The sequence below is a fragment of the Actinomadura madurae genome, from assembly GCF_047130825.1.
In the GTDB taxonomy this organism is placed as follows: Bacteria; Actinomycetota; Actinomycetes; order Streptosporangiales; family Streptosporangiaceae; genus Spirillospora; species Spirillospora madurae.
This window is the reverse complement of sequence record NZ_CP083237.1, coordinates 7,809,262-8,035,832: the sequence shown is the minus strand read 5'-3', so window position 1 is coordinate 8,035,832 and position 226,571 is coordinate 7,809,262. Positions and strand designations below refer to the sequence as shown.

Sequence of the window (226,571 nt, the reverse complement as noted above, 5' to 3'; positions counted from 1 at the left end):
TTCGCCGCCACGCCCCGCGTCGCGCTGATCACCGACGCGATGGCCGCCGCCGGGATGGGCGACGGCGACTACCGCCTCGGCGTCATGGACGTCGAGGTCCGCGGCGGCCGCGCCACCCTCGCCGGCGGGACGTCCATCGCCGGCAGCACCATCACCATGGCCGACGCGTTCCGCCAGGCCGTGACCGAGGCCGGCCTGCCGATCGAGCGCGCCGCCGAAGCGGCGTCCCTCACCCCGGCACGCGCGCTCGGCCTCGACTCCCGGATCGGCTCCCTGGACCCCGGCAAGGACGCTGACCTGGTCGTTCTCGACGACGACCTGAGCGTTTCCTGGGTGATGAGAAAGGGCCGCCGCATCTGAGGACGTCCCACGTGCCCGAATTCTCGGTGGCAATCAATGGCGTCCACACGTCCGACCAGGGAATCATGGAACCGTGGAACGTTTGCGGGGATGGCCGGTCACCCTGACCGAAGGCCCTGTCGGGCTGCGCCCGCTGCGGCATCGCGACGCCGCCGTCTGGCGCGAGCTGCGGGTCCGCAACGCCGACTGGCTCCGCCCCTGGGAGCCGACGAACCCCGAGACCCCGCTGTTCCGCAGCGGCCTCGGCCCGTACCTCAGCATGGTGCACACGATGCGCCGCGAGGCCCGCCAGGGCCTCGCGCTGCCGTGGGTCGTCACCCACGAGGACGACTTCGCCGGCCAGCTCACCATCGGCGCGATCGTCTGGGGCTCGGCCCGTTCCGCCCAGATCGGCTACTGGGTCGACAAGCGCGTCGCCGGACGCGGCGTCATTCCCACCGCGGTCGCCCTCGCCGTCGACCACTGTTTCTTCACCGTCGGCCTGCACCGGCTGGAGGCGAATATCCGCCCGGAGAACACCGCGTCCCGCCGCGTCGTCGAAAAGCTCGGATTCCGGGAAGAGGGAATTCGGCGCCGCCATCTGCACATCGACGGCGCCTGGCGCGACCACATCTGCTATGCCCTCACCGTCGAGGACGTCCCCGGCGGCCTGCGCGCCCGCTGGCTCGCCGACCGTAAACAGGCATTTCCCCGGCACACCTGAGCCGGACGTGACTTTCCGGCCGTAAGAATCCTCCGTTCGAGAAGGCCCGGCAAACGGAGAGTAACGGCGAGATCGATCTCGCGACACACCGCCCCTTATGCTCGTCAACCTCTGACACCCCCTCGTACCGTGCGGGGCGTGACCCTGCTCCCATTGCACGTTCGCGCGCCGAAAGTCGGCCCGCCTCCTGAGCGTGCCCTGGGGCGGTGGGGCCGATGAGCAGCGCCGTCCTCTATCTCGCGATCGTCGCCGTCTGGGCCGTCGTCCTCGTACCCATGTGGCTGCGCCGCGACACCGAGGCGACCGGAATCTCCCGTCTCCTCCACAAGCGTCCCGACGAGTCCGTCGCCGAGGACGACGAGGAAGAGGAGGCCCCGGAGCCCCGCCGCCCGGTGAGCCGCGCCACCGTGATCGCCCGGCGCCGCCGCCGCACCACGGGCCTCACGGCCCTGGTCCTCACCGCCGTCGCCGTCGCCGCGTCCGGCGTCGCGCCCTGGTGGATCACCGCGCCCCCGGCCCTGCTGCTGGCGGGCCACCTCGCCCTGCTCCGCGTGGCCGTCGGCATGGACACCGCCCGCCGCCAGGCCGCCGCCGCACGGGCCCGCGCCGCGGCCCGCGCCCGTGCCGACCAGGCCCGCCGCGCCGCCGAGGCCACCGAAGCCGCCGAGGTCATCGAGCTCCCCGCCCCCGACGAGGTCTTCGACCAGTACGCCGACGACCGCCGCGCCGTCGGCGAATAACGGATGCGCGAGCACCCCACGATGTTTGCTAACCTTACGGAGTCCTCGGGGCTGTAGCGCAGTCCGGTAGCGCACCTCGTTCGCATCGAGGGGGTCAGGGGTTCAAATCCCCTCAGCTCCACCGAGACATCCCAGGCAAGAGGCCGGTTCAGGAGAAATCCCAACCGGCCTCTAATCATTTGCCACCACATCGCCACCAAGCCCACCCGACACCAGATGGCACGCGCGACCACCCAAACGTCACACCCCGGCCGCACCGCCGCGGTCACGGCTTCGTGACGTAGCCCTCACCTCGGACACGAGGTCGTTACCGGAGACGCACCTGCGTCCGCCTCCCATTCGACGCGAGACCGTCCACGTCCCTGCGTAGTGCAGGCGTACCGTGGCCGGTCTGCCGGTCTGCCTGGCGATCGGCCGGTTGCGTAGGTACGCCGCCCCGCCCGGCGCAGCTGGCGGTACTCTCGGCGGCCTTCCCGGAACAGGTGGCCGGGGTGCTGGAGCGTTATAAGCGGCGAACTGCCCGGCCGCCTGTGCGGGTCGGGGCGGTGGCGCGAGAGTGGCGAGTCGGGCTGGTTCCCGTGTGCTCTCGACTCTGGGTGTGCCGGCGTCGCGGCACACTGCGATACGGCCCCTATTCCAACGGTGGCGATCCCGCGGGTGCTGGGCGCAGACGAAGTCTCTCTGCGGCGCTCCCGCTCCTACGCAACAGCGTCGATCGACGCCGAGGCCCGCTGGCGAGTCGATGTCCTGCCCGACCGCGGGTCCGATGCCTTCACCGTGTGGCTGCGCGAGGCCCCGGGCATCGGGATCGTCTGCCGGAATCGCGCGGTCGGGCCGATCCGCGACGAATGGCCGGTTGACCAGGCCCGGCGGCCGCGGTGCCGTCTCATCTGGCACCGTAGTGCGGCGCCTGGCTCCACGGCGCGCGCGTTTCAAACCTGCTGGCGCATCAGCCGTCCCATCGTGCACCGCGTCACTTGCCGGCCCTGCCGACGTACCTGCTGGTGCACCCGGCGAGCACCGGAGACGCCGTAGTTGGCTTGGTGGACGAACTGGATCCGCTCGGTCAACACGGCATCTCGGCGGGTTCCGGGTCGAGGCGGTCGGCATTCGTGGCCGTAGTAGGTGCCCGGGCATAGGCCCAAGACCCGACAGACCGGAACTGGCCCCGAATTGTGTCCATTTAGGGTGGGGCGTGACCTGTGGGGTTGAGCTGGCTTGATCTTCGCTGAATGGATTGTGCCCGCGGGTGGCGCGAGCGAAGGATGGTCGGGTGCGGGGCGGGCGGTCATGCCTGCTGCGGCCTGCGGGGTGGCTCGCTGTCGAGGTCGGCTGCCAGGGTCGGCGGTGATGCGATGCGGCGTGGCCAGGTCCAGGCGGAGCGCAGGATGAAGGCCAGGAGCAGCACCTCGAGTCCGATGGACAGGCCGTAGAAGTAGGAGTAGGTCCAGGTCTCCCCTGCCGCGTTGAACATCGAGACGGGGATGTAGAGCGTTGCGACGACGAGGTTGATGGTGCGGTTGACACCGGCGGGCAGTGTCGCGGAGAGCAGGATCATGAGGATCGGGATGGCCATGAGCGTGAGCGCGATGGCGACGAAGGTCGGGCCGGTGTCGAACTCGTGGACGCTGCCGGCCAGGAGGTCGTCGAGGAAGCCGGGCTTGTACAGGGCGAGGTAGTCGACGTAGATGTAGAGGAACATGAAGCTGGTCCATGCCGCTGCGAGCTTGGCCTGCACGGGCATGCGCAGATCTTCCAGCGTGCTCGGGGACGGCGGATTCTCTGGTGCGGTGTGGGATTGAGGCGTTCTCATCACAATGCTCCCTGGCTTGATCGGGTGGGTGCTTTCACCTTCACGGACGCCGGCGGCGGGCACATCAGCCGCGGAGCCTTATTCGACCTGGCCGTTGGCACAGCCGGGCTCTTGTACTTTCGGCGAATACACCGAGCACGCGGGCTGCCTAGGCTGATCAGATGGCCACCAACGCACTCCGCTCGCTGTGGGCCGAACCTCGACCCATGAATGCCCCGGAGCTGGGGCCGCGGGACTGGGCCTTGGTCGCAGTACTGATCTGCTGGTCGGTGGTGGAAGCGGTGCTTCGCCAGGACCTGGCGCCACGCCCGCTGCTGCTACTCGCGGTGCTCGCGGTCCTCGGCCCCCTGCTGTGGCGACGCACGCACCCGCTCGTCGCGGTTGCGGTCTCCTTCGGGACGTTGACGATCGTCGACATCGTCAGAATCCTCACCGGGTCGCAAGGCGCCCTGCTGAACAGCAGCATCGCGGTGCTGATCCTGGCCTACGCCTTGTTCCGGTGGGGCTCTGGTCGGGAAGCCGCAAGCGGCCTCGGCGTCATCGTGCTCTGGCTGGCTGTCATCACCACCCTCGGCGCCGACCCCACCAGCCTGGCGGAGGTGGTCGCGGGATACGCGTTCTTCCTGTCCGCCGCCGCGCTCGGCACCGCGATCCGCTATCGCACGAAGATCCGCATCCGCGACATCGACCACGCCAAGGCCCGCGAACGCGAACAGCTCGCTCGTGAACTCCACGACACCGTCGCCCACCACGTCTCGGGTATCGCCATCCAGGCCCAAGCAGGACGTGCCGTCGCGGCCTCCCACCCCGAGCGTGCCATCGAGGCCCTGGCCGTCATCGAGGACGCAGCGACCCGCACCCTCACCGAGCTGCGCGCCATCGTCGGCGTGCTCCGCGCCACACAGGACACCGAGTTCGCGCCGCAGCCCGGCGTGGCCGAGGTCGAGCAGCTCGCCACCGATGGCCGGACGCGTCCCTGCGTCAGGGTGACGCTATTCGGCGAGTTCGACGACCTCAGCCCGGCGGTCGGGGCCGCGATCTACCGCCTGGCCCAGGAGTCCATCACCAACGCTCGACGGCACGCCCGTCACGCGACCCAGGTCACCGTCGCCGTCACAGGCGACGCCGACCAGGTACGGCTGACCATCGACGACGACGGCTCCGCCGCCGGCGGCCGCGCCCCAGCAGGCTACGGCCTGGTGGGCATGCGGGAACGCGCCTCACTGCTCGGCGGCACCTTCCACGCAGGCCCCACCGCCGAGCGGGGCTGGCGGGTAGAGGCGGTCCTGCCTCGAACCGGGACACCACGATGAGCATCAGGGTCCTCATCGCCGACGACCAGCCCATCGTGCGCACCGGGCTGACCATGCTGCTCGACGCCCAACCCGACATCGAAGTGGTCGGCGCGGCCGCCGACGGACGCGAGGCAGTCCGCCTGGCGCTCCAGCTGCGCCCCGACGTCGGCCTGTTCGACATCCGAATGCCGCTGATGGACGGCATCGAAGCCACCCGACGCCTCGCCGGCCCCGACGTCACCGATCCCCTGCCGATCGTGGTCATCACCACCTTCGACCTCGACGATTATGTCCACGGGGCGCTCAAAGCCGGCGCCCGCGGGTTCCTACTCAAGGACGCCGGACCCGCCCTGCTGACCCAGGCCATCCACGCCGCCGCCGACGGAGACGCACTGATCGCACCCAGCGTGACCGTCCGACTGCTCGCAGCGTTCGCCCACGCACAGACCCCACCACCGAGGCAGCCGATAGAACCGCTCACCGCCCGCGAGGAGGAAGTCCTCGTGCCTGTAGCCCAAGGCCGCACCAACAATGAGATCGCCAGCGAGCTCCATATCACCCCAAGCACCGTCAAAGCCCACCTCGCCAGCCTCATGCGAAAGCTCGGCGCCCGAAACCGCGTCGAGGTCGCCATGTGGGCCCACGAGACCGGCCGCATCTGACGCCGCAAAGGCACCCGCCGCCGTTTCGCCGCAACCCCCCACAGCGTCACAAAGCGGCTCGCGCGCATATCGATCAGCGCACTCCCCCGGTTCGTTGCTATTGCCACCGAACACCTCGACGCGCGTACCTGGTGGACGGGTGGTTGGAGGTCGGTGCGCTGCTCACCGATCTCGAGCTGCAGAAGTCCAGCACCATCGACCCTACGATCTGGGTGTGCCGGAGGCTGCTCGGCAATCCCCCGGTCGAGGAACGGACCTCGTTGGCCCTCGCATTCACATCCGTGATCTGGCTCGACCGCTCGGGGTTGATCATTGCTTGCCCTGTCAGCGTGGCGTGAGGCTTTATGAGGGAACGCTGTGGTGGGACGCTTGGAGCCGCGGCAGGAGGCCGCGTTGGGCGGTGACCCGGACGCGACGCGCGACTACGCGGCGGTGCTTGAGGGTGAGCGGCGGTCCGCCGAGGCTGAATGGTGGTACCGGGAGGCCGCCAGCCGAGAAGCGCGGCCGCGCTCTGAGGGTTACGGACCCGTCTGGCCGCCCTCGTTCATCCACGGCATCCCAGGCGCCTGGACGTCCCAAAACCATGCTGCGATCCGGGCGCTGGTGCTCGGACTGTTCGGACCGATCACTTGCGGCGTCACCTCCATCCCGGCGATCCTTCTCGGGCACGTGGCGTGGGCGCGGGTGCGCCGCTCCGGCCAGCCCGGCATCGGGTTGGCGATCGCCGGAGCCGCGCTCGGCTGGATGATGGTCGTGGTCTGGGGACTGGTCATCCCTCAACTGGTTTGAGCCTCGTCAGACCGCCGCAATGCCTACGCGGAGAACGACAAGACGTCCAGGAATGCGGTACGGCTGAACAAGCGGTTTCCTAATCGCGCCAACCGGCATCGTCTCCAGCGGGTTCTTCGGGATGCTACCGGCACGCTCGACCGCGACAGGGCCGAGGAGGCCGAGGAGCGGCTGGCGCGTCGGCGGCCGAAGACGTGGCGGAAGGAACCTGGTGTACCGCTGGGGGACTGGGTCGAAAGCAGGCTGCAGCGGCGCAGCCGGCGGGCGAAGCTGCGCACTCTTACCAAGGCGCGTGTCGCCACCAAGGGGACCGTCAAGCGGCATTGGTGGCCACCTGTTTCGGTGGGAGCGATCCTCGAAGGCGTGAGTTGCGGCGTTTGCCTTGCTGAGGCGGTGGGGCGCGGCGGGCGGGAACGGAATGGTCATCCCGCCCGCCGCGTCTTGGTTGTGCGGTGTCAGGGGGTTGGGGTGGCGGTTAGGAGTTGGAACTGCTTGAAGGTTAGTTTTACCTTGTTGTTCCGGGCGTCTGCTGTGCCTAGGGACTTGCCGGTGAAGGGGTCGGTTAGGTGGTAGCGGGCGTTTCCCAGGCCTCGTAGTTCTATTGTGCCGTTCCATTGGGGGGCGTAGAAGGCGTAGTGGAGGGTCCTGCCCTTGGCGATTACGTGTGCTTCGGGCTTGTCGAAGCCTATGTCGTATAGTTCGCCCCTGTAGACGCCGGTGGGGAGCATGTTGTTCTTGTAGAGGGCGATCCATTTGCGCCAGAGGGCTTCCCGTTCGGGGGTTAGCGCGTTTGGATCGTCCGGGGTGTCCTGCGGGTAGGTGAACTTGGTCGAGAGGACCGCTCCTACGCCGTAGCTGGAGGCGAAGTCGTCGCCTCCGTCGGAGAGTTCGACGTGGTCGCCGGCGTAGCTGCTGCCCGGCCCCATCAGGGCCTTCATCGTCTTGCCCTTGGTCCGGACCTGGTAGGACGACTCCGGGTCCGACGCCGGGTACTGGTCGACGTACGGCAGGTTGTGGAAGGCGAAGGCCGTGCCGCAGGGGCACAGTTCGATGAGGGCGTTCGGGTTCGCCTGATGTGCGGCTTCGTAGATCGCCTTCCAGAAGCGGGCCACGCCTTCGGTCGATTCTTCGGGCCGGGCGTGCCGGTGGGCCGGGTTGTAGCAGGGGGTGACGCCGTTGAGGTGCTGGCCGTCGATTTTGAGGCCTTCGTAGCCCCAGTCGCCGATGAATTTCTTGGCTTGGCGGACGAAGTAGTCGACGGTCGGCTGGTAGGCGGGGCACAGCGTGTAGGCGTCCCACCAGGTCACTTCTTGCTTGTTGCCGTCGCGGTCCAGCAGGAGCATGTCGGGGTGTTCGGTGAACAGATTGCTTCCGGGGTCCGCCGCCAGTGGGGCCCACCAGAGGCGGGGGCGCAGGCCCGCGTCCCGGATCTGCTTGGTGAAGGCTCGCATGTCCGGTTCGCCTTGCGGGAACTTTTGGGGGTTGAGGTCCCAGTCGCCTTCGTTGGTCTGCCAGCCGTCGTCGAGGACGGCCCAGTGGAGGCCGACCTCGCGCACTTTGGGGAGTGTCCCGATGACTTGGTCGACGGTGAAGTCGCGCTCGTAGCCCCAAGCGCACCAGATGGGCTCGAAGGCCGAGTCGGGGGCGTCGGGGGCGCGCAGGGAAATGTCGCCCATGTAGTCGCGGTAGCGTTGGAGGGGCACGAAGTGGTCACCCGGGGCTGCCGTCAGGAATGTGGTTTCCGTGGTCAGGTGCCGGCCCGGTTTCAGGGTGCGGTCGGTTTCGGCTTTGATGGCGATGCTCGCTCCGCGGGTTGTTCTGCGGACGGGCATGCTCAGGATTCTCGCTACGGGTTCGACGTGGCCGACGGAGAGGCCCGCGCCGCGGCGCCAGACGGTTGCGAGGGGTGTTCCGCCGCCGTAGTCGGATGAGTCCATTCCCAGGGAGTTCTCCTGGAAGAAGTCGTCCTTCATTGGTTGCACCCAGTCGCGGCGGTCCTCGTGGGTGGTGCCGGAGAAGGTGTAGAAGCCGCCGGGTTTCTTGATGAGTTCGTGGGCTCCGTTGCGCCATCCGGTGACCTTCAGCGCGGTACGCGACCGGTTGGTGTAGGTCACCTTCATCAGGATCATTCCGGGCAGGCGCTTGAAGGAGGTCAGCTCGACCGTCTTCCGCACGCCATTGTCGGCGTCGCCGTGGATGGTCACGTGGACGCCCGCGCCGTGCCGGGGGTGCCGGGTCTTGCGGGTCCGGTGTCCGCGGTAGGTGAACGCCTCGATGGCCCCGCCTTGCAGGAGGAGGGCTTCACCGGCGTCGAAGCGCGTGATGCCGACGTCTTTCAGGGCCACCCGGCTGCGCAGCTCGTCGTCGAACTCCAGGGTGATGGTGGTGTCGCCTACCCCGACGACGTCGGCGGCGCTCGCGGGGGTGGCGGTCATGACCCCGGCGGGGAGGGCGGTCGCTCCGGCGCCTCCGAGGGCGATCTTCAGTACGGTGCGCCGCTTCATGTCAGGCTCCCCTCGGGCTCGGCCGCCGGCGCGGCCGCGCCCTTCTGCTCGTCGGTGTAGATCATCAGGGTCGAGCCGCCGATCGCGAGGACGATGCCGATGACGGCGTAGACCGATGGGACCGTCTGGTAGATCGCCAGGGACAGGATGACGGTGAGCACCGGGGACAGGGCGTTCGTCGAGGGCGCCACGATCGTCGCCTTCCCGCGGCTCAGCGCCATGACGAGGAACAGCGCACCGATCGCGTTGAGTATCTGTGTCGCGGCGGTGAGGGTGGGGGCCTTCCAGGTGAAGTCGCCGGGGAGCCCGCCCATCATGACGATCGCGACGGGGATCAGCAGCAGTCCGCTGATGGTCATGTAGGCGAAGGTCGTTCCGTCGTTGACGCCGACCGTGGCGGCCTTCTTCATGTAGAAGGCCTGGACGCCCCAGGCGACGAAGATGCCGATCGCGTAGATCAGCCAGGGGCCCGTGGAGGCGTCGCCGTCGCCGTCCGAGATGTTGAACAGCAGGAGGGCCGCAAGGGCGGCGACGAGCCCGATCGCCGAGAGCGTGGTGAGCCGTTCCCGGAGGAACGCGATGGCCATCAGCGCGGTGATGGCCGGGGACAGCGCGATGATCGGGAAGATCAGGTAGGCGGGGCCGACGGTGAGCGCGTGGAAGAGCAGCAGCTGGCCGCCGGCGCCGGTCAGCCCGATGACCAGGCCGTAGCCGGCCGCGACGGGCCGGCGGTCGAAGGTGACGCCGCGCAGCCCGAAGTAGGTCGGGATGAGCATCGTCAGCGCCCAGACGATGTAGATCATCTCGTCCGGGTAGTCGTACCACTTCGTCGGCAGGTTGGAGAGAGCGCCCCACGTGCCCCAGAAGGCCACGAGCAGCGCGGCGTAGATGACCCAGCTTCTGTCGTTCTTCATCGTCTTCTCCCTACGACGTGCTGGATGCGGTTTGCAGGCGCTGGAGCGCGTCGTGGCTCAGCGGGTCGGCGCTCAGCTTCGCGGCATAGATCGCGGCGCCGATGTCGGGTGGGAAGAGGGGGTCGCGCAGCTCGAAGGCGGCGTACCGCTCGCCGAGTTCGCGGTGGAAGGCGTCCAGGATCGACGGGCCGGCGTTGAACACTCCGCCGGAGTAGGAGACGGGCACCGGCCGGCCCGGCGGGAACCCGAGGTGCGTGCGCGCGGTGTCCACGGTCTCGGCCAGTTCCCGCGCGGCCTCGGTGAGGATGCCGGCCCCGTGGCGGTCTCCCTGGTCGGCCGCGGTGACGACCAGCCTGCTGAGGGCTGCGATCTTGCTCCGGCTCCCCTGCCAGCGGTTGAGCACCACGTCGACCAGGTCGAGATCCTCGTCGAGGTCCAGGTGCTCCTTGATCAGCGCGTGCAGGGGGCCGGCGGGCAGGCGGCCGTCGCTCATCTTGGAGAAGCAGCTGAGCCCGCGGATGCCGATCCAGTAGGCGGACCCCTCGTCGCCGAACAGCTCGCCCCAGCCGCCGACGCGGACGCGGCGGCCGTCGCGCTCGCCGTAGGTGATGGAACCGGTGCCGCTGACGACGTTGATCCCGTCCTCGCAGCCGAGGGAGCCCGCCCAGCTGCAGACCATGTCGTTGCCGCAGGCGAAGCGGTCGTGCCCGAGGGCATCGCGGGCGGACGCGTTGAGGGTGGCGATGTCGCCGCTGACCTCGCCGTAGGTCGGGAGGCCGAAGAACGCGTGCCGGACGTCCCCTGACGCGATGCCGGCCTTGGCGCAGACGTCCGCGACACCGTCCCGCAGAACGCGGCCGACCAGGTCGATGCCCACCGAGAAGTAGTCGGTGGACGGGCCTTCCACCTGCGCGGTGATCTCCCCGTTCCCGGTGACCAGGCTGAAGGCGGTCTTCGTCCCGCCCCCGTCGACTCCGAGGAACATGGTCACGCCCCGGCTCCGGGCGCGATGGCCGCCCGCGGCGGCTCAGCCGAGTGGGTGGATGGTGACGCCTTGCACGACACGGTTGACCTCCTGTGCGGGGAACGGGTTGTCGGGTCGGTGTCCTAGACGGAGGGAGGTGTGCAACGCGATAACCTGCGCGAACAGGGCATAGCAGAGCGCTACCAGGGCATCGTCCAAGCCGTCCAGTCCTGGGAGGCGCCAGAGGTCCTCCCCGGGCTCGCCGTCCTGGGCGGTCAGGGCGAGGACGCCGTCCGGCGCGAGCGACCGGCGGAGCTCCTCCACCAGGTCGAGGTCGTAGCGCCGGGTGTAGGCGTCGTTGGACACGTAGACCACGGCCAGCGTCCGATCGTTCAGCACGGCCTTGGGGCCGTGCCGGAAGGCCAGGGGCGACTCGGCGTGGGTCACCACGTCACCGGCGGCCAACTCCAGCAGCTTGAGCGCCGACTCCTGCGCGAGGCCCCGCAGTGGGCCGCTCCCGAGATAGACGAAGCGCTCGTAGCCCGCCGCGGCCAGCGACCGGGCTCGTTCGGCGATGGCGGGCAGCGCGCGTTCGGCGGCGGTGGCGAGCCGGTGGACGGCCTCGTCGGCCGTGCCGTCGCCGAGTACGAGCAGGACGCCGAGCACCATGCACGTGAAGCTCGACGTCATGGCGAAGCCCTGGTCGTTGGCCGCGGCCGGCATGCGCAGCACCATCGAGGACTCCGCACCGGCGTGCTCCTGGTAGAGCAGACCGTCCGGGTTGCAGGTGACGACGAGATGGTGGCACTCGGTCAGGAGCCGGTCCGCGAGCCGGGTCGCGGCGACGGCTTCGGGGCTGTCCCCCGAGCGGGAGAACGAGACCAGCAGCGTCGGCACGTCCTCCGCGAAGCAGCCGTGCGGGTCGGCCACCAGCTCCGTGCTGGCGACGGCCTCGACGCGGCGGCCGAGGCGGCGGCCGAGCGCCGGCGCCAGGAGTTCGCCGGCGTACGCGGACGTCCCCGCACCGGCCAGCACGATGCGCACGTCACGGCGATCGAGCAGCGGACGCAGGAAGGCGTCGCGCTTCCCGCCCAGCGCCGAGACCGTCTTGGCCACCTCGCGCCACAGGGCGGGCTGCTGCGCGATCTCACGGGCCGTCCGGCCCGCTCCGCGGTCGTCGAGTTCGCCGGCTGCGTACCCCAGGGTTCGATCCATGAAGGTCGGGTTCCTCCTCGCGTGGGTGGATCTCAACGGCGCCGGCCGCCGCGGGCGCGCGTCCGCGGCACCGCCGGGCCGTCACCGTGGCGCCGGACGGGATCGAGGGGAAGTCCGCTCACGGTGGTGCTCCCCCCGTCCTCGCCGGATGGTCTATCCGGAACGTAAGTGGTATGCGTTTGGTTTGTCAATGGCCTAGATCCGGCATTCTTTGGTTCGACCCCGGTAGCGACGGCGCAGGCCAGAAGGGGCAGAGCACGCGGCGGCCCGAACTGGACGATCAGCTCAACCGGTATGCTTCTGGTATGACTGTTGAGCAGACGCCGCTGCCCCGCGGCCTGTTCGCCGACGACGCGCTCCCCCTGTACGAGCGCACGGCCGCGCAGTTGCTCGAAGACCTGCGGGCCACCGCCGCGCGCGCCGGTGACCGGCTGCCGTCCGAGCGGGCGCTCGCGGCCCGGTACTCCGTCTCGCGGGTGACGCTGCGGGCCGCCCTCGCCGAACTGGAGTCCCGGGGCATCGTGCGTCCGGCCTCGTCACGCGGCTGGTTCGTCGCCGAGCTCCAGGTCCCCGAGCAGGCGGCGGCGCCCACTGTGACGGCCCCGCAGGTCCAGGGCTTCGCCGACTACGCGCAGGCCAACGGCCTGACGGCGCGCAGCGAGGTCCTGTCCGCCACGGTGCGCCCGGCGACGGTGTCGGAGGCCGAGCAGCTCCGCATCGCCCCCGGTGCCGACCTCTTCGACCTCCACCGGCTCCGCTTCCTCGACGACCTGCTGGTCGTGCTCGAACACAACCGGCTCCCGCTGGCGGCCTGCCCGGCCCTGGCCGGGACCGACTTCAACAGCGCCTCGCTGTACGCGACCCTCCGCGCGGCGGACCCGCCGCAGCTGCCGCGCGTCGCCGACTACGAGGTCGAGGCCCGCCATCCGACGCCGCGGGAGATCGAGCTGTTCAAGATCGGCGACACCATGCCGATGCTCGTCGCGACCCAGCTGACCTTCAACCAGGCGGAGCGCCCGATAGAGCTGACCGTCCAGGTCTACCGGGGCGACCGCTACCGGTTCCGCGCCTCGATCACCAACTGATCGGGCCGTCCTGATTCAGGCGTCCTGGACAAGGCGTGCTCGTCGCGTCTCCAGGAAGGTCCGCTCGGTGTCGTTGGTGGCCAGGGCGATGGCCTCGCCGTAGGCGGCGACGGCCTCGGCGGTACGGCCGAGGCGGGCGAGGAGGTCCGCGCGGGTGGCGGGCAGCAGGTGGTAGCCGGGCAGGTCCAGGTCGTCGACGATGGCGAGCGCCGCGTCCGGTCCGTGCACCTCGGCGACGGCGACCGCGCGGTTGAGCGCCACGACCGGGGTCGGGGAATGCCGCAGCAGCTGGTCGTACAGCGCGAGCACCTGCGTCCAGTCGGTCGCCGGGCCGTCGGTGTGCACGGCGTTGATCGCGGCCTGCAACTGGTACGGCCCCGGCTGCCCCCGCCGCAGGCACCGCCGCACCAGCTCGTGACCCTCGGCGATTAGCTCCCGGTTCCAGCGCGACCGGTCCTGCTCGGCCAGCACCACCAGCTCGCCCGAGGGCCCCACCCGTGCCGGCCGCCGCGCCTCGGTTAGCAGCAGCAGCGCCAGCAGCCCGATCGCCTCCGGCTCGTCGGGCATCAGCTCGGCCAGCTCCCTGGCCAGCCGGACCGACTCCAGGCACAGGTCCGTGCGCAGCAGCTCCCCCGACGTCGAGGCATAGCCCTCGTTGAAGATCAGGTAGAGCACGGTCAGCACCGAGGCCAGCCGGTCGGGGAGGTCGGCGGCGGCGGGCACCCGGTAGGGGATGCGGGCGTCGCGGATCTTCTTCTTCGCCCGGACGATCCGCTGGGACACCGTCGCCTCGGGCACCAGGTAGGCCCGCGCGATCTCCGGCACCTCCAGCCCGCCCAGCAGCCGCAGGGTGAGCGCGGTCTGCGCGAGCGGCGACAGCGCCGGGTGGCAGCAGGTGAACATCATCCGGAGCTGGTCGTCGCGCACCGGTCCCACCTCCTTCGGCTCGTCGGGCTGGTGCAGCAGCAGCGCCTGCGCATGGCGGGCCTCCCTGGTCGACTCCCGGCGCAGCCGGTCGATCGCCCGGTTCCGGGCGGTGGTCACGATCCAGGCGCCGGGGTTGGGCGGCGGCTCCTCCCACTTCTGGACGGCGGTGGCGAACGCGTCCTGCACCGCCTCCTCGGCCAGCCCGATGTCACCGAGGACGCGCGTCAGCGTCGCGACGCACCGCCCGTACTCCGCCCGGTAGATGGCGTCCAGATCATCCGTTCTCAGGCCCACTGCGCGTCCATGAAGGGCCGCACCTCGACCGGTTCGCCGCAGGCCAGCGCGCATTTCTCGGCCCAGGCCAGCGCCTGGTCCAGGTCGTCGCACTCGATCACCCAGAACCCGCCGAGCTGCTCCTTGGTCTCGGCGAACGGGCCGTCGGTCATCGTGGTCGTCCCGTTGCCCGGACGCACCACGGTGGTCGCGTCCGAGGGCAGCAGGCCCCCCACGAACACCCACGAGCCCGCCGCCTGCATCTCCTCGGTGACCTTGGACGTCCGGGCCATCTGCGCGCGCATCTCCTCCTCCGGGGGCTCCGGCGCGCTCTCGTCGAACTGGACGGCGATCAGGTACTTCATCACGATCAACTCCTCGACTCCATCAACCGGCCGCGTGCGCCACCATCAGCACCTTTCCATGCCGGCCGCCCCCGTGCCGGAAGCCGGGACGATCTCCGGGAGGTCCGTCGCGGTGTCCTCGTCCTCCGGGATGCCGTCACCGCCGCCGGACGCGTCCCGCACGTGCCTGAACGCCCACACGGCGAGGACGGCGAGGACGGCGTAGATGACGGCACTGACCAGGCCGACCACATGCACACCGGACGTGAACGCGTCGCGGGCCGCGGCCAGCAGGTCCTCGCTCTGCCCGGCGGGCAGCCGGCCGGCCGCGCCGACCGCGCGGTCGACGCTCTCCCGGGCGGCGTCCGCCACGTGGGGCGGCAGCGTGCCGAGCGCGTCCTCCACGCGGCCCCGGTACACCGCGGTTCCGAGCGTGCCGAGGGTGGCGATGCCGAGCCCGAGGCCGAACTCGGTGGTCGTCTGCACGATCGACGCCCCGGAGCCGGCCCTGTCCGCCGGCACCGCGCCCATGGCGAGGTGGTTGCAGAGCGCGGCCAGCGGCGCCGTGCCGAGCATGACGACGCACATCGCGATGAAGACCGTTTCCGGGCCGGACGCCGAGTCGGCCAGCACGAAGAGCGTGTAGCCGACACCGGCCACGAGCAGCCCGCCCGCGATCAGGTACGCCGGGCGGACGCGGTTCGCCAGCGACGGGGTGACCAGGTTGCCGATGATCATCAGCACGTTGGGCACCAGCAGGAGCAGACCGGCCTTGAGAGGGGTGAGGCCGGCGACGTTCTGCAGGTACAGCGTGACGAGCAGGAGCGTTCCGGTGCCCACCATGGCGGTCACGAAGAACAGGCCCAGCGCGGAGCTGAACGTCCGGTCGCCGAACATGCTCAGGTCGAGCAGCGGATGGGGCAGGCGCCGCTGCCGCCGGACGAACACCACCGCCACCGCGATGCCGACCGTCAGCGCGACCGCGGGCGTCCGCGCCCAGCCGTGGGCGGCCAGTTCCTTGAGCCCGTAGACGAACGGCAGGATCGCAGCCAGGGACAGCACGACGCTGAGCGGGTCGAGCCTGCCGGACCGCGGTGCACGCTGGTCGGGAAGCAGGAAGGGACCGAACACCAGCAGCAGCATGATCCCGGGCACGGCGACCAGGAACACCGAGCCCCACCAGAAGAACTCCAGCAGCACGCCGCCCACGAGGGGGCCGAGGGTCATCCCGCCCATGAAACAGGTCAGATAGACGGCGAGGGCGCGGCTGCGCTGCCGCTGGTCGGTGAACATGCCGGTGACCAGGGCCAGCACCGACGGCATGACCGCGGCACCGGCCACGCCGAGCAGCGCACGGCTCGCGATGAGCATCTCCGGGCTGGTGGAGAACGCCGCCGCCACGGAGGCGATGCCGAACAGGGCGCCGCCGGCGAGCAACAGCCTCTTGCGGCCGATCCGGTCACCGAGGGTGCCCATGGTGACCAGGAAGCCCGCTATCAGGAAGCCGTAGATGTCGACGATCCACAGTTGCTGGACGCCGCTCGGGGCGAGCCCCGCGGTCAGGTGCGGGACGGCCAGGTACAGAACGGAGAAGTCCATCGAGACCAGGAACGTGGGCAGGCCGAGCACGGCCAGCGCGGCCCATTCGCGCCGTCCGGCTCTGGGGGTGGTGGTCGCGGTGCTCTCGTGGAGCGGCGGGGTGACCGACATCGCGGGGCCTCCGGTGTGCGGCGACCGGCCGGTGCCGGTCTCTCACCCTCGCTACGAACGGGTCCGGCGCCGTTCGACACCTCGCGGGAAAAGATTCGGCGTACTCGTCCGCACGGGCTCCTGGCCGGCGGCGGGCTCAGCGGGACGGGATGACCGCGACGGGGCACTCCGCGTGGTGGATGACTCCGTGGGTCGTCGAGCCGAGCTGCGGTGGGGGCCACCGGTCGTGGGCGCCGACCACCAGCAGGCGGGCGTCGCGGGAGGCGTTGGACAGCGCGATGACCGGGTGTTCCAGGACGATCTCGTCGACGACGTCCACGTGGGGGTACTTGTCCCGCAGGGGCCTGTAGGCGGCGATGAGCTGGTTGCGCAGGTCCAGCTCGATCTGCTCGGCGTCGATGACGTAGCCGGCCTCGATCAGGGTCGCGAACGTCTGCCAGGCGTGGACGACGCGGAGCCGGGCCCCGTGGACGGCGGCGGCGTCGAAGGCGTAGTCGAGCACCTGGTCCACGTCCCGCAGCAGGTCGATCCCCACGATGACCTCGCCGCGGTCCGCGGCGTCGCCACGGACGATCACGACCGGGACGGCGGAGCGCCCGGCCATCTTCAGGCTCGTCGATCCCAGCAGCAGGCTGGCGAAGCCGCCCCGGCCGCGGCTGCCCAGCACCAGCTCGAACGCGTTCTCCGACTGCTCCTGCAGGGCCTTGGACGTCTCCTCGGCGACCAGCGCGGTGGTCGCCACCAGGTCCGGCCACCGCTCGTGCACGTGCTCGACCGCGGCGACGAGGACCGCGTGCCCCGCCTGGGTCGTCTGCTCGACGATCTCCGGTGGCGCGAACAGCGGGGCCTTGTAGGGCCAGCTCTCGACGGCGTGGACGATGTGCAGAGGGCGCCTGCGCAGGACGGCGTCCGCGGCGGCCCAGTCGAGGGCGCGGTCCGACGCCTCGGACCCGTCGGTGGCGACGACGATCGTCTCGGACATCGCGATCCCCTTCTCGTCACTCTCGGTTCATTTCGCGTTACCGCGCGGGATTGATGTGCTCTAGGCGGTTGCTATTCCACGCTTCATCGCGGGAGAACCCCGTCCCAGAGGCAAAGGTCCTTTCCTCAGCGATGCCTGGGGCCGCGAGAGCGACGGCCGGCCCCCACCAGCCCGCTGACCAGGACTTTGGCACGCGACGACCGGGACCTTGGTCCCTGTCCACCGAGCGGACGGCAGCGGAGTCTTGAAGGGTGTCCAATGGAGGAACCACAACAAACACCCACACCGTCCTACAAAACACCCCTGTGCAGTTCACAGCGCGGGGCAGGCACGATGGCGCAGGCGCGACACGTGTCACGATCGCGGGGGAACTGGACATCGCCACCGCCGCCGATTTCGGGATCGAGCTGGCCCGGCTGATCGACGACCGGGGGCCGCACGTCCTGATCGACACGTCGGCGCTGACCTTCTGCGACGCGCGAGGCTCGCGCGAGGCCTGGCCGCGATCGCCGCCGCCGAAGGACTGGCGCGCCGCCGGGGAGGTACGGTCACGTTGACCGGCGTCCGTCCGCAGCTCGCGAAGATCCTGCGCGCCGCCCGCCTTGAGCGGCTGGCCCGTGCCCGCACGGCAGCCCGTCCGCGGCGGCCCGCGCTGGAGGCGGTTGCCGCTGATCGGCGCCTTTGACCACACCGAAGAGGGCACTCATGGAGCGCAACGCACCGGACCGCACCCTGAAGATCGGCGGCCGCCGGCTCCCGGTCGTCGGACCCGCCCGGATGTACGTCTGCGGGATCACCCCGTACGACGCGACCCATCTCGGGCACGCCCGCACCTTCGTCTGGGCCGACGTGGCCGCCCGCGTCCTGCGCCACGCGGGTGGCGACGTGCGCGTGTGCCGCAACGTCACCGACGTCGACGACGTCCTGAACCAGGCCGCGCACCGCGCCGGCAGCCCGTACGACAGCTTCGCCGCCGTCCAGCAGTTCTATTTCGAACGCGACCTCGACGCCCTCGGCGTCCACCCCGTCGATCACCAGCCGCGCGCGCACAACCATGTCGTGGAGGTGGTCGCGCTCGCCCAGGGCCTCATCGCGTCCGATCACGCCTACGTCCGCGACGGCGCGGTCTACTTCCGCGGCGCCGACGTCCCGCGGCGGGCCGGACTCGACGCCGACCGGGCGCATGCCCTGCTGGCCGAATACGGTGACGCGCCCGACGATCCCGCGAAGGAGCACCCGTTCGACGTCGCCGTCTGGCGGCCCTCGCGATCGGGTGAGCCCGCCTGGCCCAGCCCGTGGGGCACGGGACGCCCCGGCTGGCACGCCGAATGCACCGCGATGGCCATGACGACCTTCGGCCCCGCTCTGGATCTGCACTCCGGCGGCACCGACCTGCGTTTCCCGCACCACGCCTACGAGGCCGCGATGGCCGAGGCACTGACCGGGGTGCGCCCGTTCTCCCGGTCCTGGCTGCACGTCGGGATGGTCTGCCGGGACGGGGTCAAGATGGCCAAGTCCACCGGCAACCTGGTGCTGGTGTCGGACCTGATCCACGACCACGCGGCCTCGGCCGTCCGGCTCATGCTCCTCACCGAGCCGTGGGCGGACGAATGGGATTACACGCCCGGCGATCTCGACCGTGCCGCGGCCGACCTGGACCGCCTCCATCAGGCGGCCGGGCGCCGCCGCTCCTCCCCCGCGGCCGAGGCGGCGGTGACCCGGGCACTCCTCGACGAGCTCGACCTGCGCACCGCGCTCGGCGTCGCGGAGCAGGAGGGCGGACGCACCGCACGGCACGTCATGCGGGTCCTGGCCCTCGGCTGAGCCTTCGCCGGCGCTGGCGGGCACCCGGGCGCCTACTGGCGCGGGTGGTCGCCGCCGGCGATCTGGTCGACGGCGTGGGCCAGGACGCGGCCGAGGACGGTCATGCCGTCGCGGACGCCGCCGGTGGAGCCCGGCAGGTTGACGATGAGGGTGCGGCCCGCGACGCCGGCGAGGCCGCGGGACAGGATCGCGGCGGGGACCTTCTCGCGGCCCTCCAGCCGGATCGCCTCGGCGATGCCCGGGATCTCCCATTCGAGGACCCGGCGGGTCATCTCGGGGGTCTCGTCGGTCGGGGTGAGGCCGGTCCCGCCGGACGTGACGACGACGTCGTAGCCCTGGGCGACCGCGTCCCACAGCACGTCCGCGACCGCGTCGCCGTCCGGGATGACGACGGGACCGTCCACGCGGCAGCCGAGGTCCTCCAGCATCTCGACCAGCACGGGCCCGGACCTGTCCTCGTACACGCCCGCGGCGGCCCGGTTCGACACGGTGACCGCCATCGCCCTGATCACCGGCGCCACACCCCGGTCTTGCCGCCGGTCTTCTCCTCGACCCGCACATCGGTGATCACCGCGGCGGGGTCGACGGCCTTGACCATGTCGACCAGCGCGAGCGCGGCGACGCCGACGGAGGTGAGCGCCTCCATCTCGACGCCGGTGCGGTCGGCGGTGCGGGTGACGGCGGTGATCGCGACGCCGTCGTCCCGGACCTCCAGGTCGACGGTGACGCCGTGCAGCGCGATCGGGTGGCACAGCGGGACGAGGTCGGGGACGCGCTTGGCCCCCATGATCCCGGCGACGCGGGCGACGGACAGGGCGTCGCCCTTGGGGACGCCGCCCGCGCGCAGCAGGGCGACGCACTCGGCGGAGAGCCGGACGAAGCCCGTCGCCGTCGCCGTCCGCGCCGAGACGTCCTTCGACGACACGTCGACCATGCGGGCCGATCCCTTGTCGTCCAGGTGGGTGAACTCGGGACCCGTGGAATTCACGACGGCAACCTCATCACCTCGACGTGCGAACCGGCCGGCACGGCCTCCGCGTCCTCCGGCAGGACGATGAGCGCGTTCGCGGAGGAGAGGGAGGCGAGCTGATGCGAGCCCTGCGTCTCCGCGGCCGTGACGATGTAGCCCTGCTCGTACGTCAGCCTGCCGCGCACGAAATGGCGGAGCCCGGCGGGCGAGGCGACGTCCTCGGCGAGGACGGCCCTCACGGTCGGGAGCGGTTCGGGAGGCAGCCCCTGCATCGCCAGCAGGGCGGGACGCACGAACACCTGGAACGAGACGTACGCGCTCACCGGATTGCCCGGAAGCGTGAAGACCGGCGTGCCTTCGAGGAGGCCGAACCCCTGCGGCTTGCCGGGACGCATGCGCACCTTGTGGAAGCCCACCGTGCCCGTACCGGCGAGGACCTCCTTGACGACGTCCCTGGTGCCCATGGAGACGCCGCCGGTGGTGACCACGGCGTCGGCCCTCACGAGCTGGTCGTGGAGCATCTCCAGGACCTTGGCGGGCTCGTCCTCCACCGTGGCCTGCCGGTAGCCCACCCCGCCCGCCTCGACCACGGCGGCGGTGAGCATGAAGCTGTTCGACTCCCAGATCTGGCCGGGCGCGAGCGAACCGCTGCCCGGCTCGCGCAGTTCGTCACCGGTGGCGACGACCACGATGCGCGGCTTCGGGCGGACCGTCACCCGGGCCCGTCCCACCGCCGCGATCATGCCGATCTGGGGCGCGGTGAGCCGGATGCCGGCGTCCGCGACGACCTGCCCGGCGACGACGTCCTCCCCCGCGCGGCGGATGTAGTTGCCGGACGGCGCGGCGCGCGAGATCCGGACGGTGGCGTTGCCGCCGTCCGTCCACTCGACGGGGACGACCGCGTCGGCGCCCGCCGGCAGCGGCGCGCCCGTCATGATCCGGGCGGTCAGCCCCGGACGGATCGCCGCCACGCCCGAGTCGCCCGCGACGATGTCGCCGACGACGGGCAGCGCGACCGGACCGGCCTCGGTGGCCGCCGCGATGTCGGCCGCGACGACGGCGTAGCCGTCCATAGCGGAGTTGTCGAACGGCGGCAGCGGCACCGGCGCGGTCACGGGCTCGGCGAGCACCGCGCCCTGCGCCTCCAGCAGCGCCATGTCGAGCGGCGGCAGTGCCGTGACGCTGCCGAGGATCTCCGCCAGATGCTCGTCGACCGTTCTCATCTCCACGCCCCCAGTCTGGCGTGCCGTCACGGGTTCTTCGCGCCGCCCACGCCGTCCTGTCGCTGGACGAACTCGCGCAGCCACGGGAGGAACTCGGGCGCCAGATCAGGACGTTCCGCGGCGAACTGGACGACCGTCCGCAGGTACTCCAGCTTGTTGCCGGTGTCGTAGCGGCGGCCCCGGAACTTCACCCCGAAGACGCCTCCGCCCTGGTCGGCGGGCATGTCGGCGAGGGTGCGCAGCGCGTCGGTCAGCTGGATCTCGCCGCCGCGCCCCGGCGGGGTCTTCTCCAGGACGTCGAACACCGCGGGGTCGCAGACGTACCGGCCGATGATGATCCAGTTGCTCGGCGCCTCCTCGGCGGCGGGCTTCTCGACGAGGTCGGAGATGCGCACGACGTCCTCCTCGGAGGTCGCCTCGATGGCCGCGCAGCCGTACGCCGAGACCTGGTCGGGCTCGACCTCCATCAGCGCGATCACGCTGCCGCCGTACCGGGCGCGGACCTCGATCATCCGCCGCAGCAGCTTGTCGCGGGCGTCGATCATGTCGTCGCCGAGCAGCACCGCGAACGGCTCGTGGCCGACGTGCTGGCGGGCGCAGTGCACCGCGTGCCCGAGGCCCTTGGGCTCGCCCTGCCGGACGTAGTGCATGATCGCCAGGTCGCTGGACTCGTGCACGGCGTCCAGGCGCTCGTCGTCGCCCTTCGCGCGGAGCGCCTCCTCCAGCTCGTACGCCCGGTCGAAGTGGTCCTCGATCGACCGTTTGCTGCGTCCGGTGACCATGAGGACGTCGGAGAGTCCGGCGTCCACCGCTTCCTCGACGACGTACTGGATCGCCGGTTTGTCGACGATCGGCAGCATTTCCTTGGGAGTCGCCTTGGTCGCGGGCAAGAATCGGGTACCGAGGCCGGCCGCGGGGACGACCGCCTTGAGCACTGGTGCAGAGTCGGCCATGTACAGACCCTAGTCATCCGCGAGGACCTCAGCGTGCACGACATCGATTCGAAGAACGGCCTGCGGGCCGAACTGCTCGGCCGACGTGCGGCGATGCCGCCCGAACAGCGCGCGGCGGCGGCGCGGCCGATCCGCGACGCGCTGCTGGAGGTCCCGGAACTGGAGATGGCCGGGACCGTCGCGGCATACGTGTCGATCGGCACCGAACCGGACACCCGCAGCCTGCTGTTCGCGCTGTGGAAGCGCGGCACGTACGTGCTGCTCCCCCGCCTGCTCCCGGACGGCGACCTCGACTGGGCGTCCTACGAGGGGCCGGACTCGCTCGTCCCCGGGGCGCGCGGGTGCCTGGAGCCCTCCGAGCCGCCGCGCGGTCCCGGGGCCGTGGCCAGCGCGGACGTCGTGCTGGTGCCCGCGGTGGCCGTCGACCGGACGGGCCTGCGCCTCGGGCGCGGCGGCGGCTCCTACGACCGGGCGCTGGCGCGGGTCGGCCCGGCGATCCTGACCGTGGCGCTGCTGTACGACGGCGAGCTGTTGCCCCGCCTGCCCGCCGAGCCGCACGACCAGCGCGTCCGGGCCGCGGTGACGCCGTCCGGGGGGCTGGTCCGGCTGCCGTGACCTGCTCGTAGAGTGAGGGAGGCAAGATCGCGGGCGGGGCCGCGGTCGCGGACGGCCTGACAGGAGGTTCGAGATGACGGCGCCGTGGCGGATCCTCTCCCTGCCCCCGATCGCGGAGGAGATCGTCCGCGGCCTGTTCGCCCCGCTGGGCGACGCCGCCGAGGTGGTGTTCCCCGAGTCCAGGGACCGCGCCGCCCTCCTCGCCGCGCTCCCGGGCGCCGACATCGTGATCGGCGACTTCGCCGGCCGGCTGGCGCTGGACGCCGAGGCCGTGGCCGCCGCGCGCCGGGTGTCGTTCGTCCAGATGCCCGCCGTCGGGACCGACAGCATCGACGTCGCCGCGCTGGCCGCCGCGGGCGTGCCGGTGGCGAACGCGGCCGGCTTCAACGCGCGGGGGGTCGCCGAATGGGCGGTCGGCGCGGCGTTCGCGCTGTGCCGCGGCCTGGCCTGGGGCGACCGGGCCATGCGCGCGGGCGGGTGGCCGCAGATGGAGATGGCCGGGCGCCGCCCTCGCGAGATCCACGCGCAGCGCGTCGGCATCGTGGGGTACGGCGCGATCGGCGCCGAGGCGGCGCGGCTGTTCACCGCGCTGGGCTGCGCCGTCTCGTACTGGACGCGGCGGAAGCGCGCCGAGGCGGTGGCCGCGTACCGCGAGCTGGACGACCTCCTCGCGACGTCCGACATCCTCGTCCTGGCCCTGCCGCTGACGGACGAGACCAGGGGGCTCGTAGGCCCGGACCGTCTCGCCCTCCTGCCCGACAAGGCGCTGCTGGTGAACGTGGGGCGCGGAGGGATCGCGCCCGACGACGCGGTCCTGGCCGCTCTGGACTCGGGACGCCTGGCGGGGGCGGCCCTGGACGTGTTCGACGAGGAGCCCCTCCCGCAGGGGCATCCGCTGCGCTCCCACGAGGACGTGCTCCTGTCGCCGCACGCCGCCGGGACGTCCGTCCAGTCCCAGTTCGCACTGGTCGCGATGGTGCAGGACAACGTCACCGCGGCCATCCAGGGACGAAACGTGCAGAACGTGGTCAACGGGGTAAATCCGCAGGTCAAACGCCGTTAACCACGCTCCGCGCCACGCCATCCCTCAACCTTAAATATGCGATTTGCCGGTGAATCTGTAGGATTCCTAAACGATCAACTTTGACGACCCCGAAGGGTGGGATGTGCACCTCGACATCTGGCTACTCCTCGGGGCCACGCTCGTACTCAGCGCCATCATCGCGGTCAGGCTGTCCCACAGGGCGGGACTGCCGACCCTGCTGGCGTACATGGGCCTCGGCCTTTTCATCGGCGAGTCCGGCCCCCTCCACATCCACTTCGACAACGCGGAACTGGCCGAGACGCTCGGCTTCGCCGCCCTCGTCCTGATCCTTGCCGAAGGCGGCATCACCACCAGCTGGCGGCACGTCCGGCCCTCGGTGCCCGCCGCGGTCAGCGTCTCCACCCTCGGCACCCTGATCAGCATCGTGGTGGTGGCCCTCGCCGCCATGTGGATCCTCGGGATGGACTGGCGCCCCGCGTTCCTGCTGGCCGCGGTGCTCGCGCCGACCGACGCGGCGGCCGTGTTCTCGGTGCTGCGGCGGCTGCCGCTGCCGTCCCGGCTGACCGGCCTGCTGGAGGCCGAGTCCGGCTTCAACGACGCGCCCGTCGTCATCATCGTGATCGCGCTCAGCGCCCACAACGGCGCGCCCAACCTCGCCGAGCTGCTCGGCGTGATGGTGTACGAGTTGGTCGCGGGCGCCATCATGGGCGTCGCCATCGGCTGGCTGGGCGCGCAGGCCCTGCGCCGCATCGCGCTGCCCGCGTCGGGCCTCTACCCCATCGCCGTCATGTCGCTGGCGATCGTCGCCTACGGGGCCACCTCACTGCTCCACGCCAGCGGGTTCCTCGCCGTCTACGTCAGCGCGCTCGTCCTCGGGAACTCGCGGCTCCCGCACCGCCCGGCGACCCGCGGCTTCGCCGAGGGCGTCGGCTGGCTCGCGCAGATCGGGCTGTTCGTGATGCTCGGCCTGCTGGCCGACCCCGGCGACCTCCCCGCGCAGATCCTGCCGGCGCTCGTGGTCGGCTTCGTGCTGCTGCTCATCGCCCGGCCGGTGTCGGTCGTGCTGTCCACGATCGGGTTCAGGCTGACGTGGGGCGAGAAGCTCTTCGCGTCCTGGGCCGGCCTGCGGGGCGCCGTCCCGATCGTCCTCGCCACCATCCCGATGGTGGCGGAGGTCGAGCACGCCGACCGGCTGTTCGCGATCGTCTTCAACATCGTCGTCGTGTTCACCCTCCTCCAGGGGCCGACGCTGCCATTGGTGGCGCGCTGGTGCCGGCTCAGGAGCGACGAGCAGACCCGCGAGCTCGGCGTCGAGGCGGCGCCGCTTGAGGAACTGCACGCCGACCTGCTGGAGGTCCGGATCCCCGCCGACTCGCTGCTGAGCGGCGTGGAGATCTTCGAGCTGCGGCTGCCTCCCGGCGCGTCGGTCACGCTCATCGTGCGGGACGGGACGAGCTTCGTCCCCGAGCCCTCCACCCCCTTGCAGGCGGGTGACACGCTCCTGGTCGTGACCACCGCCGCCGTGCGCGAGACCACGGAGCGGCGGCTGCGCGCGGTCAGCCGCAAGGGCAGGCTGGCGGGCTGGTTCGGCGAGACGGGGGCCTGAACGGGCGCTCGGGCCGTGCGGGACGGCCGGGACACACCCCGGGACGGCCAGGGAACATCCCCGGGACGAATCCTGTTCGAGACACCGGTACCATTAGCAGTCGTTCAGAGTGAGTGCCAGTCCGGTCTCGGCCGGGTTGCGTCAGCTAGGAGGAACCGTGCCGACGTATCAGTACGTTTGCACCGAGTGCGGCGAGCCTCTGGAGGTCGTGCAGAAGTTCAGCGACGACGCGCTGACCGAATGCCCGGCGTGCACCGGCAGGCTCCGCAAGGTCTTCTCCGCGGCGGGGATCATCTTCAAGGGGTCGGGCTTCTACCGCACCGACAGCCGCGGCTCCGGCAAGTCGTCCTCGACCGCCGGGGCGTCCGCGAACGGCTCGTCCAACGGCTCCTCGGGCGGCGACTCGGGCGGCGACTCCACCAAGTCGGACTCGTCCTCGTCGTCCTCCGACTCCTCCGCGTCGTCGTCTGGAGGCGCCTCGTCCTCCAGCACGTCGTCCTCCTCCTCGTCCGAGAAGGTCGCCTGACCTTCCCGCTTCCCGGTTCCCGTACACCCGGTTCCCGTACGCCGGGTTCCCGTACGCCCACCGGGGGATCCGTTCGAGGATCCCCCGGCTTCCGTGGTGCTGACGCCGCCGCCTACATCTTCCGGTGTAGACGGCGGCTTTCTTGTGACCCGAAGGGGGTAGCCGGGTTCCCTCCTCTCGCTGGAGGCGCGAGAGGTGCGGTTTCGCGACCATTGAGGTGATGGGAGACGACCCGGGGGCCCTCACGGTTCTCTCCTCGAGATTTCGCGATAGTACTTGACATGTCTCGGGAGTCGAGAAATTCTGAGCAGACGCGACATATCTCGACTTCCCGATATCGCCCGGTGCACACAGGAGAGGAACCATGAGCGCACCTAGCCCGGCTCCCCCCAGGCCACGGTCACACCGCCTGGCCGGACTGATCGCCGGACGGCGTACCAAATGGGCCGTCCTTGCCCTGTGGGTCGTCCTGCTGGCCGCCCTCGGCCCCCTCGCCGGCAAGCTCGGCGACGTCGAGGAGAACGACGCGGCGGCCTGGCTGCCGTCCGGCGCCGAATCGACCCAGGTCGTGGAGCTGGAGGAACAGTTCCGCAAGGACGAGACGATGCTCGCCGTCGTCGTCTACGAGCGGTCCGGCGGCATCACCCCGGCGGACAAGGCGAAGGCCGCCTCGGACGCCGCCGCCTTCCAGAAGCTGCCGGGCGCCCAGCAGGTTCAGGGCCCGTTCCCGTCCAAGGACGGCAAGGCCCTCCAGACGCTGGTGCCGCTGACGGACGTCGACCTGATCGCCGCGGTCGACGACGCGCGTGACCTCGCCGACCGCGGACCTCCTGGCCTGACCTCCCACGTCACCGGCCCCGCCGGCGGCGGCGCCGACCAGTTCAAGGTCTTCGAGAGCCTCGACGGCTTCCTGCTCATGGCCGCCGGCCTCGTCGTCATCGTCCTGTTGCTCTTCATCTACCGCAGCCCCATCCTCTGGTTCGTCCCGGTACTGAGCGCCGTCTTCGCCCTGGGCCTCGCCCAGTCGACGGTGTACCTGCTCGCCAAGTACGCGGACCTCACCGTCAACGGGCAGAGCGCCGGCATCCTGACCGTCCTCGTCTTCGGCGTCGCCACCGACTACGCGCTGCTGCTCGTCGCCCGCTACCGGGAGGAACTGCACCGGCACGAGGACCGGCACGAGGCCATGGCCTACGCGCTGCACCGCGCCGCGCCCGCCATCATCGCCTCCGCCGCCACCGTCGCCGTCGGGCTGCTGTGCCTGCTGCTCGCCGAGATGAACTCCACCGCGGGCATGGGGCCCGTGGCCGCAGCAGGCGTCATCACCGCCCTCGCCGCCATGACGACCCTCCTGCCGGCCCTCCTCGTCATCTTCGGCCGCTGGCTGTTCTGGCCGCTGATCCCCCGGTACGACGAGAAGTACCTCGAACCCGAGTCCTACGAGGCCGAGCACGGCGTGTGGAACCGCGTGGCCGGCCTGGTCGGCAGGCGCCCGCGCGTGATCTGGGCCGCGAGCATGCTCGGCCTGATCGTCCTCACGCTCGGCCTCACCTCGCTGAAGGCGGACGGCATCTCGGACGCGGGCCAGTTCACCGGCAAGCCCGACTCGGTGAAGGGCTCCGAGGTCGTCGCGCGCCACTACCCCGCCGGATCGGGCGCCCCGGCCGTCGTCATCGGCAAGGCCGCCGCCTCCGAACAGCTCGCGCAGACCGTCCGCGGGACGGCGGGCATCGCCGAAGTCAGCCCGCCGGTCACCGCGAACGGCCTGGTCAAGTACGAGGCGACGCTGAAGGACGCGGCCGACAGCGAGGCCGCGCGCGACACCATCGACCGGCTGCGGACCGCGGCGCACGGAGTCCCGTCCGCGGAGGCCAAGGTCGGCGGCATGACCGCGACCCAGCTCGACATCAAGCGCGCCTCCACCCGCGACAACAAGGTGATCATCCCGATCGTGCTGGCCGTGGTGTTCCTGATCCTCATCGCGCTGCTGCGCGCCGTCGTGGCGCCGCTGCTGATGATGGGCACCGTGGTGCTGTCGTTCCTCGCCTCGCTCGGCGCCTGCGCGGTGATCTTCGAGCACGGCTTCGGGTTCGAGGGGACCGACTCGGGCTTCCCGCTGCTGGCCTTCATCTTCCTGGTCGCGCTGGGCGTCGACTACAACATCTTCCTGATGCACCGCGTCCGGGAGGAGTCGCAGTCCCTCGGCACCCGCCGCGGCATCCAGCGGGGCCTCACCGTCACCGGCGGCGTGATCACCTCGGCCGGGCTGGTCCTGGCGGCCACGTTCGCCTCCATGGTCACGCTTCCGCTGACGTTCATGGTCGAGATGGGCTTCGCGGTGGCGTTCGGCGTCCTGCTCGACACGCTCGTCGTCAGGTCGTTGCTGCTGCCCGCCCTGTCGTACGACATCGGGCGGCGGATCTGGACGCCGGGACGGCTCGCCAAGGAGGCGCCCGCGAACGAGCCCAAGGTGCTCGATCCCGTCGGCTGACGCACCGCAGGCCCCCGGCTCCGGCCGGGACGGGGAAGGGAAGGGGTCCGGCTCCGCGCCGGGCCCCTTCGCCGTCTCCCTTCGCCGTCTCCCTTCGCCGTCTCCCTTCGGAGTTATCCACAATCGGCGGACGGGCTGCTGGGGGCGGCCCCCGGGTGGCTAGTGTCGGCGGCATGTCCACTCAGCCTTCTGCCTCCCAGCCCGCCGCCGAGATCGGGGTCATCGGCGGCTCCGGGTTCTACTCCTTCCTCGACGACATCGAGGAGGTGCGGGTCGAGACCCCCTACGGCCCGCCGAGCGACCCCATCGCGATCGGCGAGCTGGCGGGCCGCCGCGTCGCGTTCGTCCCCCGGCACGGCCGCGACCACCGGTTCCCGCCGCACCGGATCCCCTACCGGGCCAACATGTGGGCGCTGCGCGCCCTCGGCGTCCGGCAGGTGCTGGCGCCGTGCGCGGTCGGGTCCCTCACCCCCGAGTACGGGCCCGGCACGCTCGCCGTCCCCGACCAGCTCGCCGACCGGACGTCCGGCCGCGAGCAGACCTACTACGACGAGGGCGCCGCCGTCCACGTCTCGTTCGCCGACCCGTACTGCCCGGCGGGGCGCCGCGCCGCCGTGGCGTCCGCGCGGGCGTCGGGGTGGGATCCGGTCGACCGCGGCACGCTCGTCGTCATCGAGGGCCCCCGGTTCTCCACCCGGGCCGAGTCGCAGTGGTTCGCGTCCCAGGGCTGGACGCTGATCGGGATGACCGGCCACCCCGAGGCGGTCCTCGCCCGCGAACTGGCGCTCTGCTACACCTCCCTCTGCCTCGTCACCGACCTCGACGCGGGCATCGAGGAGGGCGAGGGCGTCACGATGGAGGAGGTGCTCCGCGTCTTCGGCGAGAACATCGACCGGCTCCGCGGCCTCGTCGCCGACGTCGTGAAGGCGCTGCCCGCCGAGCGCTCCTGCCCCTGCCCCGACGTCCTGGACGGCATCAAGCTCCCGCTAGAACTGCCGTGAGCGTCCGCTCGGCCCGGCTGCGGCGACCGCTGGCGGCCCTGTTCGCCGCGGCCGCCGCCGGGCTGGCCCTCACGGCGCTGCGTCCCGGGCCGCCGCCGTCCGTCCGGGTCCTCGGCGCCGCCCGCGACCTCCCCGCCGGGAAGGCGCTCACCGCGTCCGACCTGCGGCCGGTCGCGCTTCCGCCGGGCGCCGTCCCGGCCGGCGCCCTCCGCTCCGGCGGTGCCGGGCGCGTCCTCGCCGGCCCCATGCGCGAGGGCGAGCCCCTCACCGACGCCCGCGTCGTCGGCGACGGGCTGCTGCGCGGCCAGGGTCCCGGCACGGTCGCCACCCCGGTCCGCATGGCCGACGCCGGCGCCGTCCGGCTCCTGCGGCCCGGCGACCGCATCGACGTCCTGACCGTCCCGTCCGGCTCCGCGGAACCGGACGGCACAGAGCGGTGGGGGCGCGAGGCGCGCGTCGTGGTGTCCGGCGTGCCGGTCGTCGCGGTGCCGAGACCGGACGACCGCGGCGGCCAGGAGGGAGCGCTGGTGGTGCTGGCCACCGACCGGGCCCAGGCCGTCACGCTCGCGGGCGCCGGCGCTCCCCTGGCGCTCACGATCACCGGGCACTGACCCCCGCGCCCCGGCTTGGCGAATCCGGCACCCCTTCATTACGATCCGTAGCCGTTCCGGCGCCCCACCAGCCAGGGGCGCACCCCCGACGACCCCCTGGAGCAGCCATGAGCGGGTTCAAGAAGTTCCTCATCCGCGGAAACCTGGTCGAGCTGGCCGTCGCGTTCGTCATCGGAGCGGCGTTCGCGAGCCTGGTGAAGGACTTCGCGAGCTCCTTCATCACCCCGCTGATCGCGCTGATCGGCGGCAAGCCCGACTACACCAAGCTGTCCGTCACGGTCAACGGCACCGCGTTCCCCTACGGGATCTTCGTGACGTCCGCGATCGCGTTCTTCATCACGGCGGTGATCGTCTACTTCCTGGTCGTGCTGCCCACCACCAAGCTGATCGAGCGGATGGACCGCGGCAAGGAGGCCACCGAGCGCGAATGCCCGGAGTGCCTCAGCGAGATCCCGATCAAGGCGCGCCGCTGCCGCCACTGCACGGCCGAGGTCGTCCCCGCCACCGAGGTCCCCTCCTAGGAGTACTTCTCCGTCCCGTACTCCCAGTGCCAGGGCTCGAACGGGTTGCTGTAGGCCCAGGAGGGATGGATCCAGCCGTACTTCCCGGCATGGCTCTCCAACCAGTTGAACTGGACGGACCCCGACGTCTGCACCCCGCCGCACAGGTCGAGCGCCTGCCCCTTGCCGTGGTTGCTCGTCCCGGGAACGGCCGCGAAACCGGGGCGCCGCGCGTACACGGCATGCTGCTCCGACAGGCTCCGGTACGCGTCCGTCACGCACATGTCGCGCCCGAACCGGCGCTTGTAGGCGGCGTTCAGCTTGTAGAACGTGAGCGCCGCGTCCGCGCGCAGCTTGTGCCCGCCCTTCTGCGGCAGCGCGCACAGGTACTTCGCGGGGATGAGCCCGTTGGGGAACTTCTTGGCGTCCGCGGCGAGGCCCTTGTCGCAGCCGAGCTCCAGCCGCCGCTGCCGCGACACCGCGAGCTTGTCCAGCATCGCGTTGAGCTGCCTGGTCAGCTGCGCCGACTTGGTCTTCAGCCCGTCCACCTCCTGCTGGAGGCGGGTCTGCTCCACCGCGTTCTTCGACTGCAGCTCCTGCGCCGTGGAGGCCAGCCGCTTCCGCCGGTCCTGCAGCTCGTCGGCACGTTCCACGAGCTCCTGCTGCGACTTGGCGATCAGCGTCACGTCCGCCGTCGACCGCAGCGCCTGGCTCGGATCCCCGCCACCGAAGATCGACATGGATCCGGCCGCGCCGCTCTGCTGGTAGGAGGTGTTCGCGAGCCTGGCGAGCGGCTGCCTGATCCGGTTCAGCTCCGCCTCGGCCCCGGCGAGGTCCTTCAGCGTGGCGCGCAGCTTCTCCTGGGAGGCGGCCAGGTCCTTCTGCCGGCCTTCCATCGACTTCGTGGCCTTCTCCAGCTCGGCACGCGCCTTCGACGCCTCGCGCCGCAGCGACTCCAGCGAGTCGGCCCGGCCCGCGGCCGCGTGTGCGACGCCGTGCGGGAAGATCAGCGCCGTCACCAGGAAGACCGCGGTCAGCGCCGCCGACCGGGGGTTCGGCACGGTGGTATTCCTCCTGATGCCCGAATGCGGAACAGCGGCAGAACGCTACTACAGGTTCTACGATGACCCGTGCGTAACTGGTTCAGCGGCCTCCGTGACCTTGCCGTTCACACCACCGGCGCATCCACCAGACGTCCTCCCACCCCGCCGGGCACGGCCGCCGCGCCCGCGTCGGCGTCGGCGTCGGCGACGGCGTGGGCTTGGCCGTCCGCCGCGGCCTCACCACCGGCGCCGGCGCCCGCTTCGGCGGCTTCGTCGCGGCCTGCGGCTCCGACTCGGGCGGCACGTACGTCCCGAACGTCGGCTCCCCCTGCGGCGTCGTCCGCACGTCCCCCGCGGGCGTCCCCGCCGTCTCGGGCCGCTCGCGCACCGGGCCGTCCCGCAGCCCGAACGCGACCACGGACGCCACCAGCACGGGCACCGCGCACACCGCCACGACGACCGCGACCCGCCTGCCACGAGACGCGCCCGCGTCCACCTCGCCCTCGGCAGCAACATCCTTCGGCTGCCCACGATGCCGTCCGGTCACGGCACCGAAGCGTACCGACCCCGCCCCCACGGGGCCTAGAGTCCCGCACCCCATAAGGAGGAGCACTCAACGGTCCCCTTCCCCTACCCTGTAGGTGCCGTCCGCTACGCTCTACCCGCGAGCGACGACACGCCTCCGTAGCTCAGGGGATAGAGCACCGCTCTCCTAAAGCGGGTGTCGCAGGTTCGAATCCTGCCGGAGGCGCGCAGAACATGGGAAACTCCGCCCGGCCTCGCCCGAGCGGCGCCCGCGCAGGTTCGCCGGGCTCGACGTTGCTGAGGTTGCGGCGTTGAGTGTGTGCACGGTGTCCTCTCTGATGGTGACGCGGATCAGGGCGTCATGCCGTGGCTTGTTGTAGCGGATCTGAAGCTGGAAGGCGTCGTAGAGCTGACGCTGCAGTTCCTCGGGCAGCTGTCCCAGTTTGAGGGGTAGTTGAGGGATCTCTCCGAGTAGCGCGATGTCGTCACCGGGCGGTTGGGCCCGGGTGGTGAGCTGGGCCAGCCTTGCTTGTGCTTCGCGGCGTTTTGTGACCAGTTCAGCGAAGCGGCGCTGGATGCCGGCCCGGTACTCCCGGTCGATGTCGGTCTCACCGGTGGGCTCGTACTCCTCCAATTGCATCAGCAGGTTGTCCTGACGCCGCTGAAGGTCGGTGATCTCGGCTGCGATCTTCGTCTTATGCACGTCAGCGAGCGATTCCACCGGGGCGCCGATCGTTTCCGCGAGTCTGGCTCGCAGGTATCGCTGGCGGTGCTGGCCGAATATCCGCTGAGCGAAGAAGTAGTGAACGGCCTCCAGCAAGGCGTCTTCACGGACCCAAATAGGCTTCCCCCCGTTCCACGGACACCCGATCTGAGTTGACCATGATCAACTTGGGAAGGAAGGTGTCTCGTGCCACCACCTCACCCGCCGGAGTTCCGGCGCCGCGCCGTCGAGCTGGCCCGGACCGGCGACGAGTCGGTCTCCGCCCTGGCCAAGAGTCTTGGTATCAGCCAGTCGTGCCTGAGTAACTGGATCCGTCAGGCCGACATCGAAGAAGGCCACCTCGACGGCCTGAGCGCCGGCGAGAAGAAGGAGCTGGCCGAGCTGCGCCGAAAGGCCAGGCAACTGCAACTGGAGAACGAGATCCTCAAGCGGGCGGCAGCGTACTTCGCTCGCGAGAACGTGCTCCCAAAATAAGGTACTCGCTGGTCCGTGAGCTTGCCGACAACGACATTCCCGTCGCGGTGGCCTGCCGAGTGTTAGGAGTTTCCCGGTCCGGTTACACCGACTGGCTCGGCAGGCCCGCCTCGATTCGGGAGCAACGCAATGCCGAGCTAATCAAAATGATCAAAGAGATTCATGAAGAGTCACGTCGAAGCTACGGCTCGCCGCGGGTGCATGCGGAGTTGGTGCTCGGACGGGGCGAACGGGTGAACCGCAAACGGGTCGAACGGCTCATGCGGGAGGCCGGGATCCAGGGGATCTACCGGCGCAAGGGGCACCGGAACCTGGTCAACGAACCGACCGAGGAGGACCTGGTCAAGCGGGCCTTCGACGTGCAAGCGCCCGACGTGCTGTGGGTCACCGACATCACCGAGCATCCGACCGGCGAGGGGAAGCTGTACTGCGCGGCCGTGCTGGACTGCTACTCCCGCCGCATCATCGGCCATTCCATCGACATCCGCCAGACCACCGAACTCGTGGTCGATGCGATGGCCGCCGCAGTCGCCCGGAGAAAGCCCGCCAAAGACGCCACGATCCTGCACTCAGACCATGGCACGCAGTTCACGTCCTGGACGTTCGGGAAGCGGCTTCAGGACGCGGGACTCCTCGGTTCGATGGGCATGGTCGGCGACTGCTACGACAATGCCATGATCGAGTCGTTCTGGGGCTCGATGCAGCTCGAACTCCTCGACACCAGGAAATGGCAAACAAGAGCCGAACTCGCAGCCGCGGTGTTTGAATGGATCGAGTGCTGGTATAACCCATTCAGAAGGCATTCCAGCCTCGGAATGCTCAGTCCGGTGGACTACGAGGAACGACACCGACCCTCGAACGCGACGACCTGACCCATCTCACCCCGGGTGTCCGTGCTACGGGGGGAACCTCAGGACGATATTGGCACCTCACACGCCCTGGCCCTCTGGAACTTCGCCACGATCACCGGTTCATCGAGTCCTTCACCCACACGGCCACCGATCGCTTGAGCACGTCACGCTCCATCTCAAGCTCCGCCCGGTCCTTCTCCCACTGCGCCCGCTCGGCCCGCAACCGGACCAGCTCCTCGCGCTCGGACTCGCCCAGCTCACCATCCTGGAACTGGCTCTGCTCGCGATCGTTCTTCACCCGGTTTTGAAGCGTGTAGACGTTGATCTCCAGATCATGTGCCACCTGCGCTGGTCCAAGGCGCTGATGCTCGTCGGCAAGCTGCTCGGCAAAAGCAGAAACCTGCTGCGAGGGCCGGGCGGCGAGTCGCGCGCCAGTGATCCGGAGCGCCAGCGGGAGGTTACCGCACAGTCCGGCGAGCCTGCGTACGGCGGCCGGTTCGGCGTCGGCGCGCGCCGGGCCGATGATGCGCGCGAGTAGCTCGCTGGCGGACGTGGGATCGAGCATGTCCAGTACAACCTGCCGCATGCCGCAGAGGCCGCCGACCGGGATGCGGCTGGTTACGATGACGGCGTTGCTTACAAAGGGCGGCAGCAGTGGGCGGATCTGCTCGGGCCGCGCGTTGTCTAACACCACGAGCACTCGGCGCGCGGACAGCCGTGCCCGAAGCGTCTCCGTGCGTTCCTCCAGGCTCACCGGAATGGCGGCTGGCTCGGCCCCTAGCGCGCGCAGGAACCCGACCAGGACCTCTGCGGGACCAGCAGGGTGTGGCTCGTATCCGTGCAGGTCCACAAACAGCTCTCCGTCGGGGAACCTGGTTGCCAGCCGGCTGGCAAGGCGCACCGCCAGAGCGGTCTTGCCGACCCCGGGCCTCCCGGAGATCGCGACCACTGGTCCCGCCGATTTCGGCAACTCCTCGTCGCTAGTCAGGAAGCGGGTGAGCTCAGCGAGCTCCTCCCGCCGACCGGTGAAATCCGCAAGATCGGGCGGCGGCATCCTATGGATCAGAACGCGAGCTGGTGCTGGTGCCGGTGCGGACAGGTCAGTAGGAGCCTGCGGTACGGATTCGTGGAGCAGCCCGAGCTGCGCAGAGCGGAGCAGGCCCGACGGATCCACACCAAGCTCGTCGACCAGCCGCCGACGGATCTCCTCAAAGTAGCGCAGGCCCTCCGCCCGGCGTCCGCTACGGCCGAGCAAGGTAATGAGATGGGCATGGACGACCTCGTCATATGGCAGGCTGGCGGCCAATCTCTGCAGCGGTTCCAGCGCGCTGTCGAAACGCCCGCAGCTCAGCGCCGCCTCGGCCAGTTGCCCCGCGACCTCCAGGCGAGTGCGCTCCAGAATGGGCGCCTCGGCTGGGGCGACCGGGCCGAGGCAGTCCGAAAGGACCGAACCACGCCACAGGTCCAGAGCCGAGCGCAGCGCATCCACGCGAAGCTCCGCAGGGATGCCCTGTGCCGCCGTGTGAACCAGGGAGCGGAACCGACCACAGTCCACTTGATCTTCCGGTACGTCGATCAGATAGTGCTGGCCGACACGGTGGATGACGTCGTCAATACCCGCATTGCTCCGCAGCCACGCCCGGAGTCGCCAGACAGCGCTGTACAGCGCTCCCTGTTCACATCCTGAAGGTCCCCAAACGACCTCTACAATCTGCTGCCTGTCCACCTGTTGCCCGGGGGTCAGTAGCAGCACGCCCAGCAGCCGTCGAATGCTGATCCGCGACAACAGCAGCTGCCGGTGGCCAACCCGTACGCGGAGGGGACCTAACACACCAAAAGTTAATTGCGAGTCGCCGGCCATGCCTCGATTCCTCACAGGTGCGGTTCTTCTTGAAGTACTTGGGTGAGCTGGGATGTGAGCGTTCTGTCGCCGCGGGGCCGCGCTCCAGCACCACGACGGACGGTCCCGCCTCGGCCAGCCGGAAGGCGGCCACGGACCCGCCGAGCCCCGAGCTGAGGACGACGTCGGCATGCTCGGTGCGTGCCATGTGTCTGCTCGCTCGGCCGCTCGTTGGTCACCCGACCATTTTGCCCCGACATGGCGGCCTGGTCGAAGAGGGGCATCGTCATTGCGTCGATCGTCCTGTCTCGCCCTGCTTCGCATCAGAAGGACTCATTCGTCCCCGGTCTCGCAGCAGTCAGGCAGGGAGGGCACCCGGAGCCGACCGCGCATCCGTGGACGTGTAGAGCCACGCAGCGGACTGTCCACCACGTGATCAGTTGCCACACACCAGTGGCCAGGAAGCGGCAAGCGTTTGGTGAGATTTCGGTCGGCTCCTGGTGAGCGGTATCGATCACCATCGTCTGTGTGCTGATCAGTCCATCCACACGGATGCGATCGAACCTCCGGCACGGAGAGGGGCAGCCATTGGAGATCCGCGAATACCTAGAGTTCTCGGAGTAAAGACACTACGGATGATCGAGGAGATCAACGTGAGCATTGACGACTTCACTGACCTGACCATGGACGAGCTCGCCGAGCTTGGCTGCACGCCGATTATCGAAGCGCTGCAGACGGACCCAGACGACTCCGCCGACAAGATCGTGCGCACTTTTGCCTCCTGCATCTGAATCGACAGCCCACGGAGGTGCGCCAGTGCGAGGCCCAGCCACGGAATCGCGGCCATCACCATCAGGCCACTGGCCGGACGATCTTCTAGATGTTCGGTCGCTACGTGCGCAAGGATGGCAGGCCGTCCCCTTCCGGCAGTTCATCGTGAAGTTGCATGAGCGATGCAATCTTGCGTGCGACTACTGCTACATGTACGAGCTCGCTGATCAGAGCTGGCGGCAGCGGTCGGTGAACATGAGCCGGAAGACGCTGGCCGCGACAGCGGCCCGCATAGCTGAGCACGCGCGGACGCATCGACTCCCCTCCGTGCAGGTGGTCCTGCACGGAGGGGAGCCTCTCCTGGTCGGTTCGGACATGTTGGACTACACCGCTCGCACGCTGCGCGCGGCAGTGAGGTCGGACACCGACGTCGACCTGCGGATCCAGACGAACGGAACGCTCCTCAACGAGGAGATCCTGCGAATCTTGAGCCGCCACCGAATACGGGTTGGTGTCAGCCTTGACGGCGACGACGACGCTAACGACCGTCACCGGAGATATCGCAATGGCCAGGGTAGCTATCAGGCCGTATCCCGAGGGTTGGAACTGCTGAACCAGTCGCAGTTTCGCGAACTCTTCTCCGGTCTACTATGCACCATCGACGTCCGTAACGACCCCATCGCCGCATATGAAGGACTCGCGGCATTCGAGCCGCCGATCATCGATTTCCTGTTGCCGCATGGAAATTGGACTGAGCGACCACCGAACCTGCCTGATGGCGCCGGCACCCCGTACGCGGACTGGCTGATCACCATCTTTGACAAGTGGTACGAATCGCCGCCACCCCGGCCCGGGATAAGGACATTCCAGAGCCTGATAGGGCTGCTTCTGAAGCGCCCGGCAAGTTCTGAGACGTTCGGAGTTGAACCGGTGACCCTGGTCGTGATCGAGACCGACGGGGAACTCCAGCAGGTGGATTCGCTCAAGTCCGCATTTCAAGGTGCGCCGAGCACGAATTTGAATGTGCGAGATAACCCGCTCGACGATGCGCTGGAACATCCCGCAATCGTGGCGAGGCAGCTTGGCGTAGAGGGTCTCGCAGATACATGCCAAGCGTGTCGTTTCCGTGACGTTTGTGGCGGTGGCCTCTACACCCATCGATATCGGGAGGGCGTCGGCTTCCTTAATCCGTCGGTCTACTGCACGGACTTGATGAAGCTCATTACTCACATCCACGACAGGGTCCTTAGGGACCTTGTGGCTGCGAGAAGGTGAAGCGGATGAACGAAAGCCTCATAACTTCCGGGGACCTGGAATCGCTGGCTCGTGGTTTCGCTGCCCCGGGAACGATCAAGCGGCTGCGCTCCGCTCGGGCAACGAAGACCCTGCTTGGCTTGCGAGTACTCCTGGAGCGTGCACCGAGCACTCTCGAGGGGATGGTCTGCGATCACCTATGGGAGAGTTACTCGACACTCGCCAGGATTCAGAGGAGCAGCCCCGAGCTGGTTGCCTGGTATCTGAGCCGCCCGCACACGGGTGCTTGGGTGACGCAATGCCTCCGGTTGTTAGACAGGGGACCAGGAAACTTCGATCCGGAAAACCCGACCCCATGGCTGTATCTGGGTTCGGTTGCCGCCGCAGCCGCAATCGATGCGCGGGAGACGTCCCATGTCGTAGCTCCAATGTGTCAGGGTGCCGTGCGCCTGCCCTCGGTAGGTAGGGGTGCAACTTAGCGACAGCCACCGCTCGGGAACCGCCTCGGTTGATGTGACGCCAGAGGAGACTTCCATTAGGGGCGGCAGCGGCGCGGTCAGTATCCCGACCTCTGCGCCGTCGGAACTCGCATCGTTCATCGAGGTCCGGCGAGTCCGGATCGGCCGCGAGAGCATTCTAGACGTCGAACTCGACGAAGAGTTTCAGTACGGACTGCTCAGCGATACCTATCCGAAGGGCGCGAGTTGGTCGGCAGGCTCGACGAGCCAGGCTATGAGTTGTGGCACAGATCCCTGGAAGCGGCATGGGAGCTTCTGGAATCCCACCATCGTGAACATGCCGAGGCCATCGCCATCGGATTGCGGAGCATCGTGCCGCTGCGAACTCCCCGTCACGGGACCCAGAGTTTTACCTCGGATGCCGCATTCGGCGCGATCGCCACGTCACGTCCGTCGGATCCGCATGTTCTGGCCGTCACGCTCGTTCATGAGTTCCAGCACGCCAAGCTCTCTGTGATTCTGGATGCGGCCCGCTTGTACCGTGGCGGAGCAGACGACCTATTCTACGCACCGTGGCGCGATGATCCCCGCCCGCTAGGCCCCTTCCTCCACGGAATCTACGCCCATCTCGGTGTGGCCCAGTTCTGGAATGCACACCGACGGGCCGTTGGCGCTTCCGACGCCGTCTTGGCTAACGTGGAACTCGCACGCTGGCGTGATCAGACATGGCAGGCGGTGAGCCAACTGGATGCGTACCCTTACCTAACTGAGGCGGGCAGGGCCTTTGTCGACGGCATCAAGGGCGCGCTGCGTACACTGCTGGATCAGCCTATCGACCAGAATGCCAAGGAGCACGCCGAATGGGCCGCCGCTGACCACCGAGTGTCGTGGCGGCTACGCAATAGGCGGCTGAGTGCGGATATCGCGGCTAAGCTAGCTGCTGAGTGGATCGCGAGATTCGATGCACCGACAGTAAGGCACGTCGACATCGAAGAGGTGAACCCGCCCCGCACCGCCGATCCTTCAACACGCCTCAGACTTCTTTATGACCGGTTGAAGGGATCTCCCGACGGCCAAGGGGGAACCGAGCCTGACACCTGTTATGTGAACGGCGACTTTCGGGCAGCTTCCGCTGGTTATCGGCACAAGGTGACGGACCGAGCGGACGACTTCGGCGCGTGGGCTGGCCTCGTTCTTTCCGAAGCCCGCACGCACCACGGTACGGCGCGCGACGTGCTCCTCCATATACCCGAAGTCGTCGTCGACGTCTACCGGCGGCTGCCCGCAGACGTGACGGCTTCCCTTCCCCAACTCGCGGTATGGCTGCGAGCTGTGGAAGAAGCTCGGCCGGGACACCAACCGGCTGACAACTCGAAGTCGGCCTGTGTCGATGCCTGATACCGTCCGCTGGTTGCATGTCAAAGCACTGCAGCTGGAAGCGTCGCTATGGATGGGCCGCGTTCACCTGCAAGGTCTGCTCATGTTCATCTTCATGGGCTGGTGGGCCGGAGCGGCACCTGGTGAGTCCGCCAGCCTTGTGCCGCTAGCCGGGTTGTGCGCCTTCGTCGTCCTCGGATCCGCCGCCATGCAGATCGTGAACGACCTCGGTGATATTGAGGGCGATCGAGTCACGGCCCCGTACCTACCGCTGCCAGCAGGCCTGCTGACTCAGCGGGCGGCAGGGCTCGCCGCCTGCGGCTATCTGGGTGCGGGGTCTTTCGTTCTGTGGTGGACCCTCCCGCACTGGCGATGGTTTGTCGTTGTGCTCGCCATGGTCGCGGCGTCCCTGGCTGCCTTTCGGCTCTACTCCGCGGTGAAGCCTCTGGGAGTGATCACTTCGGTCATCATCGCCTTCCCCATGGGTTTCCCGCTGATCTGGGCATGGCTGGTCGCTGGTCACCATGACACCGGGCTGTTCGCCGTACTGCTGGCCTACACGACGATCACCTTTGTCAGCGGCAACATCATCACCGCCCTGCACGACGTCGACTTGGACGAACAAGCCGGCAACCGGTCCTACCCCGTACGCGTTGGCGCGCCTGCGGCCTTCCGGTTCATGATCAGAATGGTGCTGTCCAGCTGGCTCCTTGTCCTCATCATCTTCGCCCTCGCCGACCAGGCGATCTACGGGCTTCCCTTTGCGTTCGCCAGCCTGGCCCTTCTCGCCGTGTCGTATCAGAGTGTCCTGAAAACCCTGGCCGAGCAGGACAGAGGCCGCCTCCGGCGCATCGATGACCTCGGTCCGATCAAGATCAGCGATCAACTCCGACACGCGGCGGTCCTGGCTGCGCTCGCCCCTGACGTATCCCTGGCCACATTCACGCTGATCCAAGTGGTCGCCTGGACGGGTCACTACCTCTACCGCCGCAGGGTGGTCCGCGGCGGGATCAGGCGATCCCTCCAAGGGCTCCAAGCGATGTCCGCTTCCTGAAAGGAGTGCGCATGTTGGAGGAACCGTTCGCCTCAACCCTGAGTGGGCTGCGGCTCCGCACGGCCGAGGTCATCAACAACTTTGTGCTGGAGCGAGGAGCGCGGATACACGACATGGTGGGCGACGGCGACGCAGGCTCGCTCTGGCCAAAGGTGATAGCAAATCTTGAGGACTTCCTTCAAGGCGGCAAGAGACTGAGGGCTGCCTTCTGCCACTGGGGCTGGTGTGGCGCCGGTGGCGCGCCGGAGGACGACGGGATCGTCAGGGCCGGGGCGGCATTGGAGTTATTGCACGCCTTTGCTCTCATCCACGATGACATCATGGATGGCAGCCAGATACGACGCGGTTCCCCAACCATGCATCGAAGTTATGTGGACCTGCATGCTTCGTCCGGTTGCCGCGGTTCGTCGGATGAGTTCGGAGTCGCCGTAGCGATCCTTCTGGGTGATCTGTGTCTAGGCTGGTTCCATGAACTCCTGGACGAGGCTACTGAGTCGAGAAGCCGTGCGGCCTTCGCCAGACGGCTGATGGCAGAGATGTTCACGGAACTGTTCGCTGGCCAGTACCTTGACGTCCTGGCGCAAGCTGGCTGGTCGTGCTCGGTGCATGAGGCCCGGAGGATTGTTCTCTACAAGACGACTAAATACACCGTTGAAAGGCCGCTGCACTTGGGCGGCATCCTCGCTGGGGCAGATCCTGCGCTCCTCCGTGGCTACAGCGCCTACGCACTTCCGCTAGGCGAGGCGTTCCAGCTTCGCGACGATCTGCTGGGTGCTTTCGGGGATCCCGCGCTTACTGGCAAACCAGCGGCCGACGATCTCCGTCTAGGCAAGGCCACGGTGCTGTTGTGCCTGGCGCAGGAGCGCGCGTCCGCCGCTCAAGCGAAGGAGCTACAAGATCTGCTCCGGTGTCCGAACGTTGACGATGCCGGGATACAGGGCCTCCGCCGGTTGCTTACTGAGACCGGCGCCGTGGCCGCCACCGAGGAACGGATTGGCGAGCTGACCAGGACGGCGAAGCAGCGGCTCAATGACATCCCACTCACGCCGTCCGTACACGACGCCTTGCTGAGCCTCGCCTCCTATGCCAGTCACCGGGATCGCTGAGTGGCGCCGATGGAGCTCGGCCAGGAATCGATGGTCGTTGCCGAGGGCCTCTGCAAGGACTACCGGACGACGCCGGACGCGCTCGCCGGAGTAAGCCTTTCCATTCCGAGGGGAACGGTGATGGGGCTGCTCGGATCGAACGGTGCCGGAAAGACAACTCTTATGCGTGTGCTGACGACACAGCTAACGCCCGATTCGGGACGCGCGACCGTGGCCGGATTTGACATAATCCGTCAGCCGCACGAGATCCGCCGCCGGATCGGTGTGTCCGGTCAATACACTGCGCTCGACGACCAGCTCACCGGCAGGGAAAACGTGGAGTTGTTCGGCAGGCTCGCGCGTGTGGGTCGAAGAGAACTGGTTGAGCGTGCTGGGCAACTGTTGGAGAGATTCGAACTCGGCCCAATCGCCGACCACCGGGTCCGTACCTATTCAGGCGGTACGCGTCGCAGGCTCGACCTGGCCATCTGCACCATCGCCCAGCCGCAGGTGCTGTTCCTCGATGAACCGACGGCGGGCCTGGATCCGCGTGGCCGCCTGCTGTTGTGGGCGTTCGTCCGCGAACTTGTCGCCGACGGCGTGACCGTTCTGCTGACCAGCCAATACCTCGGAGAGATCGACGCGCTCGCGCACCAGGTCGCCGTCATCGATCGCGGCAGGGTCATCGCGGAGGGCACCCCGGACGGGCTCAAAAGACAAGTAGGCGGGGAACGGCTTGAAGTAACACTGGTCCATCCGGCAGACATCTCCACAGCGCTGAAGGCCGTCTTCCCTTATACCGTCGGACGACCGAATATCGACGCCTCCCGTAGTCGCATCTCCGTGGGACTCGATGGCGGCGTCAAGACTGCCGCGGCGGCTATCCATGCCCTGGCCACAGTCCATGTCGAGGTATCTCAGTTCGCGCTGCGAAGTCCCTCGCTAGAGGAGGCCTTCTTCGACCTCACCGAACAGGACTGCCGTTCATGACCCCCAAACCTGCCCGACTCCAGTGGGACGACCGACTCTTGGCCGCGATGGGTGACGTAACCGCCGTAGTCGGCCGTCGTGTCCACCACTTGCAGAGAGCTCCGGGAACAGTCCTTAGCGTCTCACTGAATCCGCTAATCATGATCTTCTCTGTCGGATATCTCTTCCGGGACTCTATCACGGTCCCCGGCAGCGGTAACTATTCAGAGTTCATCATGGCAGGAATAGCGGTCCAGGTAGGCCTGTCGAGTGTCTCTCCGGCGTCCCTGGGCGTAGCACTCGATCTCGACCGAGGAGTGACCGAGCGGATGCGCACCCTACCTGCATCCAGGGTCGCCCTCCTTTTTGGATACGCGCTCGCTGAATCAATCCTCGCAGCGCTGGGTCTGTCAATCGTCATGACCGTTGGCCTGCTCATGGGATGGCGATCTCACGAAGGTTTCCTGTCCACAGTCGCAGGTCTCCTCCTGATAATGGCGTTCACCTACACAATGGTCTGGGTGGGTGTTGCCATGGGGCTGCTGGTGCGTAATCCTGAAAGTCTCGGCCCGCTGTGTGTGCTCATACTGATATTCTTCTCCTTTCTCTCCAACAGTTTTTTGGCCGTTCAGGAGATGCCGGCGTGGGCACGCTTCATCGCGGAATGGAATCCGGTGAGTGCCGTTGTCAATCTTTGTCGCCAATTATGGGGAAACCCAGTCACTGATACCACGAGCTTTCCGGCCCGGAATGCAGACCTGGTCGCAGCGGTCTCGCTCACAGCAATCCTTATTCTCGCAATTCTGGTCGCCACACATGCATACTGCAGAGCGCTCAGTCGCTGATCTCAAGCACGTATGTCCCATTCACATCGCGCCCGCCGAACCGTCCTCGCGATGTCACCGTGCTCGCTGGTGGACTCTGTCGGGGATCTGGGCGGCGGAAATTCATTTTAATGGGTGATTGGGCCTCGGCCAACGTGGCCGGAATGACCTGGAGCCGTCCGGCACCGGCGGGCCGGCGCCGGACGCGACGGCATCCCTCGCGCGGATCGGCCGCGATTCACCAGGTGCCCGGGGAAGCGGTTTGCAGGTGGCACCGATAGGCTCGATGTGGCTATGGGCTGGCTATGGGACTAAGGCGGCCGGTTGCTCCGGCCTGTTTGACCAGTCGCCCCAACGTTCGCGGCGCCCGAAACGCTCCGCGAGCGTCTTTTCCGAAGGAAGATCCCACGCCGCTGTGCGGTTGGCCAGCGCCCACTGTCATGCCTGGCGTTGCAGCCCCGAGACCGGCCGGCCGTGTCACGGAAGGCCCCTTTCGCTTCTCCGGAATCCTCACCCGCTGGGAACTTTTCTGCGCCCCGTAGAAAGTTTGCAGCGCCACTCGTCTGAGCGTCGTAGAAACCGTCCGGAGAATTCCCATGGGTCGTAAGAGCTTCGTATGAACCAACCTCTTCCGCTGCGAACCGCTCCTGACCTGGCGCATCAAGAGGCTCATACGCACCGATCAGAGCACAGCTCGGCCAGGCGGCAATCAGCCGTCCGACCAGGGAAGGCTCGGCGACGGCGACGTTGGCCGCCAGGCTCGCGGCGCTGCCCAGCACCAGCAGCGTCCATGGCAGCAGCCTGCTGCTACGGCCCTGCCGCGAGTCGACCAGCAGCGACATCGAGGCCACCACGATCATCCCGTCCACACTGACCGATAGCAGCGCCGCCGTCCAGGAAGTCTCTCCGTCCTGCAGCACCAGCTGATACATGTGCTTATAGGAAATCACCGCAGCGATCCCGGCCAGCACGATGACGCTGACCGTGGAGGCCGACCGGATCACCTGGTCTGCGTGGGAAGGCTTCGCGTTCGCCATGACCGCTCAGCCCTCCGGCCCTTCGACCAGGGCGGAAACATTGAACGTTTTCCACCAGCGCCCTGTGACGGGTGATCACAGCATGATCGCGGACAGTGTGGCGTGCCCTGAAACATGAAGAAGCCCTGGTAGGACGGGTGATCTCTCACAACCCCCGTCCCCCACTTATGGCATCTCAATGTCCTGTCAAGCGGCCACTGTCGGTGGGACTGCTGTGTAGCGGCGGCGGTCTTTCGACATGGCCCAGAGGACATCGACTCGGCGGCGTGCGAGGCTGAGGACGGCCTGGACGTGGGATTTCCCTTCGTCTCGTTTCCTGCGGTAGTACTCCTGTGAGGGGCCGGGTCTGGACATGGCCGTCTGGGCTGATAGGTAGAAGATCCTGCACAGACGTCGGTCGTAGTGAGCGGGGCGGTGCAGGTTGTTGAGCCGCCGCCCCGAGTCGTTGGGCACGGGGGCGATCCCGGCGTGGGCCGCGAGGTGCCCTGCGTTGCGATAGCTCGACAGGTCCCCGGTCCGCGCGATGAGCTCGGCGGTCAGAAGTGGTCCCATGCCCGGCAACGACTGGATGATCTCGGCGGTCTCGTCTCCAGCGAGGACCTCAGTGATCTCCGCGTCGAGCTGCTTGACGCGTTCGTCCAGGTCGAGGATCTGCTGGGCGAGGTCCGCGACGAGCCTGGCGGCCCGAGCCTCGCCGGGCAGGATCGTCTGCTGCGCACGACCGGCCATGACCGCGCGTTCGGCGATATCGGCCGCGGAGCGTACCTTGCGGCGCACCAGCCAGTCGGTCAGCCGCTTCACCCCGATGCGGCGCAACGCGGCAGGCGTCTGGAAGCCGGTCAACAGCACCAGGCCGGTCCGGGACTTGTACTCGAATTCGCGTTCCAGGGCCGGGCAGATGCCGACCAGCAGTTCACGGAGACGGTTGATCATGCGGACCCGATGGCTGGCCAGGTCGCGACGGCAGGAGGTGAGGAGTGCGAGCTCGTGAATCGTCTCTGGCGAGGTCGTGATCAGCCGGGACCCGGACCGCATCCGGGCGACGTCGGCGATGACCTGGGCGTCTTTGGCGTCGGTCTTGCCCTCGCCCGCGAACGCCCCTGCCATGCGGTTCACCGTCCGGCCGGGCACGTACACCACCTGCTGGCCATGGCTCACCAGCAGGGCCAAGAGCAGCGCCGACAACCGACTTGAGATGTCGACCGCCCACCGGACCTCGCCGGCCCATTCGCAAGCTGCGGCGACCATGGCCAGGATCGCTTCTTCGGTCGTTGGCGACCTTTCGGGACAGCAGTCGCCGACCCTCGTGGTCGACGGCCACCGCCCAGTGGTGGGCCTTGCCGACATCGACTCCGACCCAGACTCGCTGGACTCTCAACAGGGGGTTCCTTCCCACGTCAGGCTATGCCTCTGTGGTCCAAGGAACGCCCCGCCGACGAAGCCATAAACAGCGATGATCCGCAGCTCTCAATCAGTGGCCGAAGCGTCCAGGGGGCGGGCGGCCTTGCCTCTCAAGCCATCAACGGCAGCTTCACATAAGCCACACCCGGCCCCTTTGGACCACCACCCCATTGTTATGGCCTCACATGCTTTTCTATCGTTCTTCGCTGCCGTTGTCGCCTCAGACCTTGCGATACGTGACCGGAGTCGTCGGCCGCCACCGCAAGCAGACCCGGAGCAAGGGCCGGGCCCTACCAGCGGGCATGCAGGCGCTGATGACCCTGGCCTACCTGAAGAACGGGGAAACCTTCGCGCAGCCCGGCGCCGGTTTCGGTGTCGGAACCACCACCGCCTGGCGCTACGTCAACGAGACGGTGACGCTGCTGCCGGCCCGATCCCCCAAGCTCAAACGAGCGCTGGCCAAGGCCGCAACGGACGGCCTGCTCTACCTGGTCCTGGACGGCACGCTCATCCCGATCGACCGGGTGAAGGCCGATCGGCCCTTCTACTCCGGAAAACACAAAAAGCACGGCATGAACCTGCAGGTCCTCGCCGGACGGAACCATCGTGTGGGTGTCGGGAGCGCTGCCCGGCTCCGTCCACGACCTCAAGGCTGCCCGGATCTGGGGCCTGGTCCACGAACTGGCCGCCTCCGGACTCCTGGTCCTGGCCGACAAGGGCTACGCCGGCGCCGGCCCGCACATCAAGACGCCCTACAAGGGCAAGAACAAGCCCGAGCCCTGCAAGGACGCCAACCGTTCCCACACCAGGCTCCGCGGACCGGGCGAACGAGCCAACGCCCAGCTCAAGAGCTGGAACATCCTGACCAACCTACGCTGCTGCCCCCACCGAGCCGGTCACCTGGCCAAGGCCATCCACGTCCTTCAGAACCGCGAGCTCAATGCAGCACGTTGAAAAAGGCTCAGTATGTTGGCCATGAGTTTATCGGATCGGCTCCTCGAAGGGGGAGCCGATCTATCCAGCATGGGCGGCTGTTCCAGCGCCGCCCGGATCGTCTCGGTGATCAACTCCAGGACGGGTGAGGTCCCGCTCGGCGGCCGGCACGTGCGCGGAGTCGGTGCGCCGACGGCCCCTCCGCTTCACAGCCACGGGCACGTCGATCACGTCGGTGGGACGGCGCCCTTCGACGCGGAGGAGATGCGGCCGACCGTCGTCGCGCGCGAGGCCATCGCCGCCCGCTTCGACCGCTATCGCGCCACCGCCGGATACAACTCCCGGATCAATCAGCGGCAGTTCACCGCGCCGGGACTCACCTGGCCCACCGAGTACCGCTACCCGGACCGCACCTACCGCGACCGCGTGACGCTGCGCCGCGGCGAGCTCACCTTCGAGCTGGAGCACGCGCGCGGCGAGACCGACGACCACACCCGGGTTTGGGTGCCGGAACTGGTCGACCGGGCGTTGGACGACACCGCGCGGCTGCTGGAGACGCTGTGCCGGCAGACCCACGGGGCGGGACCCTGCTGTCGCTGCTGGAGCTCAGGTTCACCCGCCCCGGCCTGGACGGCGATGAGGCCGCCGCGAACCTGGCCGAGATGGTCCTGCGCATGCTGGGGCTCCCACCGGACGACGCACGCGAAGTCGCCCGGAGGCCACTGCCCGACCTCCCCTAGCCCGAGCGGCTCACCGCGGCACCCCCTCGGCCCCTCCGTTGCAGCGGTTTTCGGTTGGTCGTGGGCTTCTGGGTGGCCGCGAGTTGGATAGGTTTGCCTCGAGGCCGTCGCCTGATTCGTTCGCCAGAGAAGGGTTTGCCCTGTGCAGGAGCAGACACGGCGGACGAAACTGCCCAGCAGGAGCGAGCCGCTCCGGCCCGGCGACCCGTCGGCCATCGGGGCGTACGCGCTGGTCGGGCGGCTGGGCGAGGGCGGCATGGGCGCCGTCTACCTGGGCCGGGACGGCGGCGGACGGTATGTCGCGATCAAGGTGATCCGCTCCGAGCTGTCGTCCGACGAGGGTTTCCGGGCCCGCTTCCGGGACGAGGTGAGCAACGCCCAGCGGGTGGCCTCGTTCTGCACGGCGAAGGTGCTGGACCACGGCGAGGACGGCGGGCGGCCGTACCTGGTCACCGAGTACGTGGACGGCACCCCGCTGGACGAGTACATCGAGAACGGCGGGCCGCTGCCGGACGGCACCCTGAACGGCGTCGCGGTGGGGGTGGCGGCGGCGCTGACCGCGATCCACGCGGCCGGGCTGATCCACCGGGACCTCAAGCCGCCCAACGTGATGCTGTCGGTGTCGGGGCCGCGGGTGATCGACTTCGGTATCGCCCGGGCCGCCGACGCGGTGTCGGGGCACACCCAGGCGGGGTTCGTCGTCGGCACCCCGGGGTGGATGGCGCCCGAGCAGGTGCTGCTCGGCGACGTGTCCACGGCGGCGGACGTCTTCGCGTGGGGCTGCCTGGTGGCCTTCGCCGGGACCGGACGCCACCCGCACGGCTCGGGCACGGTCATGACGATGGCGGCCCGCGCCGAGAACGGCGAGCATGACCTGACCGGCCTGGCCGAGCCGCTGCGGGCGCTGGTCGAGCGCGCCCTGGACCCCGACCCCGCGCGCCGTCCGGAAGCCCAGGAGCTGTTGCTGGAACTGGTCTCCGGGGGCGCGGTGCCCCCGGAGTCGCCCGGCGCGGCACAGGCCGCGGTCGACGCCGAGCTGACCCGGACCTGGCGGGCCGAGGCGCTGCCCCCGCCCTGGATCCCGCCGTCCCCGCCGCAGGGCGTCCAGGCGCCGACGCGGGCCTACGAGCCGAGCCCGCCGCCGCGGCCGATGCCGCCGCCCCCTCCAGGCCCGTGGCCGCAGCCTCCGGTGCCGGCCCCGGCGCCCCCGCAGCGGCGGCGCGGCCGGGGCTGCATGGGCTGCCTGATCGCCGTCCTGGTGGTGGCCGCGATGCTCGTCACCGCGGTGGTGGTGGCGTACCGCTACTTCCAGCCCGTCGACGGGCAGCAGAACAAGCCCGCCAAGGACGGCCAGTTCACCTTCGTGGCGTCGGCGGTCTCCTGCGGCGTCTCCGTGCGCGGCATGCAGCCCTACACCGGCAACAAGCTGTGCCGCGTCAAGATCACCGTGACCAACACCGGAACCAAGACCCGCACACTCTCCGCGGACCGGCAGAAGCTGTACGACCACGGTGAGGAGGCGCACACCGCCCGGAGAATGTTGAAGGGCAGCGTCGCCGATGTGCGCAACACCTCCTCGGCCAAGGTGCTGACTCCGGGGGCCAAGTTCTCCGGCCAGCTGATCTTCGAGATCGTCTCCTCGGCGCGGCCGGTCTCCGTGGTCCTGCACGACGCCCCTCTCAGCAAGGGCGTCCGCATCCCCGCCAGGTCCTCCTGAGCAACCCGGTTTTCGTGGGCCGTGGTCAGCCCGGGAGGATCGCCGTGATGTCGGTGACCTGGTCGAGGTGGAGTATCCCGTCGATCAGCTTCTCGGTGACCTCGCGGCCCCAGGCGGGTTCGAGCAGGGCCGTGCACTTGGCCAGCAGGTCGTCGTCGGTGAACGGGTCGGCGGGGGTGCCCCAGACGGGGTCGGTCACCGTCGCCTCGACGGCCTCGCCTCCGCGGCGGCGGCACACGACACGCGACGGCATGTGACCGTCGTGGAACGGCGCGTCCATCTTCTCGTCGTGGTGGACGGTGATCCTGGAGGCGACGTCGAGGATCGTCGGGTCGGTGAGGTCCGGCTCGGTCAGCCCTCGCGCCGGCGACCGCTCCGCCAGTTCGAGGGCGAGGAGATAGGGCAGGCTGAACTGGGCGTCGACGATGTCCTCTGGCGCCGGGTCGGTGAAGTTGGACGCCAGTTCCCGGAAGGTGTGGACCTCGACGCGCTCGACGTCCGGCAGCGCGGGCAGCTCGCCGCCGCGCCGGAGCCGCCTGACGCAGTCGAGGGCGGAGTGCGTCCAGCGGCACGACGCGTAGGGCTTGACCTGTGTCGCCCCGAGACGGAACTCGCGGCCGAGGCCGCTGGTCAGGAGGCCGGGGTCCCATCGGTCCGAGCCCGCCATCAGCCAGAAGCCGTGTTCGCCGTCCAGCACCGTCCGGCTGCTCCGGAACCCGTCGCGGGCCAGCAACGCGCCGAGGACGCCCCCCATGGCGGCCCACCCGTAGTTGTTCTTCGTCCAGGACGGCGGCCGGTCCTCCGGCTCAAGGCCGATCTTGCGGACGCTCGGGACGGGGGCGTTGAAGGCGGCGGCGCCGAGGGCGTGGCGGGTGGTCTCGGCGTCGAGCCGGAGCAGGACGGCGGCCGCCGCGGCGGACCCCAGGGTCTGCCAGGGCGCGAACCCCCAGACCTCGCCGAGTCGTTCCGGACTCGGGAAGGCGGCCTCGGCCACCCGGATCGGAACCTCGTACCCGACCGCCACCGCCGCCAGGACGTCGCGTCCGTGGGCCGACAGTTTCTCCCCCAGTGCCAGCGACGGTGCGATGGCCGTGGCCCCGGGATGGAGGAAGGTCCTGTAGGTGTCGTCGAAGTCGAGCGCGTTCGCGCACGCCGCGTTCATGTAGGTGGCGGCCAGCAGCGAGGCGCGCTCGCCCGATCCGAGGACGCGGGCGACCCGCTCGGAGCCGAGACCGGTGACGACGCCGTCCTGGATCCGGGACGCCGCCGTCCGCAGGCCGCCCACGGCATTGGCGATCCCGTCCAGGACGAGCCGTTTCAGGTGCTCGACGGTGGCGGTGTCGAGGTCCTGGAATCGCGTCGCGGCGACGAACCGGGCGATCTCTCCGGTCGCGTCGGTCACCGCCGGCCCCCGGCGAACCGGTCGGGCGCCATGAACGCGATTTCCGGGACGGTCTCGCCGGTGGCGAGGCGCGCGACGGCGTCCCCGACGGCTGGGGCGAGCTTGAAGCCGCGTCCGGAGTAGCCTCCGGCGAGCACGACGTTCGGGAGCCGCTGGTGGCGACCGGTGATGCCGTGGCCGTCACTGGAGTAGAGGTCGGTGAAGCCTGCGGACCTCACCGGGTACGGATGCAGGCCCGTGACGTGGCGGGTCAGCAACTCCGCCATGCTCGCGATCTCGTCCGGGTCGTGGCGCCGTTCGAAGGTGTCCGGATCGTCGATGTCCGACGGCCTGATCCCGCACACCTTCACGGACGCGTGGTCCGCGGTCGGAGCGCCGTAGAGGAAGTCGCCCCCGCTCTGGCGGGTGAAGACGGGGAACACCTCGGGCTCGAAGTCCTGGACGTACGCCGGAGCGAACCAGGACAGCAGGACCCTTTTCGGACGCAGGTGGCGTGCCAGCTCCGGCGGCAACCAAGACGGAGCCCACGAGCCCATGGCGAGGATCGCGATGCGGACCTTCCAGGTCGATCCCGCCGCCTCGATCACGACGCCGTCGCGCCGCGGCTCGACGCGCTCCACCCGGTGGCGGCGGAGGATCCGCGTGCCCAGCGACTCCGCCCGGTCCGCCGCCGCGACCACCGCCTGCTCGCTCCGGAGGAATCCCGCGTCGGGGTCGAAGTAGGCCATATCGTCCTCGGCCAGGACGTGCTGGGGGTACCTGTCGGCCATCTCCGGCCGCCCGAGAGGCAGCAGCTTCAGACCGTGCACCCTCGCCGACTCGGCGACCTGCCGCATCGACGGGTCCTCGCGGCGGCCGATGTTCAGGCTGCCGCACTGGACCAGAAGGTTGGTCGCCGACACCTCCGACAGCTCCCCCCACAACCCGAGGGCCTGCTTCAGCAGCGGGACGTAATGGGCGCCCTCCATGTAGGCGAGGCGGAACAGCCGGGTGTTCCCGCCGGCGGCGCCCAGGTCGTGCCCGGGCGCGTACCGCTCGAACCCGATGGCCTCCACGCCCCGCTCGGCGAGCCGCCACATGGCCATGCTCCCCATCGTCCCGACGCCGATCACCGCGACCTCAGCGTCCATGTCCACGCCCTTCTCGAAGGTCACGCATCGTCGACGACCCGTCCGCCGAGCATCACCAGCGCCACGTCGCGGACGGCGTCGACCTCCGCCGCCGGGTCGCCCCGGTAGGCCACGAGGTCGGCGGGACGTCCCTTGGCCAGCCGGCCGGCGGTGCCGGCGAGCCCGACCACCTCGGCGGCGGCGCCCGTCGCCGCGTGCAGGGCCTCGGCCGGTGACAGGCCGGCCTCGACCATCAGCCGCATCTCCTGGGCCACGGATCCGTGCGGGTTCCCCGGGGCGCCGGAGTCGGTGCCCACCGCGATCGTGACGCCGTTCTCGGCGGCGACGCGGCAGGCCGCCAGCGCCTTCGACCGGATCTCCGCGGCCTTGGCCGCGATGGGCGAGCCGGGCCGGTCCGCGTAGGCGCCGTGGATCGCGTCGAAGACGCACAGCGTCGGGACGAGGGCGACCCCCTGCTCCCGCATCCGCTCCGCGGTGGGCGCGTCCAGCAGCGATCCGTGCTCGATGCTGTCGACGCCCACGTCGAGCAGCATGCCGATCACCTCGGGCGAGTAGGCGTGCGCCGCCACGCGGCACCCCGCCTTGTGCGCCTCCTCGACGGCGACCTCCACCTCGGCGCGCGACAGCTGGGGCTCCTCGGGCCGCTCGTGCTCCCCGTACACCCCGCCGGACGCGATGAGCTTGATGGCGCGGGCACCGCCCTTGATCTCGGACCGGACGGCGGCGCGCACCGCGTCCGGGCCGTCGGCCTCGTGGCAGAGGGACCAGCCGTGCCCACCGGTCATGGCGATCGCGCGGCCGGCGGGGACGACGCGCGGCCCCGGCACGTCCCCGTCCGCGATGGCCTGGGCCAGCGGCACGGAGAGGGCGCCGGTCGCGCCGAGGTCCCGGACGGTGGTCTCGCCCGCCCGCAGGTGCCGCATGGCGTGGGCGGCGGCGCGCAGGACCGTCCGCTCCGGCGCGTCCAGCGCGACCCGGTCCTGGGGAGCGGCGGAGGCGTCCCACACCAGGTGCGTGTGGGTGTCGATGAGCCCCGGCAGCAGCGTGCAGTCGCCGAGGTCGACGTCGGCCGGCCGCCCCGCCGCGCCCGGCCCGGTCTCGACGCTCACGATCATGCCGTCCTCGACGGTGACGGCCACGGGCCCGTCGAGGACGTGGACGCCGTCGAAGGCTCGTGCCGCCCGGAGGGTGACGCCTCGCCCGCCGTTCACCGGGATCGCCGTCATCGGAGTGCCTCCGGAGCGGTGAGGGACGCGCCGTCGCGAAGCCGCGCGGCGCGGTACTCCCGGGGCAGCCATGCCGCGACGACGCCGATCGCGACCAGCGTGACGACCATGGCGTACACCGGCGCCGCGTAGGGGGTACCGGACCTGTCGACGAGAAACGTGGCGACGAACGCGGCCGTCCCGGCGAACACGACGTAGGCGAGGCCGTACGCGACGGCCGAGCCGCTGAACCGGACCCGGGCGGGGAACAGCTCGACCTGGATGAGCGTGTAGGCGACCACCAGCATGCCCTCGCACAGCGCCAGCAGCGACTGGCCGACCAGGGCGGCCGTCCAGGTGCCGAACTCGAAGAGCATGAACGCCGGGATGTTCATCAGCAGGAACCCGGCCATGCCGGCCAGCAGCACGCGCGGCGGGCCGACCCGGTAGAGGTAGATGCCCACGACCGGGGCGAACGCGGCGAGCACCAGTTCGGCGGCGGCCGCCGTGCCGAGCGCCGCGCTGCCCGACAGGCCGACGTGCACCTGCAGGTGGTTGGGGATGTAGGAGAGCATCATGTAGTAGTTCACGCCGTTCGCCGCGGCGGCGAAGAAGAGGATCGTCGCGGCCTTCCAGTGGGTGCGGAGCGCCTCGAAGACCGGCATCCGGCTGATCTGGTTCGACTCCTCGGCGCGCTTGAACGCCCTGGTCTCGCTCAGCCGCAGTCTCATGTAGAGGCCCGACAGCCCCAGCGGCAGCGAGATCAGGAAGGGCACCCGCCACCCCCAGGCGTCCATGGCGCCCTCGCTGAGGACCGCGTTGAGGAGGACGCCGGCGCCGGCGGCGCAGGCGATGCCCAGCCCGACGGTGGAGATGATCGAGCTCGCGTAGAGGCCGCGGCGCCGGAGCGGCGCGTGCTCGACGACGAACGTCGCGGCGCCGTTGAACTCGGCGCCGGCGGACAGGCCCTGCGCGAGCCGGCACACCACCAGCAGCGCCGGCGCCCACAAGCCGACCGAGGCCTGCGTGGGCAGCAGCCCGACGGCGGCGGTCGCCACGGTCATCAGCAGGATGATCGCGGAGAGCGTGCCCCGGCGGCCCAGCCGGTCGCCGAAGTGGCCGAACAGGACGCCGCCGAAGGGCCGGGAGACGAACGCGACCCCCAGCACCGCGAAGGTGCCGAGCAGGTCCGTGACCTGGTCGCCGCTGGCGAAGAAGGCCGCCCCGATCTGGGGCGCCAGGAAGCCGTAGATCGCGAAGTCGTACCACTCCAGGAAGTTGCCGATGCTGGTCGCGGAGAGGACGCGCGTCGTCTCCCCCTTGCGCGCGTGGCCGGTGTCCTGTTCCGCCGGCACGGCGGCGGGTCCGTCCGCGCGGGTCTCGTCTGTGGTCATGACGGCTGTTCCTTTCCGAGGGTGGCGGATCCGTCGCCGGAGCGACGTGGGGCCGCGTCCCGGGCCGCCTCGTTGCGGTCGCCGGCGGCGAGAACGGGCGCGCACAGCCAGTGGATGCGCGAGCGCTCGCTGGTGTGGTTGGAGATCCGGTGGGGGGTCTCCGAGACGTAGGAGATGCTGTCGCCGGCCTTGAGGATGTAGGGGTCGTCTCCGAGCTGGATGGTGACCTCGTGGTGGAGGACGACGACCGTCTCGATGAGCCCGGCGTGCGAGTAGGGGTCGCCCGTGTTGGCCGCCGGGTCGAACGTGGCGTCGTACAGCGCGAGAGGGCTGTGGCTCGACGGTGTGATCAGGTACTTCGTGATGCCCTCGCGGGTGACGAGCGGTTCGCGCGTCGCCATCCGCACCGGCTTGACGGCGGGGTCGGTGGAGGCGAAGAGGTCCGACACGTGGATGTCGAGCACGTCGCACAGCTTCTGGAGGACGGCGACGCTGGCGTTGCTCTTCCCCCGTTCGAGCTGGCTCACGAAGCTGGGGCTGACGCCGGCGGCGAGCGCGGTCTTCCTGACGGACAGGCGGCGCGCCTCCCGGAAGGCCTGCAGGCGGGCACCCACCTGGTGCCGGCCGTCCTGGTCGTCGGCGACGTTCTCGACGGACATCGGACTCCTTCACTCTCACTGGACACGTGTGCAGTGGGGCTGTACGTTACGACAGCATGGTGAACATCACAAGACCTCCGGCGCAGAAGGTCGAGCGTGGGCAGAATCCCCGGACGGGCCGCGTGACCTGCACGGTCGCGGTGACGCCGCCCGATGGGGTGGAAGCCGCGCTCGGCGCCGCGAGTGCGGCCTCGCGTGCCGTCGGCGCGTCGAGCCCGGCCACTCGCGCCCGCTGGCTGCGAGCGATCGCGGACGCCCTGGAGGAACCGGACGCCGCCGCCGACCTGATCGCGCTCGCCGACCGGGAGACGGCGCTGGGCGAGACCCGCCTCCTCGCGGAGCTGGCGCGCACCGCGGACCAGCTGCGGTTCTACGGTGATGCCGCCGTCGAGGGCTCCTACCTCGGAGTGACGATCGACCGCGCGACACCGGCCCGGCCGAGCCTGGCCCGCGTGCGGGTCCCGCTCGGCCCCGTCGCGGTCTTCGGCGCCAGCAACTTCCCGCTGGCCTTCGGCGTCCTGGGCAACGACACCGCCTCCGCCCTCGCGGCCGGGTGCCCCGTCGTGGTGAAGGGCCATCCGGCGCACCCCGCGCTCAGCGCGCGGCTCGCCGACCTCGCCCTGAGCGCCCTGGAGCGGGCCGGTGCGCCGGACGGCGCCTTCGCGCTCGTCACCGGCTTCGACTCGGGCGCCATGCTGGTGCAATCGCCCCACACGGCCGCGGTGGCGTTCACCGGGTCGCAGCAAGGGGGCCAGCACCTCTGGCGGCTCGCCAACGAGCGCGACGTCGTGATCCCCGTGTTCGCCGAGATGGGCACGGTGAACCCGGTCGTCCTCACCCCCGCCGGCGCCGCGGGCACCGCCGAGGTCGCCGCCGGGTTCGTCCGCGCGTTCACCGGCGGCGCCGGCCAGTTCTGCACGAAGCCGGGGCTGCTCTTCGCGCCGTCCGGATCGGGGTTCGCCGCCGCCGCGGGACGTGCGCTGGAACGTTCCGCGCCGCAGGCGTGGTGCCTGACCGAGCAGATCGCCGCCTCGGCCGCCGCCGGAACGGACGGCCTGGTCGAGGACGGGGCGACCGTCGTCGCCCGGGTGGCCGGTCCCGGCCGCGGCTGGTCGGTGGAGGCGGTCCTGCTCTCCGCGCCGATCGGCGCGGTGCGTCCCGGAAACCGCCTCCTCGAGGAGTGCTTCGGACCGGTCGCACTGGTGGTGGAGTATCAGGACATGGCAGAACTGCTGTCGGTATTGCCCCGCCTCCAGGGAACCCTGGCCGCCGCGATCATGTCGGGCGGCGAGCAGGACCCCGACATCCCCCGGCTGCTCGACGCGCTCACTCCCCTGGTCGGCCGGGTCGTGGTGGACGGGTGGCCCACCGGCGTCGCCACCGCGTGGGGGCAGCAGCACGGCGGGCCATGGCCGGCCACCACGGCGCCCGCCTCCACCTCGGTCGGCGCGGCGGCCCTCAACCGGTTCACCCGCCCCGTGACCTACCAGGGGACGCCCGACACGGCGCTGCCTCCGCCGTTGCGGCCGGACAACCCCTGGTCCGTGCCGCGGCGCGTGGACGGGGCGCTGGAGATGGGACGGCGGTGAGCCGGGTCAGGAAGCGCGCGGCGGTCGTCGGCGGCGGCATCGTCGGGGTGTCGGTCGCCCGCCATCTCGCCCGGCGGGTAGACGGCTTCGACGTCACCCTGTTCGAGAAGGAGGACCGGCTGGCCGCGCACCAGACCGGTCACAACAGCGGTGTCGTGCACGCCGGCCTCTACTACGAACCCGGGAGCCTCAAGGCCACCCTGTGCCTGCGCGGAGTCGAGCTGCTGCGCGAGGCCGTCCGGGACCACGGCGTCCCCTACGAGGAGTGCGGCAAGATCGTCGTCGCGCTCGGCGAGCGGGAGCTGCCCCGCCTGGACGCCGTCCACGCCCGCGCCGTCGCCAACGGCGTCCCCGGGGTCCGCCTGATCGGCCGCGACGAGATCACCGAGCTGGAGCCGCACGCCCGCGGGATCCGGGCGCTGCACTCGCCGCGCACCGCGATCGTCGACTACGTGGCGCTGACGGCCGCGCTGGCGGAGGACTTCCGCGCGGCCGGCGGCTCGGTCCGGCTGGGCGAGAAGGTGACCGGGCTGGAGCACCGCGGGCGGGCGGTCCGCCTCACGACGGGACGGGGCACCGAGGAGTTCGACCTCGTGATCGCGTGCGCGGGCCTCGCGTCCGACCGGCTGGCGCGGGCCGCCGGGGAATCCGCCGAGCCGCGGATCGTCCCGTTCTACGGCGACTACTTCCTGCTGGACGCGAGCACGCGCCACCTCGTCAACGGTCTCATCTATCCCGTCCCCGACCCCCGGTACCCGTTCCTCGGGGTGCACCTCACCAAGCGGATCGACGGAGCCGTCATGCTCGGCCCGAACGCCTTCCTGTCGCTGGGCCGGGAGTCCTACGAGGGCCGGCGGCCCGTCCCCCGGGACGTGCGCGACGCCCTCGGGTTCCCGGGCTTCTGGAGGTTCGCGGCCCGCAACCTTCCGGCGGCCGCCCGCGAGGCGCGGACCGCCCTCAGCTCGCGGCGGTTCGTCGCCGAGGCGCGCAGGTACGTCCCCGCCATCCCCTCCGGCGCCGTCGTCCGCGGGCCGCGGGGCATCCGCGCGCAGGCGATGGACGCGCGCGGCGGCCTGGTCGACGACTTCGTCATCTCGGGAACGGAGCACATCGTGCACGTGCGCAACGCGCCGTCCCCGGGCGCCACGTCGGCGCTCGCCATCGCCGAGCACATCGTGAGCGAAGCCCTCCGGCGCCGATCCTGGACGCCGGCGTAGGCCTCCCGAGGGAGGTAAGTGATTATGTACTGTCGTAGGCCCGGATGCCGGCCCGGCATCCGGACGGCCGATGCGGCGCGACGTCGGCCTCCGCCCCGTCCACGCACGGGCCTCCGGAGGAAGGGAACCGCCCATGCGCCCCGCGCCCGCATCCCGGTCCGACCAGCCGGTCAACGACACGATCAACCTGATCAGCGGTGAGTTCTGGGGCCGCGACCCCCACACCGAGCTCCGCTGGATCAGGGACAACGCGCCCGTCTACTGGGACCCCCACGGCGAGGTCTGGGGGATCTCGACCTACGCGACCGTCAAGTACGTCTCCCGGCATCCCGGGCTGTTCTGCAACGGCCAGGGCATCCGCCCCGACAACGGCCCGCTGCCGATGATGATCGACATGGACGATCCCGAGCACAAGCTGCGCCGCAAGCTGGTCAGCGCCGGGTTCACCCCGCGGCGGGTCGCCGACAGGCGGGCCTACCTCGAACGGCTCTGCGACGAGATCATCGACCGGGTCTGCGAGCGCGGCGAATGCGACTTCGTCGCCGACCTGGCCGCCCAGCTCCCGCTGATCGTGATCGGCGACGCCCTCGGGTTCGCGGCGCGGGACCGCCAGACGCTGCTGGCCTGGTCCGACGACATGCTCAGGGCGCTGACCGGCGGCGACGATCCCGCCCTGCTCTCCCGGGCCGCCGAGGCGTTCGCGGGCTTCAACGACCACGCCTCCGCCGTGGTGGCCGACCGCCGGGCCTGCCCCCGCGACGACCTCATCAGCGCGCTCACCCACGCCACCGTCGACGGGCAGCGGCTGGACCACGAGTCGCTGCTGCAGGAATCCCTGCTCATCCTCATCGGCGGGGACGAGACGACCCGGCACGTCATCTCCGGCGGGATGTGGCAGCTGTTCCGGCACCCGGAGCAGCGCCGCGCCCTGGCCGAGGACCCGTCCGGTATCCCCGCCGCCGTGGAGGAGATGCTGCGCTGGGTGTCCCCGATCAAGAACATGGCCCGCACCGCCACCCGCGACACCGTGCTCGACGGCCGGGCCATGGCGGAGGGCGACACCCTCCTGCTGCTGTATCCGTCCGCCAACCGGGACCGCGCGATGTTCACCGATCCCGACGCCTTCGACATCACTCGGCACCCGAACGAGCACCTGGCCTTCGGCAACGGCCCGCACTTCTGCCTGGGCAACAGCCTCGCCCGTCTGGAAATGCAGGTCATGTTCGGCAGGCTCCTGGCCCGCCTGCCCGATCTGGAGCCGGTCGATTCCGCCGAGCCCGCCCACCGGCCCGCCAACTTCGTCTCCGGCTACGAATCCATGCCCGTCCGCTTCACACCGACCCGCCGCGTGCTCTCGTGACCTCGAACCGTTATCGCCAAGGGCCGAGCCCGCACCCAATTCCATTGTTATCGGTGGTTCGCCGTCGTTTTCGTGATGCGAAATGTACGATGATTCACGGTTCTACTTGTTGAAAAGACAAGTCCGTACAGACAACGGGATCGAGGCTGCGGAGTGGCTGACACCGGCGGAGTGGACCGGAGTTCGGTGGACCTGGAGACCGGCCGGGCCCACGGCGCGCGGATCTACGACTACATCCTCGGTGGCAAGGACCACTACGAGGCCGACCGCGCGGCGGGGGACGAGACGCTGCGGGTGTGGCCCGCGCTCCGGGTGCACATGCAGGCCAACCGGTCGTTCATGCATCGCGTCGCGCGCTACATGGCGGTCGAGAAAGGCATCCGGCAGTTCCTCGACATCGGCACCGGTATCCCGACCTCCCCCAATCTCCACGAGGTCGTCCAAGAGAAGGCGCCCGACTCCCGGGTGGTGTACGTCGACAACGATCCGATCGTCCTGGTCCACGCGCGGGCGCTGATGCAGAGCACGCCCGAGGGCCGGACCGCCTACGTCCAGGCGGACATGCGCGAGCCGGAGCGCATCTTCACCGCCCCCGAGCTGCACTCCACCCTCGACCTCACCCGCCCGATCGGGCTGACCGTGATCGCCGTGGTCCACTTCGTCGAGGACGACGACGAGGCGTACCGCGTCGTGCGCGACCTGGTGGACAGGCTCCCGTCGGGAAGCTGGGTCGGGCTCGCCATCGCCACCGACGACTTCGACCGCGACGTGCTGGCCGAGGTCCAGCGGACCTACCACGCGCACGGCGAGTCCCTGCGCTGGCGCACCCACGAGCAGGCCCTGCGCTTCTTCGACGGGCTGGAACTGGAAGAGCCCGGCGTGGTGCAGATCCACAAGTGGCGTCCCGACGGGACCCTTTCCCGGCCCGTCTCGGACAAGGACATCGCCATGTACGGCGGCGTCGCGGTCAAACCCTGACCGGTCAGGCGCGTCAGGCGATCTCGAAGGTCGTGCCGATGCCCATTCCGGTGATCCACTCGGGGACCGCCTCGTAGCTCGTCCAGGCCAGCGGCAGGCCGACCGCGACCTGGCCGATCAGCCAGCAGCGCACCTCGTGCCCTCCGGTGCCCGCGCGTTCCTCCAGCCCCTCGTGGCCGAGTGCGGCGATCGATGCCGCGTCGCCGGCGGTCAGCCGGTCCAGGAACCAGGCGTCCCATTCCGCGTTCACGCGGGCGTGCGGGTCGCCGCCCATCTCCCGCACCCGCCGCTCGCGGACCGCGGCGACGGACTGCGCGTCGGCGCGGCCGTGGATCAGGGCCGTCCGGCGGTCGCCGGCCACCGACGGGTCCCGGGGGTCGTTCGACGGCAGCCAGTGGGAGAGCCCGCCGCTGGCGGCGACCAGCACCCGTCCCGGGTGGCCGGACGAGCGCAGCGCGGCGCCGAGCGCCCGGCCGAGCGAGACGCAGCGGTCCAGCGCGGGCAGCGGGGGCGCCGCGGTGTTCACCACGAGCGGCACGATCGGCACCCCCGCGCGGCCGCTGATCATCTCGTAGCTCTGCACCGTGCCGTGGTCGACGGTGAGGGCGTACGACAGCGCGATGTCGAAGCCGGCGTCCGCGAGGCCCTCCCGCACCGACCACGCGAGCCCCTCGGCCACCGGGAGGGGACCGGCCGCGCTGCCGAAGTCGCCGAACCCGACGGCCTCCTCCACCCCGAGGACGAACGGCGGCATCACGTCGTAGAAGTTCGCGTGGAAGTGGTCGGGGCCGATGACGACGATCGCGTCCGGAGCGAGCCGGTCCACGGCGCGCCGCACCCGGCCGGCGTCGTGGAGGAACCGCCCGCCCGGCCCCTCCGGGCCGTCGGGGGGAAGCAACGTCGCGAAGGGGCTGTGGGACATCCCGACGAAGCCCGCGATCTCGGCCATCAGACCGGGTCCTTGCCGTGGACGAGCCAGTCGCGGTGGACCCGGAGGTAGTCGTCGGCCTGCTCCCACTGGGGCCAGTGGCCGGCGTCCTCGATGACGTGCAGGCGGGCGTCGGGAAGCCAGCCGAGGAGCATCTCGGCCTCGTCGAGCCCGCCGGTCGGGTCGTGGTCCGTCCAGAGCAGCAGGGTCGGCGCGGTGATCCGCGACACCCAGGAGGGGTCCCAGGCGAAGTCCTCGCGGACCCGGGGGTCCTGGAGGACGAGCGTGTTGGTGATCGCCTGGACGAAGCCCGGCCGGGAGTACACGCTGCGCCGCAGGTTCACCAGTTCGTCGGTGACCATCTCCTTGTGGTGGAAGAGGAACTCCACCCGCCGCCGCACGGTCGCGTCGCTGGGGTCCTGGACCGCCGCCATGGTGCTGTCGCGCAACCGCGCCATCACGTCGGGCTTGTTGGCGATGTTGCCGGGCGTGTTGAGGACCAGCCGGTCCACGCGGTCGGCGTGGTGCGCGCCCGCCCAGGCGGCGACCCAGCCGCCGAGCGACTCGCCGGACAGGTGCGCCCTGCCGATGCCGAGCGAGTCGAGCAGGCCCACCAGGTGGTCGCAGAGCACGTCGATCGTGTAGGGGCGGTCGGGCAGCTCCGACCAGCCGTGGCCGACCATGTCGTAGGCCGTGACGCGGAAGTCGGCGGCCAGCCCGGCGAGGTCGCGGGCGTAGGCCTCCAGGTGGCCGCCGGTGCCGTGCAGCAGGACCAGGTCGGGACCGGACCCGGCCTGGAGGACCCTGGTGCGCACCGTGGCCTCGCCCAGCGGGACGTCGACGTGCCGCAGGGTGTGGTCGAGGTCGGCCAGTTCCCCCCAGATGCTGATGTGCCGGGGAATCGGCGGACCGGCCGGGAGTGTCTCGCTCATGTCTCCTCCGTCTGGTCGAAACGGTCGCGGGCCTCCTGGAGGGTCGCCAGGCCGGCGCTTTCCCGGCGGACGAGACCGAAGAGGCCGAGAAGGCGGGAGTTCTCGATGGTCAGGAACTCCACGGGATGCTCGGACGAGTCGTTGTAGTGCCGGTGCCAGGCCCACGGCGGCGTGTAGACGAAGGACCCGGCCGTCCAGGCCACGGTCTCGCCGTCGGCGCCGCCGTCCCCTTCGATCAGGCTGTGGCCTTCACCGCTGATCACGAAGTGGACGGTCTCGTGGTAGTGCCGCTGCATGTCCGAGCTGGCGCCGGGCGGGATGACCTGGCGGAACAGCTCGAAGGTCGTGGTCGGCAGGGTTCCGGCGATCCGGAGCGTGGTCGGGTTCGGCACCGATCCGGCCGGGATCGTTTCGAGGTCGTCGTCGTGGACCACGAGCGGGCGCTGCCCGCCGGGCCGCACGACGTGCGCGAAACCGGCGAGGAAGTCGGCCATCGTGAAGTCGGGTCCGGATACGGCCATGCAGAGGTCCTCCGTTCACACCGTCTCGGTCCGGCCGCCGTCGACCGCGAGGACGGTGCCGTTGATGTAGCTCGCCTCCGCCGAGGCCAGGAACGCGATCGCCGCCGCCACCTCGTCCGGGTCGCCGGACCGGCCGGCGGGGATCTCGGCCTGATCCTCTGCCGCCGCGGTGGCGAGGTCGGTTCCGGCGGCGTCGGCACGGCTCTGGAGGATCTGGAGCCGCCGCGGCGTGAGGGTGGCGCCGGGCGCGACGCAGTTCACGGTGACCCCGCGGTCGGCGTACTCGCGGGAGGCGAGCTTCGCCGCGGCCGTCACCGCCGACCGCAGCACGGTCGACGCGGCGAGTTCCGGCTGCGGTTGCCGGACGGCCGTGGACGTGATCAGGACGACCCGTCCGAAGCCGCGCGCGGCCATGCCGGGCAGGGCCGCGCGCATGAGCGCGAGCGGGCCGAGCAGGAGCAGGTCCATCGCCGTGCGCCACTGCGCGTCCGACACCTCCAGCACCCGGCCCGGCGCGGGGCCGCCGGCGCTGAGGACGAGCACGTCGAGCGCGCCGTGCCGGGCGCGCACCTCGTCCGCCGCGGCGGCGGCCTCGGCCGGCTCGGCCAGGTCGCAGACGAGGTGGTCGACGCGGTCGCCGCCGAGCCGGGAGCCGGCCTCGGCGAGGGCGGAGCGGGTCCGGCCGGCGAGGACGACCCGGTGGCCGGACCGCAGCAGCGCGGCGGCGGCCGCCGCGCCGATGCCGCCCGCCCCGCCGCCGACGAGCGCCGTCCGGATTCCGGGGTCCGCGCCGGAATCCGCGCGAGTTCCGGTGCTTGTGCTGGTAGAGCCCGTATGGCTGGTTCTCATGATGGCGCCTAGATTCGGACCATGACGCTCTCCACCCCAAACATGCGTCCCGCTGGCCGGGATCCTGATTCCGGCCGCCCGATCGGTTCGCTGGAGCGCGCCGCGGCGCTGCTGGGCGCCTTCGGGGAGGGGCACCGCGAGCTCAGCCTGGCGGAGTTGGTGCAGCGGTCCGGCCTGCCGCGCTCCACCGTGCACCGCACCGCCACCCGGATGATCGAGCTCGGCTGGCTGGACAAGCCGCGCGACCGCTACCGCATCGGCAACCGGCTGTTCGAGCTGTCCGGGCTGGTCCCGGTGCGCCACGAGCTCCGCGAGGCGGTGCTGCCGTTCCTGCAGGACCTGTACGCCGCGGCCCGGACCACCGTGCAGCTCGGCGTCCTCGACGGCGCCCAGGTGCTGGTGGTCGAGAAGATCACCGGGCACCGGCGGATGCCGATGCTCGCCCAGGTCGGCGGGACGATCCCGGCGCACTGCTCCGCGCTGGGGAGGGCGATCCTGGCCTGGTCGGACGCGGGAGCGCTGGACACCGTCCTCGCGGCCGGGCTGGAGCGCCGCACCCCGCGGACGATCACCAGCCCGGACGCGCTGCGGCGGGAGCTCGCCACCGTCGCGGAGCGGGGCTGGGCGCACGACCGGGAGGAGGGCAACATCGGCGTCTGCTGCGTCGCGGCGCCGATCTTCGGCCCCGGTGGCGGGGTGGCCGCCGCCCTTTCGGTCACCGGGCCCGGCCGCGCCGTGCGCGAAGAGTACATGGTGCCGGCCGTGCGCATGGCGGCCGCGGCGGCCGGCCGCGCCTACTCCACGCGCCGCTGGGAGACGCCGCGGACACGGTCCGCGACCGAGTCCCAGCCGCCGGGACATGCCTTTGGTCCCTGATCCCGCCCCCGCGCACGCTGTGACGCACAGCACGCCGGGACTCCCGGGGAGCCAAAGGAGAGGACCATGACCATAGGGAACGTCCAGCAGGAACACCGGGTGGTGCGCTCCGGGGAGGGGACGGACGTCGGTGCGATAGGGCTGGGCATCCACGTCAGGTTGACCGGGGCCGACACCGCGGGCGCCTACTCCCTGTTCGAGTACATCGTCCCGCCCGGCCTCGGCGGACCGCCCACGCACGTCCACAGCCGCGAGGACGAGATGTTCACCTGCACGCGCGGCAGGGTGAGGATCGAGCTGGACGGCGAGCACCATCTCCTCCGCGCCGGGGACTCGCTTCTCCTGCCGCGCCGGGTGCCGCACACGTTCGACAACCCGTTCCAGGATGAGACCCGGGTCGTGGCGGTCGTCTCCCCGCCCGGCCTGGAGGACTACTACCGGGAGCTCAGCGAGCTGCCGCCCGGCCCCCGCGACATGGAGCTGATCGCCGGGGTGATGGCCCGCCACGGGCTGTCGCTGAAGGAGGGGAGCCGATGAACGCGCGAGAGCGGATGGTGCACGCCATGTGCGCGGCGGTGGACGCCGGCGACGCCGAGGCGTTCGGGGCGTGGTTCGCCGACGACGCGACGTACCGGTTCGGCAACGAGGAGCCGCTGACCGGCCGGACCGCGGTGATCGCCGCGACCGCCGCGGCGGCCGGCACCCTGCCGCGGGTCAGGCACACCGTCGACCAGGTCGCCGAGGTCGGGGACCGGCTGTTCTGCCGGTTCACGATCGAGACCGAGACGCCCGCCGGCACGCCGGTGGCGCTGCCCTGCGTCACCGTGATCGAGATGGCGGGCGACACGGTGGCCGACTACCGGGTGCACATGGACATCGGTCCCGCGCTCGGCGCACCGCTCGGGCTGCGGCCCGCCGAGCCGGGCGCGGTCGAGGTCGCGCGGGCCGCCTTCGAGGGGCTGCAGCGCGGCGGCGCGACCGGGGACTGGAGCGGCTTCGTCGACGTGCTCGCCGAGGACGTCCGGATCATGATCCCCGTGCCGGCGGGCGAGCAGGAACCGCCGGAGGGCGTGCTCGTCGGCAAGGACGTCGCCCGGCGGATGTTCGCCGGGCACCACGAGGAGATGGTCGCGGGGGTCGTGCTGGAGGCCAAGCGGGTCGCGGCCAACGGCCCGCTCGTCGTGCTGGAGGCCCGCGTCGAGGGCGCGCTGGACGGCGAGGTGGTCGCCAACCACTTCGTGTTCGCCTTCGAGGTGCGGGACGGGATGGTGGCGTCGATGTACGAGTACGCCGCCTGGACGGCGAAGTCCCCCACGAGCCGCTGGGGCGACCCCGCGTTCGCCCGCGAGGCGTGGTCGGAGACCCTCATCCCCTACACGCCGTCGACGCTCGTCGCCGGCTGATCCGCGGGGACGCCGCGGGCCAGGTGCCGCCAGAGGCGCGGCAGGAGCTCGTCCTGGACGGAGCGCCATGCGCCGATCTCCTCGCCGGTCAGCGCGGTGACCCGGCCCGCGGCTTCGGCCGCGAGCCATGCCGTGCACAGCGCGGACAGCAGCCACATCCGCGCCACGGCGAGGCCCGGCGTGGCGCCGAGCGTGAGGGCGCCGTTGCCGCGGAGCAGCAGGGCCTCGCCCTCCGGCAGGCTGCGGGCGGCGCTCTCGGCCGGCGCGGCCGAGCGCAGCAGCCGACCACTGGGATGGACCGGCACCACCGGGCCGAGCCACGCGGCCTGGCCGTACAGCGCGGGCAGCGCGTCGGCGGCCGCCGCCGCGGCGAAGGCGGCGGGCGGCTGGGCACGGGCGACGGCCGCCGCGTCCGGGCGGGCGCGGTAGAGGGCGAGGTGGGCCCAGCTCTCGGCCGGGGCACCGGACGGCAGGTCCGCGGCGCCGAGGGGCACCTCCACCAGGGCGTCCGCCGTGACGCCGGACAGGTCGGCGGCCGGGGTGATCAGCATCGAGGCGCCCGTGCGGACGGAGACGTGCCCGAAGGCGGTGACCAGTCCCAGGCGGGCCAGGGCACGTCCCGCCTCCACCACCGACGCGGCCACAGCCTCGGGTGCCTTCCCAGAATCCTCACTCATCCCTAAACTGTATGCAGTTTCGTGAAGGAAGGGAACGAGCCGTGATCTCTGCACTGCACCACTACGCGCTCACCGTCCCCGACCTGGAGGTGGCGGACGGCTTCCTCCAGGACTTCGGGCTGGAGACCGCGGAGAAGGACGGTTCGCTGATCGCCCAATGCCGGGGCCGCGCGCAGGAACAGGTACGGATGGTGGAGGCGCCCGCCAAGCGGCTCCACCACGTGTCGTTCACCCTGCGCCCCGGTGGCCTCGACGCCGCGCGCGAGGCACTGGAGCGCGGCGGCGCGCCCGTCCTCGACCCGCCGCCGGGCGCCCCGGAGTCCGGGCTCTGGACGCGGGACCCGGACGGGAACGCCGTCCAGCTGCTCGACGAGGCGCCCGCCCCCGCCCGCGCGGTCGCCGAGGTCCTCACCAACATCGGAGAAGGCCACCGCAGGATCGGCGTCGCGCAGTGGCGGCGGGCCACGGAGGACGTCATGCCGCGCCGGCTCGGACACGCCCTGCTGTTCACCGCGCGGCCGGAGCGGATGACGGCCTTCTACACCGGGGCGCTCGGGCTGCGGGTCAGCGACACCATCCACGGCGGCGCGGTGACCTTCCTCAGCGCCGGCCGCGGCGACCACCACATCTTCGGGTTCATCCGCAGCACCCACCGCGGCTTCCACCACGCGAGCTTCGAGGTGCCGTCGATCGACGCGATCGCGCTCGGCGCCGACCGGATGCGCGCCCGGGGCCGCGACGCGGGATGGGGCCTCGGCCGGCACACCATCGGCTCCAACTTCTTCCACTACACCCTCGACCCGTGGGGCTCGTGGATCGAGTGGTTCTCCGACATCGACCAGGTCGACGACGGCTGGGTCGCCCGCGACTGGGACGTGCCCCCGCACCTGTGGGGCGCCCCGCCGCCCGAGACCTTCCTGGAGAACCGCGAGCCGCGCGCCTAGGAGACGCCCGTGATCACGCTCACCGACATCGCCTACGTACGCTCGGGCGTCGCCGACCTCGCCGCCGCGGTGCGGTTCGCGACCGGAGTCGTCGGCCTCGAACTCGCGCCGCCCACCGGGCCCGGCGTCGCCCACCTGCGGGCGGACCACCGCCACCACTGCCTCGCGCTGGTCGAGGGACCGTCCGGCATGCTGGCCTCGGGCTTCACCGTCGCCGGCGCCGACGCCCTCGGCGCGGCCGAGACCGAGCTGGAGCGGTCGGGGATCTCCGTCCGGCGCGGGTCCGCCGAAGAGGCGCGATCGCGCAGGGTCGCGGAGTTCATCGCCTTCGACGACCCGTTCGGCAATCGGTTGGAGCTGGTGGCCGGGCAGGAGACCGTGACCCGTCCGGTGGCCTTCACCAGGCCCGCCGGGATCACCGAGTTCGGTCATCTGTGCCTGGACGCCCCCGACGTCCACGAGGCCTACCGGTTCTGGAGCGGCCGCTTCAACGCCCGGGTGTCCGACTGGATCGGCGACGCGGCCTGCCTGATGCGGATCGATCCGGTGCACCACAAGCTCGCCGTGTTCCGCGGGGACGGCCCCGGGCTGTGCCATGTGAACTTCCAGGTCGGCTCGCTCGACGACGTGTTCCGCAACTGGCACTTCCTGGTGGAGAACGACGTCCGGATCGAGATGGGTCCCGGCCGGCATCCGCAGTCGACCGCGGTCTTCCTCTACTTCCTCGGCCCCGAGGGATTCACCTACGAGTACTCCTACGGCGTGCGGCGCATCGAGGACGAGGCCGCCTGGCGGCCCCGCACCTTCGACCCGGCCGAGCCCGGGTCCATCGACATGTGGCTGGGCCCGGTCCAGCGCGTGTCGAGCCAGCGGCAGGTGCGGCGGGAGAGAACGGGAGACGCCTCATGACCTCGCCCACGACCGTGCCCGGCAGCGTCGAGGCGGCGGGCGTCCGGCCGCACGTGCCGTCGGGCTGCGGGCACTGGACGATGATCGAGCGGACGGAGGACTTCCTCGCGGCGGTCCGCGCCCTCCTCGGCTAGTCCCGGTCGATGAGCGCCAGCGCGTGCGGCACCGCGACCGGCGCGTAGTCCGGCGCGCAGTCGCCCAGCACGCGCAGCGCCGTGCGGGCGAGGTGGCGCCCCATCCCGGAGAGCGCCGCCCGCTCGTCGCCCGCGACCAGCGCCTCCAGAATCCGCGCGTGCTCCTCGTCGCCCACCGTCTGCCAGTCGTCCGGCTCCGACAGCTGGTAGATGCGGATGTAGCGGATGGTCCGGTCGGCGAGGACCCGCAACCGCCGCTGCATCGCCTCGCCGGCACCCGAGGTGAGCAGCCGGTGGTAGTCGCCGTGCGCGGCGAACCAGGCGGTGAAGTCCCCGTCCTTCGCGGCCGCCCGCAGGGTGGCCAGCAGCCGTTCGGCCTCGTCGCGCAGGCCGGAGCCGAACCCGCCGATCGTCATGGAGAGGGCGAGGGTCTCCTGGAGGATGCGGGTGGCGTAGATGTCGTCGAGTTCCTGCGGGTCGAGGCCGGCCACCCGGGTCCGCTGGTTCGGCTCGATCTCGACCAGGCCCTCCTCCTGCAGCATGCGCAGCACCTCGCGGAGCGGGGTGCGGCTGATGCCCAGCTGCCGCGCCAGGCTCACCTGGGAGAGCTTGGTCCCCGGCTTGAGCGTGCCGTCGAGGATGCACTCCCTCAGATAGGCGTGCACGTGCGGGATCGCCTGCCGGGCCTCGGGCAGTTGCACCGGCCGGATGTTCGGGACGAGCGTGACACGGGGCATGCCCTCCACTCTGGCCGATCACGGCCGAATCTGCATACAGTTCCGGCCGCAATCTTGACGCGGGAGCCAAACTGCATACAGTTTAGCTCCATGTCCGATGACGACCGGCCGCCCGAGGCGGCCCCAGGACGGCTGCTCGCCCGCGACTACTGGCTGGTCCGCTCCACTCCGCAGCCGGGAACCCGCGAAGCGGACATCGCCGCGCACGCGTCCGACCATGTGGCGTGGCTGCTCGGCCTGGAGCGCGACGACGTCGTCTTCATGTCCGGCCCCCTGCTGTCGGGGCCGGGCACCGGGCCCGGCTCGGGCGTGACGGTGCTCCGCGCGGGCGACGAGGAGACCGCCCGCCGCATCGCCGCGGAGGACCCGTTCGTCAGGGCGGGGCTGCGCACCTTCGAGGTGTACCGGTGGCGCGTCAACGAGGGCAGTGTCGGCGTGCGCGTCTCCCTGGGGACCGGCGGCTATGAGTGGCGCTAGGACGCGGCGGCCGGCACGCGACCGAGGGAGGTCCGGATGCAGACGGTGGGCGTGATCGGGCTGGGCCGGATGGGCCTTCCGATCGCACGCAATCTGATGGACCGGGGGTTCCCGGTCGTCGGCTACCGCCGCGGCGAGTCCGCCGAGCTGACCGAGGCCGGCGGGACGCGGGCCGCGTCGCCGGCCGGCGTGGCGGAGCGGGCGGACGTGCTGCTGTCGATCCTCCCCGACGCCGCGGCGCTGCGGGAGGTCGTCCGCGGTCCCGCCGGCACACTCACCGCCCTCCGGCCCGGCACCGTCCACATCGAGATGAGCACCATCGACGTGGACGACAAGCGCCGCATCCGCGACGAGGTGCGCGCCCGCGGCGGCGATCTGCTGGACTGCCCCATCAGCGGCAGCCCGGGATGGTCGCCCCGCGCCTGGCCACCACCCTCGCCTCCGGGGACGAGCGGGCCGTGGAGTCCGTGCGGCCGGTGCTCGACGCGATCTCCGGGCCCTGGATCCGCACCGGGGGGTTCGGCACCGGCACCCGGATGAAGTACATCGCGATGCTGCTGGTGGCCGTGCACACGGTGGCCGCCGCGGAGGCGGTGGCGATGGCCCGGCGCAGCGGCATCGACCTGGAGCTCCTCCAGCGCGTCCTCGACGACTCGATCGCGGGCTCCGCGATCCTCAAGCAGCGCGGCCCGCTGATGCGGGAGCGGGCCTGGACGCCGGCGCCGGGGCCGATCGCCACGCTGCACCCCATCCTGGAGCAGATCGAGGACGCGATGGCCGGGTTCGGCCTGGCCCTGCCGGTCTTCGCCTCGGCCAAGGCCGTCTTCGACAGGGCGGTCGCGGACGGATGGGGCCCGCTCGACATCGCGTCCGTGCACGACCAGACGTCCCCCGAGGGTTCCCCCGGCCAAGGAGAAGAAGGCGCATGAAATGGTCTCTGGCGACGTACACCGGCCAGGCCGCCACGGGCCTCGCCGCGCTCCGCGAAGACGGCCTCCTCGTCGGCCCGGCCGAGCTGAAGCGCTGGTCCGGCCTCCTCGATCTGCTGGAGGACTGGCCGGCGGCGGAGAAGGTGCTGCGCGCCATCGACATCATGGAGGCGCCGGAGATCGCCTACGACGCGCTGCTCACGCCGCTGCGGTGGCCGAGGAAGGTGATCTGCGCCGGCGTGAACTACCACCGGCACGTCCTGGAGATGGGCGGCCGTCCCCCCGGCGACGGCTGGAAGCCCTTCTTCTTCCTGCGGGCGCCGACCACCACGCTCATCGGCCCGAACGACCCCCTCGCCCTGCGCCTGCGCGAACCGGCCCGCTACGACTGGGAGGCCGAGCTGGCCGTCGTCATCGCCCTCGCCGGCCGCGACATACCGGTGGCGGACGCGCTGCGCCACGTCGCCGGCTACTGCGTCGCCAACGACGTCACCGCCCGCGCCCGGCACAGGCGGGACGAAGTTCCGGCCGACGCCTTCTCCTACGACTGGTTCGCGGCGAAGTCCGCCGACGGCACGCTGCCGCTCGGCCCCGGCGTCACCCCGGCGTTCCTGGTCCCCGACCCGCAGGACCTGCGGGTGCGCCTGTGGGTCAACGGCGAGCTCCAGCAGGACGAGTCGACTGCCGACATGATCACCCCGGTCGCGGGGCTCATCGCGGCCGCCAGCGAGGTCGTCACCCTCGAACCCGGCGACGTGCTCATCTCCGGCACTCCGGCGGGAGTGGGCGCGGGGCGGGGACTGTTCCTGCGCCACGGCGACGTCGTCCGCACCGCGATCGACGGCCTCGGGTCCCTGGAGAACACGGTCGAGACGCGGCCCGGCCGCGCCGTCTGACCTCCGGGATGCCCGCCCGCGGTCAGCCGCCGGCCAGGAGGGTCCGGCGCAGGGCGCGGGCGGCCTCGGACGGCGGGTGGTCGCGGGAGAGCGCGAGGGCGAGGTCGATGAGCGGGGGCGGGTCGGCGAGGTCGACCTGGACGAGGCCGGGCCGCGCGGCGATCTGCTCCTGCGGGACGAAGGCGAGGCCGAGGCGGCGCTGGACCATGGCCATGGCGGTCGTCGTGTCGACGACCTCCAGGGCGACCGTGCGTTCGACGGCGGCTGCCTTGAAAAGGCTGTCCACGATGGAGCGGTTGCCCCAGCCCACGGGGAAGTCGATGAAGCGGCGGTCCGCGAGGTCGGCGTAGGCGACGTTCCGGGCGCGGGCGAGCGGGTCGTCGCCGCGGCAGGCCAGCCCGAGGCGCAGGTGCGCGATCGGGTCGGTGATCACCTCGCCGCCGAGCAGCGCGGCGCCGTCGGCGGGCATGGGCAGCAGCATGAGGTCGTAGCGCCCCTCGCGGAGCGCCGCCGCGTGGTCGTTGAAGGACCCGACGGACCGCCGCAGGCGGACCACGACGTCCGGGTGCTCGCGCTGGAACCTGCTCAGGCCGTCGATCAGGTCGAAGTCGCCCGTGGACAGGATGGTGCCGAGGGTGACGGCCCCGGTGACGCCGCCGCTGAGCCGGCTCATCTCCTCGTGCGCGCGCCGCGCCTCGGCGAGGATGGCGCGGGCCCGGGCGAGCAGGGTGCGGCCCGCGGTGGTGAGTTCGAGGCGGCGGTGCGAGCGGTCGAACAGGGCCGTCTGGAACTGCTGCTCCAGCCGGGACACCGCGGCCGACGCGGCCGACTGGACGACGTGGGCGCGCTGGGCGCCCCGGGTGAAGCTGCGTTCTTCGGCCACGGCCACGAAGTACTCCAGCTGCCGAAGCTCCATCGGTCCCTCCACACGGTCGCGGGCCAGATCTCGAACTATCTCAAAGCGCGATGGGAGATAGCAAAAATGATCGTTGGACACGATGACACCGGGCCTCCAGGGTGGGAGCAGGCATCACTTTCGAGGAAGGGAACTGGGACCGTGACCGTGACCGCCCTGCAGATCGGGCTCCACCCGGACGTCATCGACTACGACGCCCCCGAGTTCGCCGCCTTCGCCGGCCTGACCCGGGAGAGCCTGGCCGCCGCCCACGACGGCAACCTCGCCCTGCTGCGCGAGGCCGGCTACGAAGCGGACGGCTGCCAGATCGACTTCGGCGAGACCGCCCTCGACACCGTCCGCGGACGGCTGGCCGCCAAGCGCTACGACGCCGTGCTCATCGGCGCGGGCGTGCGGCTGGTCCCGCCGAACACACTGCTGTTCGAGTCCATCGTCAACCTGGTGCACGAGACGCTGCCCGACGCCCGCTTCGTCTTCAACCACGCCGCCACCACCACCCCGGACGACATCCGCCGCTCCTTCCCCGACCCCGCGTCCTCCGAGCGGGCCGCACTCCCCGCCGACCTGAAGGACGTCGCCGCGGCGAACCCCGGGAACGCCAACCGCGCCGGCACTCCGCAGATGGAGCGGTCGTGACCGGCGAGGAGGGCGCCGCGGCGACCCGCCGCGCGGAGGTGATCGTGGTCGGCGGCGGCCCCACCGGCATGACCGCCGCGGGCGACCTGGCCCGCGCGGGGCGCGAGGTCGCCGTGCTCGAACGCTGGCCCACCGTCAACCCGTCCAGCCGGGCCTTCGTCACCATGGCCCGCACCCTGGAGGTCCTCGACAGCCGCGGCCTGGCCGACGACCTGCTGGCGCGGGCGAGCACCACCGAGCGCGTCAACCTCTTCGCCGGCGCCGCGGTCGACCTGACCCGCCTGCCGTCCCGGCACCGGTACGGGATGATCACACCGCAGACCAATGTCGACCAGGCACTCGAACGCTACGCCCGCGACCAGGGCGCGACGGTGCTGCGCGGCGTGGAGGTCGTCGGCCTCAGTCAGGACGACGGCGGAGTGACCCTCACCGCCCATCCCAAGGACGGCGGCGAGACCACGACTTGGCGCGCCGAGTACGTGGTCGGGGCGGACGGCGCGCACAGCACGGTCCGCGACCTCCTGGGCGCCGACTTTCCCGGCAGGACGGTGCTGTCCTCGGTCGTCCTGGCCGACGTCCGCCTGTCGGACGGCCCCGTGGGCACGGGCCTCACGCTCGGCAGCAGGCCCGGTTGCTTCGGCTTCCTCGTCCCCTACGGACGGGCCCGCCCGGGCGGCTGGTTCCGGTCGATGACCTGGGACCGGCGCCACCAGGTCCCCGACACCGCGCCCATCGACGAGGACGAGGTCACCCGCGTCCTCAACACGGCCATGGGCCGCGACGTCGGCGTCCTGGAGTACGGCTGGCACTCCCGCTTCCACTGCGACGAGCGCCAGGTCCGCTCCTACCGGCACGGCCGCGTCCTGCTCGCCGGGGACGCCGCCCACGTGCACTCGCCCATGGGCGGCCAGGGCATGAACACCGGGATCCAGGACGCCGCCAACCTGTCCTGGAAACTCGACGCCGTCCTCGGCGGCGCGGATCCGGCCATCCTGGACTCCTACCACCGCGAACGGCATCCGATCGGCCGCCGCGTCCTGCGCCAGAGCGGCGCCATGATGCGCGCCGTCACGCTCGGGCCGCCCCCGGCCCGGCTGCTCCGCAACCTGCTGGCGCCCGCGGTGCTCGGCATCGGTCCCGTCCGCGACGCCGTCGCCGGCGGCTTCTCCGGGGTGACCCTCCGCTACCCGCGCGGCCGGGGCCAGAACCGCCTGGTCGGCACCCGCGCCACCGAGGTCCCGCTCGCCGAGGGACCGCTGACCGCGATCCAGCGCGACACCCCGGGGTTCGTCCTCGTCCGCGAGCAGGACGCCGGGCCCCTCCACACCACGCTCACGCAGGCCCGCCGCACCGACGACGGGCCCGCGCTCCTCATCCGCCCCGACGGCTACATCGCCTGGGCGGGGCCGAGCACCCGCGTCACCGGCGCCGGCGGCTGGCAGACCGCGTGGCGGGCCTGGACCGGCGCGGGACCGGACCGTGTCCGATCGTGACGTGTCAGGTGAACCAGCGTCTTCCCTCACCGGCCAGGACGCGGCCGAACCGAAGCTCCGGGAAGTGCGCCCCGGCGCCGACGGTCGCCTCGTCCTCGAGCTCGCGGAACAGCCGTTCGCGGATCCGTCGCGCGAGCTCGGGGTCGACGTCGCCGATCGACTGCCAGGTGGGCTCGTCGAGCTGGACCGGGCAGATGATCGCGTCGCCGAGGAGCAGCGCCCGGCGGCCGCCGGAGGCGACGATGACGCTGAGATGCCCGGGGGTGTGCCCCGGTGTCATGGTCACCGTGACGCCGGGCGCGATGGTGGTGTCGTCGGCGACGGGCCGCAGGCGGTCGCCCTGCCGCTCGGACGCGGCGCGGAACCCGCGCCGGATGTGATCGAACATCAGCACCTCGGGGTTGGCGACGAAGTGGTCCCAGTCGCGGGCGCCGAACCAGACGGCGGCGCGGGTGAAGACCGGATCGGCGTTCCTGTCGAAGAGCCAGCCGCAGTGGTCGGCGTGCAGGTGGGTGCACACGACGTCGGTGACGTCGGCGGGGGTGACGCCCACGGCGCGCAGGCCGAGCAGCAGCTGCCCGCCGACGAGGAACCTGCGGGGGCCGTCGTCGCGCATCTCGGGGCCGATGCCGGCGTCGACGAGGATCGTCCGGTCGCCGGTCCGGACCAGGAAGCACCCGATGGGCAGCCAGGCCATCGAGTCGCGGGAGAACAGGTCCTCGTGGCCCTCGGCGCGGACGTGCTCGCCGAAGTAGGCGGGTGACGCCCGGAAGGTGCCGTCGGTCAGGGGATGGACGTCGATGTCACCGATCAGCATGGGATCCTCCGGACTCGGGGCGGTCAGGCGGGTGCGAGCAAACGGGGACGGTCAGACGGGTGCGGGCAGGTGGTTCAGCAGGTGCTCGGGGGCGATCGGCAGCTCCCGGACGCGGTGGCCGGTCGCGTGGCGGACGGCGTTGGCGACGGCCGCGGCCGAGCCCACCTGGCCGATCTCGCCGACGCCCTTGACGCCGAGCGGGCCGGTGACGCGGTCCTCGACCTCGATCAGCTCGACGTCGACGTCGGGCGCGTCGGCGTTGACCGGGACGAGGTAATCGCCGAGGCTCGCGTTGGCCCAGCGACCGAGGCCGGGGTCCATGCGGGTGCCTTCGCGCAGCGCCTGGCCCATGCCCCACAGCATGCCCCCCACGAGCTGGCCGCGGGCGGTCCTCGGGTTGAGGACGCGGCCGGGCGCGAACACCCCCGTCATGCGCCGCACCCTGACCAGGCCGAGGTCGGCGTCGACCGCGACCTCGGCGAACTGGGCGCCGAAGGTGAGCAGCCCGTACGGGGTGTCCAGCGGCGGCGGGTCCCAGCTGCCGATGGCCTCGGCGTCGTTCATGAGGTGCCGGGACATCAGGTCGCCGTAGGTCTCGTGCGCCGCGGGGTCCCCGGCGAGCGTCATGCGTCCTCCGGTGACGGTGACGCGGCGCGGATCGGCGCCGTGCAGCGGCGACTCCGGGTCGCCTGCGGCCATGGCGATCATCTGGTCGCGGACGGCCGCGGCCGCGTTGTGCACCGCGGCGCCGACCATCATCGCGCCGTTGGACCCCACCGGGGACCCGGCGGTCGGCAGGTCGGTGTCGCCGAACTCCAGGCGCACGTCGTGCGGGTCGACGCCGAGCCCGTCGGCGGCGACCTGGGTCAGCACCGTGGTCATGCCGGTGCCGAACTCCTGGACGGCGGTGGACACGACGGCGGTGCAGTCGGAGTACAGGCGGGCGCGGGCCCGCTGGGTGCGCATGAAGAACGCCACGGGGTACCCGGCGGCGGCCATGCCGGTCCCGATCAGCAGGTTCCCTTCGCGGCGGGCCCCGGGCGCGGGATCGCGTCCCGCCCAGCCGAACCGCTCCGCTCCCCGCCGCAGGCAGTCGGCGAGGCCGCCGCTGGACCAGGGATGGCCGGTCTCGGGGTCGACGTCGGTGAGGTTGCGCAGCCGGAGCTCGACCGGGTCGATGCCGAGCCGGGCGGCGAGCTCGTCCATCGCGCATTCGAGGCTGAACACCCCGGCCGCCTCGCCCGGCCCGCGGGTGAACGTGGGCGTCATCGTGTTGCCGCGCACCAGCCGGTGCGCGCCCTCGAAGGCGGGGCACGCGTACAGCCGGGAGGACACGCCGAACGCGGGCTCGGCCCAGTCGTCGAACGGCGACGTCACGGAGATCTTCCGGTGCCGGATCGCGGTGAGCGTGCCGTCGCGCCGCGCCCCGAGCCGGACGTGCTGCTCCTGCTCCTCGCGGTGCCCGCACGAGGTGAACATCTGCTCCCGCGGCACCACCAGGCGCACCGGCCGGCGCACGTGCCGGGCGGCCAGCGCGGTGAGGGTCACGTGCGGCCAGACCATCGCCTTGGACCCGAACGCCCCGCCCACGAACCGCGTCAGCACCCTGATCTTGGACGGGGACATGCCCAGGAGGGCGGCGACGGTCAGCTGCACGGCCTTGATGCCCTGGCAGGAGTCGTACAGCGTCAGGCGGTCGCCCTCCCAGACGGCGGTGGTGGTCAGCGCCTCCAGCGCGTTGTGGTGGTTGGGGGCGAACCGGAACTCGGCGTCGATGTGCAGATCCGCCTCGGCCAGCCCGGCCTCGACGTCCCCGCGTCGCGACCGGGCGGGCAGGAAGCCCCCGAAGATCCTCTCCGGCTCGTAGGCGTCCGCGCGGCCCTGCTCGATGGTGGTCACCGACGGCGCCTCGGCGTACGCGACCTCGACGAGCGCGGCGGCGTGCTGGGCCTGCTCCAGTGTGCCGGCCACCACGATCGCCACCGGCTGGCCCGCGTAGTGCACCGTGTCGTCCTGCATCGGGAAGAACGTCTCGCCCGGCGCCGGCCCGCCCATCAGGGACGGCACCAGCGGCACGTGGCCGACCTTCGGGATGTCGTGGTGGGTCAGGACCGCGAGGACGCCCCCGGCGCGTTCCGCCGCCGCGGTGTCGATCGAGGCGACCCGCCCGCTGGGCACGCGGGCGCCGACGATCCGGGCGTGCGCCAGGCCCGGCGGCGAGATCTCCCCCGTGTACCGGGCGGTGCCGGTGACCTTCTCCGGGCCGTCGACGCGGACGGCCTCCTGCCCGATGGATCCGCCCATCACTCGTCCCCGTCCGTGAGCGCCGCGAGCGCGCGGACGATCGTCCGGCGCGCCAGCTCGACCTTGAAGGAGTTCAGGGGCCGCGGCACGGCCGCCGCCATCTCGTGTGCGGCGGCCGTGGCGAACGCCTCGCGCGCGGCCGGCCCGCCGGTGAGGCTCCGCTCGGCCGCCCGCGCCCGCCACGGCTTGGTCGCGACCCCGCCCAGCGCCAAGCGGACCTCGGTGAGGATCCCGTCCCGGACGTCCACCGCCGCCGCGACGGAGACGAGCGCGAACTCGTACGACGCGCGGTCGCGGACCTTCAGGTAGGCCGACCGGCGGGCCATCGGCAGCGCGGGGACCTCGATCGAGGTGATCAGTTCGCCGTGCTCCAGCGGGTGCTCGCGCTCCGGGGTCCTTCCGGGAAGCAGGAAGAAGTCGTCGATCGCGATGGTGCGCTCGCCGGCCGGGCCCCGCGTGTGCACCACCGCGTCCAGGGCGACCAGCGCGACCGCCACATCGGACGGATGAGCGGCGATGCACGCGTCACTGGTCCCGAGGACGGCGTGCCCGCGGTGGAAGCCGTCCATGGCCGAGCAGCCGCTGCCCGGATCGCGCTTGTTGCACGGCGAGGTCGCGTCGCGGTAGTAGCCGCACCGGACGCGCTGGCACAGGTTGCCGCCCATCGAGGCCATGTTGCGCAGTTGCGCCGAGGCGCCCAGCAGCAGCGCCTGGGAGACGACAGGGAACCGTTCCACCACCCCCGGCGCCTCGGCGACGTCGCTCATCCGCGCCAGCGCGCCGATGCGCAGGCCGCCGTCCGGCAGGTCCTCGACCTGGTGGAACGGCAGGTCGTTGATGTCCACCAGCACGTCGGGGCGCAGCACGTTCTGCCGGACGAGGTCGACCTCGGTGGTGCCGCCCGCGAGGAACGCCCCGCCCGGGTGCTCCCGGACCGTCGCGATCGCCGTGCCGGCGTCGGCCGCCCGCGCGTAACCGAACGGCCTCATCGCCGGGCACCGTCCTTCGCGTCGCGGACCTCGCGGATCGCGGCCCTGATGTTCGGGTAGGCCGCGCATCGGCAGAGGTTGCCGCTCATCCACTCGGCGATCTCGCCGTCGTCGGCGGCGTGCCCCTCGTCCAGCAGCGCGACCGCCGACATGATCTGGCCCGGTGTGCAGTACCCGCACTGGAACGCGTCGCGGGCGATGAAGGCGGTCTGCATGGGGTGCAGGCCGCCGCCGTCCGGGAGGCCCTCGATCGTGGTGACCTCCCGCCCCTGGCAGGTGACCGCGAGCGTCAGGCAGGCCAGCACCCGCCGGCCGTCCACCCAGACCGTGCAGGCCCCGCAGGTGCCCTGGTCGCAGCCCTTCTTCGAGCCGGTCAGCGCGAGGTGCTCGCGCAGCGCGTCCAGCAGGCTCACGCGCGGCTCGATCCGCGGCTCGCGCTTCCGGCCGTTGACGGTGAACACGACCGTCCGGGCCTCGGACCGGCCTTCCAGCGGTGGTGAGTCGACGTCCATCCTGGGCTTCCTCAGATGATCTCGATTACCGTGTGTCATAAGTCATGCCCATTTCGTGTCCGACTTCACGCCGGCTTCTCTCTATGTAGCCGTTGCCTCCCCATCTATTAGGCTTGGTGGTCGTCTCACCGCGTTCAGGAGGCACCGGATGGCCGCACCCTTGGAGGGACCGTCGTTGGACGGCAAGGTCTCGGGTGTGCGGGAGGTCAAGTCGGCGGCGCGCACGCTGGAGCTGCTGGAGCTGCTGGCCTCCCGGCAGAACCGCCCGGCCCGGTTGCGGGAGCTGACCGAGGCGATGAACGTCCCGCGGAGCAGCCTGTACGCGCTGCTCCGGACACTGACCAAGCACGGCTGGGTCCGCACGGACGCGTCCGGGACGCTCTACGGGATCGGCATCCGGGCGCTGCTGGCCGGTACCAGCTACCTCGACGCCGACCCGCACCTTCGGATCGTCAAGCCGGCGCTCGACCAGCTCGGGGAGACGCTGGACGAGACCTTCCACTTCGGGCGCCTGGACGGCTTCGACGTGGTCTACCTCGCGACCAGGGAGTCGACCCAGTACCTGCGCCCGTTCAGCCGGGTGGGGCGGAGGCTCCCCGCGTACTGCACCTCGCTCGGCAAGGCGCTGCTCGCGGAGCGGGCGGATGAGGACGCCGACCGGCACATCCCCGCCGAGCGGCAGGCGGCCACCCCCCACACCCTCACCGGCCGGGCGGAGCTGGACGCCGACCTCGCCCTGACGCGCGAGCGCGGCTACGCCGTCGACCGGGAGGAGAACAGCCTCGGCCTGCACTGCTTCGCGCTCGCGCTGCGCTACGGCTCCCCGCCGCGCGACGCGATCAGCTGCTCGGTGCCCCTGGCCCGGCTGACGCCCGAGCGGGAACGGGAGATCGTCGACGCGCTGCGGCAGGCCCGCGAGCGGATCGAGCGCACGGCGCCCCCGCACGACGAGACCTCGTGGGTCCAATGAAGATCGTCCACATCGACCCCATCACGGCGCGGTTCGCCGATCTCCTCACCGCCGCGGGCGGCGACTGGCAGATCATCCCCGGACGTCCGGACGAGGAGGTCGTCCGGGCGCTCGACGGGGCCGACGTGCTGGTCGGCTCCCGGCTGACCCCCGCCATGGCGCGCGCGGGGTCCGCGCTCAGGCTCGTCCAGGTGACCGGCGCCGGCTACGACCGCATCCCGATCGACGAGCTGCCGCCCGGCACGGCGGTGGCCAACACCTTCCACCACGGGCGCTCCATCGCCGAGCACGTGGTGATGGTCACGCTCATGCTGTCCCGCAAGGTCCTGCGGTCGGACCGGCTGGTCCGGCGCGGGGTCTGGGAGTCGGTCGCCGTCGACCCGGGACTGCCGCTGGCCGGCACGCTGGCGGGGCGGACGGCCGGGCTGCTCGGGCTCGGGGAGACCGGCCTGGAGGTCGCCCGGCTGACGTCCGCGCTCGGGATGCGCGTCCAGGCGGTGCGGCGCGATCCCGCGGCGCCGCTCGACCCCGGTGTGGCACTGGACCGCGTGCTGCCTCCCGAAGACCTGCCGGAGCTGCTCGCGACCTCGGACGTCGTCGTCGTGACGGTGCCGCTGAGCGACCGCACCCGCGGCATGATCGGGGCCGCCGAACTGGCCGCGATGCGGTCCTCGGCGTTCCTGATCAATGTCGCCCGGGGTCCGGTCGTGGACGAGCGCGCCCTCTACGACGCCCTCGCGGACGGCCGGATCGCGGGTGCCGGCATCGACGTGTGGTGGCCGACCACCGGTACCGGCCGAGGGGGTGCCACGCTCCCGTTCGAGGACCTGGAGAACACCGTCCTGACCCCGCACAACTCGGGGCACACCCGCGACACCTTCGAGAACCGCGCCCGCGACATCGCCGCGAACGTCGCGGCCCTGGCCGAAGGCCGCCCCCTGCGCAACGTCGTCCGGCCCGCCCGCTGACCGAGGGGCGCGGGCGCCTCCGGGCGTGGAGGCGCCCGCACCTGTCAGGACGGTGAGGTGGCCGGGCTCAGCGGGAAGTGGCAGGCGGCCCGGTGCGCCGGGACGGGGCCCGCGGCGAGCTCGGGGGTCTCGGCCGCGCAGGTGTCGGCGGCCTTCCAGCAGCGGGTGCGGAAGCGGCAGCCCGACGGCGGGTCGAGCGGTGAGGGCACCTCGCCCTCCAGGATGATCCGGCCGGACCGCTCGCGTTCCCGCATGTCCGGCTCCGGGGCGGCCGAGAGCAGGGCCGCCGTGTAGGGGTGCCGGGGGTGCTCGAAGACCTCCTCGGCCGGGCCCGACTCGGCGATCCTGCCCAGGTACATCACCGCCACCCGGTCCGCGACGTGCCGGACGACCGACAGGTCGTGCGAGATGAACACGTACGACACCCCGAGGCGCTGCTGCAGCTCGTCCAGCAGGTTGAGCACCTGCGCCTGCACCGACAGATCGAGTGCCGAGACCGGCTCGTCGCACACGATGACCTCGGGGCCGAGCGCCAGCGCGCGGGCGATGCCGATGCGCTGCCGCTGGCCGCCGGAGAACTCCTGCGGGTGGCGGGACGCGTCGGAGGCGCGCAGGCCGACCATGTCCAGCAGCTCGCGGACCCGCTTCTCCCGGCCGGACCGGGACGGCACGACGTCGCGGTGCGTCCGCCACGGCTCGGCGATGATCTCCCCCGCGGTCATCCGCGGGTTGAGCGACCCGAACGGGTCCTGGAAGACCATCTGGACGCGCCGCCGCCAGGCCAGCAGCTCCTTCCCCTTGAGCCCGAACGGGTCGACGCCGTCGAACCGCAGCGTGCCCTCGTCCGGGCGCTCCAGGGTGAGCAGCACGCGGGCGAGGGTCGACTTCCCGCAGCCGGACTCGCCGACCAGGCCGAGCGTCTCGCCGCGGCCGAGGGTGAGGTCGACGCCGTCGAGGGCGCGCAGCCGGTCCTTGCCGTCGGCGTTCTTCGGCACCCGGAAGGTCTTGGCCAGCCCCGCCGCCTCGATGATGGGTGCCGCCTCGGTGGTCGTCGCCGCTTCGTCGGTCTCAGTCATCGGCGGGCTCCTCCGGGAAGTGGCAGGCCGCGGCGCGCTCCCCCGCCTGCACGAGGGCGGGGCGCGCGGTGCGGCAGACGTCCTGCGCCTTCGGGCAGCGCGCCTGGAACACGCAGCCCTCCGGGATCGAGCGCAGGTCGGGCGGGCCGCCCTTGATCGAGCGGAGCGGGGTGCCGCGGCTCACCCGCGCCGGCACCGACTCCAGCAGCGCCCGCGTGTAGGGGTGCCGGGGCGCGCCGAAGACCTCCCCGACGGCGCCGGTCTCGACGACCCGTCCGGCGTACATGACCGCGACGTGGTCGGCGTGCTCGGCGACGACGGCGAGGTCGTGGGTGATGAGCACGAGCGCCATGTCCCGTTCGGCCCGCAGCTCGCGCAGCAGCTCCATGATCTGCGCCTGGACGGTGACGTCCAGCGCGGTGGTCGGCTCGTCGGCCAGGAGCACGGTGGGGTCGAGCGCCACCGCCATCGCGATCAGCAGCCGCTGCCGCATGCCCCCGGAGAACTGGTGCGGGTAGGCCCGCATGCGCGCCGCGGGGTCGGGGATCCCGACCCGTTTCATCAGCTCGGCGGCCTTGGCCGCCGCCTCGCGCCGGGACGACCCCCGGTGGATGCGGAACGGCTCGGCGAGCTGGGCGCCGACGGTCTGCACCGGGTTGAGCGCGGTCAGCGCGTCCTGGAAGACGATGGACAGGCCCGGCCCGGCGAGCTTGCGGCGGGCGGCCCGGCCCAGCTTCAGCACGTCCTTCCCGGACAGCCGGACCGTCCCGCCGGCGACGTGCGCGACCGGGTCGAGCAGCCCGGCGATCGCCCGCGCGGTCATGCTCTTGCCGCAGCCGGACTCGCCGAGCAGCGCGAGCGTCCGCCCGGACCGGACGGAGAAGCCGACGCCGTCGACGGCCCGCAGCGTGCCCTCGGGGGTGCGCAGGTCGACGGCCAGGTCCTCGACCTCTAGGGCGGTGGAGCTCACTGGTGCACCTCCGGGAGTGCGGACCGGCCGCCGCGGCGGCGGCGCGGGAGGGTCAGCCGCCAGCGCTGGTCCGGGTCGGTGGCGAGGCGGAACCAGGCCGCGAGGACGGTCGCGGAGACCGTGGTGACGACGATGGCGACGCCGGGCAGGACGGCCGTCCACCAGGCGGTCTGCAGGTACTGGCGGCCCTGCGCGACCATGAGGCCCCAGCTCACGTCGGGCGGCTGGATGCCGATGCCGAGGAAGCTCAGCGACGACTCGGCCAGCATCACGAAGCAGAAGTCGACGGCCGCGACGGTCAGCAGGGTCGGCGCGACGACCGGCGCGATGTGCCGGACGATGATCGCCCCGCTGCCGGCGCCGAAGGTGCGGGCCGCGTCCACGAACAGCCGCCCGCGCAGCTCCGCCGCCTCGGCGCGGGCCGTCCGCAGGTAGACGGGGATCCGCGCGATGGCGAGGACGAGCACGATGTTGGCGGCGCCGGGCGTGAAGACGTACAGCACGACGACCGCGAGCAGCAGCGACGGGAAGCTGAGGATGACGTCGGCGATCCGCAGCGAGACGTTCTCCCGCCAGCCGCGGTGGTAGCCCGCCCACATCCCCCAGGCTCCGCCGGCGACGAGGGAGATCAGCACGGCGGGCACCGCGACCGACAGCGTCGTGCCGCCCGCGACGATCAGCCGGGCGAGGACGCTGCGGCCGAGCGCGTCGCTGCCGAGCACGTACTCCCAGCCGTCGCCGACGTGGAAGGGCGGGGTGTTGGTCGCGTCGAGGTTCTGCCGGGTGTCCAGGTCGCCGATCAGGAGGCGGCCGAGCGTCGCGGCGAGCACCACCGCGAGGAGGACGGCCGCTGCGGCGGTCGCCGCGGGGTCCCGCAGCAGCAGCCGCCACCAGCGGGTCCCGGTCCGGGGAGGCCGCTCCCCCGGCTTCGCGACGCCGCCCGATCCGGTGTCGTCGATGGTCGCCGTCATCGGGGCTCCGTTCGTCACGCCGTGACCGCCTGCCGCACCCGCGCGTCCAGCAGGGCGTGGCAGAGGTCGATGAGGAGGTTGAGGACGAAGATCGTCACGGCCGTCAGCAGCACGGCCGCCTGCAGCACCGCGAAGTCGCGCTGCAGGATGGAGTCGATCATCAGCTTGCCGATGCCCGGCCAGCCGAAGATGGTCTCGACCACGACGGCGCCGTTGACCAGGCCGACGGTCAGGTCGCCCGCCACGGTCAGCACCGGCGGGGCCGCGTTGCGCAGCGCGTGCCCGAAGACCACGCGCGGCTCGCTCGCGCCCTTGCTGCGCGCGACCTTCACGTACGGCGCCGACAGCGCCGACACCATCGCGCCGCGCACCACCTGAACCAGCACCCCGAAGGGCCGGATCAGCAGCGTGAGCAGCGGCAGCACCCAGACCTCGGGGCCGCCGACGACGCCGGAGGTCGGCAGCCAGCCGAGCGTCACGGCGAACACCAGCACGCCCATGATGGCGAACCAGAAGTCCGGGACGCTGGCCGCCGTCATGGACAGGAAGCTCGTCAGCCGGTCGGCGACCGAGTTGGGCCGGTAGGCGGCCCAGCTGCCGATCACCACGGCGCCGAGGATGGCGAGCAGCATGGTCGTCCCGGCGAGCTGGAGCGTCGCGGGGAACGCCCGCAGCGCCATCTCGCTCGCGGACTGCCCGGTCCGCAGCGACTCGCCGAAGTCGAGCGTGAACACCCCGCCGAGGTAGTCGAGGAGCTGCGCGAGGACCGGCTTGTCGAAGCCGTTGCGGGCGAGGAACTCGTCCCGCATCTGCGGTGTCGCGCTGAGCGGCAGGTAGAGCTTGCTCGGGTCGCCGGTGAGCCGGGACAGGACGAACACGCCCACGACCACCACGAACAGCGGGATCGCGCTGGAGACGAGGCGCCTGCGCACGAAGGTCAGCATCCTGGTCCCCTCACCTGGCCGGCCGGACCTCGGCGAGCCGCAGCTCGTCGCCGGTCGCCGAGTTCGGCCGGTACTCGACGGTCGGCGCGATCCCGAGGAGACCGCGCATGTGCGCGATGTGCGCGTACTGGACGACGTTCTCGTTCTGGTACCGCAGCACCGCGGCGAAGGCGGTCTGGCGCTCCGCGCCCGCGGTCTCGTCCGCGGCGGCGATCTTCGCGTCCAGCTCGGGCGTGCCGTACCGGCTCTGCGGGCCGTCGCCGACCATGTACTGGCTGGTCGTGAACGAGGCGTCCCCGGCCTGGTTGCCGTGCATGATCAGCAGCAGGATCGGGCCGGCGTCGGTGACGAACGGCTTGAGCTGGTACTCCAGGTGCGCCGCGGTGTCGAGCATCTTGATCCTGACCTTGAGCCCGGCCCGGGCGAGCTCGTGCTGGATCACCTCGGCGGTCTCGGACACCTTCGGGAACTGGGCGGTGCGCGCGACGAGCGTGATCTGCGTGTCCACCGGCGTCCCGGCCGCGCGCGCCTCGTCGACGAGCGCCTTGGCCTTGGCCGGGTCGTACGGCCAGGCCTGGATCGACGGGTCGTGGCCGACGACGCCCTTCGGGACGAGCTGCCCGGCCGGCTCCCCGAGGTTGAGGAAGAGCGACTTCACGATGCCCTTCTTGTCGATCGCGTAGTTGATCGCGCGGCGCACCCGGATGTCGTTCAGCGGGGGCGTTCCGGCGTCCATGCGCAGCGCGGTGGTCTCGTTGTTGGGATAGGCGACGCCGAGGTCGCCCGCGCCGTCCTCGGGGCCGAGGCCGACCGCGATGCCGGCCTCGCCGCTGGTGACCATGGCGGCCCGGATGCTGTTCTCCGAACGCCACACGTACCGGACCGCCGGATAGGCGGGCTTGGCGCCCCAGTAACGGGGATTGCGGTCGAGCTGGAGGCTGATGCCCGGCTTCCATTCGGCGATTTCGTAAGGGCCGGTACCGATCGGTTCGCGCACTTTGGACGTGTCGTCGGTGCCGGTCGGGACGATTTCCAGGAACGACATGCGCAGCGGCAGGATCGGGTCGGGGCGGTCGGCGGTGACGCGCACCGTGGAATCGTCGACCACCGCGACGTCGAGCTTGCTGTCGGCGAAGACGTAGCCGTCGACGTTGCAGCCGAGTTTCGAGCCGACGGCCCGCTTGACCGTGAACGCGACGTCGGCGGCGTCGAACGGCGTCCCGTCCTGGAACGTGACGCCTTTCCGCAAGGTGAACGTCCAGGTCTTGTCGTCGGTGGATTTCCACCCGGTCGCGAGGAGCGGTTTCAGCGCGCCGGACGTGGGGTCGCGTTCGATCAGCGGCTCGGTGATGTTCGACCGGACGACGATTCCGGTCGAGGTCAGGGACGATTCGCAGGGTTCGAGCGTGGGCGGCTCCTGCTGGAGGACAATCCGCAGGGCGCCGTCCGCGCCGCCGGTCAGGGAGTCGCTGTTGGCGACCGCGCAGCCGGCCGCCGGGAGGAGCCCGGCCAGCAGCACCGCGACCGCCCGGCGGGGGCGCCGCCGTCCGACTCGGGGTGGGGGAAGGGACATGGTCTCTCCAGACAGGGGCATGCCGGAGCGCGGTCACTCGAACGGCCGCGTCCCCACGCGGCCCGACGTGGGCGAGATTTTGTCCACCAAGGTGAACGCCATCTCTATGGGTAGACGGACACTAAGCGGCGGCCCCGTGCCCGTCAAGGGTCGACCGGGCTTCCCGGCGATGCGCAGAAGGTATCGGTGGATGCCGCATGCGTTTTGGACAGGCATGACGATCGGCCCTAGCCTGAGCGCGGACCCGCGCCCCGACCTTGGAGCCCGTGCAGCATGACGCGTTTCGCCCCCGACGAGCCGACGAGCGTGACCGGGCCCGTGAAGGTGCTGCAGGTCGGTGCGCTGCTGCCCTCGCTCCACCGGCGGCTCCGCGAGCACCACGACGTGGTCCTGCTCGACGAGCAGGACGAGGCCTACCTCGACGAGCACGGCGCCGAGTTCACCGCCCTGGTGACCAGGGCCGCGGTCGGGGTGGGCAAGGACCTGATCGACCGGCTCCCCCGGCTCCGGGTGATCACGAGCTTCGGCGTCGGCTACGACACCATCGACGTCGCCGCGGCCTCCGCCCGGGGCGTCCAGGTCAGCAACACCCCCGACGTCCTGAACGACTGCGTCGCCGACGTCGCCGTCGGCGGGCTGATCGACGTGATGCGCCGCATGACCGACGCCGACCGCTACCTGCGGCGCGGCGACTGGCACGCGGGCCCCTACCCGCTGACCACCAAGGTCAGCGGCAAGCGCGTCGGCGTCCTCGGCCTCGGCCGCATCGGGCGGGCCGTCGCCCGCCGCCTCGAAGGGTTCGACATCGAGGTCGCCTACCACTCGCGGCACCCGGTCGACGGCGTCGACTACCGGTACGTCGAGTCGGTGGACGGGCTCGCCGCCTGGAGCGACGCCCTCGTCATCGCGGTCGCCGGGGGCGACGGCACCCGGGGCCTCGTCTCGGCCTCCACGCTGGAGGCGCTCGGGCCCGCCGGCCACCTGGTGAACATCGCCCGCGGCAGCGTCGTGGACGAGCCGGCCCTGGTCGACGCCCTGGTGAACGGCCGCATCGCGGGCGCCGCCCTGGACGTCTTCGCCGACGAGCCGAACGTCCCCGACGAACTGCTGCCGCTCGGCAACGTCCTGCTGCTGCCGCACATCGCCAGCGCGACGCACGAGACCCGCGAGGCGATGGGCGACCTCGTCTTCCGGAACCTCCAGCGGTTCCTGTCGGACGGAACCCTGATCACACCCGTGTGAGGAACTCCGCGACATGGGCCTGCCACCGGCGCGCGGACTCCAGGATCGCGGTCATCTCGTGGGATCCGTGCACGTGGCCGTCCCACTGGACGACCTCCGCCGGGACGCCCGCCGCGGTGAGCCGGCGCCCGTAGGCCGCGCCGTCGTCGCGCAGGATGTCGAACTCGGCCGTCATGATCAGCGCCGGCGGCAGCCCGGACAGGTCCTCGGCCAGCAGCGGGGAGGCGTACGGGTCCGTCCTGTCCCCGGGGTCGCAGTACCGCTCGATGTCGGCGGCGAGGTCGTCGCGGGTCAGCAGCGCCGCCTCGGCGGACTCGTTCACCGACGGCTGCCCGAGGGTGAGGTCGAGCGCGGGAATCTCCAGGACCTGCGCGACCAGCGCCGGTCCGCCCTGGTCACGGACCATGAGCGCCGTTGCGGCCGCCAGGTTGGCGCCCGAGGAGTCCCCGCCGATCGACAGGCGGGCGGCGTCGACGCCCAGCCGCCCGGCGTTGCCGGCGACCCACCGGAGAGCGTCCCGGCAGTCGTGGACGGGCCCGGGAAAGCGGTGCTCGGGGGACAGCCGGTGGGCGACGGAGACCACCGCGCAGCGGGCGTCGGCCGCGAGCCGGGCGCACACGGCGTCCCGGTGGTGGAGCTCCCCGAGCCACCAGCCGCCTCCGTGGACGTAGACGTGGCCGGGCAGCACGCCGGCGAGGTCCGGCCTGTAGACGCGGACGGTGATGCTGCCGCCCTCGACGGGGACCTCGTGGTCGGCGCGGGTGCCCGGCGGCATGGGCAGCGCCACCGCCTTGGCCCGCTGGTCCATGCCGCGGTGGATGAACGCGCGCCGTTCGGCGACCGACGTCGACGCGTCGGGCATGTGGGCGCGGGCCTGCGCGATCCGGTCGAGCATCGGGACGAGCTCGGGAAGGACGGGCATCGCGCACCTCACTCATTACAGTGACTGTAATCTCCATGCCCACTGTACCCGGAGGGATCACGGGTCGTGGGGGCCGGTCGCGAAGTCGTCCAGTCCGTGCGCGAGGAGGGCGAACGCCTGCTCGGCGGCCCCGACCACCTGGGGGCCGTACTCGGCCGGCGGGCGGCCGGACAGCGCGCCGCGGCGGAACGCGTCGATCGCGGCGCGGTGCACGGACACCAGGGCGTCCGCGGCGATCCGCGGCCGGAGGTCGCCGGGGGCGCAGCGCTGGTCGGCGGCGATGGCGGCGGCGAGCCGGTCGGCGTACCGGGCCAGGATGGCCTGCTCGCGGGCACGGAGCGTCTCGCTGTCGGCGACGAGCGCCGCCAGGGTCCGGAGCCGCGCCTGAGCGTCCGGGTCGGTCGGCATCGTGGCGTACCGGGCCAGCAGGAAGTCGCGGACCGCGCCGAGGACCGAGCCGTCTCCCCGGTCTTGGACGGCCGCCACCAGCGCCGCCTCGAACCGGGTGTCGTGGCTGTAGACCAGGTCTTCTTTGGTGGCGAAGTGGTTGAAGACCGTCTTCTCGGTCACGCCGGCGGCGCGCGCGACCTCGGAGACCGGGACGGCGTGGAATCCGTGCTCCGCGAACAGTTCCATCGCCGCGGCGGCGATCCGCTCCCTGGTCTCGCGCTTGCGTGCCGCCCGCACCCCTTCCTCGGCCACGTCCGCCACCTCTCGCATCTTCACTACAGGCACTGTAGCCAGGCGTGCCGCAGGACCGGCGCCGCAGGGATGAGCATGGGTCCGGCGGCGCGGGCATCATCCAAGAGAGGCAGTGCCGACGGGACGAGGACGTCATGAAGAGCCGGGAACTGAAGGATCTGCAGCGGCCGCTCAAGGACCGGTACCGGGAGGACCCCGAGTCGGCGGTCGTGACCCTCCGCGCGTCGGGTGCGCTGGACGAGGGCATCGCCTGCTCGGTGGAGACGGGACGCGCGCTCGCGGTGGCCGGCCTGCACCCGGCCGCCGGAGGGGACGGCACCGCGCTCTGCTCCGGCGACATGCTCCTGGAAGCGCTGGTCGCCTGCGCGGGCGTGACGTTGCGCTCGGTCGCGACCGCCCTGGACATCGACGTCCGCGGCGGGACGGTCCGCGCCGAGGGCGACCTGGACTTCCGCGGGACGCTCGCCGTGGACAGGGAGGCCCCGGTCGGGTTCCGGGCGATCCGCCTCCGCTTCGACCTCGACACGGACGCCGCGGAGGATCAACTGGACACGCTCCTGCGCCTCACCGAGCGCTACTGCGTCGTCCTGCAGACGCTGTCGTCCTCGCCGCGGCTCTCGGTCACCTCGGGGACGGCGCCGGGCTGAGCCGTCTCACAGAGGCGGGGCCCAGCCTGGCGCCAGACGCCGCAGGGTGCCGAGGTCGCCGCTGAGGACGTCGGCGTAGGGGATGACGAAGTCGCCGTTGGGGTGCCATCCGTCGAACTGCACGCCCATGACCCGGCCCGGCAAGAAGGGGGCGGCGGGCCCGCTGTTCAGCGGGGCCTGCGGCAGGTTGTCCTGGTCGTAGTGCGGCGCGTAGCGGACCTCGGCGCCCCAGCCGGGCCTGGCCTCGTCCGTCCCGAAGACGACCCAGTGGTCGGTGAGGACCTGGGCGCCCAGGTCGGGCACGGCCCCGGTGTGGCAGTCGATCGCGGGCAGCGCGAACCGGTCGGGGTCGTGTGGGGAATACCACATGAGCAGCGGGTTCGCCGCCAGCGCCTCCCGGTTGTCGAAGCAGCACAGCGCCACCGCGTAACCCGGGTACATGGCCGCGTAGAAGTCGAACAGCGGACGGTTGGCCGGGATCCGCTTGTGCGGCGGAACCTGCTCCAGGGCGTCGGGGATCAGCGTCGGGTCGGTGGCGAGCACGACGGTGTAGACGTCGTGGTCGAAGACCTGGACCGGCGGCGGCCCGGCCGCCTGGGGAGCGGCCCCGTAGGCGTCCGCCGGTCCCCGCGAGACCGGGCGGAGGGTGTCCACCATGTCCCGCAGGATGCGGGGGCACCGGCTCGTGTCGATGAAGTTCGCCTGCGTCATGCCCGCGGCGGGCAGATGCAGCAGCATCGCGTTCGGGCCGGGCGCGAGGTTCTGCGCGGTGTTCTGGTAGCCGAGGACGTGCACCCGGCCGTGCTCGGCATGGTTTCGCAGCCCGTGGTACAGGATCGTGCCGGTGAATCTGGCCGGCGCCGCCGCAACGCACATGCCGCCACCCTCCCACGAATCGACCCGCACCCGTTCACGCCCGGCGCCGGGCCGCCGGAACGCCCGCCGGCGGGGCGCTGAGGCCCAGTTCCAGCCCGCTGACCTGCGGTGGGGTGATTTGATGCGGTTTGCCTTTCCTTGGGGTTGCATGTAGCTTCTCGCTCATCAAGGCGCCCGCCAGGCGCTTTCGACCAGCGTGTCCCTCTGGACACGCGGGCCTCACCCGGCACCGCCGGGAGGCCGGCGGCGCGATCCACGCGTCGCCTCGCGTCAGCCCGATGCGTCGCACGGGTCCCCCACGGGCCCGTCCTCGCGCCGACCATGCGCACGCCGGAGCGTGCAGGCGCCGAGAGCACGCCGGGACGAGACGCCCATCGCGGCCCCGCCCCCGGGGCCTCGACACATCACGCGCCGCTCTTTCGCGCACGGGACGACAGGGTCCCGTGGACGGGCCCGAGCGCCCAAGGATCGCAGCGGCAACGCCGAGTCCGCCATCGCGCGGAGCCGGGGACCCACCACGCACTGGGGTGAATCGGCCTGCCCCGCAGGCCGTAGGGCGACTTCCACGTCCGAACCCGTCAGCTAACCCGGTAGGCGGCATGGAAGCCAAGGAGCCCCCCTGTGACAGGCAAGCACAGCAAGTACCGTGGCCCCCTGGGCCTGACCCCCCGCGCCGCCGGCGCCCTCGTCGGCCTCGCCGTCTTCGGCGGCGTGGCCGCGACGACGGCGCACGCGGCGGTGTCGCCCGCCTCGGGCGGCGACGACAAGGCGGCGGCCGTCACGGCCAACGTCGTGAAGGACGCGCCCGCCGCGAAGAAGCCGGCGGCGGAGAAGGCCCCCGCGGAGAAGGCCGCCGCCGACTCCGGCGGCGAGAAGATCGACGCCCGCTCGAAGGTCATCTCCCGGGCCAGGTCGTGGCAGCCGCACTCCGACGACCGGGTCCCCTACAGCCAGGTCAGGACCCACGAGGGCTACCGGGCCGACTGCTCGGGCTTCGTCTCGATGGCGCTGGGGCTGCCCAAGCCGGGCCAGAACACCGTCGGCCTGACGTCGTCGAAGTACACCAAGCGCATCAAGATGTCCGAGCTCAAGAAGGGCGACCTCGTCATGGACGCGGAGGGGACCAACACGACCCGCCACGTCGTCATCTTCGAGAAGTGGGCCAACAGCAAGCACACGGCCTACTGGGCGTTCGAGCAGCGCGGCCGGTACGGCACCGACTACCGGACGCGCGACTACGGCCTGGACTCGGGCAGCGAGTACAAGGCCTACCGTCCGACGAACCTCTGACCCCGCAAGCGTCTACCCGGCCGGGCACGTCCCCGGCCGGGTCTTCGCGTACGGGTGCCTGAACTTCGCCGATGCCACCTGGCGCGTCACGTCCAGGCGAGGCGTTGGCTGAGGAGCGCCTGCTGCGCGGGATTGCCAGTGAGCGCGAGGGCGCGGCGGTCGGCCGCGTGCGCTTCGCGGCGGCGGCCCAGGTCGCGCAGCAGTTCGGCGCGGGTGGCGTGGTAGAGGTGGTGGCCGTCGAGGGCCTTCGCGAGCGGGGCGAGCTCGTCCAGCGCCGCCGCGGAACCATGGACGTACCGGACGGCGATGGCCCGGTGCAGGCGGACGATCGGTGTGCCCGTCATGTGCACGAGGATGTCGTAGAGGACGAGGATCTGGTCCCAGTCGGTGTCGTCCCAGGTGGGAGCCTCGGCATGGCACGCGACGATCGCCGCCTGGATCTGGTACGGGCCAGGGGCGCGCATCGCGGCGGCGCGCTCGATCAGCCGTCCGGCCTCCTTGACCGCGTCGTGGTCCCACTTGGCGCGGTCCTGGTCGCGCAGGAGGACGAGGCGGCCCTCGTCGTCGAAACGGGCGGCGGTGCGCGCCTGGTGGAGCCGGAAGAGCGCGAGCAGGCCGAGGACCTCCGGGCGGCGCGGCATCAGCCAGGCGAGCTGCTCCGCGAGCCACCGCGCCTCCTCCGCCAGGTCGCGGGCGTGGCCGCGGTCGCCGCGGCTCGTCAGGTACCCCTCGTTGAACAGCAGGTACACCACGGCCAGCACCTGGCCCACCCGCTCGTCCAGCTCGTCCTGCGCCGGGATCCGGTACGGGATCCCCGCGTCGGTGATCTTGCGCTTGGCGCGGGTGATGCGCTGCCCGACGGTCGCCTCCGGGACGAGGAACGCGGCGGCGATCTGCCCGGTCGTCAGCCCGCACACCGTCCGCAGCGTCAGCGCGACCTGGGCCGCGACGGGCAGCGCCGGATGGCAGCAGGTGAAGATCAGCTTGAGCCGGTCGTCCGGCTCGCCCGGCACCGGCCACTGGAGCCGGGCCAGCTTGTCGCGGTAGGCGGCCTGGCGCCGCAGCAGGTCGATGCCGCGGCGGCGGGCCGTGGTGAGCAGCCAGGCGTCCGGATGCTCCGGGACGCCCTCCTGCGGCCAGCGCCGCAGCGCGGTCTCGACGGCGTCCTGCATGACGTCCTCCGCCGCGGCGAAGTCGCCGAGGACCCGGACCAGGCAGGCGGTGAGCCGGCCCGCGTGCTCGCGCAGCACGCGGGCCAGCTCGGCGTGCGCCGGGTCCATCAGGTCAGCGGGCGGATCTCGATCAGCGGGCACGCGGGCCAGGTGCGGGCGATGGCCAGCGCCTCGTCCAGATCGGCGACCTCCACCTCGGCGTATCCGCTGACGACCTCCTTGCCCTCGACGAACGGGCCGTCGGTGAGGACCGCCTCTCCCCCGTCCAGGAGCATGGTGGTGGCGGTGTGCGCGGGCTGGAGGTGCCCGTGATGGGTGATCTTGTCGGAGTGCCGCGCGAACCATTCCGCGACCTGCTCGTAGGACGCCTGGCGCTCGCCCTCGGTCATGTCGGCCAGCTCTTTGGCGAACTTCTCGGTCTCGACGAACATCAGCACGTACTTCATCGGTCTCCCCCTCATCCGGCGGGCAGCGGAGCGTACAGGTCGACGCCGTTGCCGTCCGGGTCGAGGACGGTGGCGTACCGCATCCCCCAGAACGCGTCCCACGGCTCCTTGGCACCGGTGTACCCGGCCGCGGTCAGCTCGGCGTACGCGGCGTCCACGTCCGCCGGGCTCGCCGCCTGGAAGGCGAGGAACGTCCGGGGCCCGCCGGACGGCGGCGTCCAGCCGTCGACCGTGGGCCCCCGGAACTTCTCGGTGTCGAGCATCAGCTGCAGCCCTCCGGGCAGGGCGCAGTCCGCGTGGTCGGGGTAGGACGCGTCCACGGTGAACTCCAGCCCGAGACGGCGGTAGAAGGCGACGGCGGCGTCCATGTCGGACACCACGATGTCGATCGTGTTCATCGTCAGATCCATGGCGTGCTCCTTTCAAGGGCCGACACCCCCTAGACGATCGGGAGACGCCCGGATCCGACATGCCGCGGAAATTACCCCGCCGTCAGAGCTTGCGGCCGAGACCGCAGGCCGCGTCCACCTCGGGCGGCACGCCGAACGGGGTGGGCCCGGGCCGCCACCGGGACGTCGAGACGACGCCCGGTTCGAGCAGGTCGAGGCCCTCGAAGAAGCCCTCGATCTGCTCCGGGGTGCGCACGACATAGGGGGTCGAGCCCTGCTCCGTGGCGATCCGGATGCCCTCCTCACGGCCCTTCGCGTCCAGCACGCCGGTGCCGTCGTTGAAGGCCAGGAAACTGCCCGGGGCGAGCGCGCCGAGGAGGCGGCGGACGACGGCGTACGCCTCCCCGTCGTCCACGACGTTGCCCATGATGCCGAACATGATCAGGGCGACCGGCCGAGAGAGGTCGAGGGTGCGGGCCGCCTCCGCGAGGATCCGGTCCGGGTCGCGCACGTCGCACTGGATGTAGTCGGTCCTCCCCTCCTGGCGTCCGACCAGCAGCGCCCGCGCGTGGACGAGGACGAGCGGGTCGTTGTCGACGTAGACCACGCGCGCCTCGGGCGCGACGCGCTGCGCGACCTCGTGGGTGTTGTCGTGGGTGGGCAGCCCGGTGCCGATGTCGAGAAACTGCCGGACGCCCTCCTCCTCGACGAGGTGGCGGACCATGCGGCCCAGGCAGGCCCGGGAATGCCGGGCGACGTCCCCGATGGAGGGGAAGGCCGCGGCGGCCTGGTCGCCGACCACCTTGTCGATCTCGTAGTAGTCCTTGCCGCCGATCCAGTAGTTCCACATGCGGGCGGGATGCGGCCGGGAAGTGTCGATCTCGGGTGGCTCCTGTGCGGACATGGCGCTCATCGTGGCCGCGCCCACCCCGCGCCGCAAGGCAGAATTCGGATGTGGCCAAGAGATGTTTCTGCGATGTCGGCGCACGGTACCGGGATTGTTGCGGACGGTTGCACCGGGGCGAGGCGTCCGCCGAAACCGCCGGCGAATTGATGCGGTCGCGGTTCAGCGCGTTCGCGGTCCAGGACGAGTCCTACCTGCTGAGCACCTGGCATCCCGCCACCCGTCCGGAGCGGATCGGGTTCGACGACGGAACGCGCTGGACGCGGCTGGAGATCGTCCGGGAAGAGGCGGGCGGACCGGACGACGACAGGGGCGTCGTCGAATTCCGCGCCCATTACCTGGCGGGATCCGAGCCGGGAGAACTGCACGAGGTCAGCAGATTCGTCCGCCATGACGGCCTCTGGACCTACGTCAGGGGAAAAGTGACCTGACGATCCCCCGCGCGGGTAGGCCGGTTCGGTCGCGCGGGGGAGGAACGGCCTCCCCACCACTGCGAACGTTGTGGAAAGCGGACGACGGACGTCCGCGGAAAGGGGATCCACATGTCGCGGAAAAGGCGCGTCCTGATCACCGGAGTCGCCCTGCTCGGCGCCGCCGGAGCGATCGGGACCGGCAGTGCGATGGCGCAGGACAACGGCGCGAGGGCACCCAAGGAAGCCCATGTGACGGGCGACGCGTGGGTGACGTTCCCGGGTGACAAGGAGTACCCGTACCGGCGCTTCATCGTGGACGCGCACGGCGGGCCGTGGAAGTTCGTCGACGGGAAGATGGTCATGGGAGCCGCCCGCGGAACGGTCAAGTTCGACCATTTCTCGCCGGACGAGCCCGGCGGCCCGTCCCAGCACCACTGGGGCGAGATCAAGGTCGACTACGTCATGGCGTCCGGGCCGGTCGCGGTCGTGTCCGGAATCCGGGTCTCGGGCGCCCACGAGGTCCCGCCGAACCAGAAACGCGCGAACCTGACCTTCTACCAGTCGCCGCGCGGGCACAAGCACGACCGGATGGGCTTCTCCTGGGGCGTCGTGTTCCCGCAGTGCCAGCAGATGGGCAGCGGTCCGGCGCCGTTCAGCCCGGCCAGTTCCGGCCCATTCGGCAAATGGTTGAAGGGGTACACGGTGAAGGACGCGCCGCTGGAGATCCCCTCCGGCGGCTTCCAGCCGCCGGACTTCCCGCCCGACTGCTCGTTCGCCGACGAGTAGGCTCCGCCTACGTGGACGACCTGGACTGGGAGGCGCACCGCCCGGCGGTGTTCGGCGCCGCGTACCGGCTGCTCGGCAGCGTGGCCGAGGCCGAGGACGTCGTCCAGGACGTCTGGCTCCGCGCCTCCGCGGCCGACCGCTCGGCCGTCGCCGACCCTCGCGCGTGGCTGGTGACCATCGCGGCCAGGCTCGCGTACAACGTCCTGAAATCGGCCCGCGTACGGCGCGAGCGCTACCCCGGGCCGTGGCTGCCGGAACCCCTCCCGACCGGCCCGGACGCGTCCGAACGCGTGATCGTGGACGACTCGATCGGCACCGCGATGCTGCTGGTGATGGATGAGCTGACACCGCCGGAGCGGGTCGCGTTCGTCCTGCACGACGTGTTCGAGGTCCCGTTCGCCCAGGTCGCGGAGGTGCTCGGCAACTCGGCGGCGGCCTCGCGCAAGCTCGCGTCCCGCGCCCGCAAGCGGGTCGCGGACGCCCGCGGCGAGCACCCGAGGTCGAGCCGCGCGGAACACGAACGCGTCCTCACCGCGTTCCGCGCGGCCACCGAGCGCGGCGACCTCGCCCGCCTCGTCGAACTCCTGCACCCGGACGCCGTCTACGTGGCGGACGGCGGCGGCAAGGTCGTCGCGTCCCGCCGCCCGGTCGTCGGAGCCGACCGCGTCGCCCGCCTGCTCGCCCACGTCACCACCCACTACCGGGTCGAACGCATCGAGCCCATCGAAATCAACGGCGAACCGGCCCTGGCCGCCCACCGCGACGGCCGCATCATCTGGATCGACACCCTAGAAATCCAAAACGGCCGCATAACGAAGTACCACCGCGTAGCCAACCCCGAAAAGCTAACCCACCTCTAACCCACCCACCCAGACCCGAGCGCCGAGGCCGACGCGCCCCCACCCGCCCCCGTCACCGCACCCACACCCACACCGGTCACCACACCCACACCCGCCCCTGTCACCGCACACAGCCACGCCGGTCACCCCGTCCACACCCCGCGCCGGTCACCGCGTCCGGGGCCACGGCGGCGGCGAACGCGGCGGCGGCGAACGCGGCGTCCGGGGCCACGGCGCCCGCCCGTCTTCCCGGCCCGGCGCCGGCGGCCGGGTCGCCGCGGCGCGTCGGACGCCGCGAACGGCCCCCACCAGCGGACAGAACCGGAGGCAGCGCAGCACCCTCGGCCTGCTCGACGTCGGATCCATCCGCAGGCCGTCGGCCGCGTACGAGACCCACACGCCCTTCGACCCTGGCGGTGCCGCTTTCGCCTGCCCAGCGCCTCCAACCAGGCCGCACACGACAGCCACCTATCAACCTTTCGCGGCGCCACCTTCGCCCGTCCACCGGGCCCTCACCCCAGGGTCGGGCGGCAGCGGACGTGGACGGGGGCTGAGGTAGGGCGTCGAGCCCGCGGGCGTTCGGTCACATGTGCGGGGCGTGTCTTGTCTTCCTGGCGCGAACCGAGATGAGGGAGACGGACATGTCGCATGTTGTGATCGTGGGCGGTGGTTTCGCCGGGGTGTGGAGCGCCGCCGCGGCGGCCCGGGTGCGGGGCTCGGAAGACCTGCGCATCACGCTGGTCGCGCCCGGAAAGGACCTCGTCCTGCGCCCCCGCCTCTACGAGCCGGAGCCCGCACGCGCGACGGTCGCGCTGAAGCGGATCCTGGAACCGGTGGGCGTCGAGCATGTCCGCGCGGTGGTCCAGGACATCGACGTGGACGGCCGCGTGGTGATCGCCGACGGCCGCCCGATCGAGTACGACCGGCTCGTCCTCGCCGCGGGCAGCCACCTCGTCCGGCCGGACATTCCGGGCGCCGAGCGGCTGTTCGACGTGGACACGCTGGAGGGCGCCCAGCGGCTCCGCGGCCACCTGCGCGGCCGGGACGGCTACACGGCCGTCGTGGTCGGCGCCGGTTTCGCCGGCCTGGAGGTCGCCACGGAACTCGCCGGGCGGGGCCGCGTCGTCCTCGTCGAGAAGGCCTCCGAAGTGGCCCCCGACCTCGGCCTCGGCCCGCGCCCGGCGATCGAGGTGGCGCTGGACCGACTCGGCATCGAGCGGCGCCTGGGCACCACCGTGGCCGAAGTCCTGGACGGCGGCGCGGTACTGGCCGACGGCTCCCGGATCCCGGCGGACGCCGTCGTGTGGACGGCGGGCCTCGAAGCGAGCCCGCTCACGTCCCACATCCCCGGCGAGCGCGACCACCTGGGCCGCCTGGAGGTAGATGCGCACCTGCGCGCCCACCCGCACGTCTTCGCCGCCGGCGACGTCGCCGCCGCCCGCGCGGACCAGGACCACTGGACGGTGCAGAGCTGCCAGCACGCGACCCCGATGGGCAAGACGGCCGGACACAACGCGGCGGCGGACCTCCTGGGCGTCCCGCTGGTCGACTTCGCCCCCGCGCCCTACGTCACCGACGTGGACCTGGGCGCCGCCGGCGCCGTCTACACCCGCGGCTGGGACCGCCGCATCGCCCTGTCCGGCGCGGAGGGCAAGTGGGTCAAGCGCTGGCTCATGGACGTCATCCACCCACCCGTGGACGACGCCCCCACGATCCTCGCCCACGCAGGCATGATCACAACCCCCATCCCCTTCTGACACCGGACGCCGTCCAGCATGTCGGCACGGCGATCCGCACACCCGTGGGGCTCGCCGTGCCGTCAACGTCCGGCCACCGTCGAGCTGAGCGGAAACCGCATCGATGCCTTGAGCCGCCACGCGCACCGCACCAGCAGGACCACCAGCAGGACGGGGGCGACGAAGACGGCGGCGCGCAGAGTGGTGAGGTCGGCGAGCGTCCCGAGAGCGAGCGGGGCCACGCCGATCGCCACCCCGGACGCGAGCGCGCACCGCGCGGCGGCCCGCACCGGCTGGGACTCCCACGCGGCCAGCGCCTGCCCCAGGATCACCGGGTAGAGCAGCGCCACACCGAGCCCGGTGACCAGCAGCCCGGCGACCGCGACGGGTGCCGGCGACGTCCAGAGGATCGCGAACCCGCCGATGCCGACCAGCGCCGCGAACGCGAGCAGCCGGTCGGGACGTCCCCCGAACCTCACGGCCGGCCCCGCCACGGCTCGCCCGACCGCCATGCCCAGCACGAAGGCCGCCGACAACGTCGTCGCCGTCCCGGCCCCGAACTCCTTCACCGACCGCAAGAAGTCCGCCGCCCAGAACACCATGCAGAACTCCACCCCCACCGCCAGCACAAGATCAACCCACCGCCCCCAAAACCCCCACAGAACACCCCAACCACCGACCACCCCATCGCCGACCGGAACGCTCAGAACGGCAGGCCCGCGGGAGACAACAGACCCGCTGGGAACGGCAGGATCACCGGGGACGGCAGGCCCGCGGGAGACAGCAGGCCCGCTGGGAACGGCAGGGTCACTGGGGGCGGCGGGAGCGGGGACGGTGGGGGCAGCCGTGGGGTTGGTGATGGGGGCGGGAGATCCTTCAGGTGTAGCAGGTTTGTTGGGGACGGTGGGAGCGGTGGGGTTTATGGACGGGGCAGCGGTTCGGGTTAGGGGGAGGAGGATGGTGGCGGCCAGGAGAGCTGGGGGGATGGCGAAGGCGGCGCGCCAGCCGAGGTTGTGGGCGAGGGTGACGCCGATGATGACCGGGGAGAGGACGGACGCGGCGCTGGAGACGGCGTTGGCCTGACCGATCTGGATCGTTCCATCGCCTTGGTGTGCCGCGCGCAGAGCCGCCGGGACGAGTTGGACGAGGCCCGCGCCACCGAGGCCGAGGACCAGGGCGCCGGCTGCCGTTCCGAGACGTCCACCGCCGGCGGCCAGCAGCGCGGCGCCGCCGACGAGGGCGGTCAAGGCCGTCGGCAATGCGTACCGTCCGAGCCGCTCCGCGAGGCGGTGGCCCACCAGGCCGACCACGACGAGGCCGAGCGCGAAGGCCGAAGGGTAGAGGGCGGCCTCGGCTCGCGGCAGCCCTCGCTCCTCGCGCAACTCGGGCAGGACGGCACCGAGCGCGGTGAGCAGGTAGCCGAGGCACCCGAACGTGCCGTAGAGCGCGAGTGTTCCCCGTCCGGACGAGGCGGGGGCGGTTGCCGCGGCGGGCGCCCGGTCCGTGTCGGCAGAGTCCATCGTCGCACGCCTCCCGGAATATGCTCGTGCAACGAGGATAATCGCCAAGCGCCAGGATGTCACCATGCAGAAGACCGCGCACTCCGCACGCGCCCTGCGCAGCCAGGGGGCGCTGGCCGTGCTCCGGTACGTCCACGCACACCCGTCCGCGACACGCGCGGACGCGGCACGCGCGCTGGGGTTGAGCAGCGGATCGGCCACGGAGATCACCGGCCGGCTCAAGGCGTCCCGGCTGGTCGACGAGAGCACGTCCACCCGAACCGGCGGACGCGGCCGCCCCTCCCCCGCGCTCACCGCCCATCCGGACGGCCCGCTGGTGTGCGTGGCCGACATCAGCCACGAGCGCTGGCGCGTGGCCTGCGTGGAACTCGGCGGCCGCGTCATCACGGAGGAGGCGGGCCGCCATTCCGGCTCCCTCGCGGTCCTCGGAACGCTCGGCGAGCAGGTATCGGCCTTGCACGCCCGCTTCGGACGGCGGCTCCGTGCGGTGTCCGCGTGCGTGGCCGGGACGGTCAGCGGGACGACGGTCGTCCAGGCGTCCGGCATGGGGTGGCGCGACGTCGCCCTGGAGCCGCTCGAACTCGCCGGAGTCCCCCTGCTCGTCGGCAACGACGCCTCGCTCGCCGGGCTGGCCGAGGCCAGGCGCGGCGCGGGCACCGGGGCGCGGGTCGTCCTGCACCTCACCGTCGAGGTCGGCGTCGGCGGCATCCTCGTCGTGGACGGGCGCCCGGTGGACGGCGCGACCGGCGCGGGCGGCGAGTTCGGCCACATGCCGTTCGGCGATCCCGCGCGCGAATGCCCGTGCGGCGCCCGCGGCTGCTGGGACCTGGAGGTCGACGGCCGCGCCATGGCCCGGACGCTCGGCCGCCCCGCGCCCCGCGACCCCCGCACGACGGCCGAGCAGATCATCGCCGCCGCCGCTGCCGACCCGAAGTCCCGCACGGCCGTCGCCGCAGCCGCGCACGCGCTCGGACGCGGCATCGGCGCCCTCGTCAACGGCCTCGACCCCGACGTGGTCACCCTCTCCGGCCTCGCGACCGACCTCGCCGAGACGGCGCCCGTGGCCCTCGAAACCGGCTACAACGCCGCCCTCATGCGCTACCGCCGGGCGACACCACCCCCCGTCCGCCCGACAGCCTTGGGCGCCCTGGGCCCCGTGACCGGCGCCGCCGACGCCGCATTCGACAACATCCTCACCGAAGACGGCCTCGCCGCCTGGTCAAACACCTAGAGTCCCGCCCCCGCCCACATGTCGCCGACCCGACGGGTTCACACCCGGCCTGCATGCCAAACCCGCTGGACTGGCTGCGTGCCGCATTCCCGCCCGGTCTCGGCGCCGCGTGGAGGCGACGCCGCCTGACCTCAACGCCGCCTGAGCTCAACGCCGCCTGGCTCGACGCCGCCTGACCTCAACGCCGCCCGGTCTCGGCGCCGCCCGGTCTCGGCGCCGCCCGGTCTCGGCGCCGCCTGGCCTCGGCGCCGCGTGGTCTCAACGCCGCGTGGTCTCAACGCCGCGTGGTCTCAACGCCGCGTGGTCTCAACGCCGCGTGGTCTCAACGCCGCGTGGAGGCGACGCCGCGTGGCCTTAATGCCGCCTGGCCTCGGCGCCGCGGGGAGGCGACGCCGCGGCGCTCTGGGGGTCGAGGAGTGGCCATGCTCGGCCGTCTTATCGTCCGGCTGCGGCACGTGGGCCTCGCCGTCCTTGCCTGCGGGTGAACGCTCGGTCGCCTTGCCTAGGTGGTGGGTTAGGTTTGGTGCCATTCGGGGATGGCGCCGGCGGCGTGGAGGGTGTAGTCCGGGGCGGCTTCCAGGGCCTTTTCCTCGCCGCCGGGGGTGTAGGTGACGATCAGGCGGAGCGGGCGCCAGGTGGTGTTGTAGGTGGAGTGCCAGACGCCCTTCGGGATGTGGACGGCGTCGCCCTCGCCGATCGTGAACGGCTCTCCGTCGTCGACCATCTGGGCGGCCTCGCCGGAGACGACGTAGATGATCTCCTCGGCGTTCGCGTGGTGGTGGCGCGCATGGCCCTGGCCGGGGTTGACGATGACCTCGCCCAGGGTGCTGCCCGCGGCGGGCACGGTGGACGGGGTGACGAACCACTTGATCGACCCCCAGCCGAAGGTCATCGTGGTCACGTCGCCGGGTTTGACCAGCATTCAGAGCTCCAGGTTCTTGAAGGCGGCCACCTGCCGGGTGATGGCGCGCTCGGTGGGCAGCCGCTCGACGGAGGAGGCGCCGAAGAAGCCGGCGACCCCCTCGGTCCGCGACAGGACGTAGGAAGCGTCGTCCGGTTCGGCGATGGGGCCGCCGTGGCAGAGGACGAGGATGTCCGGGCGGACGGCGGACGCGGCGTCGCGCATGGCCTGGACGCGTTCGACCGCCTCGTCCAGCGTCAGGGCGGTGCCGGCGCCGATGCTGCCCTTGGTGGTGAGGCCGACGTGCGGGACGAGGACGTCGGCGCCGGCCTCCGCCATCGCGCGCGCCTGGTCCTCGTCGAACACGTACGGGGCGGTGACGAGGCCGCGCTCGTGGGCGAGCCGCACCATCTCGACCTCCAGGTCGTACCCCATGCCGGTCTCTTCGAGGTTCTGCCGGAACACCCCGTCGTAGAGCCCGACCGTGGGGAAGTTCTGCACGCCGGCGAACCCCATGGCCTTGAGCTGGTCGAGGAAGACGGGCATCACCCGGAACGGGTCGGTGCCGCACACCCCGGCGAGGACGGGCGTGTCCGCCACGACCGGGAGGACCTCGGACGCCATCTCCACCACGATCTGGTTGGCGTCCCCGTACGGCAGGAGCCCGGCGAGCGATCCGCGCCCGGCCATCCGGTAGCGGCCCGAGTTGTAGATGATGATCAGGTCGACGCCGCCGGCCTCGGCGCACTTGGCCGACAGCCCGGTGCCCGCCCCGGCGCCGATGACGGGCCTGCCCTCCGCGACGGTGTTCCGCAGCCGGTAGAGGACGGTCTCGCGGTTCACTGCGCCTCCTCCGAGATCATCCGGTGCAGCCGGTCGGCCATGGCGCGGCCGAAGGCCGGATCGTTGATGTTCATGTCGAGCCTCTCCGTCTCCACGGCGCCCTCCATGGCGGCGAAGCAGGCCGCGTCCGCCTCCGGATCGTGGAACGGCATCCCGGACGCGTCCAGCGCCGACACGCCGCCGAGCGGGAGGAAGAGCACGGCCGGGCCGGTCGCCGCGGCCAGCTTGGACGCGACTCGCCGTCCCAGTTCGGCCATTTCCTCCGGGGTCGTGCGCATCAGCGTCACGGTCGGGTTGTGGACGTAGAGGTTGCGTCCTTGGAAGCGTTCCGGGACGGTCTCGCGCGGCCCGAAGTTGACCATGTCGAGGGCTCCGGGCGCCACGACCTGCGGGATTCCGTGCTTTCCCGCCGCCGTCAGCCGGTCCGGCCCGGCGGACAGGACGCCTCCGACGAGGTCGTCGGCCAGTTCGGTCGTGGTCAGGTCCAGTACTCCGGCCAGCAGCCCGCTCTCGACGAGTCCTTCGAGCGCACGGCCTCCGGCCCCGGTCGCGTGGAAGACGAGCACCTCGTAGCCGAGTTCGTCCAGCCGTTCGCGGGCCGCGTCCACCGCCGGCGTCGTCACGCCGAACATGGACGCCCCGACGAGGGGACGGTCGTCCTCCGCGCCCGACGGCTCGTACGCCTTCGCCATCCCGGCCGCGGCCGCCGCCGCGTTCCCGAGGATGAGCCGCGACACCCGGTTCACGCCCGCGATGTCGACGACGCTGTACATCAGCGTCACGTCCTTGGCGCCGACGTACGGCGTCACGTCCCCGGACGCCATCGTGGACACGATCAGCTTCGGCAGCCCGATCGGCAGGTCCCGGACGGCCCGCGCCGCGATCGACGATCCACCGCTCCCACCGACCGCGAGGACGGCGTCCACCCGTTCCAGCCCCGCCAGCACGGCCGCCGCGCCCTCCCCCATCGCCGTGACGGCGGCCCCGCGATCCCCCGCGTCCCGCAGCGCCTCCAGCGACGCCCCACCGGCCCGCGCGACCTCCTCCGCGGAGACGTCGGCGTCCATCTCGGACGGCCCGACCCCCGCGTCAACGAGCACGGTGTCGCACCCCAGCTCCCGCACCCGGTCACGCAGCCATGCGTACTCCGCGCCCTTTGTGTCGAGTGTCCCCACGAGCACAACGGTCGCCACAGTGAAACTCCCGTCCCGAGCCGACCTACGGCACGAGATATGCCCCTGCCGATCACCGTCCAACCGGCCCGCGGCGGTCGGCCACGCCATCCACGGCCCTCGGCATCCGGGTCGCCGCGGTCGCCTGGCCGAGGCGCTCAGGCGACACGGCGACCACTCGGTGGACCTCGACCGCGGCGTGCGCCACCAAGATCCACCAAATGGGATAATCAGGACATGCGACATTCCGGAAGCCTGGGCGGCACGGTCGCGACCGTGCTCGCTCTGCTCGCTGCCGTCGCCGTTGCGGCGATCACCGCGTACTTCGTCGCGACGGAGGCCCCGGGCGGAACCCGCGCCCTGGACGCCTACAACGCCGCGCCGCGCTGCCCGGCCGAGCCGCCCGCGCCCGCCGAATGCCGCTGGACCCGGGAGTTCACCGTGACGGGCGTCCACAGGACCGCCAAGCGCGGCGAGCTGGATCGCGCGTTCCTGACGGACCCGGACGGCGTCAGGTGGGAGACGTCCTACACCAACTCAGGTCCCGTCCTGGACGACCTCGGCAAGGGCGACCGGGTCACCGGCACCATCTGGCGCGGACGGCTGACGGAGATCGCGGCGAACGGGGACACCCAGGACACCTCCGTCGCCCCGGCCGACATGCGCGCGCGGTTCCTCATCGCCGCGCTGATCGTGGTCCCCCCGGCCCTCCTCGTGGCGGCCGCGTGCGCATGGCGCCTGGCCCGCCGTGGGGACCCGGAACCGACCCGGGGCTTCGCCGCCATGCTCGGCCTGGCCGTGGCCCTGTTCTTCGCGGGCCTCTTCACCCCGCTCCTGGCCAGTGCGGGCGGCGAGAACTTCCCGATCATGGTGGCCGTGTGGCTTCCGCAGGCCGTCGTCCTGACCGCCGTGGCCCGCATCTACGTGACCCGGAAGCACACCTTCACCACCCGCACCGCATCGCCATGACCCTCACCCACCGCGGCCGGGTGCGGCTTACCGGAGAGCGGTCGTGGAGGTGGGCAGGACCACCTGGCCTGTGACGAACTCGCTCCACAGGCCGAACCGCATCGGGGTGCCGGGACGCGCGGAGGTCTCGGCGAAACCGATCGGGCGGCCGTGACGGTGGGTGGTGGCGCCGAAGGCGAGCCTGAACCGTGAGGTGCCGGCGCGGTCCTGGGGCGGGACGGAGGTGGGCGGCAGGATCTCGTCCAGCGTCCACCTGTAGGTGCCCCGGTAGGGGGTGGAGACCCGTTCGAACGTCTGCTCCAGGACGACGTTCGTTTCGGGGAGGACGACGAGAACCCCGGGCAGCGATCCGACCCTGGTGTTGAACACCAGAACCGGCTGCTCGGTCCCGTCGAAGGAGGTGCCGATGCCACTGCCGACCTGGGAGCCCGGCGGGCAGGCGTCCGGGCCGTCTTCGGTGATGACCGTGCGCGCGCACGTCGGGAACGCCTGGGGGTTGAAGGAGATCGCCCGGTCGAAGAGGAAGACGAACCGGCGGGCGCCCGCGGGGACCGCGCCCTCGGCGGTGCGGCTGCGGCGGTCGAAGGCGACCGTCACGCTGCGACCCTCGCCCTTGGTCGCGGTCACCTGGAGCGAGTCGAGGTTGCGCGGTCCCGCCACGTCGGGCTCGAAGGGCCGCTGGGGGCCACCGGGAGCGGGGTCGGGCGGGGTCGTGGCCGCGGCGGCGGGTGCCGCCGCTCCGGCCAGGACCGCGGCCACGAGCCCGGCGCGAAGCACGCGTTTCATCGGACCTCCAAGATCATCGGTGTCGGTGCCGCCAATAGATCAAGGACCGTTGAAAGGCGAGATAAAACCGCTGGCCGTCCCGCGACGTCAGGCGGGGACGGGTGTTTCGGTGATCACGCCGTCCTCCAGGTTCAGGACGCGGTCGGCCTCGGCCAGCAGGGCCTGGTCGTGGGTGGCCACCAGGACGGTCACGCCCTCGCTGGAGACGACCGCGCGGAGCAGGGGCATGATGGCGGCGGCGGTCTCGGAGTCGAGCTGTCCCGTGGGCTCGTCGGCGAGCAGCAGGCGGGGACGGTTGGCGAGGGCGCGGGCGATGGCGACGCGCTGGCGCTGGCCGCCGGAGAGCTCGTAGGGGCGCTGGGCCGCGTGGTCGGCCAGGCCGACGAGGCCGAGCAGGACGCGGACGCGTTCGTCGCGTTCCGCCGGCGGCGTGCGGACGAGGCGCAGCGGGACCTCGACGTTCTCGGCGGCCGACAGGACGGGGATCAGGCCGTGCGACTGGAAGACGTACCCGATGTCGTCGCGGCGGAGGGCGAGCAGGTCGTCCTCCGGGAGGGCGCCGACGTCGCGGCCGTCGACGCGGACGGTGCCGCCGTCCGGGCCGTCGAGGCCGCCGATCAGGTTGAGCAGGGTCGTCTTGCCGGAGCCCGAACGGCCCTTGATCGCGACGAGCTCCCCCGCGCGGACGGTGAAGGACGCGCCGCGCAGCGCGGGGACCTCGATCTTTCCGGTGCGGTAGGTCCGGACGAGCCCTTCGACGGCCACCATCGGGTCGGTCATTCTGCTTCCTCCCGGTCGGGCCAGACGCCGACGTGGTCGCTTTCCAGGGCGAGGCGGACGCGGTCGCGCATGTCGAGGGCCGAGGTGAAGGCGGCGGGGAGCTGGACGCGGCCGGCGCGGTCGAGGACGGCGTACTCCTCGGCGGTGCCGCCGCCGCGGCGGACCTCGACGCTGGTGCGGCCGTCCCGGATGCCGACCGTGCGGTCGACGCGCTCGGACACCTGCGTGTCGTGGGTGACCACGACGGTGGTGGTGCCCAGTTCCTCGTTGACGCGGCGGAGGGCGGCGAACACCCCGGCGGCGGTGACGGTGTCGAGCTCGCCGGTGGGCTCGTCGGCCAGCACGACGTGCGGCTCGTTGGCGACGGCGACGGCGATCGCGATGCGCTGCTGCTGGCCGCCGGACAGCTCGTCCGGGCGGCGGGCCGCGCAGTCGCCGACGTCCAGCATGCCGAGCAGCTCGGCGGCGCGGGTGGCGCGGGCCCGCCGCGACCGGCCGGCGAACTTCATGGGCAGCTCGACGTTCTGCGCGGCGGTCAGGTACGGGAGCAGGTTGCGGGACGTCTGCTGCCAGATGAACCCGACCTGCTCGCGCCGGAACCTCAGCCGCTCCCTGGACGCCATGGTGAGCAGGTCGGACCCGGCGACGCGGGCGACGCCGGCGGTCGGCACGTCCAGGCCCGACAGGATGTTCAGCAGCGTCGACTTGCCCGAGCCGGACGCGCCCACGATGGCGACGAGCTCGCCGGGGTCGACGAGCAGGTCGAGGCCCTGGAGCGCGACGACCTCGACGCCGTCGGTCTTGTAGATGCGGACGAGGTTGTCGCAGACGATGTGGGCGCCCTCGCCGTAGACGGGTCCGCGTTCGGCGGCGCGGCGCTCCAGTTCGGCGAGGTCCGGTGTGTCGGTCATGAGTCCCCCGTTCTCAGGACGTTTCCGGGGTCGGTGTCGAAGGCGCGGTCGACGGCGACGGCAGCGGCGGCGGCGAGCAGCAGGGCGGCGAGCAGACCGAGCAGCGCGGAAAGGCCCGGGACGTGCGCGGTGGCGGCGAAGCCGCCGGTGTAGGGGCCGAGGTCGACGACCGGGCCGGTGATGTCGGGCAGGAGCAGGCCGAGCACCCAGCCGGCGCCGACCGCGCACAGCAGGACGGGCGCGATCTCGACGAGCGCGAGGGCCCGGCTCTGCCGCCGGCTGAGCCCGAGGGCGCGCAGGTGCGCGATCGTCCGGCCGCGGGCGCGGGCGCCGACGACGAGGACGAGCAGGACGGCGAGCAGCCCCAGCACGCCGGCGATGAGCGCGCCGCTCTGGAACGTCTCGTGGACGACGGACACCAGCGGCAGCCGCGTCATGTCCCGCAGGACCCGGTCCCGCGTCTGGACGTCGCTTCCGGGGGCCGCCGCGCGGAGTGCCGCGGCGTCCAGGTCGTGCCCGGCGACGAAGACCTGGGACGGGAACCCGGTCGCCCCGGCGACCATGTCGTACGGGACGAGCACGAACGCCGACCTCGTCTCCTGCCCGGGGAAGCGCTCGATCCGCCCGGACGGCGTGACGCGGATCGGGTCCATCCCGGCGCGGCCGAGCGTCACCGCGCCCGGGCCCATGGTGCGGGAGGCCAGCGGCGACGCGAGCACCGAGCCCGAGCCGGGGATGCCGGGCACCTCGGGCGCGAGTCTCCGGTAGGCGTCCAGGTCGACGCCGACGATGGTGATCGGCGCGGGGTCCGAGGCGGCCGAGGCCCGGGCGATGACGCGGACCCGGACCGCGCCCGTCACGCCGGGCACGGCGCGGATGCGGCGCAGGCCCGCGTCGTCCATCGCCGCGGCCTCGACGCGGGCGTCGGCGCCCGTCTCGGCCCAGGACGCGCGCACCTGGCCGTCGCGCAGGGCGGTGTCGACGGTGGCGGCGAAGCCGGCGACGGTCGCGGCCAGCAGCAGGACGACCAGCGGCAGCGCGCCGACGAGGTTCTGCCGGGACGCGCGGGCGATGCCGAGGAACGCGACGGCGCCGCTGCGGCGCCGCAGGAGGGGCCCGGCCGCGCGCAGCAGGGACGGGTAGGCGCGCAGGACGAGCACGCCGAGCGCCGCGCCGAGCAGCACGGGGACGGCGGCGACCAGCGGGTCGGTCCCGGACGTCCCGCCGCGTTCCCGGAGCAGCACGACGCCGATCACCGCGAGCGCCACCAGCAGGACGTCCAGGACGAGCCGCCGCGGGGACGGGCGGGCCGTGACCAGGTCGTCGCGCCGGGTGGTGACCGAGCCGAGCGCGCCGCCGCGCTCCCGCGCCACCATCGCCGCCGGCACGCCGAGCACGGCAGCGAGGAGCAGGACGATCGCGTACACCGACGTGGCCTGCGGCGGCCCGGCGTCCAGAAGCCGTCCGGCCGCGTAGCCGAGCCCGGCGGACGGGACGGCGGCGAGCGCGGTCAGCCCGCAGGCGGGCACCGCGAGCTGGCGCAGCGACGCCCCGCGCGCCCGCATCAGCCCGAGGATCGGGCGGAGCCGCCCGGCGAGCAGCCCGGCGGCGAGGAGCAGTAGCCCGGCGGCGACGGCGACGAGGCCGCCAAGGGCGAGGCCGAGGACGGACTGCGCGGTGCGGAGCCGGTCGGTGAACTCCTTCAGCCGGTTGTCCAGCGGGGTGGAGACCTCGCAAGGGAACAGGTCGGCGCGCCCCTCGACGGCGGAGCGGAAGGCGTCCAGGTCGGCGGCCATGCCCTCGGCCTGCGTGGCGCTGACCTGGCCGGCGCGGACCGGGAACCGCCATTCGTAGCTCAGTTTCCGGGTCGGGTCGCGCGTGAGGCGGGCGTAGGCGGCGGCGTCGATCAGCGCGGTTCCCGCGTCGGCCTCGATGGTGGTCTTGGGCAGGAACTCGACGGTCGGGCGCACGAGCCGCTCCCTCGGCGCCCAGAAGGGGTCGCGGGGGTCGACCGGTTCGTACAGGCCGGAGACGCGGACGGTCACGGCGTCGAGGACGATCCGGTCGCCGACCTTGTAGCCGAGCCGTCCGGCGTACTCCTTGGCGATCATCACCGCCATGTCGCCGCTCGTCTGCCCCTGCCGGTTGTAGGCCGGCGTGCCTTCGACGAGGCGGATCCGCCGCCACGCGCCAGGGTCCCAGCCGAGATAGAGCAGCCGGGGCCGCCGGAACGTCCCCTCGACGGTGTTGACGGAGGAGGTGACCGACGACTCCGGCTCGCCGGAGACGTCGCTCAGCGAGCGGGGCAGCCGCTGCTGCCAGGAGATGGCGTTGGCGCCGAGGGCGGCCTCGCTGGGCACGGCGGCGAAGGCGGTGCTGCCGCCCGCCTCCCCGCGCACCCGGATGTCGGCCGCCGGGCCGACGGCGGCGGCCGCGGCGCGGTCGTATCCGGCGGTCGTGCGGGACGGGACGGCGGTGGCGAGCAGCGCGGCCACGAACGTCAGCACGGCCAGCGCGGCGAGCGGCGCCCACTGCGCGCGGGCGAGCCGGGCCCCGGTGCCCCTCATCGGTCCTCCCCCACCCGCAGGCCGGCGCCGGGGTCGCGGCGCCGCAGCGTCCGGACGACGGGCGCGAGGACGAGCCCGAGCACGGCGGCCACGGCCGCGAGCACGCCGAGCACCACGGGCCACTGGACGACGAGGTCGGCGGGCGGGTACGGCTGCGCGGCCTGGACGCTGAGCACGATGTGCGGGACGACGAGCCGCGCCACGACCAGCCCGAGGACCGTCCCGCCGAGCAGCCCCAGCGCGACCAGGTAGGCCTGCTCGATCGCGAGCATCCCCGCGACCTGCCGGGGGTGGACGCCGAGCGCCCGCAGCACGGCGAACTCGCGGTGCCGCTCCCCGGCGGTGACGGCCGCGTTCACCGCGAACGCGATGACGGCGAACGCCAGCGCCGCGCCGAAGCCGAGGATGAGGGCGCCCTGGAGGGCCGCGCCGAGCGGGGCGTCGCGGAGCCGGGCGCGGGTCCGGGCGCGGTCGGTGGCGACCTCGCCCCAGCCGGGGTGCCGGGCGAGCTCCCGGACGGCCGGGCCCGTGCGGCCGGCGCGCGCCGACGCCCACCATTCGCGGGGCGTGACGCTGTCGCCGGACGCGCCGAGCACGGAGATCCGGCTCTGGGTGAGGGTGGGCAGGTCGACCAGGACGCCGGGCCGGCCGGCCGGCACGCTCGGCAGGGCCGGCACGATGCCCATGACCTTGATCGGCTGGTCGCCGTCCACGGTGCTGACGGTGAGGGTGCCGCCGACGCCGGTCCTGGCGCGTCCGGCCATCTCGCCGGTGACCACGCCGGGGACGGCCGGGAGGAGGTCGGTGTTCTGCGCGTCGTGCGACGGCGGGGCGGACGTGCCGAGGACGGCGTGCACGCCCGCGCCGGTCGCGAAGCCGTAGATGCCCCGGTTCGGGTTCGGTGCCGGGGACGCGGGGAGCGCGAGCTCGGCCAGCGCGTCCCCCGGGTCCTTGACACTCGGCTTGATCGGGTTCTCGGCGTTCGGGGAGTCGGCGAACGCGTCCCAGCGGGATCCGGCGGGCAGCGCGGCCTGCCCGGTGCCGTCGCCGCGCACGCTGAGCAGCTCCAGGTCGAGGGTGCCGGAGAACGTGTTGTCGTCGTAGAGGTAGTGGACGCTCCGGACGGACAGCGGGTAGGACGGCACGCCGCCAGGCCCGGCCAGCTCCGCGGTGTCGAGGGCGACGGTGTGCTCCTCGCCGTCCGCGTCGATCGAGGGCAGGGTCACCCGCCGCGTCAGCCCGCGCGCGTCCACGACGGTCACCGCGACCCGGTACCCCTTGCCGGGCGGCGGCGTGTACGCGGGCGGGACCTCGGGGACGGGGCCGGTGCGGCGGAGCCGCAGGTCGAACAGCACCCGCCGGGGCCTGCCGGGGACGGTCAGCGCGGGGGCGGCGGGGCGGGCCCTCGCCAGCTCGTCCAGCCGCAGGTCGTCCCGCAGGCCGGGCTGGACGCTCAGCAGCGGCCCGAGCCCTCCGGCGTCGACGCCGAGCAGCGTCGCGGGTTCGGTGCCGAGGTCGGCGTCCGTGCGCAGCACCGGCGACGCGGCCGTGACGCCGGGCAGCCCCGCGAACCGCGCGCCCTGCCCGAGCGGCCCCGGGCCCGCCTCGCGGGTCGAGGCGGACAGCCGCAGGTCGGCGCCGCTCTGGAAGTCGGCCTGGTCGGTCTGCGACCGGCGCCAGGTCGCCATCGTCGTCACCGACAGCACCCCGACGGCCATCGCCATGACGAGCAGCAGCACCGGCCCGGTGTACCGGAGCTGGCGCCGGCCGACCTGCCGGGTGCCGAGGACGGGCACGAGCCCGCGGCCCCGGGTGGCGACCCGTTCGGCGGCGCGGGAGACCAGCGGCACCACCCGGAGCAGCAGCACCCCGCCGGCGAGCAGCGCCAGCGCCGGGCCGGACACGATGAACGGGTCGATGCCGGACGTGCCGTCCCCGGCGCCCGCGCCGTCCGCCCCGTACCGGGTGAGCTGCCAGATCGCGAGCCCCGCGACGAGCAGGAGCGCGAGGTCGACGCCCGAGCCGCGCAGGCCGCCGCGCCCCTGCCGCCCGATCCCGGCCTGCGCCTCGACGAACGTGCGGTTCGCGCCGCGCAGCGTCGGGATCGTCAGGACGGCGGCGCAGGCGAGGGCCGTCAGCGCGGACACGATCCACAGCGGCGCGGCGGGCCCGGCGTCCAGCCGCAGCCCGGACGCGTGGACGGCCGGCGCGTGCCCGGCGAGCCGCAGCAGCGGCCGGGCGAGCAGCGGGCCGAGCACCGCGGCGGGCAGCACGATCAGCAGGCCCTCGGCGAGGCCGAGCCGGGCGAGCTGCCGCATCCCGAGGCCGCGGGTGCGCAGCAGCGCGACCTCGCCGCGCCGGTGGTCGGCGAGCAGCCGGGCGACGAGCAGCCACGCGCAGCCCGCCAGCAGGACGAGCTGGAGCACCGGGATGAGCATCGTGGACCGTGCCACCTGGAGGGCGGTGCGCAGCTGGCCGGTCAGCTCGGGCAGGTCCGTCGCGACGCTGAACTGCGCGCCGTCGCCGGCCTCCTTGAAGGTGTCGGCCCCGCCGGCGACGCGGTCGCCGAGGGGGCCGAGGTCGCCGGGCGCGACGCCGCGCAGGTCGGGCATGACGGTGAAGCGGGCCTCGGAGCCGGTCCCGGTGAACCGGCCGGCGAACACCTCGGGGGACACCACGAACGGCCCATAGGTCGTGTAGTCGAGCTTCTCGACACCGGTCGTGACGAGCTTGTCGTCCTGCCAGAAGTAGTCCTGCGGGTTCGGGACCTCGAAGAGCCCGACGACGCGCACCTTCACGACCGACTTCTTGGCGACGCGCCCGTGGAGCGTGAGGACGTCGTCCGGCTCGGCGCGCATGGCGCGGGCGGCGGCCACGGGCAGGACGGCCTCGATCTCCCCGGAGCCGGCGCCCTTCCCGGAGCCGGCGCCGGGCCAGCGGCCCTCGGCGAGCCGCGCGTGCCGCTCGATGCCGGTGTAGGTCCCGAAGGCGGTCAGCTCGGGGTGGTCGCTCTCCTCCTGCCCGGGAAGCGTGTAGGAGTCGCTGCGCACGCTCATCGAGACCGCGAGCGGGACGTCCCGGTAGATCTGCTTCAGCGCCCGGTCGACCTGCCCCCGCACCTCGGCGAGCCCGTTCGGGGGGACCTGCGTGCCGAGGGTCGTCCCGACGGACGCGAACGTGGCGTCGGCGAGCGTGCGCCGGAGCCCTTCGCGCGTCACCGACCCGGTGTAGCCGACCAGGGCCGCGAGGATGGTGGTCGCGAACAGCGCGGTCGCGCACGCGGCGAGCACCAGCGTGCGATCGCCGGCCATCCGGCTCAGCACCAGCCCCCGTCGTCCCACGGCGGATCATGATCATTCAAGGGCGGGGGCGCCACAAGGGGGTGTGACGACTTCTTGACCTTTCGCAACCTTCCTGCAATACGGACAAATCACCTATCGTCCGCCCAGACCGAGCGGCCTTCGGGCGGGACGGCCTCCGCGCGGCGCAGGATCTCCCCGGGCTCAAGGGCGGCTCCGGCGGCGAACGCGTCCGCGCGCGCCGCGTCCCCGATCCGCGCGGCGGCCCGGTCGATGTCGTCCTGTTCCACGGGCCCGGCCGGCACGCCGGCCGCCTTCCGGACGGCCGCCGCCTTCCCCAGCGCGATCGCCGCGTCGTCCGCCCGGCCCGCCAGGGACAGCGCTCCGGCCAGGCCCTCCAGGGAGCCCGCCAGGTCGCGCGGGGCCTCCAGCCGGATCGCCACGGCCAGCGCGTCCCGCTGGTAGCGGACGGCGGACACCGCGTCGCCGCGCGCCTCCGCCGCGAACCCGAGCGCGGTCTGGATCATCGGCAGGTACAGCGGCGGGAACTCCTCGGGCGACACCGCCGCCAGCATGGGCCGCAGCCGGTCCTCCGCGTCGTCCGGCCGGCCCTCGCAGCGCGCCGCCAGCCCGAGCCCGAGCTCGGCGAACGTCACGGCCTGCGCGAACCCCTGCTCGACGGCGATCCGGTGCGCCCGCCCGAACAGCCGGCGGGCGGACGCCTGGTCGCGGCGCAGATGGGCGATCCAGCCGCGCCACGCCATCCGCATGGCGACGTCCGGCCACATCCGCAGCTCCTCGGCCATCCGCTGCGCGTCGTGCTGGAGCCGCTCGGCCCGGTCGTAGTCGCCGGTCAGCTCCGCCAGCCCGCCGAGCCACTCCACCGCCTGGAGCCGCCCCCACCGGTCGCCGAGCCCGGTGAACAGGGCCTCGGCCCGCTGGGCGTCGCGCTCCAGCGCGGCCGGGTCGCCGCGGGCGTGGGCGAACATGGCGCGCTGCGCCAGCGCCGCCGCCTCGCCCCAGCGGTCGCCCAGGGCCCGGAAGCCGGCCAGCGCCTCGTCCAGGAGAACGGTGCTCGCCGTGACGTCGTCCACCTCGAACCGGGCGAAGGCCAGGAACCAGCGCGCCCAGGCCTTCAGTTCGGCGTCGCCCGTCGCGTCGGCGAGCCGGAGGGCCTCGTCGCGGCGGGCCGCCCAGTCGCCGGGGACGCCCTTCAGCACGGCCAGCCCCGCCTGCCACGCCAGCGCCCTGGCCCGCGCGGCGGGCGACCCGCCGTCCCGCGCGAGCGCCGCCTCCAGCGACCGCAGCGCCTCGGTCAGCCTGCCGCGCAGGAACCAGTACCACGCGAGCGCGTTGACCAGCCGCAACGCCTCCTCGCCCGGGGCGGCGTCGAGCGCGGCCCGCAGGTTCGGCGACTCGATGTCGAGCCCGCGGAGTTCGGCCGCCTGCTCCGCTCCCCTGAGCCGGGACTCCGCCCGTTCGGCGAGGTCCAGGTAGTAGCGGCGGTGCGCGGCCCGCGCCCGTTCGGCCTCGCCCGCCTCGGCCAGCCGCTCGGCCGCGTACGCGGCGACGGACTCCAGCAGCCGGTACCGGGGGCCCTCGCCGGGGCGCTCCGTCATCACGACCAGCGACCGGTCGACCAGCCGGACCAGCAGGTCGAGGACCTCCTCCTCGGGGACGTCCTCTCCCGCGCACACCGCCTCCGCCGACTCGGCCGCGCAGCCGTCGGCGTGCACCGCCAGCCGCCGCAGCACCGCCCGCTCCGGCCCGGTCAGCAGGTCCCAGCTCCAGTCGATCATCGCGGTGAGCGTCCGCTGCCGGGCCGGGGCGCCGCGGTGCCCGGACGACAGCAGCCGGAACCGGTCGTCGAGCCGCCGGACGAGCCCCTCCACCCCGAGCGTCCGCACCCTGGTCGCGGCCAGTTCCAGCGCGAGCGGGATGCCGTCCAGCCGCCGGCACAGCTCGCCGGCCGGACCGGCCGTCGCCTCGTCCAGCCGGAAGTCCCGCGACGCCGCCTCCGCCCGCGCCGCGAACAGCCGGACCGCGCTCGCCGCGGCCGGATCGTCCCCGTCGCCGGGCACGTCCAGCGGCGGGACCGCCCACACCACCTCGCCGGGCAGCCCGAGCGGCTCCCGGCTCGTCGCGAGCACCCGCACGCCCGGCACCCTGCGCAGCAGCAGCTCCGCCAGCCCGGCCGCCTGCTCGACCACGTGCTCGCAGTTGTCCAGGACGAGCAGCAGCCGGCGGGCGCCGAGCGCCGCCGCGAGCCGGTCCAGCGCGGCCTCCGGCGCGCCCGGCGCGTCCCGGATGTCGAGGATCGCCGTGACGACCTCCGCCAGGTCGGGGACCGTCGAGCGCTCGAAGCCCGCCAGCTCCGCCATCCACACGCCGTCGGCGAAGGCGTCCACGAGGCCGCCCGCCGTCTCGATCGCGAGCCGCGTCTTGCCGACCCCGCCCGGCCCGGTCAGCGTGACCAGCCGGTCGGTGCCGATCCGCGCCCGGATCTCCCGGACGGCCCCGTCCCGCCCGATCAGCTCCGTCGGCGGGACGGGCAGGTTCGACCGCCCGCGAGACGGAGCGGGCGCGTCCAGGCCCGGGTCCTGGCGCAGGATCGCCCGCTGGAGGTCGGCGAGCTCGGCCCCGGGATCGAGGCCCAGCTCGTCGGCGAGCAGCGTCCGGTAGCGCTCGTAGCTCTCCAGCGCCTCGTTCTGCCGCCCCGCCCGGTAGAGCGCGCGCATGTGCGCGGCCCTCAGCCGCTCCCGCAGCGGGTGCTCCTCCACCGCGTCGCCGAGGTCGGCCGCCAGCGCCCCGTGCTCGCCCAGGTCGAGCCGGACCTCGGCGTGCTCCTCCAGCGCGGTCAGCCGCAGCTCTTCCAGCCGGGTGACCGCCGCCCGGGTGAACGGCTCGTCCCGGAGGTCGGCGAACGCGGGGCCGCGCCACAGGCCCAGCGCCTCCGCGAACAGCGCCGACTTCTCCTTCGGCTCCTCCGCCCGGCGCGCCGTACCGACCAGATCCTGGAACCTGCGGGCGTCCACCCGCTCGTCGCCCGCCCCGAGCAGGTATCCGGCCGGGCGCGACTCCACCAGCGTCCGGGCGCCCGGCTCCGCGTCCTCCAGCACCCGGCGCAGCTGCGACACCTTCGCCGACAGCGCGCCCATCGGATTGCCGGGCGGCGCGTCTCCCCACAGGTCGTCGACGAGCCGGTCGGCGGGCACCGGACGGCCCTCGTGCACCAGCAGGTCCGCCAGCAGGGCCCGCACCTTCAACCCGGGCACCGGGACGAGCCCGCCCTGGTCGGTCCAGACGGCGAGCGGCCCGAGCACCCCGAAGCGCATGCGGTGACCCTAATGCGCACCGACCAGCGAAGAGAAACCGTAAGGATCCCGTAAACGGTGTCGCGCACAGTGGTCCCAGATCGCGAGACCGCGAACGATCGACCACGGAGGACACCATGCGCAAGATCATCAGCTCGACCTACATCTCGCTCGACGGCGTCATCGAGAACCCGCAGAACTGGACGTCGGCCTACTTCCAGGACGAGGCCGCGGCCTACGCGCAGGAGCTGCTGTTCTCCTGCGGCGCGCTGCTGATGGGCCGGGCGACGTTCGACGGCTTCTCGCAGGCGTGGCCGGCGATGGAGGAGGCCACCGGCGACTTCGGCGTCCGGATGAACACCCTGCCCCACTACGTCGTCTCCGACACCCTGCGCAAGCCCGGCTGGGGGGACACGACCGTCATCCCGCGCGCGGACGCCGTCGCCGAGATCACCAAGCTGAAGGAGCAGGACGGCCAGGACATCCTGCAGTACGGCTTCGGCCCCGTCTCGCGGACGCTCGTCGAGCACGGCCTGCTGGACGAACTGCGCCTGTGGATCCACCCGGTCGTCGTCGGCACCGGCGACCCGGCGGAGCTGCTCACCCGCGAGGACTTCTCCGCGACCTTCGAGCTGGCCGGCACGACGACGTTCGAGACCGGCGTCATCGTCGCGACCTACGTGCCCGCGAAGAAGTAGCCCGCGAAGAAGTAGCCCGCGCGTCAGCGGAGCCGGGACAGGACGTCCCGCAGGATCGCGGCGGTCCGGGCCGGCCGCTCGGCCTGGACCCCGATGCGGTTCATGACGTCCCGGTACCGGGTGATGTCGGACGGCCGGTCGGGGTAGAGGGCGCCGGTGAGCTGCTCCAGGTAGACCACGTCGGGCAGTTCGGGCTCGGCGAACCGCAGCAGCGTCACCGGCCCGCTCTCCGCCGCGTGGCCGCCGGAGGCGAACGGCAGGATCTGCATGGTGATGTGCGGCAGCTCCGCCATCTCGATCAGGTGCTCGATCTGGGCGCGCATGACCGCGGTGCCGCCGACCGTCCGGCGCAGCGCCGCCTCGTCCAGGATCGCCCACAGCCGCAGCGGGTCGGCGCGCTCGAAGACGCGGCGGCGGCGCGCCCGCAGCTCGGCCCGGCGGTCGATCTCCTCCTGCGGCGCGTCGGGGTACCGCGCCGCGATCAGGGCGCGGGCGTAGCCGGGGGCCTGCAGCAGCTCGGGGATCTCGTGGACGGCGTAGACGCGGACGAGCACCGCGCCCTGTTCGAGGCCGAGGTACGGCTCGAACCACCCGGGGACGAGGTCGCCGTACTGCTGCCACCATCCCGGTGTGTTTGCGTGTTCGGCCAGTTCCATGAGCGGCTCGCGAAGGTCGGGTTCGGTCACGCCGTAGAGGGTCAGCAGGTCGGCGACGTCGCGCTCCTTGAACCCGACGCGCCCGAGCTCCATCCGGCTGATCTTGGAGTGGGAGCCGCGGATCTCGTAGCCGGCGGCCTCGGTGGAGATGCCGGCGGCCTCCCGGAACCGGCGCAGCTGCGCGCCCACCACCATGCGCAGCACCGTCGGGCCCGCCGTCCGGAGGCCGGGGTCGACGCGGGCGGGTTCGCGGGGTTCGGCGGGGCTCACGAGGCCTTGCGCCCCACGGCGCAGAACTCGTCGACGTCGTCCGGCTCACCGGCCGGCTCCGGCTCGGCGCGCCACCGCGACACCGGCACCACGCCGGGCTCCAGCAGCTCCAGCCCCGCGAAGAAGCCGCCGATCAGCTCGGGCGTGCGCAGGTGGTAGGGAGTGTCGCCGGCGCGGTTCCACAGGTCGATCGCGGTGCGGAACGCCTCGCCGGTGATGACGTCGGTGCCGTCCGCGACCACGAGGTGGCTGCCCGGGGGCAGCCCGCCGAGGAGGCGGCGGACGATGGAGCGCGCCTCGTCGTAGTCCGCGACGTGCCCGAGGATGTTCAGCAGCATCAGCCCGACGGGCCGGTCGAGGTCGAGCGTGCGGGCGGCCTCGGCGAGGATGCGGTCGGGGTCCCGCATGTCGGCGTCGATGTAGTCGGTGGCGCCCTGCCGGGTGCCGGTGAGCAGCGCGCGGGCGTGCGCGAGGACGAGCGGGTCGTTGTCGACGTAGACGATGCGGGCGTCGGGCGCGACGCGCTGCGCCACCTCGTGGGTGTTGTCGACCGTCGGCAGGCCGGTGCCGACGTCCAGGAACTGCCGGACGCCCGCCTCGCCGGCCAGGTACCGGACGACGCGGGAGAGGAAGGTCCGCGAGTGCTTGGCGATGTCGACGATCTGGGGGTAGACGGCGATGAACTCGTCGCCGGCCGCGCGGTCGGCGGGGTAGTTGTCCTTGCCGCCCAGCCAGTAGTTCCAGATGCGCGCGGAGTGCGGCACCGTGCCGTCGATCTCGGGGACGGGCGGAACGCCGGCACCCGGGGCCGGTTCTCCCACGGGACGCCTCCTCGACGCGCAAGAAACCTTCCTTCGGAGAAGAAGTTACTCGGCGGGAGCCCGCTTGCCCACCGGCCCGGCACATCCTGTTCCGTCCTAGTCCGCCCGGGTTTACTGAACTTCTCTGGCAGACACGGTCCTGACCTGGCACGATCCGGTTCCGGCGAAGAAATCCGGAGAAAGTCCGGCCGGAATGTCGATCCGGTCACCCCTTCTTCGACGCGTCAGCGAGAGGCCGGGAGGAGCCCGGCGGACATGAGGAGGCACACGATGCGGTTCCTGATGATGACGACGGACGCCGACGACACCCCGCCGGACGAGAAGATGCAGGCCGAGATGGGCCGGTTCATCGAGGAGATGTCCAAGTCCGGGGTCCTGCTCGCGACCGGCGGGCTGGAGCCGAGGGGCACCTACATCAAGTCGTCCGGCGGGAAGGTCACCGTCACCGACGGCCCGTTCACCGAGGCGAAGGAGAGCGTCGTCGGGTTCGCGCTGGTCGAGGTGCGGTCCCGCGAGGAGGCGATCGAGCTGTCCTCGCGGTTCTACTCGATCGTCGGGGACGGCGAGGGCGTCATCAAGCAGGTCTTCGGGCCGGGCGACCCGTTCCCCGGGGAGTGAGCGCCCGCTGAGCTTGCGCGGCGGCCGGTGCGGGTGCTCTCATCGGCGGCGTGACGGATTCGAGCAGGTCCGACGTGCACGCGCGCGTCGACGCGGTGTGGCGGCTGGAGGCCGCCCGCATCATCGCCGGCCTCGCCCGGATGGTGCACGACGTCGGGCTCGCCGAGGAACTCGCGCAGGACGCGCTGGTCGCCGCGCTCGAACAGTGGCCGGAGTCGGGCGTCCCGGACAACCCGGGCGCCTGGCTCATGGCTGTCGGCAAGCGCCGCGCCATCGACCGGATCCGGCGGCTCCGGCGGCTGGAGGACAGGATCGAGGAGATCGGCCGCGACCTGGAGAGCCGGCCGCCGCCGGAGTTCGACGTGCCGGACGACGAGCACATCGAGGACGACGTGCTGCGGCTGATCTTCACCGCCTGCCACCCGGTCCTGTCCACGCAGGCGCGGGTCGCGGTGACGCTCCGGATGCTCGGCGGCCTCACCACCGACGAGATCGCGCGCGCGTTCCTCGTCTCCGAGCCGACCGTGGCCCAGCGGATCGTCCGGGCGAAGCGGACGCTGTCGGAGGCGGGCGTGCCGTTCGAGGTCCCGGAGGGGCCGGACCGCGCCGCGCGGCTGTCGTCCGTCCTGGAGGTCGTCTACCTGATCTTCAACGAGGGGTACGCGGCCACCGCCGGCGACGCCTGGGTGCGGGCCGACCTGTGCCGGGAGGCGCTGCGCCTCGGCCGCGTCCTCGCCGAGCTGGCCCCCGGCGAGCCCGAGGTGCACGGGCTGGTCGCGTTGATGGAGATCCAGGCGTCGCGGACCCGGGCGCGCACCGGGCCGTCCGGCGAGCCCGTCCCGATCCAGGAGCAGGACCGCGGGCGCTGGGACCGGCTCCTCATCCACCGCGGGTTCGCCGCCCTGCTCCGCGCCAAGGCCATCGGCGAGCCGCCGGGCCCCTACGTCCTCCAGGCCGCGATCGCCGCGAGCCACGCGCAGGCGGCCACCGCCGAGGACACCGACTGGACGCAGATCGCGTCCCTCTACGAGATCCTCGCGACCGTGGCGCCGTCCCCGGTCGTGGAGCTGAACCGCGCGGTCGCGGTCGGCATGGCGCACGGCCCGGAGAAGGGCCTGGAGATCGCCGACTCCCTGGTGGACGAGCCGCCGCTGCGCGACCACCACCTGCTGGCGAGCGTCCGCGGCGACCTGCTCGCCCGCCTCGGCCGGGCGGACGAGGCCCGCGCGCAGTTCGAGCGCGCCGCGGAGCTCACCCGCAACACGCCCGAACGCCGGGTCCTGCTGGACCGCGCCGCCGCCCTCAGTAGGCCTTCGGCCGAAACGAGCTGACGATCTCCCCGAGTCCTGGAAGTCGACCGCCTGGTCACCGCCGCCCGCCGCGGCGTCGCGCCGCGCCCGGTTGGTGAGCGCGAGCCGCTGGCCGTCCTCGCACCACTCGCTGACCGCTGGGTCGCCGTACCGTTGGTCATGTCCCAAACTGGGATTGGCTACTGATGCCTCGGAGAGGAACCCCCGGTGATCGCACATTCGGACGTCCAGGCCGCGGCGGACCGCGTCGCGGGCCGCATCCGGCGCACGCCGCTGATCGAGGTCGACCCGGCCCCGCTCGCCCCCGCCGGGCGGACGTGGCTGAAGCTCGAACTGACGCAGCACACCGGGTCGTTCAAGGCGCGCGGCGCGTTCAACCACATCCTGGCGGCGCGGGACGAGGGACGGCTGCCCGGCGTCGGCGTCGTCGCGGCCTCGGGCGGCAACGCCGGCCTGGCGTTCGCGTACGCGGCGGCGGAGGTGGGCGTCCCCGCCGAGGTGTTCGTCCCGGAGACCGCGCCCGCGGTGAAGGTCGCCCGGCTGCGCGCCCTCGGCGCCGCGGTCGTCCAGGTCGGCACCCGGTACGCCGAGGCGCAGGACGCCGCGACCAAGCGGGCCGCCGACACCGGCGCCCTGTTCTGCCACGCCTACGACCTGCCCGCCGTGTGCGCCGGGCAGGGCACCCTCGGCGCCGAGGTCCTGGAGCAGACCGGCGGCGAGGCCGACACCGTGCTGCTGGCGGTCGGCGGCGGAGGGCTGATGGCGGGCGTCGCCGCCGCCCTCGAAGGGACGGCGCGCGTCGTCGGCGTGGAGCCCGAGACCATCCCGACCCTGGAGCGCGCCCTGCACGCCGGGCGCCCGGTCGACGTGGACGTCTCCGGGATCGCCGCCGACTCCCTCGGCGCCACCCGGCTCGGCGACATCGCGTTCGCCGTCGCGTCCCGCACCGGGGTGCGGCCGGTCCTCGTCACGGACGAGGCGATCATCGAGGCCCGCCGGTTCCTGTGGGCCGAGTACCGGCTGGTCGTCGAGCACGGCACCGCCGCCGCGGTCGCCGCGCTGCGCACCGGCGCCTACCGCCCGGCCCCGGGCGAACGGGTCGTGGTCGTCCTGTGCGGCGCGAACACCGACCCGTCCGACCTCGCCCTCAGCCCGTGAGGTGCCCCTGGGCTCCGCCGGCGGTCAGCGGCGGTTCACCGGGGGGCGCGGAGGGACTGGAGCGGTAGCAGGCGGAGGGGGCGCTCGGCGGCGGTCGAGCGGGTGGCGGCCTGGGTGCCGCAGAGCGCCTCCACCACGTGCGCGCCCAGCGCGTTGTCGATCGGGTGCGGGACGGGCGTGCCGTTCGCGTTGAGCTGCTGGTACTTCATCAGGTTGAGGGCCAGCGAGATCTGCCGCGCGCCACCGGCGGACGACAGCGACTGGGTACCGGCGCCGAAGACGGCGCCGTCGTGGCCCCAGAACGTCCCGCAGGGCAGGTCGAGGGAGTACAGCCCGAGCCCGTAGTTCATCAGGAGGTTGCCGTCGGCGTCCTTCACCGGGACGGTCCGCTTCATCTGCGCCAGCGTGTTCGTGCCGATGAGGCCGCCGGTGAGGAGCCTGCGGTAGAAGCGGTTGAGGTCGTCCATGGTGGAGACCAGCTCGCCGGCCGTCCAGGCCCAGCTCATGTCGTAGGTGCTGTAGTCACGTGGTGGTTTCACGTGCTGGTACAGCGATTCGTACATACGCGAGTGGGGTCCGGAGATCCAGGGCGAGGACGGGAAGTAGGTGTGCTTCAGCCCGGCCTTGGCGATGACGTTCCGGGTGATGTACTTCTCCGCCTTGGTCCCGGTCACCTTCTCCAGGATCCGCCCGGCGATGATGTAGTTGGTGTTGGAGTACGACCAGCGCTCGCCCGGCTCACCGGTTCGCGGCGCCTGGAGTCCCCACTTGACGAGCCGCTCGGGCCGGACGTCGCGGAAGCGGAACTCGTCCAGGCTCGCGGGCGACAGCTCCATGAACGACGGGAACGCCGTGCCGACGTAGTCACCGATGCCGCTGGTGTGGTTGAGGAGCATCCGCACCGTGATCTGCCGGCCGAGCGGCCGTGGAACGAGGTCGGGCGCGTACCAGGCGATCGGAGCGTCGAGGCTGACGCGGCCCCTCTCCACCTGCTGAAGGAGCGCCGTGGCGACGAACGACTTGGTGATGCTGCCGACCCGCTGCCGCATGGTCGAGGTGACCGGGCGGCCGGTGTCGACGTCCGCGACGCCGGACGCTCCGTCCCACGAGGTGTTGCCGTCCCGGGCCTCGGAGAAGATCCCGTACATGCCCGCGTCGTGGGTGGCGTCCAGCGTCGCGCGCAGCTTCGCCGGGTCGAACGGCATCGTCGACGCGCCGGGCCGCGCGGTGGCGACCGGACCGGGCGCCGCCGCCGTCGCGGGCGCCTGTGCCAGGGCGAGGGTCAGCGCCAGTGCGCCGCCGGCCGCGGCTCCCCGCACCGCACGGGTGCCCGTGAGCCGCCCCAGCCGTCCCGACCGCCTCGCCATCGTCTCCCCACCCGCCGGATACTCGAGAGATCATCCACTCTCTCACCCCGGCGGGGGAAAATCCGTCCGCAACCACGAAAAAGCGGTGAGCATCACCCGGGGGCGACACGGGTGCCGCCCCCTGGGTGACGGTCAGCTGAGCAGGTCGGCGAGGGTCTCCCTGCGGGACGGGTGGCGCAGCTTGTGCATGCCCTTCGACTCGATCTGCCGGATGCGCTCGCGCGTCACCCCGTAGACCTTGCCGACCTCCTCAAGGGTCTTGGGCTCGCCGCCGGACAGCCCGAACCGCAGCGAGATCACGCCCGCCTCGCGCTCGGTGAGCGTCTCCAGGACGGCGTCGAGGCGCCCGCGCAGCATCGAGGACGCGACGACGTCGGCGGGGTCGCCGCCGTCCGGGTCCTCGATGACGTCGCCGAGCTCGCCGTCGCCGTCCTCGCCGAGCGGGGTGTGCAGGGACAGCGGCTCCCGGGACTGCCGGCGCAGCCAGTCGACCTTCTCCGGCGTGACGTCCAGCTCGGCGGCCAGCTCCTGCGAGGTCGGCTCGCGGCCGAGGTCCTGCATCATCCGCCGCCGCACCCGCGTCATCCGGTTCAGCACCTCCACGACGTGCACGGGGATGCGGATCGTCCGGCTCTGGTCGGCGAGGGCGCGGCTGATCGCCTGCTTGATCCACCAGACGGCGTAGGTGGAGAACTTCAAGCCGCGGCGGTACTCGAACTTCTCCACGGCGCGGATCAACCCGAGGTTGCCCTCCTGGACGAGGTCGTTCAGCGGCAGGCCGTGGCCCATGTAGCGCTTGGCCAGTGAAACGACGAGGCGGAGGTTCGCCTCGACCATGTGCTCCTTGGCACGGCGCCCGTCGGCGGCGATCCACTCCAGGTCCTGCTTGTCCTGGAGGCTCAGCTCGTCGCCGAGGGTTTCGAGACGCTCTCGGGCGAACAGGCCGGCCTCGATGCGCTTGGCCAGGTCGACCTCCTGCTCGGCGGTGAGCAGTGCGGTGCGCCCGATGCGGGAGAGGTAGTCCTTCATCGGGTCGACGAGGGTCACGGTGGCGCGGAGGGACGCGCTCGGCGCGTGGCTGGCGTTCAGGGCGGTGTCCTTTGCTCGTCCTGCCGGGAGGGAACGGGTCACCCGATCTCGGTACCCGCCTGCCCTGTGACATAAACTTAGAACGGACCTAGAACTATGTCAACTATAAATTTAGGTCGAGCTGTGAGAGGATGGCGGGCATGGGACTGCGGGAGATGAAGAAGCGGCAGACACGGCAGAACATCTCGAACCAGGCGACGCGCCTGTTCATGCGGCACGGCTTCGACCGGGTGACGATCGCCGACGTCGCCGCGGCGGCCCAGGTGGCGAAGATGACCGTCACCAACTACTTCCCGCGCAAGGAGGACCTGGCCCTCGACCTGCACGAGGAGTTCGTCGCGCTCCTGGCCCGCACGGTCGCCGGACGGGCGCCGGGCGAATCGGCGCTGACAGCCCTCCGCCGGGCCTTCCTGGAGGCCGTCGCCAAGCACGACGCCGTGATCGGGTTCTCCGGCCCCGACTTCGCCCGCATGATCGTGGAGAGCCCGGCGCTGGTGGCGCGGCTCCGCGAGTTCCACGAGGAGCGGGAGGACGCCCTCGCCGCCGTCCTGGCCGAGGAGACGGGCGCCGGGCCGGACGAGGTCCTCCCCCGCCTCGTCGCCGCGCAGGTCGGCGGGGTCCACCGCGTCCTGTTCCAGGAGATCCTCGGCCGGACCCTCGACGGTGAGACGAACGACGAGATCGCGGCCGCGCTGACCGAGTCCGCGACAACCGCCTTCGACCTTCTGGAACCGTCCCTGGGCGCCTACGCGATCCGCAGGCCGTAGCGCGCGCCGCGAACCGCGGGCGGTGGCGCCCAGGACCGGCTCACGGCTACTCCTGGATCACGAGGAGGAGATCGCCCGCCTGGACCGGGGTGGCCTCCGGGACGGCCAGCCGCGCGACGGTGCCGCCCACGGGAGCGGTGATGGCGGCCTCCATCTTCATCGCCTCGATGGTGGCGACGACGTCCCCGGCCGCGACCTCCTCGCCCTTGGCGACCCGCAGCGTGACGGAGCCGTCGAAGGGCGCGGCGACGTGGCCGGGCTCCGCGGGGTCGGCGCGCTCGACCGGCGGCGCGTCCGACACGACGGACTTGTCGCGCACGGACAGGGTGCGGAGCTGCCCGTTCACCGTGCAGATGACCTGCCGGACGCCGGCCTCGTCGATGTCGCCGACCGCCTCCAGCCCGGCGAGGACGCGCACGCCGGGTTCGAGGTCGAACGCGACCTCGTGGCCCGTGCGCAGCCCGTAGAGGAACGGGCCGGTCGGCAGGAGGGACAGGTCGCCATAGGCCGCACGGGCTTCCCGGTAGTCCTTCGCGGGGCCGGGGAAGAGCAGGCGGTCGAGGGTGTCGCGCACGTCCGGACCGTCCAGGGCCTTCTCTTCGGCTCCGTCCAGCTCGGCACGGGCGGGCGTGTACTGCCGTCCCGCAAGGGCCTTGGTGCGGAACGGCTCGGGCCAGCCACCCGGAGGGTCGCCCAGCTCGCCGTTCAGGAACCCGATGACGCTGTCCGGGATGTCGTAGCGGTCGGGGTTCTCGGCGAAGTCGTCCGGGTCGGCGCCCGCGGCGACGAGGTGCAGGGCCAGGTCGCCGACGACCTTGCTGGACGGGGTGACCTTCACGAGCCGCCCGAGGATCGCGTCGGCCGCCGCGTACAGGCGCTCGATCTCCTCGAAGCGGTCGCCGAGGCCGAGCGCGACCGCCTGCTGCCGCAGGTTCGACAGCTGGCCGCCCGGGATCTCGTGCTGGTAGACGCGTCCGGTCGGCGACGGAAGGCCCATCTCGAACGGCGCGTAGAGCTTCCGGACGGCCTCCCAGTACGGCTCCATGACGGTCAGCGCGTCCAGGTCGATGCCGGTCGCGTGGTCGGTGAAGTCGGTCGCGGCCACGATCGCCTGCAGGGGCGGCTGGCTCGTGGTGCCCGACAGCGGGGCCGCGGCACCGTCGACGGCGTCGACACCCGCTTCGATAGCGGCGATGTAGGTGCCGATCTGGCCGCCGGCCGTGTCATGGGTGTGCAGGTGGACGGGCAGGTCGAACCGGTCGCGGAGTGCCTTCACCAGTGTGCGCGCGGCAGGGGCGCGAAGGAGGCCGGCCATGTCCTTGATGCACAGGATGTGGACGCCCGCTTCGACGAGTTCCTCTGCGAGCCGCAAGTAGTAGTCGAGCGTGTAGAGCCGTTCGCCCGGGGCCGACAGGTCGCCGGTGTAGCAGAGGGTTCCTTCGACCAGCGCGTGGGTTTGAAGCGCGGCGTCAATGGCCGGCCGCATGCGTTCGACGTCGTTGAGGGCGTCGAACACCCGGAAGATGTCGACGCCCGTACTGGCCGCCTCCTTCACGAAGGCGCGCGCCACCGAGTCGGGGTACGGGGTGTAGCCGACCGTGTTGCGCCCACGCAGGAGCATCTGGATGCACAGGTTGGGCGCGGCTTCCCGGATCGCGGCCAGCCTGTCCCAGGGCGACTCGCCCAGGAAGCGAAGGGCGACGTCGTACGTCGCACCGCCCCAGGCCTCGACGGACAGCAGCTCCGGCGTCATGCGGGCGAGGTAGGGCGCGGCCGCCAGCAGGTCGTAGGTGCGCACTCGCGTGGCGAGGAGCGACTGATGGGCGTCACGGAACGTCGTGTCGGTGACGGCCAGGGCGTTCTGGTTCCGGAGCCGCTCGGCGAACGCGCGCGGGCCGAGCGCCAGCAGCCGGTCGCGTGAGCCCTCCGGGAACGGGCCGTCCAGGTCGAGCGGCGGCAGCTTCGTCGCCGGGTCCAGGTCCGTGGGCGCATCACCGTGCGGCTTGTTGACGGTGACGTCCGCCAGGTACCGGACGAGCCGTGTGGCGCGGTCACCGCTGGAACGGGCCGTGAGCAGGTCGGGATGGTCGGCGATGTAGGACGTCGTGACCCCGCCCGCACGGAAGTCGGGCTCGTCCAGCAGCGCCCGCAGGAACGGGATGTTGGACGCGACACCGCGGATGCGGAACTCGGCGACGGCCCGGCGCGCCCGCCGCACGGCCTCCTCGAACGTCCGGCCGCGGCAGGTCAGCTTCACCAGCAGCGAGTCGAAGTGCGGGGAGACGATCGCGCCGCCGTAGGCCGTCCCGGTGTCGAGGCGCACCCCGGCGCCGCCCGGCGACCGGTAGGCCGAGATCTTCCCGGTGTCGGGGCGGAACCCGTTCGCGGGGTCCTCGGTCGTGATGCGGCACTGCACGGCGAAGCCGCTCACGCTCACCTGGTCCTGCGCGATGCCGAGGTCGGCGAGGGTCTCGCCGCCCGCGATGCGCAGCTGGCTCTGCACCAGGTCGACGCCGGTGACCTCCTCGGTCACGGTGTGCTCGACCTGGATGCGCGGGTTCATCTCGATGAACACGTGCTCGCCGCGGTCGTCCACGAGGAACTCGACCGTGCCCGCGTTCTCGTACCCGATCTCCCGGGCGAACCGGACCGCGTCGTCGCAGAGCCGCCGCGCCACGTCCGGGTCCAGCCGCGGCGCGGGCGCGATCTCCACGACCTTCTGGTGGCGGCGCTGCACCGAGCAGTCGCGCTCGCGCAGATGGACGACGCTCCCGGCGCCGTCCGCGAGGATCTGCACCTCGATGTGGCGGGGGCGGTCGACCGCCTGCTCCAGGAACACCGTCGGGTCGCCGAACGCGCTCTCGGCCTCGCGGCGCGCCGTGTCGACGGCGGCCTCCAGCTCCTCGCGGTGGTCGACGCGGCGCAGCCCCCGCCCGCCGCCGCCCGCCGCGGCCTTCACGAAGAGCGGGAACCCGACCTCGTCGGCCGCCTCCAGCTCCCGCCCCGGCTCCGGCGTCGCCGAGCGCAGCACCGGCAGGCCCGCCCGCCGCGCCGCCGCGACCGCCTCGATCTTGTTGCCGGCCAGGCTCAGCACGCGGGACGGCGGGCCGACGAACCTGATCCCGTTGCGCTCGCACGCCTTCGCCAGCTCGGGGCTCTCCGACAGGAACCCGTACCCGGGGTAGACGGCGTCGGCGCCCACCCGCAGCGCGGTCTCCACGATGCCGTCCACGTCCAGGTAGGCGCGGACGGGGTGGCCGTGCTCGCCGATCTCGTACGCCTCGTCGGCCTTCTGCCGGTGCAGGGACAGCCGGTCCTCGTGGGCGTAGACGGCGACGCTGGCGATGCCGAGTTCGTAGGCCGCGCGGAAGGCGCGCACGGCGATCTCGCCCCGGTTGGCGACGAGCAGCTTTGCGATCACGTAACTCTCCCAGACGGGCGGGCACAGGCTGAATCCTCGGATACCTACCCAGTTGAACGGTTCGGCGAGCACCGGGAACCGATCGTGGTTTGTGAACAAAGTGATAGATCGCGTTTACTGAGAAATTTGCACGGTTCTTTCGGCGCGTCCGGGTGTGTCCGGGTGTGTCCGGCGACCTGCTGGAACGCGGGGCCGTCCCGGCGTCCGGGACCGTCTCGGCGTCCGGGGCCCCTGGCGACGCCGCGCTCGTTAGGCTGTTCCGCCGGGGTTGTGTGCTTTGAGAGGAACGCGGTGCGGCTGCCGGAACATCTGGAACTGCTCGTCTCGGACGAGCCCGTCCTCGACTTCTACGCGGCGGGACCGTGGCGCGTTCCGGACGGGCTGTTCGACCAGATCCGCGACCGGATCGACGCCCTCGCCGCCGACTCGCGCAGCCTCCCGCTCACCACCGACCACCACGCGCTGATGGCCAACCCGGCCCCGCTGGTCGTCGCCGAGATGATGACCCTGTTCGGCTTCCTGCAAGGCGCCGCGACCGTCCTGTCCGGGTCGAGCACGAAGCTGTTCCACGAGGTCTTCGGACGTCTCCTGACCGAACCGCTCGACCCTCAGCAGAACAGCGTCGACTGGAGTGCGGGCTCGGGCGCGTTCCGGCCGTTCGACTGGCTTGAGGAGTCCGGCGACCAGGACCTCTCCCTCACCCTCGCCCGCGAGGCGCTCACCGTGTTCGAGGGCCTCGAACCGATCGAGGCCCGGCGGCAGGCGCTGGTCAAGCTCTTCGAGACCCCTCCCCCGGGCGAGTGGCTCTCGCGACCGCTGGAGGAAAGGCGCGACCTGTGGGCCGCCCAGGCGGACGACGAGACCATCGCCGTCCTGCCCGAACTGGCCGGCCCCATCGGCTACCTGGAATGGGTGTGCTCGGGGCTCCTTCCCGTACACGAGCACCTGCGCAACGTCGCCCCGCATGAGGAAACCGTCGACGAGCTGCTCGTCCACCTGCTGTTGCAGGCCGGGCTCAAGCAGGTGCCCGCCGAGCTGTCGACCGTCCTGACCGAAGACCAGTACGGCGCGCTGCTCGCACACTTCGACGACACCCGCGGCTCCTTCGACCCGGACCCCTGGTCCCTCGGCGAATGGGCGTGGCTCGCGCGCGCCCTCGGCGCCGGCGCCATCGACGCCTGCCGCGGCTGGCTCGACATGGCGACGCGCTTCACCGGCGTCGTCCAGGGGCTCCCCGGCCCCGCCGGCGCTCCCGACCCCGCGTGGATCCCGATCGCGGGGTTCCAGAAGGACGTCCGGCGCCTGTTCGCGCCGCGCCGCCGGATGGTCAACCCGCTCGCCGCCAGCCTCGGCAAGGCCGCCGCGTCCCGTCCCCGCGGCGCCCGCCGCCCCCCGATCACGACCGGCCTGATCGGCCAGCCGGACGTCGTGGCCGCGCTGGAGGAGATCGCCGACGGCACCGGCCCCGTCCGGCTGATGATCGTCGGCCCGGACGGCACCGGCAAGCGGGACGCCGCCCAGGAGATCGCGCGGCTCGTCCAGCGGCACGGCATCACCGAGGAGCCCCTCTGGCTGGCCGACGACTTCTTCGCCGCCAAGGAGGTCTCCGCCGCGACCATCCACCTCTACAACGACGCGCGCGACTGCGCCGGAACGCGGCTGATGGTCATCGACGGCCTGGACGACATGTCCCGCGACACGCAGAGCGGCGAGGCCATCGTCGAACAACTGCACCGGGCCCTCGACGTCCACGACGACCTCCACGTCGTGGCTCTGTGCGAGCCCGGCGGGGACGCGCGCATCCGCGAGGTGAACCCCGGGCTCGCCCTGCGGTTCCAGGTCGTCAGGACGCACCCGTTCACCGCCGAGGGGTACTCGGAGCTGTTCAACCGGGCCGTCCAGCAGCGCGGGGCGCGCGCCCACAAGCGCGCCCTGACCGCCGCGGGACAGCTCCTCGCCCGCACGCCGCCCGTCCGGAACCTGCGCAACGCCCGCCTCGCCCAGCGGCTGGCCGACATCGTCGTCGAAGCCGTCCGTGAGCGGACCGAGCCCGGCCAGGAACTCGTCGTCAAGCGCCCGGACGTCCCCGCCTCGTTCGACACGCCCGCCGACGACCCGATGGCCGAACTCGACGCCCTGGTGGGCCTCGGCACCGTCAAGCACGAGATCGAGCTCATCATCGCCGGCGCGAAGGCCGCGAAGCTGCGCGGCGACGCCGGGCTGCCCGTCCCCGCGGGCCCGGCCCGGCACATGGTCTTCACCGGCAACCCCGGCACCGGCAAGACCGTCGTCGCGCGCCTCTTCGCCCGCGTCCTCAAGGACCTCGGCGTCCTGTCCTCGGGCCACCTGGTCGAGACGTCCCGGTCCGGGCTCATCGGACGCTACATCGGCGAGACCGCCGTGAAGACCCGCCAGGTCGCCCAGCGCGCCGTCGGCGGCGTGCTGTTCATCGACGAGGCGTACGCCCTCACCCAGTCCGACCTGGACGACGACTACGGCCCCGAGGCCATCGCCGAACTCCTGAAGGTCATGGAGGACAACCGGGACGACCTCGTCGTCATCGTCGCGGGCTACGACCGCGAGATGCAGCGCTTCCTCACCTCCGACCCCGGCCTGGCGTCCCGCTTCCCGACCATCGTCCGGTTCCCCGACTTCACCGACGCCCAGCTGATCGAGATCTTCACCGCCCAGACGGCGGCCGCCGGGCTGGCACCGTCCGACGCCACCGCCGGCAAGGTCGCCGAGCTGCTCCGCCGCGCCCCGCGCGGGCGCTCCTTCGGCAACGCCCGCGCGATGCGCAACCTCGTGGAGCGCGCCACCGCCCTCCAGGCCCGCCGCGTCACCGCCCTGCGCAAGCCCACCCCGGACGACCTCGCCGCCCTCCTGCCCGCCGACATCCCGGACACCCTGACCGGCACCACCCGCGTGCGGCCCGTCACCGACCCGCTCGCCGAACTCGACGCGCTCATCGGCCTCGCCGCCGTCAAGGAGGAGGTGCACCGCCTCGCCGCCGAGGCCCGCGCCGCCGACCTGCGCCGCGCCGCCGGCCACCCGGTCCCCGTCCCCACCCGGCACATGGTCTTCACCGGCAATCCCGGCACCGCCAAGACCACCGTCGCCCGCCTGATCGCCTCGGTGTACGCGCAGCTCGGCCTGCTCTCGTCCGGCCACCTGGTCGAGGCCGCCCGCGCCGACCTGGTCGGCCCCTACCTGGGCCAGACGGCGCCCCGCGTCCGGGCGGCCGTGGAGCAGGCCCTCGGCGGCGTCCTCTTCATCGACGAGGCCTACTCCCTCACCGGCGACACCTACAGCCAGGAGGCCGTCTCCACCCTCGTCCAGCTGATGGAGGAGTACCGCGGCGACCTGGTGGTCATCGTGGCCGGCTACGAGCGCGAGATGACGGCCTTCCTGACCGCGAACTCGGGCCTGAAGTCCCGCCTCCCCAAGCACCTCACGTTCCCCGACTACACCGACGAGGAACTGGTGGCCATCTTCACCCGCATGGCCGCCCAGGAGGGCCTCACCCTCACCCCGGACGTCCGCACCCGCCTGCGCGAGATCCTCCGGGAGATCCCCCGCGACACGACCTTCGGCAACGGCCGCCTCATGCGGAACATCCTGGACACGGCCCTGGCGATCCAGTCCACCCGCCTGACCGACACGTCGGACCCGCAGGCCCTGACCACCCTCCACCCCGCCGACCTGACCCCGCCCAAGGGTGCTCCCCAGAAGAACGTCGGCCTCTACCTCTAGCCCCCTGTCAGAGAGTTCGCTGGCGGCGAAGGTGTGGCGAGCATCTTCCGCACGGAGTCCAGCGTCCCACCCTTGATCCGCCCGAGGCACGCGGCGGCGGCCGGAACCGGACGACGCTAAACGGAACGATCACTCGGAATAGCGCCAAGGATCTTGCGGTTGCAACTACCGTGCGAGATCCGGCGACCCGGGTAGCACCCCTGTCCACCGCCCATGGAGGTGAATCCGTGCCGAGCAGCATTCCTCGCCGTTCCACCAACGGACGCAAACACCTGAAGACGACGTCCCTTCGAGCGCTCGCGGTCGCGGCGCAGCTGGAACGCAACCATGCCCAGGAGGGTCCACCGGGCAAGGCCGACGGCCGGGCGGAGTCCCGTCCAGAGCGGCGGACGCCCGACCCGGCCTGACCACCGTTCGCCCCGGCCTCTTGAGGCCTGGGCATGCGAAACCCCCCGTGCGGGGGTTTTCGTGTTTCTGGGCCTCCTACGGGACGGTCACGTTGAAGAAGGCGTGGACGGTGGCGCGCGCGCGTTCCGCCCCCACGCCCTCGACCATCGCGGTGAGGTGTTCCGCGCCGAGGACGGCCAAGAGCGCGTGCGCCATGGCCTCGCCGTCCGGAACCGCCTCACCGAACTCGTCCAGCAGGATCGTCAGGTGGCGATGCCAGAATCCGTAGGCGCCGATGCGGTACCGCGCCCCGGGCGACGCGGTCTCCGACATGCGCACCAGCGATAGGTGGTCCAGCACGTAGTCCAGGTAGGCATCGGCGAAGGCCCGCAGACGCTCGGACGGCGGAACGGTCGTCGCCCCGTCCCCTGGACCCAGCGGAGGCGGGCCGAACAGGATCGCGTCCTGCAGATCGCGTTCCCGCTCGTTCAGCAGGGCCACGGCCAGGCCGGCCTTGTCGCCGAACCGCCGGAAGAGGGTCCCCTTGCCCACACCGGCCTCGGCCGCCACCGCGTCCATCGTGACCGACTCGACCCCGTGCCGGGCGAAGAGCGCCGCCGCGGCGTCCAGCACCTTCACCCGGTTGCGGGCGGCGTCGGCGCGCTCCTTGGGCGGCGGCGTGCGCATCAGCTCCAGGTCGACCCGCCTCCCGGCGGCCGGACGACGGTCCATCAGCCCTCCCCCGTTCCACTAAGCGGACTATAGTCCCAATAAGTCCCCGCAGCCAAGACGCTAGATCACCTGCTTGGCGGAGCGCATACCCTCGTCTGGCCATAGTCTTGCTGACAGTCTTGCCAATGAGCCGGGAGCGACGGGGAGCGAGTGGTGTGACGGACAGGACGATGCCGGACGCCCTTCCACTGCGGTCGGGCGATCCGACCCGACTGGGCGGCTACGAGATCCTGGGCCGCCTGGGCGAGGGCGGGCAGGGCGCGGTCTTCCTGGGCCGTCCCGCCGGGGAGAGCGGCGCCACGCGGTCCACGGACCACGTCGCCATCAAGCTCATGCACGGCGGCATGGCAGGGGACGAGTCCGCCCGCGCGCGCTTCGTCCGGGAGCTGGAAGTCGCCAAGCGCGTCGCGCGCTTCTGCACCGCGCAGGTTCTCGACGCCGACGTGGCGGGCGACCAGCCGTACATAGTCAGCGAGTACGTCCCCGGGCTGTCCCTGCACCATGTCGTGCGGACCGATGGCCCGCGCACTGGCGGCGCCCTGGAACGGCTCGCCATCAGCACCCTGACGGCTCTCACCGCCATCCACCAGGCCGGCATCGTGCACCGCGACTTCAAGCCGCACAACGTCATGATGGGCCCGGACGGGCCGCGCGTCATCGACTTCGGGGTGGCGCGCGCGCTGGGCGCGGCCGGTGAGACCCAGAACGTCGGGACCCCCGCCTACATGGCCCCCGAGCACTTCACGGGAGGCGAGGTCGGTCCCGCGGCCGACATGTTCGCCTGGGGCACGACGATGTCGTTCGCCGCCACCGGACGCCCGGCGTTCGGCAACGACGAGATGGCCACGGTCATGCACCGGATCCTGACGGGCGAGCCCGATCTGGGCGACCTGCCGAGCCCGATGCGCGAGCTGGTCCTGGCATGCCTGACCAAGGAGCCGGCGCAGCGCCCGACGGCCCGGGAGGCGCAGGAGCGCCTGGTCGGCGCGGCCAGCGGGACATCGGCGGGCGCGTCGCCCGTCCCTCCGCTGCCCGCCTTCCCCGGGGCCGCCGACCTGCCCGCGCCCCCGTACGCGGCCTCGTCGCGCGGCTCGACGGACCCGCACGCGTCCCCGTCCGCCATGGCCGGCGCCGTCCTGCCTCCGGAGAGCGCCACGGACCCGTCCGGTGTCAGGCACCGGACGGCCCCGCAGCCCCCGCCCTTCGGCGACGCGACGCCCCCGCCGAACGGTCACGGCCAGGTTCACGCCGCACCCGGGATGCCGCCGGTGCCCCCTCCCATGCCGCCCCACGGCCGGCGGGCGGACGGAAGGAGGGGCGGGCGCCTCGCCGTGCCGATCGCGGCGGCCGTGGCGGTGGCGGTGGTCATCGCCGGCGGCGCCGCCTGGGCGACGACACGGTCCGGCGACGGTAAGGACGACGGGCAGTCCGTCGCGTCGTCCGACCAGAACCAGGGGACGCAAGGCGGCTCCGGGGCCGCGAACGGCGCCGGAACCGACGCCCAGAGCCCGGCGAAGCCCAAACCAGGGCAGCCGGGGAACGGCCAGAGCGGGAACCCCTCGAACCCCAACGGCTCCAAGAAGCCGGGCACACCGCAGCAGCCCGGAGGGTCGACACCCCCGAACGGCGGCGGTGGCGGTGGCGGGACCCCGCCCAAGGAACCGCCCAACAAGTACACGCCACAGGCCGTGTGCAACAGCGGAGGCCACGGAGGCGGGTACTACGTGCAGCGCTCCATGGCCGTCTCCGGTGGCGTCGCCTACCTGCTCTACAACTCGTCCACCTACAACTGCGCCGTCACCATCAAGACCACGAACGTCGGCAAGAAGTCGCCGGTGTCGACCTGGATCCAGAAGAAGGGCGGCAGCAAGATCGGTGACAGCGGGTCGTTCGCCTGGTACGCGGGGCCGGTGTACGTGAAGGCGCCTGGTACGTGCGTCCGCTTCGGCGGCAACGGCCGTACCTCGTCCTACGGCAACTGCGGCTGACCTGGAGAAGACCTGGAGAAAAAAGGCCACCCTCGCGCCTGGGGTGGCCTGTGTCTCGTTGGGGCGGCGGGGCCGACGTTCGGTGTACCGGTGCCGACCCGCCGCTCGGGATTCAGTTACGGGAAGCGATGAGATGGTCGAAGTCGCCGTCCTTGGCTCCAAGGATGAGCGCTTCTATCTCGGGGCGGGTGTAGATGAGGGCGGGACCCTCGGGATGACGGGAGTTGCGCATCGCCACCTGCCCTCCGGGCAGTTCGGCGATTTCCACACAGTTCCCCTGGGAGTTGCTTCGCCGGGACTTCAGCCATCGCGCCCCGAGGAGCTCGGCGGCCGACATCCCGTTGTCGTAATCGGTCTGGAGCATCATGTCTCTCTGAGAAGATCACCGAGAAGCTCGACCGTGCGTTCCGGAGTCGCACTGTCGACGCACAGGCGTTCCATCGCCTGCAGGTAGGTGTCGACGTCGTCGCGCTTGTCCAGATACATCGCGCCGGTGAGGTTCTCGACGTAAACCACGTCCGGCAGGTCCTGCTCGGGAAAACGCAGGATCGTGAAGGCGCCCCCCTCGGCGGCGTGGCCGCCGAACCGGAACGGCATGATCTGGATGGTGACGTTGGGCAGCTTGGACATCTCGATGAGGTGCTCGAACTGGCCCCGCATCACCTCCGGACCTCCGATGGGACGCTTGAGCGCCCCCTCGTCCACCACGGCCCACAGACGCGGCGCGTCCGGGCCGGTGAGGCGTTCCTGACGTTGCAGGCGCAGTTCCACGCGCTGTTCGATCTCTTGTTCCGCGGCTCCGGCGTTGCCCAGGCGGATCACCGCACGCGCATACCCCTCCGACTGCAGCAGGCCCGGGACGAACTGCAGTTCATATGTGCGGATCAGCGCCGCCGACTCCTCCAGGCCGACATAGGTCTGGAACCAGCCGGGCAGCACGTCGTTGTACCGGTGCCACCAACCGGGGGTGTTGGCCTCCCTGGCGAGCTGTAGCAGCGCCTCGCGTTCGGTCTTGTCGCTGACGCCGTACAACGTGAGCAGGTCGTCCACGTCGCGTTCTTTGAAGCTGACCCGGCCGAGCTCGAGGCGGCTGATCTTGGACTCCGACGCGCGGATGACGTAGCCGGCGTCCTGACGGGTCACGCCCCTCTGCTCGCGCAGACGGCGAAGCTGTGACCCGAGCAGGATCCGACGAACCGTCGACCCGCTTCCCGGCGTCTCTGGAGTCACGCCCAACCTCCCGGCTATTCGGCGGACAGCGAACCTAGTGTGCCACTGGCCTCAGTGTCCTGCGGTTACCTCCGATCACTCGCATGCGATCCGCGTCGCCCCACACCCTCACAACGCGGATGCACGTGCATTGGGCCTTGCATTCGCACGCTACGATGCGCAGGATAACGCACGAGACTTCCGAGCCACGGCTGCACAACGAGATCACTCTGCGGGGTCCGGTGGAATGACGTCACGCCATGCGCACGACGACACGCGGTGGGAGCTTGCCCCTGTCGCGGGGCCGGCCGACCCGCAGGACCACGCTGGGCGCTCGACGCCGGTCCCGGAGTCGTGCGACCTGCCCCCGCGCCTCGACACGGCCGTCACCGCGCTGACCGAGCTGACCGGGGCCACGGTCTCCTTCACCGTCGAGCCCGACCCCGAGTCGGTCACCGACGCCCGGCACTTCGCGGTCTCCAGGCTCGTCGAGTGGAACCTCTCCGAGCTCACCGACGACGTCGGCCTCGTCGTCTCCGAACTCGTCACGAACGCGCTGAGGCACAGCGGAAGGGTGACCGGCGGGCGGCTGGGCGACGACGTGCACCGCGAGGGCGTGTACGGCGACCCGGCCGACCCGCTGGGATCCGCTCCGTCCGCCATAAGGCTGCGCCTGGGGCACGAAGGCCCGTGGCTGCTCTGCGGAATCATGGACGCGAGCCGCATGGCGCCACGCCGCAAGGAACCCGACTACATCGCCGAGACCGGACGCGGCCTGCATCTGGTCGAGTCGTTCAGCGTCCGCTGGGGCTGGCGGGCCCTCTCCCACGGCAAGGTGGTCTGGGCACTGTTCCGGGCTCCCTGACGCGTGTCACACGCTTGACGGGCGTAACAACGTCCGACAGGGGTAACTAATGAGTTCCCCTCCGGGTGCTCTAGAACTCCCCTAGGGCCCTCGCGAGACGACCGGCAGAGAGGAGCACCGGTGGACTTCGCCGTCGAGCATCGCGTCGAGAAGGGCCTCACGGTCGTGAAGATCAGCGGTGAGATCGACGTCTTCACCAGCCCCCGGCTGCGGGAGGCCCTGCTCGACATCATCGACAACGGCGGTTCGCACCTGGTCATCGACCTCAGCGAGGTCACCTTCCTGGACTCCACCGGCCTCGGCGTGCTCGTCGGCATCTACCACCGGCTCCGCGCGCGCGACGGCTCGATGTCGTTCATGGGCGTCAACGACCGGGTGCGGCGCGTCTTCCACGTCACCCAGCTCACCAAGATCTTCGTCCTGCACCGGTCCCTGGAGGACGCCATCGCGGCGCACGAGTCCGCCGCCTCCTGACCCGCCTTCTTCCCCTCGGCTCCCGCTTTCTCGTCCGGCTTCGTCCGAGCTTGTCCGTTTCCTGGGCGCGAGTTATCCACAGTTCGCGCGGACGCGCCTCCCGTCCGGCGCACCCGGTACGGTGAGACCGAGATCAAGCCCGCCGCACCGGGCACGTCCCGCCGACGCGCGCGGTGCTGTCCGCCGGCCGACCCATCGAAACGGACGGGAGCGCTCCGTGGCAGAACAGCCGCTGCATGAGCACACGCTCGGCAATGGCCTGCGCGTGGTGGTCTGCGAGGACCACGTCGTACCACTGGCCGCCGTGAACATCTGGTACGGGGTGGGTTCGCGGCACGAGCGGGCCGGCCGCACCGGCCTCGCCCACCTCTTCGAGCACCTGATGTTCCAGGGCTCCGCCAACGTCGCCGAAGGGGAGCACGCGGCACTCCTGGAGAGCGCCGGCGCCGCGTTCAACGCCAGCACGTCGTTCGAGCGCACGAACTACTACGAGACGGTTCCCGTCAGCCACCTGGAGCTCGCGCTCTGGCTGGAGGCCGACCGGATGGGGACGCTGCCCAGCGCGCTCACCCAGGCCAACCTCGACAACCAGCGCGACGTGGTGAAGAACGAACGCCGCCAGCGCTACGACAACCAGCCCTACGGGACGGCCTTCGAGCGGCTGTGCGCGCTGACATTCCCGCAGGGCCACCCCTACGCGCACACCCCGATCGGCTCCATGGACGACCTGGACGCCACCACCCTCGAAGACTGCGCCGACTTCTTCGCCACCTGGTACGCGCCGGGCAACGCCGTCCTGTCCGTCGTCGGCGACGTCGACCCGGAGAAGACGGTGGCCGCGGTGGAGCGCTACTTCGGCGGCCTCCCGGCCGGGCCGGACAAGCCCCCCGCCCGCCCCGGCGACCTCGGGCCGCTGCCCGGCGTCCGCGGCGAGGCGGTCGACGAGGAGGTCCCCTCCCCCGCCTACTTCGCGATGTTCACGCTGCCCACCGACGGCGGCGACGACGTCGAGGCCGCCGAGCTCGCGGTCGAGATCCTCGGCGGCGGCTCCGGCTCCCGCCTGTACGACCGGATGGTGCGGCGCGACCAGATCGCCACCGAGGTGTGGGCCGGGGTGACGCGGCTCGCGTCCGGGCCGTCCCTGGCGATCGTGGACGCCATCGGGCCGGAACCGGACAAGATCGCCGCCGTGCTGGACGAGGAGCTGGAGCGGTTCGCCGCCGACGGCCCGGACGCCGACGAGACCGCCCGCGCCACCGCCCAGGCCGAACGCGGCTTCCTGGAGCAGACCGAGACGGTGACGGGCCTGGCCAACGCACTGTCGCAGAACGCGACGCAGTTCGGCGACCCGGCCCGGGTCTACACCGCCCCCGGCCGCGCCGCCGCCGTCACCGCGGACGCGATCAAGGAGATGGCGGGCCACTGGCTCGCGCCCGGCGCCCGCGCCGCCCTGACCTACGGAGGCACCTCGTGAGCAGCGGTCTCGTCCTGCAGCCCCGCCCCGTCCCGGGGCCCGTCCCGGCCTGGGCCTTCCCGGCCGGGACCGCGGGCCGCGTCCCGGCCGGGCCGGCGACGCTGCGCTGCGACCTGCCCGGCCGGCGGCTCGCCGCGGTCCGGCTCGTCCTGCACGCGGGCGCCGGCCGCGAGCCCTCCGGCCTGGACGGCGTCGCGACGCTGACCGCCCGCGCCCTGCTGGAGGGCACCGAGCCGGGCGGCGGCACCGCGCTGACCGCCGCGTTCGAGCGGCTCGGCGCCAGCCTCTACGCCCACGCCGACCTGACCGCGCTGCGGGTCGCGCTCGACGTCCCCACGTCGCGGCTCGACGCCGCCCTGGACCTGTTCTCCTCGGTGGTGCGGCGCCCGGCGCTGGACGACGCCGACGTGCGCCGCCTGGTCCGCGAACGGCTGGAGGAGATCGCGCAGGAGGACGCCGATCCCGGCTCGCGCGCCATGCGCGAGATCCGCGCGGTCCTCTTCCCGACCGAGGCCAGGGCGTCCCGCCCCACCGGCGGCACCCGCGACTCGGTCGGCGCTCTCCAGGGGTCGGACGTCCGCGGCTTCTACGGCTCTGTGGTGCCCGCGGAGGCCACCGCGGTCGTCGCGGGTGATCTGTCAGGGGTGGACGCCGACGGGGCCCTCAGCGCCGCTCTGGAGAGCTGGGCGGGGTCGGGCGAGCCGCTCCCGACCGCCGACCGGATCATGCCGGAGTCGGCCGCCCGCATCGTCGTCGTCGACCGCCCCGGGTCCGTGCAGACCTACCTCGGCTTCGCGCACGGCGTCCCCGACCGCTCGCACCACGACTGGCCGTCGCTGATGGTGGCCTCGCACGTGCTGGGCGGCGGGCTCACGTCGCGGCTCAACGCCGTGCTGCGCGAGGAGAAGGGCTACACCTACGGCATGCGGGCCGGGCTGCTGCGGATGCGGCACTGCGGGCTGTTCATCGCCCAGGGCGCCGTCCACACCGAGGTCACCGCCGACGCCGTCGCGGACGCGCTGACCGAACTGCGCGGTGTCGTCTCCCGCGGCATCGAGGCCGACGAGCACGGATCGTCAGTCCGCGCGCTGGCCGACCGGGCGCCCGCCGAGTACGAGACGGCACGCGCCGTCGCCGCCGAACTGGCCGACGCGTCCGCCAATGGGCTCGGCGCGGACTACCCGTCCGCGTACCTGGCCGCCGTCCGCGCCTCCACCCCGGACGGCGTCGCCCGCGCCTACCGCAAGCACGTCGACCCCGAGGCCCTGACCGTCGTCGCCGTCGGAGACGCCGCACAGATCCGCGAACCGCTGGAGAAGCTCGGCTACGCCCCCGTGACCGTCACCGCCAAGGAGGAGTGACCGCGAGACCCGCGCCGTGGCGGCGCGGACAGATTGTGTGCGGTGTTCTCCTTCATGGCGTGAACCAATGGCATGGTGGAGTAGGTCTAACTTGCGCGGCCTGAAGCGCACGGCCTAACTTGCGCCGGGCGAACTTGCGCGGGGACTGCGTCCCCGCGGTCGGGAGAGGGGTACGGCCGGTGTCCTACGGGCAGATGGCGGGCGGCGGGCCGACCGTCGACACGATCCTGTCGGAGCCGAACTGCAAGCCCGGCGGCGTCGTGGCGGGAAAGGTGCATCTGCGCGGCGGCTCCGGGCCCGTGGAGGTCCGGCACGTGACGCTGGCCCTGATGCCGCGCATGCACAACGGGTACGGCGGCGAGTCGGCCGGGCCGGAGGTGTACCGGGGCGCCCTCACCCGCGGTTTCCGGCTGGACGCCGGCGGGCAGCGCGACCTGGCGTTCTCGATCCCGCTGCCGTACGAGCTGCCGTTCACCACTGTCCTCGGCCACGAACTCCCGGGCTTCACCATCGGCATGTGCACCGAGGTCGACGTCGCCGGCCAACCCGACCCGGGCGACGTCGACCCGATCTCCGTCGAGCCGCTGGAATCCCAGCAGTGGGTGCTCGCCTCGATCGCCCGGCTCGGCTTCCAGATCACCAACGTGACGTTCGAGTCGTCCAAACTGCGGGGCGTCTCTCAGCAGCTGCCGTTCCACCAGGAGATCCACCTCAACCCCCCGACGTCGTACCAGGGCCGGATCGACAAGATCGGGCTGAGCTTCATCGCCAGCCCGCGCGGCATGTCCTTCGTCCTGCGCGCCGAAGACCGCGACACCCCGCAGGACGAGTCCTTCGGTGTCTTCAAGGTCCCGCACGCCGAGGCCGCCGAGACGGACTGGAACGCCAAGATCGGCCAGTGGCTGGAAGCCGCCGTCGCACTACCGCGTTCGTCCCGTCCGAGCTCCTCGCCCGGCGCCCCCACACCCCCACCCGGCCATGCACCACTACCGCCGCCTGGCTCCCCGTCATCGTTCCCACCCCCACCACCCGCACCGCCACGCCCCGCCGCGGCGTCCTACGGCGGCCCAGGCGAATACGGCAACGCCCAGTACCCACCCCCCGCCCCCGCCCCAGGCCGACAACCAGCCCCCATGGCCGCTTCCGCCCCCACACCACCCCCAGGCCACGGCGGCGCCCCCGGCACCTTCCCCCCACCCCCTCCTAACGCCCCACCGGCACACTCCCCCATGCACGGCACCCCGCCCGGCCCTCTCCCCGCGGGACCCGGCGGGCCCGCGCCACACGGCCCCCCACCCTCACCGCACGGCGCACCCCCACCCCCACACGGCGCACCACCCCCACAGCACGGCGCACCGCCCCCACCAGCGCCAGGCGGCCCGACCCCCTACCCGCCTCCAGCACCCCACGGCGGGCCGCCCCCACCCGCCCCGCACTACCCGCCCGCGGTGCACGGGCACCCGGGCCCGCCGCCGATGCACGTCCACCACGCCCCGCCCGGCTACCACGGGCACCGCGGCCACGGCGTAGCCGCGGCCGGCCTGGTCGGCGGCGCCGCCGCGGCCGGGATCGCGGGCGGCATGGCCGTCGGCGCCATGGGCGACGCCGCCGGCTACGCGCAGAACGCCGCGGGCTACGTCGCCGGCGTCCCAGTGGACGCCTTCGGCAACGCGGTCGCCGGCTACGCGGGCAACGTCGCCGGCAACGTGATCGCCGACGCCGCGGGCGGCGTGGCCGGAGACATCGCAGGCGACGTCGCCGGCGAACTGGCCGGCGGAGCCGCCGAAATCCTAGGCGGCCTCCTGGGCGGCCTCTTCGGCTAACCAACCTCCCCCAAGCCACCCCACCCGCGTCCGGTCGCCCACCCTGAAGGGCTCCGGCCGCGTGTACTTCCGCGCGCCAGCCCGCCGGACGGTGACCCGCGGGTCCACAGCGCTCGGCGCGAGCAAGCTCCCGCACGGCCGGGCCGCAACGACGCTCGCAGCGGCCGCACCACCGACGCCCGCCAACCAGCCCACCGTCAGGACGCTCGGCCAACGCTGAGACCACCTGCGCCACGGGTTGGCTCGGCCGGGTGCGGCGCCAGTGGCGCGTTCGGGTGGCGCTGGGTCCCGCGGTGCCGCCCACCGGGCCTGATGCCACGGACACATCGTTTGGCGCACGCGGGCCGCTCCTGATTGGCAGCCACCCACTCATCCAGCCCGGGTGCGGGGGGCGGTGGGGTGGGTGGGGTTGGAAATGGAGGGCGATTCGGACGAGATGCGGTGGGGGGTCGGCCAATCGGTGCGCGGGTGGTTATCGTCGAGAGCGCAGCCCGCTTCCCGAGGAGTCACATGACCACCGTGATCCTGGTCCTGCTCTGCCTTGCGATAGCCGGGCGCGAGCTTTATCTGGCCTCCGACAAGCGGCTCCCCCAGGCCCAGGCGGAGCTGCGGAACCTGCGGAAGCAGCTCAACGACCTCGTCCGGGAGCACGAGGCCCTGAAGCGGGTGGTCGACGAGGCGACGGAACCGGTCGGCATTTCCATACCGCCGGCGGAGCCGGAGACGCCGTCGAGCGACGTCGCGGAGCGGCTCGATTCGGTCACCGGCCGGGTCGAGCGGCTGGAGAAGCAGTTCGGCGACTTCTCCGACGAGTTGGCGGGCGTCGACCTCGACCGTGACGCCCAGCACGCTCTGGCCCGGTCGCTGGACGCGGTCGAGCAGGACGTCATGGAGCTGCACCGCGAGATGCTCGACCGGCTCGACCGGGAGGAGGGCGTCGTCACCGGCGTGCTGCTGAGCGAGGAGGGCGAGGGGGAGGCGCTTCTCGCGGAGGCGTACGAGCAGTGCGCGGCCGAGTGCGGGTTGCGCGTCCGGGTGCGGGACCAGCGGTCGGCGCGGGCGACGGGTACCTACTGGGGCACCGTGTACCAGATGTCGGGAAGGCGGTCGGACGTCCTCGCCGAGGACCTGTTCTCGTACGTCCGCGGCCTGTACGACCCGCAGGACGCGTCCGCCGTCGCCGCGTTGCTCACCGAGTTGGCGTCGCTGCGCGGCGGAGGGGTCGCGCAGTTCGGGCCGTTCGTCGCGGTCAGCACGCAGAGCGCCCTCCTGTGCGGCGTCCTGCCGGACGAGGGCACGCCGCCGACCGAACCCTGGCAGCTCGTGGACCACATCCGCGAGCTCCCCGCCGACCGGCAGCGCGACCTGTCCTGGCTGCGCTCGGAGGACTGATCAGGGACGGACGAACCGGGGCGCGCCGGACGTCCGGTCCACGCTGAACGCCAGCAGGCACCGCGGAACCCGCGCCGCGTCGATCTGCAGGCACAGCCCGAGGCCGAGATCCGGGTCGACGAACACGACGCGCCGCAGGGCGTGCAGGGCTCTGCGGGCTCTGTCCCGGGTGTGCGGACGTTCCGGCTCCCGCAGCGTCCCCGTGACCACCCGGCCCGCGTACCGCCAGAGCGCCGCCGAATCCAGCACCCGAACCCCCGCGGACGTCAGGTTGGCGACGATCACGACGCCGCTGTCGTCGTCCTCCGCCGTCAACGAGACGGGCAGGCCCCCTTCTCGCGGCAGGTCGCGCGGCGCCCGCGGACCGCCCACCGCGCGGTGGTAACGGAGCGGATCCAGCGTGTCGATGACGAACGCGCCCGCATAGGGCCTGGACGCGCGCGGGGGACGGGTCGGCTCCGGCAGCTGTGCCCGGACCATGCGCACGCCCAGCTTGGCGCTGAGGTCGAACACCATTCCGGCGTCGTCCAGCCATGCCGGGACTCCGAGCCCGGCGGCCGCCTTCCGGTCGAGCGCGTCCGTCGTCCGGCGCAGGTCGTCGGCGCGCCGCGTGAGCGTCGCCGCCAGTCCGAGACCGGGGAACGCGCTCTCCAGCACCGCCAGCGTCGCCCGCCAGGTGGTGCTGTCGACGAACTCGGCGACGAACGCGTCGGCCATGGCACCGCGGCGCCCCGGGTCCGCCATGGGCCGCGGTCGCGGCGGCGGCGTCCACCTCGACGCCGGAGCGGTCCCCGGGGGCGGCTCGGCGGACAGCCCCTTGCGCGGTAGGAACGGCTCGTTGTCGTCCGAACGCGCATGCCGCCCCGTGACCGGACCACCCGCCCCCTCGCGCAGCGGCTCGTCCTCCGCTGCGGGAGGCACCGCCCCTGGAGAATCCGAGTGCGACGCCCAGGGCGCCGTCGACGACCCTTCACTCGTGGACTCCGCGCCCGAATCCTCCCTGGTGGGCGACGCGCCAGCGTCATAAGGCGACCACGAGGGACTCCCCTCGCCCGACGACGGCGCCCCTGCCGAAGAACCTGCGGCCAGCGTCCAATCCGCAGACGGCTGCGGCGCGCCCCCCTCGCCAGCCACCGGCTCACCACCCGGCCGGGCCGCCGTCCAGTCCGTGGACGGCTCGGCGGACGACTCACCGCCTGTTGCGGAAGTCGCAGGACCTGACGCCGAATGCGGCTTCCAGGGTTGGGACGATCGATCGGCCGGAGAGGGCTCCCCGGATGGCTGTGCGCCTGCGGACGGATCGGCTGCGGCCGTCCAGTCCCTCGATGGCTCGGACGCCGGTCCGCCGCCTGACGACGAAGGCACCGAGCCCGCTGCCGGATGCGGCGACCACGACGAGTCCCCCTCGCCCATGGACGACTCACCGCCCGGCTGGTCTCCCCCTGACGAACCGGCCGCCGCCGTCCATTCCGTAGACGGCTCGCCGCCTGACTGCGAAGGCATCCCGCCCGACGCTGAATGCGGCGACCACGACGAGCCCGGCTCCTCCAAGGGCGGCTCGCCGCTCGGCTGGGCTGGACCGGCAGGTGGCGTCCAATCCGTGGACGGGTCGGAAGGCGACCTGCCCTCACCCGGAGACCGCTCACCGCCCGACCGGGCTCCTCCAGACGGACCGGCCGCCGCCCAATCCGTAAGCGTCTCAGACGTCGACTCACCGCCTGGTGCGGGAGGGACCGGCCCCGACGCCGAACGCGGCGACCACGACGGGCCCGGCTCCTCCAGGGGCGGCTCGCCGCCCGGCTGAGCTGGACCGGCAGGCGCCGTCCAATCCGTGGACGGATCGGGCGGCGAATTTTCGCCTGGTGCGGAAGGCCCCGAACCCGACCCCGAGGACGCAGGCTGCGGCGCGCCGCGCTCGCCCGAGGGCGGCTCGCCGCTCGGCGGGACTCCTCCTGACGAACCGGCTGCGGCCGTCCAGTCCCTCGATGGCTCGGACGCCGGTCCGCCGCTTGACGGCGAAGGCGCCCCGCCCGGCGTCGAGCGCGGCGACCACGACCGGCCCCGGTCGCCCGAGGACGGGTCACCGCTCGGCTGGGGTGGCCCGGTGCTTGACCTCCAGTCCGCGGACGGATCGGTAGGCGATCCGCCGCCCGGGGCGGACGGCCCCGAGCCCGACGACGCAGACTGCGAAGCGCCCTGCTCACCCGGGGATCGTCCACCAGCCGACTGAGATGGGTCGCCAGGTGACGTCCAGTCCGCGGACGGATCGGTAGGCGATCCGCCACCTGGGGCGGAAGGTGCCGAGCCCGGCGACGTGGGTTGCGGTGCGCCCTGCTCACTTGGGGGTCGCTCGCCGGTCGGCCGAGGTGGGGCGGCGGGTGGCGTCCAGTCTGTGGAGGGATCGGTGGGCGGCTCGCCGCTTGGCGCGGGAGGGACGGGGCCCCTCGCTGAGTGTGGTGTCAAGGGTCGGGCGGGCGGAGAGGGCTCCCGGGATGGCTGTGCGCCTGCTGATGGATCTGATGCTGCCGTCCAGCCGCTTGATGGCTTCGGCGTTGGTCCGCCGCTTGGGGCGGTAGGCGAGGCGGGCTGCGGCGACCACGGTGAGGTCTGCTCCCCCGCAGGCGGCTTGGCGCCTGTGGTGGGGGGCGGGGCGGACGATGGGGAGTGCGGTGTCCACGGTTGGGTGGTCGGGGGTGGTTCTGGGGGCTGCTCGCCGCCTGGGGTGGGGGTCTCGGGTCGTGGGGACCACGTTGGTCGTTTGAGGTCGGGGGCCGTTGTCCAGGGTGTGGGGGGTGGTTCGGTCGGCGTGGGGCCTGGACGAGGGGGTTCCTCCGTGGACGGGGGGTCTTCCGACGTTCGCTTGCCCGCCACGTGGACGTCCCCGGGGTGGGGTGGGCGCGGGGCGGGGTCCTCGGGGTCGGGTGAGGACTGGGGGCCGGAGTCCTCGGGTTCGGGGGTGCGACGGTCACGCGGGCCGAATCTCACGTGTCGATCCTGCGCTCAGATCAAGATCATCGGCAAGCTCATCGGTGGCTTTCGGGCGCGCCGAAGAGGGCGGCGCACAGGGCTTCCAGGCGGTCGGGGCCGTCCTCGGCGGGCAGGACGGTGAGGACGGGGCGGGGCCGCGGGTCGAGGCGCAGCCGGACGGAGACCTCGCGGCGCATCGGCTCGTCGGTGCCCTGAGCGGCGGCGATGTCCTGGAGGCCGACGGAGACGAGTTCCGGGATCTCGACGACCAGGGGCTGCTCGCCGGCGGGCAGCTCGTCCAGCCAGATGTCCAGGACGCGGCGGGCGAGGCCGTTGAGGAGGCGGCCCCAGGGCTCGACGAGGCGGTGCGGGACGTCCTCGGTCTGGAGTTCGGGGAGGCCGAAGCGGGCGAGGCCCTTGGTGGTGAAGTAGAAGCCGCCGGGGGCGGCGGTGTGCGGCAGGAGCATCCAGTCGGTGAGCCGGAACGTGCCGTCGGGTGCGGGGAGGGATCGGAAGAGGTGGTCGTGCGAGAGCACCTGCGGGGTGAGGACGTCGATCACCGGCGCGGCGGAGACGGCGGCGATCGCGCCGGCGACGGCGCGGGCGGACCATTCGTGCGCGGGCGGGCGGCCGGGGCGGTACGCGGCGCGGACGGCGAGGACGTGCGCGGCGGCGTCGACGGTCTTCAGGGTGGACGGGGAGGCGCCGTAGGCGGCGAGCAGCTCGCCCGGCAGCGGCGGGAAGTCGCCCGCGGGGCGCTGGTCGAGGGTGAGCATGGGGCTGTCGAGCATGCCGAGGACGAGGTCGCGGAGGGGCGGTGACGTGCGCCGGGTGACCTCGGCGTGCGCGAGGGCGGCGGGGTCGGGGATCGGGTCGGAGAGCGCCAGGGCGTAGGTGCCGTAGAGGGTCTCGGGAACCGGCAGCGTCAGAGTCTCACCCAACTCGTTCCCCCGGTGGGCCTCGGTGAAGGTCGACACTTCCGATCAGATCCAAGGCCACGTTGGAAAGTATCTGGCGCGAACGCGACATTTACCTCACAGAACCGCGAGGCGGGCCAACGACATGGATCAGCGTGCCGGGCGGATGCACTGCTCGAACCAGACGATCTTGCCGCCCTCCACGCGGTGCGTGCCCCAGCGCGCCGCGAGGTGGTTGACGAGCTGGAGCCCGCGGCCGGACTCGTCGGTGGCGTCGGCGTGCCGGAGGTGCGGCAGGTCGGCGCCGTCGTCGCGCACCTCGCAGAGCAGCGTCCGGCCCCTGACCATGCGGAGCCCGAGGGAGCCGGCGCCGTGCACGAGCGCGTTGGTGACGAGCTCGCTGACCAGGAGCTGCGCGGTGTCGGTGAGGGATTCCAGCCCCCAGTCGGCCAGCCGGGCGGCGACCTGCGCGCGGACCCACCTGACGGTGCCGGGTTCGGGGTCGAGATCCCAGGCGGCGACGTCGGGGGCGGGGATGCCGTCGAACCCGACCGCGACGATGGCGGTGTCGTCGACGGGGGTGGGGGCGGCGAGCGTGGCGAGCAGGTCGTCGCAGGTCCCGTCCAGGTCGGCGGACGCCCCGGTGAGGCGCCCGCGCAGTTCCTCCAGCCCCGCGTCGATGTCGCGGTCGCGGCGTTCCAGGAGGCCGTCGGTGCACAGGACGAGCTGCGCCCCGTCCTCGACCTTGACCTCCACGGCCTCGAACGGCTCGCCGCCGACGCCGATGGGCACGCCGGACGGGACGGGCAGCACCCGGCTCTCCCCGCCCGCCGACACCAGGACGGGCGGGACGTGCCCGGCGTTCGCGAGCGTGCACCGCCGCTCGACCGGGTCGTACACCGCGTACAGGCAGGTGGCGAGGTAGTCCTCGCCGAGCCGGCGGGCGAGCCCGTCGAGCTGGCGCAGCAGCCGGCCGGGCCGCATGTCCTCGGCGGCGAGGGTGCGGACGGCGGTGCGCATCTGCCCCATGATCGCGGCGGCGGTGAGGCCGTGCCCCATCACGTCCCCGACCACGATGCCGAGCCGGCAACCGGGCAGCGGAATGGCGTCGAACCAGTCGCCGCCGACCTGCGCGGCCTGCCCGGCGGGCCGGTAGCGGTAGCGGACGCGGGCCCCGGCGACGTCGGGCGGGTCGTCGGGGAGCATGCTCCGCTGCAGTTCCTCGGCGACCTGGACCTCGCGCCGGTACAGCCGCCCGTTGTCGATGCAGAGTGCGGCGCGGCGGGCGATCTGGTCGACCATCGCGAGGTCGAGCTCGTCGAACCCGGGCCGGTCGGGCTTGCGGAGCAGCTTGAACGTGCCGAGCACCCGGCCGCGGGCGATCAGCGGGGCGATCAGCAGCGCCCGGCCGGTGAACAGGGAACCGAGGTCCCGGTCGCCGAGCGCGGCGGAGAACCGGGCGGCCTGCCCGGCGTCGACGCGCGGAATGTGGACGGGACGCCCGGTCCGCATGGCCTGGACGGACGGCGTCCCGGACGGCAGGAACAGCGCCTCGCCCTCCGGGGCGGCCTCCTCCCAGCGGCCGGGCTCGTCGTTGTGGACGACGGCGACGCGGCGCATCGGGGTGGTCTCGTCGACCTCGTCGGCGGGCGGCGCCGAGTCGGCGACGACGCCTTCGAGCAGTTCGACGGCGGCGAAGTCGGCGAGCCGCGGGACGACCACCTCGGCGAGCGTCCGGGCGGCCTGCAGATGGTCGAGGGAGCTGCCGATCTGCTCGCCGGCCTTGCCGATGTAGGTGAGCGGCTCCAGCGAGCGCGCGAGGTCGCGGGGCGCGTGCGGCCGGTCGCCGGCGGGCCGCGGTGCCGGAACGCCGGCCGCCGGGGCGGGGGCCGTCCGCGCGGCGGCGGCCGGGGCGGGGTCGGTGTGCGGGACGATCGGGAGGCGGATGGTCAGGCCCAGGGACACCGCGGGGCAGCCCAGCCCGAGGACCCGGGCGGTGATCCGGGCGGTGGCGGACGGGGCCAGGGCGGGCAGGAGGGTGGCGAGGCGGGTGGCGAAGGGGCCGGCGAGGGGGTCGGGTCCGTCGCCGGACGGGGGCGCGAGGGCGGGCTCGATCCGCAGCAGGCGGGCGGCGTGGCGGTGGTCCCGGTCGGACGGGGCGAGCAGGAGGTCGCCGATGGTGATGCCCATGCCGTTGCGGCGGAGCCCGCGCAGGTCGGCGGCGAGCGCGAGCACCCGGACGCCGTGGTCGCCCGGGTCGCCGTCGATCGGGTAGACCCACCAGCCGACCTCGGCGGGTGCGCCGTCGTCGACGCGCGGCAGGGTGCAGGCGCCGCACCAGACGTGCCCGAACTCCGTCGGCTCGAAGGCGCCGCGGTGTTCGCGGGGGAGGCCGAGGAGGGCGGCGGGCGGGCGGCCGACGGCCTGTGCGCGCCCGGCGCCGAACAGCTCCGCGGCGGTGCCGTCCCAGTGGCTGATCCGGCCGCTCCCGTTCAGCGTGATGGCGGTCATCCTCGCCACCCCCAGCAGGTCCGCGATGACCATGCGGGTCCCCCTCTCCCGGCGCGGGTGCCGTCCCACCCCGCGACGCCCGGTGAAGGCGAAGTTACCTGCTGTGAGAATAGTTTGCTGACACTCGCCGAAAATGTATCGGGTGAGCGCTCACTCAATACCCTCGGGACGTGCTAGCGTCCACGTCGAAGGGACGGTGACGCGGGGTTGGCGACAGGGACGGAGCCGATGCGGGAGCGGATCCTGGCCGCGGCGGTCACGGTGATCCAGGCGCGCGGGATCGTCGCCGCGACGACCAAGGAGATCGCGCGCAGCGCGGGCGTCTCGGAGGGCAGCCTCTACAACCACTTCGCGAACAAGACCGCCCTTTTCGCGGCCGCGCTCGCCGAGGTGACCGGGACGGCGCGGGCCGCGATGGCGGCGCTTCTCGCCTCCGCCGGCCGGAACACGGTCGAGGAGAACCTCGTCCGCCTCGCCACCGAGATGGTCGGCTTCTACGGCGAGCTGCTGCCGATGACCGGGCCCGTGCTGGCCGACCCGGAGCTGATCGCCTGGCTGCGGGACGACGGCCCCGCCAAAGCACAGAAGGAGGCGGCCGCCAAGGCGCGCGGGCGGGCCGGAGGTGGCCAGGACGCCGCCGCGGCGCCTCCCGGCGGCCCTCCGGCGGGCCATCCCGGAGGGGCGGCGGCCGGGCCGGTGATGGGCCACACCGCCCTGATCGGGTACCTGGAGGCCGAGCGGCGGGCCGGCCGGCTGGCGGCCGGCGCACCCCTGCCGTACATCGCGGCGGCCCTGCTCGGAGGGTGCCAGCAGCACGCCTTCCTGACCCGGCTGGCCGGGCCGGAGGCGGTCGCGGCGGGCGCCGGGCTGCCCGCCGACGCGGAGGAGTTCGCGGCGCGGCTCGTCCGGACGGTCCTGGCGGGCCACACCGGCACCTCGTGACCGAATGCGGGCATAAGGAACTCATGCCCCATTGACGACACCCGCGTCCCGGCGGACGATCACGCGACCCCCCGTTGTGATCCCTGCCAGGAGGGCGCAATGCCGCGCAACCTGTTCCGGCCGCGCGATCTGTTTCGGCACGGACGACTCACCCCCACCCTCGCCACGGCGGCGCTTCTCATCGGAATGGTCACGGCCGCCCCCGCCGCCGCGGCGCCGAAGAACCCGGCGTCCGGCGCGGCCGTGGACGTCTACGCCGCCGACCTCACCCGGGACCAGGTGCGGGTCCTGAACCGGTCCGCCCTCGACCGCGAGGACGTCCGCGTCACCAAGAGCGCGAAGAAGGACCTCGTCCACGTCGAGGCCGTCCTCAGCGGCACCGAGGCCGCCGCGCTGAACAGGCTCGGCCTCGGCCTCACGGTCAAGAAGGTGGACGGCAAGGACGCGCGCCAGCGGTCGCTGGCCGCCGCACCGAAGGTGTTCCGTCCCTACAGCGGCCCCGGGAACATCCGCGAGGAGCTGCTGAAGGTCGCCGCCGGCCATCCGTCCATCGCGACCGCGGTGGACATCGGGAAATCCGGCGAGGGCCGGCCGATCACGGCCGTCCGCGTCACCAAGGACGTGCGGCGGCACAAGCACCACAAGCGTCCCGTGGTCGTCTACCAGGCCGCCCAGCACGCCCGCGAGTGGATCACTCCGGAGATGGTCCGCAGGCTGCTGCACCACTACGTCGGCGGCTACGGCACGGACGCCCGGATCACCAAGATCATCGACACGACGGAGCTGTGGTTCGTCCCGGTGGTGAACGTGGACGGCTACGACCTGACGTTCGAGGAGGGCTTCCGGCTCTGGCGCAAGAACACCCGCGACAACAACGGCGACGGCCAGATCACCGGCGCGGACGGCGTCGACCTGAACCGCAACTTCCCCTACAAGTGGGGCTACGACAACGAGGGCTCGTCCGACCAGCCCACCAGCCAGACCTACCGCGGGCCGGCTCCGACGTCCGAGCCCGAGACGGCGGCGCAGGTCGGCCTCTACAAGCGGCTCCGGCCGGCCTACCTGATCAACTACCACTCGGCGGCGGAGCTGCTGCTGCACGGCGTCGGCTGGCAGGCGCTCACCCGCAGCCCGGACGACGCGGTCCACGACGCGCTCCTCGGCGACATCGACCACCCGGCCGTCCCCGGCTACACGCCCGAGCTCGGCGCGCAGCTCTACACCACGAACGGCGAGACCGACGGCTTCGCGGACAACGCCTACGGCGCCCTGTCGATCACGCCGGAGATGGCGACCTGCACCACCGCCGCGAACGAGGACCCGGACGACCCGTGGGAGCCGGGCGACTGCGGCAGCGACTTCGAGTTCCCGGACGACGAGGCGCTGGTCCAGAAGGAGTTCCAGAAGAACCTGCCGTTCGCGCTGGCGGTCGGGCAGTCCGCGCGCACGCCGGACGAGCCGGTCTCGCCGGTCGGGCGCACCACGCCCGACTTCGAGACGGACGCGTTCGGCACGTCCTACGGCTCGTCGCAGGAGGTCGCGTCCGTGATCCGCAGATCGCTGCGGAACAAGGAGCTGCGCTACCGGGTCAACGGCGGCCGGACGCGTCACGGGCACCTGCGCGAATGGCGCGGCGGCGAGCGCTTCGGGAACGAGAACGACACCTACTACGCCGAGTACCGCGGCGAGATCGGGCGGCAGCGTCCGGGTGACAAGGTCGAGGTGTGGTTCACCGGACGGAAGGGCCACCGGCAGGTCGAGAGCCGGCACTTCACCTATACGGTGCGCGACCGGCACAAGGCCGATGTCCTGGTCATCGCGGACGAGGACTACACCGGCATCAACCCGACGTACCCGGCCGGGACGAACCAGCCCCGTTACGCCGCGCAGTACGCCGACCTCGTCAAGGCCGCCAAGCACCGGCCGCTCGTCTGGGACATCGACAAGAACGGCGTCCCGCACGACCTCGGCGTCCTGAAGCACTTCAAGGCCGTCGTCTGGGAGCTCGGCGACAACCGCCTGACCCAGGACGCGGCCGACGATCCGGTGAAGACCTTCCTCGGCGACGCCCCCGACTCGCAGGTGGCCGACCGGGCGAAGGACCTGGTCCTGTCGGTCCGGTCGTACCTGAACGAGGGCGGGAAGCTGCTCCACACCGGTGAGACGACCGGCTACTACGGTCCGATCAGCCGGCTGAACGGCGGCGGCATCTATTACGGGCTGAAAGGCCATCCCGAGAAGCCCTGCGTGGTCACCGGCAATTTCCGGGACGACTGCGAGCTGCTGTCGGACGACTTCTTCCAGTACTACCTGGGCGCCTACGACAGGCAGCGCGTCGGGGCCCCGACAGGGTTCACCGGGTCCAAGGCGCCGTTCGACGGGCTCACGGCCAAGGTCGGCGGCACCGCGACCAACCCCGTGAACGAGGCGGGCGGCTTCCAGGTCACCTCGACCGTGCTGCCCAAGGCCGACTTCCCGCAGTTCACCAGCTGGAAGGCCGGCGACTACACGGGCGCGGCGGCACCCACCGAACCCCTCGAAGGACAGTGGTACGTCGCGGGCCCGCACCAAGACGGCTCCTACAGGAGGCTGACCCGGACGATCGACCTGTCCACGGTCACCGCCGCACAGGCGCCCACCCTCCAGGCCCAGCTCTCCTACAGCACCGAGACCGGTTTCGACAACATCATCGTCGAGGCGCACACGACGGGCGCCGAGGACTGGACGACGCTGCCCGACAAGAACGGGCGGACGAGCACGACCGTCCCCGAACAGTGCGAGCAGGGCTACTACCTCGCCATGCACCCGTTCCTCACCCACTACCTCACCGGAGGCAATCCCTGCGGGAACACCGGGACGTCCGGGGCGTGGAACGCGTTCACCGGCAACTCCGACGGTTGGGTTCCCGCCGCGTTCGACCTGTCCGCCTACGCGGGCAAGAAGATCGAGGTGTCCATCTCCTACGTCAGCGACCCCGCCACCGGCGGAACCGGACTGTTCATCGACGACACGAGGCTGACGACGTCCGGCGGCCAGATCGACGCCGAAGGCTTCGAGACCGGCCTCGGCCCCTGGACGATCCAGGGCGCCCCCGCCGGAAGCCCCGGCAACGGCACCGAGTTCGTCCGCTCGCAGGCCCTGATCGACTCCGTCTCCTCGGTGGCGACCAGGGACACCGTCCTCCTCGGCTTCGGCATCGAGCAGAGCCCTGACGGACGGGCCCTGGTGACCAGGGCCCTGGAACACCTGCTCGACTGACCCCTTCACGTCCCCGGGAGCCTGCGTCCAGCAAGCTCCCGGGGACCTCGCCGTATACCGCCCGATGAGCACCGCTTGATCCAAGCCGGTGCCCGGTGTGACGGACGACACGCGTTCCATGGCAACCTTTTGGCCCGTTCCAGGCGTCTTAGATAGCAGGAAGACCCACCGGCGGGTGGGGAAGCGCCCGATCGGGCACGGCCCGCGACGTCCCTGAGAACGGGGTCGCTCTGGCAACGCCGAAGCGCGCACAGCCCTCGACCCACCTTCCACGCGAGGCCGAGGCCCCTCCGAACCCGCCGGGAACGGTGGCACGTACCACTTGACGGGGGGCGGTTCATCCGCCCGGTCCGCGCGTGCCCCCGAACACGCGCCATGCAACCTGCCCTTCACCGGGCATTACTACGGGGAGCGACGATGACCGCTGTCACCACGCCTGTCCGCCGCACGAGCCGCGACGCCGCGGGCGCCGCGACGGCCGAGAACGCGCGGCGCTACGAGCGCGACGTCCTGCCGCTCGCCGACCCGCTGTACGCCAGCGCCGTCCGCATGACCCGCAACTCCGCCGACGCCGAGGACCTCGTTCAGGAGACCCTGGCCAAGGCCTACGTCAACTTCCACCAGTTCCAGGAGGGCACGAACCTCAAGGCCTGGCTGCACCGCATCCTCACCAACAACTTCATCAACACCTACCGCAAGAAGCAGCGCGAGCCCCAGCGCGCCGGCTCCGAGGAACTGGAGGAGTGGCAGATCGCGCACGCCGAGGCGCACTCGTCGGGCTTCCGGTCCGCCGAGTCCGAGGCCCTCGACCGCATCCCCGACTCCGAGGTCATCGCCGCCCTGCGCGCCCTGCCGAAGGACTTCCGGGACGCCGTCTACCTCGCCGACGTCGAGGGCTACCCCTACAAGGAGATCGCCGAGCTGATGGGCACCCCCATCGGCACGGTCATGTCCCGCCTCCACCGCGGCCGCAAGCAACTCCGTCAGTCCCTCTCCGACCACGTTCTGGCTGCTTAGCGCGTTTATTGCAGTGCTCTCCATCGTCGGGCACTGCGGGCGATCGCCGGCATCGCTCCGGCTCGCTGCGCGATCAGTTTCTTGCTTCGCTCGAAACTGCCTTCGGACGCGATCGCAACCCTTGAGGTTTTGCGTGGTTCGGCCGTGGCTGGGCGCCGTACCGGGCCTTGCTTCGAATCATGGTCCCGCAGCTGCCCCGTGGCTGCGGGATCGCCTGTTCTCATGCACGTTCCGTGATGGCATCGGTACACTTCGCGACGAAGCCTCTTCGCGTCGGGAGTGTCGATGCCTAATCTGGCCGCCGGTGTGGTCGTGGGTGCCGTGGTCGCTCTCCTGGTGGCCGCGCCTTCTGGGGCGGAGACGTCGCTGCGGCTCTCCGTCACGCATCCCGGGGAGCAGCCCTCCGGGGCCAGGGCGGTCACGTTGCGTTGCGACCCGCCCAGAGGCGGGCATCCGGACGCCGCGCGGGCGTGCCTGGAGTTGAGCGGGTCCGGCGGGGCGTTCGAGCACGCGCCGGACGGGCGGATGTGCGCCGACGTGTACGCGCCCGTCATCGCCCGCGCCGAGGGGCGGTGGCGCGGGAAGCCCGCGCGTTTCAGGGCCGAGTACGGCAACGACTGCGTCATGCGGTCGCGGACCGGCAGCGTGTTCGCGTTTTAAACGTGCGGATCGCGACGTGATGCCGAACCGTCCGCATAGGCGCGCCGACCGTGGGTAGGGCGCGCACACGGGCCACGCGAGCCGCCGGCGAGTCGGGAGGATGTGCGCGCGATGCCACCAAGGGTCGGTGACGTGATGACGGCGCCACCGAAGTCGCTTCCGCTGGACGCCACGCTGTACGAGGCGGCCCGCCTCATGCGGGACCAGGGCATCGGCGACGTGCTCGTCACGTTCGCCGGCCGCCTCTGCGGTCTCGTCACCGACCGTGACATCGTCGTCCGCGCGGTCGCCGAGAGCCGCGACACGGCGCTGACGCCGCTCGGCGACGTCTGCACGGCCGAGCTGACCACCATCCGCCCCGAGGACGACACCGACACCGCGGCCCGGCTGATGTGCGAGCAGGCCGTCCGGCGGCTGCCCGTCGTGGACGCCGAGCAGCGCCCGGTCGGCATCGTCTCCATCGGCGACCTCGCCGTCGCGAACGGCGAGGTCGGGCCCCTCCCCGAGATCAGCAAGGCGCCGCCCAACAACTAGGACCCCCCATGCCGCCACCGGCACACGCGCCCCCGCCTCGGCATTCCGCCCGCCAGGATAATCTCGGAGGGGTGACGTCCACCGAAACGGTCCTCACGGACCAGCTCGCCCTGGAGATCGCCCGGCTGGGGATGGTCGGCGAGTCCTCCGACGTGGGCACCCTGCACCGGGTGACCGACCTGGCCGCGCGGGCCGTGCCGGGGTGCGCCGGTGCGAGCAGCGTGCGCTGGGCGCTGCCGGAGCCGTCCGCGCCGGACGACCGGCCCGAGCCGCTGGCCTCCGCGGCGAGCCACCCCGACCTCGCCGAGGTCGTCGACCGGCAGCTGTCCCGCGGGCACGGCCCGATCTTCGACGTGGTGCGGGACCGGGCCGCCCTGACGTCCGACGACATCCTCGGCGAGACCCGCTGGCCCGAGGCCATGTCGGACATGCTGCGCCGCGGGGTGCGCTGCTTCACCACCACCCCGCACCTGAACCCGCCCGTCCTGGTCACGCTCTCGCTGTACGGGGTGAGCCCGAAGGCCCTCGGGCACGGGCGGCACGCGATCGCCGCCCTGCTGATCGCGCAGGGCAGCGCGGCCGTGTCGAACTCCCGGCAGTACGACGACGTGCACCGCACCGCCGTCCAGCTGCAGGCGGCCGTCGAGGCCCGCGCGATCGTCGACCAGGCCAAGGGGATTCTCATGCACGCGCTCGGCTGCGACGCCGACGAGGCGTTCGCCGAGATGCGCCGCATCTCGCAGACACGTCACGTGAAGCTCACCGCGCTCGCCCAGCGTATCGTCGGTCATCAAGGCCTGCCCTAGGTGCGGACGCGGAGCATAGGCTGCGAGGTGCGGCCCCGAAGATCGTGGTCCGGCCCCGCCCGGGCGCGAGCCGCCCTGGTTCCACCGCTTGACGCGGACGAGAGGAGACCAGATGCACGATCAGCGTGACCAGCTCGAACCGGGGTCCCTGCCGCAGGAGATCTCGGAGCTCGAAGGGCGCATCGGCGAGCTGCGCCAGGCCGCCGGCGTGCCCGAACCCGACCTGCGCGCGACGCTGGACGCCGCCCTGGTCGAGCTGGAGCTCGCGCTGACCGTGATGCGCACGATGGGCGGCGAGCAGGCCGGCGAGGCCGGCGACTCGGCCGCCGCCGAGAACGAGCGCCGCGTGCTGCGGACCGTCTTCCAGGACGCCCCGGTGCCACTGTTCCTGCTGGACCGGTCGGCGAGCGTCCGGCGGGTGAACCGGCAGGCGGCCGCGCTGCTCGGCACGTCGTCGGGGTACGTGTCGGGCAAGCAGTTCACGGCCTTCTGCGACCTGGCGACCCGCGCGGCGGTGCGGTCGCAGCTCGCGGCGGCGGTCCGGACGGGACGGCGCCGCCGCGTCAGCGTCCGCTTCCTCGGCCGCGACCACCCGGTCGACGCCGTGGTGACGATGGCCCGGGTGTGGATCCGCGGCGAGCCCGACCCGATGGTCGTGGTGGCCGCAGGGCCGACGACGACCCCCTCCGGAGACGAGACGGCCAAGAGCCCCCGCGCCAAGGGCGGCCGGGCGCGGACCGTCGAGGGCGGGCCCGGCGACGACGAGGCCGTGGCCACGATCGTGCACCGGATGGACGTCCTCGCGACCGCCAGCGAGCTGCTGCTGGACGAGCCGGTCTTCAACGAGACGGTGGCCGTCCGGCGGTGCGCCCGGCTGCTGGCCGCCGAGCTGGCGGACTGGGCGTTCATCGACCTGACCGGCCCGGGCAACGGCGTCCCGGGTGGGCCCCCGACGGGCGGCGTGCACGTGGCCGGGACGTCGCCGGGGCTGCGCCGCCAGGTCGTGATGGGCCCGGAGGACGAGCATTCCGTCGAGGCCGCGCGGCTGCTGGAGGAGGTCGACCCGGCCGAGGACACGCTGCCGCACACCGTGTTCGTCACCCGGCAGAGCGCGCTGCGCCCGCACGTGGAGAACGTCGACGTGCTCGGCGTCTGCCCGGACGGGCAGCCCGTCTGCGCCAAGATCGGCGCGACGTCGCTGCTCAGCGTCCCGATCGAGGACGGCGACCGGGCCATTGGAACGATCACCCTGGCCACGGGCGGCGAGTACGGGCCGTTCGACCTGATGGACCTCGGGGTCGTCCAGCGGCTCGGCCGCTACCTGGCGCTGGTGATCCGGGCGGCGCGGCTCTACCGGCGCCGCGCCGAGGTGGCCGACACCCTGCAGGCGGGGCTGCTGCCGAAGCGGCTCCCGGCCATCCCGGGGGTGAGCGTGGCGGCGCGCTACCTGGTGTCCACGCACGGCGCGGACGTCGGCGGCGACTTCTACGACGTGTTCCGCACCGAGAACGGGTGGGGCCTGGTCCTCGGCGACGTGTGCGGCAAGGGCGAGGACGCGGCGGCCGTGACGGCGACGGCCCGGCACTGCGTCCGGCTCGCGTCGCGGTGGAAGGCCCGCCCGGCCGACGTCCTCGGCATCGTGAACGAGGCGCTGCTGGACGAGGACCGGTTCGTCACCGCCGTGATGGCGGGCGTGACGCTGGAGACCGAGCGGGTCATCGCGTCGCTCGGCACCGCGGGGCATCCGCCGGCCATCGTGGTGCGCGCCGACGGGGTGATCAGGTCGGCGTCGCGCGGCGGCGTCCCGCTCGGCCTGTTCGAGGACTTCGAGGCCGGGCTCGACACGATCGACCTGACCGTCGGCGACACGCTGATCCTGCATTCGGACGGGGTGCTGGAGGCGTGCGACATGACGCGGCAGGAGTTCGGCCAGGAGCGGCTGCTGGAGACGCTCGCCGCGCACGCGGGCAAGGGCCCGGAGGAGATGCTCGCCGCCGTGGAGAGCGCGCTGCTCGCCTACTGCGACGGCGATCTGCGCGACGACGTGTCCATGCTCGCGCTGCGGGTGGAGCCGCCGACGCTCGACTAGGCCGCGCCGTGGCCGGGCCGTGCCCCGGGACTGATCCGAACTTTGCCGGGTAAATGCCATTTATGACCGTCGACCCCGCGGACAAGCCCCGCAACGAGACCGAGCACGAACGGCTCGACCGCCAGTTGATGGAACTCCTGCAGGGCTTCCGCGTGGCCACCACCGGTGTACAGGTGCTGTTCGCCTTCCTGCTCACCGTCCCGTTCTCCACCAACTTCGACCGCAAGGTCGACGACACGGGCAGGATGCTGTTCTACATCGCGCTGTTCGGCGCGGCGCTCGCGTCGATCTGCTTCATCGCCCCCGTGTTCCAGCACCGGATCCTGTTCCGGCTCGGGCAGAAGCCGCTGCTGATCCACCGCGCCAACCAGTTCGGCATCCTCGGCGCGTTCGCGCTGGCGATCTCCATCACCGCGTCCACCACGCTGATCGTGCACGCGATGTCGGACGTGGACGGCGCGGTGATCGCCACCGCGGTGGTCGTCCTGGTGCTGTGCGGGTGGGTGTGGTTCGTCCAGCCGTACCTGACGAGGCTGAAGGCGAACGGCCGCCCGCCCGGAACCGAGGGCTCCTGACCCGCGGCCCCGGCCTCTGGTCCGCCTCTAGTACGCCTTGCCGAAGATGACGCGCTTGCCGTAGGCGGACGGGTTGCCGCACTTCACGCAGGCGCCGGTCTCCTCGGGCGCGTCGGCCGGGATGACCCGGGGGGTCGCCGCGGTCTCGGCCTTGATCTCGTCCTCGCACGCGCCCTCACCGCAGTGGAACGCCCGCGCCCAGCCGGTCGCGACCTGCGCGGCGAACGCGTCCCAGGAGTCGACGGCCGCGGTGTGGTCCTCGCGGAAGCTCTCGGCTCGGGCGAGCAGGAACGACTGGAAGTCGGCGAGCATCCCGGGCAGCATCTCGGGCACCTTGTCGAGCGGGATCTGCTCCTTGCCCTGCCCCTCCACGGTCGGCAGCCGCCGGACGACGGTCGCGACGCCCGCCTCGATGTCGCGCTTGCCCAGTTCGACGCGGATCGGGACGCCGCGCATCTCCCACTCGTTGAACTTGAAGCCGGGCGACAGCTGCGGGCGGTTGTCGTCCACGTGCACGCGAACGCCCGTCGCCTTGATCGCGGCGCCCAGCCGGCGGGCCTCGGCGGCGGCCTGCTCGCCCTGCTCCTTGCGCCCGATCGGGACGACGACCACCTGGTAGGGCGCGAGCCGCGGCGGCAGGACGAGCCCCTTGTCGTCCCCGTGCGTCATGATCACGCCGCCGATCATGCGGGTGCTCATGCCCCAGGACGTCGTGTGGGCGTGGGTGAGCTTGCCCGCCTCGTCCTGGTACTGGATCTCGAACGCCTTGGCGAAGTTGGTGCCGAGGTAGTGCGACGTGCCGGCCTGGAGCGCGCGGCCGTCCCGCATCATGCCCTCGATCGTGTACGTGCGGACGGCGCCGGCGAACCGCTCGCCGGGCGTCTTCTCCCCCGCCACGACGGGGATCGCCGCGAGCTCGCGCGCCACGGCCGCGTAGGCGTCCAGCGCCCACATCGTCTCGCGCATCGCGTCGTCCTCGTCGGCGTGCGCGGTGTGGCCCTCCTGCCAGAGGAACTCGGTGGTGCGCAGGAACATCCGGGGCCGCATCTCCCAGCGGACGACGTTCGCCCACTGGTTCAGCAGCAGCGGCAGGTCGCGGTGCGAGTCGATCCACTTGGCCATGTACTCGCCGATGACGGTCTCGGAGGTCGGCCGCATGATCAGCGGCTCCTCCAGCTCCTTGCCGCCGGCGTGCGTCACGACCGCGAGCTCCGGGGAGAAGCCCTCGACGTGCTCGGCCTCGCGCTTGAGGTAGGACTCCGGGATGAGCATCGGGAAGCAGGCGTTGTCGTGCCCGGCGTCCTTGATCCGCCGGTCCAGGTCGGCCTGGAGCAGCTCCCACATCCGGAATCCGTACGGGCGGATGACCATCGTGCCGCGCACCGGTCCGCGGTCGACGAGCTGGGCCTGCACGACCACCTCGTTGTACCAGGCGGAGAAATCCTCGCTCTGCGGCGTCACACCTTCTCGGCTCACGGCATACAAGGGTACTGACCGGCGGCACCGTCTCATGACACTTCGCGCGACCGGGCGCTTCGCTACCCTCGCGGGATGCGCTGGTCCCGGCTGTTCGTGCCCACCCTCCGCGACGATCCCGCCGAGGCGGACGCGCCGAGCCACCGGCTGCTCCTGCGGGCGGGGTTCCTCCGGCAGTTGACCGCCGGCCACTACTCGCTGCTGCCGATGGCGGTCCGCGTCCGGGCGAAGGTCATCCAGATCGTCCGGGAGGAGATGGACGCGGTCGGCGCGCAGGAGATGCTGCTGCCGGCGCTGCATCCGGCCGAGCCGTGGCGGCGGTCGGGCCGCTGGGAGCTCATGGGGCAGGAGATGTTCCGGCTCCGCGACCGGCGCGGCGCCGAGCACGCCCTCGGCATGACGCACGAGGAGATCTTCGCGACGGTCGCGCGGGAGCTGAGCTCCTACCGGCAGCTGCCGCAGCAGTGGTACCAGTTCCAGACGAAGTTCCGGGACGAGCCGCGCCCCAAGGGCGGCCTCATGCGGACCCGCGAGTTCACCATGAAGGACGCCTACAGCTTCGACATCGACCGCGCGGGCCTCGACGCGTCGTTCGACGCCTACCACGGCGCCTACGTGCGGATCTTCGAGCGGCTGGGCATCCCGGCGCTGCCGTGCGAGGCGTCCAGCGGCACCATGGGCGGCTCCGGCTCGACCGAGTTCATGTGCCCCGCCGATGTGGGCGAGGACCTCGTCGTCCACTCCCCCGGGTGCGGGTACGCGGCGAACATCGAACGGGCCGTGTCCGTGCTGCCGCCCGCCGAGGACGGGCTGGGCCTTCCCGCGCCCGAGCGTTTCGACACGCCCGGCGTCCGCACCATCGAGGATCTGCTGGCGTACGACGCGCCCGCCGACCGGCAGATCAAGACGCTCGTCTACGTCCTGGACGGCACGCTGACACTGGTCCTGCTCCGCGGCGACCATCCGCTGAACGAGCAGAAGCTCGTGGACGCGACCGGCGCCGCCGCCATCCGCGCCGCCGAGCCGGCCGAGATCCGGGACGCCCTGGGCGCGCTGCCGGGCAGCCTCGGCGCGGTCGGCGCCGCGCTCCCGGTGATCGCGGACGAGGCGCTGCGGGGCCGCCGCGGCATGTTCACCGGCGCCAACACCGACGACGTCCACCTGCGCGGCGTCGACGTCGGCCGCGACATCGAGGTCGGGACGTGGGCCGACCTGCGCGAGGTCGCGGAAGGGGAGCCGTGCGTCCGCTGCGGCGAGCCGCTGGCGATCCTGCGGGCGATCGAGGTCGGGCACATCTTCAAGCTCGGCGACCGGTACTCCCGCGCGCTCGGCGTCGAGGTCCTCGCCCCGGACGGGCGGCGCGTCCCCGTGGTGATGGGCAGCTACGGCATCGGGGTGGAGCGCGCGATGGCCGCGATCGTGGAGACCCACCACGACGAGCGCGGCATCGTCTGGCCGTTGTCCGTGGCGCCGTTCCAGGTCGCGGTGGTCGCCGCCCAGTCCGATGACGCCACCGTGGCCGGGGCCGCCGAGGACGTCTACGCCGGGCTCACCGCCGCCGGCGCGGAGGTGGTGATAGACGACCGTCCCGAACGGGCGGGCGTGAAGTTCCGCGACGTCGAGCTGACCGGGATCCCGTTCCGGGTGACCGTCGGCCGCCGGGGCCTGGCCGAGGGCGTCGCCGAGGTCACCGTCCGCGCCACCGGCGAGACGTCCAAGATCGCACTCGACTCCGTGGTGGCGCACGTCCGGGCCTTGCTGGACGCGTAATTGGTTTGACGCTGTCCGCGGGCCTCTCGAAACTCGGGAACCATGGGACACGTCGAGGTGGGCCACATCGGCCATGTACTGCCGGACGGCCGGACGCTCCTGGACGATGTCTCGTTCCGGGTCGGCGAGGGCGTCACCGCGGCACTCGTGGGCCCGAACGGCGCGGGCAAGACGACCCTTCTCCGCTTGATCGCCGGGGACCTGGCACCCCAGTCCGGGACCGTCGCGCACAGCGGCGGCATCGGCGTGATGCGCCAGTTCATCGGGAGCATGCGGGACGACTCGTCCGTCCACGACCTGCTCCTGTCACTGGCGCCGCCGCGGGTGCGCGAGGCCGCCGCCGCGGTGGAGGCGGCCGAGCTGGCGATGATGGAACGCGACGACGAACCGGCCCAGCTCCGCTACGCCACGGCCCTCGCGGGCTGGGGTGACGCCGGCGGCTACGAGGCCGAGGTCCTGTGGGACGCGTGCTGTGTCGCGGCCTTGGGCGTCTCCTACGACTCGTGCCGCTGGCGTGAAGTCCGGACTCTGTCGGGCGGTGAGCAGAAACGCCTCGCCCTGGAGGCGTTGCTCCGGGGCCCCGACGAGGTCCTCCTGCTGGACGAGCCCGACAACTATCTGGACGTCCCGGGCAAGCGATGGCTCGAAGAACGCCTCCGCGAGACGTCCAAGACGGTCCTCCTCGTGTCGCACGACCGCGAGCTGCTCGACCGTTCCGCCGACCGGATCGTCACCGTCGAGGCACGCCGGGTATGGATTCACGGCGGCCGTTTCTCGACCTACGCCGCCGCCCGCCGCGACCGCAACGAACGCCTCGAAGAGCTGCGCCGCCGCTGGGACGAGGAGCACGCGAAACTCAAGGAACTCGTCAACACCCTCAAGACGAAGGCCACGGTCAACGACGGTTTCGCGTCCCGCTACCGGGCCGCCCAGACGCGGCTCCGCAAGTTCGAGGAGGCGGGCCCGCCCGAGGTCCCGCCCCGCGACCAGAGCCTCACGATGCGCCTGCGCGGCGGCCGCACCGGCAAGCGCGCGGTGATCTGCGAGAACCTCGAACTCACGGGCCTGATGAAGCCCTTCGACACCGAGATCTGGTACGGCGAGCGCGTCGCCGTCCTCGGCTCGAACGGCTCGGGCAAGTCACACTTCCTGCGCCTCCTCACGGCCGTCGCCGAAGCACTCCCCCGAGGCGCGACACCGGTGGAGCCCGTCGCCCACACCGGCGTCGCCCGGCTCGGCGCCCGCGTCGTCCCCGGCCTGTTCGCGCAGACCCACGCCCGTCCCGACCTGGCCGGGCGCACCCCGTGCGAGATCGTCATGGCCGAGCACGCCCGGCTCCGCAACGACGCGATGAACGCCCTGGCCCGCTACGAGCTGAACGTCTGCGCGGAGCAGCCCTTCGAGACCCTCTCCGGAGGCCAGCAGGCCCGCCTGCAGATCCTGCTGCTGGAACTGGGCGGCGCCACGCTCCTCCTCCTCGACGAGCCCACCGACAACCTCGACCTGGCCAGCGCCGAGGCACTCCAGGAGGGCCTGGAGTCCTACGAGGGCACGGTCCTGTCCGTCACCCACGACCGCTGGTTCGCCCGCGCCTTCGACCGCCACCTGATCTTCGGCGCCGACGGCTCCGTCTACGAGTCCGCCGAACCCGTCTGGGACGAGCCCCGCGTGGCCCGCCCCCGCTGACCCGACCGCCCGCCTCGTTCGTCAGCCGTGCGGGTCGAGATCCACCTCGTCCTGCTTGACACGGGCCAGGAGCCGGGCGAACCCCTCGGTGGTGAGGGCCAGGTACCCGGCGTCGGGCGCCTTGCTGTCCCTCACACCGCGCCCCTCGGCAAGGGCCGCGACCTCCACACACTCCTCACCGGACGCGTTGCTCCGGCTGGACTTACGCCACTCGATCACTGAAAGCCCTCCATGATCCGCTCGATATGAGCACGTGAGGCGGACGCCGACAACGCTTCGGAGCCGATGAGGTCGAAGCGGCCCGTCGATGCCTATAACGTGCGGGCGGTGGTCTCGGAACTGGTCAGCGACGCCGTCCGGCATGCGGTGACCGATGAGGTGCGGGTGGACGCGTACGCGGACGGCGATGTGTACGTGGTGACGGTCTGGGACGGCTGGCAAGGTCGTCTTCGCCGAGTGGACCGCCGCCCTGCCGAAGTGCCCGCCCACGAGACGCACGAGCCCGAGGATCGGCGGCATCGACGATGCCATCATGATCAACGGCTGGGACTTCGGCCCGGGGCAGCTCCTGACGCCCGGCGACGTCGCCACGATGTTCCGCGTCGACCCCAAGACCGTCACCCGCTGGGCCGACGACGGGAAGCCGGCGTCCGTTCGCACGCTCGGCGGCGTCCGCCGGTTCAGCCGCCGGCAGGTCGAACACCTCATCTTCGGGGGGCGCAGTGACGGAAAGGGCGGGTAAGGACCTCGTTCCGACCGGGGCGAGTGCGGTGGAACCGGTGTTCTCATGGTCGGGGAGGGGCGGCGCGCTGCGGCTGGGCACGCGTACATCCCCGCTGGCGATGGTGCAGGCGCGCGGTGTCGCGGCGCGTCTGGAGGAGCGGGCGGGCGTCCGGGTCGAAGTCGTCGGCATCCAGACGGCCGGGGACCGGCACCGGGGTCACCTGGGTGATCTGGGCGGCAAGGGCGCGTTCATGCGGGAGATCGACCGGGCGCTGCTGACAGGCCACGTGGACGTCTCGGTGCACTGCCTCAAGGACGTCCCCGGCGATGTGCCGCGCCCGGACGGCCTGGTGTTCGCCGCCTACGTCGAACGCGATGACACGGCCGACGTGATGCTCTTTCCGATGGCGAGCAAGGTGCAGCGCATGGCCGAGCTCGCACCGGGCGCGCGGGTGGGGACGTCGGCCGTGCGGCGGCGTGCGCAACTCGGGCGGATCCGGCCCGATCTGCGGGTGGAGTACCTGCGCGGCAACGTCAACTCACGACTCGGGCGACTGGACGCGGGCGAGGAGTTCGACGCGATCGTGCTGGCGCGGGCGAGCCTGGCGCGGCTCGGGATCGACCGGGCGGGCGAGGCGCTCGACATCGTCCCGGCCGTGGGGGCCGGTGTCCTGGCCGTGGACTGCCGACGCACCGATACCGACATCGTGGAACTGGTGCGGTTGCTGGACGACGGCGACACACGGCGGTGCGTGAGCGCGGAACGCACGATGCTGCATGGGCTCCAAGGGCACTGCAACAGCCCGATCGCGGGACATGCCCGGCTGGAGAGGGACGGGCAATTGACCTTGCGCGGGATGGTGTTCACCCGTGACGGGTCCACGTTCGTGCACTCGCAGGAGTGGTCGGCGCCGGACAAGGGCGAGGATCTCGGCGCCTACGTGGCGGGCGACCTGTTGCGCAAGGGCGCGCGTGACCTGATCGGCGGTATCCCGCAGTGAAGTTCAGCGCGGCGATGAGTTCTTCGGGGCGCGGTGGTCGGTATCTGTGGCGAAGTCATGCCGGACGCCCAATGGAGGGAGCAGCCATGACTGGAGTACGGGTCCTCGTAGGTACGCGGAAAGGCGCGTTCATCCTCACCGCGGACGGGGCGCGCAAGGACTGGGAGGTCAGCGGGCCGCACTTCGGCGGCTGGGAGATCTACCACGTGGCGGGGTCTCCGGCCGACCCGTCGCGGCTGTACGCGTCGCAGTCCACGGGATGGTTCGGCCAGCTGATCCAGCGGTCGGACGACGGCGGCGCCACCTGGCGGCCGGTGGGCAACGAGTTCGCCTACGAGGGCGAGCCCGGCACCCACCAGTGGTACGACGGCACGCCGAGGCCCTGGGAGTTCAAGCGGGTCTGGCACCTCGAACCGTCGGCGGCCGACCCGGACACGGTCTTCGCCGGGGTCGAGGACGCCGCCCTGTTCCGCTCGGACGACGGCGGCGCGTCCTGGCGGGAGCTGCCGGGCCTGCGGGAGCACCGGTCCGGGCCGTCCTGGGCGCCGGGCGCCGGCGGCATGTGCCTGCACACGATCGTGCGCGACCCGTCCGACACCGCGCGGATGTACGCCGCGATCTCCGCGGCGGGCGTCTTCCGCACCGACGACGCGGGCGGGACGTGGCAGGCCGTCAACCGCGGCCTGCGCTCGGAGGGCATCCCCGACCCCGACGCCGAGGTAGGCCACTGCGTGCACCGCATCGCGATGCACCCGGCGCGTCCCGAGGTGCTGTTCATGCAGAAGCACTGGGATGTCATGCGCAGCGACGACGCGGGCGGGACGTGGCACGAGATCAGCGGCGACCTGCCGAGCGACTTCGGGTTCCCGATCGCGGTCCACGCGCACGAGCCGGACACCGTCTACGTTGTGCCGATCAAGAGCGACTCCGAGCACTACCCGCCCGAGGGCCGGCTGCGCGTCTACCGCAGCCGCGTAGGCGGGAACGAGTGGGAGCCGCTGACGGACGGCCTGCCGCAGCGGGACTGCTACGTGAACGTCCTGCGGGACGCGATGGCCGTCGACCCGCTCGACTCGTGCGGCGTCTACGTCGGCACGACGGGCGGGCAGGTGTACGTGTCGGCCGACGCCGGGGACTCCTGGGCGCCGATCGTCCGCGACCTCCCGGCCGTGCTGTCGGTCGAGGTCCAGGCCGTGCCATGATCCGCGTCGTGCTGCCCGCGCATCTGCGGGTCCTCGCCGGCGTCCAGGGCGAGGTGGAGCTGGACGTCCCCGGCCCGGTCACGCTGGCCGCGGTGCTGGACGCGCTGGAGGCCCGCCATCCGGTGCTGCGCGGGACGATCCGCGACCGCGCCACCGGCCGCCGCCGCGCCTTCGTCCGCTTCTACGCCTGCCAGGAGGACCTGTCCCACGACCCTCCCGCGACCCCGCTGCCCGAGCCGGTGGTGAAGGGGACCGAGCCGTTCATGGTGGTGGGCGCCATGGCCGGCGGCTGACCGCCACGACACCGCCGACCCGGCCGAACTGGGAGTAAAGCCCTGTTCACGGTGAGGAAAGTGCGGATAAAGTGCCTCGCGTGCGGGTGGTCGTTACTGGTGCGGCGGGGTTCATCGGGAGCCATGTGGCCGAGGCGCTGTCGGGGGCGGGGCACGAGGTGCTCGCCGTGGACGCGCCCGAGCGGTCGCTCGCCCCGGAGGTCGCGCGGCGGACGTGGGCGCAGGTCGCCGCCGGGCCGGGCGTGGTCGCCGCCGAGATCGACCTCGCGGTGGACGCGCTCGACGGCGTCGCCGCCGCGGACGTGGTGGTCCACCTGGCCGGACGCCCCGGAGTGCGCGACTCGTGGGGGCCGGGCCGGGCGGTCGCCGAGCGCGACAACGTCCGCGCCACGCGGCGGCTGCTTGAGGCCTGCCTGCGGAGACCGGCCGGGCTGCGGCCGAGGGTCGTCGTCGCGTCCAGCTCGTCGGTGTACGGGACGGCGGGGACGCGGCCGAACCGGGAGGACGACCCGCTGAACCCGGCGAGCCCGTACGCGGCCAGCAAGGTCGAGGTGGAGCGGCTGGCGGGGCAGGCCGCGAGCGGCGGGCTGCGCACCGTTCTGCTCCGGTACTTCTCCGTCTACGGTCCCCGGCAGCGGCCCGACATGGCGTTCCACCGGTTCGTGGAGGCCGCGCTGGACGGGCGCCCGCTGCCCGTGTTCGGCGACGGCCGCGGCTCGCGGAGCTTCACGCACGTCCGGGACGTGGTCGCGGCGACGCTCGCGGCGGCGGCCGCGGACCTGCCGCCCGGCATCGCCGTCAACGTCGGGCACCGCGAGCACGTGGCGGTGCGGGACGCGATCGCGCTGCTCACGCGGACCCTGGGCGTCCGGACGGAGATCCGCCGGGAGACACCGGTGGCCGGGGACGCCGCGCGGACCTGGGCCGACACGACCCGCGCCGAGGAACTGCTCGGCTGGACGGCCACGACCGGCCTGGCCGAGGGGCTCGCGGAGCAGATCGCCTGGCAGCGCGGCCGCCGGACCGTTCCAGAGAGGGCCGGGGTCGGATGACGCACAGGGCGGCGTACGTCGCGTTCGACCGGTTCCCGTCCAGCAAGGGGTCGGCGGTCCACATCGCGCAGATGGCCGGCGAGCTGTTCGCGCAGTACGGCGGCGGGCTGCTCGCCGCGATCGGCGGCGGCGACCTGCCCCGCTACCAGCGGGAGGGGACGCGGGAGATCGCCCGGTTCGACGAGCAGGTCCCGAACCTCATCGACCGGGCCGAGGCGTTCTCCGCCTGGGTGGCCGCGCACCTCGCACCGCACTGGGACACGCTGGAGGTCTGCCACGTCCGCGACCCGTGGAGCGCGCTGCCCGCGGTCGCCGACGGCCGCCGCCACCGCGTCGTCTACGAGGTCAACGGGCTGCCGTCCATCGAGATGGGCCACACGTGGCCGTGGGCGGCGCCGGCGACGCTCGGCAAGATCCGCGAGCTGGAGCGGCACTGCCTGGAGCGCAGCGACGCGGTCGTGGTGCCGTCCCGGGTGATCGGCGACGCCGTGCGGGCGCGCGACGTCCCCGAGGACCGGATCCACCTCGTCCCGAACGGCGCCGAGATCCCCGGCGAGACGGCGCGGCCGGCGGGCGCGCCGTCCCGCTACCTGGTGTACGTGGGCGCGCTGCAGCCCTGGCAGGGCCTGGACGTGCTGATGCGCGCGTTCGCGCGGCTCGCCGACCTCGACGATCTGCGGCTGGTGGTCTGCTCGTCGGTCCCGGAGCGGCGGGCGAAGCCGGTGCGGCGGCTGGCGGAGCGGCTCGGGGTGGACGGCCGGATCGTCTGGCGGTTCGCGCTGCCGCACCACGAGGTGGCGGCGTGGCTCGCGCACGCCGAGGCGTCGCTGGCGCCGCTGACCGGCTGCGCCCGCAACCTGGACCAGGGCTGCGCGCCGCTGAAGGTGATCGAGTCCATGGCGGCGGGCGTGCCGGTCGTCGCCTCGGACCTGCCGGCCGTCCGGGAGCTGATGGCGGACGGGGTGCACGGGCGGCTGGTCCCGGCCGACCGTCCCGCCGAGCTGGCCCGCGCCGTCCGGATCCTGCTGGAGTACCCGGACGAGGCCGCCGCGATGGGGCGGGCCGGCCGGCGGCACATCGAGGAGAACCTGACCTGGGCGCGGTCGCGCGCCCGGCTGGCCGGCGTCTACCGCACCATCGCACGGGTCCGATAGGTGGTTCGTCATGTTCTGGCGTAAGCAGAAGGCCGCCATCGCGCGGTTCCATCCCCTCCACAAGGCGCTGACCTTGGAGAAGGGCTTCACGGTCTCGCTGCGGCGCGACGACTGGGAGCCGGTGATCCAGAGTCTCGCCCAGCACGGCACCGTCGTCAGGCGCCGCAAGTGGCGGCTGACCGGGCAGGTCCCGGGCGTCTTCGTGCCGATGCTGCGCGTCCTCACGGCGGACATGCCGCCGGACGGCGTGCTGTCGGTGGCGCTGGACATGCGCGGAACGAACGTCCCGGAGAAGAACGGGCCGCAGCAGCAACTGCCCTCCAGACCGCCGATCTCCAAGTTGCGGCAGTGGTACGCGTTCGACCCGTGGCTGCGGATGCGGGCGGAACTGCGCGACGGCAGCGTCCTCGAACTCGTGCTCACCGACCGGGTCCGCAAGCGCAAGTACAACAAGCGGAACCCGCGCGGGAAGGTCAAGCTCAAGTTCAAGACGAAGACGGTGCACCTGGTACGGGTCACCCGGCGGCTGGCGAAGGACGCGCCCGCCCAGCGGCCCGGGACGCCCCCGCCGCCCTGGCTCAAGGTGCAGGTCAAGCAGGGGAACCGGATGGTGATCCGCGCGAACGCGAAGTTCCAGGGTCCGCTGGAGGAGCGCGCCATCGTCAACCGCATCCTGGACGTCTCGACCGAACCGTTCCGGTGGACGCCGCCCGGCGCGACCGCGAGGAGGGCCAAGTGACCCGCTGCACCGTGACCACCGGGTTCTTCGTGCTCGGACGCTGCGGCCAGGCCGCGGTCGCGTCGTGCCCGCAGTGCGGGCGGCCGGTCTGCGCCGCCCACGCCGGGCCAGGCGGGCTGTGCCCCGAATGCGGTGTCGCGCAGGGGTACCAGACGGACGACCCGCACCACCCGGCCTGGGTGGGCCCCCGCCGGCGCCGGTACTACCGGAGAAGCTCGCAGACCTACAACGACACGTACTGGTACTCGACCTTCGACGAGTACGACCGCGGGACGTTCAACCCCGGCGACGACTACTCCTACGGCGGTGACTGGGGGCCGGACGACGACACCGGCTTCGTGGACAGCTGATGCCGCGCGTCCTGTGGATCACCGAGCACTACCCGCCGAGCCAGGGCGGCATGGCGCAGTCGTGCGACCGGATCGTGCGCGGGCTGCGCGCGGCGGGCGCCGAGGTCGACGTCGCGCACCTGACCCGGCGGTCGCGTCCGTGGGGCGTGCGCCGGGAGCAGGGCGGGCGGCTGCTGACCGCGCCGCTCGGGGACGACGCCGAGCACGCGCTGCGCCGCCTGTGGACGACCATCACCGCGGAGAACCTCACTGGCTACAGCCATGTCGTCGCGTTCGGCGGCGTGTACGCGATGCTCGCCGCGCCCGTCCTGTCGGCGCTGCTGGGCGCGCCGCTGGTCACGCTGCTGCGCGGTAACGACATCGACGTCGGCGTCTTCTCGATGCGGCGGCGCGGCGTGCTCGCGGACGCGCTGCGCGCCTCGTCGCGCGTCTGCGTCGTCGCCCGGTCGCACGCGCCGCTGGTGTCGGCGCTGGCCCCGGGCGCGGAGGTCGCGTTCGTCGCGAACGGCGTCGACACCGCGCAGTGGCGGATCCTGCCGTCCGAGCGGGAGCAGGGCCGGGCCTGGCGGGTCGAGAACGTCGAGCCCGGACGCCGGACGATCGGGCTCATCGGCCAGCTCAAGGTGAAGAAGGGCGTGGGCTTCTTCCTGGACGCCCTGGCGGCCTCGGGCCACGCCGGGGCGTTCCATCTGCTGCTCGTCGGCGAGGTCGAGGAGTCGGTGAGGGAGTGGCTGGCCGGGCGGGAGGACGTCGCGCACTCGTTCCTGCCGTTCCTGGAGCGCTACGCCCTCCCGGCCGTGTACGCGAGCTGCGACCTGGTCGCGCTGCCGTCGTTCTACGACGGGATGCCGAACGTGGCGCTGGAGGCGGCGGCGCTCGGCGTGCCGCTGATCGCGTCGGACGCGGGCGGGCTCGCGGACGTGGCGGACGACGAGATCGGCTTCACCTTCGCGGCCGGCGACGCGCACGCCTGCCGGGCCGCGATCGACCGGGCCGCGCGGGCGGGCGGCGCGGAGCTGGCGAAGCTCGGCGCGGCGGGCGCGGAACGGATCCGCCGCGACTTCACCCCGGCCGCCGAGACCGCCGGCTACCTGGCCGTCCTCGACGCGGTCCGGTGATCGTCTGCTACGCGGCGGGGGACGGGCTGGGGCATCTGACGCGCCTGCGGTCCGTTCTGCACACGCTGCGCCTCGACACGCCGGTCACCGTCGTCACCGGGTCGCCGTTCGCGGACGATCCCCGCGTCACGGGCGGCCTGCGTGTCGTGGAGACCGCCGACCTCGCGGCCCTGGCACCGGACGAGCTGATCGTGGACGCGTTCCCGGCCGGGCTGAAAGGCGAGCTGACCGTCCCGCCCGGCGTGCGGACGACGCACCTGGCGCGGCTGCTGCGCTGGGACGCCTACCGGCCGCTGCTCCCCGCTGAGCCGCCCCGCTTCGACCGCACGTTCGTCCTGGAGGAACTCGACGAGGCGCACGTCGCCTACCTTCGCGAGATCTCGGACGAGGTCCTGCCGCTGACGCTCATCGATCCCCCGTCGCAGCCGGTGGACGTCGACGGATGGCTCATCGTGCACAGCGGCCCCGACGCGGAGACGCTCGAACTCGTCGCCTACGCGCGGGACATGGCGTCGGCCGAGCGGGTGCGTCCGCCGATGACCCTGGTGTCGCCCCGCAAACCGGACGGCCTGCCGCCGGACGTCGCGTACCTGGACGCCTACCCCGCCTGCCCGCCGGGCCCGAACGTCGAACGGATCGTCACCGCGGCCGGTTTCAACGCCGTCCGCCAGTACGCACCGTGGTGGGAACGGCACCGGATGCTGCCGTTCCCGCGCAGCCTCGACGACCAGTACGGGCGCGCAGCCCGCGCCAGAAGCGCTAGAAGTAGGTAGAGGTCAGGTCGCCCGTCGGCCAGGTCTTCACCGCGTTCGCGGCCTTGTGGAGCAGCGAGTCGATGGCGCTGTAGCTCGGCGCGTCGCCTTCCTGCCGCTGGTCGAACAGGACCGCCCACGACAGGCCGTCATACCGGCGGACCAGGAACGTGTACGTGCCGGGCAGGCTTCCGTTGTGCCAGGTGTTCGTGCCGCCGGTGACGGGACGCACCTGCCATCCGCACCCGTAGTACCAGCCGTCGTCGTTGACGCCGGTCTCCGGCTTGGCGAACGCGCGCTTGATGGACGCCGACGTCAGCACGGACGTCCCGCCGTCGTAGATGCCGGCGAACCGGGTCAGGTCCATGGCGGTCGCCAGCCAGCCGCCGTGCGAGTCCATGTTCTCCAGGTTGAAGGCGCCGTACGGGTAGGGAACCTTCGTGCCGCTGTTGTCGAACACGGTGGCCCCGGTGTAGCCGGAGTGGTACGGCACCTCACCGGGCGCCTTGGTGAGCGTCTTGCCGAGGCGCATCCGCGTGATCTTGCGCGGTGCCAGCACGGTCTGCCGGACGTAGTCCTCGTACTTCTTCCCGGTGACCTTCTCGATGATCCGGCCGAGCAGGAGGAACCCGTAGTTGGAGTACGCGTACGCCGTCCCGGGCTCGTGGTCGAGCCTGCCCGCCGACACGTACTTCATGATGTTCGCCTGCGACACGGGCAGCGGGACGCCGAGCGCCGCCGCGATCTTCGCGTCCTGGAACATCGGGTCGGGCGTGACGTCGCGGTTCCAGCCGCCGAGGTGCTGGAGCAGCCGCAGCACCGTGACGTCCTTCAGCCGCGGATCGGCGGACGTGGACAGCCCGAGCAGCGTCGCCGCCCGGTCGGTGAGCTTCAGCTCGCCGTCCTGGACGAGCCTCAGCACGGCCGTCGCCGTCACCGGCTTGGAGATGCTGGCGATGCGGAAGGGCGACGTCGGCTGGGTCGTGAGCGCGTCGTCGCCGGCGTAGGTGTAGCCGCGCGACAGGACGAGCTTCCCCTTGCGGACGACGGCGAGCTGCCCGCACGGGATGTTCCGCTCCTGCATGAAGGCCTTGAGCGTCGAGTCGAAGCCGCCGAGACCGGAGAGGGCCTTGCCGGTCACCCGCCACGAGCGGGCCGCCGCGACCGCGCCCGCCGTCCTGGCCGAGCCGAAGGAGCAACCCGCGAGCAGCGCCGGCGCCGCCGCCAGCCCCGCCGCCTTGCCGAAGTCCCTCCTGCTGAGTGCGCTCATCCCGTCCCCCTGAAGATCGACTGTCCGGAATGCGACGATCACGCACCCTAGTGCATGTTGATCTTCAGGGGGACGCTACGCGGGCAGGCGGAGGTCGAACTCGATCTCCACGTCGTCGGCGAGGCGGAGGGCGCCGAAGAAGGCCGAGTACGGCGTGATGCCCCAGCGGCTCTGCGTCACGGTGGCGCCGCCGCGCACCCGGTCGCCCTCCTTGACGGCCCGGACCCGCACCGGCTTCGTCCGCCCCATGATCGTGAGATCGCCCTCGACGGCGTCCCCGCCCGCGCCCGTCGACACGAACCGGATCCGCGGGTGCCGCCGGACGTCCAGCACCTTCCGCAGGTTCTTCTTGATCTCGGCGCGGTCCTGGTCGCTCAGCGGCTTCACGCCCCCGGCGCCCTCCCGCACCTCCAGCCCGTCCACCTCGACGGTCACCTCGATCGACACCTCGGGGGACGGGGCGTCCAGCGGCTCGCGGGCCTCGACCGATGCCGACCAGCGGGTCGCCTCGATGGTCAGGTCGTGGCCCGCCCGCCGGCCGAGCCCGCTGCGGCCCGTCCGGACGAGCAGCCGCCCGGCGTCCGGGCCCAGCTCGAACGTTCCCATGCCCTTCACCCTTCCACCCGGCGTTCCGGGGCCCGTACCGGGGTCAGCGGCACGTCACCTCGGGCTGGGGACTGTACTCGGTGTGGAACTTCTCCCGGCGGACCTTGCGCCCTTCCGCGAGCAGCGTCCGCCACACGTCGATCTCGAAGCCCTTCCGCCCCGTCATCGGGACGCACCGGCGCCCGTTCCCGGCGCCCGTCCCGTGCGGCGTGAACCCGTACCGCTCCGAGCTGCGCGACGTGACCTCGTACCTGCGGTCGCCCCACAGGTTCACGGTCAGTGACGAGCCGGTGTAGGTGACCTGGATGCGCACGGGCGAGCCGGTGTCGTTCTTCCAGGTGAAGTCGAGCCCGGGATAGGAGACCGCGGCCTCCCTCCCCTCCGGGTACTCCGGCATCCACATGGTGTGCGCACGCGCCTTCCGGATGTCCAGCCCGGCCTGGAACACGGCGTTGAACAGCGTCGTGGAGACCTGGCATATGCCGCCGCCCACGTCGTTCACGAGGCGCGCCCCGATGATGGCCGGCGCGGGCACGTATCCGCGGCTCCTGGTGCGCGGGCCCACGACGTCGTTGAACGAGAACGTCTCTCCCGGCTCGACGATGTGGCCGTCCAGCCTCCGGGCCGCGAGCTCGATGTTGCGGACGCGCGGCTCGCCCGACGTGAACTGCGTGGTGTAGGTGCTCATCGGCTGTTCCGGCGCCGCCGCGTCGGGAGCGACCTTGCCGGGGCCGGCGCGGGCGGCCCGGCCGGGGACGGCGAGCGCGGCCGCGCCGTGCTCCCTCGGGAACTCCAGGTACGCGAGCAGCAGCAGCCCCGTCGTCGCGAGGGCCCCCGCCACGATCGGCCACCACCGCCGGGCGCACTCCCGTAACGGCGGCTGGCTCCGCCGGTCCGCCCGTCCTCCATGACTCAGCCGGTTCAGGCCAGGCCGGGTCCGCCCCACAGCTCACACCCCCCGAGGATCCCCCAGGGTGATCCTCCATGGCGGGTGGCGGCCTTCCCCGAACTACGCCCGAGTGTTTACCGGACACAGACGAACTCCCGGGGAACCCGGGGGCCGGAGGTTGCCTCAGCGGGCGCGGGCCCCCTCCCGGAGCCGCTCGGGGTCGATCTCCCGGCCGGGCCGGCGCCGCAGGTACTCGGCCTCCAGCTCGTTCATGCGGCGGGTGTGCTCGCCGTAGGCCTGGTCGGCGGCGTGCCGGAGTGCGTCGAGCCTCGTCTCGTACAGGTGGCCGAGCTCACGGAACAGGTCGTCGTCGTCGAGGTCACCGGGCGGGATCCCCAGCTCGCGGCTTGTCATCGTGCGGTTCCCTCCTTCGCGGGCGCCCCTCCCCTACCCGGACGCCGTCCAGCGAATCGTCGGTTTTCGGCTGCTACGTACCGTGCGTTCAGCGGGCGGCGGGGCGGAACACCGTCAGCGCGGCGGCGTGCTTGCCGAACCGCACCGTGCCGGGCATCGACGACACCTCGCCGTCCCGGGCCAGCCGCAGCGCGCCGTCCATCGCGATGACCTCCAGGCCGGTCGTCCGCCACGCGTGGTAGCCCGGCGTGATGTGCAGGTGCCCGGCGAGGACGGCGGCCATCGCGCGGGCGCGGGGCACCCGTCGGCCGGTGGTGATCATCCGGACGTCCAGCCGACCGTCGTCGAGCCGCCCGCGCCAGGTGGGCGCGGCGCCGTGCGAGCCGAAGACGCCGTTGCCGACGAACCCCAGCCAGACGCGCCGGCGCCGGCCGTCCACCATCAGCTCGACCGGCTCGGAGCGCCGCAGCGTGCGGACGGCGGCGGCCGCGAGCGCCGGCCACTTGCCGATCCGCCGCTCCAGCCGCTCGCGCCGGTCGACCAGCTCGGCGTAGGCGCCGAAGCTCGCCGTGTTCAGGAACAGCCGCTCCTCGTCGCGTCCCCGCCTCGCCGCCACCGGTACGACGTAGGAGACATCGACCCTGCCGACCTCGCCGCTCCGGTAGGCCGCGATCGCCTGCGCGGCGGACTCCACGCCGAGCGCGCGGGCGAAGTGGTCGAACGTCCCGACCGGGACGACCAGCAGCGGGACGCCGTGCCGCACCGCGGCCCGCGCGGCGGCGTTCACCGTCCCGTCCCCGCCGACGGCGGCCAGGGCGGCGGCCCGCTCGACGGCCTCCGCGAACGCCTTGTCGACGTCCTCCCCCGGCTCCAGCCGGACGATCTCCGCCGCGGGCAGCTCGTGCTCGATCAGCGCGACCGCGACCTCCCCGCGTTTCGGCAGGATCCCGGCGCCGGCGTCCCCGGCGGGACCCGACCCGGGGTTGACCACCACGACCAGGCCGCGCCCGTCGCGGGTGACCTCGGCCCGCTCGTCCTCGGCCGTCGCCACCCGCGCCGCCGGCGGGTGCGCGGGCCAGACCACGCGCGTGCCGACCGCCGCGAGCGCGCCGATCCCCAGCCCGGCCAGCACGTCGCCCGGGTAGTGCGCGCCGGTGTAGACGCGGGCGAAGGCCACCGCCGCGGCCGTCGCCGCGACCGGGACGGTCACCGCCCGCGGCGCCTCCAGCGCCACCCCGGTCGCGAACGCCGCGGCGGACGCCGAGTGGCCGGACGGGAAGGCGTGCGAGGTCGGCAGCTTCCACCGGATCCGGATCGGCGGCACCAGGTCCACGACCGGGCGCTTCCGGCGGAACGCCTGCTTGCCCAGGATGTTCACGGCCGGGCTGGCCACCGCGATCGCGATGGAGCCGCGCAGCGCCGCCCGCCGCAGCCGCGGCCGCCCCGCGAGCCCGAGCGCCCCGGCCGTCCCGAACCACAGCACCCCGTGGTCGGCGCACCGCGACAGCCGCGGCAGCACGTACTCCAGGCCGCGCAGCCGGGACGCCGCCACCCGGTCGAACGCCCACCGGTCGACCCGCCCGAGCCTGCGCAGCAGCCGGACGCGCGCCAGGCCCCGCCGGGGTTCCGGCGCCGGCCGCCGGACGAACGAGAACACGGAACGTGACGGCACGGCACTGCGCCGTGAGTGGTTGACGCGCATGGCGGGGGTATCCCCAGGGACGCCGACATGATTCCGTAAAGATCTCAAATCGGGGGTCACATGCGGGCGAACGTCACTCTCGACTCACCGACTGCAATAGGCTTCGCGGCATGAGTCACCCGGAACGGCTCGGTTCCCCGGGTGGCGAGTCGGTCGGAACGATCGCGGAGCTTCCTCACGTGAACGAGACGCTGGCCGACTACGCCGCACGGCACGGGCTGAGGCAGAGCGCTGCGCGCCCCCCGCTGCGCAAGTACATCCAGTCTGTGTGGGCTCGCCGGAACTTCATCTGGGCGTTCGCCTCCGCGAAGAACATCTCGATGTACACCGACTCCCGGCTGGGTCAGGTGTGGCAGCTGCTGACGCCGCTGCTGAACGCGGCGGTCTACTACCTGATCTTCGGCCTGCTGCTCGGCACCAGCCGCGGCGTCCCGGACTTCATCCCGTTCCTGGTGACGGGCGTCTTCCTGTTCGGGTTCACGCAGCGGTCCGTGACGGCCGGGGCGAAGTCGGTCGGCGACAACCTGTCGCTCATCCGGGCGCTGCACTTCCCGCGCGCCACGCTGCCGCTGGCGATCGCGGTCGTCGAGCTCCAGCAGCTCCTGATGGCCCTCGTCGTGCTGTTCGCGATCGTCTTCGCGTTCGGCGAGCCGCTCGACTTCAACATGCTGCTGTTCGTCCCGGTCGTGACGCTCCAGCTGATGTTCAACGTGGGCATCAGCATGGTGATGGCCCGGCTGGGCGCGTTCAACCGCGACATCACCCAGCTGCTCCCGTTCATCATGCGGACGTGGCTCTACGCGTCCGGCGTCATCTTCAGCCTGCCGTCGATGCTGCAGTCCGGCCACAAGCTGGCCGAGTACCCCTGGCTCGGCGAGCTGATGAAGGCCAACCCCGCCTATGTGTACGTCGAGCTGAGCCGGCACGTGCTCCTCGGCGAGTACCGCGACTACGTCACCGGTGACCTGCGGATCCACGAGACCGCGCAACTGTGGCTCTACGCCGTCGTCTGGGCCCTGGTGATGCTGGTCGGCGGATTCATGTACTTCTACCGTGCCGAGGAGCGATACGGCCGTGGCTGACACGAAGGTGCGCGGGACGCTCGAGCTCGACCCGACCCGGGAGCCGATCGTCGTCGTGGACGACCTGCACATCGTCTACCGGGTGTTCGGCGCGGGCGGCAAGGGCAACGCCGCGTCGGCGTTCTCCCGCATCCTGCGGCGCCAGCACCGCCCCTCGATGACCGAGGTGCACGCGATCAAGGGGCTGTCCTTCGTCGCGTACCGGGGCGAGGCCATCGGGATCATCGGCACGAACGGCTCCGGCAAGTCGACGCTGCTGAAGGCCATCGCCGGGCTGCTGCCGCCGCACCGGGGCGGCGTCTACACCGACGGGCAGCCGTCCCTGCTGGGCGTGAACGCGGCCCTGATGAAGGACCTCACCGGCGAGCGCAACATCGTCCTCGGCTGCCTGGCCATGGGGATGTCCCCGGCCGAGACGAAGGCCAAGTACAAGGAGATCGTCGCCTTCGCCGGGCTGAAGGAGGGGTTCATCCAGTACCCCATGCGGACGTACTCGTCCGGCATGGGGGCGCGGCTCCGGTTCGCGATCGCCGCCGCCAAGACCCACGACGTGCTGCTGATCGACGAGGCCCTCGCCACCGGCGACGCCAAGTTCAAGGTCAAGAGCAAGCGCCGGATCGAGGAGCTGCGCAAGGAGGCGGGGGCGGTCTTCCTCGTCGCGCACCAGCTCGACACGGTCAAGGAGATGTGCGACCGCGTCATCTGGATCGACGAGGGCCGGATGCACATGGACGGCGACCCCGAAGAGGTCATCGCCGCCTACATCGAAGCCACCGGTAAGTAGGGCGACCGCCCGGCAGTCTGATACGCGAGGGGCTCGTGTGGCCTGCGTCACTGTAGTGGCGCAGAGTTACCGGATCGTCTCTCGATGAAGCGTCCCGGCGGACTTACCGTCAGAGGGAGACCTTCATCGGTGAGGGAGAGCTCCCATGTCCGACCGGCTCAGAACGCCCCGAGAGGGGACGATCCCCGACACCCTCCGATCCGCCTCCGCCGGAGTGAGCAGACGCGGCTTCCTCTCCTCCACGGCCCTCACGGCGGGCGCGTACGGCCTGCTGGCGGGGTGCGCCAGCGAGAAGAGCGGTCCGCAGGCGAAGAACTCCGGGGACGTGCCGAAGGAGGTGTTCACCGCCCCCGCGAAGAAGCTGAGCGGCTCGCTCAGCATCCTGATGTGGAGCCACTTCGTCCCCCGGCACGACAAGTGGTTCGACACGTTCCTCGCCGACTGGGGCAAGAAGGTCGGTGTCGAGGTCCGGGTCGACCACATCAACACCGTGGACGTCCCCCGGCGGGCGGCGTCGGAGATCCAGGCGGGCCGCGGGCACGACCTCATCCAGCACATCGCGCCGTTCTCGCAGTACGAGCCGTCCGTCCTGGACATGACCGACGTCGTCCAGGAGGCCACCAAGCGGTGGGGCAAGCAGCTGGAGCTGTGCCGCAAGTCCAGCTACAACCCGAACACCCGGCGGTTCTACGCGTACTGCCCCGGCTGGTCGCCCGACCCCGGCGACTACCGCAAGTCCATGTGGCAGAAGGTGGGCATGCCGAACGGGCCGGCGAGCTGGGACGACCTGCTCCGCGGCGCCGCGGAGATCAAGAAGCAGACCGGGGTGCCGTGCGGGATCGGGCTGTCCCCGGAGACCGACTCGAACATGGCGGCGCGGGCGCTGCTGTGGTCCTACGGCGGGTCCGTCCAGGACGAGAACGAGCGGGTCGTCCTCAACTCGGACGCGACCGTCGAGGCCGTCGAGTTCATGGCGCGCCTGTTCAAGGAGGCCGAGACCAGCGAGGTCTTCTCCTGGACGCCCGCGTCGAACAACCAGGCGCTGATCGCCGGGAAGTCGTCCTACATCCTGAACTCGATCTCCGCGTGGCGGACCGCGATGGGCACCAACCGGACGATCGGCGACGACATCTTCTTCGTGCCCGCCTTGCGCGGGCCGAAGGCGGCGATGGCGGCGCAGCACGTGATCCAGCAGTGGATCGTCCCGAAGTACGCGGCCAACCCGGACGCGGCGAAGGAGTTCCTGCTGCACTACACGGCGAACTTCCCCGCGGTGACGTACCACTCGGAGATGTACGACCTGCCGGGCTGGCCGTCGATCGTCCCGCAGCTGAACGGCTGGCTCGACGACGACCCGTGGGGTGCGAAGCCGGCGAACAAGCTGGCCCTGATGAAGACGGCGACGTCGTGGAGCGCGAACATCGGCTATCCGGGACCGTCCAACCCGGCGATCGGGGAGATCTTCAACACCAACGTGCTGCCGACGATGTTCGGCCGCGCCGCCCGCGGCCAGGCGTCCCCGCGGCAGGCCGTCGCGGAGGCGGAGGACCGCGTCAACGCGATCTTCAAGAACTGGCGCGGCCGCGGCCTCGTGGGCGGCTGACCCCAAGTGAAGACGGTTGAGGTCAAGGGGCTGGTCAAGACCTTCGACGGGCATGTGCGCGCGCGGCGCCGGCGGCCGGACCGCGCGCGGGGCGCGGCGGTGCGCGCGCTGGACGGCGTGGACCTCGCGGCCGAGCCCGGGGAGTACCTGGTGCTGCTCGGGCCGTCCGGGTGCGGGAAGACGACGCTGCTGCGCACCATCGCCGGCCTGGAGCAGCCCACGGAAGGCGACGTGCTGATCGACGGGAACGTGGTGAACGGGCTTCCGCCGCGGGTCCGGCAGATCGCGATGGTGTTCCAGTCGTACGCGCTGTACCCGCACAAGTCGGTGCTCGACAACATCGTCTTCCCGCTGCGGGCGGAGGGCATGGCGCGGGACGAGCGGGACAAGAAGGCGCGGTGGGCCGCGGAGCTGCTGGAGATCGAGCCGCTGCTGCGCCGCAAGCCGCGCCAGCTGTCGGGCGGGGAGCGGCAGCGGGTGGCGCTCGCGCGGGCGCTCGTCCGGGATCCGGCGGTGTTCCTGCTGGACGAGCCGCTGTCCAACCTCGACGCGAAGATGCGCGCGACCGCGCGGGACGAGCTGAAGCGCTTCCAGGAGCGGGTCGGGACGACCACCATCTACGTCACCCACGACCAGGCGGAGGCGATGGGGCTCGGCGACCGGATCGCGGTGCTGGAGCACGGCCGCGTCCGGCAGGTCGGGACGCCGCAGGAGGTGTACGACGACCCGTCCGACACGTTCGTCGCGACGTTCATCGGGTCGCCGCCGATGAACCTGGTCCGGCGCGACGACGTGCTGGTGGGGTTCCGCCCCGAGCATCTGCTGCCCGCCGAGAACGTGCCGGCGGAGTCGCGGCTGGCGATGCCGCTGCGGGTCGAGCGGATGGAGTACCTGTCGGGCGACCGGCACGTGTACGGGACGGTCACCGGCGTCGGCGAGGAGACCCGCGTCATCGCGCGGCTGCCCGCCACCGTGGCGACGCCGCTGGAGTCCGGGGAGACGCACGAGTTCGCGGTGCCCTCGGAGCGGCTGCGGTTCTTCGACGCCGGGTCGGGCGCCCGGACGGCGGCGGTGCCGCTGGGGGACGCGCCATGACCCACGCGCGGACGGGTCCGAAGCCCGCCGCCGCGGCGGTGCCCGAGGCGCGGGCCAGGGCGGGGCTCGCCGACCGCGAGGGGTTCCTCGCGTGGGTGATGCTGCTGCCGTCGGTCGTCTACATCATCGCGCTGGTCGGCGTCCCGTTCCTGCTGGCGATCGCGTTCGCGTTCTCGGACGTGACGACCGGCGACCCGTCCTTCGACTTCGTCGGGGTCCGCAACTTCGACGAGATCTTCGCGGACGGGGTGTTCTGGCGGTCGCTGCGGAACACGCTGGTCTTCACGCTGGTCAGCATGGTGCTGATCGTCGTGTTCGGGAAGATCCTCGCCAACATCCTGGTCGCCGACTTCCGCGGCAAGTGGTTCGTCCGGTTCCTGGTGCTGCTGCCGTGGACGACGCCGGTGGCGCTGTCGACGATCTCGTGGCTGTGGTTCCTCGACTCGATCTACTCGCCGGTCGACTGGGTGCTGCGCCATCTCGGGCTGATCGACGCGAACGTCGTGTGGCTGGGCCGTCCGGGCACGGCGATGGCGTCGGTGATCGCGGTGCAGACATGGCGGCTGACGCCGCTGGCCGCGGTGATCGTGATGGCCGGGCTGGTGGCGATCCCGCGCGACATCGACGAGGCGGCGCGGATCGACGGCGCCGGGTTCTGGCGGCGGATGTTCGAGGTGACGATCCCGCTGACGCTGCCGGTGATCGCGGTCGCCGGGCTGTTCGGCGCGATCATGACGTTCACCGACATGACCGTCCCGTACGTGCTGACCCGGGGCGGGCCGACGCACTCGACGGACGTCCTCGCGTCGTGGGCGTACTTCCGCGGCATCGAGGGCGGCGACGTCGGGCAGGGCGCGGCGATCGCGCTGTTCCTGTTCCCGCTGCTGCTCGCGGGCGCGGTCGCGATCCTGCGCGCGGTCCGAAGGCTGGAGGCCGGATGACGGAACGCAGCAAGCGCAGCGAGCGGAGTGAGGGCATCCGGCGGCGGTCGCCGGGGGGTGTGGGGGGTCGCCCCCCACAAGGTGATCGGATGACGGAACGCAGCGAGACGGCGGCGACCACCACCGCGCGGGAGACGGCCGCGCTTCGGCGCAAGTACGCGCGGCGGCACGCGGCGGCCCGGGCCGGCGTCTACACGGCGGCGTTCCTGGCGGCGCTGGTGTGCGCGCTGCCGTTCCTGTGGAGCGTGGTCAGCGCGTTCAAGATGAACCAGGACCTCTACGACCCCGAGAGCAACCCGTTCTACTTCAACGAGCCCGCGACGCCCGACCACGTGACGTTCCTGTTCTCCGACACGCCGTTCCTGACGTTCGTGGTGAACACGCTGATCGTCGGCGCGGCGGTGGTGGCGATCACGCTGCTGCTCGCCCTGCCGGCCGCGTACTCGCTGGCGCGCCTGGACCGGCCGTGGGGAACGCCGATGGGCATCGCGATCTTCATGGTCTACCTGGTGCCGCCGTCGCTGCTGTTCCTGTCGCTGACCCGCGTGGTGGTGGCGCTGCACCTGGAGGACACGCTCTGGTCGATGATCGTCGTGTATCCGACGATCACGGTCCCGGTGTCGGTGTGGCTGCTGATCGGGTTCCTCAAGGCCGTCCCGAAGGACGTCGAGGAGCAGGCGATGGTGGACGGCTACAGCCGCCTCGGCGCGTTCCTGCGGACCGTCCTGCCGCTGGTGTTCCCCGGCATCGTGGCGGTCGTCGTGTTCAGCTTCACGCTCACGTCCAGCGAGTTCGTGTACGCGCTGGCGTTCGTGTCGGCGAGTCCGGAGATGGTGGTCAGCACCGGCGTGCCCACCCAGCTGGTCCGCGGGGACGTGTTCTTCTGGCAGTCGCTCCAGGCGTCCACCGTGATCACGGCGGTGCCGATCGCGTTCCTGTTCAACCTGTTCCTGGACCGCTTCGTCACCGGCTTCACCATGGGAGCCGTCAAGACCTAGGGGGCCCTGATAGAGATGGAGGGACACGAAGATCTGATGTAGGAGGTCGCCATGCCCGGCAAGCCGCCGCTTCCGCACGAGTACCTGCCCGAGGTCCCGTCGTTCACCGTCACCAGCGACGACATCGCCGACGGCGAGCGGCTCCCTGACACGCATGTGTTCGATGACTGGGGTTTCAGCGGCGGCAACGAGTCCCCGCACCTGAGCTGGTCGGGCTTCCCCGCCGAGACCAAGAGCTTCGCGGTGACCTGCTTCGACCCGGACGCGCCGACCGGCAGCGGCTTCTGGCACTGGTCGCTCTTCGACATCCCCGCGACGGTGACCGAGCTGCCCACCGGCGCCGGCACCGCGGACTCGAAGATCGGCGTGCACGCCCGCACCGACTACGGGACCAAGGCGTTCGGCGGCGCCGCGCCTCCGCCCGGCGACCCGCACCGCTACGTGTTCACCGTGCACGCGCTGGACGTGGAGTCGCTGGGCCTGGACTCCGACACGTCCCCGGCGGTCGTGGGCTTCAACATCACCGCCCACACTCTGGCCCGCGCCACGATCGTCCCCGTGTACGGCACCTGAGCCGCCGACCGTTTCAGAGGCCGTCCCGGAGCGCCGGGGCGGCCTCCGGCGTCTCCGGGGGCGTTCCGGCGAGGACGTCGCCGATGGCGGTCCGCCGGTAGAGGACGGACCGGCCGCTGCGCTCCCGCGTGACGAGCCCGGCCGCGCGCAGCACCGCGAGGTGGTCGCCGATCCCGCCGAGGCTCATCCGCAGCCGCGCGCTCAGCCAGGTGGTCGTCGCCGGGTCGGCGAGGAGGCGGAGCAGGTCGGCGCGGGTGCGCCCCACCAGCTTCGCGAGCGCGTCGGAGTCGTGCGGCGGACGGGTCTCCCAGAGCGCCGCCACTCCCCTGGCGCGGTACATGAGCGTGTAAGGCCAGTCCTGTTCGAGCGCGGCGCCCAGGTCAGAGAAGATCACGGGCACGAACGTCAGCCCGGCGCCGCCGAGGCGGAAGGTGGCGTCGGCGCGGATGTCCGCCTCGATGACCCCGTCCCGCCACCGCACCTGCCGGGACAGGCCGTCCAGCGCCTCCGCCCAGCCGTAGGCCGCCAGGCGCCCGGCGCGGTGCACGATGTCGCGTTCGAGGATCGACCGCAGCACCGGCCAGTCGGGCTCCAGCAGGACGCGCCAGGCGGTCTCCAGCCCGGTCGCGAGGCGGTCGACCACGTCGGGGGCGTCCAGCACGTCCCGGACGGCGGCGTCCGGTTCCGGCAGGCCCGTGAGGTTGCGGGGGATCTCCCGGCGCGCCTGGTCGAGCGGCGTCGCCCGCACGACCGCGAGCTGGTCGGGGACGGTCAGGTTCGGCCGGGCGGGCGGCGGGACGACGAAGTCGGCCATGTACCCGTGCGGGCGGCGCAGGAAGGCCAGCGCGCGTATCGCCGGGTCGCCGGCGATGCGCCGGTACGCGGGGCGGGTGCGCTCCACCCACGGGCCGAGCGGCCCGACGGGCATCCGGCCGGCGAGCAGCCCGAGCGCGCCGTGCACCTCGATCAGGGGCGCGATCCCGAACCGGCTGGCCGCGAGGTCGCCCGGCCCCACCTCGATGCGGTACATGTTTCGCTCCTCCCCGAAACATTGTCCGGCACGGGGGCGGCGGCCCCAGAGTCGCCGTCATGATCGCTCCTCCCGCCGCTTCCGCGCGCTACCGCGACGTGTTCGGCGTCGCCGAGTTCCGGACCCTGTTCTCCCTCCAGACGCTCCAGGTGGGCGGCGACTCGGTCCGCACGATCGCGCTGTCGGTGCAGACGTTCGAGCGGACGGGCTCGCCCGCCGCGGCGGCGCTCGTGTTCGCCGCCGGGATGCTCCCGTACGTGGTGGGCGGCGCGCTGCTGCTGTCGCTCGCCGACCGCGTCCCGGTCCGGCGGCTCCTCACCGGCTACCACCTGCTGCGGCTCGCGGTCACGGCCGTCCTGGCGGCCGGCGGGCTCCCGGTGCCGGCGGTCATGGCGCTGCTGGTCGCGGTCGGGCTGTTCGCCCCGGTGGGCGGCGCGGCCGTCCAGGCCCGGCTGCCCGCCCTGCTGCCGGGGGACGGCTACGTCCTCGGCCGGTCGCTGTTCACGATGACCAGCGCGGGCGCCCAGATCGCCGGGCAGGCGGCGGGCGGGCTGCTGCTGTCGCTGGTGACGCCGTCCGGGGCGCTGTGGCTCGCGGCGGCGGGCGCCGCGGTCGCCGCCGGGCTGGCGCGGTTCCGCCTCCCGGAGACCCCCGCGGCGTCCCGGGCCCCGTCCTCGGGGACGGCGCGGACCACGTGGCGGGTCAACCGGCGCCTGCTGGGCGACCGGACCACGCGCGGTCTCCTGCTGGCCGGCTGGCTGCCGATCTCGTTGTCGGTCGGCTCCGAGGGCGTGGCCGTTCCGTACGCGGGCGGCCTGGGCGACCCGGACGGGGCCGGCCTGCTGCTGTCGGCCGCCGCGGCCGGGATGTTCGCGGGCAACCTCGTGGTGGGCCGCTGGGTCCGCCCGGACCTGCGCGAGCGCCTCACGCTGCCGCTGGCCGCGCTGACCGGCGCGCCGCTCCTGCTGTTCGCCTTCACTCCGGGGCTGGCGGCGGCGTGCGCGCTGATGGCCGCGGGGACGGTCGGGCTGGGCTACGAGCTGGCCGTGCAGCGCCGCCTCGTGGACGCGGCGCCGGAGGCGATCCGCGGGCAGGCGATCGGCCTGTACGGAAGCGGCCTGATGACCGGCCAGGCCGCCGGGATCGGCGCGGCGGGCGCCCTCGGCGAGTTCCTGGCGCCCGGCGGCGTCATGGTGCTCTGCGGCGCCGCCACGCTGATCGCCTGCCTGCTCCTGGCCCGCCATCTCCGCTGACGGGCGGGTGGCGTGTCGCCCTCCCGGGAGGGCGACACGCCACCTGTGCGACGGCTACTTCTCCCAGGGGAAGCGGTCGGTGAAGGCGGGTTTGAGGTCGTCCAGCCAGACCGCGTCGGGGTCGTAGTGGGCGAAGAAGGGCTTGCCGACCAGGTCGGCGTCGCGGCACTGGATGAAATGCAACGCCAACACCTTGTGGCCCATCACCTCCCACCACACCGTCCACGCAGACCTTGCCGGGAGTGGCCGACATCGACGGGCCCCGCACCGTCCGCGCCAGCCCCGAGACGTTCTTGTAGGCGTCCCGGAAGATCTCATACGCCCGCGCCAGCGGTACCGCGAAGTCCTGCGGGCCGGTGTCACGCTCGACGAACATGTAGTACGGCACCAGCCCCAGCCGGGTCTGGGTCCGCCACATGCCCTCCCACACCGCCGGATCATCGTTGATCGTGCGGATCAGCGGCGCCTGCGTCCGGATCACCGCGCCGGTGTCGCGGATCCGGCGGCACGCCTCGGTCACCATCAGCGGCTCCAACTCCCGCGGATGGGTGAAGTGCGCCATGAACGCCAGGTTCTTACCCGACTCCACCACCTGCTCGAACAACCGCAGCATCGGCTCGGCATCGGGATCGGTGACGAACTTCTGCGGCCAGTAGGCCAGCGACTTGGTCCCGATCCGGATCGATTCCAGCTGCTCCAACTCCAGCAGCGGCTCGATGTAGCGGCGCAGCACCGGCTCACCCATGATCATCGCGTCGCCGCCGGTGAACAGCACACTGGTCACCTGCGGATGCGCCAGCAGGTAGTCGCGCAACGCGGCCGGCCGGTCCCCGGCCATCTTCAGATCGGCCTCGCCCACGAACTGGGCCCACCGGAAGCAGTAGGTGCAGTACGCGTGACAGGTCTGCCCCTGCTTGGGAAAGTACAGCACCGTCTCGTCGTACTTGTGCTGCATCCCGGGGATCTTGCCGTCCCCGAAGCTGGGGATGTTCAGCTCCATCTGCCCGGCCGGATGCGGGTTCAGCTTCATCCGCACCCGATGCGCCGCCGCCTCCACCTCGGCCTTGGGCGCATCGCGCCGCAACAGATCCGACAACACCGCCACATCCTCGGCCGGCAGCATGTCCTCCTGCGGGAACACCAGCCGGTACATCGGATCATCGGGCGCCGCCGACCAGTCGATGAGCTCCTCGACCACATAGGCGTTGGTCCTGAACGGCAGCACCGTGGCCACCGCCCGGGTCGCCAGCCGCTGCTCGGGCGACAACCCCGCCCGAGCGGTCAACTCCTCCAGGTGCTTGGCCGTGAAGGCACGGAACTTGCGACCGGTGGATCCCACCGCGGGAGCCGCGTCGTTCACCAGTGTCACGTGTTGGTACTCCTTGCTGTCAGCGGGGAAACGCACAGCCGGCGGGAAGCGCACCCCCGGTGCGTCGTCACGGACCGTGATCCGGTCTGCTCAGGACACCCCCATTCAACCGTTTGGGACATGTATATGCCGAATTGATACCCTCTCCAAATCGGAGACAAAGCCAGGTCACGGACGATTCAGACGAATGCCTCGTCATCATCGTTGACGTCCTGCCGGTTGTACAACGACTACGGGACGTCAACTTCTCCCTCACCAGGCGGTAAGCCCTCGGCCAGCGGATACGCGCCGAACACCGGCCCCGGTCACCGGCAGTCGTGATCTTCATAAATACTGGGCTGGGCGGGCATGACCGATCGGCGCACGGGAGTGCGGGCGTGAGGGGGCCGGGTGGACTCTGACGGACGGGACGGACCGGGCGTCGTCCCCATGCGCGTGATCGCCCTCGCGGCGGTCGCGGCGGTCACCTACGCCACGTTCGTGCTGGAGAACCTGCTCAGCCCCAAGCTGGACTTCTTCAACGGCTACGTGAGCGAGCTGTCGGCCGTCGACCAGCCGTTCCACCTCGTCTACAGCGCCGGCGACCTCGCCACCGGGGTCCTGTCGATCATGGTGGCGACCGGGACGCTCCGCCGGCTCACCCGCAGGCCCCTGGCCACCGCCGGGTGGACGTTCCTCGGCCTCTTCGGCGTGTGCGCCATCGGCGACGCGTCCTTCCCGCTGGACTGCGCGCCGAGCCTGGAGACCTGGTGCGCGCTGCGGGAGCGGTCCGAGCACGTCTCGTTCTCCCACGAGTTCCACTCGGTGACCAGCAGCGCCGTGATCGTCTGCGGGGTGGCCGCGCTGCTGCTGCTGTCCCTGGCGGCCCGCCGGTACGGATGGTGGCCGGCGCTCGCCCGCTGGGGCTGGCTGCTCGCGCTCGCCGAGACCGTGCTCGCGCTCGGCACGCTGGTGGCGATGTACCTGGGACAGTGGCTCGGGGTGATCCAGCGGGCCCAGATCAGCGTGCTGTGTCTGGGGCTGCTGACCATCGCGTGGGCGCTGTACGCGGACCGGAGGGACGCGGCGCGGGCCGCGCGGAGGGCGGCGGCGCACGAGGGGGCGTACCTGTGACGCGAGGGGGCGTACCGATGAGCGGTGCGGGCGAGATCGTGAACGTGGGCCGGGAGCAGGTGCACCTGGTCGAGTCGGGGCCGGTGGACGGGCCGCCGCTGCTGCTCTCGTCCGGGCTGGGCGGCGCGTGGTTCGACTGGACGCCGTCCGTCGCGCTCCTGCGGGACGAGTACCGGGTGACCGCCTTCGACCGTCCCGGCCTCGGGCTCAGCCCGGCGGCGGCCGCGCCGCCGTCGCTGCGCCGCGACACCGGTGTCCTGGCGGCGCTGGCGGAGCGGGCGGGGCGGCCGGTGGTCGTCCTCGCGCACTCGATGGCCGCCTTCCCCGCGGAGGCGCTGGCCCGGCTCCGTCCCGAGCTCGTCGGGGGCGTGGTGCTGGTCGATCCGAGCTACGAGCGGAACCCGCGGGTCGTCGTTGGGGTCGCCAGGGTGCTGACGCCCCTGGCCACGGCGACCGGGGCGGTCCTCGGCGCGACGCGGCTGGCGCGGGTCGCCGGGCCGTTCGGGCGGCGGATGGTCCTCAAGCACACCAGCCGCCGCGACGAGGCCGTCCCGGCCTCGGTGGTGCGGTCGGTGTACGGGCGCGGGACGGTGATCGGCACGGTCATCGCCGAGGAGCTGGCGTACCGGGAGATGGCCGCCGACCTGGCGCGGCTGCGGGAGCGGCGGCCGTTCCCGCCCGTCCCGCTGGCCGTCGTGACCGCGCTCGGCGACGTGCGCGAGCCGGAGAAGAGGCGGGAATGGTCCGAGGGGCACGCGCGGCTCGCCCGCATGAGCCCGCACGGCCGGCGGATCGAGCTGCCCGACGCCCTGCACATGGTCCCGCTCGACCGTCCCGACGTGGTGGCCGACGCGGTCGCGGGCCTGCACCGCGCGGAGGAGCGGGCGTGAGGCGCGTCCCGGCCGTCGCGCTGGCCGTCCTGCTCGCCGTGACCCTGTCCGGCTGCAAGGTCATGCAGAGGATCTCCGACGGCGCGTACCGCAACGCCGTCACCGACGGAGTCGTCGACGAGCTGAAGGCCAAGGGCATCGAGCTGCGGGACCGTCCGGCGTGCGAGTCGCCCGGCCGCGAGACCGACTCGGTGGTGCGGGTGACCTGCACGGCCGAGACCACGACCGGCGAACCGGTCGCCGTGAACGGGATCGCCCTGGCCGCCGACACCGACCGTCCGCGCGAGTCGTACGTCGTCACGGTGGACGGGCGCGAGGTCCTGCGCAAGGACTGCCTCGGCCTCGGCTGCGACCGCCGGGGCACCTGACGCCGCCCCACCCGGCGGGGCAAGGAATCCGCATACGGGACGGAAAAACCCACCACGTCACGCATACGATCACCTACCGTCGGTGACGTAGCCGATGTGAAGATTCCACGCGTGAAGATGCCTCCTTTCAAACTGCCGGCCCGCCTGAAGGTCGGCCGCAGGACGGCGCTGATCATCGGTTCCGCCGGCCTCCTGGTCCTCGTCGCGGTGGGCGGCGGCGCGTTCGTGCTGCTGTCGGGCCGCGACGAGCTGACGTACAAGACGCAGGCCGCGCTGCGCAACGCGCTGCCCGTGACCGCCGCCGCCGAGCTGCGCGAGCGCGGCGTGACGCTGGCGTCCCCGCTGAAGTGCGCGGACCTGCCCGGCTGGACGAAGACGAAGATGCGCGTGTCCTGCCACGGCACGACATCGGACAAGCGGCCGGTCGAGGTCATCGGCAGCGGCGAGCAGCGGACCAAGAAGAGCTACTACACGATCCTGGTCGGCGGCCGCCCCGTGGTGGAGAACGCGCCGTGCCTGGGCGCGGACTGCGCCAAGGAAGAGGGCTGACCGCGGCCGGGTGATGATCGCCACTCCGGCAGGGTGCCGTCAAGGCGGGTGAAAGAACGCCATACGATGCGATGAGCTGCGTTCTTGCGGTGCACCGCATTTCCTTTCACCCTCCTGGAGCGGCCATGACCGGCACTGGCGAGCCGCCGCGCCCGGCGGCGCCTCGCCCCGCGGCGGCCCGCGTCCCGGGGGCGCGCCGCCCCGCGACGGCGCGTCCGCTGCCGATCGCGGTCGACACGATGGGCGGCGACCACGCCCCGCGCGAGATCATCGCGGGCGCCGTCGAGGCCGCCACCGAGCACGGCGTCCGGCTGGTCCTGGTCGGGCAGGCGCCGCGGATCCGGCGGGAGCTGGACCGCTACGGCTTCCTCGGCAAGATCCCGATCGTGCACGCCGACGAGGCCCTGGACATGGGCGAGGGCGCGCTCGCGAGCTGGCGCAAGCCCCGCTCGTCCATCGCGATCGCCTGCCACCTCATCAAGCAGGGGCGGGCGTCGGCGCTGGTGTCGGCGGGCAGCACCGCCGGGGTGGTGGCGACGTCGCGGCTGCGGCTGAAGGGCCAGCAGGGCGTGATGCGGCCGGCGATCGCGGTGGCGCTGCCGACCCGCCCCCGCCCGACGATCCTGCTGGACGCGGGCGCCACCGCCGACGTCAAGCCGGAGGGGCTCGTCCAGTTCGCCGCCCTCGGCACCGCGTACGCGCAGATCCTGCTGGAGGTCGACCGTCCCACCGTGGGGCTGCTCAACATCGGCGCCGAGCCGGGCAAGGGCAACAAGCTCACCAGGCGGGCGCACGAACTGCTCGCGGGCGGCAGCCACGGCCTGGAGTTCACGGGGAACGTGGAGGGCCACGACCTGCTGGCCGGCCGCGCGGACGTCGTCGTCGCGGACGGTTTCACGGGCAACGTCGCGCTCAAGACCATGGAGGGGACGATCGGCACCGCGTTCAGCGAGGTCCGCGACGCGATGACCGCCAGCCCGGCCGCGCGGATGGGGGCCCTGCTCCAGCGGCGCCGCCTCCAGGACCTCCGCGACCGCCTCGACCCCGACACCTACGGCGGCGGCGTGCTGCTCGGCCTGAACGGCACGGTCGTCATCGCGCACGGCGCGTCCCGGGCCCGCGCGATCACCTCGGCGTGCGAGCTGGCGCACCGGCTGGCCGCGGGGCGGATCGTGGAGCGGATCCGCGAGCAGGTCGCCGCCACCCGCACGTCCCGGTTCGGCCGCTGGACGCACGGCGAGCGCGACGGCGACCGGGCCGCGCGGAACGCCGACCGGCCCGCCGAGGCGGCGCCGGACCCGGAGCTCTCGCCCGCCGACACCATGCCCGACCGCATCGAGCCGCCCGGCACGCCGTAGCCCGCGCCGCAGTGGCCGGGCCGCGAAAAACCGGGTCCGGGCCGGGGCGCGTCGCCGATAACCTTGGGACATGCCCGATCCGCAACTCGTACTCGCCGCCCGGGTCCAGGAGGCGCTGAGCGCCGCCTTCGGACCGTCGTACGCGGACGCCGACCCGGTCATCCGGCCGTCGCAGTTCGCCGACCTTCAGGCCAACGTGGCGCTGCCGCTGGCCAAGAAGCTGGGGCGCCGGCCGCGAGAGGTGGCCGAGGAGATCGTCAAGAACCTCGACACGGCCGATGTCGTGGCGGAGGTGGAGGTCAGCGGGCCGGGCTTCATCAACCTGACGCTCAGCGACGCGTGGATCGCCGCGGCGGCGCAGCAGGCCCTGGAGGACGAGCGGCTCGCCGTCCCCCTCGCGGACGAGCCGCAGAAGGTCGTCGTCGAGTACTCGTCGCCGAACGTGGCGAAGGAGATGCACGTCGGGCACCTGCGGACCACGATCGTCGGGGACGCGATCGCGCGGATCCTGGCGTTCCTCGGCCACGACGTCGTCCGGGACAACCATGTCGGCGACTGGGGCACCCCGTTCGGGATGCTGATCGAGCACCTGCTCGACCTCGGCGAGGACGCGGCGGAGCGGGGCGACTCGTCCGTCAGCGACCTGACCGCGTTCTACCAGGCCGCGCGGGAGAAGTTCGAGAGCGACGAGGCGTTCGCCGACCGGTCCCGGAGCCGGGTCGTGGCGCTCCAGGCGGGCGCCCCGGAGACGCTGCGGCTGTGGAACGTCCTCGTGGAGGTGTCCAAGCAGTACTTCAACGCCGTCTACGGGCGGCTCGGCGTCACCCTCACCGACGACGACATCAGGGGCGAGAGCTTCTACAACGACCTGCTCGCCCCGACCGTCCAGGAGCTGGAGGACAAGGGCATCGCGGTGGTCAGCGACGGGGCGCTGTGCGCGTTCCCGCCCGGGTTCACCGGCCGGGAGGGCGAGCCGCTCCCGGTGATCATCCGGAAGAGCGACGGCGGCTACAACTACTCCACCACCGACCTCGCGACGATCCGGTACCGGGTCGACACCGAGCACGTCGACCGGATGGTCTACGTGGTCGGCGCGCCGCAGTCGCTGCACTTCGAGATGGTGTTCGCGGTCGCCCGGATGGCGGGCTGGCTGGGCGACGAGGTGAAGGCCGAGCACGCGAAGATCGGCAACGTCCTCGGCACCGACGGCAAGATCCTGCGGACCCGGGCCGGCGGCACCGTCAAGCTCTCCGAGCTGCTGGACGAGGCCGTCGAGCGGGCCGGCGCCGCGTTCGACGAGATCCAGCACGACGAGCCGTTCGACGACGCGACCCGCGCGGAGATCGTCCAGGCGGTCGGCATCGGCGCGGTGAAGTACGCCGACCTGTCGGTGGCGCTCGACAGCGAGTACGTCTTCGACTTCGACCGGATGATCTCGTTCCACGGCAAGACCGGCCCGTACCTGCAGTACGCGACGGCACGGATCCGGTCGATCTTCCGGAAGGGCGGCCTGTCCCCCGAGGACGCGACCGGCCCGATCACGCTCGCGCACCCGGCCGAGCGGGCGCTGGCGCTGGAGCTGCTCGGGTTCGGCGCCGTCCTGAAGCAGGCCGGCGAGACCGCCGAGCCGCACCGGCTGGCGAGCTACGTCTACGCGGTCGCGGACGCCTACACGACGTTCTACGAGAACTGCCCGGTGCTGAAGGCTCCGGACGAGGCGACGAAGGCGTCCCGCCTCGCCCTGTGCGCCGCCACGCTGCGCACCCTCGTCACCGGCCTGGACATCCTGGGCGTCCCCACCCCGGAACGTATGTAGGGCCGAGCGCCGCCGGAGTCAGGGCTGGAGGACGGCCCCGCGCTCGCGGGCGACCTGTTCGCGGACGGCGGGGACGACCTCCAGGGCGAAGATCGGCAGGTGCTCCGGGTCGCCCGCGAACAGGAACGAGTCGACGCCGTGGCCGACGGCCAGCTCGGTCAGCTCGTAGATCCACTGGCGGGGCGGGCCGTGCAGGAAGCCCCGCGACTCGCGGGCGTCGACCGCCCCTTCGAGGACGTAGACGCGGCGGAGGTCGGCGGGGTCGCGGCCCGCCCGCAGCGCCGCGTCGGCCAGCCGGCGCTGGCCGTCCGCGAGGCGCTTCGGCGGGATCAGCGACGACGGCGCGATCCAGCCGTCGGCGACGCGCCCGGCGAGGTCGAGGCCGCGCGGCCCGGTGACGCCGAGCCAGATGCCGATCTGGTGCGCGGGCGCCGGGCCGGCCTGGGCCGCCGCGAACCGGTAGTGCTCGCCCTGGAACCGGAGCCCGTTCTGGTCGCTCCAGTGCAGCCGGATGATCTGCACGGCCTCCTCGACGGCCCGGCGCGCGGCGGCGGCGCCGAGCCGCGGGCCGCCGTAGGTCTCGATGCCGTCCGGTGCCGCCCCGGAGCCGAGGCCGAGCTCGACCCGGCCGCCGCTCAGCCGGTCCATCGTGGCGAGCGCCTTCGCGAGCGCGGCCGGCGGGCGCAGCGGCAGGCACGCCACCGCGGGCAGCACCCGGATCCGGGACGTGGAGGCGAGCACGGTGGCCATCAGCGTGAGCGCGTCGGCGGTGTCGCGCCGGTACGGCTCGTCGCGGACGCCCAGGAGGTCGAGCCCGAACCGGTCCGCGTCCTGCGCGACGCGGATCAGCGGGACGGACGGGTCCGGGGCCAGCGACACGCCGAACCGCAGCGGTCCCCGCGTCGGTCGGGCCGCCGTCACTGCAGGTAGCCTTCGACCTCGTCCGGCGGCCGGGCCTCGGTGTCGTCCGGGTCGGCGCCGGCCTCCAGCCTGGCCCTGCGGCGGCGCAGCAGGTCCCAGCACTGGTCGAGCGCGACCTCCAGGGACTCCAGCCGCCGGTGCTCCTCCTCGCGCCCGAGCTCGTCGCGCTGGTACCGCTCGCGGAGCCGCTGCTCCTCGCCGACGTACTCGCCGATGCGCTCCAGGACGTCCTTCTCGTCCATCGGCTCTCAGCGCTCGCGGTTCGCGTCGGTGAGCCCGCTGAGGAACCCGCCGTCGGTCCGCGTCGAGTGCTGCATCGAACCGGTCTTCGGCTCGATGACGGGCGACGCGGGCGACGCGGCGGCGGCGCTCGACCCCGCGGCGCGCCGGGCGGGCGCCTTGCGGGACGCCGTGCCGGATCTGGCGCCCCCCTTCGCCGTGCCGGACTTCGTGCTCGCCGTCGTCCGCCCCGCCGACGTGGACTTGCGCGCGGCGGTGGTCCTGGACTTCGGCGCCGCCTTCTTCGCCGTGCCGGACGCCGAGGTCTTCCGGGTCGTGGACGACTTGGACGCCGTCCGCGTGGACGTCGTCGACCGCGACCGGCTCGACGCCGCCGACGTGCGCGCCGTGCCCTTGCTCGCCGTGCTCCGGCTCCCGGCGCTCCTGCTCCCGGTGCTCTTGCTCGCGGTGCTCCTGCCGGACGAGGGCGTCCGCGCCGCCGTGCTCCGCGTGCTCGCGGACTTGGCCGACGTGGTGATGACCTTCGCCGCCGCGTCCATCGCCTTCGCGGCGTCGGACATTGCCTTGGTCGCGCTGGTCATCGCCTTGGTCATCGCCGTCATGGCCTTGGCCGACGAGGACGCCTTGGTCGCCACCGACTTCATCTGCGTCGCGGCGGTCTTGGCCTGGCTCGCGGCCTTGGTGACCCGGGTCGCGGCGGCCGACGACGAGGCCGTCGTCCGGCCGGACGAGGCGGGCTTGCGCGCCGTGCTCCTCGTCCCGGTCGACCGGGATGTCGTGGACCTCGACGACGACGCCGAGGTCCGCTTCGCCGCCGGCTTCTTCGCGGTGCCGGACTTGGTGGCTGATGTGCTCTTCGTACGAGCGGCCGTCCCTCGGCCCGTCGTCGTACGCGCTGCGGTCTTGGTAGGCACTGATCTCCCCCCAGTGATGATCAGTTACGGGGAGATCTATTCCACAGTTCGTGACCCTCTACACACGTAGCGTCATACCAACTCAGACGCCCACCGGATGCCAGACGGTCTTGGTCTCCAGGAACGCGGTGAGGCGGGCGGTTCCGGGCGGTGCGGTCCAGTCGGTCCCGGCGGGGTGGTGGACGCGCTTGAGGTTGCCGGCGGCCTTGTCCTCCAGGTCGGCGACCTGGTCCTCCGGCACGCCGGTGAGGTCGATGGCGTTGACGTCCATGTGGGAGGCCAGCCAGGGCGCGAGCTCGGCGCGGCGCCCGGTCAGGATGTTGACCACGCCGCCGGGCAGGTCGGAGGTGGCCAGCACCTCGGCCAGGGTGATCGCGGGCAGCGGCGCCGGCTCGGCGGCGACCACGACGGCGGTGTTGCCGGACACGATCACCGGCGCGACGACCGAGACCAGGCCGAGCAGCGGCGAGTCGGGGGCGACGACGGCGACGACGCCGGTCGGCTCGGGGGTGGAGAAGTTGAAGAACGGCCCGGACACCGGGTTGGCGGCGCCGGCGACGGCGCTCAGCTTGTCGGCCCATCCGGCGTACCAGACCCACCGGTCGATCGCGGCGTCCACCTCGGCGGCGGCGCCGCTCTTGGACGCGCCGGTCCGGCGGAGCTCGCCGGTGAACTGGTCGCGGCGGCCTTCGAGCATCTCGGCGACGCGGTAGAGGATCTGGCCGCGGTTGTAGGCGGTGCGTCCCGACCAGCCGCCGAACGCCTTGCGGGCGGCGGCCACCGCGTCGCGGGCGTCCTTGCGGGACGCGTGGGAGGCGTTGGCCAGGAACCGGCCCTTGGCATCGTTCACGGGGTAGGACCTGCCGGACTCCGAGCGCGGGAACGCGCCGCCGATGTACAGCTTGTAGGTCTTGCGGACGGCGAGGCGGGCGGGCGGGTTAGACATCGAGGTAGGCCTCCAGTCCGTGGCGTCCGCCCTCTCGGCCGAACCCCGATTCCTTGTAGCCGCCGAACGGGGAGGCGGGGTCGAACTTGTTGAAGGTGTTGGCCCACACCACCCCGGCCCGGAGCCGCTGCGCGGTCCACAGGATCTGCGAGCCCTTCTCGGTCCAGATCCCGGCCGACAGCCCGTAGGGGGTGTTGTTGGCCTTGGCGACCGCCTCGTCGGGGGTGCGGAAGGTCAGGACCGACAGCACCGGCCCGAAGATCTCCTCCCGCGCGATCCGGTGCGACTGGGCCACGCCGGTGAACAGCGTGGGCGCGAACCAGAACCCGCGGGCGGGCAGCTCGCACGGCGGCGACCAGGCGTCGGCGCCCTCGGCCTCGCCGGCGGCGGTGAGCTCGCGGATCTTGGCGAGCTGCTCGGCGGAGTTGATCGCGCCGATGTCGGTGTTCTTGTCCAGCGGGTCGCCGACCCGCAGCGTCGCCATCCGCGCCTTGAGCCGGTCCAGGACCTCGCCGGCGACCGATTCCTGCACCAGCAGCCGGGACCCGGCGCAGCACACGTGCCCCTGGTTGAAGAAGATCCCGTTGACGATGCCCTCGACGGCCTGGTCCAGCGCGGCGTCGGCGTACACGATGTTGGCGGCCTTGCCGCCCAGCTCAAGGGTCAGCTTCCTGCGGGTGCCGGCCAGGGTGCGGGCGATCTGGCGGCCGACCTCGGTGGAGCCGGTGAAGGCGACCTTGTCGACGCCCTCATGGGCGACCAGGGCGCGGCCGGTGTCGCCGGCGCCGGTGATGATGTTGACCACCCCGGGCGGCAGGTCGGCCTGGCGGCAGATGTCGGCGAACAGCAGCGCCGTGAGCGGCGTGGTCTCGGCCGGTTTCAGCACCACCGTGTTGCCGCAGGCCAGGGCGGGGGCGATCTTCCACGCCAGCATCAGCAGCGGGAAGTTCCACGGGATCACCTGCCCCGCCACCCCGACCGGCCGCGGGTCCGGCCCGAACCCGGCGTGGGGCAGCTTGTCGGCCCACCCGGCGTAGTAGAAGAACCACGCCGCCACCAGCGGCACGTCCACGTCCCGCGACTCGCGGATCGGTTTGCCGTTGTCGATCGACTCCAGCACCGCCAGCTCGCGGGACCGCTCCTGGACGATCCGCGCGATCCGGTACAGGTACTTGGCCCGCTCGGTGCCCGGCATCGGGCCCCACACCCGCTCGTAGGCGGTGCGCGCGGCCCGCACGGCGCGGTCGACGTCGGACTCGTCGGCGCGGGCGATGTCGGCCAGGACGCTCTCGTCGGCCGGGTTGACGGACTTGAACGGCTCCCCGTGCCCGTCGGTGAACTCGCCGTCGACGAACAGGCCGTAGGAGGCCCGGATGTCCACGACGGAGCGGGATTCGGGTGCGGGCGCGTACTCGAAGACCATGATCAGTCCACCGTGAAGTAGTCGGGACCCGAATAGACGCCCGTGGCCAGCTTGCGGCGCTGCATCAGCAGGTCGTTCAGGACGCTGGACGCCCCGAGGCGGAACCGGTCCGGGGTCAGCCAGTCGGGGCCGGCGGTCTCGTTCACCAGCACCAGGTACCGGATCGCGTCCTTGGTGGTGCGGATGCCGCCCGCCGGTTTCACCCCGACCTGCCGGCCGGTGGCGGCGCGGTAGTCGCGGACCGCCTCCAGCATCACCAGCGTCACCGGCAGCGTCGCGGCCGGAGAGACCTTGCCCGTGGAGGTCTTGATGAAGTCGGCGCCGGCCCGCATCGCCAGCCAGCTCGCCCGCCGCACGTTGTCGTAGGTGGCCAGCTCGCCGGTCTCCAGGATCACCTTCAGGTGCGCGTCCCCGCACGCGTCCTTGACCGCGACGATCTGGTCGAACACGGTGCCGTAGTCACCGGACAGGAACGCGCCCCGGTCGATCACCATGTCGATCTCCGCCGCCCCGGCCCGCACGGCCGCGCGGGTGTCGGCGAGCTTGGCCTCCAGCGGCGCCCGCCCCGACGGGAACGCCGTCGCCACGCTGGCGACGCCGATGCCCGTCCCCGCGAGGGCCGCGACGGCCGCCTCCACCATGTCGGGGTACACGCACACCGCCGCGACCTTCGGGACGGACGGGTCCGCCGGATCGGGGTGGGCGGCCTTGGCGCACAGCGCCCGCACCTTGCCCGGGGTGTCCGCGCCTTCCAGCGTGGTCAGGTCCACCATCGAGATCGCCAGATCGATCGCCTCGGCCTTCGCCGACGTCTTGATCGACCGGGTCGCCAGCCGCGCCGCCCGCTCCTCGGCCCCCACCTGGTCCACACCCGGCAGGCCGTGCAGGAACGCGCGCAGGTCGGCCGCGCCGTTCAGAGTCTCCGTTGACACGCCCCCAGCATCGCCGAACTACGCCCCAGGCACAAAACAGACACCTAACGAACCGATGTCACCGGAGTCTTCCCTCCCGCGCCTTGACAGCGGATAGAGCCATACATCTAAAGTACTAGCATCCTAGTTAAATGGAGGTGAGGATGATCGAGTTCCATCTGGACTCCGGCTCGGGCGTGTCGCCCTACATGCAGCTGGTCCGGCAGGTGCGGCACGCGCTGCGGCTGGATCTGCTGCGGGTCGGCGATCAGCTGCCCACCGTCAAGGACGTGGTGGCGCAGCTCGCGATCAATCCGAACACGGTGCTCAAGGCCTACCGGGAGCTGGAGCACGAGGGGCTCGTCGCACCGCGGCCGGGCCTCGGGACGTTCGTGACGCGGACGCTGGCGGGCGAGTCGCTGCACGCCCACGGCCCGCTGCGCAAGGACCTGGAGCGCTGGCTCGCGAAGGCGCGGCTGGCGGGGCTCGACGACGAGAGCATCGAGGCGCTGTTCATGACCACATTTCGGTCCGCCCGACAGGAGGACATAGCGTGACCGCCGTCCTGAAAGCCCAGGGGCTGGGCAAGAGATACGGGCAGCGCTGGGCGCTGGCCGACTGCACACTGGAGATCCCCGCCGGGCGGGTCGTGGGGCTCGTCGGGCCGAACGGGGCCGGGAAGACCACGCTGCTCAACCTGGCGGTGGGGCAGATGGCGCCGACCGCCGGGAGCATCGAGGTGCTCGGCGGGCGGCCGGCGAGCGGGCCGGACCAGCTGGCCAAGGTCGGGTACGTCGCGCAGGACACGCCGACGTACTCCGGGCTCAGCGTCGGCGACCACCTCACTCTGGGGGCGCGGCTCAACCCCCGCTGGGACGACGCCGTCGCCCGCGAGCGGATCGGGCGGCTCGGGTTCGACCTGCGGCACAAGGCCGGGAAGCTGTCCGGCGGGCAGCGCGCCCAGCTCGCCCTGACGCTGGGCATCGCCAAGCGGCCCGAACTGCTGGTCCTGGACGAGCCCGTCGCCGCGCTCGACCCGCTGGCCCGGCGCGAGTTCCTCCAGGGCCTCATGGAGGCCACCGCCGAGCATTCGCTGAGCGTCGTCCTGTCGTCCCACCTGGTGTCGGACCTGGAACGCACGTGCGACTACCTGATCGTCATCGTGGACTCGCGCGTCCGGGTCGCCGGGGACGTCGACGATCTCCGCGCCGCCCACCACCGGCTCACCGGCCCGCGCCGGGACGCGCCGCCGTCCGATCAGCACGTGGTGTCCGAGAGCCACACCGACCGGCAGAGCACCTTCGTCGTCCGGTCGGACGGTCCGATCCACGACCCGGCATGGACGGTCGGGCAGATCGGGCTCGAAGACCTCGTCCTCGCCTACATGACCCCGGGCCAGTCCCGTCCCGCTCTGGAGGCCGTCAAATGATCTGGCTGACGTTAAGGCAGTTCCGCGTCCAGGGCGCCGCCCTGTTCGGCGCGCTCGCCGTCCTCGGCGTGGCCCTCGCCCTCACCGGGCCCGGCCTCGCGGACGACTACGGCAAGGGCCTCGCGTCCTGCGGCACCGAGGACGCGTGCGCGCACTTCAGCAGGCGGTTCTTCACCGACCACGAGGTGTACTACGGCGCCATGATCGCGATCGTGATGATCGTGCCCGCCCTCATCGGGCTCTTCTGGGGCGCGCCGCTGATCACCCGGGAGCTGGAGAGCGGCACGCACCGGCTCGTCTGGAACCAGAGCGTGACGCGGTCCCGCTGGCTGGCCGTGAAGCTCGGCGTCGTCGGCCTGGCCGCCATGGTCGCCGCCGGGCTCACCGCGCGCGCCGCGAACTGGTGGTCCGAGCCGCTGGACAAGGCCGTGGCCGACCGGTTCGCGCGGGTCGAGCCGCTGAACTTCAGCGTGCACGGCATCGTCCCGATCGGGCACGCCGCCTTCGCCTTCGCGCTCGGTGTGACGGTCGGCGTCCTCACCCGCCGCACCCTGCCGGCCATGGCGATCACGCTCGCCGTCTTCGCCGGCGTCCAGGTCGCGATGCCGCTGTGGATCCGCCCCCACATCATCCCGCCCGAGACCGCGACCGTGGCGATCACCGCGAACAACATGTCGCAGATGACGCTGGACCAGGGCGCCAAGGAGATGACGCTCCGGGCCGGGGTGGGACCGGGAACGTGGACGCTGTCGAACCACACGGTCGACGCGTCCGGGCGCCCCGCCGACCCGCCCGGCTCCCTGCTCGCGAGCGCGTGCGCCCCGAAGATCCCGCCCGCGCCGGCGCCGGGAGCGGAGCCCCCGGTCCCGGACGGGCCGCCCGAGCAGTGCTTCGCCGAGATCGCCCGGCTCGGCTACCAGCAGAAGGTCGTCTACCACTCCGCCGGGCGCTTCTGGCCGCTGCAGTGGGCCGAGACCGGCCTGTTCGCCGTCCTCACCGCGGGCCTGACGGGTCTCTGCTTCTACTGTACGCGACGCCGCCTCTTCTAGAGGCCGCCTCTTCCAGAAGCGGTCAGGGCGTCAGGGTCAGGGATCGCTGGATGCGGTCGGCGGTCGCGCGCAGGCGGTCGGCCGACCGCTCGATCCTCGACAGCCGTCCGGGACGGCACGAGATGGCGAGCGCGCCGCGGACGGTGCCGGTGGCGTCCGTCACCGGCACCGCGGCGCAGCCCGTGCCGAGCGCGTACTCCTCGCGGTCGAAGAGCAGGCCGGCCTCCGGCTCCAGGGAGCGCAGCAGCCGCGCGGGCTCGGTGATGGTGTGCGGGGTCAGGTCGTGGAGCGGGTGCCGGGACAGGTAGTCGCGGCGCCGGTCGTCGTCGAGCTGGCTGAGCACGCACTTGCCCATCGCGGTGGCGTGCGCGGCGTCCTCGAAGCCGATCCACAGGTCGACGCGGGGGGCGCGCGGGCCGTCGGCGATGTCGATGAGGCGGATCTCGTCGTCCACCTGCATGCCGAAGTAGGCCGCGACGTTCAGCTCGTCCCGCAGCGCGACGAGGGTCGGGCGGACGCGGGCGAGGAGCTGCTGCGTGCGGCTCTGCCCGTGCAGCGTCTCGACCCGCTCGCCGAGCACCCAGAAGCCGTCCGGCAGGCGGGTCGCGTATCCCTCGTGGGCGAGGGTGCGCAGCAGGTGATAGGTGGTCGCGAGGGGCAGCTTCGCCTCGCGGGCGAGCTGCTTGGCGGGGGCGCCGTTCGGATGCGACGCCACCGTCTCCATCAGGCGCAGGGCGCGCTGCACCGAGGCGATGAGAGTGGGTTTGCGTGCCTCACCCATCACGCTCGGCGACCCCCTCTGGCCCGGTTCCGTCAAGGCCGTCGGCGACGGTTCCCTCCATTGCAGCATCCCGGCCGCTCCGCCGGAGGGGGTTTCCCGATCCGGCCACGGGAATGTCCGGTCCATGAGCCAGCGGACGCATGACCACGTGGACGAACGGACGGCAAGGAAGGTCGCCGAAGAGGCCCGGGAGACCGAATGGCGCCTGCCGAGCTTCGGCAAGCAGTTGTTCCTCGGCGACCTGCGCCTCGATCTGATCCATCCGCATCCCCGCCCGGACGGGGAGGCGCGGCGCAGGGGCGAGGAGTTCCTCGCCGAGCTCACCGAATTCTGCGCCACCCGGATCGACCCCGCCGTGATCGAGCGGGAGTCGCGCATCCCCGACGACGTCGTCCGGGGCCTGCGCGACCTCGGCGCGCTCGGCATGAAGATCCCGGAGAAGTACGGCGGGCTCGGGCTGAGCCAGTTCTACTACGGCCGCGCGCTGATGGTCGTCGGCTCGGTCAGCCCGGCGCTCGCCGCACTGCTGTCGGCCCACCAGTCCATCGGAGTCCCGCAGCCGGTCAAGCTGTTCGGGACGCGGGAGCAGCAGGACGCGTGGCTGCCGCGCTGCGCCCGGGAGGTCAGCGCGTTCCTGCTGACCGAGCCCGACGTCGGCTCCGACCCGGCCCGGCTGCGCGCCACCGCCGTCCCGGACGGCGACGACTACGTCCTGAACGGCGTCAAGCTGTGGACGACCAACGGCGTCATCGCCGATCTCGTCGTCGTGATGGCGCGCGTCCCGAAGTCGGACGGCCACCGCGGCGGCATCTCCGCGTTCGTCGTGGACATGGCCACGCCCGGCATCACCGTCGAGAACCGCAACGCCTTCATGGGGCTGCGCGGCATCGAGAACGGCGTGACGCGGTTCCACGACGTCCGCGTCCCGAAGGCGAACCTGATCGGCAAGGAGGGCGCGGGCCTGAAGATCGCGCTCACCACGCTGAACACCGGGCGGCTGTCCCTGCCCGCGATCTGCGCGGCGAGCGGCAAGTGGGCCGCCCGGATCGCGCGGGAGTGGTCGCGGGAGCGGGTGCAGTGGGGCCGTCCGGTCGGCGAGCACGAGGCGGTGGCCCGCAAGGTCGCGTTCATCACGGCGACCGCGTACGCGATGGAGGCGATGCTCGACCTGTCCGGCCAGCTCGCGGACGACGAGCGGGGCGACATCCGGATCGAGGCGGCGCTCGCGAAGCTGTGGTCGTCGGAGATGGCGTGCCGGGCCGCGGACGAGCTGGTCCAGCTGCGCGGCGGGCGCGGCTACGAGACTGCCGAGTCGCTCGCGGCGCGCGGCGAGCGCGGCGTCCCGGCCGAGCAGGTGCTGCGCGACCTGCGCATCAACCGGATCTTCGAGGGCTCCAGCGAGATCATGCACCTGCTGATCGCCCGCGAGGCGGTCGACGCGCACCTGTCGGTGGCCGGGGACATCATCGACCCGGAGGCCTCCCCCGGCCAGAAGGCGCGGGCGGCGGCGAAGGCCGGCGGGTTCTACGCGCGCTGGCTCCCGACGCTCGTCACCGGCGCCGGGCAGCGCCCGAGCTCCTACGCCGAGTTCGGGCCGCTCGCGAGGCACCTGCGGTACGTCGAGCGGGCGTCCCGCAAGCTGGCCCGGTCGATCTTCTACGCGGCCGGGCGCTGGCAGGGCGGCCTGGAGTACCGGCAGGGGTTCCTCGGCCGGATGGTCGACATCGGCGCCGAGCTGTTCGCGATGAGCGCGGTGTGCGTCCGCGCCCACGCCGACGCGTCCGCCGACGGCCCGCTCGGCGCCGCGGGCCCGGACGGGTCCGGCCCCGCCACCGCGCCCGGCGCCTCGGCGCTGCTGCTCGCCGACGCGTTCTGCCGGCAGGCGCGCGTCCGCGCCGAGGAGCTGTTCGACGGGCTGTGGCGCAACACCGACGCCATGGACGTGAAGCTGGCGCGGGCCGCCCTCGCCGGGGACTTCGCCTGGGTGGAGGAGGGCGTCCTCGACCCGTCCATCCCGGGGCCGTGGATCGCGCCGTCCGACCCCGGGCCGAGCGGGAAGGACGACGTCCACCGGACCATCGGCTGAGCCGGCCCGCGGCGGCGGGGCAGGGGCGACACGCCCGGCGGATCCCCGCCGCCCGTCACCGCGGGGCGTCCGGCGCGTACGCATGGGTAGACTGACCCGACCTTCGCGCCAGAGATCGAACCGTCCTGCGGACGGTGTTCCGGTCCGGCGAACGAGAACTCCAGCCGAACGCCAACGCACCCAGCGAGCGGGATGTAATGCAGTCACCTGGTCAGAAGAAGTCCATCGCAGGCTCCCTCCTCAACCTCATCGGCAGCGGACCGAAGAAGGCCGGCCCGGCCGCCGCCGGGCCCGCCGCGGACGGGGACGTCGTCCAGCCCGCCGCCGGGGAGGGCGCGCTGGAGAACCATCTGGGCGGGGACGAGGCCCGCAACTACCGCAAGTACGAGTACGAGACGGTCGCGCCGCACGTCGGCCGGTCCATGCTGGAGGTGGGCTCGGGTCTCGGGCACTTCTCCGAGCAGTTCGCCGGCCGCCTCGACTACCTCGTCGTCAGCGACAACGACCCGTACTGCGTCGGTGAGCTGCGCGACCGCTACGAGGGCAACGACGACGTCGAGGTCATCGACCTGGCGCTGCCGGCCGACATCAAGATCCGGCAGAAGGTCGACACCGTCGTGATGATGAACGTCCTGGAGCACATCAAGGACGACGTCCAGGCGCTGCGCGACCTCGCCGCCGTCACCGAGCCCGGCGGCCGCATCGTCATCTGGGTGCCCGGCTACATGCAGCTCTACGGCGACTTCGACCGCAAGGTCGGGCACGTCACCCGGTACACGCCGGCGACGCTGGAGAAGTCCGTCCGCGAGGCCGGGCTCGTGCCCGAGGTGCTCAAGCCGATCAACTTCCTGGGCGGGATCGCCTGGTGGTTCGCGGTCCGCCGCGGCGGCGCCGGCTACCCCGACCCCAAGCTCGTCAAGATCTACGACCGGACGGTCGTGCCGCTCACCCGCACCATCGAGCGGGTCGTGAAGCCGCCGTTCGGGCAGACGGTCATCTGCGTGGCGCGCGTCCCCCGCTGACGCCGTACGAAGCCGGGAAGGCTCCCCGATGGGGACGGGTCACGAAACACGGCCCGTCCCCGTCGCTTTTTTCTGTCGCCCGTAACGGTATGTCTCGTGCGGCGTCCGGGCCCCGCGACCGGGAGACTGGAAACGGCCGGACGGGTCCCGGGCCGCCTCTCCGGGCGGGGAAGCACCGCCTGCTTCCGCGGGCCGTGGCCGTGAAGGCCAGCCACGAAGTTCCCGTGTGGCCTGACGATCCGCGTGGCGGGGGTCCGGGAGGGGAGATCCTCGCCACGCGGTCAGGCGCGCGCCTTCGCCGCGGCGAACAGGCCGAGCCGGTGGGCGGTGGCGGCGGCCTCGCCGCGGCTCGTCACCTCCAGCTTGCCGAGGATGTTCGACACGTGCACGCTGGCCGTCTTCACCGAGATGAACAGCGCCTCGGCGATGTCGCGGTTGCTGCGGCCCTCGGCGACGAGCCGCAGCACCTCGAACTCGCGCGGCGTCAGCCCGAGCGGCGCGGACCCCGTGCGCGGCGCCCGGGTGCGGCGCAGCAGGCCGGCGGCCTCCTCGCCGAGCGGGACGGCGCCCAGCCGGTCCGTGATCTCCACGGCGGTGCGCAGCATGGCCGCCGCGCCGTCGTGGTCGCCGCCCGCGAGCGCCGACTCCGCGGCACGGCACAGCGCCCGCGCGTGGTAGTACGGGTTGCCGAGGCCCTCCCACGCGGCGGCGGCCTTCTCCCAGGCCGCGCGGTCGGGGAGGCCGTTCGCCTTGGCCAGCTTGGCGTCGTAGGTGAGCCGGTACGCCCGCTGCAGGGGTCCGCTGGTCTCCAGCCCGGCCACGCGCTCCCGGATGCGCCGCAGGTCGCCGGCGGCCTCCTCGCCCACCTGGTCGCAGGCCGTCACGGCGGTGACGAGGACCGGCCAGGCGTACCGGGCGTCGTCCGGCAGGCCGCCGTGGTCGAGGACGGGCCGTGCCGCGTCCAGCGCGGCGGCCGGGTCGCCTCCTTCGAGCGCGATGCTCGCCTCCAGCCAGAGGGCGCTGAAGTAGTCCTGCGTCTTCAGCCACTTCAGCTTGAGCTTCATGATCTCGCGGGCCCGGTCCAGCCGCGCCCTGGCCGTCGCGAGATCGCCGCGCGACAGCGCCACCCAGCCGGACAGGACGAGCAGCGAGGTCCGGGTCGTGATCGCCGGGTCCTGCTCCATCGCGTGGCCCATCACCGCCATCGCCTCGTCCCACCGGCCGAGCGAGACCAGCGGCTCGGCCTGGTTGATGGACAGGAACGTGCCCTAGGTGCGGGCCACCCCGTACTCGCGCGCCAGCTCCTTGCCGCGCTCGGCGACCGCGGCGGCCTCCTCGTGGCGTCCGGCGCCCTCCAGGAAGTGCGACCTGATCACGTGGTAGCGGAGCAGCACCCGGTGGTCGCCGCAGCGCCTGGTGGCCTCCTCGATCTCGGTCAGGCGGTCCGCGCCCTCGTAGTCGATGTGCGCGCAGAACAGCGTGATCAGCGCCTCGGCCTCCGCGACGGGGTCGCCGAGCTCCCGTGCGATGGACAGCGACTCCAGCGCCGCCGCGCGGGCCGCCTCGATCTCCGTCATGATCCGCACGTAGTTGCCGAGCGTGGACAGGGCGCGGGCGCGCATGATGGTCGGCGGGTCGGCGGGCAGCGCGTCCACCGCGGCGCGCAGATCCTCGACGAAGCCGGGGCGCGCGAGCTGGTAGAGCATGCGGCCGCGCAGTTCCAGCAGCATCGCCCAGCGCGCCGTGTCGCGTTCGCCGCCGGCGGCCTCGACCTCGTTGATCGCGGCGGTGACGAGCCTGACGCCGCGGTCGTACTCGCCGGCCCCGTCCGCGGCGGTCGCGGCGTCCTCCAGGACCCTGACATGGTCGGCGCCGATGCGCTCGGCCGCGTCCGGCACCTTGTCCCACAGTTGCAGGACGCGTTCGAGCATGGCGAGCCGCTCGGCGTACGCGAGCGCCTTGCGTGCCTCCCCGGCGGCGCGCCAGGACGCGACCAGCGCCCACGTGCTGTCGTGGGCCTGCGTCCAGTGGTAGCTCAGCTCGACCCAGAGGCGCCCGGCGGGGACGAGCCCGGGGTCCTTCTCCAGGGCCTCGGCGTAGCGGGTGTGGAGCCGCGTGTACTCGCCTGGCAGCAGGTCGTCGTGGACGGCCTCGCGGATCAGGGCGTGCCGGAACGCGTAGCCGTCGCCGTCCACGACCAGCACGTTCGCCGCGACGGCGGGCCGCAGGACGCGGGCGAGCGCGGCGTCGTCGAGCCCGGACACGGCCGCCAGCAGGGCGTGCTCGATGCGGGTGCTGCCGCCGCTGGCGTCCCGCAGGACGTCCTGCGTCTCCTCGGGCAGCCGCTGGACGCCCGCGAGCAGCAGGTCGCGCAGCGACTCGGGCAGCTCGCACGCCAGCGTGCCGTCGTCGTCGAGCAGCGCCTCGATGAACAGGGGGTTGCCCTCGCTGCGGGCCTCGACCCGCTCGACGAGGCCGGGCGGCGGGGCGTGGCCGAGCAGCTCGGTGACGAGCGCGGCGACGTCGCCGCGGGCCAGCCGTCCGATCTCGATCCGGCGGACGCGGTCGAGCCGCTCCAGGCCGGCGAGCAGCGGGCGGAGCGGGTGGGTGCGGTGCAGCTCGTCCGACCGGTACGTCATGACGATCAGCAGCGGCACGGTGCCGAGGTTGCGGATCAGGAAGGCGAGCAGGTCGCGGGTGGAGCGGTCGGCCCAGTGGGCGTCCTCGATGACCAGCACGACCGGGCCGCGCTCGGCGAGCCGCTCCAGCAGGGTCAGCACGACCTCGAACAGCCGGGCGCGCTCCTCGCCGGACGCGGCGTCGGTCTCCGGCTCGCCGAACTCGGGCAGCAGCCGGGCGAGGCCGCCGGTGTCGCCGCGCGGGACGAGGCCGGCGACGCCGTCGATGCCGATGTCGCGGACGAGCCCGCGCAGGACGGTGGTGAACGGGGCGAACGGCAGGCCGTCCGAGCCGAGCTCCAGGCAGCCGCCGACGAGCGCCCTGGCCTCGGCGGCGCGGGCGAACTCCGTGAGGAGGCGGGTCTTGCCGAGCCCGGCGTCGCCGCCGACGAGCACGGCCCCGGGCGCGGCGGCGAGGGCCTCCCGCAGTCGCGCCAGCTCGGCCGACCTGCCGACCAGGACGGAACTCATCGCATGGGCGTTCACGACACAAGCATGCCAAACGGATCGGACATTCCCACCCGAATATCACTTGGTGAGATGCCGCCAGGTCTGGCCGCGGTGCTCGTCCAGCTCGGGGATCTCTCCCCTCGGGAGCGGCGGGTGGACGCTGGTGCGCACCGGCCCCTCCTCGTGGATCCTCCGCTGCCGGAAGTGGTCGAGTCCGGTCATCTCGGCATGCGAGAGCAGCGGCGCGACGGGGGCGCCGGCCGCGGTGAGGCGCTCGATCGCCTCCGCCCGGGTGAGCCTCGCGACCGCGGCGGCGACCGTCCCGTCCAGCTCGCCGATCCGGCCGAGCCGCTCGGCGAACGGGACGCCGGCGTGCTCGGCGATCCCGAGGGCCCGGCAGGTGGCGTCCCACAGCCTCTCCTCGGAGACGACGCCGAGGGTGATCCTGTGGCCGTCCTTGGTCGGGTAGACGCCGTAGCCGGGGACGGGGCCGACGCCCGACCTGCGCGTCGCGGGCGGGACGGTGCCGACCCAGTGCGCGAGGACGTCCGCCATGCCGAGGTCGACGCGGTCGCCGGTGCCCGTCTCGCGGGCCTTGAGGCAGGCGGCGGTGATCGCGAACGCGGCCATCGTGGCGGCCGACATGTCGGCGACGGGCAGCTCGTCGGCCTCCGGGGAGACGGCGTCGGGGGGCAGCGCGGCGGCGTAGGCGCGGTAGTTGATGTCGTGGCCGGGGACGTCCGCGAGGGGGCCCTCCGCGCCGTAGCCGGAGATGGAGCAGTAGACGAGCCGCGGGTTGAGGGCACGGAGCGTCTCGTGGCCCACGCCCAGCCGCTCGGCGACGCCGGGACGGAACCCCTCCACGAAGACCTCGGCGTCTCCGGCCAGTTCCTTGAGCCTCGCGAGCCCCTCCTCCGACTTCAGGTCGAGCACGATGCCGCGCTTGTGCCGGTTGAGGACGTCGAAGTGGTCGCGGAACATCCGCATCGGCTCCCCGCCGGGCGGCTCGACCTTGATCACGTCCGCGCCGAGCTGGGCGAGCAGCTGCGTGGCGTACGGGCCGGGCCGCCACATCGTCAGGTCGAGGACGCGGAGTCCGTCCAGCGGCGCCATGGCGCTCCTCTCGTCTCGTCGGCTTCACCGTGCCGGTCGGGGCGCGCGCCGTCAAGCGAGCGCTTGGTCACTCCCCGCCGTTGTTGACGCCGCGTCCAATCCGGGTGAGGCTGGCCCGGAGGTGGTTCGCCATGCGGTTTTCGTTGTTCTACGAGCACCAGCTGCCGCGGCCCTGGAGCGACGGGCAGGAACTGCGGCTCTACCAGGACGCCCTGGACCAGGTGGAGCTCGCCGACCGCATCGGGTTCGACTACGTGTGGGAGGTGGAGCACCACTTCCTGGAGGAGTACTCGCACTCCTCCGCGCCGGAGGTGTTCCTCGCCGCCGCGTCGCAGCGGACGAAGCGGATCCGGCTCGGGCACGGCATCGTCCAGCTGCCGCCGGCGGTGAACCACCCGGCGCGGATCGCCGAGCGGATCGCGACGCTCGATCTCGTCTCGAACGGGCGGGTCGACTTCGGGACGGGCGAGTCCAGCTCCAGCGCCGAGCTCGGCGGGTTCGGCGTGCGCCGCGGCGACAAGAGGGCCCAGTGGCAGGACGCGATCGACGCCATCACGCGGATGTTCGTCGAGGAGCCGTTCGCCGGATGGTCGTCGCCGGACATCACGATGCCGCCGCGGAACGTGCTTCCGAAGACCGTCCAGAAGCCGCACCCGCCGCTCTGGGTGGCGTGCTCGCGCCGGGAGACCATCCAGTTCGCCGCCCGCAACGGCATCGGCGCGCTGTCGTTCTCCTTCGTGGAGCCCGAGGACGCCGGCAAGTGGGCGGACGAGTACTACCGCATCATCGCGTCCGAGGAATGCGTTCCGGCGGGGTTCGCGGTCAACCCGAACCTGGCCGTCGTCCTGCCGATGATGCTGCACGAGGACGAGGCGACCGCCATCGAGCGCGGCATCGACGGCGCGCATTTCTTCGCGTTCGCGCTCGCCCACTACTACGGGCCCACGCCGCACGACCCCGGCCGCACCGACGTGTGGGAGGAGTTCCTCTCCCGGCGTGACGCCCGGGGCTTCTCCCGCGAGCAGATCATCGCCAACGCCGAGACGCTCAACGTCAACGTCGGCTCCCTCCGCGGCGCCGTGGGAACCCCGGAGCAGATCATCGACCTGATCCGGCGCTACGAATCGGTCGGCGTCGACCAGATCGCGTTCGTCCTCCAGGCGGGACCGAACCGGCACGAGCACATCTGCGAGTCGCTGGAACTGTTCGGGAAGGCGGTCCTGCCGCACTTCACCGACGGGCGCGAGGAACGCGAGGCCGCGAAAGCCGAACGCCTCGCGCCCGCCATCGACGCCGCCCTCGCGCGCCGGAAGCCCGCTCGGACGTCGCCGCCCGGCTACCGCATCGACGAGGACGCCGAAGTGGCCCGCGCGCACCGGTCCCGGGACATCCGCTCGGCGGGCCGCAGGCGTTTCCGGCGGGGGTTCTCCAGGTTCGTCCACGGCCGGTCGGACGAGCAGATCGAGCGCCTTTTCGGCCCTGCCGCACAGCGCGCGTTCTTCGCCGGGATGGCCCGCGCGTTCGACCCGTCCGCCGCGGGCGGCTTCACCGGGGAACTGGAGTTCCGCCTGACCCGCACCGTCTGGACGCTCGAACTCGGCAAGACGCGCGCCCGCGCCCGCGTGGGCGCGGCGAAGAACCCCGCCCTCACCCTCACCTTGTCGACGGCCGACTTCCTGCGCGTCCTCGCCGGGGACGCCAACCCGGCGTCGCTGCTGATGGACGGCCGCCTGCGGCTGCGCGGCGACGTCGAGCTGGCCCCGCGCCTCAGCGAGATGTTCGGCGGCCCGTCCCCGTACTGATCTGGAGGTGGCCGTGGTCCCCCGACGTCCACGGCCACCGCTTGTTCAGATGCCCGCGAACCCACCGGAGTTCGCGCCGATTTTCACGAACCACCGGACGGGCGTCCGGCGACCAGATCGCTCAGCCAGTCCCCGAAGCGCTGCACCGGGATGCGGTACCGGCGCTCCCGGATCCGCGCCCGCCGCTCCTTGCGCGAGCCCGCCGAGTACCGGCGCCGCGCCCACGGCGAGTCGGGACGGGCCAGCCGGACGGCCCCGACGATCGCGATGATGCCGATGAACAGCCCGATGACGCCCGTCCAGACCTTGCCCTTGAGCAGGGCGATCACGGACACGAACAGGTCGAACAGGATGACGCTCACGATGCTCCACAGGCCGTCCCCGGCGACGTCGTCCACACCCAGGGGATGGAGCCCGAGCAGCATCAGCCCGCACAGCGCGATCGTGATGAACACGACCTCGACCGACAGGCGTCCCTGCTCGCTCCAGTAGACGTCCTTCAGGTGCAGGACGAGCGCGAACTCGTCCAGGACGAGCGCCGTCCCCACCCCGAACACCGCGGCGGCCGCCGCCGCCAACCCGGACGCGTCGTCCGGTATGGCCAGGCCGCCCACACCACCGACGCACATGAACACCAGCCCGAACACCACGTGGTGGATGTGATGCCCGCCCGGCGTGACGTTCCCGGGCCACCACTTCACCTGCCGCCGGATCATCCGCACGCTGAACCGGATGAAGAGGAACCCGGCGATGAACGCGACGAGGAAGCAGAAGAGCCGGACCCGGCCGGCGTCCGCGATCTCCCGTGTGAACCACTCCTCCACACAGGCCCTATTCCCGGGGCCAGGGCAAACGCAGACCAACGCCGTCCCAAGTCGGGTCCTCAGCGGCAGCCCTCGAACCGCGGCACCGCCGAGGCGGCGTCGAAGCCCGGTGCGGTGAACCACTGGTCGAGCAGGGTGTCGGCGGCGCCGTTCTGGTACATCCCGGTGAGGATCCGGTTGACCGCCTGGCAGCCGTCCACGTCTCCCTTGCGCAGGCCGATCCCGTACCGCTCGTCGGTGAACGGCGCGTCGACCAGGGTGGCGCCGGATCCCGGGGCGGCGGCGAGCCCGGCAAGGGTCAGGTCGTCGGTGGACACCGCGTCGACGCGTCCATCCGCCAGCGCCTTGACGCACTCGCCGTAGGTACGCGCGGGCACCGGCGACGCGGCCACCTTCCTGTCCTCCGTCACCCGCCGCCACGAGTCGGACCCGGAGACCTGGCAGAGCCTCTTACCGCGCAAGTCCCGCACGTTCCGCACTGACTCGTCCCCCTGGCGGACGAGGATGTCCTGGTGCGCGACGTAGTACGGCCCGGCGAACGTGACCCGTTCCTTGCGTTCGGGCGTGATGGTGTAGGCCGCGACCACCATGTCGACAGTGCCCCGGTTCAGCGCGGTCTCCCATTCGTCCTGTGCCAGCACCCGGAAGGTCAGGTCGCCGGACGTGACGCCGAGCCGCCCGGCGATGTAGGTCGACACATCGACGTCGAACCCTTGGAGCGAACCGTCCCCGGCGCGGAAGGCCAGCCCCGGAGGGGTGTCCCTGACCCCGATCACCAGAGTGTCCCGGTCGGTGACGGACGGCGGTCCGTCGTCGCCGTGCACCAGCGGCGCCACCGCCAGTGGCACCACCAAGAACAGGACCGCCAGGACGGTCAGGACGGCCGTGGCGACGAGGGTCAGTCTGCTGCGTGCGGCATGCACGGCCGGCTCCCGTTCATCAGCGGTATTCCGACAGGCGCGGCCAGACCCCGGCCGCGATGAGCGCCGCGATGGCCAGCGCACCGGCCGCCGGCAGCCACGTCCAGGGCTCCGCGGCGCGGTCGCCCCTCGCCACGGCGCGGATGAGGAGGAACTCGTGCCGGCTGATCAGGGCGTCGAGTCTCTGGTGGTAGGTCCGGAAGGCCGGGTGAGGCAGAGCCGTCCAGCGCGGGTCCAGGTGGGCGCGGGCCGCGGCCACCCGGTCGCCGCGCTCGGCGAGGTCCCGGACGGCCCGGTCATGGTCCTGGTAGACGCGGTAGGCGGCCGCGGCCCCGTCCCGCGCCACCGCCCGGTCCAGTGCCCGGTCGTAGGCGTCCATGCCGGTCGCGCCCTTGACGTAGCGGATCGTCTGAGCCTTCTCCAGGTACATCTGGTCGTAGCGGACGGCGCCGGCCGGATCGATGAGCCGCCTGCTCCGGTCGGTGTCCATGCCCTGGCCGATCGCCCGGAGGCGGGTGAGGTCGAGGACCGGATCGAAGCCGGCGCTCTTCGCCGCCCGCAGCCGGTCCGCCTCCGTGGCCAGCAGCGACGCTCCCGCCACGGTCAGCGCCAGCGCGCCCGCGAGCGCGGCGGCGAGCGGCAGGCTGACCAGCCGCCGGAAGCGCCGGGCCAGGTACATCTGGAGGCCCGCCAGTGCGGCGAGCAGCGCCAGCCCCGCGCCGATCACCCGGAACCGTCCCGCGAGGACGGCCGAGTGCTCGTCCTCGTAGGCGGCGTCGACGTCGGCCGCGCCGTCCAGCGTCAGGTTGCGGGCCTTCGGCAGCAGGTCCTCCGCCATCAGCGCGGTCGCCGCCCGGTACCGCCGGACCGCCTCCGGCGGCGGTTCCGCCATGGCCTTCGGCGAGCGCGCGGCCTGCATCGCCGCCTGGACGTTCTGGTCGTAGGCGTGCAGTCCGTCCAGGACCGCCTGGACGGTCCGCAGCCGCACCGGGTCGTCCTTCGCCAGCCGCGCCGCCTGCAACCCGGCCCGCTGGGCGTCCTCGCGGCGGATGTCGTAGACGTACCGCTGAGTACCGCGTTCGCAGTCGGACGCCTCCGGATCACACAGCCAGCCCTCCTCGTCACCGGTCAGCAGGACATTGGTCACCTGCGCGTCCATGTCGCTGAGCGCGAGGTACATGTCCCCCGTGGCCAGCACCATGGGGCCCTCGCGGTCTCCCAGCGTCCGCAGCCCGTCACGCGCGTGCCCGACCGCCACGCCCGTCGTGGTGGACAGCACGGCGAGCGCGACCAGCGCCAGCGCGGCCAAGCCCCGGACCCGGCCCGCGACGGTACGGAGGCCGATGAGCTTGGAGGGCACGCTCGGACCCTCTCCTTCCGGGGCACGGTTTCCGGGGGCGGACGTCCCAGTGTCGGGCGATGATCACTTCCCCCGCAAGATCGTTGCCAGACCTGGCCGCCTCCGCGCGGTCTAGCCCTCCGGGTAGAAGAGGAACAGCGTGCAGCCCGTTCTCGTCTGCGGGACGTGCGATGAGCCCGCGGGCGCGTGGATGAACGAGCCGGCCGGGTAGTCCCGGACGCCGTCGTTGAAGACGCCGGAGACCACGTAGACCTCTTCGGGACCCGGCTCGTGGACGTCGATCCCCACCCAGCCGGTGTTCGCGTCCATCTCCAGCACATGGGCATGGGCGCCGTTGTCCCCCTTCCACAGGGAGCGCAGGCGGATGCCCGGGAAGAGCTCGCGAACGGGCGCGTCCTGCACAGCGGACCAGACGTAACCGGGCATGTTCTGTCCTGTCGTCATGGCCCCCAGCCTCGCCGCCAGGCCTCCGACCTGGCGAGTGTCAGGAATGACATCATGAGGTACTTTTCTGTCATGCACCGCGTCGTGGCGCTCGTCCGGCCCCCGCAGTCGACCTTCGAACTCGGCTGCGCGGCGCAGGTGTTCGGGATCGAGCGGCCGGGGCTCCCGACCCGGTACGGCTTCCGCGTGTGCACGGAACGGCCCGGTCCGGTCGCCACGCACGCCGGGTACGACATGCTCGTCACCACCGGCCTTGAGGCACTCGACGAGGCGGACACCGTGATCGTCCCGGGCTGGCTGCCCACTCAGGAGCCGCCCTCCCCCACGGTCGTCCAGGCCCTCCGCCGCGCCCACTCCCGCGGAGCGCGGGTGGCCAGCATCTGCTCCGGCGTCTTCGCGCTGGCCCACGCCGGCCTCCTGGACGGACGCGCGGCGACCACCCACTGGGCCCTGGCCGACGAGTTCGCCGCCCGCTTCCCGCAGGTCAAGGTCGACCCGGACGTGCTCTACGTCGACCACGGCGACGTGGCCACCAGCGCCGGAGCCGGGGCCGGCTTCGACCTGTGCATGCACCTGCTCCGCAACGACCAGGGCGCCCGGTACGCCGCCCACGTCGCCCGGACCATGGTCATGCCGCCCCACCGCGAGGGCGGCCAGCTCCAGTACTCGGCACCGCCGCACCCCGAGCAGATCGACGGCACCCTCGCCCCCCTCCTGGAGTGGATCGCCGGGAGGCTCGGCGAACCGGTGACCGTCGAGCACATGGCCGCGCACGCCGGGCTGTCGGCCCGCACCCTCGCCCGCCGGTTCGCCGGCCAGCTCGGCACCAGCCCCGGACAGTGGCTCCTCACCCGGCGCATCGCCGCGGCCCGTGACCTCCTGGAGTCGACCGACCTCCCGCTGGACGCCATCGCCCGCCGCGTCGGCCTCTCGTCCGCGACCAACCTCCGCAGGCGCTTCCTCGCCGCCCTGGGCACCACCCCCGGGGCCTACCGCCGGGCCTTCCGTCCGTCTATCGAGGTCGCAGCCCGTCAAGGATGAGCCGGGCGATGCGTCCCGACCGTTCCCGGCTGGCCTCCGCACCCGCGTGGCGGATCGCGGCGAAGGCACCGGCGACCAGCGCCATCACCTCGTCCACGGTCAGGTCGTCGCGCACCACGCCCGCCGCGTGCGCCCGATCCAGCAACTCTGCGACATGGCGCGTGAGATCCGCGGCGACGTCCGGCGCGGCGGTGCGCAGGTCGAACTCCGCAGCCGCAAGCGCGCTCTTCACCGCCACGTTCTCGGCACCGTTGGCGATCATCCGGGACAGCAGCGTGAAAAGCGCCGCCGGATCATCGGTCGCGGCGAGCACCTCGGCCTCCGCGATCAACTGCCTGAGCTGATCCGTCGCGACGGCGAGATACAGCGCCTCCTTGGCCGGAAAGTGCCGGTGGACGGTACCGGGCCCGACACCCGCGCGACGGGCGATCTCGTCCAGCGAGACGCCGAGCCCCTCCGTCGCGAACAACCGCTGCGCGGTCTCAAGCACCCGCTCCCGATTACGCCGCGCGTCGGCGCGCACGCGACGAGCCGCAGGCGACTTCCCCTCAAACCGGTCGGACATGCCCCCTAGCTTAACCGGGTCGCCGCCCCGTATCCTCCTAACCGGGGCGCCGCACCGCTTAGCACGAAGGAGCCACGATGACCCGCGAACACGTCACCGTCCTGATACGGCAGATGCAGGAGTGCTTCAACGGCCGACGCTTCGACCAGGGCGACGACCTGCACGCCCCCGACTTCTTCAGCCATCCGCTCGGCACCACCGGCTTCGAGGCGGGCAAGAACGCCTGGCGCACGCTCGTCGCCCGCTACCCGGACATGCGCGTCATCGCCCAGGACATCCTGGTCGACGGCGACAAGGCCGCCGTCCGCTCCACCGTCGAGGGAATCCCGATGCCGGACGGCGACGCGCCGCCCATGCTGTTCGAGAGCTTCCGCATCGCCGACGGCCGCTTCGCGGAGATGTGGGGCGCCGGCACCGGCTTCCCGCCCGACTCAAGCCCCAAAAAAGTGCTCGCCTGACCGCATCACCGGTAGACCGCGTTCAGCAGCGCCCACACGATCTTCCCGTCCAGCTCCGCGCGGACGCCCCGCTCCGCGGACAGGCATTCGACAATGCCCAGCCCCCAGCCGCCGGGATCGGGAGCGTCATCAGGAACCGGCCCTTCCGGCATCGAGAGATCGGGCGCGGACGCCTCCGGCCGCACGGGCGAGGCGTCCCAGACCTCCACCCGAAGGCCCGCCTCCGACAAGACCATCCGCAACGACACGGGCTGCCCCTGGGTGGCCCGCACCGCGTTGGTGAGCAGTTCCGACACCACTAGAACGGCGTCCTGCACCGTCTCCTCGGCGAGCCCCCACTGCAACGCCTGCGACTCGGCGATCAGGCGCCCCTGCTGGACGACCTCCGGCACGGCCAGGAACCCCCGCCGCACGGCCCGCGCCCCGGCCGCCGTCTCCACCCGAACCAACCCGCCCGTTCTGTCGAACTCATCGCTAACTTGAGTCCGCCTAACAATCATTCCCATCACCGCTTCTCTCGCTCGACGTGTCGTTTCCCGAACACATCGTGAAAGCGGCAGGCTATCCTCGCCATGGAACGGCGCCTACGAAAGGAAGATCAACCCTACAAACCCCTACACCCTCTTGTAGAGGCGCCCGAAAGGTCCCCCATGACGGATATTAACCCCCTGGCTTCACTTCACGACTTCTATGTGTTTCACATGCGGCGCCTGCGGAACGAGGCCGAACTGTCGCAGGACGCGCTGGGAGACAAGGTCGGCTACACGGGCAAGTTCATCGGTCTTGTCGAGACCAAGAAGCGGCGCCCCAACAAGAAGCTCGCCGCGGGCCTCGACCACCACTTCAGACTCCCCCACTTCTTCGAGGCGCTGCTACCCCGCATAGCCGAGGAGGCGGGCCTACCGCCCGGCTTCTGGGAGTACGTCGAGGAAGAAGCAAGAGCCTCACAGGTCAAGATGTACAACCAGAACTACGTCCCCGGCCTGCTTCAGACCGAAGGGTACGCGCGTGAGGTCCTCAGGGCCGGCAAGCGACCCAACAAAATCGAAGAATTGGTCGGTACCCGCATGGAGCGTCAGGAGATCCTGCACTCGGAGACGCCACCCAACGTCATCGTTCTACTAGAAGAAGGCGTTATTCGAAAGAACGTGGGCAACACCAAGACGACTCGTGAACAACTCACTCGCCTCCTAGCGCTAATCGAAGAACCGAACATCGCGATCTACGTGGTGCCGAACAATGCCGCTGTCTACCCCGAGAGTTCCTTCACCATCCTGAGCTTCGACAGCGAACCCGACCTGGGCTACGAAGAAAGTGTCGGTGGGCGCGGGCGCCTGATCGAAGCGGGTCCCCATGTGACCGAGCTTGCAGTAGGGTTCGAGTTAATCAGGGAGAATGCGCTGACCGTGGCAGATTCAGCCGCTTTGATCCGGACGTTGATGGAGACGATGTGAGCCTGAAGGACCTCCCCCACCCCTCCTGGCGCAAGAGCAGTTACAGCGGAGGCGAAGGCGGCCAGTGCGTCGAACTGGCCAAACTCAAGATCAGCGTGGGTGTCCGCGACAGCACCGACCCCCACGGACCCGTCCTCCACTTCGGACGGAACGCCGTCGCCAACCTGGTAAGCCGTATCAAGAGCGGCGAACTCGACCGCTGAACATCCACCCACAAGCCCCCTCTCCGGAGGGGGCTTTTCCTACGTTTCGGCTGTTCAGCCACCCGCCGGAATCTCGCCATCCGCCCTCCGAGAGCACACCATCTCTCTGAGCGACCCGATCCTGAACTCGGAGGCCTCATCATGGCTGACGCCCCGCATACCAGGTGGCACAAGAGCAGCTACAGCGGTCAGGAGGGCGGCACGTGCGTTGAAGTAGCAGAGCTTGGAAGCTGTGTGGGCGTGCGCGACAGCACTGACCCGCACGGGCCCGTCCTTCATCTCGGACGGGGCGCTGTCGCCGGACTTGTGAGCCGCATCAAGCGCGGCGAACTCGATCAGCGTCGGCCTCACGGAAGGTGACTTCGACCGGACTGGTCGAGTGTCTCAGGGCATGGTGGTGGAGGCGGGCGTGGTCGTGTCCGGGCTCGGTGCGGTCGGACGTCGCCTGGTGATGAGCAGTGCCGCGGTGAGGAGTGCGGCGGCCATCAGAATCACGAACGCGACCGTCAGGGCGGTGGTGTAGCCGTGCACGGCGGCCGCGTCGGCTGTGGCGTTGCGACGGGACGCCAGGTAGGTCGCGGTGGCACCGGCGGCCAGGGTGTTCAGCAGTGCGGTGCCCGAAGCCGCGCCGAGTTGCTGGGCGGCGTTGTAGGCAGCCGACGCGGCACCGATGTCGTGCCCTTCCATGCCCTCCGTGGCCAGGCTGGCGGTCGGTGGCATGACGCAGCCGAGGCCGAGCCCGGTGAGCACGAGCGCGGGCAGCAGGTAGAGAGCGAAGACGTCGGTGCTCCCGGCCGGCAGGCGGGTCAGGACGAACATCCCGGCGGCCGCGGTCAGCAGCCCCGGCACCAGCAGCGCGGCGGGCGGGACGCGGCCGTGCAGCCTCCCGGCGATGAGCATCGATCCGGCGAGCGCGGCCAGCGCATTGATGATCAGTGCCAGGCCGGCCCGGACCGGTGAGTAGCCCAGCACCGTCTGCGTGTAGTAGCTCATGAACAGGTAGAACCCGAACATCGCCACGAACAACAGGGTGATGGCCAGGAACGCACCGGCACGGGCGCGGTGCGCGAGCACCCGCATCGGCAGCAGCGGGCGCGCCGCCCGGACCTCCACGACGACGAACGCGACCAGCAGCACCATCCCACCGGCCAGCCACATCGTCACCCCGCCGGAGCCCCATCCGAGGGACTCGGCTCGGGCGAACCCGTACACCACCGAAGTGAAGCCGGTGAGGCTGAGCAACGCACCGGCGACGTCCAGCCCTCCTCTTGTCCCGGCGATCGGGCGGTCGGCCGGCATCAGCGCGAGGCCGAGCGCCGCCACCAGCGCGATGGGCACGTTGATGTACAGGCACCAGCGCCAGTCGGCGTACTCGGTCAGCAGGCCACCGGCGATCAGGCCGACCGCCGAGCCGGCGGCACCGACCGCGGCGAACACCCCGAACGCCCGGCCGCGCTCACGGGCCCGGGTGAAGGTACCGGCCAGCAGAGACAGTCCGGCGGGCGCGAGCACGGCGGCGAACGCCCCTTGCAGGGCCCGCGCCCCGAAGAGCATCACCGGGTTCACTGCCGCACCGCCCAGGGCGGACGAGACGCCGAAGCCCAGCAGTCCGATCAGGAACGCGCGCCGGTGGCCGAGCGCGCCGCTGACCCTGCCGCCGATCAGGAGGAGTCCGCCGAAGGTCAGCGCGTACGCGGTGATCGCCCAATGCCGGTTCCCGTCCGACATGTGCAGCGCCTGCTGCGCCGACGGCAGCGCGATGTTCACGATCGTCCCGTCCAGGACCACCAGCAACTGAGCCGCGCTCACCACCGCCAGCGTCCACCACCGCCGCCCTGGTACCTGCCCCGGCGGACTGCCGGTCGTCGCGCCCGCAGGTTCCGCCCTCTGCCGTCCGTTGCCGTCTTCGAGATCCATGTCTTCGAGCGTTCCGTTGAACTGATCCCGGAGACTTCCGGCCGCTCACGCCCCCGCCGACCAAAGGCACACGACCGACAACCCTCAACCGGCCGTCGAACCCCCACCCCTTGATCAGCGCTCTGGTCGTTCGCCGCCAAGCCCACACTGCACACCAGGGACGCTGAACGTCACCTGCCCCGGGCACACCCACACCCCGATGAACAAGAACCTCGCCCTTGGCACCTACCCGCCGCCGACCCGCCCGATCGCGCGCTACCCAGGGCCATCCGCGCCAACTTCGTGGCCCGATGCAGTCCTGGACGAAACCACCCGCAACACCATCTGGGAACTGTGCGAGACACACCGCGACTGTCTGACGACGTGACACCCTGCTCACCAACCCCCGCCAGGCTCTCGCCATCCGCCCTCCCAGAGCACACCATCTGTGTGAGCGACTCGATCCGAGCTTGGAGGGCCTATGGAAGACGCCCCGCAGGCCAGGTGGCGTAAGAGCAGCTACAGCACCCAGGAAGGTGGTGCCTGCGTCGAACTCGCCGGCCTCGACGCCGGCGCCGGCGTCCGCGACAGTACCGACCCTCACGGGCCTGTCCTCCACCTCACGCGAGACGCCGTCGCCGACCTCATGAACCGCATCAAGAGCGGCGAGAGGCGCGACCGGGGTGGCCTGGGCATCTCAGGGTGAGGTCCCCGGGTGTGGGGATGCGGGCTGGGTGCGGTCGGCGCCGATGCTGTCGGTGGTGTGCATCCCCGGCGCGTCGGGCTCCATCACGGCCATCGCGCCCGGCATCTGCCGCTCCAGCACGGCCGAGGCCGCAGCCGTATCGAGATCCGGGGGCGGGAACCACGCCTCGGTGAAGCCTGCCGAACGACGGGTAGATGCCCGATGAGGCGACCGGTCGCCGTTCGGCGGGCGCTGGAATTCAGACTGTGGTCGGAGATCGGGTTTCGACCGTGGTCGGATGACCGGGAGATGCGGGCGGCCGAAGCTGTCGGGCATGACATCACAGGTGAGCGTCGCCCCGGCGATCAGGGTCGAGGGGCTGACGAAGCGGTACGGGCGGCGTGCGGTGGTCGACGATCTGTCGTTCACGGTCAGGCCGGGCGCGGTGACGGGCTTCTTCGGCCCGAACGGCGCGGGCAAGACCACGGCGATGAAGGTGATCGTGGGGCTGTCGCGGCCGTCGGCGGGCGCGGTGACGGTGCAGGGCGTGCCGGTGGCGGAGATGGTGCCGGAGGCGGGTCGGCTCGGCGTCCACATCGAGCCGTGCGGCGCCCACCCGGGGCGGTCGGCCCGCGCGCATCTGCGTGCGCTGGCGCTGCTGGCGGGGCTGCCGCGCGGGCGGGTCGAGGAGGTCCTGGACCTGGTCGAGCTGACGGACATGGCGGGCCGCCGGGTCGGCACCTTCTCGCTCGGAATGCGGCAGCGGCTCGGGCTGGCGGCCGCATTGCTGGGCGATCCGGACATACTGGTGCTGGACGAGCCGGCCAACGGGCTGGATCCGCAGGGAATCCGCTGGTTGCGGACGATGCTGCGGGACCGGGTGGCGAACGGCGGCACGGTGCTGCTGTCGAGCCACCTGCTCGCGGAGGCCGCGCAGACCGTCGACGACGTGGTCGTCATCGACCACGGCAGGCTCCTGCACGAGGGGCCGATCGGCGCGGTGGATTCGCTGGAGGACGTGTACTTGGAGCTCACCGGGGGGTCGCAGCGATGATCGGCCTGCTTCGAGGGGAACTGCTGAAGTCGCTGACGACCCGCGCCCTGTGGGGGTTCACGGCCGGCGGGATCGCCTTCACCGTCCTGAACGCGGTGATCGTCGCGCTGGCGTCGGGCACGCTCGACGAGGTGCCGGAGAAGGAGGAGGCGCTGTCGGGGCTTCCGGTCCTGCTCCTGCTCTGGGGGCTGGTCGGCGCGGCGGGCGAGTACCGGCATCGGACGGCCGCGCCGGCTGCGCTGGTGGCCCGCCGCGGCCGCGGAACCGTCCTCGGGGTGCGGATCGCGGCGTACACGCTGACGGGCCTGGTGCTGGCGCTGGTGACCAACGCGGTCGCGGTCGGCGTGGGCCTGCCGCTGCTGGCGCGCCACCCCGGCCCGGACCTGACGTCCGGTGACGTGGCCGAGGTCGTGGCGGGCAACGTCCTGGCGCTCGTGCTGGCGGCGATGATGGGCGCGGCGCTCGGTGCGCTGATCCGCAGCCCGGTCGTCGGCGCGGTGGTCCTGCTGATCGTGAACCTGGTGGTGCTGCCCCTGGTGAGCGGGGCGTGGGAGTCGGGCGCGAACCTCACACCGTTCGGCGCGGCGGGAGTGCTGACCCGCGGGACCCACAACACGACCCTGTCGGTGATGCAGGCCGGAGCGGTGTTCGCGGTCTGGACGGCCGTCGCCGTGCTGGTCGCGGTGTGCTGCGAACGGCGACGTGACCTGGCGTGAACGTGACGGCGAGGATCGAGGCGGTGCGGGGCCTGTCGGCCGCGCACCGCCGGGTGCTGTTCGACATCGTGCTCGCCGTGGCGGCGACCGCGGTGGAGGTGGGGCTGCTGTTCAACGACTCCACCCAGCCGGTGCCCCTGCCGATCGCGGTGACCGTCCTGTCGGGGGCGGCTCTGCTGTTCCGCCGCCGGTTCGGGGTGACGGCGACCGCGGTGACGGCCGCGACGGCCGCCGCGGTGACCGCGGCCGGGTACTCCCCCGGAGGCGCGCCGGCCGTCGTCGCGCTGTGGTCGCTCGCCGAGACGCGCGACCGGCGCGTCTCGCTCGCGGTGCTGGCACCGATGGTCGTGTTCCTGGAGGCCGACAACGTCTGCAGCCCGCCGGTGTCGATCGGGGCGTGGATGCTGGGCGTCTACATGCAGACGCGCCGCCGCTACGTCCGGGCGGTGGAGGAGCGGGCCGCCACCCTGGAACGCGAGCGGGAGCAGCTCGATCTGATCGCGGCGCAGCGGGAGCGGACGTCGATCGCCCGGGAGCTGCACGACATCGTCGCGCATTCGGTGACGGTGATGCTGATCGGGGTGCGCGGGGCCC

Annotated in this window: 211 protein-coding genes, 2 tRNA genes, 4 pseudogenes and 1 riboswitch (2 of these 218 only partly in view); of the genes and pseudogenes, 124 read left to right on the top strand and 93 right to left on the bottom strand. The window is 72.1% G+C overall.

Translation table 11 applies throughout. The annotated features are described in order from the left end of the window. The 4 genes from nagA to K8Z49_RS37255 form a co-directional block, all read left to right on the top strand. Positions 1-360 carry the 3' end of an N-acetylglucosamine-6-phosphate deacetylase gene (nagA, locus tag K8Z49_RS37270; protein ID WP_412516363.1) on the top strand. 747 nt of this gene lie to the left of the window's left edge, so 360 of the gene's 1,107 nt are visible here — the last part of the coding sequence; the start codon falls outside the window, past its left edge; the stop codon is at positions 358-360. Between the two features lie 73 nt (positions 361-433). Next, on the top strand, positions 434-1,063 hold the full coding sequence (locus K8Z49_RS37265) for a GNAT family N-acetyltransferase (protein WP_024934991.1): 630 nt from the start codon (positions 434-436) through the stop codon (positions 1,061-1,063). 215 nt (positions 1,064-1,278) lie between these two features. Next, the gene (locus K8Z49_RS37260) at positions 1,279-1,803 is read left to right on the top strand and encodes a hypothetical protein (protein WP_024934990.1); all 525 of its coding nucleotides are present in this window, start codon (positions 1,279-1,281) and stop codon (positions 1,801-1,803) included. 47 nt (positions 1,804-1,850) lie between these two features. After that, positions 1,851-1,924: transfer RNA gene (locus K8Z49_RS37255), tRNA-Ala, on the top strand. Between the two features lie 811 nt (positions 1,925-2,735). On the opposite strand, the gene K8Z49_RS37250 is transcribed toward K8Z49_RS37255, so the two are convergent. Further along, entirely contained in the window at positions 2,736-3,095 is a 360-nt protein-coding gene (locus K8Z49_RS37250) for an IS3 family transposase (RefSeq protein ID WP_143118728.1), read from the bottom strand. After that, positions 3,092-3,547, bottom strand: coding sequence for a DUF6326 family protein (locus tag K8Z49_RS37245; RefSeq protein WP_412516362.1), 456 nt, complete (start codon positions 3,545-3,547; stop codon positions 3,092-3,094). Before K8Z49_RS37245 ends, K8Z49_RS37250 begins: the two co-directional genes overlap by 4 nt. A 230-nt stretch (positions 3,548-3,777) precedes the next feature. On the opposite strand from K8Z49_RS37245, the gene K8Z49_RS37240 reads away from it, so the two are divergent. From K8Z49_RS37240 to K8Z49_RS37225, 4 genes are all read left to right on the top strand, one after another. Next, on the top strand, positions 3,778-4,929 hold the full coding sequence (locus K8Z49_RS37240; protein WP_412516361.1) for a sensor histidine kinase: 1,152 nt from the start codon (positions 3,778-3,780) through the stop codon (positions 4,927-4,929). Then, positions 4,926-5,573, top strand: a complete 648-nt coding sequence (locus K8Z49_RS37235) for a response regulator (RefSeq protein WP_075023611.1) — start codon at positions 4,926-4,928, stop codon at positions 5,571-5,573. The genes K8Z49_RS37240 and K8Z49_RS37235 overlap by 4 nt, the downstream gene beginning before the upstream one ends. Before the next feature lie 143 nt (positions 5,574-5,716). Beyond that, complete coding sequence (locus tag K8Z49_RS37230) at positions 5,717-5,911, top strand: hypothetical protein (protein ID WP_412516360.1); 195 nt, start codon at positions 5,717-5,719, stop codon at positions 5,909-5,911. A 31-nt stretch (positions 5,912-5,942) separates the two neighbouring features. Further along, positions 5,943-6,362: a DUF4190 domain-containing protein gene (locus K8Z49_RS37225; protein ID WP_412516359.1), complete on the top strand. Its 420-nt coding sequence runs from the start codon at positions 5,943-5,945 to the stop codon at positions 6,360-6,362. A 455-nt stretch (positions 6,363-6,817) separates the two neighbouring features. On the opposite strand, the gene K8Z49_RS37220 is transcribed toward K8Z49_RS37225, so the two are convergent. Genes K8Z49_RS37220 through K8Z49_RS37205 form a run of 4 tightly spaced genes read right to left on the bottom strand, consistent with a single transcriptional unit; the run spans position 6,818 to position 11,959 of the window. Continuing rightward, positions 6,818-8,866: a glycoside hydrolase family 36 protein gene (locus tag K8Z49_RS37220; RefSeq protein WP_412516358.1), complete on the bottom strand. Its 2,049-nt coding sequence runs from the start codon at positions 8,864-8,866 to the stop codon at positions 6,818-6,820. Next, positions 8,863-9,780: an EamA family transporter gene (locus tag K8Z49_RS37215; RefSeq protein ID WP_075023607.1), complete on the bottom strand. Its 918-nt coding sequence runs from the start codon at positions 9,778-9,780 to the stop codon at positions 8,863-8,865. Before K8Z49_RS37215 ends, K8Z49_RS37220 begins: the two co-directional genes overlap by 4 nt. A gap of 10 nt (positions 9,781-9,790) precedes the next feature. After that, positions 9,791-10,765, bottom strand: coding sequence for a BadF/BadG/BcrA/BcrD ATPase family protein (locus K8Z49_RS37210; RefSeq protein WP_075023661.1), 975 nt, complete (start codon positions 10,763-10,765; stop codon positions 9,791-9,793). A gap of 42 nt (positions 10,766-10,807) precedes the next feature. Then, on the bottom strand, positions 10,808-11,959 hold the full coding sequence (locus K8Z49_RS37205) for an SIS domain-containing protein (protein ID WP_412516357.1): 1,152 nt from the start codon (positions 11,957-11,959) through the stop codon (positions 10,808-10,810). A 305-nt stretch (positions 11,960-12,264) separates the two neighbouring features. On the opposite strand from K8Z49_RS37205, the gene K8Z49_RS37200 reads away from it, so the two are divergent. Beyond that, complete coding sequence (locus K8Z49_RS37200) at positions 12,265-13,044, top strand: GntR family transcriptional regulator (protein WP_021594931.1); 780 nt, start codon at positions 12,265-12,267, stop codon at positions 13,042-13,044. A 15-nt stretch (positions 13,045-13,059) separates the two neighbouring features. On the opposite strand, the gene K8Z49_RS37195 is transcribed toward K8Z49_RS37200, so the two are convergent. The 4 genes from K8Z49_RS37195 to K8Z49_RS37180 form a co-directional block, all read right to left on the bottom strand. Further along, positions 13,060-14,265 (bottom strand): RNA polymerase sigma factor, encoded by a 1,206-nt coding sequence (locus K8Z49_RS37195; RefSeq protein WP_412516356.1) that lies wholly within the window; start codon positions 14,263-14,265, stop codon positions 13,060-13,062. Continuing rightward, positions 14,256-14,609: a YciI family protein gene (locus K8Z49_RS37190; protein WP_235206384.1), complete on the bottom strand. Its 354-nt coding sequence runs from the start codon at positions 14,607-14,609 to the stop codon at positions 14,256-14,258. The genes K8Z49_RS37195 and K8Z49_RS37190 overlap by 10 nt, the downstream gene beginning before the upstream one ends. A 45-nt stretch (positions 14,610-14,654) precedes the next feature. Further along, positions 14,655-16,298, bottom strand: a complete 1,644-nt coding sequence (locus K8Z49_RS37185; RefSeq protein WP_412516355.1) for an MFS transporter — start codon at positions 16,296-16,298, stop codon at positions 14,655-14,657. A 136-nt stretch (positions 16,299-16,434) separates the two neighbouring features. Further along, on the bottom strand, positions 16,435-17,280 hold the full coding sequence (locus K8Z49_RS37180; RefSeq protein WP_021594935.1) for a universal stress protein: 846 nt from the start codon (positions 17,278-17,280) through the stop codon (positions 16,435-16,437). A 305-nt stretch (positions 17,281-17,585) separates the two neighbouring features. Here K8Z49_RS37180 and K8Z49_RS37175 point away from each other — a divergent pair, with 305 nt between their 5' ends. Together K8Z49_RS37175 and K8Z49_RS37170 are read left to right on the top strand one after the other, a co-directional pair. Further along, positions 17,586-17,837, top strand: coding sequence for an STAS domain-containing protein (locus K8Z49_RS37175; protein ID WP_412516354.1), 252 nt, complete (start codon positions 17,586-17,588; stop codon positions 17,835-17,837). A gap of 148 nt (positions 17,838-17,985) precedes the next feature. Beyond that, positions 17,986-19,104, top strand: a complete 1,119-nt coding sequence (locus K8Z49_RS37170) for a class I tRNA ligase family protein (protein WP_021594937.1) — start codon at positions 17,986-17,988, stop codon at positions 19,102-19,104. A 32-nt stretch (positions 19,105-19,136) separates the two neighbouring features. On the opposite strand, the gene K8Z49_RS37165 is transcribed toward K8Z49_RS37170, so the two are convergent. The 4 genes from K8Z49_RS37165 to galU are packed head-to-tail and all read right to left on the bottom strand — an operon-like array spanning position 19,137 to position 22,250. Further along, positions 19,137-19,604 carry a MogA/MoaB family molybdenum cofactor biosynthesis protein gene (locus K8Z49_RS37165; RefSeq protein ID WP_033331257.1) on the bottom strand — a complete coding sequence of 156 codons (468 nt, stop codon included), beginning with the start codon at positions 19,602-19,604 and terminating at the stop codon, positions 19,137-19,139. Between the two features lie 8 nt (positions 19,605-19,612). After that, a complete protein-coding gene (gene moaC / locus K8Z49_RS37160) occupies positions 19,613-20,092 on the bottom strand; it encodes a cyclic pyranopterin monophosphate synthase MoaC (RefSeq protein ID WP_111832121.1) in 480 nt (159 codons plus the stop codon). After that, a complete protein-coding gene (gene glp / locus K8Z49_RS37155) occupies positions 20,089-21,297 on the bottom strand; it encodes a gephyrin-like molybdotransferase Glp (RefSeq protein WP_412521247.1) in 1,209 nt (402 codons plus the stop codon). Before glp ends, moaC begins: the two co-directional genes overlap by 4 nt. Positions 21,298-21,323: 26 nt before the next feature. Then, a complete protein-coding gene (gene galU, locus K8Z49_RS37150; protein WP_075023600.1) occupies positions 21,324-22,250 on the bottom strand; it encodes a UTP--glucose-1-phosphate uridylyltransferase GalU in 927 nt (308 codons plus the stop codon). Positions 22,251-22,283: 33 nt separating this feature from the next. Between galU and K8Z49_RS37145 the strand changes: the two genes are divergently transcribed. The 8 genes from K8Z49_RS37145 to mscL all read left to right on the top strand — a co-directional run bounded on the left by K8Z49_RS37145 (position 22,284) and on the right by mscL (position 30,666). After that, complete coding sequence (locus K8Z49_RS37145; RefSeq protein ID WP_412516353.1) at positions 22,284-22,865, top strand: 5-formyltetrahydrofolate cyclo-ligase; 582 nt, start codon at positions 22,284-22,286, stop codon at positions 22,863-22,865. Positions 22,866-22,938: 73 nt separating this feature from the next. Further along, positions 22,939-23,928, top strand: coding sequence for an NAD(P)-dependent oxidoreductase (locus K8Z49_RS37140; RefSeq protein WP_021594943.1), 990 nt, complete (start codon positions 22,939-22,941; stop codon positions 23,926-23,928). 103 nt (positions 23,929-24,031) lie between these two features. Beyond that, entirely contained in the window at positions 24,032-25,516 is a 1,485-nt protein-coding gene (locus K8Z49_RS37135; RefSeq protein ID WP_075023599.1) for a potassium/proton antiporter, read from the top strand. A gap of 157 nt (positions 25,517-25,673) precedes the next feature. Next, positions 25,674-26,042, top strand: coding sequence for an FmdB family zinc ribbon protein (locus K8Z49_RS37130; protein ID WP_412516352.1), 369 nt, complete (start codon positions 25,674-25,676; stop codon positions 26,040-26,042). Between the two features lie 364 nt (positions 26,043-26,406). Continuing rightward, positions 26,407-28,533 carry an MMPL family transporter gene (locus K8Z49_RS37125; RefSeq protein WP_021594946.1) on the top strand — a complete coding sequence of 709 codons (2,127 nt, stop codon included), beginning with the start codon at positions 26,407-26,409 and terminating at the stop codon, positions 28,531-28,533. Between the two features lie 173 nt (positions 28,534-28,706). Beyond that, a complete protein-coding gene (locus tag K8Z49_RS37120; RefSeq protein ID WP_021594947.1) occupies positions 28,707-29,534 on the top strand; it encodes an S-methyl-5'-thioadenosine phosphorylase in 828 nt (275 codons plus the stop codon). Then, positions 29,531-30,145, top strand: a complete 615-nt coding sequence (locus tag K8Z49_RS37115; protein WP_024934983.1) for an RcpC/CpaB family pilus assembly protein — start codon at positions 29,531-29,533, stop codon at positions 30,143-30,145. Before K8Z49_RS37120 ends, K8Z49_RS37115 begins: the two co-directional genes overlap by 4 nt. 107 nt (positions 30,146-30,252) lie before the next feature. After that, a complete protein-coding gene (gene mscL, locus K8Z49_RS37110) occupies positions 30,253-30,666 on the top strand; it encodes a large conductance mechanosensitive channel protein MscL (protein WP_412516351.1) in 414 nt (137 codons plus the stop codon). Here the strand turns inward: mscL and K8Z49_RS37105 are convergent. Beyond that, complete coding sequence (locus K8Z49_RS37105) at positions 30,663-31,706, bottom strand: D-alanyl-D-alanine carboxypeptidase family protein (protein ID WP_412516350.1); 1,044 nt, start codon at positions 31,704-31,706, stop codon at positions 30,663-30,665. The two genes, mscL and K8Z49_RS37105, sit on opposite strands and share 4 nt — an antisense overlap. Before the next feature lie 82 nt (positions 31,707-31,788). Further along, the gene (locus K8Z49_RS37100; protein WP_412516349.1) at positions 31,789-32,235 is read right to left on the bottom strand and encodes a hypothetical protein; all 447 of its coding nucleotides are present in this window, start codon (positions 32,233-32,235) and stop codon (positions 31,789-31,791) included. 131 nt (positions 32,236-32,366) lie between these two features. On the opposite strand from K8Z49_RS37100, the gene K8Z49_RS37095 reads away from it, so the two are divergent. From K8Z49_RS37095 to K8Z49_RS37080, 4 genes are all read left to right on the top strand, one after another. After that, positions 32,367-32,439, top strand: a tRNA-Arg gene (locus K8Z49_RS37095). A 303-nt stretch (positions 32,440-32,742) separates the two neighbouring features. Continuing rightward, complete coding sequence (locus tag K8Z49_RS37090; protein WP_152563945.1) at positions 32,743-33,093, top strand: hypothetical protein; 351 nt, start codon at positions 32,743-32,745, stop codon at positions 33,091-33,093. 30 nt (positions 33,094-33,123) lie between these two features. Continuing rightward, positions 33,124-33,411, top strand: a complete 288-nt coding sequence (locus K8Z49_RS37085) for a transposase (protein ID WP_021595846.1) — start codon at positions 33,124-33,126, stop codon at positions 33,409-33,411. Continuing rightward, positions 33,408-34,283, top strand: coding sequence for an IS3 family transposase (locus K8Z49_RS37080; RefSeq protein WP_338059706.1), 876 nt, complete (start codon positions 33,408-33,410; stop codon positions 34,281-34,283). Before K8Z49_RS37085 ends, K8Z49_RS37080 begins: the two co-directional genes overlap by 4 nt. 91 nt (positions 34,284-34,374) lie before the next feature. Here K8Z49_RS37080 and K8Z49_RS37075 read toward each other — a convergent pair whose 3' ends face one another. Beyond that, complete coding sequence (locus K8Z49_RS37075; RefSeq protein WP_075023591.1) at positions 34,375-36,123, bottom strand: BTAD domain-containing putative transcriptional regulator; 1,749 nt, start codon at positions 36,121-36,123, stop codon at positions 34,375-34,377. A gap of 614 nt (positions 36,124-36,737) precedes the next feature. On the opposite strand from K8Z49_RS37075, the gene K8Z49_RS37070 reads away from it, so the two are divergent. The 7 genes from K8Z49_RS37070 to K8Z49_RS37040 all read left to right on the top strand — a co-directional run bounded on the left by K8Z49_RS37070 (position 36,738) and on the right by K8Z49_RS37040 (position 43,915). Then, positions 36,738-36,893, top strand: coding sequence for a hypothetical protein (locus K8Z49_RS37070; protein WP_021595850.1), 156 nt, complete (start codon positions 36,738-36,740; stop codon positions 36,891-36,893). Positions 36,894-36,918: 25 nt separating this feature from the next. Then, on the top strand, positions 36,919-38,148 hold the full coding sequence (locus K8Z49_RS37065) for an FxsB family cyclophane-forming radical SAM/SPASM peptide maturase (RefSeq protein ID WP_024934980.1): 1,230 nt from the start codon (positions 36,919-36,921) through the stop codon (positions 38,146-38,148). Between the two features lie 683 nt (positions 38,149-38,831). Continuing rightward, on the top strand, positions 38,832-39,983 hold the full coding sequence (locus K8Z49_RS37060) for an aKG-HExxH-type peptide beta-hydroxylase (RefSeq protein ID WP_412516348.1): 1,152 nt from the start codon (positions 38,832-38,834) through the stop codon (positions 39,981-39,983). Next, positions 39,976-41,016, top strand: coding sequence for a UbiA family prenyltransferase (locus tag K8Z49_RS37055; RefSeq protein WP_152563942.1), 1,041 nt, complete (start codon positions 39,976-39,978; stop codon positions 41,014-41,016). The genes K8Z49_RS37060 and K8Z49_RS37055 overlap by 8 nt, the downstream gene beginning before the upstream one ends. 11 nt (positions 41,017-41,027) lie before the next feature. Then, positions 41,028-42,122, top strand: a complete 1,095-nt coding sequence (locus K8Z49_RS37050; RefSeq protein ID WP_021595854.1) for a polyprenyl synthetase family protein — start codon at positions 41,028-41,030, stop codon at positions 42,120-42,122. Between the two features lie 9 nt (positions 42,123-42,131). Further along, positions 42,132-43,091, top strand: coding sequence for an ATP-binding cassette domain-containing protein (locus K8Z49_RS37045; RefSeq protein WP_412516347.1), 960 nt, complete (start codon positions 42,132-42,134; stop codon positions 43,089-43,091). Further along, the gene (locus K8Z49_RS37040) at positions 43,088-43,915 is read left to right on the top strand and encodes an ABC transporter permease (protein WP_412516346.1); all 828 of its coding nucleotides are present in this window, start codon (positions 43,088-43,090) and stop codon (positions 43,913-43,915) included. Before K8Z49_RS37045 ends, K8Z49_RS37040 begins: the two co-directional genes overlap by 4 nt. 290 nt (positions 43,916-44,205) lie before the next feature. Here the strand turns inward: K8Z49_RS37040 and K8Z49_RS37035 are convergent, their stop codons facing one another. Continuing rightward, positions 44,206-44,931 (bottom strand): DUF2637 domain-containing protein, encoded by a 726-nt coding sequence (locus tag K8Z49_RS37035; protein WP_081842516.1) that lies wholly within the window; start codon positions 44,929-44,931, stop codon positions 44,206-44,208. A gap of 186 nt (positions 44,932-45,117) precedes the next feature. Continuing rightward, positions 45,118-46,312, bottom strand: a pseudogene (locus K8Z49_RS37030) (IS110 family transposase). Between the two features lie 205 nt (positions 46,313-46,517). Here K8Z49_RS37030 and K8Z49_RS37025 point away from each other — a divergent pair. From K8Z49_RS37025 to K8Z49_RS37015, 3 genes and pseudogenes are all read left to right on the top strand, one after another. Continuing rightward, positions 46,518-47,286 (top strand): annotated as a pseudogene (locus K8Z49_RS37025) (transposase family protein). A 539-nt stretch (positions 47,287-47,825) separates the two neighbouring features. After that, positions 47,826-48,005, top strand: a complete 180-nt coding sequence (locus K8Z49_RS37020; RefSeq protein ID WP_412516345.1) for a hypothetical protein — start codon at positions 47,826-47,828, stop codon at positions 48,003-48,005. Positions 48,006-48,147: 142 nt separating this feature from the next. Continuing rightward, complete coding sequence (locus tag K8Z49_RS37015; RefSeq protein WP_412516344.1) at positions 48,148-49,722, top strand: serine/threonine-protein kinase; 1,575 nt, start codon at positions 48,148-48,150, stop codon at positions 49,720-49,722. Between the two features lie 25 nt (positions 49,723-49,747). Here K8Z49_RS37015 and K8Z49_RS37010 read toward each other — a convergent pair whose 3' ends face one another. The 5 genes from K8Z49_RS37010 to K8Z49_RS36990 are packed head-to-tail and all read right to left on the bottom strand — an operon-like array spanning position 49,748 to position 55,512. Further along, the gene (locus K8Z49_RS37010; RefSeq protein WP_412516343.1) at positions 49,748-51,124 is read right to left on the bottom strand and encodes an MmgE/PrpD family protein; all 1,377 of its coding nucleotides are present in this window, start codon (positions 51,122-51,124) and stop codon (positions 49,748-49,750) included. Next, positions 51,121-52,254 carry an N-methyl-L-tryptophan oxidase gene (solA, locus tag K8Z49_RS37005; protein WP_412516342.1) on the bottom strand — a complete coding sequence of 378 codons (1,134 nt, stop codon included), beginning with the start codon at positions 52,252-52,254 and terminating at the stop codon, positions 51,121-51,123. Before solA ends, K8Z49_RS37010 begins: the two co-directional genes overlap by 4 nt. A gap of 20 nt (positions 52,255-52,274) precedes the next feature. Continuing rightward, positions 52,275-53,480 carry an amidohydrolase family protein gene (locus tag K8Z49_RS37000; RefSeq protein WP_412516341.1) on the bottom strand — a complete coding sequence of 402 codons (1,206 nt, stop codon included), beginning with the start codon at positions 53,478-53,480 and terminating at the stop codon, positions 52,275-52,277. Continuing rightward, positions 53,477-54,853, bottom strand: coding sequence for an MFS transporter (locus tag K8Z49_RS36995; protein WP_021597151.1), 1,377 nt, complete (start codon positions 54,851-54,853; stop codon positions 53,477-53,479). Before K8Z49_RS36995 ends, K8Z49_RS37000 begins: the two co-directional genes overlap by 4 nt. After that, positions 54,850-55,512, bottom strand: coding sequence for a helix-turn-helix domain-containing protein (locus tag K8Z49_RS36990; protein ID WP_021597150.1), 663 nt, complete (start codon positions 55,510-55,512; stop codon positions 54,850-54,852). The genes K8Z49_RS36995 and K8Z49_RS36990 overlap by 4 nt, the downstream gene beginning before the upstream one ends. 56 nt (positions 55,513-55,568) lie before the next feature. On the opposite strand from K8Z49_RS36990, the gene K8Z49_RS36985 reads away from it, so the two are divergent. The 4 genes from K8Z49_RS36985 (at position 55,569) to K8Z49_RS36970 (ending at position 60,656) form a co-directional block, all read left to right on the top strand. Next, positions 55,569-57,101 (top strand): aldehyde dehydrogenase family protein, encoded by a 1,533-nt coding sequence (locus K8Z49_RS36985; RefSeq protein WP_412516340.1) that lies wholly within the window; start codon positions 55,569-55,571, stop codon positions 57,099-57,101. Continuing rightward, positions 57,098-58,318 (top strand): L-2-hydroxyglutarate oxidase, encoded by a 1,221-nt coding sequence (gene lhgO / locus K8Z49_RS36980; RefSeq protein WP_075023583.1) that lies wholly within the window; start codon positions 57,098-57,100, stop codon positions 58,316-58,318. Before K8Z49_RS36985 ends, lhgO begins: the two co-directional genes overlap by 4 nt. A 133-nt stretch (positions 58,319-58,451) precedes the next feature. After that, positions 58,452-59,678 carry a cytochrome P450 gene (locus K8Z49_RS36975; RefSeq protein ID WP_412516339.1) on the top strand — a complete coding sequence of 409 codons (1,227 nt, stop codon included), beginning with the start codon at positions 58,452-58,454 and terminating at the stop codon, positions 59,676-59,678. A 153-nt stretch (positions 59,679-59,831) separates the two neighbouring features. Next, entirely contained in the window at positions 59,832-60,656 is an 825-nt protein-coding gene (locus tag K8Z49_RS36970) for an SAM-dependent methyltransferase (protein ID WP_024934971.1), read from the top strand. 13 nt (positions 60,657-60,669) lie between these two features. Here K8Z49_RS36970 and K8Z49_RS36965 read toward each other — a convergent pair whose 3' ends face one another. Genes K8Z49_RS36965 through K8Z49_RS36950 form a run of 4 tightly spaced genes read right to left on the bottom strand, consistent with a single transcriptional unit; the run spans position 60,670 to position 63,886 of the window. Continuing rightward, on the bottom strand, positions 60,670-61,605 hold the full coding sequence (locus K8Z49_RS36965; RefSeq protein ID WP_412516338.1) for a hypothetical protein: 936 nt from the start codon (positions 61,603-61,605) through the stop codon (positions 60,670-60,672). After that, complete coding sequence (locus tag K8Z49_RS36960) at positions 61,605-62,516, bottom strand: alpha/beta fold hydrolase (RefSeq protein ID WP_021597144.1); 912 nt, start codon at positions 62,514-62,516, stop codon at positions 61,605-61,607. The genes K8Z49_RS36965 and K8Z49_RS36960 overlap by 1 nt, the downstream gene beginning before the upstream one ends. Beyond that, a complete protein-coding gene (locus K8Z49_RS36955) occupies positions 62,513-63,037 on the bottom strand; it encodes a cupin domain-containing protein (protein ID WP_075023580.1) in 525 nt (174 codons plus the stop codon). The genes K8Z49_RS36960 and K8Z49_RS36955 overlap by 4 nt, the downstream gene beginning before the upstream one ends. A gap of 15 nt (positions 63,038-63,052) precedes the next feature. After that, positions 63,053-63,886: an SDR family oxidoreductase gene (locus K8Z49_RS36950; RefSeq protein ID WP_412516337.1), complete on the bottom strand. Its 834-nt coding sequence runs from the start codon at positions 63,884-63,886 to the stop codon at positions 63,053-63,055. A 21-nt stretch (positions 63,887-63,907) separates the two neighbouring features. On the opposite strand from K8Z49_RS36950, the gene K8Z49_RS36945 reads away from it, so the two are divergent. The 3 genes from K8Z49_RS36945 (at position 63,908) to K8Z49_RS36935 (ending at position 66,165) form a co-directional block, all read left to right on the top strand. After that, positions 63,908-64,762 carry an IclR family transcriptional regulator gene (locus K8Z49_RS36945; protein ID WP_220126740.1) on the top strand — a complete coding sequence of 285 codons (855 nt, stop codon included), beginning with the start codon at positions 63,908-63,910 and terminating at the stop codon, positions 64,760-64,762. Positions 64,763-64,828: 66 nt separating this feature from the next. Then, positions 64,829-65,299 (top strand): cupin domain-containing protein, encoded by a 471-nt coding sequence (locus K8Z49_RS36940; RefSeq protein ID WP_111832152.1) that lies wholly within the window; start codon positions 64,829-64,831, stop codon positions 65,297-65,299. Further along, positions 65,296-66,165 (top strand): nuclear transport factor 2 family protein, encoded by an 870-nt coding sequence (locus K8Z49_RS36935; RefSeq protein WP_083598303.1) that lies wholly within the window; start codon positions 65,296-65,298, stop codon positions 66,163-66,165. Before K8Z49_RS36940 ends, K8Z49_RS36935 begins: the two co-directional genes overlap by 4 nt. On the opposite strand, the gene K8Z49_RS36930 is transcribed toward K8Z49_RS36935, so the two are convergent. Then, positions 66,135-66,842 carry a class II aldolase/adducin family protein gene (locus tag K8Z49_RS36930; RefSeq protein ID WP_075023579.1) on the bottom strand — a complete coding sequence of 236 codons (708 nt, stop codon included), beginning with the start codon at positions 66,840-66,842 and terminating at the stop codon, positions 66,135-66,137. The two genes, K8Z49_RS36935 and K8Z49_RS36930, sit on opposite strands and share 31 nt — an antisense overlap. Before the next feature lie 41 nt (positions 66,843-66,883). On the opposite strand from K8Z49_RS36930, the gene K8Z49_RS36925 reads away from it, so the two are divergent. Genes K8Z49_RS36925 through K8Z49_RS36915 form a run of 3 tightly spaced genes read left to right on the top strand, consistent with a single transcriptional unit; the run spans position 66,884 to position 68,829 of the window. Further along, positions 66,884-67,786: a VOC family protein gene (locus K8Z49_RS36925; protein WP_412516336.1), complete on the top strand. Its 903-nt coding sequence runs from the start codon at positions 66,884-66,886 to the stop codon at positions 67,784-67,786. Positions 67,787-67,795: 9 nt separating this feature from the next. Further along, positions 67,796-68,695 (top strand): VOC family protein, encoded by a 900-nt coding sequence (locus tag K8Z49_RS36920; protein ID WP_412516335.1) that lies wholly within the window; start codon positions 67,796-67,798, stop codon positions 68,693-68,695. Further along, positions 68,692-68,829, top strand: coding sequence for a hypothetical protein (locus tag K8Z49_RS36915; protein ID WP_412516334.1), 138 nt, complete (start codon positions 68,692-68,694; stop codon positions 68,827-68,829). Before K8Z49_RS36920 ends, K8Z49_RS36915 begins: the two co-directional genes overlap by 4 nt. Here the strand turns inward: K8Z49_RS36915 and K8Z49_RS36910 are convergent. Beyond that, the gene (locus K8Z49_RS36910; protein WP_021595313.1) at positions 68,826-69,566 is read right to left on the bottom strand and encodes a GntR family transcriptional regulator; all 741 of its coding nucleotides are present in this window, start codon (positions 69,564-69,566) and stop codon (positions 68,826-68,828) included. The genes K8Z49_RS36915 and K8Z49_RS36910 overlap by 4 nt on opposite strands. A 90-nt stretch (positions 69,567-69,656) precedes the next feature. Here K8Z49_RS36910 and K8Z49_RS36905 point away from each other — a divergent pair, with 90 nt between their 5' ends. The 4 genes and pseudogenes from K8Z49_RS36905 (at position 69,657) to K8Z49_RS36890 (ending at position 71,868) form a co-directional block, all read left to right on the top strand. Next, positions 69,657-70,043, top strand: coding sequence for a YciI family protein (locus K8Z49_RS36905; RefSeq protein ID WP_412516333.1), 387 nt, complete (start codon positions 69,657-69,659; stop codon positions 70,041-70,043). A gap of 30 nt (positions 70,044-70,073) precedes the next feature. Then, positions 70,074-70,433 (top strand): annotated as a pseudogene (locus K8Z49_RS36900) (NAD(P)-dependent oxidoreductase); the annotation flags it as partial. A 17-nt stretch (positions 70,434-70,450) separates the two neighbouring features. After that, positions 70,451-70,972, top strand: a complete 522-nt coding sequence (locus K8Z49_RS36895) for an NAD-binding protein (protein WP_412516332.1) — start codon at positions 70,451-70,453, stop codon at positions 70,970-70,972. After that, complete coding sequence (locus K8Z49_RS36890) at positions 70,969-71,868, top strand: fumarylacetoacetate hydrolase family protein (RefSeq protein WP_412516331.1); 900 nt, start codon at positions 70,969-70,971, stop codon at positions 71,866-71,868. Before K8Z49_RS36895 ends, K8Z49_RS36890 begins: the two co-directional genes overlap by 4 nt. Before the next feature lie 22 nt (positions 71,869-71,890). Here K8Z49_RS36890 and K8Z49_RS36885 read toward each other — a convergent pair whose 3' ends face one another. Continuing rightward, complete coding sequence (locus tag K8Z49_RS36885; protein WP_021595317.1) at positions 71,891-72,784, bottom strand: LysR family transcriptional regulator; 894 nt, start codon at positions 72,782-72,784, stop codon at positions 71,891-71,893. A 141-nt stretch (positions 72,785-72,925) separates the two neighbouring features. Between K8Z49_RS36885 and K8Z49_RS36880 the strand changes: the two genes are divergently transcribed. Both K8Z49_RS36880 and K8Z49_RS36875 read left to right on the top strand, forming a co-directional pair. After that, a complete protein-coding gene (locus K8Z49_RS36880) occupies positions 72,926-73,420 on the top strand; it encodes a hypothetical protein (protein ID WP_412516330.1) in 495 nt (164 codons plus the stop codon). Further along, the gene (locus tag K8Z49_RS36875) at positions 73,417-74,913 is read left to right on the top strand and encodes an FAD-dependent monooxygenase (RefSeq protein ID WP_412516329.1); all 1,497 of its coding nucleotides are present in this window, start codon (positions 73,417-73,419) and stop codon (positions 74,911-74,913) included. The genes K8Z49_RS36880 and K8Z49_RS36875 overlap by 4 nt, the downstream gene beginning before the upstream one ends. A gap of 4 nt (positions 74,914-74,917) precedes the next feature. Here the strand turns inward: K8Z49_RS36875 and K8Z49_RS36870 are convergent, their stop codons facing one another. The 4 genes from K8Z49_RS36870 to K8Z49_RS36855 are packed head-to-tail and all read right to left on the bottom strand — an operon-like array spanning position 74,918 to position 79,535. Further along, positions 74,918-75,730 (bottom strand): MBL fold metallo-hydrolase, encoded by an 813-nt coding sequence (locus K8Z49_RS36870; protein ID WP_075023570.1) that lies wholly within the window; start codon positions 75,728-75,730, stop codon positions 74,918-74,920. A gap of 51 nt (positions 75,731-75,781) precedes the next feature. After that, the gene (locus K8Z49_RS36865; protein WP_412516328.1) at positions 75,782-78,034 is read right to left on the bottom strand and encodes a xanthine dehydrogenase family protein molybdopterin-binding subunit; all 2,253 of its coding nucleotides are present in this window, start codon (positions 78,032-78,034) and stop codon (positions 75,782-75,784) included. After that, complete coding sequence (locus tag K8Z49_RS36860) at positions 78,034-79,023, bottom strand: FAD binding domain-containing protein (protein ID WP_412516327.1); 990 nt, start codon at positions 79,021-79,023, stop codon at positions 78,034-78,036. Before K8Z49_RS36860 ends, K8Z49_RS36865 begins: the two co-directional genes overlap by 1 nt. Continuing rightward, positions 79,020-79,535, bottom strand: a complete 516-nt coding sequence (locus K8Z49_RS36855) for a (2Fe-2S)-binding protein (RefSeq protein WP_021595323.1) — start codon at positions 79,533-79,535, stop codon at positions 79,020-79,022. The genes K8Z49_RS36860 and K8Z49_RS36855 overlap by 4 nt, the downstream gene beginning before the upstream one ends. A 148-nt stretch (positions 79,536-79,683) precedes the next feature. Here K8Z49_RS36855 and K8Z49_RS36850 point away from each other — a divergent pair, with 148 nt between their 5' ends. Together K8Z49_RS36850 and K8Z49_RS36845 are read left to right on the top strand one after the other, a co-directional pair. After that, on the top strand, positions 79,684-80,505 hold the full coding sequence (locus K8Z49_RS36850; RefSeq protein ID WP_033331206.1) for an IclR family transcriptional regulator: 822 nt from the start codon (positions 79,684-79,686) through the stop codon (positions 80,503-80,505). After that, positions 80,502-81,473, top strand: coding sequence for a 2-hydroxyacid dehydrogenase (locus tag K8Z49_RS36845; RefSeq protein WP_021595325.1), 972 nt, complete (start codon positions 80,502-80,504; stop codon positions 81,471-81,473). Before K8Z49_RS36850 ends, K8Z49_RS36845 begins: the two co-directional genes overlap by 4 nt. Before the next feature lie 44 nt (positions 81,474-81,517). On the opposite strand, the gene K8Z49_RS36840 is transcribed toward K8Z49_RS36845, so the two are convergent. From K8Z49_RS36840 to K8Z49_RS36820, 5 genes are read right to left on the bottom strand one after another with little or no spacing between them, the layout of a single operon-like run. Further along, positions 81,518-82,549, bottom strand: coding sequence for an ABC transporter ATP-binding protein (locus tag K8Z49_RS36840; RefSeq protein ID WP_021595326.1), 1,032 nt, complete (start codon positions 82,547-82,549; stop codon positions 81,518-81,520). After that, positions 82,542-83,519 carry an ABC transporter ATP-binding protein gene (locus K8Z49_RS36835; RefSeq protein WP_412516326.1) on the bottom strand — a complete coding sequence of 326 codons (978 nt, stop codon included), beginning with the start codon at positions 83,517-83,519 and terminating at the stop codon, positions 82,542-82,544. The genes K8Z49_RS36840 and K8Z49_RS36835 overlap by 8 nt, the downstream gene beginning before the upstream one ends. Further along, complete coding sequence (locus K8Z49_RS36830) at positions 83,516-84,490, bottom strand: ABC transporter permease (RefSeq protein WP_021595328.1); 975 nt, start codon at positions 84,488-84,490, stop codon at positions 83,516-83,518. The genes K8Z49_RS36835 and K8Z49_RS36830 overlap by 4 nt, the downstream gene beginning before the upstream one ends. A gap of 14 nt (positions 84,491-84,504) precedes the next feature. Beyond that, complete coding sequence (locus K8Z49_RS36825; RefSeq protein WP_021595329.1) at positions 84,505-85,434, bottom strand: ABC transporter permease; 930 nt, start codon at positions 85,432-85,434, stop codon at positions 84,505-84,507. 10 nt (positions 85,435-85,444) lie between these two features. Then, the gene (locus tag K8Z49_RS36820) at positions 85,445-87,007 is read right to left on the bottom strand and encodes an ABC transporter substrate-binding protein (protein WP_412516325.1); all 1,563 of its coding nucleotides are present in this window, start codon (positions 87,005-87,007) and stop codon (positions 85,445-85,447) included. A 273-nt stretch (positions 87,008-87,280) separates the two neighbouring features. Between K8Z49_RS36820 and K8Z49_RS36815 the strand changes: the two genes are divergently transcribed. After that, positions 87,281-88,249 carry a 2-hydroxyacid dehydrogenase gene (locus K8Z49_RS36815; protein ID WP_075023563.1) on the top strand — a complete coding sequence of 323 codons (969 nt, stop codon included), beginning with the start codon at positions 87,281-87,283 and terminating at the stop codon, positions 88,247-88,249. Here K8Z49_RS36815 and K8Z49_RS36810 read toward each other — a convergent pair. Both K8Z49_RS36810 and K8Z49_RS36805 read right to left on the bottom strand, forming a co-directional pair. Continuing rightward, positions 88,236-89,171, bottom strand: coding sequence for an alpha/beta hydrolase (locus tag K8Z49_RS36810; protein ID WP_412516324.1), 936 nt, complete (start codon positions 89,169-89,171; stop codon positions 88,236-88,238). The genes K8Z49_RS36815 and K8Z49_RS36810 overlap by 14 nt on opposite strands. A gap of 57 nt (positions 89,172-89,228) precedes the next feature. Further along, positions 89,229-89,891, bottom strand: a complete 663-nt coding sequence (locus K8Z49_RS36805; RefSeq protein ID WP_412521245.1) for a TetR/AcrR family transcriptional regulator — start codon at positions 89,889-89,891, stop codon at positions 89,229-89,231. A gap of 116 nt (positions 89,892-90,007) precedes the next feature. Between K8Z49_RS36805 and K8Z49_RS36800 the strand changes: the two genes are divergently transcribed. Next, positions 90,008-90,520 carry an OsmC family protein gene (locus K8Z49_RS36800; protein ID WP_021597894.1) on the top strand — a complete coding sequence of 171 codons (513 nt, stop codon included), beginning with the start codon at positions 90,008-90,010 and terminating at the stop codon, positions 90,518-90,520. A gap of 6 nt (positions 90,521-90,526) precedes the next feature. Here K8Z49_RS36800 and K8Z49_RS36795 read toward each other — a convergent pair whose 3' ends face one another. Continuing rightward, positions 90,527-91,396 (bottom strand): hypothetical protein, encoded by an 870-nt coding sequence (locus K8Z49_RS36795; RefSeq protein WP_412516323.1) that lies wholly within the window; start codon positions 91,394-91,396, stop codon positions 90,527-90,529. Positions 91,397-91,866: 470 nt separating this feature from the next. Beyond that, positions 91,867-92,008, top strand: a riboswitch (cyclic di-AMP (ydaO/yuaA leader). Positions 92,009-92,017: 9 nt separating this feature from the next. On the opposite strand from K8Z49_RS36795, the gene K8Z49_RS36790 reads away from it, so the two are divergent. Continuing rightward, entirely contained in the window at positions 92,018-92,686 is a 669-nt protein-coding gene (locus K8Z49_RS36790) for a hypothetical protein (RefSeq protein WP_412516322.1), read from the top strand. Positions 92,687-92,772: 86 nt separating this feature from the next. Here K8Z49_RS36790 and K8Z49_RS36785 read toward each other — a convergent pair whose 3' ends face one another. From K8Z49_RS36785 to K8Z49_RS36770, 4 genes are all read right to left on the bottom strand, one after another. Further along, complete coding sequence (locus K8Z49_RS36785) at positions 92,773-93,966, bottom strand: RNA polymerase sigma factor (RefSeq protein WP_075023555.1); 1,194 nt, start codon at positions 93,964-93,966, stop codon at positions 92,773-92,775. Next, entirely contained in the window at positions 93,966-94,304 is a 339-nt protein-coding gene (locus tag K8Z49_RS36780) for a YciI family protein (RefSeq protein WP_021597898.1), read from the bottom strand. Before K8Z49_RS36780 ends, K8Z49_RS36785 begins: the two co-directional genes overlap by 1 nt. 11 nt (positions 94,305-94,315) lie before the next feature. Continuing rightward, a complete protein-coding gene (locus tag K8Z49_RS36775) occupies positions 94,316-94,714 on the bottom strand; it encodes a VOC family protein (protein WP_111832167.1) in 399 nt (132 codons plus the stop codon). Positions 94,715-94,796: 82 nt separating this feature from the next. Beyond that, on the bottom strand, positions 94,797-95,597 hold the full coding sequence (locus tag K8Z49_RS36770; RefSeq protein ID WP_111832168.1) for an SAM-dependent methyltransferase: 801 nt from the start codon (positions 95,595-95,597) through the stop codon (positions 94,797-94,799). 50 nt (positions 95,598-95,647) lie between these two features. On the opposite strand from K8Z49_RS36770, the gene K8Z49_RS36765 reads away from it, so the two are divergent. The 4 genes from K8Z49_RS36765 (at position 95,648) to K8Z49_RS36750 (ending at position 99,392) form a co-directional block, all read left to right on the top strand. Further along, complete coding sequence (locus tag K8Z49_RS36765) at positions 95,648-96,028, top strand: YchJ family protein (protein WP_024934961.1); 381 nt, start codon at positions 95,648-95,650, stop codon at positions 96,026-96,028. Positions 96,029-96,139: 111 nt separating this feature from the next. Beyond that, positions 96,140-96,796 (top strand): hypothetical protein, encoded by a 657-nt coding sequence (locus K8Z49_RS36760; RefSeq protein ID WP_021597902.1) that lies wholly within the window; start codon positions 96,140-96,142, stop codon positions 96,794-96,796. Positions 96,797-96,807: 11 nt separating this feature from the next. Beyond that, positions 96,808-97,656 (top strand): RNA polymerase sigma factor SigJ, encoded by an 849-nt coding sequence (gene sigJ / locus K8Z49_RS36755; RefSeq protein WP_412516321.1) that lies wholly within the window; start codon positions 96,808-96,810, stop codon positions 97,654-97,656. Positions 97,657-98,276: 620 nt separating this feature from the next. Further along, the gene (locus tag K8Z49_RS36750) at positions 98,277-99,392 is read left to right on the top strand and encodes an NAD(P)/FAD-dependent oxidoreductase (protein ID WP_024934960.1); all 1,116 of its coding nucleotides are present in this window, start codon (positions 98,277-98,279) and stop codon (positions 99,390-99,392) included. A 62-nt stretch (positions 99,393-99,454) separates the two neighbouring features. On the opposite strand, the gene K8Z49_RS36745 is transcribed toward K8Z49_RS36750, so the two are convergent. Beyond that, positions 99,455-100,891, bottom strand: a complete 1,437-nt coding sequence (locus K8Z49_RS36745; protein ID WP_412516320.1) for an MFS transporter — start codon at positions 100,889-100,891, stop codon at positions 99,455-99,457. Positions 100,892-100,955: 64 nt separating this feature from the next. On the opposite strand from K8Z49_RS36745, the gene K8Z49_RS36740 reads away from it, so the two are divergent. Then, positions 100,956-102,122: an ROK family transcriptional regulator gene (locus K8Z49_RS36740; RefSeq protein ID WP_075023549.1), complete on the top strand. Its 1,167-nt coding sequence runs from the start codon at positions 100,956-100,958 to the stop codon at positions 102,120-102,122. 514 nt (positions 102,123-102,636) lie between these two features. Here the strand turns inward: K8Z49_RS36740 and K8Z49_RS36735 are convergent. Genes K8Z49_RS36735 through K8Z49_RS36725 form a run of 3 tightly spaced genes read right to left on the bottom strand, consistent with a single transcriptional unit; the run spans position 102,637 to position 105,041 of the window. Further along, the gene (locus K8Z49_RS36735; protein ID WP_021598831.1) at positions 102,637-103,044 is read right to left on the bottom strand and encodes a cupin domain-containing protein; all 408 of its coding nucleotides are present in this window, start codon (positions 103,042-103,044) and stop codon (positions 102,637-102,639) included. Then, entirely contained in the window at positions 103,045-103,866 is an 822-nt protein-coding gene (locus K8Z49_RS36730; RefSeq protein WP_075023548.1) for a phosphoenolpyruvate hydrolase family protein, read from the bottom strand. Further along, the gene (locus tag K8Z49_RS36725) at positions 103,863-105,041 is read right to left on the bottom strand and encodes a Tm-1-like ATP-binding domain-containing protein (RefSeq protein WP_412516319.1); all 1,179 of its coding nucleotides are present in this window, start codon (positions 105,039-105,041) and stop codon (positions 103,863-103,865) included. The genes K8Z49_RS36730 and K8Z49_RS36725 overlap by 4 nt, the downstream gene beginning before the upstream one ends. A 234-nt stretch (positions 105,042-105,275) precedes the next feature. On the opposite strand from K8Z49_RS36725, the gene K8Z49_RS36720 reads away from it, so the two are divergent. Beyond that, complete coding sequence (locus K8Z49_RS36720; RefSeq protein ID WP_412516318.1) at positions 105,276-106,007, top strand: hypothetical protein; 732 nt, start codon at positions 105,276-105,278, stop codon at positions 106,005-106,007. A gap of 27 nt (positions 106,008-106,034) precedes the next feature. Here K8Z49_RS36720 and K8Z49_RS36715 read toward each other — a convergent pair whose 3' ends face one another. The 6 genes from K8Z49_RS36715 to K8Z49_RS36690 all read right to left on the bottom strand — a co-directional run bounded on the left by K8Z49_RS36715 (position 106,035) and on the right by K8Z49_RS36690 (position 117,685). After that, positions 106,035-106,793, bottom strand: a complete 759-nt coding sequence (locus tag K8Z49_RS36715; protein ID WP_412516317.1) for a hypothetical protein — start codon at positions 106,791-106,793, stop codon at positions 106,035-106,037. A gap of 87 nt (positions 106,794-106,880) precedes the next feature. Further along, positions 106,881-107,573, bottom strand: coding sequence for an ABC transporter ATP-binding protein (locus tag K8Z49_RS36710; RefSeq protein ID WP_412516316.1), 693 nt, complete (start codon positions 107,571-107,573; stop codon positions 106,881-106,883). Further along, the gene (locus K8Z49_RS36705; protein ID WP_021598824.1) at positions 107,570-108,484 is read right to left on the bottom strand and encodes an ABC transporter ATP-binding protein; all 915 of its coding nucleotides are present in this window, start codon (positions 108,482-108,484) and stop codon (positions 107,570-107,572) included. Before K8Z49_RS36705 ends, K8Z49_RS36710 begins: the two co-directional genes overlap by 4 nt. After that, positions 108,481-111,051: a CRISPR-associated protein Cas5 gene (cas5, locus tag K8Z49_RS36700; protein WP_412516315.1), complete on the bottom strand. Its 2,571-nt coding sequence runs from the start codon at positions 111,049-111,051 to the stop codon at positions 108,481-108,483. The genes K8Z49_RS36705 and cas5 overlap by 4 nt, the downstream gene beginning before the upstream one ends. Beyond that, positions 111,048-114,392 carry an FtsX-like permease family protein gene (locus K8Z49_RS36695; RefSeq protein ID WP_412516314.1) on the bottom strand — a complete coding sequence of 1,115 codons (3,345 nt, stop codon included), beginning with the start codon at positions 114,390-114,392 and terminating at the stop codon, positions 111,048-111,050. The genes cas5 and K8Z49_RS36695 overlap by 4 nt, the downstream gene beginning before the upstream one ends. An 89-nt stretch (positions 114,393-114,481) precedes the next feature. Then, positions 114,482-117,685, bottom strand: a complete 3,204-nt coding sequence (locus K8Z49_RS36690; protein WP_412516313.1) for a BTAD domain-containing putative transcriptional regulator — start codon at positions 117,683-117,685, stop codon at positions 114,482-114,484. Between the two features lie 116 nt (positions 117,686-117,801). Here K8Z49_RS36690 and K8Z49_RS36685 point away from each other — a divergent pair, with 116 nt between their 5' ends. Then, complete coding sequence (locus K8Z49_RS36685; RefSeq protein ID WP_021595117.1) at positions 117,802-118,362, top strand: dihydrofolate reductase family protein; 561 nt, start codon at positions 117,802-117,804, stop codon at positions 118,360-118,362. A 23-nt stretch (positions 118,363-118,385) separates the two neighbouring features. On the opposite strand, the gene K8Z49_RS36680 is transcribed toward K8Z49_RS36685, so the two are convergent. Further along, complete coding sequence (locus tag K8Z49_RS36680; protein ID WP_244938726.1) at positions 118,386-119,288, bottom strand: helix-turn-helix domain-containing protein; 903 nt, start codon at positions 119,286-119,288, stop codon at positions 118,386-118,388. Continuing rightward, the gene (locus tag K8Z49_RS36675; protein WP_021595115.1) at positions 119,285-120,109 is read right to left on the bottom strand and encodes an SAM-dependent methyltransferase; all 825 of its coding nucleotides are present in this window, start codon (positions 120,107-120,109) and stop codon (positions 119,285-119,287) included. The genes K8Z49_RS36680 and K8Z49_RS36675 overlap by 4 nt, the downstream gene beginning before the upstream one ends. A gap of 255 nt (positions 120,110-120,364) precedes the next feature. Here K8Z49_RS36675 and K8Z49_RS36670 point away from each other — a divergent pair, with 255 nt between their 5' ends. The 3 genes from K8Z49_RS36670 (at position 120,365) to K8Z49_RS36660 (ending at position 123,195) form a co-directional block, all read left to right on the top strand. Then, on the top strand, positions 120,365-120,727 hold the full coding sequence (locus K8Z49_RS36670) for a YciI family protein (RefSeq protein WP_235206380.1): 363 nt from the start codon (positions 120,365-120,367) through the stop codon (positions 120,725-120,727). Positions 120,728-120,777: 50 nt separating this feature from the next. Next, on the top strand, positions 120,778-122,058 hold the full coding sequence (locus tag K8Z49_RS36665) for an RNA polymerase sigma factor (protein WP_412516312.1): 1,281 nt from the start codon (positions 120,778-120,780) through the stop codon (positions 122,056-122,058). A 186-nt stretch (positions 122,059-122,244) separates the two neighbouring features. After that, entirely contained in the window at positions 122,245-123,195 is a 951-nt protein-coding gene (locus K8Z49_RS36660; RefSeq protein ID WP_412516311.1) for a threonine/serine dehydratase, read from the top strand. Between the two features lie 35 nt (positions 123,196-123,230). On the opposite strand, the gene K8Z49_RS36655 is transcribed toward K8Z49_RS36660, so the two are convergent. Together K8Z49_RS36655 and K8Z49_RS36650 are read right to left on the bottom strand one after the other, a co-directional pair. Beyond that, positions 123,231-124,562 carry a serine hydrolase domain-containing protein gene (locus K8Z49_RS36655; RefSeq protein ID WP_412516310.1) on the bottom strand — a complete coding sequence of 444 codons (1,332 nt, stop codon included), beginning with the start codon at positions 124,560-124,562 and terminating at the stop codon, positions 123,231-123,233. Between the two features lie 132 nt (positions 124,563-124,694). Further along, complete coding sequence (locus tag K8Z49_RS36650) at positions 124,695-125,693, bottom strand: RNA polymerase sigma factor (protein ID WP_412516309.1); 999 nt, start codon at positions 125,691-125,693, stop codon at positions 124,695-124,697. Positions 125,694-125,791: 98 nt separating this feature from the next. Here K8Z49_RS36650 and K8Z49_RS36645 point away from each other — a divergent pair, with 98 nt between their 5' ends. Next, the gene (locus tag K8Z49_RS36645; RefSeq protein WP_412516308.1) at positions 125,792-126,418 is read left to right on the top strand and encodes a TetR/AcrR family transcriptional regulator; all 627 of its coding nucleotides are present in this window, start codon (positions 125,792-125,794) and stop codon (positions 126,416-126,418) included. Between the two features lie 46 nt (positions 126,419-126,464). Here the strand turns inward: K8Z49_RS36645 and K8Z49_RS36640 are convergent, their stop codons facing one another. Further along, on the bottom strand, positions 126,465-129,839 hold the full coding sequence (locus K8Z49_RS36640; protein ID WP_412516307.1) for a pyruvate carboxylase: 3,375 nt from the start codon (positions 129,837-129,839) through the stop codon (positions 126,465-126,467). A gap of 291 nt (positions 129,840-130,130) precedes the next feature. On the opposite strand from K8Z49_RS36640, the gene K8Z49_RS36635 reads away from it, so the two are divergent. Together K8Z49_RS36635 and K8Z49_RS36630 are read left to right on the top strand one after the other, a co-directional pair. Then, positions 130,131-133,592: an AAA family ATPase gene (locus tag K8Z49_RS36635; protein ID WP_412516306.1), complete on the top strand. Its 3,462-nt coding sequence runs from the start codon at positions 130,131-130,133 to the stop codon at positions 133,590-133,592. Between the two features lie 227 nt (positions 133,593-133,819). Continuing rightward, entirely contained in the window at positions 133,820-133,999 is a 180-nt protein-coding gene (locus tag K8Z49_RS36630) for a hypothetical protein (protein WP_143118718.1), read from the top strand. 76 nt (positions 134,000-134,075) lie between these two features. On the opposite strand, the gene K8Z49_RS36625 is transcribed toward K8Z49_RS36630, so the two are convergent. Next, positions 134,076-134,711, bottom strand: a complete 636-nt coding sequence (locus K8Z49_RS36625) for a TetR/AcrR family transcriptional regulator (RefSeq protein WP_021595106.1) — start codon at positions 134,709-134,711, stop codon at positions 134,076-134,078. Between the two features lie 155 nt (positions 134,712-134,866). Here K8Z49_RS36625 and K8Z49_RS36620 point away from each other — a divergent pair, with 155 nt between their 5' ends. After that, a complete protein-coding gene (locus tag K8Z49_RS36620) occupies positions 134,867-136,699 on the top strand; it encodes a serine/threonine protein kinase (RefSeq protein ID WP_412516305.1) in 1,833 nt (610 codons plus the stop codon). 112 nt (positions 136,700-136,811) lie between these two features. Here K8Z49_RS36620 and K8Z49_RS36615 read toward each other — a convergent pair whose 3' ends face one another. Then, positions 136,812-137,066: a DUF397 domain-containing protein gene (locus tag K8Z49_RS36615; protein ID WP_021595104.1), complete on the bottom strand. Its 255-nt coding sequence runs from the start codon at positions 137,064-137,066 to the stop codon at positions 136,812-136,814. Beyond that, complete coding sequence (locus tag K8Z49_RS36610; protein WP_081842528.1) at positions 137,063-137,884, bottom strand: helix-turn-helix domain-containing protein; 822 nt, start codon at positions 137,882-137,884, stop codon at positions 137,063-137,065. The genes K8Z49_RS36615 and K8Z49_RS36610 overlap by 4 nt, the downstream gene beginning before the upstream one ends. A gap of 271 nt (positions 137,885-138,155) precedes the next feature. On the opposite strand from K8Z49_RS36610, the gene K8Z49_RS36605 reads away from it, so the two are divergent. From K8Z49_RS36605 to K8Z49_RS36580, 6 genes are all read left to right on the top strand, one after another. Then, positions 138,156-138,773 carry an ATP-binding protein gene (locus K8Z49_RS36605; protein WP_021595102.1) on the top strand — a complete coding sequence of 206 codons (618 nt, stop codon included), beginning with the start codon at positions 138,156-138,158 and terminating at the stop codon, positions 138,771-138,773. A 120-nt stretch (positions 138,774-138,893) separates the two neighbouring features. Further along, complete coding sequence (locus K8Z49_RS36600; protein WP_021595101.1) at positions 138,894-139,247, top strand: STAS domain-containing protein; 354 nt, start codon at positions 138,894-138,896, stop codon at positions 139,245-139,247. A 217-nt stretch (positions 139,248-139,464) separates the two neighbouring features. After that, on the top strand, positions 139,465-140,721 hold the full coding sequence (locus K8Z49_RS36595; RefSeq protein ID WP_075023532.1) for a M16 family metallopeptidase: 1,257 nt from the start codon (positions 139,465-139,467) through the stop codon (positions 140,719-140,721). Then, complete coding sequence (locus K8Z49_RS36590) at positions 140,718-142,082, top strand: M16 family metallopeptidase (RefSeq protein WP_111832185.1); 1,365 nt, start codon at positions 140,718-140,720, stop codon at positions 142,080-142,082. The genes K8Z49_RS36595 and K8Z49_RS36590 overlap by 4 nt, the downstream gene beginning before the upstream one ends. Positions 142,083-142,261: 179 nt before the next feature. Beyond that, positions 142,262-143,905 (top strand): sporulation protein, encoded by a 1,644-nt coding sequence (locus tag K8Z49_RS36585; protein WP_412516304.1) that lies wholly within the window; start codon positions 142,262-142,264, stop codon positions 143,903-143,905. A gap of 510 nt (positions 143,906-144,415) precedes the next feature. Beyond that, positions 144,416-145,297 carry a hypothetical protein gene (locus tag K8Z49_RS36580; RefSeq protein ID WP_075023528.1) on the top strand — a complete coding sequence of 294 codons (882 nt, stop codon included), beginning with the start codon at positions 144,416-144,418 and terminating at the stop codon, positions 145,295-145,297. Here K8Z49_RS36580 and K8Z49_RS36575 read toward each other — a convergent pair whose 3' ends face one another. From K8Z49_RS36575 to K8Z49_RS36565, 3 genes are all read right to left on the bottom strand, one after another. After that, a complete protein-coding gene (locus K8Z49_RS36575; RefSeq protein ID WP_412516303.1) occupies positions 145,298-146,014 on the bottom strand; it encodes a hypothetical protein in 717 nt (238 codons plus the stop codon). Positions 146,015-148,320: 2,306 nt separating this feature from the next. After that, positions 148,321-149,205, bottom strand: a complete 885-nt coding sequence (locus K8Z49_RS36570) for a hypothetical protein (RefSeq protein WP_244938728.1) — start codon at positions 149,203-149,205, stop codon at positions 148,321-148,323. A 126-nt stretch (positions 149,206-149,331) separates the two neighbouring features. After that, positions 149,332-151,725: a SpoIIE family protein phosphatase gene (locus K8Z49_RS36565; protein WP_412516302.1), complete on the bottom strand. Its 2,394-nt coding sequence runs from the start codon at positions 151,723-151,725 to the stop codon at positions 149,332-149,334. A gap of 195 nt (positions 151,726-151,920) precedes the next feature. Here K8Z49_RS36565 and K8Z49_RS36560 point away from each other — a divergent pair, with 195 nt between their 5' ends. From K8Z49_RS36560 to K8Z49_RS36525, 8 genes are all read left to right on the top strand, one after another. Further along, positions 151,921-152,634, top strand: a complete 714-nt coding sequence (locus K8Z49_RS36560) for a TetR/AcrR family transcriptional regulator (RefSeq protein WP_075023524.1) — start codon at positions 151,921-151,923, stop codon at positions 152,632-152,634. Positions 152,635-152,733: 99 nt separating this feature from the next. Next, the gene (locus K8Z49_RS36555) at positions 152,734-155,892 is read left to right on the top strand and encodes a M14 family zinc carboxypeptidase (RefSeq protein ID WP_412516301.1); all 3,159 of its coding nucleotides are present in this window, start codon (positions 152,734-152,736) and stop codon (positions 155,890-155,892) included. A gap of 417 nt (positions 155,893-156,309) precedes the next feature. Continuing rightward, positions 156,310-156,909 (top strand): sigma-70 family RNA polymerase sigma factor, encoded by a 600-nt coding sequence (locus K8Z49_RS36550; RefSeq protein ID WP_021595402.1) that lies wholly within the window; start codon positions 156,310-156,312, stop codon positions 156,907-156,909. A 285-nt stretch (positions 156,910-157,194) separates the two neighbouring features. After that, on the top strand, positions 157,195-157,569 hold the full coding sequence (locus K8Z49_RS36545) for an SSI family serine proteinase inhibitor (RefSeq protein WP_075023522.1): 375 nt from the start codon (positions 157,195-157,197) through the stop codon (positions 157,567-157,569). 135 nt (positions 157,570-157,704) lie between these two features. Continuing rightward, positions 157,705-158,103: a CBS domain-containing protein gene (locus tag K8Z49_RS36540; RefSeq protein ID WP_021595404.1), complete on the top strand. Its 399-nt coding sequence runs from the start codon at positions 157,705-157,707 to the stop codon at positions 158,101-158,103. A 71-nt stretch (positions 158,104-158,174) separates the two neighbouring features. Then, positions 158,175-158,909, top strand: coding sequence for an ANTAR domain-containing response regulator (locus tag K8Z49_RS36535; protein WP_075023521.1), 735 nt, complete (start codon positions 158,175-158,177; stop codon positions 158,907-158,909). A gap of 112 nt (positions 158,910-159,021) precedes the next feature. Then, positions 159,022-160,998: a SpoIIE family protein phosphatase gene (locus K8Z49_RS36530; protein WP_021595406.1), complete on the top strand. Its 1,977-nt coding sequence runs from the start codon at positions 159,022-159,024 to the stop codon at positions 160,996-160,998. Positions 160,999-161,060: 62 nt separating this feature from the next. After that, a complete protein-coding gene (locus K8Z49_RS36525; protein ID WP_021595407.1) occupies positions 161,061-161,573 on the top strand; it encodes a DUF6328 family protein in 513 nt (170 codons plus the stop codon). A 27-nt stretch (positions 161,574-161,600) separates the two neighbouring features. On the opposite strand, the gene proS is transcribed toward K8Z49_RS36525, so the two are convergent. Next, positions 161,601-163,049 carry a proline--tRNA ligase gene (gene proS, locus K8Z49_RS36520; RefSeq protein WP_235206557.1) on the bottom strand — a complete coding sequence of 483 codons (1,449 nt, stop codon included), beginning with the start codon at positions 163,047-163,049 and terminating at the stop codon, positions 161,601-161,603. A gap of 75 nt (positions 163,050-163,124) precedes the next feature. Between proS and K8Z49_RS36515 the strand changes: the two genes are divergently transcribed. Both K8Z49_RS36515 and K8Z49_RS36510 read left to right on the top strand, forming a co-directional pair. Continuing rightward, positions 163,125-164,819, top strand: a complete 1,695-nt coding sequence (locus K8Z49_RS36515; RefSeq protein WP_412516300.1) for a proline--tRNA ligase — start codon at positions 163,125-163,127, stop codon at positions 164,817-164,819. Positions 164,820-164,861: 42 nt separating this feature from the next. Continuing rightward, a complete protein-coding gene (locus K8Z49_RS36510) occupies positions 164,862-166,505 on the top strand; it encodes an ABC-F family ATP-binding cassette domain-containing protein (RefSeq protein ID WP_412516299.1) in 1,644 nt (547 codons plus the stop codon). 21 nt (positions 166,506-166,526) lie between these two features. Here the strand turns inward: K8Z49_RS36510 and K8Z49_RS36505 are convergent, their stop codons facing one another. Beyond that, on the bottom strand, positions 166,527-166,724 hold the full coding sequence (locus K8Z49_RS36505; RefSeq protein WP_021595411.1) for a DUF397 domain-containing protein: 198 nt from the start codon (positions 166,722-166,724) through the stop codon (positions 166,527-166,529). A gap of 313 nt (positions 166,725-167,037) precedes the next feature. Here K8Z49_RS36505 and K8Z49_RS36500 point away from each other — a divergent pair, with 313 nt between their 5' ends. The 10 genes from K8Z49_RS36500 (at position 167,038) to K8Z49_RS36455 (ending at position 174,910) form a co-directional block, all read left to right on the top strand. Further along, positions 167,038-167,247, top strand: a complete 210-nt coding sequence (locus tag K8Z49_RS36500; RefSeq protein ID WP_412516298.1) for a BldC family transcriptional regulator — start codon at positions 167,038-167,040, stop codon at positions 167,245-167,247. A gap of 28 nt (positions 167,248-167,275) precedes the next feature. Beyond that, a complete protein-coding gene (hemC, locus tag K8Z49_RS36495; protein WP_412516297.1) occupies positions 167,276-168,229 on the top strand; it encodes a hydroxymethylbilane synthase in 954 nt (317 codons plus the stop codon). A gap of 86 nt (positions 168,230-168,315) precedes the next feature. Then, on the top strand, positions 168,316-169,431 hold the full coding sequence (locus tag K8Z49_RS36490) for a WD40/YVTN/BNR-like repeat-containing protein (protein ID WP_021595414.1): 1,116 nt from the start codon (positions 168,316-168,318) through the stop codon (positions 169,429-169,431). Continuing rightward, positions 169,428-169,724, top strand: coding sequence for a MoaD/ThiS family protein (locus K8Z49_RS36485; protein ID WP_021595415.1), 297 nt, complete (start codon positions 169,428-169,430; stop codon positions 169,722-169,724). Before K8Z49_RS36490 ends, K8Z49_RS36485 begins: the two co-directional genes overlap by 4 nt. 80 nt (positions 169,725-169,804) lie before the next feature. Next, positions 169,805-170,776 (top strand): NAD-dependent epimerase/dehydratase family protein, encoded by a 972-nt coding sequence (locus tag K8Z49_RS36480; protein WP_244938730.1) that lies wholly within the window; start codon positions 169,805-169,807, stop codon positions 170,774-170,776. Next, entirely contained in the window at positions 170,773-171,930 is a 1,158-nt protein-coding gene (locus tag K8Z49_RS36475) for a glycosyltransferase family 4 protein (protein ID WP_075023515.1), read from the top strand. Before K8Z49_RS36480 ends, K8Z49_RS36475 begins: the two co-directional genes overlap by 4 nt. Positions 171,931-171,940: 10 nt before the next feature. Further along, positions 171,941-172,669 carry a hypothetical protein gene (locus K8Z49_RS36470; RefSeq protein ID WP_075023514.1) on the top strand — a complete coding sequence of 243 codons (729 nt, stop codon included), beginning with the start codon at positions 171,941-171,943 and terminating at the stop codon, positions 172,667-172,669. Then, positions 172,666-173,019: a hypothetical protein gene (locus K8Z49_RS36465; protein WP_033333783.1), complete on the top strand. Its 354-nt coding sequence runs from the start codon at positions 172,666-172,668 to the stop codon at positions 173,017-173,019. The genes K8Z49_RS36470 and K8Z49_RS36465 overlap by 4 nt, the downstream gene beginning before the upstream one ends. Further along, positions 173,019-174,137 carry a glycosyltransferase family 4 protein gene (locus tag K8Z49_RS36460; RefSeq protein ID WP_021595420.1) on the top strand — a complete coding sequence of 373 codons (1,119 nt, stop codon included), beginning with the start codon at positions 173,019-173,021 and terminating at the stop codon, positions 174,135-174,137. The genes K8Z49_RS36465 and K8Z49_RS36460 overlap by 1 nt, the downstream gene beginning before the upstream one ends. Beyond that, positions 174,134-174,910 (top strand): hypothetical protein, encoded by a 777-nt coding sequence (locus K8Z49_RS36455; protein WP_412516296.1) that lies wholly within the window; start codon positions 174,134-174,136, stop codon positions 174,908-174,910. Before K8Z49_RS36460 ends, K8Z49_RS36455 begins: the two co-directional genes overlap by 4 nt. On the opposite strand, the gene K8Z49_RS36450 is transcribed toward K8Z49_RS36455, so the two are convergent. The 5 genes from K8Z49_RS36450 to K8Z49_RS36430 form a co-directional block, all read right to left on the bottom strand. Beyond that, positions 174,897-176,159 (bottom strand): serine hydrolase domain-containing protein, encoded by a 1,263-nt coding sequence (locus K8Z49_RS36450; RefSeq protein WP_412516295.1) that lies wholly within the window; start codon positions 176,157-176,159, stop codon positions 174,897-174,899. The genes K8Z49_RS36455 and K8Z49_RS36450 overlap by 14 nt on opposite strands. Before the next feature lie 75 nt (positions 176,160-176,234). Continuing rightward, on the bottom strand, positions 176,235-176,765 hold the full coding sequence (locus K8Z49_RS36445) for a YceI family protein (RefSeq protein ID WP_412516294.1): 531 nt from the start codon (positions 176,763-176,765) through the stop codon (positions 176,235-176,237). Positions 176,766-176,808: 43 nt separating this feature from the next. Beyond that, complete coding sequence (locus K8Z49_RS36440; protein ID WP_021599747.1) at positions 176,809-177,606, bottom strand: VanW family protein; 798 nt, start codon at positions 177,604-177,606, stop codon at positions 176,809-176,811. 231 nt (positions 177,607-177,837) lie between these two features. Beyond that, positions 177,838-178,068 (bottom strand): DUF6158 family protein, encoded by a 231-nt coding sequence (locus tag K8Z49_RS36435; protein WP_021599746.1) that lies wholly within the window; start codon positions 178,066-178,068, stop codon positions 177,838-177,840. Positions 178,069-178,156: 88 nt separating this feature from the next. Continuing rightward, positions 178,157-179,740, bottom strand: a complete 1,584-nt coding sequence (locus K8Z49_RS36430) for a bifunctional phosphatase PAP2/diacylglycerol kinase family protein (protein WP_235206558.1) — start codon at positions 179,738-179,740, stop codon at positions 178,157-178,159. 140 nt (positions 179,741-179,880) lie between these two features. On the opposite strand from K8Z49_RS36430, the gene K8Z49_RS36425 reads away from it, so the two are divergent. The 7 genes from K8Z49_RS36425 (at position 179,881) to K8Z49_RS36395 (ending at position 186,846) form a co-directional block, all read left to right on the top strand. Continuing rightward, on the top strand, positions 179,881-180,852 hold the full coding sequence (locus tag K8Z49_RS36425) for an ABC transporter permease (RefSeq protein ID WP_024936392.1): 972 nt from the start codon (positions 179,881-179,883) through the stop codon (positions 180,850-180,852). Next, positions 180,845-181,636 carry an ABC transporter ATP-binding protein gene (locus K8Z49_RS36420; protein ID WP_021598578.1) on the top strand — a complete coding sequence of 264 codons (792 nt, stop codon included), beginning with the start codon at positions 180,845-180,847 and terminating at the stop codon, positions 181,634-181,636. The genes K8Z49_RS36425 and K8Z49_RS36420 overlap by 8 nt, the downstream gene beginning before the upstream one ends. A 145-nt stretch (positions 181,637-181,781) precedes the next feature. Continuing rightward, on the top strand, positions 181,782-183,239 hold the full coding sequence (locus tag K8Z49_RS36415) for an ABC transporter substrate-binding protein (protein WP_024936393.1): 1,458 nt from the start codon (positions 181,782-181,784) through the stop codon (positions 183,237-183,239). Between the two features lie 6 nt (positions 183,240-183,245). Beyond that, the gene (locus K8Z49_RS36410; protein ID WP_021598576.1) at positions 183,246-184,334 is read left to right on the top strand and encodes an ABC transporter ATP-binding protein; all 1,089 of its coding nucleotides are present in this window, start codon (positions 183,246-183,248) and stop codon (positions 184,332-184,334) included. Beyond that, complete coding sequence (locus tag K8Z49_RS36405; RefSeq protein ID WP_021598575.1) at positions 184,331-185,275, top strand: carbohydrate ABC transporter permease; 945 nt, start codon at positions 184,331-184,333, stop codon at positions 185,273-185,275. The genes K8Z49_RS36410 and K8Z49_RS36405 overlap by 4 nt, the downstream gene beginning before the upstream one ends. Positions 185,276-185,364: 89 nt before the next feature. Further along, entirely contained in the window at positions 185,365-186,273 is a 909-nt protein-coding gene (locus K8Z49_RS36400) for a carbohydrate ABC transporter permease (RefSeq protein ID WP_412516293.1), read from the top strand. Positions 186,274-186,324: 51 nt separating this feature from the next. Beyond that, on the top strand, positions 186,325-186,846 hold the full coding sequence (locus K8Z49_RS36395) for a YbhB/YbcL family Raf kinase inhibitor-like protein (RefSeq protein WP_075023508.1): 522 nt from the start codon (positions 186,325-186,327) through the stop codon (positions 186,844-186,846). Between the two features lie 13 nt (positions 186,847-186,859). On the opposite strand, the gene K8Z49_RS36390 is transcribed toward K8Z49_RS36395, so the two are convergent. Then, a complete protein-coding gene (locus tag K8Z49_RS36390; protein WP_412516292.1) occupies positions 186,860-187,876 on the bottom strand; it encodes an ArsR/SmtB family transcription factor in 1,017 nt (338 codons plus the stop codon). 59 nt (positions 187,877-187,935) lie between these two features. Between K8Z49_RS36390 and K8Z49_RS36385 the strand changes: the two genes are divergently transcribed. After that, positions 187,936-189,129: an MFS transporter gene (locus K8Z49_RS36385; RefSeq protein ID WP_075023506.1), complete on the top strand. Its 1,194-nt coding sequence runs from the start codon at positions 187,936-187,938 to the stop codon at positions 189,127-189,129. A gap of 54 nt (positions 189,130-189,183) precedes the next feature. On the opposite strand, the pseudogene K8Z49_RS36380 reads toward K8Z49_RS36385, so the two are convergent. Next, positions 189,184-190,498: pseudogene (locus tag K8Z49_RS36380) on the bottom strand (KamA family radical SAM protein). Between the two features lie 390 nt (positions 190,499-190,888). On the opposite strand from K8Z49_RS36380, the gene K8Z49_RS36375 reads away from it, so the two are divergent. The 6 genes from K8Z49_RS36375 to argS all read left to right on the top strand — a co-directional run bounded on the left by K8Z49_RS36375 (position 190,889) and on the right by argS (position 196,592). After that, complete coding sequence (locus tag K8Z49_RS36375) at positions 190,889-191,611, top strand: DUF998 domain-containing protein (protein WP_143118837.1); 723 nt, start codon at positions 190,889-190,891, stop codon at positions 191,609-191,611. A 17-nt stretch (positions 191,612-191,628) separates the two neighbouring features. After that, complete coding sequence (locus tag K8Z49_RS36370; RefSeq protein ID WP_111832203.1) at positions 191,629-192,501, top strand: alpha/beta fold hydrolase; 873 nt, start codon at positions 191,629-191,631, stop codon at positions 192,499-192,501. Next, positions 192,498-192,869 (top strand): hypothetical protein, encoded by a 372-nt coding sequence (locus K8Z49_RS36365; protein ID WP_021600153.1) that lies wholly within the window; start codon positions 192,498-192,500, stop codon positions 192,867-192,869. Before K8Z49_RS36370 ends, K8Z49_RS36365 begins: the two co-directional genes overlap by 4 nt. Positions 192,870-192,986: 117 nt before the next feature. Next, on the top strand, positions 192,987-193,418 hold the full coding sequence (locus K8Z49_RS36360) for a hypothetical protein (RefSeq protein WP_063747786.1): 432 nt from the start codon (positions 192,987-192,989) through the stop codon (positions 193,416-193,418). 239 nt (positions 193,419-193,657) lie between these two features. Further along, complete coding sequence (plsX, locus tag K8Z49_RS36355) at positions 193,658-194,776, top strand: phosphate acyltransferase PlsX (protein WP_412521243.1); 1,119 nt, start codon at positions 193,658-193,660, stop codon at positions 194,774-194,776. A 70-nt stretch (positions 194,777-194,846) separates the two neighbouring features. Further along, a complete protein-coding gene (gene argS, locus K8Z49_RS36350) occupies positions 194,847-196,592 on the top strand; it encodes an arginine--tRNA ligase (RefSeq protein WP_412516291.1) in 1,746 nt (581 codons plus the stop codon). 18 nt (positions 196,593-196,610) lie between these two features. Here the strand turns inward: argS and K8Z49_RS36345 are convergent, their stop codons facing one another. Next, complete coding sequence (locus K8Z49_RS36345) at positions 196,611-197,513, bottom strand: LLM class flavin-dependent oxidoreductase (protein ID WP_111832207.1); 903 nt, start codon at positions 197,511-197,513, stop codon at positions 196,611-196,613. Next, positions 197,510-197,755 (bottom strand): DUF2630 family protein, encoded by a 246-nt coding sequence (locus K8Z49_RS36340; RefSeq protein ID WP_021599930.1) that lies wholly within the window; start codon positions 197,753-197,755, stop codon positions 197,510-197,512. Before K8Z49_RS36340 ends, K8Z49_RS36345 begins: the two co-directional genes overlap by 4 nt. Positions 197,756-197,849: 94 nt before the next feature. Between K8Z49_RS36340 and K8Z49_RS36335 the strand changes: the two genes are divergently transcribed. Further along, on the top strand, positions 197,850-198,737 hold the full coding sequence (locus K8Z49_RS36335; RefSeq protein WP_412516290.1) for a hypothetical protein: 888 nt from the start codon (positions 197,850-197,852) through the stop codon (positions 198,735-198,737). A 12-nt stretch (positions 198,738-198,749) separates the two neighbouring features. Here K8Z49_RS36335 and K8Z49_RS36330 read toward each other — a convergent pair whose 3' ends face one another. The 3 genes from K8Z49_RS36330 to deoC are packed head-to-tail and all read right to left on the bottom strand — an operon-like array spanning position 198,750 to position 201,968. Continuing rightward, on the bottom strand, positions 198,750-199,613 hold the full coding sequence (locus K8Z49_RS36330; protein WP_075024721.1) for an aldehyde dehydrogenase family protein: 864 nt from the start codon (positions 199,611-199,613) through the stop codon (positions 198,750-198,752). After that, complete coding sequence (locus K8Z49_RS36325; RefSeq protein WP_111832209.1) at positions 199,606-201,036, bottom strand: aldehyde dehydrogenase family protein; 1,431 nt, start codon at positions 201,034-201,036, stop codon at positions 199,606-199,608. Before K8Z49_RS36325 ends, K8Z49_RS36330 begins: the two co-directional genes overlap by 8 nt. 2 nt (positions 201,037-201,038) lie before the next feature. Beyond that, complete coding sequence (gene deoC, locus K8Z49_RS36320) at positions 201,039-201,968, bottom strand: deoxyribose-phosphate aldolase (protein WP_024935625.1); 930 nt, start codon at positions 201,966-201,968, stop codon at positions 201,039-201,041. A gap of 143 nt (positions 201,969-202,111) precedes the next feature. Between deoC and K8Z49_RS36315 the strand changes: the two genes are divergently transcribed. The 3 genes from K8Z49_RS36315 to K8Z49_RS36305 are packed head-to-tail and all read left to right on the top strand — an operon-like array spanning position 202,112 to position 204,425. Continuing rightward, entirely contained in the window at positions 202,112-202,504 is a 393-nt protein-coding gene (locus K8Z49_RS36315; RefSeq protein WP_021592740.1) for a GntR family transcriptional regulator, read from the top strand. Beyond that, positions 202,501-203,376 carry an ABC transporter ATP-binding protein gene (locus tag K8Z49_RS36310; RefSeq protein WP_021592741.1) on the top strand — a complete coding sequence of 292 codons (876 nt, stop codon included), beginning with the start codon at positions 202,501-202,503 and terminating at the stop codon, positions 203,374-203,376. Before K8Z49_RS36315 ends, K8Z49_RS36310 begins: the two co-directional genes overlap by 4 nt. Further along, complete coding sequence (locus K8Z49_RS36305; protein ID WP_412516289.1) at positions 203,373-204,425, top strand: ABC transporter permease; 1,053 nt, start codon at positions 203,373-203,375, stop codon at positions 204,423-204,425. The genes K8Z49_RS36310 and K8Z49_RS36305 overlap by 4 nt, the downstream gene beginning before the upstream one ends. Before the next feature lie 22 nt (positions 204,426-204,447). On the opposite strand, the gene K8Z49_RS36300 is transcribed toward K8Z49_RS36305, so the two are convergent. Then, a complete protein-coding gene (locus K8Z49_RS36300; protein WP_021592743.1) occupies positions 204,448-205,206 on the bottom strand; it encodes an IclR family transcriptional regulator in 759 nt (252 codons plus the stop codon). Positions 205,207-205,330: 124 nt separating this feature from the next. Here K8Z49_RS36300 and K8Z49_RS36295 point away from each other — a divergent pair, with 124 nt between their 5' ends. Beyond that, entirely contained in the window at positions 205,331-207,292 is a 1,962-nt protein-coding gene (locus K8Z49_RS36295) for an acyl-CoA dehydrogenase family protein (RefSeq protein WP_021592744.1), read from the top strand. Between the two features lie 197 nt (positions 207,293-207,489). Next, positions 207,490-208,314 (top strand): class I SAM-dependent methyltransferase, encoded by an 825-nt coding sequence (locus tag K8Z49_RS36290; RefSeq protein WP_412516288.1) that lies wholly within the window; start codon positions 207,490-207,492, stop codon positions 208,312-208,314. Positions 208,315-208,595: 281 nt separating this feature from the next. Here K8Z49_RS36290 and K8Z49_RS36285 read toward each other — a convergent pair whose 3' ends face one another. From K8Z49_RS36285 to K8Z49_RS36275, 3 genes are all read right to left on the bottom strand, one after another. Continuing rightward, on the bottom strand, positions 208,596-209,519 hold the full coding sequence (locus K8Z49_RS36285; protein ID WP_412516287.1) for a response regulator transcription factor: 924 nt from the start codon (positions 209,517-209,519) through the stop codon (positions 208,596-208,598). Positions 209,520-209,582: 63 nt separating this feature from the next. Next, the gene (locus K8Z49_RS36280; protein ID WP_412516286.1) at positions 209,583-211,478 is read right to left on the bottom strand and encodes an ATP-binding protein; all 1,896 of its coding nucleotides are present in this window, start codon (positions 211,476-211,478) and stop codon (positions 209,583-209,585) included. 42 nt (positions 211,479-211,520) lie between these two features. Next, complete coding sequence (locus K8Z49_RS36275; protein WP_412516285.1) at positions 211,521-212,555, bottom strand: CaiB/BaiF CoA transferase family protein; 1,035 nt, start codon at positions 212,553-212,555, stop codon at positions 211,521-211,523. Between the two features lie 131 nt (positions 212,556-212,686). Between K8Z49_RS36275 and K8Z49_RS36270 the strand changes: the two genes are divergently transcribed. Further along, complete coding sequence (locus K8Z49_RS36270; RefSeq protein WP_021592748.1) at positions 212,687-214,357, top strand: LLM class flavin-dependent oxidoreductase; 1,671 nt, start codon at positions 212,687-212,689, stop codon at positions 214,355-214,357. Between the two features lie 83 nt (positions 214,358-214,440). Here K8Z49_RS36270 and K8Z49_RS36265 read toward each other — a convergent pair whose 3' ends face one another. The 4 genes from K8Z49_RS36265 to K8Z49_RS36250 form a co-directional block, all read right to left on the bottom strand. After that, complete coding sequence (locus K8Z49_RS36265; protein ID WP_021592749.1) at positions 214,441-215,181, bottom strand: hypothetical protein; 741 nt, start codon at positions 215,179-215,181, stop codon at positions 214,441-214,443. A gap of 59 nt (positions 215,182-215,240) precedes the next feature. Next, a complete protein-coding gene (locus K8Z49_RS36260) occupies positions 215,241-216,104 on the bottom strand; it encodes a glutamate ABC transporter substrate-binding protein (RefSeq protein WP_412516284.1) in 864 nt (287 codons plus the stop codon). A gap of 16 nt (positions 216,105-216,120) precedes the next feature. Continuing rightward, positions 216,121-217,461 carry a hypothetical protein gene (locus tag K8Z49_RS36255; protein ID WP_412516283.1) on the bottom strand — a complete coding sequence of 447 codons (1,341 nt, stop codon included), beginning with the start codon at positions 217,459-217,461 and terminating at the stop codon, positions 216,121-216,123. A gap of 111 nt (positions 217,462-217,572) precedes the next feature. After that, positions 217,573-217,905: a cupin domain-containing protein gene (locus tag K8Z49_RS36250; protein ID WP_024935627.1), complete on the bottom strand. Its 333-nt coding sequence runs from the start codon at positions 217,903-217,905 to the stop codon at positions 217,573-217,575. Between the two features lie 54 nt (positions 217,906-217,959). Here K8Z49_RS36250 and K8Z49_RS36245 point away from each other — a divergent pair, with 54 nt between their 5' ends. Then, a complete protein-coding gene (locus K8Z49_RS36245) occupies positions 217,960-218,946 on the top strand; it encodes a GlxA family transcriptional regulator (protein WP_412516282.1) in 987 nt (328 codons plus the stop codon). On the opposite strand, the gene K8Z49_RS36240 is transcribed toward K8Z49_RS36245, so the two are convergent. After that, a complete protein-coding gene (locus K8Z49_RS36240; RefSeq protein ID WP_412516281.1) occupies positions 218,918-219,511 on the bottom strand; it encodes a TetR/AcrR family transcriptional regulator in 594 nt (197 codons plus the stop codon). The two genes, K8Z49_RS36245 and K8Z49_RS36240, sit on opposite strands and share 29 nt — an antisense overlap. Before the next feature lie 77 nt (positions 219,512-219,588). On the opposite strand from K8Z49_RS36240, the gene K8Z49_RS36235 reads away from it, so the two are divergent. Then, positions 219,589-219,969, top strand: coding sequence for an ester cyclase (locus tag K8Z49_RS36235; protein ID WP_412516280.1), 381 nt, complete (start codon positions 219,589-219,591; stop codon positions 219,967-219,969). A 5-nt stretch (positions 219,970-219,974) separates the two neighbouring features. On the opposite strand, the gene K8Z49_RS36230 is transcribed toward K8Z49_RS36235, so the two are convergent. Next, positions 219,975-220,409 carry an ATP-binding protein gene (locus tag K8Z49_RS36230; RefSeq protein WP_218163919.1) on the bottom strand — a complete coding sequence of 145 codons (435 nt, stop codon included), beginning with the start codon at positions 220,407-220,409 and terminating at the stop codon, positions 219,975-219,977. Between the two features lie 210 nt (positions 220,410-220,619). Between K8Z49_RS36230 and K8Z49_RS36225 the strand changes: the two genes are divergently transcribed. The 3 genes from K8Z49_RS36225 (at position 220,620) to K8Z49_RS36215 (ending at position 221,986) form a co-directional block, all read left to right on the top strand. Beyond that, a complete protein-coding gene (locus tag K8Z49_RS36225; protein WP_412516279.1) occupies positions 220,620-221,423 on the top strand; it encodes a Scr1 family TA system antitoxin-like transcriptional regulator in 804 nt (267 codons plus the stop codon). Beyond that, on the top strand, positions 221,420-221,626 hold the full coding sequence (locus K8Z49_RS36220) for a DUF397 domain-containing protein (RefSeq protein WP_412516278.1): 207 nt from the start codon (positions 221,420-221,422) through the stop codon (positions 221,624-221,626). Before K8Z49_RS36225 ends, K8Z49_RS36220 begins: the two co-directional genes overlap by 4 nt. 141 nt (positions 221,627-221,767) lie before the next feature. Next, on the top strand, positions 221,768-221,986 hold the full coding sequence (locus K8Z49_RS36215; RefSeq protein WP_412516277.1) for a DUF397 domain-containing protein: 219 nt from the start codon (positions 221,768-221,770) through the stop codon (positions 221,984-221,986). Between the two features lie 24 nt (positions 221,987-222,010). Here K8Z49_RS36215 and K8Z49_RS36210 read toward each other — a convergent pair whose 3' ends face one another. Continuing rightward, entirely contained in the window at positions 222,011-223,543 is a 1,533-nt protein-coding gene (locus K8Z49_RS36210) for an MFS transporter (protein WP_412516276.1), read from the bottom strand. A gap of 460 nt (positions 223,544-224,003) precedes the next feature. Between K8Z49_RS36210 and K8Z49_RS36205 the strand changes: the two genes are divergently transcribed. From K8Z49_RS36205 to K8Z49_RS36190, 4 genes are all read left to right on the top strand, one after another. Beyond that, the gene (locus tag K8Z49_RS36205; RefSeq protein WP_075024705.1) at positions 224,004-224,228 is read left to right on the top strand and encodes a DUF397 domain-containing protein; all 225 of its coding nucleotides are present in this window, start codon (positions 224,004-224,006) and stop codon (positions 224,226-224,228) included. Between the two features lie 313 nt (positions 224,229-224,541). Then, positions 224,542-225,261, top strand: coding sequence for an ABC transporter ATP-binding protein (locus K8Z49_RS36200; RefSeq protein ID WP_075024704.1), 720 nt, complete (start codon positions 224,542-224,544; stop codon positions 225,259-225,261). Continuing rightward, a complete protein-coding gene (locus tag K8Z49_RS36195; RefSeq protein ID WP_412516275.1) occupies positions 225,258-225,977 on the top strand; it encodes a hypothetical protein in 720 nt (239 codons plus the stop codon). Before K8Z49_RS36200 ends, K8Z49_RS36195 begins: the two co-directional genes overlap by 4 nt. Beyond that, a protein-coding gene (locus tag K8Z49_RS36190) for a sensor histidine kinase (RefSeq protein ID WP_412516274.1) crosses the window boundary here: on the top strand, positions 225,974-226,571 show its 5' portion. Its footprint extends 539 nt past the window's final position; the window shows 598 of its 1,137 coding nt (coding positions 1-598); it begins with the start codon at positions 225,974-225,976; its stop codon lies off the right edge, out of view. Before K8Z49_RS36195 ends, K8Z49_RS36190 begins: the two co-directional genes overlap by 4 nt.

Bases quoted from the DNA above. Each gene is read 5' to 3' on its own strand.
- K8Z49_RS37220 (WP_412516358.1), bottom strand. From the start codon at position 8,866: ATGAAGCGGCGCACCGTACTGAAGATCGCCCTCGGAGGCGCCGGAGCG.
- K8Z49_RS36990 (WP_021597150.1), bottom strand. From the start codon at position 55,512: ATGTCCGTCGAGAACGTCGCCGACGACCAGGACGGCCGGCACCAGGTG.
- glp (WP_412521247.1), bottom strand. From the start codon at position 21,297: ATGAGAACGGTCGACGAGCATCTGGCGGAGATCCTCGGCAGCGTCACG.
- K8Z49_RS36820 (WP_412516325.1), bottom strand. From the start codon at position 87,007: ATGTCCCTTCCCCCACCCCGAGTCGGACGGCGGCGCCCCCGCCGGGCG.
- K8Z49_RS36370 (WP_111832203.1), top strand. From the start codon at position 191,629: ATGAGCGGTGCGGGCGAGATCGTGAACGTGGGCCGGGAGCAGGTGCAC.
- K8Z49_RS36530 (WP_021595406.1), top strand. From the start codon at position 159,022: ATGCACGATCAGCGTGACCAGCTCGAACCGGGGTCCCTGCCGCAGGAG.
- K8Z49_RS36300 (WP_021592743.1), bottom strand. From the start codon at position 205,206: ATGGGTGAGGCACGCAAACCCACTCTCATCGCCTCGGTGCAGCGCGCC.
- K8Z49_RS37180 (WP_021594935.1), bottom strand. From the start codon at position 17,280: ATGTCCGAGACGATCGTCGTCGCCACCGACGGGTCCGAGGCGTCGGAC.
- K8Z49_RS36855 (WP_021595323.1), bottom strand. From the start codon at position 79,535: ATGGACGTCGACTCACCACCGCTGGAAGGCCGGTCCGAGGCCCGGACG.
- K8Z49_RS36295 (WP_021592744.1), top strand. From the start codon at position 205,331: ATGAGCCAGCGGACGCATGACCACGTGGACGAACGGACGGCAAGGAAG.
- K8Z49_RS36340 (WP_021599930.1), bottom strand. From the start codon at position 197,755: ATGGACGAGAAGGACGTCCTGGAGCGCATCGGCGAGTACGTCGGCGAG.
- K8Z49_RS36845 (WP_021595325.1), top strand. From the start codon at position 80,502: ATGAAGATCGTCCACATCGACCCCATCACGGCGCGGTTCGCCGATCTC.
- K8Z49_RS36235 (WP_412516280.1), top strand. From the start codon at position 219,589: ATGACCCGCGAACACGTCACCGTCCTGATACGGCAGATGCAGGAGTGC.
- K8Z49_RS36805 (WP_412521245.1), bottom strand. From the start codon at position 89,891: ATGCGAGAGGTGGCGGACGTGGCCGAGGAAGGGGTGCGGGCGGCACGC.
- K8Z49_RS36625 (WP_021595106.1), bottom strand. From the start codon at position 134,711: ATGGACCGTCGTCCGGCCGCCGGGAGGCGGGTCGACCTGGAGCTGATG.
- K8Z49_RS36390 (WP_412516292.1), bottom strand. From the start codon at position 187,876: ATGTACCGCATCGAGGTGGGGCCGGGCGACCTCGCGGCCAGCCGGTTC.
- K8Z49_RS37240 (WP_412516361.1), top strand. From the start codon at position 3,778: ATGGCCACCAACGCACTCCGCTCGCTGTGGGCCGAACCTCGACCCATG.
- K8Z49_RS37035 (WP_081842516.1), bottom strand. From the start codon at position 44,931: ATGGCGAACGCGAAGCCTTCCCACGCAGACCAGGTGATCCGGTCGGCC.
- K8Z49_RS36325 (WP_111832209.1), bottom strand. From the start codon at position 201,036: ATGGTCTTCGAGTACGCGCCCGCACCCGAATCCCGCTCCGTCGTGGAC.
- K8Z49_RS36905 (WP_412516333.1), top strand. From the start codon at position 69,657: ATGTCCGATGACGACCGGCCGCCCGAGGCGGCCCCAGGACGGCTGCTC.
- K8Z49_RS36955 (WP_075023580.1), bottom strand. From the start codon at position 63,037: ATGGCCGTATCCGGACCCGACTTCACGATGGCCGACTTCCTCGCCGGT.
- K8Z49_RS36210 (WP_412516276.1), bottom strand. From the start codon at position 223,543: ATGGATCTCGAAGACGGCAACGGACGGCAGAGGGCGGAACCTGCGGGC.
- K8Z49_RS36485 (WP_021595415.1), top strand. From the start codon at position 169,428: ATGATCCGCGTCGTGCTGCCCGCGCATCTGCGGGTCCTCGCCGGCGTC.
- K8Z49_RS36405 (WP_021598575.1), top strand. From the start codon at position 184,331: ATGACCCACGCGCGGACGGGTCCGAAGCCCGCCGCCGCGGCGGTGCCC.
- K8Z49_RS36670 (WP_235206380.1), top strand. From the start codon at position 120,365: ATGAGGAGGCACACGATGCGGTTCCTGATGATGACGACGGACGCCGAC.
- K8Z49_RS36685 (WP_021595117.1), top strand. From the start codon at position 117,802: ATGCGCAAGATCATCAGCTCGACCTACATCTCGCTCGACGGCGTCATC.
- mscL (WP_412516351.1), top strand. From the start codon at position 30,253: ATGAGCGGGTTCAAGAAGTTCCTCATCCGCGGAAACCTGGTCGAGCTG.
- K8Z49_RS36770 (WP_111832168.1), bottom strand. From the start codon at position 95,597: ATGTCCGCACAGGAGCCACCCGAGATCGACACTTCCCGGCCGCATCCC.
- K8Z49_RS36950 (WP_412516337.1), bottom strand. From the start codon at position 63,886: ATGAGAACCAGCCATACGGGCTCTACCAGCACAAGCACCGGAACTCGC.
- K8Z49_RS36225 (WP_412516279.1), top strand. From the start codon at position 220,620: ATGACGGATATTAACCCCCTGGCTTCACTTCACGACTTCTATGTGTTT.
- K8Z49_RS37050 (WP_021595854.1), top strand. From the start codon at position 41,028: ATGTTGGAGGAACCGTTCGCCTCAACCCTGAGTGGGCTGCGGCTCCGC.
- K8Z49_RS36205 (WP_075024705.1), top strand. From the start codon at position 224,004: ATGGAAGACGCCCCGCAGGCCAGGTGGCGTAAGAGCAGCTACAGCACC.
- K8Z49_RS36515 (WP_412516300.1), top strand. From the start codon at position 163,125: ATGCGCTGGTCCCGGCTGTTCGTGCCCACCCTCCGCGACGATCCCGCC.
- K8Z49_RS36305 (WP_412516289.1), top strand. From the start codon at position 203,373: ATGATCTGGCTGACGTTAAGGCAGTTCCGCGTCCAGGGCGCCGCCCTG.
- K8Z49_RS36895 (WP_412516332.1), top strand. From the start codon at position 70,451: ATGGTCGCCCCGCGCCTGGCCACCACCCTCGCCTCCGGGGACGAGCGG.
- K8Z49_RS36870 (WP_075023570.1), bottom strand. From the start codon at position 75,730: ATGCTGATCGGTGACATCGACGTCCATCCCCTGACCGACGGCACCTTC.
- K8Z49_RS37245 (WP_412516362.1), bottom strand. From the start codon at position 3,547: ATGCCCGTGCAGGCCAAGCTCGCAGCGGCATGGACCAGCTTCATGTTC.
- K8Z49_RS36825 (WP_021595329.1), bottom strand. From the start codon at position 85,434: ATGCTGACCTTCGTGCGCAGGCGCCTCGTCTCCAGCGCGATCCCGCTG.
- K8Z49_RS37120 (WP_021594947.1), top strand. From the start codon at position 28,707: ATGTCCACTCAGCCTTCTGCCTCCCAGCCCGCCGCCGAGATCGGGGTC.
- K8Z49_RS36575 (WP_412516303.1), bottom strand. From the start codon at position 146,014: ATGGCCGACGCGTTCGTCGCCGAGTTCGTCGACAGCACCACCTGGCGG.
- argS (WP_412516291.1), top strand. From the start codon at position 194,847: ATGCCCGATCCGCAACTCGTACTCGCCGCCCGGGTCCAGGAGGCGCTG.
- solA (WP_412516342.1), bottom strand. From the start codon at position 52,254: ATGGACGCTGAGGTCGCGGTGATCGGCGTCGGGACGATGGGGAGCATG.
- K8Z49_RS36215 (WP_412516277.1), top strand. From the start codon at position 221,768: ATGGCTGACGCCCCGCATACCAGGTGGCACAAGAGCAGCTACAGCGGT.
- K8Z49_RS37055 (WP_152563942.1), top strand. From the start codon at position 39,976: ATGCCTGATACCGTCCGCTGGTTGCATGTCAAAGCACTGCAGCTGGAA.
- K8Z49_RS37200 (WP_021594931.1), top strand. From the start codon at position 12,265: ATGACTGTTGAGCAGACGCCGCTGCCCCGCGGCCTGTTCGCCGACGAC.
- K8Z49_RS36400 (WP_412516293.1), top strand. From the start codon at position 185,365: ATGACGGAACGCAGCGAGACGGCGGCGACCACCACCGCGCGGGAGACG.
- K8Z49_RS36195 (WP_412516275.1), top strand. From the start codon at position 225,258: ATGATCGGCCTGCTTCGAGGGGAACTGCTGAAGTCGCTGACGACCCGC.
- K8Z49_RS36780 (WP_021597898.1), bottom strand. From the start codon at position 94,304: ATGAAGTACGTGCTGATGTTCGTCGAGACCGAGAAGTTCGCCAAAGAG.
- K8Z49_RS36935 (WP_083598303.1), top strand. From the start codon at position 65,296: ATGAACGCGCGAGAGCGGATGGTGCACGCCATGTGCGCGGCGGTGGAC.
- K8Z49_RS36555 (WP_412516301.1), top strand. From the start codon at position 152,734: ATGCCGCGCAACCTGTTCCGGCCGCGCGATCTGTTTCGGCACGGACGA.
- K8Z49_RS37185 (WP_412516355.1), bottom strand. From the start codon at position 16,298: ATGTCGGTCACCCCGCCGCTCCACGAGAGCACCGCGACCACCACCCCC.
- K8Z49_RS36330 (WP_075024721.1), bottom strand. From the start codon at position 199,613: ATGTCTAACCCGCCCGCCCGCCTCGCCGTCCGCAAGACCTACAAGCTG.
- K8Z49_RS36435 (WP_021599746.1), bottom strand. From the start codon at position 178,068: ATGACAAGCCGCGAGCTGGGGATCCCGCCCGGTGACCTCGACGACGAC.
- K8Z49_RS36615 (WP_021595104.1), bottom strand. From the start codon at position 137,066: ATGATGCTCCAGACCGATTACGACAACGGGATGTCGGCCGCCGAGCTC.
- K8Z49_RS36500 (WP_412516298.1), top strand. From the start codon at position 167,038: ATGATCAACGGCTGGGACTTCGGCCCGGGGCAGCTCCTGACGCCCGGC.
- plsX (WP_412521243.1), top strand. From the start codon at position 193,658: ATGGGCGGCGACCACGCCCCGCGCGAGATCATCGCGGGCGCCGTCGAG.
- K8Z49_RS36740 (WP_075023549.1), top strand. From the start codon at position 100,956: ATGCAGAAGACCGCGCACTCCGCACGCGCCCTGCGCAGCCAGGGGGCG.
- K8Z49_RS36915 (WP_412516334.1), top strand. From the start codon at position 68,692: ATGACCTCGCCCACGACCGTGCCCGGCAGCGTCGAGGCGGCGGGCGTC.
- K8Z49_RS36425 (WP_024936392.1), top strand. From the start codon at position 179,881: ATGAGTCACCCGGAACGGCTCGGTTCCCCGGGTGGCGAGTCGGTCGGA.
- K8Z49_RS36710 (WP_412516316.1), bottom strand. From the start codon at position 107,573: ATGACCGACCCGATGGTGGCCGTCGAAGGGCTCGTCCGGACCTACCGC.
- K8Z49_RS36885 (WP_021595317.1), bottom strand. From the start codon at position 72,784: ATGGAGCTTCGGCAGCTGGAGTACTTCGTGGCCGTGGCCGAAGAACGC.
- K8Z49_RS36705 (WP_021598824.1), bottom strand. From the start codon at position 108,484: ATGACCGACACACCGGACCTCGCCGAACTGGAGCGCCGCGCCGCCGAA.
- K8Z49_RS36985 (WP_412516340.1), top strand. From the start codon at position 55,569: ATGGTGAACATCACAAGACCTCCGGCGCAGAAGGTCGAGCGTGGGCAG.
- K8Z49_RS36275 (WP_412516285.1), bottom strand. From the start codon at position 212,555: ATGGCGCCGCTGGACGGACTCCGCGTCCTCGACCTGACGATGTGGCGG.
- K8Z49_RS36800 (WP_021597894.1), top strand. From the start codon at position 90,008: ATGAAGAGCCGGGAACTGAAGGATCTGCAGCGGCCGCTCAAGGACCGG.
- K8Z49_RS36565 (WP_412516302.1), bottom strand. From the start codon at position 151,725: ATGGTCATCGCGGACCTGCTGGGGGTGGCGAGGATGACCGCCATCACG.
- K8Z49_RS36850 (WP_033331206.1), top strand. From the start codon at position 79,684: ATGGCCGCACCCTTGGAGGGACCGTCGTTGGACGGCAAGGTCTCGGGT.
- K8Z49_RS36960 (WP_021597144.1), bottom strand. From the start codon at position 62,516: ATGAGCGAGACACTCCCGGCCGGTCCGCCGATTCCCCGGCACATCAGC.
- K8Z49_RS36720 (WP_412516318.1), top strand. From the start codon at position 105,276: ATGCGACATTCCGGAAGCCTGGGCGGCACGGTCGCGACCGTGCTCGCT.
- K8Z49_RS36335 (WP_412516290.1), top strand. From the start codon at position 197,850: ATGACGGGCGACGCGGGCGACGCGGCGGCGGCGCTCGACCCCGCGGCG.
- K8Z49_RS36470 (WP_075023514.1), top strand. From the start codon at position 171,941: ATGTTCTGGCGTAAGCAGAAGGCCGCCATCGCGCGGTTCCATCCCCTC.
- K8Z49_RS36760 (WP_021597902.1), top strand. From the start codon at position 96,140: ATGTCGCGGAAAAGGCGCGTCCTGATCACCGGAGTCGCCCTGCTCGGC.
- K8Z49_RS37205 (WP_412516357.1), bottom strand. From the start codon at position 11,959: ATGGATCGAACCCTGGGGTACGCAGCCGGCGAACTCGACGACCGCGGA.
- K8Z49_RS37235 (WP_075023611.1), top strand. From the start codon at position 4,926: ATGAGCATCAGGGTCCTCATCGCCGACGACCAGCCCATCGTGCGCACC.
- K8Z49_RS36750 (WP_024934960.1), top strand. From the start codon at position 98,277: ATGTCGCATGTTGTGATCGTGGGCGGTGGTTTCGCCGGGGTGTGGAGC.
- K8Z49_RS36830 (WP_021595328.1), bottom strand. From the start codon at position 84,490: ATGACGGCGACCATCGACGACACCGGATCGGGCGGCGTCGCGAAGCCG.
- K8Z49_RS36290 (WP_412516288.1), top strand. From the start codon at position 207,490: ATGCAGTCACCTGGTCAGAAGAAGTCCATCGCAGGCTCCCTCCTCAAC.
- K8Z49_RS36890 (WP_412516331.1), top strand. From the start codon at position 70,969: ATGAAATGGTCTCTGGCGACGTACACCGGCCAGGCCGCCACGGGCCTC.
- K8Z49_RS37215 (WP_075023607.1), bottom strand. From the start codon at position 9,780: ATGAAGAACGACAGAAGCTGGGTCATCTACGCCGCGCTGCTCGTGGCC.
- K8Z49_RS37250 (WP_143118728.1), bottom strand. From the start codon at position 3,095: ATGACCGCCCGCCCCGCACCCGACCATCCTTCGCTCGCGCCACCCGCG.
- K8Z49_RS36795 (WP_412516323.1), bottom strand. From the start codon at position 91,396: ATGTGCGTTGCGGCGGCGCCGGCCAGATTCACCGGCACGATCCTGTAC.
- K8Z49_RS36840 (WP_021595326.1), bottom strand. From the start codon at position 82,549: ATGACTGAGACCGACGAAGCGGCGACGACCACCGAGGCGGCACCCATC.
- K8Z49_RS36445 (WP_412516294.1), bottom strand. From the start codon at position 176,765: ATGGGAACGTTCGAGCTGGGCCCGGACGCCGGGCGGCTGCTCGTCCGG.
- K8Z49_RS36315 (WP_021592740.1), top strand. From the start codon at position 202,112: ATGATCGAGTTCCATCTGGACTCCGGCTCGGGCGTGTCGCCCTACATG.
- K8Z49_RS36285 (WP_412516287.1), bottom strand. From the start codon at position 209,519: ATGGCGGTGATGGGCCACGCGATGGAGCAGGACCCGGCGATCACGACC.
- K8Z49_RS36965 (WP_412516338.1), bottom strand. From the start codon at position 61,605: ATGGCCGAGATCGCGGGCTTCGTCGGGATGTCCCACAGCCCCTTCGCG.
- K8Z49_RS36245 (WP_412516282.1), top strand. From the start codon at position 217,960: ATGAGGTACTTTTCTGTCATGCACCGCGTCGTGGCGCTCGTCCGGCCC.
- K8Z49_RS36910 (WP_021595313.1), bottom strand. From the start codon at position 69,566: ATGCCCCGTGTCACGCTCGTCCCGAACATCCGGCCGGTGCAACTGCCC.
- K8Z49_RS37040 (WP_412516346.1), top strand. From the start codon at position 43,088: ATGACCCCCAAACCTGCCCGACTCCAGTGGGACGACCGACTCTTGGCC.
- K8Z49_RS36815 (WP_075023563.1), top strand. From the start codon at position 87,281: ATGACGCGTTTCGCCCCCGACGAGCCGACGAGCGTGACCGGGCCCGTG.
- K8Z49_RS37170 (WP_021594937.1), top strand. From the start codon at position 17,986: ATGGAGCGCAACGCACCGGACCGCACCCTGAAGATCGGCGGCCGCCGG.
- K8Z49_RS36540 (WP_021595404.1), top strand. From the start codon at position 157,705: ATGACGGCGCCACCGAAGTCGCTTCCGCTGGACGCCACGCTGTACGAG.
- K8Z49_RS36450 (WP_412516295.1), bottom strand. From the start codon at position 176,159: ATGAGCGCACTCAGCAGGAGGGACTTCGGCAAGGCGGCGGGGCTGGCG.
- K8Z49_RS36525 (WP_021595407.1), top strand. From the start codon at position 161,061: ATGACCGTCGACCCCGCGGACAAGCCCCGCAACGAGACCGAGCACGAA.
- K8Z49_RS36550 (WP_021595402.1), top strand. From the start codon at position 156,310: ATGACCGCTGTCACCACGCCTGTCCGCCGCACGAGCCGCGACGCCGCG.
- K8Z49_RS37045 (WP_412516347.1), top strand. From the start codon at position 42,132: ATGGAGCTCGGCCAGGAATCGATGGTCGTTGCCGAGGGCCTCTGCAAG.
- K8Z49_RS36490 (WP_021595414.1), top strand. From the start codon at position 168,316: ATGACTGGAGTACGGGTCCTCGTAGGTACGCGGAAAGGCGCGTTCATC.
- K8Z49_RS36385 (WP_075023506.1), top strand. From the start codon at position 187,936: ATGATCGCTCCTCCCGCCGCTTCCGCGCGCTACCGCGACGTGTTCGGC.
- K8Z49_RS36945 (WP_220126740.1), top strand. From the start codon at position 63,908: ATGACGCTCTCCACCCCAAACATGCGTCCCGCTGGCCGGGATCCTGAT.
- K8Z49_RS36460 (WP_021595420.1), top strand. From the start codon at position 173,019: ATGCCGCGCGTCCTGTGGATCACCGAGCACTACCCGCCGAGCCAGGGC.
- K8Z49_RS36865 (WP_412516328.1), bottom strand. From the start codon at position 78,034: ATGGGCGGATCCATCGGGCAGGAGGCCGTCCGCGTCGACGGCCCGGAG.
- K8Z49_RS37190 (WP_235206384.1), bottom strand. From the start codon at position 14,609: ATGAAGTACCTGATCGCCGTCCAGTTCGACGAGAGCGCGCCGGAGCCC.
- K8Z49_RS37075 (WP_075023591.1), bottom strand. From the start codon at position 36,123: ATGGCCGGCGACTCGCAATTAACTTTTGGTGTGTTAGGTCCCCTCCGC.
- K8Z49_RS36545 (WP_075023522.1), top strand. From the start codon at position 157,195: ATGCCTAATCTGGCCGCCGGTGTGGTCGTGGGTGCCGTGGTCGCTCTC.
- K8Z49_RS37000 (WP_412516341.1), bottom strand. From the start codon at position 53,480: ATGACGGCGATCCCGGTGAACGGCGGGCGAGGCGTCACCCTCCGGGCG.
- K8Z49_RS36240 (WP_412516281.1), bottom strand. From the start codon at position 219,511: ATGTCCGACCGGTTTGAGGGGAAGTCGCCTGCGGCTCGTCGCGTGCGC.
- K8Z49_RS36745 (WP_412516320.1), bottom strand. From the start codon at position 100,891: ATGGACTCTGCCGACACGGACCGGGCGCCCGCCGCGGCAACCGCCCCC.
- K8Z49_RS36200 (WP_075024704.1), top strand. From the start codon at position 224,542: ATGACATCACAGGTGAGCGTCGCCCCGGCGATCAGGGTCGAGGGGCTG.
- K8Z49_RS36560 (WP_075023524.1), top strand. From the start codon at position 151,921: ATGCGGGAGCGGATCCTGGCCGCGGCGGTCACGGTGATCCAGGCGCGC.
- galU (WP_075023600.1), bottom strand. From the start codon at position 22,250: ATGGCCGACTCTGCACCAGTGCTCAAGGCGGTCGTCCCCGCGGCCGGC.
- K8Z49_RS36655 (WP_412516310.1), bottom strand. From the start codon at position 124,562: ATGGCGAGGCGGTCGGGACGGCTGGGGCGGCTCACGGGCACCCGTGCG.
- K8Z49_RS36715 (WP_412516317.1), bottom strand. From the start codon at position 106,793: ATGAAACGCGTGCTTCGCGCCGGGCTCGTGGCCGCGGTCCTGGCCGGA.
- K8Z49_RS36735 (WP_021598831.1), bottom strand. From the start codon at position 103,044: ATGCTGGTCAAACCCGGCGACGTGACCACGATGACCTTCGGCTGGGGG.
- K8Z49_RS37165 (WP_033331257.1), bottom strand. From the start codon at position 19,604: ATGGCGGTCACCGTGTCGAACCGGGCCGCCGCGGGCGTGTACGAGGAC.
- K8Z49_RS36415 (WP_024936393.1), top strand. From the start codon at position 181,782: ATGTCCGACCGGCTCAGAACGCCCCGAGAGGGGACGATCCCCGACACC.
- K8Z49_RS36510 (WP_412516299.1), top strand. From the start codon at position 164,862: ATGGGACACGTCGAGGTGGGCCACATCGGCCATGTACTGCCGGACGGC.
- cas5 (WP_412516315.1), bottom strand. From the start codon at position 111,051: ATGAGGGGCACCGGGGCCCGGCTCGCCCGCGCGCAGTGGGCGCCGCTC.
- K8Z49_RS37125 (WP_021594946.1), top strand. From the start codon at position 26,407: ATGAGCGCACCTAGCCCGGCTCCCCCCAGGCCACGGTCACACCGCCTG.
- K8Z49_RS36645 (WP_412516308.1), top strand. From the start codon at position 125,792: ATGGGACTGCGGGAGATGAAGAAGCGGCAGACACGGCAGAACATCTCG.
- K8Z49_RS36995 (WP_021597151.1), bottom strand. From the start codon at position 54,853: ATGACCACAGACGAGACCCGCGCGGACGGACCCGCCGCCGTGCCGGCG.
- K8Z49_RS36810 (WP_412516324.1), bottom strand. From the start codon at position 89,171: ATGCCCGTCCTTCCCGAGCTCGTCCCGATGCTCGACCGGATCGCGCAG.
- K8Z49_RS36690 (WP_412516313.1), bottom strand. From the start codon at position 117,685: ATGCGCTTCGGGGTGCTCGGGCCGCTCGCCGTCTGGACCGACCAGGGC.
- K8Z49_RS36860 (WP_412516327.1), bottom strand. From the start codon at position 79,023: ATGAGGCCGTTCGGTTACGCGCGGGCGGCCGACGCCGGCACGGCGATC.
- K8Z49_RS36975 (WP_412516339.1), top strand. From the start codon at position 58,452: ATGCGCCCCGCGCCCGCATCCCGGTCCGACCAGCCGGTCAACGACACG.
- K8Z49_RS36250 (WP_024935627.1), bottom strand. From the start codon at position 217,905: ATGACGACAGGACAGAACATGCCCGGTTACGTCTGGTCCGCTGTGCAG.
- K8Z49_RS36775 (WP_111832167.1), bottom strand. From the start codon at position 94,714: ATGGATCTGACGATGAACACGATCGACATCGTGGTGTCCGACATGGAC.
- K8Z49_RS36270 (WP_021592748.1), top strand. From the start codon at position 212,687: ATGCGGTTTTCGTTGTTCTACGAGCACCAGCTGCCGCGGCCCTGGAGC.
- K8Z49_RS36930 (WP_075023579.1), bottom strand. From the start codon at position 66,842: ATGAGTGAGGATTCTGGGAAGGCACCCGAGGCTGTGGCCGCGTCGGTG.
- K8Z49_RS36395 (WP_075023508.1), top strand. From the start codon at position 186,325: ATGCCCGGCAAGCCGCCGCTTCCGCACGAGTACCTGCCCGAGGTCCCG.
- K8Z49_RS36580 (WP_075023528.1), top strand. From the start codon at position 144,416: ATGACCACCGTGATCCTGGTCCTGCTCTGCCTTGCGATAGCCGGGCGC.
- K8Z49_RS36475 (WP_075023515.1), top strand. From the start codon at position 170,773: ATGACGCACAGGGCGGCGTACGTCGCGTTCGACCGGTTCCCGTCCAGC.
- K8Z49_RS37070 (WP_021595850.1), top strand. From the start codon at position 36,738: ATGATCGAGGAGATCAACGTGAGCATTGACGACTTCACTGACCTGACC.
- K8Z49_RS36605 (WP_021595102.1), top strand. From the start codon at position 138,156: ATGACGTCACGCCATGCGCACGACGACACGCGGTGGGAGCTTGCCCCT.
- K8Z49_RS37140 (WP_021594943.1), top strand. From the start codon at position 22,939: ATGACGGCGCCGTGGCGGATCCTCTCCCTGCCCCCGATCGCGGAGGAG.
- K8Z49_RS37210 (WP_075023661.1), bottom strand. From the start codon at position 10,765: ATGTTCCTCGGAGTCGACGGGGGCGGGACGAAGACCGCCTTCAGCCTG.
- K8Z49_RS36360 (WP_063747786.1), top strand. From the start codon at position 192,987: ATGCCTCCTTTCAAACTGCCGGCCCGCCTGAAGGTCGGCCGCAGGACG.
- K8Z49_RS36940 (WP_111832152.1), top strand. From the start codon at position 64,829: ATGACCATAGGGAACGTCCAGCAGGAACACCGGGTGGTGCGCTCCGGG.
- K8Z49_RS37260 (WP_024934990.1), top strand. From the start codon at position 1,279: ATGAGCAGCGCCGTCCTCTATCTCGCGATCGTCGCCGTCTGGGCCGTC.
- K8Z49_RS36785 (WP_075023555.1), bottom strand. From the start codon at position 93,966: ATGGACCCGGCGCACGCCGAGCTGGCCCGCGTGCTGCGCGAGCACGCG.